Source organism: Comamonas sediminis (assembly GCF_041107495.1).
Classification (GTDB): Bacteria; Pseudomonadota; Gammaproteobacteria; order Burkholderiales; family Burkholderiaceae_C; genus Comamonas; species Comamonas sediminis.
In genome coordinates this window covers 1-164,819 of the sequence record NZ_JBGBDC010000011.1, presented here as the reverse complement: position 1 = coordinate 164,819, position 164,819 = coordinate 1, and the positions used below count along the sequence as shown (strand labels likewise).

At 63.5% G+C, this 164,819-nt stretch carries 152 protein-coding genes, 1 tRNA gene and 1 rRNA gene; 82 read left to right on the top strand and 72 right to left on the bottom strand.

What is annotated here, in order from left to right; all coding sequences use genetic code 11:
• Window positions 1-213 precede the first annotated feature (213 nt).
• From AB7A72_RS22275 to xseA, 11 genes are all read right to left on the bottom strand, one after another.
• On the bottom strand, window positions 214-1,698 hold the full coding sequence (locus AB7A72_RS22275; RefSeq protein ID WP_369461206.1) for a sensor histidine kinase: 1,485 nt from the start codon (window positions 1,696-1,698) through the stop codon (window positions 214-216).
• The gene (locus AB7A72_RS22270; protein ID WP_133858915.1) at window positions 1,695-2,405 is read right to left on the bottom strand and encodes a response regulator transcription factor; all 711 of its coding nucleotides are present in this window, start codon (window positions 2,403-2,405) and stop codon (window positions 1,695-1,697) included. The genes AB7A72_RS22275 and AB7A72_RS22270 overlap by 4 nt, the downstream gene beginning before the upstream one ends.
• A 114-nt stretch (window positions 2,406-2,519) precedes the next feature.
• Window positions 2,520-3,158, bottom strand: a complete 639-nt coding sequence (locus AB7A72_RS22265; RefSeq protein WP_369461205.1) for a protein-methionine-sulfoxide reductase heme-binding subunit MsrQ — start codon at window positions 3,156-3,158, stop codon at window positions 2,520-2,522.
• Window positions 3,159-3,167: 9 nt separating this feature from the next.
• Window positions 3,168-4,148: a protein-methionine-sulfoxide reductase catalytic subunit MsrP gene (gene msrP / locus AB7A72_RS22260; RefSeq protein WP_312834977.1), complete on the bottom strand. Its 981-nt coding sequence runs from the start codon at window positions 4,146-4,148 to the stop codon at window positions 3,168-3,170.
• Between the two features lie 1,502 nt (window positions 4,149-5,650).
• Complete coding sequence (locus AB7A72_RS22255; RefSeq protein ID WP_312834978.1) at window positions 5,651-8,116, bottom strand: TonB-dependent siderophore receptor; 2,466 nt, start codon at window positions 8,114-8,116, stop codon at window positions 5,651-5,653.
• 266 nt (window positions 8,117-8,382) lie between these two features.
• Entirely contained in the window at window positions 8,383-9,459 is a 1,077-nt protein-coding gene (locus AB7A72_RS22250) for a FecR family protein (protein ID WP_369461204.1), read from the bottom strand.
• A complete protein-coding gene (locus AB7A72_RS22245) occupies window positions 9,456-10,091 on the bottom strand; it encodes an RNA polymerase sigma factor (protein WP_369461203.1) in 636 nt (211 codons plus the stop codon). The genes AB7A72_RS22250 and AB7A72_RS22245 overlap by 4 nt, the downstream gene beginning before the upstream one ends.
• A 308-nt stretch (window positions 10,092-10,399) precedes the next feature.
• On the bottom strand, window positions 10,400-10,546 hold the full coding sequence (locus AB7A72_RS22240; protein ID WP_369461202.1) for a hypothetical protein: 147 nt from the start codon (window positions 10,544-10,546) through the stop codon (window positions 10,400-10,402).
• A 30-nt stretch (window positions 10,547-10,576) separates the two neighbouring features.
• Complete coding sequence (locus AB7A72_RS22235; protein ID WP_369461201.1) at window positions 10,577-12,829, bottom strand: TonB-dependent receptor; 2,253 nt, start codon at window positions 12,827-12,829, stop codon at window positions 10,577-10,579.
• Between the two features lie 230 nt (window positions 12,830-13,059).
• Window positions 13,060-13,641, bottom strand: coding sequence for a superoxide dismutase (locus AB7A72_RS22230; RefSeq protein ID WP_369461200.1), 582 nt, complete (start codon window positions 13,639-13,641; stop codon window positions 13,060-13,062).
• A 252-nt stretch (window positions 13,642-13,893) separates the two neighbouring features.
• Window positions 13,894-15,249, bottom strand: a complete 1,356-nt coding sequence (gene xseA, locus AB7A72_RS22225) for an exodeoxyribonuclease VII large subunit (RefSeq protein WP_369461199.1) — start codon at window positions 15,247-15,249, stop codon at window positions 13,894-13,896.
• 619 nt (window positions 15,250-15,868) lie between these two features.
• Between xseA and AB7A72_RS22220 the strand changes: the two genes are divergently transcribed.
• The 7 genes from AB7A72_RS22220 to adk all read left to right on the top strand — a co-directional run bounded on the left by AB7A72_RS22220 (window position 15,869) and on the right by adk (window position 20,841).
• The gene (locus tag AB7A72_RS22220) at window positions 15,869-16,489 is read left to right on the top strand and encodes a MotA/TolQ/ExbB proton channel family protein (RefSeq protein ID WP_239812262.1); all 621 of its coding nucleotides are present in this window, start codon (window positions 15,869-15,871) and stop codon (window positions 16,487-16,489) included.
• Window positions 16,490-16,508: 19 nt separating this feature from the next.
• Complete coding sequence (locus AB7A72_RS22215) at window positions 16,509-16,925, top strand: ExbD/TolR family protein (RefSeq protein WP_133858925.1); 417 nt, start codon at window positions 16,509-16,511, stop codon at window positions 16,923-16,925.
• A 42-nt stretch (window positions 16,926-16,967) separates the two neighbouring features.
• Window positions 16,968-18,086 carry a tetraacyldisaccharide 4'-kinase gene (lpxK, locus tag AB7A72_RS22210; RefSeq protein WP_369461198.1) on the top strand — a complete coding sequence of 373 codons (1,119 nt, stop codon included), beginning with the start codon at window positions 16,968-16,970 and terminating at the stop codon, window positions 18,084-18,086.
• A gap of 8 nt (window positions 18,087-18,094) precedes the next feature.
• Window positions 18,095-18,292 carry a Trm112 family protein gene (locus AB7A72_RS22205; protein WP_312409263.1) on the top strand — a complete coding sequence of 66 codons (198 nt, stop codon included), beginning with the start codon at window positions 18,095-18,097 and terminating at the stop codon, window positions 18,290-18,292.
• A 184-nt stretch (window positions 18,293-18,476) separates the two neighbouring features.
• Window positions 18,477-19,061 carry a hypothetical protein gene (locus tag AB7A72_RS22200; RefSeq protein ID WP_239812266.1) on the top strand — a complete coding sequence of 195 codons (585 nt, stop codon included), beginning with the start codon at window positions 18,477-18,479 and terminating at the stop codon, window positions 19,059-19,061.
• Between the two features lie 110 nt (window positions 19,062-19,171).
• Window positions 19,172-19,966: a 3-deoxy-manno-octulosonate cytidylyltransferase gene (gene kdsB, locus AB7A72_RS22195; RefSeq protein WP_369461197.1), complete on the top strand. Its 795-nt coding sequence runs from the start codon at window positions 19,172-19,174 to the stop codon at window positions 19,964-19,966.
• Between the two features lie 218 nt (window positions 19,967-20,184).
• Window positions 20,185-20,841, top strand: a complete 657-nt coding sequence (gene adk, locus AB7A72_RS22190; protein WP_312409266.1) for an adenylate kinase — start codon at window positions 20,185-20,187, stop codon at window positions 20,839-20,841.
• Window positions 20,842-20,953: 112 nt separating this feature from the next.
• Here the strand turns inward: adk and AB7A72_RS22185 are convergent, their stop codons facing one another.
• A complete protein-coding gene (locus tag AB7A72_RS22185) occupies window positions 20,954-21,973 on the bottom strand; it encodes an asparaginase (RefSeq protein ID WP_369461196.1) in 1,020 nt (339 codons plus the stop codon).
• 114 nt (window positions 21,974-22,087) lie between these two features.
• Between AB7A72_RS22185 and lexA the strand changes: the two genes are divergently transcribed.
• Both lexA and AB7A72_RS22175 read left to right on the top strand, forming a co-directional pair.
• Window positions 22,088-22,804, top strand: coding sequence for a transcriptional repressor LexA (gene lexA / locus AB7A72_RS22180; RefSeq protein WP_312409268.1), 717 nt, complete (start codon window positions 22,088-22,090; stop codon window positions 22,802-22,804).
• 135 nt (window positions 22,805-22,939) lie between these two features.
• Entirely contained in the window at window positions 22,940-23,482 is a 543-nt protein-coding gene (locus AB7A72_RS22175; protein ID WP_369461195.1) for a hypothetical protein, read from the top strand.
• A gap of 258 nt (window positions 23,483-23,740) precedes the next feature.
• Here AB7A72_RS22175 and AB7A72_RS22170 read toward each other — a convergent pair whose 3' ends face one another.
• The 3 genes from AB7A72_RS22170 to AB7A72_RS22160 all read right to left on the bottom strand — a co-directional run bounded on the left by AB7A72_RS22170 (window position 23,741) and on the right by AB7A72_RS22160 (window position 25,635).
• Window positions 23,741-24,376, bottom strand: coding sequence for an FMN-dependent NADH-azoreductase (locus AB7A72_RS22170; protein WP_312451238.1), 636 nt, complete (start codon window positions 24,374-24,376; stop codon window positions 23,741-23,743).
• A gap of 62 nt (window positions 24,377-24,438) precedes the next feature.
• Window positions 24,439-25,164 carry an SDR family oxidoreductase gene (locus tag AB7A72_RS22165; RefSeq protein WP_369461194.1) on the bottom strand — a complete coding sequence of 242 codons (726 nt, stop codon included), beginning with the start codon at window positions 25,162-25,164 and terminating at the stop codon, window positions 24,439-24,441.
• A gap of 33 nt (window positions 25,165-25,197) precedes the next feature.
• Window positions 25,198-25,635, bottom strand: a complete 438-nt coding sequence (locus tag AB7A72_RS22160; protein ID WP_312409272.1) for a carboxymuconolactone decarboxylase family protein — start codon at window positions 25,633-25,635, stop codon at window positions 25,198-25,200.
• A gap of 123 nt (window positions 25,636-25,758) precedes the next feature.
• Here AB7A72_RS22160 and pdxR point away from each other — a divergent pair, with 123 nt between their 5' ends.
• Entirely contained in the window at window positions 25,759-27,195 is a 1,437-nt protein-coding gene (gene pdxR, locus AB7A72_RS22155; protein WP_369461193.1) for a MocR-like pyridoxine biosynthesis transcription factor PdxR, read from the top strand.
• Window positions 27,196-27,210: 15 nt separating this feature from the next.
• Here pdxR and AB7A72_RS22150 read toward each other — a convergent pair whose 3' ends face one another.
• Window positions 27,211-28,005 (bottom strand): crotonase/enoyl-CoA hydratase family protein, encoded by a 795-nt coding sequence (locus AB7A72_RS22150; RefSeq protein ID WP_312451228.1) that lies wholly within the window; start codon window positions 28,003-28,005, stop codon window positions 27,211-27,213.
• Window positions 28,006-28,214: 209 nt separating this feature from the next.
• Between AB7A72_RS22150 and AB7A72_RS22145 the strand changes: the two genes are divergently transcribed.
• Window positions 28,215-29,204, top strand: coding sequence for a Bug family tripartite tricarboxylate transporter substrate binding protein (locus AB7A72_RS22145; RefSeq protein WP_369461192.1), 990 nt, complete (start codon window positions 28,215-28,217; stop codon window positions 29,202-29,204).
• Between the two features lie 54 nt (window positions 29,205-29,258).
• Window positions 29,259-30,047, top strand: coding sequence for an enoyl-CoA hydratase/isomerase family protein (locus AB7A72_RS22140; RefSeq protein WP_312409276.1), 789 nt, complete (start codon window positions 29,259-29,261; stop codon window positions 30,045-30,047).
• Window positions 30,048-30,104: 57 nt separating this feature from the next.
• Here the strand turns inward: AB7A72_RS22140 and AB7A72_RS22135 are convergent, their stop codons facing one another.
• Window positions 30,105-30,530, bottom strand: a complete 426-nt coding sequence (locus AB7A72_RS22135) for a PaaI family thioesterase (RefSeq protein WP_369461191.1) — start codon at window positions 30,528-30,530, stop codon at window positions 30,105-30,107.
• Window positions 30,531-30,649: 119 nt separating this feature from the next.
• Between AB7A72_RS22135 and AB7A72_RS22130 the strand changes: the two genes are divergently transcribed.
• Entirely contained in the window at window positions 30,650-31,147 is a 498-nt protein-coding gene (locus AB7A72_RS22130) for a flavodoxin family protein (protein WP_239812277.1), read from the top strand.
• A 76-nt stretch (window positions 31,148-31,223) separates the two neighbouring features.
• Window positions 31,224-31,694 carry a CopD family protein gene (locus AB7A72_RS22125; RefSeq protein WP_369461190.1) on the top strand — a complete coding sequence of 157 codons (471 nt, stop codon included), beginning with the start codon at window positions 31,224-31,226 and terminating at the stop codon, window positions 31,692-31,694.
• Window positions 31,695-31,751: 57 nt separating this feature from the next.
• Here the strand turns inward: AB7A72_RS22125 and AB7A72_RS22120 are convergent, their stop codons facing one another.
• From AB7A72_RS22120 to AB7A72_RS22110, 3 genes are all read right to left on the bottom strand, one after another.
• Complete coding sequence (locus AB7A72_RS22120; protein WP_407065009.1) at window positions 31,752-33,935, bottom strand: TonB-dependent copper receptor; 2,184 nt, start codon at window positions 33,933-33,935, stop codon at window positions 31,752-31,754.
• Between the two features lie 216 nt (window positions 33,936-34,151).
• Window positions 34,152-34,589 (bottom strand): DUF2946 family protein, encoded by a 438-nt coding sequence (locus AB7A72_RS22115; RefSeq protein ID WP_369461189.1) that lies wholly within the window; start codon window positions 34,587-34,589, stop codon window positions 34,152-34,154.
• Between the two features lie 49 nt (window positions 34,590-34,638).
• Window positions 34,639-36,183, bottom strand: coding sequence for an acetolactate synthase large subunit (locus tag AB7A72_RS22110; protein ID WP_369461188.1), 1,545 nt, complete (start codon window positions 36,181-36,183; stop codon window positions 34,639-34,641).
• A gap of 413 nt (window positions 36,184-36,596) precedes the next feature.
• Between AB7A72_RS22110 and AB7A72_RS22105 the strand changes: the two genes are divergently transcribed.
• The 6 genes from AB7A72_RS22105 to AB7A72_RS22080 all read left to right on the top strand — a co-directional run bounded on the left by AB7A72_RS22105 (window position 36,597) and on the right by AB7A72_RS22080 (window position 41,907).
• Window positions 36,597-37,076, top strand: coding sequence for a hypothetical protein (locus tag AB7A72_RS22105; RefSeq protein WP_369461187.1), 480 nt, complete (start codon window positions 36,597-36,599; stop codon window positions 37,074-37,076).
• 280 nt (window positions 37,077-37,356) lie between these two features.
• Window positions 37,357-38,118 (top strand): transporter substrate-binding domain-containing protein, encoded by a 762-nt coding sequence (locus AB7A72_RS22100; protein WP_312409284.1) that lies wholly within the window; start codon window positions 37,357-37,359, stop codon window positions 38,116-38,118.
• A 207-nt stretch (window positions 38,119-38,325) separates the two neighbouring features.
• A complete protein-coding gene (locus AB7A72_RS22095) occupies window positions 38,326-39,012 on the top strand; it encodes an ABC transporter permease (protein WP_239812283.1) in 687 nt (228 codons plus the stop codon).
• Window positions 39,009-39,722 carry an ABC transporter permease gene (locus AB7A72_RS22090; RefSeq protein ID WP_369461186.1) on the top strand — a complete coding sequence of 238 codons (714 nt, stop codon included), beginning with the start codon at window positions 39,009-39,011 and terminating at the stop codon, window positions 39,720-39,722. The genes AB7A72_RS22095 and AB7A72_RS22090 overlap by 4 nt, the downstream gene beginning before the upstream one ends.
• A gap of 19 nt (window positions 39,723-39,741) precedes the next feature.
• Window positions 39,742-40,518 (top strand): ABC transporter ATP-binding protein, encoded by a 777-nt coding sequence (locus AB7A72_RS22085; RefSeq protein WP_239812285.1) that lies wholly within the window; start codon window positions 39,742-39,744, stop codon window positions 40,516-40,518.
• Between the two features lie 159 nt (window positions 40,519-40,677).
• Entirely contained in the window at window positions 40,678-41,907 is a 1,230-nt protein-coding gene (locus AB7A72_RS22080; protein WP_369461185.1) for an MFS transporter, read from the top strand.
• A gap of 37 nt (window positions 41,908-41,944) precedes the next feature.
• On the opposite strand, the gene murB is transcribed toward AB7A72_RS22080, so the two are convergent.
• On the bottom strand, window positions 41,945-43,045 hold the full coding sequence (gene murB / locus AB7A72_RS22075; RefSeq protein WP_133857172.1) for a UDP-N-acetylmuramate dehydrogenase: 1,101 nt from the start codon (window positions 43,043-43,045) through the stop codon (window positions 41,945-41,947).
• 65 nt (window positions 43,046-43,110) lie between these two features.
• Here murB and AB7A72_RS22070 point away from each other — a divergent pair, with 65 nt between their 5' ends.
• Complete coding sequence (locus AB7A72_RS22070; RefSeq protein WP_021026760.1) at window positions 43,111-43,596, top strand: YajQ family cyclic di-GMP-binding protein; 486 nt, start codon at window positions 43,111-43,113, stop codon at window positions 43,594-43,596.
• A 74-nt stretch (window positions 43,597-43,670) separates the two neighbouring features.
• On the opposite strand, the gene AB7A72_RS22065 is transcribed toward AB7A72_RS22070, so the two are convergent.
• Complete coding sequence (locus AB7A72_RS22065) at window positions 43,671-45,812, bottom strand: TonB-dependent receptor (protein ID WP_369461184.1); 2,142 nt, start codon at window positions 45,810-45,812, stop codon at window positions 43,671-43,673.
• Window positions 45,813-46,086: 274 nt separating this feature from the next.
• On the opposite strand from AB7A72_RS22065, the gene AB7A72_RS22060 reads away from it, so the two are divergent.
• Entirely contained in the window at window positions 46,087-46,797 is a 711-nt protein-coding gene (locus tag AB7A72_RS22060; protein ID WP_369461183.1) for a retropepsin-like aspartic protease family protein, read from the top strand.
• A 96-nt stretch (window positions 46,798-46,893) separates the two neighbouring features.
• On the opposite strand, the gene plsY is transcribed toward AB7A72_RS22060, so the two are convergent.
• From plsY to AB7A72_RS22045, 3 genes are all read right to left on the bottom strand, one after another.
• On the bottom strand, window positions 46,894-47,526 hold the full coding sequence (gene plsY, locus AB7A72_RS22055; protein ID WP_312835006.1) for a glycerol-3-phosphate 1-O-acyltransferase PlsY: 633 nt from the start codon (window positions 47,524-47,526) through the stop codon (window positions 46,894-46,896).
• Between the two features lie 68 nt (window positions 47,527-47,594).
• The gene (ybaK, locus tag AB7A72_RS22050) at window positions 47,595-48,086 is read right to left on the bottom strand and encodes a Cys-tRNA(Pro) deacylase (RefSeq protein WP_369461182.1); all 492 of its coding nucleotides are present in this window, start codon (window positions 48,084-48,086) and stop codon (window positions 47,595-47,597) included.
• Between the two features lie 176 nt (window positions 48,087-48,262).
• Window positions 48,263-49,324, bottom strand: a complete 1,062-nt coding sequence (locus AB7A72_RS22045) for an aldo/keto reductase (protein ID WP_369461181.1) — start codon at window positions 49,322-49,324, stop codon at window positions 48,263-48,265.
• Window positions 49,325-50,216: 892 nt separating this feature from the next.
• Between AB7A72_RS22045 and AB7A72_RS22040 the strand changes: the two genes are divergently transcribed.
• The 7 genes from AB7A72_RS22040 (at window position 50,217) to AB7A72_RS22010 (ending at window position 57,919) form a co-directional block, all read left to right on the top strand.
• A complete protein-coding gene (locus AB7A72_RS22040) occupies window positions 50,217-50,888 on the top strand; it encodes an NUDIX hydrolase (protein WP_369461180.1) in 672 nt (223 codons plus the stop codon).
• 147 nt (window positions 50,889-51,035) lie between these two features.
• Window positions 51,036-52,140 (top strand): peptide chain release factor 2 gene (prfB, locus tag AB7A72_RS22035; RefSeq protein ID WP_239812294.1). Its coding sequence is split into 2 segments (ribosomal slippage): window positions 51,036-51,116 and window positions 51,118-52,140, totalling 1,104 coding nucleotides; the frame shifts between segments, so codons are not numbered across the junction.
• Window positions 52,141-52,256: 116 nt separating this feature from the next.
• Window positions 52,257-52,928, top strand: a complete 672-nt coding sequence (locus AB7A72_RS22030) for an HAD family hydrolase (RefSeq protein ID WP_369461179.1) — start codon at window positions 52,257-52,259, stop codon at window positions 52,926-52,928.
• Window positions 52,918-55,644: an aminopeptidase N gene (gene pepN / locus AB7A72_RS22025; RefSeq protein WP_369461178.1), complete on the top strand. Its 2,727-nt coding sequence runs from the start codon at window positions 52,918-52,920 to the stop codon at window positions 55,642-55,644. The genes AB7A72_RS22030 and pepN overlap by 11 nt, the downstream gene beginning before the upstream one ends.
• Window positions 55,644-56,744, top strand: a complete 1,101-nt coding sequence (locus AB7A72_RS22020; protein WP_369461177.1) for a tetratricopeptide repeat protein — start codon at window positions 55,644-55,646, stop codon at window positions 56,742-56,744. Before pepN ends, AB7A72_RS22020 begins: the two co-directional genes overlap by 1 nt.
• A 38-nt stretch (window positions 56,745-56,782) precedes the next feature.
• Window positions 56,783-57,790, top strand: coding sequence for a class 1 fructose-bisphosphatase (locus AB7A72_RS22015; protein ID WP_312835011.1), 1,008 nt, complete (start codon window positions 56,783-56,785; stop codon window positions 57,788-57,790).
• Window positions 57,791-57,843: 53 nt separating this feature from the next.
• Window positions 57,844-57,919: transfer RNA gene (locus tag AB7A72_RS22010), tRNA-Thr, on the top strand.
• Window positions 57,920-57,935: 16 nt separating this feature from the next.
• Here AB7A72_RS22010 and AB7A72_RS22005 read toward each other — a convergent pair.
• The 12 genes from AB7A72_RS22005 to AB7A72_RS21950 form a co-directional block, all read right to left on the bottom strand.
• Window positions 57,936-58,082, bottom strand: a complete 147-nt coding sequence (locus AB7A72_RS22005; protein ID WP_369461176.1) for a hypothetical protein — start codon at window positions 58,080-58,082, stop codon at window positions 57,936-57,938.
• Between the two features lie 95 nt (window positions 58,083-58,177).
• Window positions 58,178-60,649, bottom strand: a complete 2,472-nt coding sequence (locus AB7A72_RS22000; protein WP_369461175.1) for a restriction endonuclease — start codon at window positions 60,647-60,649, stop codon at window positions 58,178-58,180.
• Window positions 60,591-61,199 (bottom strand): DEAD/DEAH box helicase family protein, encoded by a 609-nt coding sequence (locus AB7A72_RS21995; RefSeq protein ID WP_369461174.1) that lies wholly within the window; start codon window positions 61,197-61,199, stop codon window positions 60,591-60,593. Before AB7A72_RS21995 ends, AB7A72_RS22000 begins: the two co-directional genes overlap by 59 nt.
• Entirely contained in the window at window positions 61,196-62,278 is a 1,083-nt protein-coding gene (locus tag AB7A72_RS21990) for a PDDEXK nuclease domain-containing protein (protein ID WP_369461173.1), read from the bottom strand. Before AB7A72_RS21990 ends, AB7A72_RS21995 begins: the two co-directional genes overlap by 4 nt.
• A 15-nt stretch (window positions 62,279-62,293) precedes the next feature.
• Complete coding sequence (locus AB7A72_RS21985; RefSeq protein ID WP_369461172.1) at window positions 62,294-64,159, bottom strand: site-specific DNA-methyltransferase; 1,866 nt, start codon at window positions 64,157-64,159, stop codon at window positions 62,294-62,296.
• 75 nt (window positions 64,160-64,234) lie between these two features.
• Entirely contained in the window at window positions 64,235-64,927 is a 693-nt protein-coding gene (locus AB7A72_RS21980) for a DUF4391 domain-containing protein (protein WP_369461171.1), read from the bottom strand.
• Window positions 64,924-68,259, bottom strand: coding sequence for a helicase-related protein (locus AB7A72_RS21975; protein ID WP_369461170.1), 3,336 nt, complete (start codon window positions 68,257-68,259; stop codon window positions 64,924-64,926). The genes AB7A72_RS21980 and AB7A72_RS21975 overlap by 4 nt, the downstream gene beginning before the upstream one ends.
• A gap of 545 nt (window positions 68,260-68,804) precedes the next feature.
• Entirely contained in the window at window positions 68,805-69,221 is a 417-nt protein-coding gene (locus tag AB7A72_RS21970; protein WP_369461169.1) for a hypothetical protein, read from the bottom strand.
• Window positions 69,218-69,379: a hypothetical protein gene (locus AB7A72_RS21965; RefSeq protein ID WP_369461168.1), complete on the bottom strand. Its 162-nt coding sequence runs from the start codon at window positions 69,377-69,379 to the stop codon at window positions 69,218-69,220. The genes AB7A72_RS21970 and AB7A72_RS21965 overlap by 4 nt, the downstream gene beginning before the upstream one ends.
• Window positions 69,380-69,904: 525 nt before the next feature.
• Entirely contained in the window at window positions 69,905-70,426 is a 522-nt protein-coding gene (locus AB7A72_RS21960; protein WP_369461167.1) for a demethoxyubiquinone hydroxylase family protein, read from the bottom strand.
• 89 nt (window positions 70,427-70,515) lie between these two features.
• The gene (locus AB7A72_RS21955; protein WP_259164108.1) at window positions 70,516-70,812 is read right to left on the bottom strand and encodes an addiction module antidote protein; all 297 of its coding nucleotides are present in this window, start codon (window positions 70,810-70,812) and stop codon (window positions 70,516-70,518) included.
• Window positions 70,813-70,815: 3 nt separating this feature from the next.
• Window positions 70,816-71,130 carry a type II toxin-antitoxin system RelE/ParE family toxin gene (locus AB7A72_RS21950; protein WP_369461166.1) on the bottom strand — a complete coding sequence of 105 codons (315 nt, stop codon included), beginning with the start codon at window positions 71,128-71,130 and terminating at the stop codon, window positions 70,816-70,818.
• A 246-nt stretch (window positions 71,131-71,376) separates the two neighbouring features.
• On the opposite strand from AB7A72_RS21950, the gene AB7A72_RS21945 reads away from it, so the two are divergent.
• The 7 genes from AB7A72_RS21945 (at window position 71,377) to AB7A72_RS21915 (ending at window position 78,326) form a co-directional block, all read left to right on the top strand.
• Complete coding sequence (locus tag AB7A72_RS21945) at window positions 71,377-71,796, top strand: Ohr family peroxiredoxin (protein ID WP_369461165.1); 420 nt, start codon at window positions 71,377-71,379, stop codon at window positions 71,794-71,796.
• 34 nt (window positions 71,797-71,830) lie between these two features.
• Window positions 71,831-73,144 (top strand): ATP-binding protein, encoded by a 1,314-nt coding sequence (locus AB7A72_RS21940; RefSeq protein WP_369461164.1) that lies wholly within the window; start codon window positions 71,831-71,833, stop codon window positions 73,142-73,144.
• Window positions 73,145-73,173: 29 nt separating this feature from the next.
• Window positions 73,174-73,923 carry a response regulator gene (locus tag AB7A72_RS21935; RefSeq protein WP_369461163.1) on the top strand — a complete coding sequence of 250 codons (750 nt, stop codon included), beginning with the start codon at window positions 73,174-73,176 and terminating at the stop codon, window positions 73,921-73,923.
• 385 nt (window positions 73,924-74,308) lie between these two features.
• The gene (locus tag AB7A72_RS21930; RefSeq protein WP_369461162.1) at window positions 74,309-75,334 is read left to right on the top strand and encodes an alpha/beta fold hydrolase; all 1,026 of its coding nucleotides are present in this window, start codon (window positions 74,309-74,311) and stop codon (window positions 75,332-75,334) included.
• A 33-nt stretch (window positions 75,335-75,367) separates the two neighbouring features.
• Entirely contained in the window at window positions 75,368-77,137 is a 1,770-nt protein-coding gene (locus AB7A72_RS21925) for a cytochrome c biogenesis protein DipZ (protein ID WP_369461161.1), read from the top strand.
• 55 nt (window positions 77,138-77,192) lie between these two features.
• Window positions 77,193-77,570: a nuclear transport factor 2 family protein gene (locus tag AB7A72_RS21920; RefSeq protein ID WP_369461160.1), complete on the top strand. Its 378-nt coding sequence runs from the start codon at window positions 77,193-77,195 to the stop codon at window positions 77,568-77,570.
• A 129-nt stretch (window positions 77,571-77,699) separates the two neighbouring features.
• Entirely contained in the window at window positions 77,700-78,326 is a 627-nt protein-coding gene (locus AB7A72_RS21915; RefSeq protein WP_369461159.1) for a LysE family translocator, read from the top strand.
• Between the two features lie 49 nt (window positions 78,327-78,375).
• Here the strand turns inward: AB7A72_RS21915 and AB7A72_RS21910 are convergent, their stop codons facing one another.
• Window positions 78,376-79,284: a LysR family transcriptional regulator gene (locus tag AB7A72_RS21910; RefSeq protein ID WP_369461209.1), complete on the bottom strand. Its 909-nt coding sequence runs from the start codon at window positions 79,282-79,284 to the stop codon at window positions 78,376-78,378.
• Window positions 79,285-79,412: 128 nt separating this feature from the next.
• On the opposite strand from AB7A72_RS21910, the gene AB7A72_RS21905 reads away from it, so the two are divergent.
• Window positions 79,413-80,594 carry a M20 aminoacylase family protein gene (locus AB7A72_RS21905; RefSeq protein WP_312409307.1) on the top strand — a complete coding sequence of 394 codons (1,182 nt, stop codon included), beginning with the start codon at window positions 79,413-79,415 and terminating at the stop codon, window positions 80,592-80,594.
• Window positions 80,595-80,614: 20 nt separating this feature from the next.
• The gene (locus tag AB7A72_RS21900; protein WP_369461158.1) at window positions 80,615-81,622 is read left to right on the top strand and encodes a Bug family tripartite tricarboxylate transporter substrate binding protein; all 1,008 of its coding nucleotides are present in this window, start codon (window positions 80,615-80,617) and stop codon (window positions 81,620-81,622) included.
• A gap of 1,048 nt (window positions 81,623-82,670) precedes the next feature.
• Here AB7A72_RS21900 and AB7A72_RS21895 read toward each other — a convergent pair.
• Both AB7A72_RS21895 and AB7A72_RS21890 read right to left on the bottom strand, forming a co-directional pair.
• A complete protein-coding gene (locus AB7A72_RS21895; RefSeq protein ID WP_369461157.1) occupies window positions 82,671-84,317 on the bottom strand; it encodes an IPTL-CTERM sorting domain-containing protein in 1,647 nt (548 codons plus the stop codon).
• A 394-nt stretch (window positions 84,318-84,711) separates the two neighbouring features.
• Complete coding sequence (locus AB7A72_RS21890) at window positions 84,712-85,575, bottom strand: transglutaminase-like domain-containing protein (protein ID WP_312530206.1); 864 nt, start codon at window positions 85,573-85,575, stop codon at window positions 84,712-84,714.
• 328 nt (window positions 85,576-85,903) lie between these two features.
• On the opposite strand from AB7A72_RS21890, the gene AB7A72_RS21885 reads away from it, so the two are divergent.
• On the top strand, window positions 85,904-86,398 hold the full coding sequence (locus AB7A72_RS21885) for a hypothetical protein (RefSeq protein WP_239812314.1): 495 nt from the start codon (window positions 85,904-85,906) through the stop codon (window positions 86,396-86,398).
• 203 nt (window positions 86,399-86,601) lie between these two features.
• On the opposite strand, the gene AB7A72_RS21880 is transcribed toward AB7A72_RS21885, so the two are convergent.
• The 3 genes from AB7A72_RS21880 to AB7A72_RS21870 form a co-directional block, all read right to left on the bottom strand.
• Window positions 86,602-87,831: an MFS transporter gene (locus AB7A72_RS21880; protein WP_369461156.1), complete on the bottom strand. Its 1,230-nt coding sequence runs from the start codon at window positions 87,829-87,831 to the stop codon at window positions 86,602-86,604.
• A complete protein-coding gene (locus AB7A72_RS21875; RefSeq protein WP_239812316.1) occupies window positions 87,815-88,357 on the bottom strand; it encodes a Chromate resistance protein ChrB in 543 nt (180 codons plus the stop codon). The genes AB7A72_RS21880 and AB7A72_RS21875 overlap by 17 nt, the downstream gene beginning before the upstream one ends.
• A 161-nt stretch (window positions 88,358-88,518) precedes the next feature.
• The gene (locus tag AB7A72_RS21870) at window positions 88,519-88,773 is read right to left on the bottom strand and encodes a hypothetical protein (protein WP_369461155.1); all 255 of its coding nucleotides are present in this window, start codon (window positions 88,771-88,773) and stop codon (window positions 88,519-88,521) included.
• Window positions 88,774-88,987: 214 nt separating this feature from the next.
• On the opposite strand from AB7A72_RS21870, the gene AB7A72_RS21865 reads away from it, so the two are divergent.
• Together AB7A72_RS21865 and AB7A72_RS21860 are read left to right on the top strand one after the other, a co-directional pair.
• Entirely contained in the window at window positions 88,988-89,152 is a 165-nt protein-coding gene (locus AB7A72_RS21865; RefSeq protein WP_369461154.1) for a hypothetical protein, read from the top strand.
• 512 nt (window positions 89,153-89,664) lie between these two features.
• On the top strand, window positions 89,665-90,189 hold the full coding sequence (locus tag AB7A72_RS21860) for a GNAT family N-acetyltransferase (protein WP_312835030.1): 525 nt from the start codon (window positions 89,665-89,667) through the stop codon (window positions 90,187-90,189).
• 53 nt (window positions 90,190-90,242) lie between these two features.
• On the opposite strand, the gene AB7A72_RS21855 is transcribed toward AB7A72_RS21860, so the two are convergent.
• The 7 genes from AB7A72_RS21855 to AB7A72_RS21825 all read right to left on the bottom strand — a co-directional run bounded on the left by AB7A72_RS21855 (window position 90,243) and on the right by AB7A72_RS21825 (window position 97,835).
• Complete coding sequence (locus AB7A72_RS21855; protein WP_369461153.1) at window positions 90,243-91,700, bottom strand: cryptochrome/photolyase family protein; 1,458 nt, start codon at window positions 91,698-91,700, stop codon at window positions 90,243-90,245.
• A gap of 159 nt (window positions 91,701-91,859) precedes the next feature.
• Window positions 91,860-92,645, bottom strand: coding sequence for an SDR family oxidoreductase (locus AB7A72_RS21850; RefSeq protein WP_369461152.1), 786 nt, complete (start codon window positions 92,643-92,645; stop codon window positions 91,860-91,862).
• Between the two features lies 1 nt (window position 92,646).
• A complete protein-coding gene (locus tag AB7A72_RS21845; RefSeq protein WP_369461151.1) occupies window positions 92,647-93,684 on the bottom strand; it encodes an ABC transporter substrate-binding protein in 1,038 nt (345 codons plus the stop codon).
• A gap of 39 nt (window positions 93,685-93,723) precedes the next feature.
• On the bottom strand, window positions 93,724-94,497 hold the full coding sequence (locus AB7A72_RS21840; RefSeq protein ID WP_369461150.1) for an ABC transporter permease: 774 nt from the start codon (window positions 94,495-94,497) through the stop codon (window positions 93,724-93,726).
• On the bottom strand, window positions 94,494-95,240 hold the full coding sequence (locus AB7A72_RS21835; RefSeq protein WP_369461149.1) for an ABC transporter ATP-binding protein: 747 nt from the start codon (window positions 95,238-95,240) through the stop codon (window positions 94,494-94,496). The genes AB7A72_RS21840 and AB7A72_RS21835 overlap by 4 nt, the downstream gene beginning before the upstream one ends.
• A gap of 10 nt (window positions 95,241-95,250) precedes the next feature.
• The gene (locus AB7A72_RS21830) at window positions 95,251-96,756 is read right to left on the bottom strand and encodes an acyl-CoA reductase (RefSeq protein ID WP_369461148.1); all 1,506 of its coding nucleotides are present in this window, start codon (window positions 96,754-96,756) and stop codon (window positions 95,251-95,253) included.
• Window positions 96,753-97,835, bottom strand: coding sequence for a LuxE/PaaK family acyltransferase (locus tag AB7A72_RS21825; protein ID WP_369461147.1), 1,083 nt, complete (start codon window positions 97,833-97,835; stop codon window positions 96,753-96,755). The genes AB7A72_RS21830 and AB7A72_RS21825 overlap by 4 nt, the downstream gene beginning before the upstream one ends.
• 532 nt (window positions 97,836-98,367) lie before the next feature.
• Here AB7A72_RS21825 and AB7A72_RS21820 point away from each other — a divergent pair.
• From AB7A72_RS21820 to chrA, 12 genes are all read left to right on the top strand, one after another.
• Window positions 98,368-99,180, top strand: coding sequence for a class II aldolase/adducin family protein (locus tag AB7A72_RS21820; protein WP_230777563.1), 813 nt, complete (start codon window positions 98,368-98,370; stop codon window positions 99,178-99,180).
• A gap of 120 nt (window positions 99,181-99,300) precedes the next feature.
• Entirely contained in the window at window positions 99,301-100,863 is a 1,563-nt protein-coding gene (locus AB7A72_RS21815; RefSeq protein ID WP_407065012.1) for an ABC transporter substrate-binding protein, read from the top strand.
• 118 nt (window positions 100,864-100,981) lie between these two features.
• Window positions 100,982-101,956 carry an ABC transporter permease gene (locus AB7A72_RS21810; RefSeq protein ID WP_239812339.1) on the top strand — a complete coding sequence of 325 codons (975 nt, stop codon included), beginning with the start codon at window positions 100,982-100,984 and terminating at the stop codon, window positions 101,954-101,956.
• A gap of 14 nt (window positions 101,957-101,970) precedes the next feature.
• A complete protein-coding gene (locus AB7A72_RS21805; protein WP_369461145.1) occupies window positions 101,971-102,870 on the top strand; it encodes an ABC transporter permease in 900 nt (299 codons plus the stop codon).
• Window positions 102,871-102,908: 38 nt separating this feature from the next.
• The gene (locus AB7A72_RS21800) at window positions 102,909-104,573 is read left to right on the top strand and encodes a dipeptide ABC transporter ATP-binding protein (RefSeq protein WP_407065011.1); all 1,665 of its coding nucleotides are present in this window, start codon (window positions 102,909-102,911) and stop codon (window positions 104,571-104,573) included.
• Window positions 104,570-105,580 (top strand): 2-hydroxyacid dehydrogenase, encoded by a 1,011-nt coding sequence (locus AB7A72_RS21795; RefSeq protein ID WP_369461144.1) that lies wholly within the window; start codon window positions 104,570-104,572, stop codon window positions 105,578-105,580. The genes AB7A72_RS21800 and AB7A72_RS21795 overlap by 4 nt, the downstream gene beginning before the upstream one ends.
• Window positions 105,581-105,635: 55 nt before the next feature.
• A complete protein-coding gene (locus tag AB7A72_RS21790) occupies window positions 105,636-107,018 on the top strand; it encodes an aspartate aminotransferase family protein (protein WP_369461143.1) in 1,383 nt (460 codons plus the stop codon).
• An 8-nt stretch (window positions 107,019-107,026) separates the two neighbouring features.
• Window positions 107,027-108,079, top strand: coding sequence for a histone deacetylase family protein (locus tag AB7A72_RS21785; protein ID WP_369461207.1), 1,053 nt, complete (start codon window positions 107,027-107,029; stop codon window positions 108,077-108,079).
• Window positions 108,072-109,037: a DMT family transporter gene (locus AB7A72_RS21780; RefSeq protein ID WP_369461142.1), complete on the top strand. Its 966-nt coding sequence runs from the start codon at window positions 108,072-108,074 to the stop codon at window positions 109,035-109,037. Before AB7A72_RS21785 ends, AB7A72_RS21780 begins: the two co-directional genes overlap by 8 nt.
• A gap of 1 nt (window position 109,038) precedes the next feature.
• Window positions 109,039-109,884, top strand: a complete 846-nt coding sequence (locus AB7A72_RS21775) for a GntR family transcriptional regulator (RefSeq protein ID WP_369461141.1) — start codon at window positions 109,039-109,041, stop codon at window positions 109,882-109,884.
• The gene (locus AB7A72_RS21770) at window positions 109,881-110,918 is read left to right on the top strand and encodes a histone deacetylase family protein (protein WP_369461140.1); all 1,038 of its coding nucleotides are present in this window, start codon (window positions 109,881-109,883) and stop codon (window positions 110,916-110,918) included. The genes AB7A72_RS21775 and AB7A72_RS21770 overlap by 4 nt, the downstream gene beginning before the upstream one ends.
• A gap of 92 nt (window positions 110,919-111,010) precedes the next feature.
• On the top strand, window positions 111,011-112,369 hold the full coding sequence (chrA, locus tag AB7A72_RS21765) for a chromate efflux transporter (RefSeq protein WP_369461139.1): 1,359 nt from the start codon (window positions 111,011-111,013) through the stop codon (window positions 112,367-112,369).
• 75 nt (window positions 112,370-112,444) lie between these two features.
• On the opposite strand, the gene AB7A72_RS21760 is transcribed toward chrA, so the two are convergent.
• Entirely contained in the window at window positions 112,445-113,788 is a 1,344-nt protein-coding gene (locus AB7A72_RS21760) for an SGNH/GDSL hydrolase family protein (protein WP_369461138.1), read from the bottom strand.
• A 111-nt stretch (window positions 113,789-113,899) separates the two neighbouring features.
• Between AB7A72_RS21760 and AB7A72_RS21755 the strand changes: the two genes are divergently transcribed.
• From AB7A72_RS21755 to AB7A72_RS21745, 3 genes are all read left to right on the top strand, one after another.
• Window positions 113,900-114,811, top strand: coding sequence for a LysR family transcriptional regulator (locus tag AB7A72_RS21755; RefSeq protein ID WP_369461137.1), 912 nt, complete (start codon window positions 113,900-113,902; stop codon window positions 114,809-114,811).
• A 451-nt stretch (window positions 114,812-115,262) separates the two neighbouring features.
• Window positions 115,263-116,234 (top strand): ferritin-like domain-containing protein, encoded by a 972-nt coding sequence (locus tag AB7A72_RS21750; RefSeq protein WP_312409341.1) that lies wholly within the window; start codon window positions 115,263-115,265, stop codon window positions 116,232-116,234.
• A gap of 369 nt (window positions 116,235-116,603) precedes the next feature.
• On the top strand, window positions 116,604-117,956 hold the full coding sequence (locus tag AB7A72_RS21745; RefSeq protein ID WP_407065010.1) for an Nramp family divalent metal transporter: 1,353 nt from the start codon (window positions 116,604-116,606) through the stop codon (window positions 117,954-117,956).
• A gap of 102 nt (window positions 117,957-118,058) precedes the next feature.
• On the opposite strand, the gene AB7A72_RS21740 is transcribed toward AB7A72_RS21745, so the two are convergent.
• Window positions 118,059-119,111: a fibronectin type III domain-containing protein gene (locus AB7A72_RS21740; protein ID WP_369461135.1), complete on the bottom strand. Its 1,053-nt coding sequence runs from the start codon at window positions 119,109-119,111 to the stop codon at window positions 118,059-118,061.
• A 16-nt stretch (window positions 119,112-119,127) separates the two neighbouring features.
• Complete coding sequence (locus AB7A72_RS21735) at window positions 119,128-119,856, bottom strand: right-handed parallel beta-helix repeat-containing protein (protein ID WP_369461134.1); 729 nt, start codon at window positions 119,854-119,856, stop codon at window positions 119,128-119,130.
• Window positions 119,857-120,146: 290 nt separating this feature from the next.
• Between AB7A72_RS21735 and AB7A72_RS21730 the strand changes: the two genes are divergently transcribed.
• Both AB7A72_RS21730 and AB7A72_RS21725 read left to right on the top strand, forming a co-directional pair.
• Window positions 120,147-120,443: a cupin domain-containing protein gene (locus AB7A72_RS21730; protein WP_312835061.1), complete on the top strand. Its 297-nt coding sequence runs from the start codon at window positions 120,147-120,149 to the stop codon at window positions 120,441-120,443.
• Window positions 120,444-120,548: 105 nt separating this feature from the next.
• Window positions 120,549-120,956: a GFA family protein gene (locus tag AB7A72_RS21725; RefSeq protein WP_369461133.1), complete on the top strand. Its 408-nt coding sequence runs from the start codon at window positions 120,549-120,551 to the stop codon at window positions 120,954-120,956.
• Between the two features lie 46 nt (window positions 120,957-121,002).
• Here the strand turns inward: AB7A72_RS21725 and AB7A72_RS21720 are convergent, their stop codons facing one another.
• Window positions 121,003-122,187: a serine hydrolase domain-containing protein gene (locus AB7A72_RS21720; protein WP_369461132.1), complete on the bottom strand. Its 1,185-nt coding sequence runs from the start codon at window positions 122,185-122,187 to the stop codon at window positions 121,003-121,005.
• 166 nt (window positions 122,188-122,353) lie between these two features.
• Here AB7A72_RS21720 and AB7A72_RS21715 point away from each other — a divergent pair, with 166 nt between their 5' ends.
• Window positions 122,354-123,244 carry a LysR family transcriptional regulator gene (locus AB7A72_RS21715; RefSeq protein WP_312530141.1) on the top strand — a complete coding sequence of 297 codons (891 nt, stop codon included), beginning with the start codon at window positions 122,354-122,356 and terminating at the stop codon, window positions 123,242-123,244.
• On the opposite strand, the gene AB7A72_RS21710 is transcribed toward AB7A72_RS21715, so the two are convergent.
• Window positions 123,195-124,229 (bottom strand): DMT family transporter, encoded by a 1,035-nt coding sequence (locus AB7A72_RS21710; protein ID WP_312835064.1) that lies wholly within the window; start codon window positions 124,227-124,229, stop codon window positions 123,195-123,197. The two genes, AB7A72_RS21715 and AB7A72_RS21710, sit on opposite strands and share 50 nt — an antisense overlap.
• A gap of 104 nt (window positions 124,230-124,333) precedes the next feature.
• Here AB7A72_RS21710 and AB7A72_RS21705 point away from each other — a divergent pair, with 104 nt between their 5' ends.
• Both AB7A72_RS21705 and AB7A72_RS21700 read left to right on the top strand, forming a co-directional pair.
• Window positions 124,334-125,191: a LysR family transcriptional regulator gene (locus tag AB7A72_RS21705; RefSeq protein ID WP_312530146.1), complete on the top strand. Its 858-nt coding sequence runs from the start codon at window positions 124,334-124,336 to the stop codon at window positions 125,189-125,191.
• A 98-nt stretch (window positions 125,192-125,289) separates the two neighbouring features.
• On the top strand, window positions 125,290-126,633 hold the full coding sequence (locus AB7A72_RS21700) for a HipA domain-containing protein (RefSeq protein ID WP_369461131.1): 1,344 nt from the start codon (window positions 125,290-125,292) through the stop codon (window positions 126,631-126,633).
• Between the two features lie 36 nt (window positions 126,634-126,669).
• On the opposite strand, the gene AB7A72_RS21695 is transcribed toward AB7A72_RS21700, so the two are convergent.
• Window positions 126,670-127,341, bottom strand: a complete 672-nt coding sequence (locus AB7A72_RS21695; RefSeq protein WP_369461130.1) for a GntR family transcriptional regulator — start codon at window positions 127,339-127,341, stop codon at window positions 126,670-126,672.
• A 272-nt stretch (window positions 127,342-127,613) separates the two neighbouring features.
• Here AB7A72_RS21695 and AB7A72_RS21690 point away from each other — a divergent pair, with 272 nt between their 5' ends.
• The 10 genes from AB7A72_RS21690 to AB7A72_RS21645 all read left to right on the top strand — a co-directional run bounded on the left by AB7A72_RS21690 (window position 127,614) and on the right by AB7A72_RS21645 (window position 136,687).
• Window positions 127,614-128,750, top strand: coding sequence for a phosphotransferase (locus AB7A72_RS21690; RefSeq protein WP_369461129.1), 1,137 nt, complete (start codon window positions 127,614-127,616; stop codon window positions 128,748-128,750).
• Window positions 128,751-128,773: 23 nt separating this feature from the next.
• Complete coding sequence (locus AB7A72_RS21685) at window positions 128,774-130,024, top strand: aspartate aminotransferase family protein (RefSeq protein WP_369461128.1); 1,251 nt, start codon at window positions 128,774-128,776, stop codon at window positions 130,022-130,024.
• Window positions 130,025-130,050: 26 nt separating this feature from the next.
• Window positions 130,051-130,644, top strand: coding sequence for a hypothetical protein (locus AB7A72_RS21680; RefSeq protein ID WP_369461127.1), 594 nt, complete (start codon window positions 130,051-130,053; stop codon window positions 130,642-130,644).
• A 77-nt stretch (window positions 130,645-130,721) separates the two neighbouring features.
• Window positions 130,722-131,084: a hypothetical protein gene (locus AB7A72_RS21675; RefSeq protein ID WP_369461126.1), complete on the top strand. Its 363-nt coding sequence runs from the start codon at window positions 130,722-130,724 to the stop codon at window positions 131,082-131,084.
• Window positions 131,081-132,535: a TolC family protein gene (locus AB7A72_RS21670; protein ID WP_369461125.1), complete on the top strand. Its 1,455-nt coding sequence runs from the start codon at window positions 131,081-131,083 to the stop codon at window positions 132,533-132,535. Before AB7A72_RS21675 ends, AB7A72_RS21670 begins: the two co-directional genes overlap by 4 nt.
• Before the next feature lies 1 nt (window position 132,536).
• Window positions 132,537-133,922, top strand: a complete 1,386-nt coding sequence (locus AB7A72_RS21665; protein WP_369461124.1) for a multicopper oxidase family protein — start codon at window positions 132,537-132,539, stop codon at window positions 133,920-133,922.
• 16 nt (window positions 133,923-133,938) lie between these two features.
• Window positions 133,939-134,442 (top strand): cupredoxin domain-containing protein, encoded by a 504-nt coding sequence (locus AB7A72_RS21660; RefSeq protein ID WP_369461123.1) that lies wholly within the window; start codon window positions 133,939-133,941, stop codon window positions 134,440-134,442.
• A gap of 26 nt (window positions 134,443-134,468) precedes the next feature.
• Entirely contained in the window at window positions 134,469-134,975 is a 507-nt protein-coding gene (locus AB7A72_RS21655; RefSeq protein WP_369461122.1) for a DUF411 domain-containing protein, read from the top strand.
• Window positions 134,976-135,013: 38 nt separating this feature from the next.
• Window positions 135,014-135,400, top strand: a complete 387-nt coding sequence (locus AB7A72_RS21650) for a copper-binding protein (protein ID WP_369461121.1) — start codon at window positions 135,014-135,016, stop codon at window positions 135,398-135,400.
• A gap of 69 nt (window positions 135,401-135,469) precedes the next feature.
• Window positions 135,470-136,687 (top strand): leucine-rich repeat-containing protein kinase family protein, encoded by a 1,218-nt coding sequence (locus AB7A72_RS21645; RefSeq protein ID WP_369461120.1) that lies wholly within the window; start codon window positions 135,470-135,472, stop codon window positions 136,685-136,687.
• 37 nt (window positions 136,688-136,724) lie between these two features.
• Here AB7A72_RS21645 and AB7A72_RS21640 read toward each other — a convergent pair whose 3' ends face one another.
• Both AB7A72_RS21640 and AB7A72_RS21635 read right to left on the bottom strand, forming a co-directional pair.
• A complete protein-coding gene (locus tag AB7A72_RS21640) occupies window positions 136,725-137,561 on the bottom strand; it encodes a MetQ/NlpA family ABC transporter substrate-binding protein (protein WP_369461119.1) in 837 nt (278 codons plus the stop codon).
• Window positions 137,562-137,817: 256 nt separating this feature from the next.
• Window positions 137,818-137,985 carry a hypothetical protein gene (locus tag AB7A72_RS21635; protein ID WP_239812372.1) on the bottom strand — a complete coding sequence of 56 codons (168 nt, stop codon included), beginning with the start codon at window positions 137,983-137,985 and terminating at the stop codon, window positions 137,818-137,820.
• A 680-nt stretch (window positions 137,986-138,665) separates the two neighbouring features.
• Between AB7A72_RS21635 and AB7A72_RS21630 the strand changes: the two genes are divergently transcribed.
• The 6 genes from AB7A72_RS21630 to AB7A72_RS21605 are packed head-to-tail and all read left to right on the top strand — an operon-like array spanning window position 138,666 to window position 144,583.
• Window positions 138,666-139,448: an energy-coupling factor ABC transporter ATP-binding protein gene (locus tag AB7A72_RS21630; RefSeq protein WP_369461118.1), complete on the top strand. Its 783-nt coding sequence runs from the start codon at window positions 138,666-138,668 to the stop codon at window positions 139,446-139,448.
• Window positions 139,448-140,041: an energy-coupling factor transporter transmembrane component T gene (locus tag AB7A72_RS21625; protein ID WP_239812374.1), complete on the top strand. Its 594-nt coding sequence runs from the start codon at window positions 139,448-139,450 to the stop codon at window positions 140,039-140,041. Before AB7A72_RS21630 ends, AB7A72_RS21625 begins: the two co-directional genes overlap by 1 nt.
• A gap of 46 nt (window positions 140,042-140,087) precedes the next feature.
• Complete coding sequence (locus AB7A72_RS21620; RefSeq protein WP_312530213.1) at window positions 140,088-140,684, top strand: biotin transporter BioY; 597 nt, start codon at window positions 140,088-140,090, stop codon at window positions 140,682-140,684.
• Window positions 140,681-142,177 carry an AMP-binding protein gene (locus AB7A72_RS21615; protein WP_369461117.1) on the top strand — a complete coding sequence of 499 codons (1,497 nt, stop codon included), beginning with the start codon at window positions 140,681-140,683 and terminating at the stop codon, window positions 142,175-142,177. The genes AB7A72_RS21620 and AB7A72_RS21615 overlap by 4 nt, the downstream gene beginning before the upstream one ends.
• A 14-nt stretch (window positions 142,178-142,191) precedes the next feature.
• Window positions 142,192-143,385 carry a thiolase family protein gene (locus AB7A72_RS21610; RefSeq protein WP_369461116.1) on the top strand — a complete coding sequence of 398 codons (1,194 nt, stop codon included), beginning with the start codon at window positions 142,192-142,194 and terminating at the stop codon, window positions 143,383-143,385.
• A gap of 4 nt (window positions 143,386-143,389) precedes the next feature.
• Window positions 143,390-144,583, top strand: coding sequence for an AAA family ATPase (locus AB7A72_RS21605; RefSeq protein ID WP_369461115.1), 1,194 nt, complete (start codon window positions 143,390-143,392; stop codon window positions 144,581-144,583).
• 14 nt (window positions 144,584-144,597) lie between these two features.
• Here the strand turns inward: AB7A72_RS21605 and AB7A72_RS21600 are convergent, their stop codons facing one another.
• Window positions 144,598-145,302, bottom strand: a complete 705-nt coding sequence (locus AB7A72_RS21600) for a nitroreductase (protein ID WP_369461114.1) — start codon at window positions 145,300-145,302, stop codon at window positions 144,598-144,600.
• Window positions 145,303-145,438: 136 nt separating this feature from the next.
• Between AB7A72_RS21600 and AB7A72_RS21595 the strand changes: the two genes are divergently transcribed.
• Window positions 145,439-146,563 carry an SLC13 family permease gene (locus tag AB7A72_RS21595; RefSeq protein WP_369461113.1) on the top strand — a complete coding sequence of 375 codons (1,125 nt, stop codon included), beginning with the start codon at window positions 145,439-145,441 and terminating at the stop codon, window positions 146,561-146,563.
• Between the two features lie 135 nt (window positions 146,564-146,698).
• Here AB7A72_RS21595 and AB7A72_RS21590 read toward each other — a convergent pair whose 3' ends face one another.
• Entirely contained in the window at window positions 146,699-146,989 is a 291-nt protein-coding gene (locus AB7A72_RS21590) for a hypothetical protein (protein ID WP_369461112.1), read from the bottom strand.
• Between the two features lie 161 nt (window positions 146,990-147,150).
• Between AB7A72_RS21590 and AB7A72_RS21585 the strand changes: the two genes are divergently transcribed.
• The 4 genes from AB7A72_RS21585 (at window position 147,151) to xth (ending at window position 151,403) form a co-directional block, all read left to right on the top strand.
• Complete coding sequence (locus AB7A72_RS21585; protein ID WP_312462460.1) at window positions 147,151-147,714, top strand: UDP-N-acetylglucosamine acyltransferase; 564 nt, start codon at window positions 147,151-147,153, stop codon at window positions 147,712-147,714.
• Window positions 147,711-148,166 (top strand): glycine zipper 2TM domain-containing protein, encoded by a 456-nt coding sequence (locus AB7A72_RS21580; RefSeq protein WP_312530194.1) that lies wholly within the window; start codon window positions 147,711-147,713, stop codon window positions 148,164-148,166. Before AB7A72_RS21585 ends, AB7A72_RS21580 begins: the two co-directional genes overlap by 4 nt.
• Before the next feature lie 625 nt (window positions 148,167-148,791).
• Window positions 148,792-150,402, top strand: a complete 1,611-nt coding sequence (locus tag AB7A72_RS21575; RefSeq protein WP_369461111.1) for an Ig domain-containing protein — start codon at window positions 148,792-148,794, stop codon at window positions 150,400-150,402.
• A gap of 224 nt (window positions 150,403-150,626) precedes the next feature.
• Complete coding sequence (xth, locus tag AB7A72_RS21570) at window positions 150,627-151,403, top strand: exodeoxyribonuclease III (protein WP_133857044.1); 777 nt, start codon at window positions 150,627-150,629, stop codon at window positions 151,401-151,403.
• 81 nt (window positions 151,404-151,484) lie between these two features.
• Here xth and AB7A72_RS21565 read toward each other — a convergent pair whose 3' ends face one another.
• The 12 genes from AB7A72_RS21565 to rrf form a co-directional block, all read right to left on the bottom strand.
• Complete coding sequence (locus AB7A72_RS21565) at window positions 151,485-152,816, bottom strand: dicarboxylate/amino acid:cation symporter (protein ID WP_369461110.1); 1,332 nt, start codon at window positions 152,814-152,816, stop codon at window positions 151,485-151,487.
• Between the two features lie 403 nt (window positions 152,817-153,219).
• Window positions 153,220-154,146 carry a hypothetical protein gene (locus AB7A72_RS21560; protein WP_239812385.1) on the bottom strand — a complete coding sequence of 309 codons (927 nt, stop codon included), beginning with the start codon at window positions 154,144-154,146 and terminating at the stop codon, window positions 153,220-153,222.
• Window positions 154,147-154,279: 133 nt separating this feature from the next.
• A complete protein-coding gene (gene ntrC / locus AB7A72_RS21555; protein ID WP_369461109.1) occupies window positions 154,280-155,848 on the bottom strand; it encodes a nitrogen regulation protein NR(I) in 1,569 nt (522 codons plus the stop codon).
• A 68-nt stretch (window positions 155,849-155,916) separates the two neighbouring features.
• A complete protein-coding gene (gene glnL, locus AB7A72_RS21550; protein ID WP_312409377.1) occupies window positions 155,917-156,990 on the bottom strand; it encodes a nitrogen regulation protein NR(II) in 1,074 nt (357 codons plus the stop codon).
• 30 nt (window positions 156,991-157,020) lie between these two features.
• The gene (locus AB7A72_RS21545) at window positions 157,021-157,548 is read right to left on the bottom strand and encodes a hypothetical protein (protein WP_312409378.1); all 528 of its coding nucleotides are present in this window, start codon (window positions 157,546-157,548) and stop codon (window positions 157,021-157,023) included.
• A gap of 261 nt (window positions 157,549-157,809) precedes the next feature.
• Window positions 157,810-159,225: a type I glutamate--ammonia ligase gene (glnA, locus tag AB7A72_RS21540; RefSeq protein ID WP_116927832.1), complete on the bottom strand. Its 1,416-nt coding sequence runs from the start codon at window positions 159,223-159,225 to the stop codon at window positions 157,810-157,812.
• A 385-nt stretch (window positions 159,226-159,610) separates the two neighbouring features.
• On the bottom strand, window positions 159,611-160,519 hold the full coding sequence (locus AB7A72_RS21535) for an EI24 domain-containing protein (protein WP_369461108.1): 909 nt from the start codon (window positions 160,517-160,519) through the stop codon (window positions 159,611-159,613).
• 84 nt (window positions 160,520-160,603) lie between these two features.
• On the bottom strand, window positions 160,604-161,623 hold the full coding sequence (locus AB7A72_RS21530; RefSeq protein WP_312409380.1) for a sterol desaturase family protein: 1,020 nt from the start codon (window positions 161,621-161,623) through the stop codon (window positions 160,604-160,606).
• 64 nt (window positions 161,624-161,687) lie between these two features.
• On the bottom strand, window positions 161,688-162,524 hold the full coding sequence (locus AB7A72_RS21525; protein WP_369461107.1) for a polysaccharide deacetylase family protein: 837 nt from the start codon (window positions 162,522-162,524) through the stop codon (window positions 161,688-161,690).
• 38 nt (window positions 162,525-162,562) lie between these two features.
• A complete protein-coding gene (locus tag AB7A72_RS21520) occupies window positions 162,563-163,498 on the bottom strand; it encodes a YncE family protein (protein WP_239812717.1) in 936 nt (311 codons plus the stop codon).
• Between the two features lie 164 nt (window positions 163,499-163,662).
• The gene (locus tag AB7A72_RS21515) at window positions 163,663-164,403 is read right to left on the bottom strand and encodes a 16S rRNA pseudouridine(516) synthase (RefSeq protein ID WP_369461106.1); all 741 of its coding nucleotides are present in this window, start codon (window positions 164,401-164,403) and stop codon (window positions 163,663-163,665) included.
• A 96-nt stretch (window positions 164,404-164,499) separates the two neighbouring features.
• Window positions 164,500-164,612 (bottom strand): 5S ribosomal RNA (gene rrf / locus AB7A72_RS21510).
• Between the last annotated feature and the right edge of the window lie 207 nt (window positions 164,613-164,819).

The following is a 164,819-nucleotide window of genomic DNA, read 5'->3' as shown; positions in this document are numbered from 1 at the left end:
AGGTGGATGAGTGGTTTAAGTCGCACGCCTGGAAAGCGTGTGTGGGTTAATAGCCCACCGCGGGTTCGAATCCCGCCTTCTCCGCCACAGATGAGCGGTTCAATAGCTTGCAAAGGCTTTTGAATCAGGCGCTACCACATAGCGCACAAAGCAAAGGCTGCAAATTTCGGTTTGCAGCCTTTCTTGTTTCGAGCGTGATGCGTTTTGGCGGGTCTAACGCAAATAAAACCTAAACCGCGCCCCCACCTCCCCCGCCCCGCTCAGCAGCTCAATCGAGCTGTCATGCAGCTGCAGAATGCGGTGCACGATCATCAAGCCCAAGCCACCAGACCGCCCATCGCTGCGGCTGTGCATGCGGCTCAACGTGGGGCGTTCGAAGAGGCTGTCGCGCAGCGCGGGGGGGATGCCTGGGCCGTTGTCCTGCACCGTTACGCTGATAAGGCCATGCTCTGCGGCACGCAGCTCCACCTGGATATCACCGCCTTGCGGCGTGGCGCGGATGGCGTTGTCGATCAAGTTGACAAGGACGCGCTCTAGCATGCCCAGATCAGCGGTGACGGGGGGCAGATCCGGGTCGATCACCGCGTGCAGGCGCTGCGCCTTGGCCTCGGCAGCAAGCTCAAACTTCTGGAACACGTCCTGCAGCAGGTCGGGCAGAAAGAAGCGCTCGGGCTCGGGCTTGACCACCCCGTATTCCAGCCGCGCCAGCTCAAACAGTTTTTGCGCCAAGTCACCGACCTTGCGGCTTTGGTCCAGTGCAATGCCCAGGTAGCGGCGGCGCTCGTCGGGCGACAGCACATCCGCCTTCAGTTGCAAGGTTTCCAGATAGCCATGCAAGGAGGTTAACGGTGTGCGCAGGTCGTGCGAAATATTGGCGAAGAGCTCGCGCCGCTGCTGGTCTTGCGTGCGCAGCTTTTGCCACTGCTCCCAGGTGCGTTGCGCCAGCTGTGCAAAGGCCTGGCTGAGCACGGCGATATCGGCTCCGCCATGCGCGGCCTGTTGCAGTTTGGCCTGGGCTTGGGGCAGATCGGCCAGGCCATCGGTTTGCAGCTCTTGCACCGCTGCCGTCAGGCGCCGCAGCGGCCGGGTAATCATGCCAAAGGCCACGGCTGCTGCGACTGCGCCCAGCACCACGACGACCAGCAGCGACCAGAGCAGTGTGCGCAGCGCGCCGTCACTGCTGACGCGGGCGGCCAGGCTGTCACGGCCCTGGCCTTGCAGGATCACATAGACATAGCCTGACCGCTGGCCGCCCTGCATCAACGGCGCTGCGCTGAACACCTTGCGCTCCGTCATGCTGCGCGGGTCATCACCGAATACCGGCAACGCCGCGCCGCTGAACAGTCGCTGCAATGGCTCCAGATCGACCTTTTGGCGCAGTATCCGTTCTTGCGGCGCATCGTAGGCCTGGATGGCGCCACTGTCATCGAGCAGATAGACCTCCACGCTCGGATTGACCTGCATCAGCTTGCCAAACAGCTCGCGGCTGGCTCCGGCGTTCAGGCCATCGGCACGCATCAACTCCGGGTAGCGCGCGATGCGCGCGGCCAGATCCTGCGACAGGCGCTGCACCACCTCTTGCTCGCGCTGGTCGGATACCCGCATCTGCAGCCAGACTGTGGCCGCACTGCAGGCCAACAGCAGCAGCACAAAGACCAGGCTCAGGCGCTGGGCCAGGGTGGTGGATGCGAGCTTCATGGCGTCTCCTCCGCCCATTTGTAGCCATGGCCCCAGACCGTCAAGATGCGCTTGGGGCTGCCAGGATCGGCTTCGATCTTGGTCCGGAGTCGGTTGATATGGGTGTTGACCGTGTGCTCATAGCCATCATGGCGGTAGCCCCAGACCTGGTTGAGCAGGTCAAACCGGGAGAACACCTTGCCGGGGTTGCGCACAAAAAAATGCAGCAGGTCAAACTCCCGAGGTGTCAGCTCGACCTGGGCGCCGTCGACTTTCACCTCGCGCGATATCGGGTCGATCTCCAGATTGCCCAGCACCAGCACACCCGCATCCAGCCGGGCGTTTTGCGCCAAGGCCTGGCTGCGGCGCAGCAGCGCGCGCACCCGTGCCACCAGCTCCAGCACCGAGAACGGCTTGGCGAGGTAATCGTCCGCGCCCAGTTCCAGCCCCAGGATGCGGTGCATCTCGCTGGAGCGGGCACTGGTGATGATGATCGGCACGTAATAGGCCATCGCGCGGGCGCGCCGGCAGATCTCCAGGCCATCCACTCCGGGCAGCATCAAATCCAGCACCAGCGCATCCCAACCGCCCCGCTCCAAGGCCTGCATGCCCGCATCGCCGTCGGCCATGTGCACCACTTCATAGCCTTCGTCGCGCAGATGCAATTGCAGCAGCTCGGCGATGGGGGCATCGTCTTCCACGATCAAGATACGTTTGCTGGGATTCATGCTGTCATTGTGCGGTACAGGCGATGGTCTGCTGGCATCGGCAGCCAGCTGCAAACAGCCCATCGAGCCTGCAGGCAGCGGCTGCGAAAAAAGTGTGAAGCGGACTGTCGCTGGTCAGGCCCGGGCCGCCTTAGCGGCCGCCTGCATCTGCTTGCGCTTCTGGAACACCCAGCGCGCCGTCAGCAAGCCGGCCAGGATGAGGCCATACAGCCACACCTCGGCAAAGTTGTTCTTGCCGGCGCGCATCCACCAGAAGTGCAGCACCGCCAACGCAGCCGCCCCATACACGGCGCGGTGCAGCATTTGCCAGCGCTTGCCGCCCATGCGCCGGATGATCCTGGGCACCGAAGTGACGGCCAGCGCCAGCAGGATCAGCCAGGCCAGGGTACCTATCAGTATGAACGGACGCTTGACCAGATCGTCGACGATCGCGGACCAGTCCACGCCCATGTCAAACACCACATACGCCAGCCAGTGCAGGCTGGCATAGAAGAAAGCATAGAGGCCCAGCATGCGGCGGTAGGCTGCCAGCCCGTTCCAGCGCAGCCATTGGCGCAACGGAGTGACCGCCAGCGCAAAGCAGATAAAGCGGATGGCCCAGTCACCCAGCGAGCGCAGCAGCGCCTCGGCCGGGTTGGCACCTAGGCCATCGCTGGCAGCCAGGTAAAACAGCCAAGCGGCGGGCACCAGGCACAACAGGTGCAGCAGCACACGCTGCACCGACTTGGCAGAAAGACGCGCGGATATGGGCATGGGCAATGATCAGTAGTTCTTGCGCAGATCCATGCCAGCGTAGAGCTGGCCCACCTGGGCTTCGTAGCCGTTGAACAGCAAGGTCTTGTGGCGCTTCGCAAACAGCCCACCTTCACCAATGCGGCGCTCAGTCGCCTGGCTCCAGCGCGGGTGCGGCACATCGGGGTTCACGTTGGAGTAAAAGCCGTACTCATTGCGCGCCGCCTTGTTCCAGGCGGTGCCGGGCTGCTTCTCCACCACGCGAATGGTCACAATGCTCTTGGCACTTTTGAAGCCGTATTTCCAAGGTAGCACCAGGCGCACCGGCGCGCCGTTTTGCGGGGTCAAGGTCTTGCCGTACATACCAAAGGCCAGCAGGCTCAGCGGGTGCATGGCTTCGTCCATGCGCAGGCCCTCGGTGTAGGGCCAGTCAAGCACGCCGCTGTTCAGGCCAGGCATCATCTTGCGGTCGGCCAGGGTCACAAACTCCACATACTTGGCGCTGCCTTGCGGCTCCACCTGTGCCAGCAACTTGGACAGCGAATAGCCCACCCAGGGGATCACCATCGACCAGCCTTCGACACAGCGCAGCCGGTAAATACGCTCTTCCTGGGCGCTGAGCTTGAGCAGTTCTTCAATATCAAAGGTCTTGGGCTTGTTGACCAGGCCTTCGACCCGCACCGTCCAGGGCCGTGTCTGCAAGGTGTGGGCATAGCGCGCCGGGTCGCTTTTGTCGAGGCCGAACTCGTAGTAGTTGTTGTAGGTGCTGGCATCCTGGAAAGAGGTGGGCGTCTCCATCGATATCGCCCCTGGCACGGTAGAGCGAACGGTGCTGATCGGCTGCGTGCCATCGGACTTGGCCGCTTGCGCCCAGGCTCCTCCTGCGGCCAGCGCGGTACCGCCTGCCGCGCCGAATTTGAGCAGGTCGCGGCGGCTCACATACAGATGCTGAGGCGTGATGTCGCTGCTGCTGCCGTGGTCAAAGCCCGCGTTGTTGGTACGTATCAGCATGGGTATCGCTCCTGAAGTGGGTGGATGCAGATGAGGCAGGCCAGCGGGTCTGCCTCGGTTACCTCTAATAGACACCATCTGCAGCGCAAAGATTTCAAGCGCTGCTCAGTATTTGTTAAACAAAAAGTTATAAATGGCCAGCGAGGGGGCCGTCTGTGGGCAGCGCTTCCAAGCGCAGCCCACAGACAAGGCCAGCGCAAGTGGAGCTCACCGCACGGCAAAAGACCATCCCATTCTGAGATGGCTGCAGCGGCCTGCGCTATCGGACAAGCGCTACAAGATACACAACCCGGTTAGGCACGTCTAGGACCTGATGCAAAAGCTGCTTGGTGCAAGCTGGGGGGGCATTCCCGTCCGTTGATAGCGATGCAAGACCAATCATGGCGATCTTCTGGAAGCGGTGTAGCCCATGACAAGCCTGCCGCATAGCCGGGACTGAATGGATCCGCCCTGGCCGTCAATTCCTCATACGTGATGGCTACGAACGGTCGATCCCTGTGAAGGTCTGGATCGGCACAGGACCGCATCTGCGGATCAAAGATGGGAGGCGCCACATGGGGCGGGATGTCCGGGGCTGCGTTGTAATGGCGTGTCACTGCTGGGTGGTCCCAGTCCGTCAGCGGGCTGGCATGGAACCCCTCCTTGAGCGGATCAGCCTCGGGGTTCACGAACAACAGTGGCTGCGAAGCCCTGAACTGCGGCAATACCTCGGGGTTATGAGAAAACTCAAGACCATTGTGAGTGCTTTCTTCCAACGCAGTGAATGGGAAGGATGCGGGTGACTGCTGCGCATTCGGGCTTGGTTCGGCTGAGCGAAACCGCATGCCTGTGTCGACCGTGTCGTTGCGCAACGAGGAGTCCGTCATAGGGGCCACTGCGTGTGCATGGGCGGCAGCGCTTGCCAACAGAATGGCAGTCGTAGTGATGGATCGGATAAACACAGATATGCTCCTGTATAACCAAGACATTTAAAAAATACCCTGATGCTTATCATCAACGGCATTTTAATAATAGGCGATCCATCCTCATCGAACACACAGCATTTGTTGAAAATTGAAATGCGCTCAAACCATTATCCATTCAATCTATAAGCTGCCATTGATCACAACCGAAGACTATCTAATAATGCTACAAAAGCTCTCTATAAATATAATAATTTCCAACATCCCACCAAGCGCCTATCGCTCGAATTGTCTTTCAATTCAACGTGACGACCTTTGCGCAGCCCTCATCACCGCAGCTATTTTTCACAATGGTAAATTCGACGACCAGTAAAATATAAATAGCTTGGTTACTTATAATTTTTTGCATTAGACACCTCCAACAAAGTGGCTAACCAACCACTACAAGGGCTATCCAGCCCCCACGCCAATACACCTAACAATGGGCAGCCATCGATGCCAATGCGCCTTTTAAAGGGCGAAACCATATTCCCAGGCGCAAGCCGGGGCTTGGCGCTGGACCAAGCCCGAGTCGATGCTAAACGCCTATAAAAACGCCGCTCAGAAGTCGTAACGCATACTCGCCGTCACACTTCGCGGTGCGCCCCAGGTGTACTGCACCCGGCCAAAATCGCGCATGCCGGCAAAGTAGCTTTTGTCCAGCGCGTTGCGAACGTTCAAGTTGACGCTGAGCTTCTGGTTGACCTGGTAGCGCGCCATCAGATCCAGCACCCAGAAGGCAGGCTGCAGCAAGGGGCCGGCAGAGGTCTTGCTTTGCCAGCGGGTGGCCGCACCGATGGTGAGGCCGCCCAGCGCTCCGCCCATGCGGTAGGTGCTGCCCAGCTTGAGCTGGTTGCGGGGCAGATAGTTGCTGTTGCTCAGGCTGGTGCTGTTGAGCACATAGCTGCCCTGGGCCTGCCAGCCGGGGGCCAGTTCGCCCGACAGTTCCAGCTCATAGCCGCGCTTGCTGACACCAGAGACCGAGCGGTAGATGGCCGTGCCATCGGGCATGGTTTCGCCCGTGGCGTCGGCCACGTTGTCGGTCTTCATCCAGAAGTAGGCCAGGCTGGCGTTCAGGCGCTTGTCCAGAAACTCGCCCTTGGCGCCAATTTCATAGGTCTGGCCCTCTTCCGGGTCCAAGGTCTTGCCACTGGCATCCAGGGCGCTTTGCGGCTTGAAGATGCTGGCATAGCTGCCGTAGAGCGAGACCTGCTCATGCACATCCACCACCAGCCCCAGGTAAGGGGTGACGACATTGTTCTTCTTGAAGTCGTAGTTCGAGTAGGCGTACGGCGTCAGATCGTACTGCTCGTAGTTGGTGATGCGGGCGCCACCAATCACTTTGACCGGGTCGGCCACATTCAGGCGCACCGCGCCGTAGACCGAGCTGCGCTTGGAGCTGAAATAGCTGTGGTTGTCGACGGGGTAGTTCACGATGTCATCGGGCCGCACAATCGCGCTGCCGCCGTCGCTGTAGTCGAGGCCCAGATTGGTGAAGCGCTTGTTGGCCGAGTAGGTGTCCGAGCTGGTGCGGGCGGTATCGGCGCCCAGCATCAGCTCATGGCTGCGGCCCAGCAGCTCGAATGGGCCACGCAGATCGGCGGCCATGCTGCGGTTGCGGTTGGCATGGTCCTCGGCGCGGCTCAGGTCCACCACCTGGGGCGATGCCGTAAACCAGGAGCCGGTTTCGCCGTACGGCATCTTGGTTTTTTCGGTACTGGCACGCAGCTTGGCCGTCCAGCCGTTGTCAAAACGGTGCTCCAGGCTGGCAAACAAGGTGTCGGTGTCCTGCTCGTAGCCCGACCAGGGCGCGCCGATGTTGAAGGAGCGCGGCTGCAGGCCCAGGAAGTCGCCATTGGCGGCATAGGCCTGGATCATGCTCGTGCTGCCCGCGCCATAGTACTCGCGGTGGCGGTGCACAAAGCCGATGTTGAGCAAGGTATCGCGGCTCAGGTCCAGGTCCAGGGTGCCGTACAAGGTCTGGTTGCTGCGCTTGACGTTGTCACGGAAATCATGGCCATCCGATGCAGCGGCCACCAAGCGGCCGCGCAGGCTGCCACGGTCATTGAGCGGGCCACCCACATCCACATCGGCGCGGTAGTTGTCCCAGCTGCCTACGCCTGCGCCCACACTGGCGCGGAACTCCTGCGTCGGGCGCTTGCGGATCATGTTTACCGTCGCGCCATACTTGCCATCGCCATTGGTCAGGCCCGACGAGCCCTTGAGCACCTCGATGCGGTCGATCTCGGCCATGTCGTCCATGGTGTAGAGCATCTGGGTATTGGCATACCAGCCGCTGGCCATCTGGCGCAGGCCATCGATCTGCAGGTTGACGTTGTCGCCCCGCACCATGATGTTGTTGCCATCGCCCTGGCGGTCCACCGTCACGCCGGGGGTCTGCTCCATCACATCGGTCAAGGTCTGCAGCTTGAAGTCATCCATGCGCTGGCGTGTCATCACGCTGACGGACTGCGGCGTCTGGCGCAGAGTCAGTGCCAGGCCGGTGGCTGTGGCGCTCGGCCCGCGCTGCGTGTAGCTGCCGGTGTCTTCGGTGCGGCCATCCTGCAGCGCATCGGCGGTCACGGTCACGGTCTCCAGGGTCATCGACTGGGGCGTTGTGGGCATGCGCTGCAACGTAAAGCTGCCCGGCTGCGTGCTCACTGCCGTCAAGCCCGTCCCTGTCAGCATGCGCGCCAGCGCCTCTTGCGCCGTCAGATTGCCGCTGACGGCCGCTGCCCGCAAGCTCTGCACCAGCGCATCGTCAAACAGCACCTGCTGCTGGGTTTGCCGGCCAAAGGCCTTGAGCCCCTCAATCAGCGGCTGGGCCGGCAGATTGAAACTCTGGCGCGCCGCCTGTGCAGCGGCTTGCGCCTGGGCTGCGGCGGGCAGCACACTGACACCCGCCATCGCAGCCGCTACCAATACGGCAAGCCATCGTGGCCGCAGCACCGGGGCCTGCGCTTTCCCGCGCACCGCCTTCTTCAACGGGCATCCGCCCTCTTCCCCCGTCAACATCTCGCATCCCATGGCTCTCGCACTCCTGTGTATTCCTGCATCAATGACAACGGCCCTGCCCGGGCAGCTTTCCCGCTCCAGGCCCAAGTGGACAGGCTGGGAGCGGGCGCTTGCACCAGGCGCCGCTGTGGTTTGCGGCCATTGGCTGGGAATAACAAAGCGGAAGGCTTGGATCCGTGGCTGGCAGCCCGTGTGGCGCTCAGATCTCTGGCGTGCACCTTATGAAGAAGCACAAAAGGCCCAAAACATGGAACCCAGGCAAATGAAACAAAATGTTTTTATTGTCGGCGAATGCGCCAGCCACCTTCGGGCAAGCGCTGCACCCGCACATCGGCCACACTCGGCAAGGCGAGCAAGAAACGCTCCGGGTCGGCCAAGGCCAATAGGCCCGAGATGGGGATTGCACGGATCGCCGGTTCCTCCACCTCGACGGGGGCATCGAGGTAACGGGCCAGCTCCTGGGCCACCTGCGCCAGCGGCCGGCGCTGAAAATACACCTGGCCTGTGCGCCATTCGGCCACCTCGTCAGCTTTCACCGCCAACTGCCGGTAGTGGCCGCTGGCCGGCTCCAGCGCCATGGCCATCCCCGCCGTCAGCGTCACCGGCTGCGGACTGCCCGGCACCGTGGAGCGCAGCGCCACCCGCCCCTCTTGCACCTTCACCACCACCTCCGGCGGCGCAGCCCGCACATTGAAGGCCGTGCCTACCACGCGGACCTCGCTGTGCCCGCTGGTCACTGTAAAGGGCTTGTTCGCATCGGGCGCCACTTTGAAGAAGGCCTCGCCCTTGTCCAGCACCGTCTCGCGCCGGTAGGGGTAGTAATGCACCTGCAGGCGGCTGTTGGCGTTCAGCGCCACCTGGCTGCCATCGGGCAAGGCCAGATCGCGCAGCTCGCCGGTGCCAGTCGCAGCCGCCAGGCTGTAGTAAGCCGTGTTGCACCAGTGCTGCCAGCCCATGCCGGCCATCACCAGCAGCAGCAGGGACGCCAGCAAGGCCTGGGCCGGCCAGCCCCAGCGCCAGCCCAGGCTGACACCCTGCGCAGTGGCTTGCCGTGGGCGCTGCACGGCTGCAGCGGCATTGCCCTTCGTATCCGACGCGGTAGGCTGGCCTGCGGCATAAGAAGCTGGAAACATCTGCTGCAGCGCCTGCGCATCCTGCCAGGTCTGTGCGATGCGCGCCAAGGCCTGCGCATGCAGCGCATCCTCGGCCAGCCAGGCATTCAAGGCCCTTTCATCGGCGCCGGTCCAGTCAGGCAGCAGGCGGCGCACATGCCAGTCGCCGGCGGCATGGTTCAGCGCCAGCAGCTGTGCAGGCGTCAGGCTCTGCAACGATCGGGGCGTCTGCGTTGCGCTCATACGGGTGGCTCCTCATCGACAGCGCTCAGCGCCAGTTGCTGGGCTTGCAGCTGCTGCATCTGCTGGGCACTGGCAAATTGCACGCGGGTTTCGCAATAGGCGACGGCACGCGCCAGGTGTTTGACCACCATGCGCATCGAGATGCCCATCTGCTCGGCCGTCTGCTGCACGGTATGGCCTTCGACCCGGTGCAGCACAAAGGCCTGGCGCTGGCGCTCAGGCAGCTCCTGGATGGCTTGGTGCAAACGGTGCAGCCGCTGCTGCTGGGCCGCCTGCTGGTTCACCTCATCGGCACTGCTGTGCAGTTGGGCCTCCATCGCCTGCGGGTGTTCGTCTCCCGATACCCGCTCCAGCCCCCGGGCCTGCGCGCTCTGCTGCCAATCGCGCGCGGCCACGCTTTGCAAGGTCTTGCGCAAATAGGGCTGCTCTTCGTCGGGCTGCAGCACCTTGCCGGTGGCGGCAACCCGTGCAAACACTTCCTGGGTGGCATCCTCCACATCGGCTGCATTGCCAAAATGGCGCCGCAGCATGCGCATCACCGGTGTGCGCCAGCGCTGGTACAGGCTCGCCAGGTGCCCGCCAGCGGGCTCCGGCGCACCCGCCTCGCCATGGGGCAACAGATCAGGCCGCATGGGGCACAAGGCCAGTCCACGCACAGCCGCCCGCACAGCTGCCGCATTCAGCAAACAAATCGCAGATCAAAGAACGGGGCATGGCAGGCAAGAACACAGTCAGCGAACAGGCCAGCAGCGCCAGACCATGGCCCAGCGCGCAGCAAGTTGGAAAAGCAAGGGCAGGCGCACCCTTTCAAGTCCGCCTGCTGAAACGCGCAATGCCGTGGCAAAGCGCGGATGCATTGTACTGAGAAGAATTCTCATTCCCATCAAAATGCGCGCTTTTCAACGGCGCTCAGGCCGCGCCTGCCAAGCCCTCACCTCCTTTATGCCCACCAGTGTTTAGAACTCGTAGCGTGCAGAGAGCGGCGGCGCAGCCAGGCTTGCAGCCAGCCATGGTGCTCCACATACAGCGTGGCCACATCCGGCATGGCCGCTGCTGGGCTGAGGGGCACGGGACTGGTCACAGTCATGGTTGCACACCACAGTCAGGCATTCAGCGCTTAGAAATCCACACTGGCGCTGACCGTGAAGGTGCGCGGGTTGGACAGCACCAGGTAGCCGGTGGAACCGACCGAAGCCCAGAAGTTGCGGTTGGCCGCGTTTTCCACACGGGCACGCAGGGTCACCAGGCGGCCATCGATTTCGGTCAGGTAGCGGGCGCCCAGGTCAAAGCGGGTCCAGCCTGCCACCTGCAAGGTATTGGTCGCATTGGCATAGCTGCTGCCGGTGGCCACGGCACGGCCATCCAGCGTCAGGCCACGCACGCCCGGCACATCCCACTCCAGGCCCAGGTTGCCTTGCTGGCGGGGCACGCCAATCACGCGCTTGCCGGCATTGGGGTTATGGCCATCGGCCAGTTGCTTGGCATCCAGCCAGGTAACACCGCCCAGCACACGCAGGCCGCGTGTGACCTGGCCAAACACATTCAGCTCCAGACCACGGTGGCGGTCCATGCCCTCAGGGCCGTAGACGCCCGAGATGGAATTGCGGAACACGCGCGGCTTGTCGGTGGTGAACCAGGCCAGGCCGGCGCCGATATCGCCACCGTCCCACTTCAGGCCCACTTCCTTTTGCTTGGAGACATAGGGCGCCAGCGCGGCGCCGGCATTGGCCACCGGCAGGCCCGACGACAGCGCCGGTGCGATCTCGCCCGGGGTCAGGCCTTCGATGTAGTTGGCATAGACCGATACCCGCTCTGCCGGCTTGAAGACGACCGCTGCCATCGGGCTGGTGCGGCTCTTGTCCACCCTGGGCGCCGCAATGCCGGTGTTGTAGGCAAAGGTCTGCGTCTCGATGGTCTGGTGGCGCACGCCCACGGTGAGCAGCAGGCGCTCGTCGAACATCGACAGCGTGTCCGACAGCGCCAGGCTCGACAGCTTGATGCGGGCCTGCACGGCCGGGTCGTCCAGATCATTCGAGCTGGCGCCCAAAGGCGGGGCCGCACCGTAGACGGGATCGTACAGGTTGGTGGCCAGTGCGCCAGCTGCGGGCTGCGAGTAGAAAGCGTTCTTGCGCTTGTCCGAGAAGGCTGAGGCGGCCAGCACCAGGCTGTGGCCGATGCTGCCCGTCGTCAGCTTGCCGCGCAGGCCCACTTCGCCGGTGAAGATGTCATCGGCGCGGGTATTGTCAAAGCGCCCTTGGGTGCCGCTGCCGGTGCTGCCGTTGTTCAAGGTCAGGCTGGCGAGCGAATTGCGTTCGCGACCAAAGCGTGCACCGCCGGCCACCCAGGCTGTGAGACGGCTGTTGATGTCGTACTCGGCGCGCACCGAGCCAAAGCTGTCGCGCTCGTTCGAATAGGTCCAGGGCTGGGCAAAGTTGCGGCTGTTGTCAGGAGCGCTGGGCACCTGGGTCACCGCGGCGCCCAGGGTCACATTGGGGCGTGGCGTGGTCAGCTTGTGGCTTTGGTAGCCCACGTCGGCCGACAGGCGCAGATTGCTGGAGCGCCAGTCCATACCCAGGGACACCACGCTCAGATCGACGCCTTCGTCGTCGATCGGTGTGTCGCCCTTGCGCTTGGCCACGTTAAGGCGCAGGCCGGTGGCCTGGTCGGGGCCAAAGCGGCGGCTGATGTCGGCCGCGGCATAGCCTTGCGCGCCGCTGGATCCGCCCACGCTGACCCGCGTCAGCGGCTCGTTCGACGCACGCTTGGGCAGCAGGTTCAAGGCGCCGCCAATGCTGTCACCGGCGGGCGAGGCGCCATTCAAGAAGCCGCTGGCACCGCGCAGCAGCTCCACGCGCTCGAACAGCTCGGCCGACACGTACTGGCGTGGCAGCAGGCCGTAGAGACCGTTGTAGGCAATGCTGTCCGAGCCCAGCACAAAGCCGCGCACAAAATACGATTCCTGGAAGTTGCCAAAACCGCGCGAGACACGCACGGAGGCATCGTTTTGCAGCACATCGCCCACGCTGCGGGCTTGCTGGTCGCGGATCAGATCCTGGGTGTAAGCCGTCGTCGAGAACGGCGTGTTCATGATGTCTTCGGTGCCCAGAATGCCGACACGCCCGCCGCGCGCCACCTGGCCGCCGGCATAGGCCTTGGACAGGCCCTGCGCCGAGGCATCGGCACTGGCGTTGACCGTCACCGTCGGCAAGACAGTATCTCCGCTGGCAGTTGGGGCCGCTGCGGCGGTGGCGGGGTCTGTGTCAGCAGCGCCCTCCTGGGTTTGGGCCAAAGCGGGGGCGCCAGCAAAAGACACCAGCAGAGCAACTGCGCCAGCCACCGGGTGGAGCGCAAAACGGGAAGCAAAAAACATACAGACAACCAGCCAAGAAGCAAATGAGACTGATTATCAATCATCCATCTAAGCGCCCCGGCAAACTGGCGCAAATCAGGGGCTTTGCCAGAGGCAAGTGTTGCCTGCAGGTGACAGCTTGGCGAGGTTGCGCTGCCCTCCCCCAAATGCAAAAGGCCGGATGCGGTGCAGCGCACCCTCCGGCCTTTGTCTGATCGTCTATGCCCGGCAACCAGGCCGGGCAACCGCTATCAGGCGAAATTGCTTTCAGCAAACTTCCAGTTCACCAGCTTGTCGAAGAAGGTTTCGACAAACTTGGGGCGGGCATTGCGGTAGTCGATGTAGTACGCGTGCTCCCACACGTCGACGGTCAGCAGTGCCTTGTCGTCGGTGGTCAGCGGGGTGCCAGCGGCGCCGGTGTTGACGATGTCCACCGAGCCATCAGGCTTCTTGACCAGCCAGGTCCAGCCCGAACCGAAGTTGCCCACGGCCGACGCCTGGAAGGCCTTCTTGAACTCGGCGTAGCTGCCCCACTTCTTGTTGATGGCATCGGCCAGCGCGCCGCTGGGCTCAGCGCCGCCGCCGGGGGTCATGCAGTTCCAGAAGAAGGTGTGGTTCCAGATTTGGGCAGCCTGGTTGTAGATACCACCGGTGGCCTTCTTGATCACGGCTTCCAGTTCCAGGTTCTCGAACTCGGTGCCCTTTTGCAGTTCATTGAGCTTGTCCACGTAGGCCTTGTGGTGCTTGCCGTGGTGGTATTCCAGCGTTTCCTGGCTGTAAGCAGGGGCCAGCGCATCAATCGGGTAGGGCAGTGGTGGCAGAGTGCGTTCCATCGTGGTTTCCTCGTGGTTGGTATAGGTTGCAAAGCCGTCCCGGGCAGTGCTGTCAGGCCATACGCCCGGCGGGAGTCGCAGTGGTCGATTGTAAAAAGGAAAATCGACCCGTTCATGAATACGGGTTCAGCCAGATTACTATGACGACGATAGCATGCGAGCCAGGCCCCACGGCGTCAGAATCCACCGCCAATCGGCTCGGGCCGCGTTGCAAGGCAGCCGCCGCCTCCACCGAGAAGCGCCAGACCCGGCTTAGACCAACAAGCGCTGCGTCGCCACCACGTCCACGCTGCCATCGGCCAGCTCGGCATGCATGGCCTTGCCCGGTGTCGCCTGCGTTACCGAGCTCACCACCTGGCCTTGCATGTCGGTCAGCAAGGCATAGCCCCGAGACAGCACCTGGCGCGGGTTGAGCAGCTCCAGCCGCGCATGCAGCTGCGCCAGGCGCTGCTCGCTGCGCTCCAGATGGCGCGAGGCTGCTGCCGGAAACACGCTGGCCAGATGCTGCACCCGCTTGTCCTGCCCATGCAACTGGGCTTGGGCAGCGCCGTGCAGGCGGCGGCCCAGGCGGTCGAGCATCTGCTGCTGGCCGTGCACCAGTGACGAAGGCCTGCCAATCTGGCGCGCTGCCATGTCCAGGCGCTGCTGCTGGCGGTCCAGGTGGCGCTCGACGCCATCGGCCAGGCGCTGCTCCGCCAGTTGCAGCGCACCCAGCCACACATCGCGCGGCTGGCAGACCAGCTCGGCAGCGGCCGTTGGTGTGGGCGCGCGCAGGTCAGCGCAGAAATCGGCGATCGTGAAGTCGGTCTCATGCCCCACGCCGCTCACCAGTGGCACGGGGCTCTGCACCACCGTGCGGGCCAGCTGCTCATCGTTAAAGGCCCAGAGGTCCTCCAGCGAGCCACCACCGCGCACCAGCAAGATGGTGTCGATGGCGACGGCCGGCGCGTCAATGCTCAGGCGGGCGTCGTAGGCGATCTGGGCTTCCGCCAGGCGGTAGAGCTTGTGCAGCGCCGCCACCATCGACGGCGCAGCCTGCGCGCCCTGCACCAAAGCAGGAACCAGCACCACCGGCAGCTGCGGCACGCGGCGGCGCAACGCGGTCACCACATCATGCAGCGCCGCCGCGCCCAGCGAGGTAACGATACCGATGCCGCGCGGCATCAGCGGCAGCTGCCGCTTGCGCTCGCTGTCAAACAGGCCTTCGGACTCGAGTTGCGCCTTGAGGCGCAGGAACTGCTCGAACAAGGCCCCCTGCCCGGCCCGGCGCATGCCTTCGACAATCAGCTGCAGATCGCCGCGCTGCTCATAGACCCCCAGCTTGCCCACCACCTCGACCAGCTCGCCATCGCGGGGATTGAAGTCCAGTGCCTGCGCGGCGCGGCGAAACATCGCACAGCGCACTTGGCCATTGGCGTCCTTGAGGTTGAAGTAGCAGTGGCCGCTGGCCGCCCGCGAAAATCCACTGAGCTCCCCACGCACCTCCACCGGGTTGAAGCGCGCAGCCAAGGTGTCAGCCACCGCTCGGCACAGCGCGCCCACATCCCAGATACGGGGGCTGGGGGCGGCGTTGGCAGCGGAGCTGGGCGGGTAATGTGTGGTGTCCATGAAAGTGGCCGGCTGGGCGGCAGGCCCGGCTCGGCGGAAATAACGATGGGTAGGTCTGGGTTGCACCGCGGCGCAGCGGGTATGCAGCACACATGGTAGCGGCTGGGCGGTCCGCCACGGGTGCAGCGGGCCGGCCCTTCTCGATCGGATGCCGCCTTTCAGCTATCGAGCGGGCTGCCAATTAGCTGCCAAGACAACCATTGACCGAGGCATTTTTTCCCGTCACAGCAACGACATAGACGCCTTGGCAGCGCCCCAAAATCGCCTTTTCCCACACCTCTGACGGGCAGTAGTCCACAAGAAGGCAGCTCTGTGACAGCGTCATGCATACGTCATACTCTGTAGCACAAAATATTGAACCTACGTACAAGCTTTTGATTTTTCAATATTTTTATCAGCTTATTTTTTAAGCAATCTAAGAAAAACCCCGTAAATTGGGCCATTTTTCCGGCTGATGACACATTACCCACAAAGTTATCCACATTTTTTGTGGATGACTCGGCCATTCCGGCATCCGGGCACTGTGGGTTGGACGCAGCGCCTGGCCCGATTTTAGGCGGACCGGCAGTGGCCTTGGGCCATAATGGCCGCTGAAAAAAGAAAGAGCGGAGAGAGAATCTTGTTTTCCATCATCCAAGCAGCAGGCTGGCCGATCTGGCCCTTGATTGCCTGCTCCATCCTGGCCCTGGCATTGATCGTTGAGCGCTTCGTGGCCCTGAAAGCGGCCAAAGTTGCACCGGCCAACCTGCTCCAGGAGGCCATTTCCGTATCCGCCCATGGTGTGCCCAGCGCCGAAGTCGTGAACCAGCTCGGCCAGAACTCCTCGCTGGGTGAGGTGCTGGCCAGCGGCCTGCGTACCATCACCCTGGAGCCCCGCATCTCTGAAGCCGATCTGCGCGCCACGTTGGAGAGCACCGGCCGCCGGGAAGCCCAAAAGCTCGAGAAATACCTCACCGCGCTGGCCACCATTGCATCGGCTGCGCCCCTGTTGGGCCTGCTGGGCACCGTGATCGGCATGATCGAGATCTTCGGCTCGCAAAGCGGTGGCGGCAACAACCCCAGCATGCTCGCCCACGGCATCTCGATCGCGCTGTACAACACCGCCTTCGGTCTGATGGTGGCCATCCCTGCGCTGATCTTCTGGCGCTACTTCCGCAGCCGTGTCGATGGCTATCTGCTGACACTGGAGCTGTCCGCCGAGCAGTTCCTGCGCCACCTGAACAAGCTGCGCCGCAGCTGACCGCCGGGCAGGAGCCAGCATGAACTTTCGCCCCCGCACCACGACAGAGCCCGAGATCAACCTGATCCCGTTCATTGATGTGCTGCTGGTCGTCCTCATCTTCCTGATGCTCTCGACCACCTACAGCAAATTCACCGAGCTGCAGCTGACCTTGCCCACCGCCAATGCCGAGCAGCTGCGCGACCGGCCCAAGGAAATCATTGTCTCCGTGGCGGCCGACGGGCGCTACGCCGTCGGCAAGGTGGCGCTGGAAGGCAAGACGGTCGCCGACATGGCCGAGGCGCTGCGCAATGCCGCCACCGCCGGCAAGGACAGCGTGATCATCATCAGCGCCGATGCGCTGGCACCGCACCAGTCGGTGGTCTCGGTGATGGAAGCAGCACGCCGCGTCGGCCTGCAACAGATCACCTTCGCCACCCAGACGGCCGCACAGTAAAGCCCAGGCCCCGCGCCTGGGCAGTGCTAGCATGCAGCCTGCATGACCGTCCAGCCCCCTCCCCATCCCGCGCCCTCAGCTGCCACGCGCCCTGGCTCGGCACGCATCACCGACGCATGGCAGCGCAAAGGCCCGCTGGCCATTGCGCTGCTGCCGCTGTCGTGGTGCTATGCCGCGTTGGGCGCGCTGCGCCGCACCCTCTACCGCAGCGGCCTTTGCAAGGCCTACCGCGCGCCGGTGCCGGTGGTGGTGGTGGGCAATGTGATTGCCGGTGGCGCCGGCAAGACGCCCGTCACCCTGCACCTGGTGCAGGCCTTGCAAGCCCAGGGCTGGCGGCCCGCCGTCATCTCGCGCGGCTATGGGCGCGACACCCGCGACGATCCCAACGCCATTGCCGTCCTCCCGGGCAGCAACCCGCGCCAGGTCGGCGACGAGCCTCTGCTGATCGCCCAGCGCAGCGGCGTACCGGTGTATGTGGCTGCACTGCGCGCTACGGCCGCCCAGGCCGCCTTGCAGGCCCACCCTGAGGTGGATGTACTGGTCTGCGACGATGGCCTGCAGCACCTGGCACTGGCCCGCGATGTGGAGATTGCCGTCTTCAACGCCCAAGGCGTGGGCAATGGCTGGCAGCTGCCGGCCGGGCCGCTGCGCGAACCCTGGCCCAGGAGGCTGGACGTTGCGCTCTACGCCGGCCCGCCGCCCCCGCATCTGGCGGCCTCCGGCGCTGCGGCCTGGCCGCTGCAGCGCAGCCTGGCCTGCCATGCCGTGGGGCAGGATGGCCGTCGCCATCGTCTGGCCGATTTGCGTGGCCGCCCGGTGCATGCACTGGCAGCCATTGCCTATCCGCAGGAATTTTTTGCGATGCTGCAAGCCCAGGGCCTGCAGCTGGTACGCAGCGATGCGCTGCCCGACCATGCGCCGCTGGACGACCCGGCATGGCTGGCCAGCCTGGGGTTGGTGGCGGACAGCGCCCCTACAATAGACGCACCGGATGCCCCCGTGCTGCTGTGCACCGAAAAGGATGCGCACAAGCTCTGGTGCATTGCCCCGCATGCGCTGGCCGTTCCTCTGGAGGTCACCATCGACCCCGCCTTTGGCCAGCATGTCGATGCCCTGCTGCGCCCATGCCAGACCGCATCGCCCCCTGTAAAGAAAGACTGATTGCCGCTATGGACCCGAAACTGCTTGAACTGCTGGTGTGCCCTGTCACCAAAGGCCCTTTGCGCTATGACCGTGAACGCCAGGAATTGGTCTCGCGCAGCGCACGCCTGGCCTACCCTGTGCGCGATGGCATACCGATCATGCTGGAGAACGAAGCGCGAACCCTCAGTGATGAGGAAATTGACGCCTTGTCTGCCGCAGATTAAACATCAATGACATTGCGGCCCCATTCCGCGCCGAATCCTGGGCCGCACAGGCAAACCCCAATAGCCGCTTTGTAAAAAACAGACACAATTTGCTGAATTTTTAGGCATCCGCCTTGGAGACCCCGCAGCACAGGCCTGCAGAGTCTGCCTGTCGGACTGCATCCGCCCCATTCAGCAAATTGCCATGCATACCCTCATCCTCAAGAAAACCGACAAAGGCATGGAGGCGCTGCGCGCCCGGGATCCTGTCTTGCCCCACCGCATGCGTCCGGCCTTCATCATGTTCGATGGACACAAGAGCATTGAGCAGGTGATAGCGCTGTCGCCTTCTGCAGGCGGACAGATGCAGGTGCTGGAGGACATCAAACAGCTGCTGCAGCATGGCCTGCTGGAACTGCTGCGCCCCGGTGATGCGGGCCAGCCGCCGTCCAACCCCAGCGACATCATCGACAGCCTGGCTGGACCCGCACCCACGCCACCGCCGGCTGCCGCTGCCGCACCGGTTGCCGCCAGCCATGCAGCCGCTGGCATCAACAACCACAGCGAACGCTATATCAAGGCCTATGCAGCGGCCAGCCAGTTGGTCAGCGGCCTGGGCCTCAAGGGCTTCCGTCTGCAACTGCAGCTGGAAAAAGCCCAGGGCTATGACGGTCTGGTCGCCATCCTGCCCAAGCTGCGCGAGGTGATCGACGCGAAGAAACTGCGCCCCATCGAGGCGATTCTGTTCGGCAGCAACGAAGCCCCTACACCGGTCAAACCGGCGCCCTGAGCCCTGGCACCCTGCCGCCGCAGCCGCAACCCACCCAGATCGCCTGCGCCCGGCCCGCCATGCGGGCTCGCTACAATTCCAGCCGGCTCCACTCTTCTTTCTTTCGCACCATGGCATCCGCACCCGCGCCGTTCACCGTCCTGATTCCTTCGCGCATGGCGTCCTCGCGCCTGCCCAACAAGCCGCTGGTGGACATCGCCGGTCTGCCGATGGTGGTGCGCGTGGCCAAGCGCGCGCTGGAGAGCGCCGCCCAGCGCGTGGTGGTGGCTGCCGATGACAAGCGCATCATCGATGCCTGCAAAAAGCATGGTGTCCAAGCGGTGATGACCTCGCCCAGCCACCCCAGCGGCAGCGACCGCCTGGCCGAGGCCTGCAGCTTGCTGAAGCTCGCCGGCGACGACATCGTGGTCAACGTGCAAGGGGACGAGCCCTTGATCGCGCCAGCGCTGATCGATGCGGTCGCCGCCCTGCTCAGCGAGCGGCCCGAGGCCAGCATGGGCACCGTCGCCCATCCGATGGCCGATCTGGAGTCGCTGCTCAGCCCGAATGTGGTCAAGGTGGTCCTCGATGCCCAAGGCATGGCCAGCTATTTCAGCCGCGCGCCCATCCCGTGGGGCCGTGATTTTGTCAATATGGCTTGGTGGAAGAACCCCGGCACCACCGGCACGCCCGGCTTTGCGCCGCTGCACCATATGGGTATCTACAGCTACCGCGCCCAGTTTTTGCATACCTTCCCCACGCTCAGCCAGGCGCCTACCGAGCAGATCGAGATGCTGGAGCAGCTGCGCGCAATCTGGCATGGCTACCGCATCGCCGTGCATGTGACGCGGCAGATCCCCGGCTCCGGCGTGGACACCCCCGAGGACCTGGTGCGTGTACGACAGCTGCTCGGCGCGGTGATGTAACCCGCGTGCCAGCCATGCACTACCACCGCCCCGACTGCAAGCACACCGTAAGCAAAAAGGCGCAGCATGCCTGTCTTGCGCAGCCGAGACACGGTATTGGTGCCCAGTTCGCTGACAATCCCCTGATGCGTGATATGCTCAAGCCCAGTTTTTTTGCGTAAAAGCGGGCTTCAGTGCCCGCTTTTGCCGTGCAAGTTTTTTATTCTCCAAGGACCGCCATGAAATTAATTCTTTTGGGAGCACCCGGCGCCGGCAAAGGTACGCAAGCTGCCTTCATCTGCCAAAAATACGGTATTCCCCAGATTTCCACCGGCGACATGCTGCGCGCAGCGGTCAAGGCGGGCACGCCGCTGGGCCTGCAGGCCAAGGCCGTGATGGATGCCGGTCAGCTGGTCAGTGACGATCTGATCATCAACCTGGTCAAGGAACGTATCGCCCAGGCCGATTGCGCCAATGGCTTCCTGTTTGACGGTTTCCCCCGCACGATCCCGCAGGCCGACGCGATGAAGGCCGCTGGCGTCAAGCTCGATTACGTGCTGGAAATCGATGTGCCGTTTGAAGCCATCATCGAGCGCATGAGCGGCCGCCGCAGCCATCCCGCATCGGGCCGTACCTACCATGTCAAGTTCAATCCGCCCAAGACCGAAGGCCTGGACGATGTGACTGGCGAGCCCCTGGTGCAGCGCGAAGACGACAAGGAAGAAACCGTCAAGAAGCGCCTGGACGTTTACAGCAGCCAGACCCGCCCCTTGGTCGACTACTACAGCAGCTGGGCTGCACAAGACCCGGCCGCCGCCCCCAAGTACCGCGCGATCAGCGGCATGGGCTCGGTCGAAGAAATCACGCAGCGCGCGATTGCTGCCCTGCAGGCCTGATAAGCAACTCTGCCTCATCTACCAAGCCACTGTCGTGCGACAGTGGCTTTTTTATGCCCGTCTATTTATCGGTAAATAAACCGGTATCTGCCGTTGGCTCCCATGCCCGTACTTAGATTTTGGATCGGGCCTGCACCAGCGCCAGCTGCAGGCTGACCCGGCATTTGTAGGGCGTCAAGGCCACGGCCAGGTCTTTGTCCAGATCGGCCATCCCGGGCAATACCGCATCGCTGATCACGCCATCGCTGCAGCGGCTGCTGCGCCACACCGGCAAACCGTGCTGGCGTGCGCGCGCCATCGCATCCAGCAGCGCCTCATGCACCGTGCCATTGCCGGTGGTCGCCACCACCAAGCCCTCCACACCCTGGGCCTGCAGCGCCTCCAACAGCCCCAGGCGCAGGCCTGCATGGCTGGTGACGATCTCCACCCACGGCCAGGGCGTACTGGCCGGCGCGGGCAAGGCCGCCAGCCAGGCGCTGCCGGTATAGCCGCCCTCCGTATCTGCTGCCTGCGGTGCATAGCCCTGGCGCAGGCGCACGTTCGTGCCATCCACCCAGCCCAGCGGCCCCTGCTCGCCCGATGAAAAGGCCAGCAAGCGGTGCGGGTGCACCTTTTGCAGCCAGCGCGCGCTGTGCAGCTCGCCCCCGCCGGTCACCGCGACCACCTCGCGCAACAGCGGATGGCCGTCCGCATCCAGCGCCGCAGCGGCGGCCACGGCATCCTTGAGATTCTGCGGGCCATCGGGCATCAAGGCATTGGCCGGGCGCATCGCACAGGTCAGCACCACCGGCTTGGCCAGGCGCCCTAAAACGCAATGCAGAAACCAGGCAGTTTCCTCCAAGGTATCCGTTCCGTGGGTGATAACAACACCGCGTACCGCCTCGTCGCGCATCGCTGCATCGCAAGCCTGGAGCAGCGCATGCCAGACCTCGTCGCTCATGTCCTTGCTATCAATTTGCGCGATCTGCATTGCATCCAGCGGGCCCGCCGCGGCGGTCTCGATACCGCTCACCCCCGCCAGCAGGGCCGCGACCGACAGCTGCGCCGCACGGTACTGGCCGGGATTCTCGGCATCATCGGCCATGCCGGCAATGGTGCCGCCGGTGCCGATGATCAAAATTTTTGGCTGCAAAGCTTGCCTCCTGCAAAAAACTGGTTAAAAATACAGGTACTGGATTGATATACAGGTGTTGGAGTGCACGGCAGCTTGGCTGCCACCCGGCACCACAGATCACACGGAGATCTTATGCGAGACCATCCCAAACTCACCGCGCGCCAACAAGAAATTCTGGACCTGATCCAGACGGCCATCTCGCGCACCGGCGCCCCGCCAACGCGCGCCGAAATCGCCAGCAAGCTGGGCTTCAAATCGGCCAATTCGGCAGAAGACCACCTCAAGGCGCTGGCACGCAAGGGTGTGATCGAGCTGGTCAGCGGTACCTCCCGGGGGATTCGCCTGCAAAGTGATACCGTGCGCTCCATCAATGCCGCACGCGGCACGCGCTTTTCGTCGCCGCTGGCAGGCGTGTCCAACGCCACCGCCGGCCTGGGCCGCGTGGTGCAAGAGCTCGCCCAGCTGGCCCTGCCGCTGATTGGCCGCGTGTCAGCGGGCTCGCCCATCCTGGCGCAAGAGCATGTCGATCAGACCTATACCGTTGAAGGTGGCCTGTTCCAGCAGCAGCCCGATTACCTGCTGAAGGTACGCGGCATGTCGATGCGCGATGTCGGCATCATCGATGGCGATCTGCTGGCCGTCAAAGCCACCCGCGAGGCCCGCAATGGCCAGATCATCGTCGCGCGTCTGGGCGATGACGTCACCGTCAAGCGCCTGCAGCGCACCAAGGATGGCATCGAGCTGCTGGCCGAAAACCCGGATTACCTGCCCATCGTCGTGCAGCCGGGCGAGCCCTTCGAGATCGAAGGCATTGCCGTCGGGTTGATTCGCAACACGATGCTGAACTAAGTCAAGCGGCCCTGTCGGCCCCTCCCTTTCTGCGCAACCCCAGGTAGCGGGCGTTGTGGGCACCCGGCCCACAACCCTGGGGAATGCGCTCGCCTTGCGCAATCCTGCTGTCATCCGTACACCAAGGAGTCTCCCATGCTCGTAGCAGATGCATTGCGTGCGCTTGCGCCCTTTTCCCTCGTCGCTGGCCTGCCCTGGTTCCAGTCCATCCAACGTGCCATCGTGCGCAGCAGCCGCCGCCGTCCAGGCCATGGCGCCGCCAACGATGGCCAGCTTGCGGCCCAGGTGCATTGCTTTGCCGCCGCCTCCAGCGCCGCTGCGCAGCGTGGTGCCGTGCAGCAACTGAGCCTGCTCGATGGCCCCAGCATTCCGCCTGGCGTGGACGGCCCTGCTGAAGAGACACCCGCACAGCGCCCCATCGACCGCATTCGCCTGCCGCGCAAACCCGCAGCGCGCCGCCGCCTCTCGGTCGGTGCACCGTCTCACACCCGCCCGTTCTTGTCGGTACAGCGCTGCAGCGCCCAGGCCGCCAACGATGCCCCCGTCAAGATGTACTGGGCGCAACCGGCCAGCCTGCACCGCCAAAAGGGCATGCGCTGGGCCATGTCGGGCAGCATGGCCGATATCTGTGCCGAGCTTGAACGCCTGGAGCGGCTGGAGCATCTGCACGCGGTCTAAGCCAGTGCCAATCCGGGCCGGTGCGTTGTAGCCAGCCTGCTGGCAGCTGCATGCCTGCTGTCACGAGGGGTGGACAGCAGCGGAATCGCTACGCTGGGTTGACGCAGACGCTGAACGTACCGGGCGTTACCGCCATGCCGGGCACGCGCCAAACCGGCACCTTCAGCGCTCTGCCTTCAGCCCGCTGCCCGCTGCTCATGGCCACTAAGCCGTGGCTGCCGCCGCACTGCCAGTGGCTTCTTCTTTTCTATCTTTCGCTCAGCGTGCGGCCGCAGCAGCCTCCAGCGCCAGCTGTTTGAAAGGCGCCAGCTGCTCGCGCAGGGCATCCCTCGCGCCATCCACTGCAGCAGCCACCGCATCGGGCCCCAACACCAGACCTTGCAGCAACACAAAATGCACATTGCGGATGCCGATGGAGGCCAGCGCATAACGCAAATAAGGCGTCAGAAAGTCCTCCTGACGCGCTTTTGGACCTGCATGGAAGCCGCCTGAACTGACCAACACCAAGGTGGGCCGGTCCTTCATCAGGCCGATCTTGCCTTCCGGCGTCGACGCAAAGCTGCGGTGGATACGGATCACCTGGTCCAGCCAGAGCTTGAGCGTGGCCGGCACCGCAAAGTTGTGCATGGGGGTCAGAATCATCAGCAGATCGCTGTCTTCCAGCTCTTTGATCAGCGTTTCCGACCAGGCCAGCGCGGGTGCGTCTGCGCTCGCGTTCGAGGTGATCGCCAGCGCATAGTCGCGGCTGATCGGCGGTATCGGTGTCGCGACCAAGTCGCGCTCAAACAACGGCTGCTGCGCAAGGCCCAGCTCTGCCAGCATGTCGGTTGCCAGTTGGTAGGCGTGGCTGGCCTGGCCGTGTGGGCCACAGTTCAAGAGCAAGGTACGGGTCATCGTTTGTCCAATCGTTTGAGTAGTCAGGCCAAGGTGGGCAGCATCCGCACAGTTCTACGGCATCACATCGCCCGGGATTTGCACACCCAGGCGGCGAGCGTGGTTCGGCCCAGGCGTGCTGGCCCCACCGGAACCAGGCAGCCATCGTCCAGCAGCGCGCCCCGGTAAGGCACATCGGCATCGCCCAGCACCATGCGAGGATCGCCTTGCAAGCGCAGGTATTGCTGCACCCACTCGGCCATCGCCATCTTCTGCGGGCCGGCCACGTCCATGCAGCCCGCCAAGGGCTGCGCCAGCGCGGCATCGGCCACCAGCATCGCCAAATCCTCTGCCGCCACCGGCTGCACCGGGGCCACCGGTATCGCCAGCACCGTATCGGCTACGCTGTCGTGCGCCAGCTGCGCCAGGCTTTCGTACAAGGGTGCTGCACGCAGCACGGTACAGGGGGTGTTGCCTGCCAGGACCAGCTGTTCCCGCAACGCGATCGCCTGGTAGTAGCCGCTGCCTTGCAATCGCTGCACACCCAAGGCCGACAGCGCAATATGGTGCGCAACCGCTGCAGCAGCGATGGCGGCATTCAGCTGCCGGCATGCGCGCGCCCAGCCCTCCAGCGCATCGGCCGTATGCACCTCAGGCGGCTCGCGCACATCGATCAGCACCTCGGCACCATGCAGCGCAGCCGGCAGTTGGGGGCCCGCATCGGCGAGCACCGGGTAACCCAGCTGCCTCAGATTGCCGACCACGCGCTTGCCCAGCGGGTTGCAGCCGCCCAGCACCAGGACTTTCATAAGCCGCGTTGCACCACACCGGGGGCTTGCCCGTTAAACGGGCATCTTGCGGAAGGCAATCGCAAAGCGGTTCCAGCTGTTGATCGATGTGATCACAGCGGTCAGCTCCATCAGCTCGGCATCGCTGAAGTGGGGGCGCACGGCTTCCCAGGCGGCATCGGGCACATGGTCGTGCGCTACAAGGGTCAGTGCCTCGGTCCACGCCAGCGCAGCGCGCTCACGGTCGCTGAAGAACGGGGTCTCACGCCAGGCGGCGACAGTGGCCAGACGACGGCTGGATTCACCGGCCTTCATCGCATCGGTCACATGCATGTCCAGGCAGAAGGCACAGCCATTGATCTGCGAGGCGCGCAGGCGCACCAGTTCCTTGAGCAGAATGTCCAGGCTGCCTTTGGCAATCTGGTTTTCCACGCCCAGCAGCGCTTTCATGATGGCGGGGTCAGCGGTGTAGAAGTCGAGTCGGGTTTGCATATCTATCTCCATCCAGGGTTGCGTCGGTGAATTCCGTTGCTGGCAGCCAGTATGCGATGGTCTTGGCCAAGCCAAAAGAGCCAAGAAATGCAAAAATGACTAGGCCAAGATAGGAATACCTGGATGCCCGACCCCACCCTCCCCGTAAACGCGCTGCAGCTGCAGGTAGACCGCAGCCTGCAGCTGCCCATGTACCTGCAGATCTGCCAGCGCTTCAAGACCGCCATTGCGCAAGGCCATCTGCGCGCGGGCGACCGGGTGCCGGCGTCGCGGGCGTTGGCGGCCGAGCTGAACCTGTCGCGCGGCACCGTCGATCTGGCCTACCGCATCCTGGCCGATGAAGGCTATTTCCAGGTTCGCGGGGCAGCGGGCACGGTCATATCACCGGGCCTGCCCCGCGCCGCGTCCGCAATGGCGCCGCAAGCCATTGCCCAGCCACCGGCCACCCACATCGTCGACTACGATGGCCTGCAGCCCCGGCCGCTGCAGCTGGGGCTGCCGGCGATCGATGCCTTTCCGCGCAAGGTCTGGAACCGGCTGGTCACCCACCGCCTGCGCAGCAGCGAGCCCTTCCGTCTGGCCTACCCCAACCCGCAAGGCGATGAGGAACTGCGCCAGCGCATTGCGGCCTACCTGGCGGTCTCGCGTGGCGTCACCTGCGTGCCCGAGCAGGTATTTGTCACCACCGGCCTGCGCAATACCTTGGAGCTGAGCCTGCGCAGCCTCGCCAGCCCCGGCGATGCGTTCTGGTTTGAGGACCCGGGCTATATCCTGGCCCGTCCGTTTTTACAGAATGCCTCGGTGCAGATCGTGCCGGTGCCGGTCGATGCCCAGGGCATGCAGGTGGAAGTTGGCCGGCAGCGGAGCCCTTACGCCCGGTTTGCGATGGTGACACCGTCGCACCAAAGCCCGCTGGGCGTGACCCTGTCGCTGGAGCGGCGCATGGCGCTGCTGGACTGGGCGCGGGAGGCCGGCAGCTGGATCATCGAAGACGACTACGACAGCGAGTTCCGCTACCAGGGCCGGCCCCTGCCCGCCCTCAAAAGCCTGGACCGGCAGGACCGCGTGATCTACGCCGGCACCTTCAGCAAGGTGATGTTTCCGGGCCTGCGCCTGGCCTACGCGGTGGTGCCGCTGGAGGTGGTGCCACGCTTTCAGGCTGTCAGCTCCAACCTCAATGCCGGCTGCCCCTATCTGCTGCAGGCCAGCGTGGCCGATTTCATGGCCCAGGGCCACTTTGCGCGCCACCTCAAGAAGATGCGGCTGCTGTACGCCGAGCGCCGCGAGGTGGCACAGCGCAGTTTTCAGCAGGTGCTGGGCGATCGCCTGCGCATTGACTTGCAGCCCGGCGGTCTGCATTTGCTCGGGCAGATTCGGGACGGCGACAACGACAGCCTGGTGGCCCAGCGCGCCCGCGCGCAAGGCCTGGCCACGCATCCGCTGTCGCGCTGGTATATCGATGCCGCGCCCCGCCAAGGCCTGCTGATGGGCTTTGCCAATATCACCAGCGAGGCGCAGGCCTTGCAGCTGGCCCGGCAGATCCAACAAGCCTTCGGCTAGCGGACGAACGGCGTGTTAGCCCTTGAACTCCGGCGTACGCTTGTCGAGGAAGGCGCTCACGGCCTCACGGTGGTCGGCCGTCTGGTGCGCCAGCGCCTGGTAGGCAGCCGACAGTTCCAGCAAAGAAGCCAGGCTCTGGTGCATGCCTTCGCGCATCAGTTTCTTGGTCATGCGGGTGACCTGGGGCGGGTTGGCGGCAATCTCGCTGGCCAGTGCATTGGCGGCGTTCAGCAGTTCCTCGGGCGGCACCACCTGCGACACCAGACCCCACTGCAACGCGGTGGCAGCGTCGATCATGCGGCCGGTCAGCGACAGCTCGGCCGCGCGCGCCATGCCAATCACCCGGGGCAGCAGCCAGGCACCGCCGTCGCCGGGGATGATGCCCATCTTGACAAAGCTCTCGGCAAACCTGGCCTTGTCCGAGGCCACACGCAGATCGCACATGCACGCCAGGTCCAGGCCCGCACCGACGGCCGCGCCATTGATGGCGGCGATGGTGGGTACTTCCAGGTTGAACAGCGCCAGCGGCAGGCGCTGGATGCCACGGCGGTAGTCATCGCGGATGCGCATGCCATCGACATCGCCAAAGGACTGCTGCTGCATGGTCTTGATGTCGCCGCCCGACGAGAACGCGGGGCCCTCGCCCGTCAGGATCACCGCGCGCACACTGCTGTCGGCCGCAATCCGCTCGCAGGCGGCCAGGATCTCGGCCACCGCCGTGTTGCCGGTCAGCGGGTTGCGGCGCTCGGGCTGGCACATCGTCAGGGTGACGACATGGCCTTGCTGTTCGTAGTTCAAAAATGCAGTCATGGAAAGGGCTCCTGGTTCCGGTAGGTCTCGATGCAGTCAGCGCTGTGCGCCTCACGGGCCAGCATACGGGTAAAGGCCACATGCGACTGCATATCAGCTGAGTGCAATTTGGTATTGGACGCTGCCCAAAAACGGCCCTAGCCTGCATGGATGCTGGGGCAGGCAGCCCCCCACATGCCCATAACTAGATGCTGCCTAGGAGACAGTTGATGCCCGTATCCCGACGCCAGTTCCACCACCGTCTTGTGCGATGGGGCGCAGCCGCCAGCCTGGCCAGCCCCTGGCTGGCGCGCGGGGCCGATGCCCCCTTGCGCTGGGTCGTGCCCTACCCCGCAGGCGGTGCAGCCGACCAGATCACGCGCATCGTCGCCCAGGATGTGGGCCAGAGCAGCGGGCAACCCATCGTCATCGAGAACAAGGCCGGCGCCGCCGGCATGATTGCCGCCGAGACCGCACTGCGCGCACCCGCCGACGGGCTCACCTTCTTTGTCGGATCCAATGCGCCGCTGGTCATCAACAGCGCCATCTACGCCAAGATGGGCTACGACCCGGTCAAGGATTTTGTGCCCGTCGCGGGCCTGGGCAAGGCGCCTTTGCTGCTGGTCACCCGCAAGGACCTGGGCGCCAGCGATCTGCGCGCACTGATCGCGCTGGCCCAGCAGGCACAGCGCCAGGGCAAGACGCTCAGCATGGGATCAGCGGGCAGCGGCAACATCACCCATCTCGCAGGCGAATACGCCAGCGAGCGCATGGGTTTCCAGGTCACCCATGTGCCGTTCTCCGGCAGCGCGCCGGCCATCACCAGCATGATGGGCGGCAATGTGGACATCATGTTCGACGCGCTGCCCTCGTGCATGCAGCAGGCGATGGGCGGGCGCATTGTGCCGCTGGCGCTGCTGGACAAGCAGCGTTTTGCAGCGCTGCCCCAGGTGCCCACGCTGGCCGAGCTGGGTTTTGGCGACACCGAGGCCAGCGCCTGGTTTGGCGTGGTGGCCCGCAGCGGCACACCGGCCGACGCGGTGGCGCGCATAGCCCGCGCCATCCACCAGTCCCTCGCCAAGCCTGAGGTGCAGGAGCGCCTGCGTCGCATAGGTGCGCAGCCGATGGCGGGCAGCACCGCAGAATGGGGGCAGTTCGTGGCCTCGGAGCGCGAACGCTGGATACCGGTGGCCCAGAAACTGGGCATCCGTGCCGAATAGCCCCCGCTCCCGCCGCTGGCCCGCCTTACCGCTTTATTTTGAAAACCGACTGATATGACCGCCCTGACCCTGAGCATGCATGGCACCACCGCCGTGCTGACGATGAACCGCCCCCAGGCCCGCAACGCGCTCGACGAGCAGATGCGCGAAGATTTCACCCGCCTCATCCCGCAGGTGCGCGATGACCGCGCCATCAAGGCGGTGGTGCTGACAGGTGCCGGCGGCCATTTCTGCGCCGGTGGCGACATCAAGAGCATGCAGGCCACTGTCGCCGGCAAGCAGGATGTGTTTGACAGCCGCAACCGCATGCTGGGCCTGCACCGCTGGTTTGATGAGTTGCTGGACATGGAAAAGCCCGTCATCACCGCCGTGCAAGGCAGCGCCTTTGGCGCCGGCCTGTCGCTGGCGCTGGCTGGTGATTTTGTGCTGGCGGCGCCCTCTGCCAAGTTCTGCTGCGTGTTTGCCAAGATCGGCTTTGTGCCTGACCTGGCCGGCATGTACTTGCTGCCGCGCCTGGTGGGCCTGCAGGCAGCCAAGGAGCTGGCCTTTACCGCCCGCGTCGTAGCCGCCCCCGAGGCCCAGCAGATGGGCATGGTCTACAAGATCGGCAGCGAAGACGTGCTGGCCGACGCGCTGGCCTTTGCCGAGCGCTTTGCCAGCGCACCGACCGAGGCCATGGGCTACACCAAACGCGTGATGAACCGCGCGTTTGAGACCCAGCGCGACGAGATCTACCAGCAAGAAGCACTGGCCCAGACGCTGTGCCGCGAAAGCGCCTTCCACCAGGAGGCCATTGCCCGCTTTGTCGGCAAGCAGCCGCCGCTGTTCCAGTGGCAGGATTGAGCGCAGCCTGAGGCCGCACCAGCAAGCCGCCCCAACGTGGCTGGCTGGTAAGCCGCCTCAGTACTTCACATTGACAATCGTCGCCTGCAGCAGCGCCACTACCTTGGGCGCCGCTGCAGCATCTGCGCCATAGGCCAGCACCTCGCCGCTGCACACCGTCAGCAGCTTGCCGGCATTCACCACCTTGCCGATGGCGACAAAGCGCTCGCCAATCGCCGGGCGCATCAGGTTGATCTTGAACTCGGCCGTGACCACCTCATAGCCCTCGGCAGCCACCGTCAGTGCTGCATAGCCCGCTGCGCTGTCCACTACACTGCTGACGGCGCCAGCATGCAAAAAACCATGCTGCTGCGACAGCGCCTTTTGGTAGGGCAGCACAATCTGCACCTCCCCCGGCTGCACGGACACCAGGCTCGCGCCCAGGGTCTGCATCAGCCCTTGGGCATGGAAGCTGGTGGAAATGCGTTCAAACAGGTCGTTCATGGTCGTATGCCTTGTGGCGAAGCCTCGATAGCGATCAGCCAATCTAGCATGCAGCGCAGCGCGTGGCATGGCCCCGCGTCCTGCACATGACAGCTGCCTTTGCCACTATGCTTGCGGCCATGGACAGCGCCCAACTCCTGATCGTCTACCACAGCCACACCGACGGCAGCCGCCAGATGGCCGAAGCCGCCCGCGCCGCCGCTGCCAGCCAGGCAGGGGTAGAAGTGCGCCTGCTCTGCGCACCCGATGCCGGGCCTGATGATGTGTTGGCCGCCAGCGGCTACCTGTTTGCCTGCCCCGAGAACCTGGCCGCGATGAGCGGGCTGATGAAGGACTTTTTTGACCGCTGCTACTACCCGGCGCTCGACCGCATCCAGGGCCGCCCCTATGCATGCTTGATTTGCGCTGGTAGCGATGGCAGCAACGCGGCACGCCAAATCGCCCGCATCGCCACAGGCTGGCGGCTCAAGCCCATCGCGGAGCCGCTGGTGGTGTGCACCCATGCCCAAACGCCCGAGGCCATTGCAGCGGCCAAGCAGATTGGCGCAGACGATCTGCAGCGCTGCCGCGAGCTGGGCGAAGCCATGGCCGCAGGCATCAGCATGGGTATTTTTTAAAGCTGGCCCGCATCCCCAGCCCGGGCGGCTTGGCGCGTACCATAGCGCATCCCCACACCACAATATGCCGCCCCCGATGCTCTACATCATTCTCAAAACCGTGCACCTGCTGTCCATCATCGTCTGGCTGGGCGGCATGGCCTTTGCGCATTTCTTTCTGCGCCCCGCCCTGCAACAGCTGGAGCCGCCCCAGCGCCTGGTGCTGATGCGCGATGTGCTCCAACGCTTTTTTGCGGTGGTGCTGGTCATCATCGCGGCCGTGCTGCTGTCAGGCATCGGCATGATGGGCCTGGTTCATAAGATGGCTGCGCAGGCCGGTGCCAAGTTCAACATGCCCGTCTCCTGGATGGTGATGGCCGTGCTGGGCTTGGCAATGATGGCCGTCTTTGGCCACATCCGTTTTGCGCTGTTCAAGCGGCTGGACCAGGCCGTCAATGCCAAGGACTGGCCGGCAGGCGGCAAGGCGCTGGGCCAGATCCGCCAGCTCGTCGCGCTGAACCTGGCGCTGGGCACGGTGATTGTGCTTTTTCTGCGCGTCCCGCTGTAAGGACTCCAAGCCGCAGCGCCGCCACCGGATTCTGCCCGGCAGCTGCGCTGGCCTGCATCAGAACTTCATATCCCCTCGCAGCCACAGAGTGCGCCCCGGCTCGTTGATGCGCACCCCGCCAGGGAAGCCAAAGCCCGCATTGCCAGCCAGGTTCAGGTGCTCGGCATAGGTCTTGCCAAAGACATTGTCGATACCGGCAGTCAGGCGCAGCTGCTCGCTGACCTTGTAGCCGGCATGGAGCGACAGCACCCCGAAACCGGCACTGGGCCCCAGATCCTGGCCGACGACATTGCCCTGGCCGCTGGCATAGCGGTGCTGTGCGGCAACCAGGCGCCACAGTGCGCCAGCGCTCCAGGGGCCTTGTCGGTAGTCCAGGCCCAGCTTGGCCTCCAGCGGCGGCACCTGCGGCAGCGGTTTGCCATCGCTGCGGTTGCGGGCCCAGCTGTAGGCCATCGTGGCCTGGGCGGTCAAGCCGGGAGTCAGCTGGTAGCTGCCACCCAGCTCGGCACCGGCGGTGCGCGCCTGCACATTGCGCACGTTGGAGGCCATGCCCACATAGTCAAACAGCAGATAGTCCTGCACCTGGCCGACATAGGCGGAGGTCCAGAGCTGCCAGCCCGCGCCCTTCCAGCTTGCGCCCACATCGATCTGCGTGGTTTTCTCCGGCCGCAGGCGGTTGAAGGCATCGCCCTGGTCTGCGGCGCTGTTACTGGGCGATATCAGCTCCCAGTAATCCGGAAAGCGCTGCACATGGCCAATGCCGGCATAGAGCGTGCTGCCATCGGCGCGGGCGCGCTCCCAGCGCAAAAAGCCGCTGGGCATGGCGCTGCGTTCGCGGTGGTTGCTGGCCGTGGCGGCCATGCTGCCCTCCATGCCAGCCATGGCCTGCATGCCCCCCATACCGCCCATATCGCCCATGCCATCCATGCTGCCCATGCCACTGCCGCTGGGGTAGCGCCAGGCCTGTGCCCGGTCCAGCCGCAGGCCGGCCACCAGTTTGTCCTCGCTGCCCAGGTGCTGCGTGGCCTGCGCAAACAGACCCTGGTTGCTGAACTTGGCATCCCGCGCCCACGGCTTGTTGCGGTAGGACTGCATCTCCGTGCCCGACCGGCTGTCGTGCGGGCTGCCCATCGCATCGACGCCCAGCACCGCTTCGGTGTGCGGCCCCAGTTGCCATGTCGTTGCCACCCGCATGCCGGTGGTGGTGCGCCGCACATTGGCCGCCATCGGCATCGACATGCCCCCCTCCGGCACAAAGGGCCGCAGGCTGAAGTTGTCCATCACATGGTCGGCGCGGTGGTAGTACAGCTGCGCTTCCAGCTTGGTCAATCGCTCGCTCAGGTTCTTTTTCTCCAGGCGCAGGCCATAGCTTTCGCGCTTGAACTGGGTGCCATCCATGCCCCGGCCGCCATAGCGCGCCTCGCCATCGCCCTGTCCCGCACTCAGCTCCAGCAAGGTGTTGGCATCGGGCGTCCAGCCTATCGCCACATCGGTGTTCCATTTGTCCCAGTGCGAAGGCACGCGCTGGCCATCGCCGTCGCGGTAGTCCTTGCTTTGCGAATGGTTGGCGGTGAGGCGAACGTAGTACTCGGCATTGCCGGCCAGCAGGTCGATGTTCTGGTCGCTGCGCGCGGCCGTGCCGCCTTGCAGGCTGGCAGACAGGCGCACCTGTCCGCTTTCCAACGCCGGCCTTTCGCGGTCAAAGCGCACCACCCCGGCCGATGCACCCGGCCCCGAGATCACCGTCTGCGGGCCCTTGACCACCGTCAGCACATCGTAGGTCTCGGGCGATATATAGGAGCTGGGCGAATCCATGCGCGCCGGGCATGCGCCCAGCAAGGTCTGCCCATTGGTCAGGATCGGCAGACGCGAGCCAAACTGGCCCCGGAACACCGGGTCGCTGTTGGAGCCCCCACTGCGGATCGCCGAAAAGCCGGGAATGCTTTTGAGGTAGTCGGCCGCATCACTGGCCGGCACCGGTTGGCGCGGCTGCTTGGGATCGGCCACCACCTGCAGCGGCGAATGCTCGTGCACCGCTGTCACCACGGTCTCCTGCAGGCTGATTTCAGGCGCGCTGGCCGCAGCAAGCACCGGGGCATCGGCCGTATCCGGCGTCTGCGCCCAGGCAGCACTGCTGGCCAGCATCAGTACGGATAGCGCCATCTGCGGTCGCTGCAAACGGGCGCGCGGCGGGGCAGGCAGGCGCAGATTGGGCGCTGCCTCTAAAAAGTAGGAAGTCATCAATGTCTCTCGCAGCAAGCGCTGCAGGCGCAGCGGCTTGCATCAATGGGGGGTGCGGGCGCTCGCAGCCATGCCCAGGCCCAGCCGGCCGCAGCCAAGGCGGCCAAAGCAGGCATCACAAGCAGGACGACGAGGCCCATGGGCCGCAGAGGCTGCAGGACGGCCCTCCGCACGCAAAGCGCAGAGCTGGCAGCAGCATCACTGCGGCATCAACACTTAGACGAGGACGGCTGGTGGTCCGCGCGCAGGCAGCGGCGCGCCCGGCGCGTGGAGGCTGTGCGCTGTCTGGGCCTGCCACTGGTGGTGGAAGGCAGGGGCCGCTGGCCGGTGCACATCGGCGGCAAAGGCCTGCGGCAGCGCCATGGCTATGCAAAGCACGCAATCGGCGCCATGGGCACTGTGCGCGCTGTGGTCGGCATGGTTTACGCTGCTATCGGCCAGGAGATCTTCGGAGGTCTGGTGATCGGCATGGGCCAGCGCCAGATCCAGCGCCGGTGCATTGACGCTGCAAACATCGGCCGCCAGCGCCGCGGCCATTGGCTGTGCCAGCACACGCACCTGCACACCTGCCACCGATGCCACGAGCAGCAGCAACGCAAAAACCGCCGTGATCACGGCGGAAAAGCGAGGGCGGCTGCGCAGGCGTTGGAGCATGGTCAGGCAGCAGTGTAGGTGAGATCCAAAGTAGAACTTTCAGAATTTATTAAATTATCAGTTCAATCAAAAAGGGGCCAGGTTGGGCAAAGCTGGCCTGCATCAGCCTGGCGCACTCTTCCATGCTGGTGGCCCGCGCCGCTTCCACGCCCATGCCTTCGGCCAGTTTCACCCAGCCGATCGATGGGTTGCCCAGGTCCAGCATCTGCATGGCGGTGGCGCCCGGCGTGGCGCCCACGCCCTTGTATTCGCCAATCAGGATGTTGTAGCGGCTGTTGTTCAGCACGATGGTGGTGACAGGCAGCTGCTCGCGCGCCTGCGTCCACAGCGACTGCAGCGAATACATCGCCGAGCCATCGGCCTGCAGGTTGATCACCCGGCGCTGTTTGCCCGCGCCAATGGCGGCGCCCGTCGCGACCGGCATGCCATCCCCAATCGCCCCGCCCGCCAGGTGCAGCCAGTCATGCGCTGGCGCGGCATGGGTGTGCGGGTAAAAGCCCCGGCCGTACGAGATGCTCTCGTCCGAGACGATGGCGCCCTCGGGCATCAGTGCCGCCACGGTGCGGGCCAGCCCCTCGGGCGTGGGCGCGCCGGTGGCCGCTTCGGGCCGGGGGCCCGCATCGGGTATGGCAGCCTGCGGCGCCTGCAGTGCATCGGCCAGGGCCTGCAGTGCCGTCAGCGGCTCCTGCTCAGGGCGCGTCAACACATGCAGCTGCGCGCTGTCCGGGTACTGGGTGGACGGCAGGCCGGGGTAGGCAAAAAAGCCCACGGGCGGCTTGGCGCCCACCAGGATGATGTGCTCAAACCGGGCCAGGGTCTTGATCGCGGCCTCCATGCCATAGGGCACGCGCTCCAGCGCCATGCGGCCCCGGCCACGCTGCAGGTGCGATGCGCCGTACTCGGCCAGCACGGCCGCGCCGCTGGCCTGCGCCAGCCGCCACACCAGCGCCTGGGCCGGCGCAAACACCGCCGCGCCCGATAGCAAAATCAAGGCCTTGCCGCCGGCCTGGCGCAGCACCTTGGCCACGTTATCAACCGCATGGCCATCCACCGCTGGCGGCGTGGGCACCGCAAGCGGCTGCGCCACCACACCGCCCTCATCCCACGAGACATTGGCCGGCAGAATCAGGCTGGCGATCTGGCCGGGGAAAGTCGAGGCGGCACGCACCGCCATCGCCGCGTCCTGACCCAGGTCCGCACTGTGGGTGCTGGTATGCACCCAGCCCGATACCGCGCGGGCCAGGCCATCGGTGTCGGCCGTCAGCGGCGCATCAAAAGGCCGGTGGTAGGTGGCCTGGTCGCCGACGATATTGACGATGCCACTGCGCGCGCGCCGGGCGTTGTGCAGGTTGGCCAAGCCATTGGCCAGGCCCGGGCCGCAGTGCAGCAACGTGCAAGCGGGCTTGCGCGCGATGCGGTAATAGCCATCGGCCATGCCGGTGACCACGTTTTCCTGCAGTCCCAGCACGCAGCGCATGCCGGGTATCTGGTCCAAAGCTGCTACAAAGTGCATCTCGCTGGTGCCAGGATTTGCAAAGCAGGTGTCCACACCTGCAGCTAGCAAGGTCTTGACCAGACTGTGTGCGCCATTCATCTCGGTGTCCTTCGGGGTTGCCTATCACTGCGCGACACCTTAGCCGCAATGGTGCGAAAACCGGGTCACCAAGATGAAAGCGCGCAGCGCGGGCAACGCGGCAGCGCGCGGCAATAGCGCGCTGGCACAGGCACCGCACAGGGTTTTGCATTCAGGTTTTATGTAGGCCAATTCTCAAACGCTGTTACGGCATTGGATGGCGGCGTAGGCCCTGGCTGCGCTGCACAGTGGTGCCTTCACAGGAATGGGCCGCGCAGTCCGGACTGCGCTGGCCGATTCCGGGCTGCATGATGGGGTTCCGAAACTCCATCAGCCCCTCATCCGCTATGCCGCATCTGAATACCAAGTGTTACCACTAGCGCGCCCGCAGCGCCTAGGATGGCCCGATGCACAACCACACCAAGGAAACCCGCATGCACCGTATGTCCCGCCACGCCCTGCTGTCCACCGCCCTGGCCTGCGCCGCTTTTGCGGCCCAGGCCCAAAGCACGCCCGAGGCGTCCAGCGCACCTGCGCCTTCGGCCGCAGCCAGCAGCGAGGCTGCACCGCAGGCCCCTGCGCCCAACCCGGCAGCAGAGAAAGCCCTGGCCCAGCGTTTCCAAGCGCTGTTGGCGGCCTTTGAAGGCAAGGCCGCGCTGCCCGATGCCAAAACCTTTACCGATGACTTCAACAAGCAGGTCAATGGCGATCAGATGAAGCAGGTGTTCAATGACGTGCACCAGAGTGTGGGCAGCTGCAAGGTGGCCGCGCAGATGACCAGCCCCACCCCCTACATCACCAGTTACCTGCTGCAATGCGACAAGGCGTATGTGCCGATGGACATCGGCATCGAGGAAAAGGCCCCCTACCGCGTTCACAGCCTGCTGATCCGCCCCGGTTACTGGAAGAAGTAAGCGCAGACGTTTCGACAAAATAGACGATCAGAACGACCATCACAACAGTTACTTATCAGTGTTTCCCTGGATAGGGCGTAAAAATTGACGCTTCAACGTCGATTTTTACGCTTAATGGGCAATTAGGCTGGTGATAATGCGCACAAGCTCGCCGCTTCGGCCAAAAGCACGGCGCAGGGCTGTCGCCGGGTCGCCACACGCTGATGGAGACTCCGACGAAGGGCTGCAAAAGCACTAGCATGCTAGCCACCTCATCAACATTAGGATCCGAGGATTCACTATGCGTAAAACCTTGATCGCACTGGCAGTGGCCGCTATCGCAGCCCCCGCATTTGCTGCAGACCTGAAAGTAGCTGTCGACCCGACCTACGAACCGTTCACCTTCAAGACGCCCCAAGGCGACGTCACCGGCTTCGACGTCGACATCGCCAAGGCGGTGTGCGAGCAGATCAAGCGCAAATGCGTGTTTGTCGAACAGGTCTGGGACAGCATGATTCCCGGCCTGCAAGCCAAGAAATATGACGTGATCGTCAGCTCCATGTCGATGACCGATGAGCGCCGCCGCGTCGTGGATTTCAGCGACCGCTACTACAAGACCCCCAGCGCGGTGGTTCTGAAGAAAAGCGCCGAATACAAGGGCCCGGCATCGGCCAAGGGTCTGAAGATCGGCGTGCTCAAGGGCTCCACCCAGGAAAAGTGGGCCAACGGTGAGCTCAAGCCTGCAGGTGCGACCATCGTGCCTTATGAAGCACAGGACCAGGTTTACCTGGACATCAAGTCCGGCCGCTTGGATGGCACCGTGGCCGACAAGGTCGAGGTCAATGGCGGCTTCCTGCGCAAGCCCGAAGGCGCCGACTACGGCTACAAGGGCCCGGACCAGTACGAGACCAAGTACTACGGCGACGGCATCGGCATCGCGATGCGCAAGAACCAGGGCGATCTGAAAAAGCAGATCAACGAGGCGATCAAGACCATCCGCAGCAATGGCACCTATGCCACGATTGCGAAGAAGTACTTCGATTTCGACCCCTACGGCAACTGATCCGTGCAGAGCCTTGCTGCACTCCCGGTGCAGTAGGCTCTAGATCAGGGCTAACACCAAGCGGCGCGGTGCTCCAGAGTCTTCATACTGGAACGCGCCGCAATTCCATGGTGCCCTGCCCCTTTTGCAAGCGCCTTCAGAGGCAACCACCAGGCCATTCACCAGCGCTATTGCACACCGCAATACCGCCGCCTAAGGCCAGAAACTATGAGTGATTACTTTCAATCGATCCTGATGGGCTCGCTGCTCACCGTGGCGGTCTCGCTGGCGTCGGCTGCCATCGCCACCGTGCTGGGGCTGCTGGGCGCCAGTGCCAAGCTCTCAGGCCGCCGCCCGCTGGTGGTGCTGGCCACGTTCTACACCTCCATCGTGCGCGGCATCCCCGAGCTGGTGATGATGCTGCTGATCTTCTACGGCGGCGCCATCGGCCTCAATACCTTGCTCGAGAAGATGGGCAGCGAAAGCTCCGTCGACCTCAACCCCTTTGTCGCCGGCGCGTTCACGATCGGCTTCATCTACGGCGCCTACATGACTGAAACCTTCCGGGGCGCGATCCTGGCCATCCCCAAGGGCCAGATGGAGGCGGCCTGGGCCTTCGGCATGAGCCCGGTCAAGACCTTCTTCCGCATCACCTTGCCGCAGATGGTGCGCTACGCACTGCCCGGCTTTACCAACAACTGGCTGGTGCTGATCAAGGCCACCGCGCTGGTCAGCCTGATCGGTCTGCAAGACATGACCTACCTGGCCAAGCAGGCCAGCGCCGCTGCGCGCGAGCCCTTCATCTTCTTCCTGTTCACTGCTGCGCTGTACCTGATCTACACCTCGGTATCGCTGTGGGCGCTGGGCCGCCTCAATGCGCGCTACAGCCTGGGAACCGAAAAGGTGCAGCTATGAACTGGGAAGTCATTTTTCAGCCGGACACCCATGCGCTGTATGGCGAGGGCCTGGTCACCACCCTCAAGCTGCTGCTCTCCAGCCTGGCGATTGGCGCGGTGCTGGCCTTGTTGGGCGCGCTCGCCCTGGTCAGCCGTTCCTGGCTGCTGCGCAAGACCGTGGGCGCCTTTACCTACTTCATGCGCGGCACGCCGCTGCTGATCCAGGTCTACCTGATCTACTACGGCTTCTCGCAGCTCGAATGGGTGCAGGCACGCTGGGATGCGGTCTGGCCCTGGACCTATTTCAAGGAGCCGTTCTTCTGCGCCTTCCTGGCCTTCACGTTGAACACGGCCGCCTACACGGCCGAGATGCTGGCCGGCTCGATCCGCGAAACCTACAAGGGCGAAGTGGAAGCGGCCCGGGCGATGGGCATGGGCCGCTGGCAGCTGATGCGCCGCATCGTGCTGCCCAGCGCCATCCGCCGCACCCTGCCCGCCTACAGCAACGAGGTGGTGATGATGCTGCACTCGACCAGCCTGGCCTCGACCGTGCCGTCGCTGGTGGACCTGACCGGCGCCGCCAGCCGGGTGTATTCGGATTACTACCTGCCGTTTGAAGCCTATATCGCCGCAGCGGTGATCTACCTGTGCATCACCTTCATCCTGATTGGCATCTTCCGCGTGGCGGAGCGCCGCTTCCTGGGCTACCTGGCTCCGCGCAAGGCCTAAGACATTCGAGCATCGAGATATGAACGCATCCAACTACAAACTGCAGGCGCTGGACATCCACAAGAGCTATGGCAGCAACCAGGTGCTCAAGGGCGTCTCGCTCAATGCCTGTGCTGGCGACGTGATCAGCATCATCGGCAGCTCCGGCTCGGGCAAGAGCACCTTTTTGCGCTGCATCAACCTGCTGGAGCAACCGCAGCAGGGCCAGATCATCGTCGCCGGCGAAGCACTGCAGCTGCGCACCGGCCGCAATGGCGCGCTGGACGCCGTCGACCCCAAGCAGCTCCAGCGCCTGCGCAGCAAGCTGGCCATGGTGTTCCAGCACTTCAACCTCTGGGCACACATGACCGTGCTGCAGAACATCATTGAAGTGCCGGTGCATGTGCTGGGCATCAGCAAGGACGAGGCCGTGGCCCGTGCCCGCAAGTACCTCCAGCTCGTGGGCCTGGAGAACAAGGAAGACAGCTACCCCAACCACATGAGCGGCGGCCAGCAGCAGCGCGTGGCCATTGCCCGCGCGCTGGCGGTGGAGCCCGAAGTGATGCTGTTTGACGAGCCCACCTCTGCCCTCGACCCCGAGCTGGTCGGCGAAGTGCTGCGGGTCATGCAGGTGCTGGCCCAGGAAGGCCGCACCATGCTGGTCGTCACCCATGAAATGGGCTTTGCCCGCGAGGTCTCCAACCATGTGATCTTCCTGCACCAGGGCCTGATCGAAGAGCAAGGCCCGCCGCGCGAGGTGCTGGCCAACCCCAAGAGCGAGCGCCTGGCACGCTTCCTCTCGGGCAGCCTGAAGTAAACCGCGCAGGCCAAGTTCTGCCCGCGACAGGACCTGCGCGATCCGAGCGCCGGGCAGGCGCAAAATAGCGCCCGGTGCTGCCGAGAACCTTGAGGAGGTTTTCAGCAGCACCCCTCAATCCCGGCCCTTCAGCGCAGATCCGATACCCCATCACCCAACATGGGCACGCCCAGCTCCCCGCCTCCCGCATCCGATCCGGTCGCAGACAGCGGCGCAGAGTTTTCGCTGCGCCGCATCGCGGTGGCCGCCTTTGGCCCCTCGCTGCTGTTTGGCATTGGCGAGGGTGCGGTGCTGCCGGTCATTGTGCTGATGGCGCGCGATCTGGGCGCCTCGGTTCCCCTCGCAGCGCTGGTGGTGGGGCTGGTCAGCATTGGCTCGTTGCTCAGCAATATCCCGGCCTCGCTGATCACAGCCCGCTGGGGCGAGCGCTGGGCGATTGTGGCCGCAGGCCTGTGGAGCGCGCTGGGCATGGCCCTGTGCCTGGCCACCCAGCAGCTCTGGCTGTTTGCGCTGGGCTGCCTGATGGTGGGCATGTCGCAGGCGGTCTACAACCTGGCGCGGCAAAGCTATCTGACTGAGGCGGTGCCGGTGTCGTTCCGCGCCCGTGCGCTGTCCACCCTGGGTGGGGTAATGCGCATCGGCATGTTCATCGGCCCCTTCATTGGTGCCTGGGCCATGCATGCCTGGGGGCTGCATGCCGCCTTTGCGGTCGGAATTGTGGGCGTGCTCTGCGCCGCAGCCATTGGCCTGCGTGTACCCGATCTGGCGGCCCCCGCTGCGCTTCCGGGCCAGCCGCTGCCGACCGAGGCGCCGTCCATCGCAGGCATTCTGCGCGATCACCACCGGCTGTTTCTCACCTTGGGCATGGGCGTGCTGCTGGTCAGCGCCGTGCGCGCCTCGCGCCAGGTGGTCATTCCGCTGTGGGCCGACCATCTGGCGCTGGCGCCTGCAGCCGCATCGCTGGTGTACGGGCTGGCTGGCGCCATCGACATGCTGGTCTTCTACCCCGCCGGCAAGCTGATGGACCTGAAAGGCCGGCGCTGGGTGGCCGTGCCATCGATGCTGGTGATGGGCACCGCCATGCTGCTGATGCCGCTGACCGGCACCGTGATGACCTTGCTGCTGGCCGCGATGGCGCTGGGCTTTGGCAACGGCATTGGCTCAGGCCTGATCATGACCTTGGGCGCCGACCACGCACCACGCCATGCCCGGGCGCATTTTCTGGGGATATGGCGCCTGGCGGCCGATCTGGGCTCATCGCTCGGGCCAGCGCTGCTGTCGTTTCTGGCCGGCAGCCTGTCGCTGGCCAGCGGCATTGCCTGCATTGGCCTGCTGGCCTGGGGTGCGGCCGCTGCCCTGGCGCGCTGGATACCGCCTGCCAAGCGCTGATCTGCGCCCACCAATGGGTGCAAAGCGGCGTTAGCGCCTACCAGACGACCGGTTCCGGCTCCAGCTGGATACCAAAGCGCTCATAGACGCTGGTCTGGATCGCGCGCGCCAAGGTGACCACCTCACCGCCGGTAACGCTGCCCTCCCCTGCGCCCAGGTTGACCAGCACCAGCGCCTGGCGGTCATACACACCGGCCTTGCCAATGCTTTTGCCGCGCCAGCCGCAGGCATCGATCATCCAGCCCGCAGCCAGCTTGATGCTTCCATCGAGCATCGGGTAGTGCACGATTTTGGGCTCGCGCGCGATGATGTCCTCGCACTGGTCGGCCGTGACCTGCGGGTTCTTGAAAAAGCTGCCGGCATTGCCGATCTGCGCCGGATCGGGCAGCTTGGCGCGGCGTATCTCCACCACCCAGTCAAAAATATCCTGGGCGGTGGGCTGCGCAATGCCCTTTTCGGCCTGCTTGCGGGCTAGGTCCAGGTAGCCCAGCTCGGGCTTCCAATCCTTGGCCAGGCGCAGGCGCACATGGGTGATCACCGCGCGGCCCGCCAGCCCCATCCCCCGGGGCTCGGCGACGCCGGTGGCGCGGGCGATCATCGTCAGCGGCATGGTTTCGGCCGGCGCATGCTTGAACACCGAATCCCGGTAGCCAAACGCGCACTGCGCCGCCTGCAGGCTGAAGTGTTCGCCATTGCTCAGGTCGATCGCATCGAGCGAGTCAAAGCGGTCTTGCAGCTCCACGCCATAGGCGCCAATGTTCTGCACCGGCGCCGCACCTGCGGTGCCGGGGATCAGCGCCAGGTTCTCCAGCCCGGGGTAGCCCTGGGCCAGGCTCCAGGCGACCACCTCGTGCCAGACTTCACCGGCACCGACCTCGATGATGTAGTGCTTGTCGGTCTCTTCGACCAGGCGCTTGCCCATGATTTCCATCTTGAAGACGGTGGGCTCGACATCGCCAGTGATAACGATATTGCTGCCGCCCCCCAGCACCACCACCTGGCGGCTGGCGCCCAACGGGGGCTGGGCCAGAAAATCACGGATATCCTGCGGGGCCTGCACGCGCACCAGGTTCATGGCCCGCGCCATGATGCCAAAGGTGTTGTATTGCTGCAGCGGGGCATTTTTCTCGACTAACATCGGTAGATTGTCGCACTTGTCGCGACCCACTCAGGCGCTCAGCCTGGCCTGCAAGGAGAGTATTTATGCCATCGTTTGACACGGTTTGCGAAGCCGACTTCGTCGAGGTGAAGAACGCTGTTGAGAATTCCGCCAAGGAAATTGGCACCCGTTTCGACTTCAAGGGAACGTCGGCCGGTATCGAGCTCAAGGACAAAGAGATCATCATGTACGGCGATGCCGACTTCCAGCTCGTGCAGGTCGAAGACATCCTGCGCAACAAGCTGACCAAGCGCAATGTGGATGTGCGCTTTCTGGACAAGGGCGATGTGCAAAAGGTCGGCGGCGACAAGGTCAAGCAAGTGATCAAGGTGCGCAACGGCATCGAGCAGGAGCTGGCCAAGAAGATCCAGAAGCTCATCAAGGACAGCAAGATGAAGGTGCAGGCTGCCATCCAGGGCGATGCCGTGCGCATCACCGGCGCCAAGCGCGACGATCTGCAAGCGGCGATGGCGCTGCTGAAGAAAGACGTGACCGACGTACCGCTGTCGTTCAACAACTTCCGCGACTGATCCGCCATCGGTCAAATACCAACAGGCCGCGCTGCATGGTTTGCAGCGCGGCCTGTTTTTATGGCGCCTACCTTTTAGAACTGGTAATTCGCGCTTAGCAGAGCACCACGCGGCGTGCCGGGCATGCTGCTGCTGCGCCAGTATTCCTTGTTGGTCAGGTTGGACACCGCCAGGGTGACGGTCCATGGCGCGGCGCGCCAGCCTACCAGGCCATCCCATCGGGTGTAGCCCGGCACGCGGCTGGTGTTGGCGTCATTGGTGTAGCGGGCGCTGGTGTGGGTCACACCCAGCTCGGCGTACCAGTTGCCTGCGGGCGCATAGCGCAGAAAGACATTGCCATTGCGGCGCGCGGTGTTGGCCAGGTAGTTGCCTTCCAGCGCGGGGTTGGCCTTGTTCTCGGTGACCTTGGCCGCCATGATGCCGACGCCGCCACGCACATACCAGAATGGTGCGACACGTCCGGCCGCGCTGAACTCGATACCGCGCGAGCGCTCCTTGCCACGCACCGCCCAGGTGAAGGGGTCGTTGTCCGGATCGGGGCGGTAGCGGATGTTGTAGTGCTCCAGCTGGTAGACGGCCAGCTGTGTGGACAGCGCGCCATCGAGCCAATCGCTCTTCACCCCCACCTCGAACTGCTGCGAATGCTGGGGCTCGTCGTCCAGCACTGCGCCAGGAGCAGTATCGACCAACAGCATGCCCCGGCCGCCATAGGGCGAGAAGCTGCGGCTCCAGGACGCATACAGGCTGTGCTCACGCACCGGCTGCCAGACCAGGCCGGCGCGGGGGCTGACCGAGTGGCCATCGGTACTGCGGCTGGCCTTGTTGAGCTGGTTGGTGCTGTTGAAGTCAAAGTTGTCATAGCGCGCACCCAGCAGCAGCTTCCACTGGTCGCTCAGGCTGATCAGATCCTGCACATACAGCGCGCGGGCCGTGCCTTTGTGCAGGTTGTGCTGCGATGGCGTGCCTTGGGGCGGGCGCACGGCATCGAACACCGGGTTGTTCGGGTCGATATAGCCATTGCTGTTGGCGGTGCTGAAGAGGCGCGGCGCGCGCTCTTCCTCGCTGTGCTCCACGCCCAGCAGCAACTCATGGCGCATGCCGGCCAGGTCCAGCTTGCCGGTCACATCGACGGTGTGGGTGGTGGTGCGGTTCTCGGTTTGCTGCCAGGCATAGCTTTGGCGCAGCAGACCGGGGTTGGCGCACTTGGCGCCCGCCGGGGTCAGGCCCTGGAGGTTGCAGTAGGTGCCGGCAAAGTAGTGGTCAAAGTCCTGGCTGGCTTCACGCTTGCTGGCCACCCAGCGCACGCTCCAGGCCTTGTTGAACTCATAGGACAGGTCCGAGCGCAGCACGCGCAGGCGGTCTTCGACAAAGTCGCCTGGCTGGGCAAAGCCCTGGCGCAGCGACATGCCCGGCGGCATCTGGTCGTAGGCAGGGCCCCGGTCCGGCACGCGCCAGACGTTGTCATAGGTGTACTGGCCGGTCCAGCGCAGGCCCGTGCGCGTATCGACCAGGATGCTGGGCGAGACCATCTCGTTGCGGTTGCGGATGCCGCTGCGAAAGCTGTGCGCCTGCTCGCGGTCGGCCGTCAGGCGCATGACCACATTGGGGCTGATCACCCGGTTGATGTCGATGGTGCCGCCCACGTTCTCCCAGGAGCCACCGCGCAGCGTGACGCTGCTGACGCCATCAAAGCGTGCCTGCTTGCTGACCATGTTGACCACACCGCCGCCAGCGCCACGGCCGTAAAGCACCGAGGCGGGGCCTTTCAGAATCTCGATGCGCTCCACATTGGCGGTGCTGCGGCGCACCTGGCCGGATTCGCGCACGCCGTCGCGGTAGATGTCGCCGCTGTCGGCATTGAAGCCGCGGATCATCACCCCCTCGCCACGCATGTCGTAGCTGGTATTGACGCCCGGCACGCCATCGAGCATGACCGACAGATCATTGATGCCGTAGCTCTTAAACTTGTTGACTTCCAAGGTGTCGATGGTCTGCGGGATGTCCTTGGGCGCCATATAGGTCTTGGTCGCCGTGGTCACGCCTTCGGGGCGCACATCGTCGGGATCGAACTGGTCGGCCGACACCTGGACCGTTGGCAACGTGTGCTCTTGCGCCATGGCCGGCATCGCCGCCAGCATCAACAGCGCGGCAACCGACAGGCCGGCGCGCTCGCCTCTTGTACGCGCGAGCGTCTCGCTGCGAAGGGCTTGGATCATTGAAAACTCCTGAAACAATAATTCCGCTTGGTTAACGGCTTGTAAATTTGAGTCAGGAATGCTAATGATAACAATTATCAATAGCAATGTATTAACCTTCAACTGGCAGTTACTTTTCCAAAAAACAACGGGCTAGCCCTTGGGTCAAAAAAATAAATCCCGGGTCCTGGCGCATGCCGCTTCGTTTACGATGTAAAGCCATCGCCCCGCCGATAGCCGCCATGGGCCTCGGCACTGCCCGAGCGCCTGCACCCATACCCCTGCCTCGCCACCTATGAAGCCTTTGTTCTCCCCAGCCCGCCCCGCGCCCGCCCGCCTGCACTGCTGGCTGCTGGCATGGGCCCTGTGTGGCAGCGCGAGCTGGGCAGCCCATGCCCAAGATGCGGCCGAAGGCCCCCGCTCAGTGGCGCTCGCCGGCATTCTGGGCGACAAGGCCTTGCTGGTCATCGATGGCCGGGCGCCCAAGGCAGTGGCTGCTGGCAGCAGCTACCAGCAGGTGCAGGTCCTCAAGGTCAACGATGGGCAGGCGCGGGTCAGCATTGCCGGCGTGGCCCATAACCTGCGCATGGGCGAGTCGCCGGTCAGCGTGGCCGATGCCGCGCTGCCCGTCAGCAACACCGGCCGCATTGTGTTGGCGGCCGATGCCAGCGGCCATTTCATGACGGCCGGCATGATCAACGGCAAGGCCACGCGTTTTCTGGTCGATACGGGGGCCACGACGGTCAGCCTGGGGATGAGCGAAGCGCTCAAGCTGGGCATTGACTACCGCAAGGGCCGTGCGGTGCGCATGGGCACTGCCAATGGCGTCAGCGACGGCTGGTATCTGCAGCTGAGCAGCGTGCGCATCTCCGATGTGGAACTGCGCAATGTGGATGCCGTGGTCACCTCCGCCAACATGCCCTATGTGCTGCTGGGCAACAGTTTTCTGAATGCCTTTGAGATGAAACGCGCCGGCCCGCAGATGACCTTGGACCGGATCAAATAGCGCCCGGCCGCGGCGCTGAACCTCGGCAAAACAAAAGGGCTGAACCCGCGATGGTGTTCAGCCCTCCTGCCGTCTGCCCGTGGGCAGCGCGTTGCATCACTTGGTTTTCTTCTGGCCCAGCTTGGATTCCTTGCCTTCCACCAGGCGCTGGATGTTGAGCTTGTGGCGGTAGACCAGCAAGGCCGACATGGCCAGAATCGCGACAAAGATCTCGGCATGAAAATCCCAGAGCTCACCACCGATGAGGATGTAGAACACGGGCGCCAGCACCGCCGCCACCAGCGACGACAGCGACGAATAACGCCAGATGGCGGCTACCGCCACCCAGGCCAGCAGGGTAAGCAAACCCAGCCAGCCGCTAAAACCCAGCAGCACGCCCAGTGCCGTTGCCACGCCCTTGCCGCCTTCAAACTTGAAGAACACCGGCCAGAGATGGCCCAGGAATGCCGCAATACCCACCAGCGCCATCGTGCCCTCTTCCAGGCCATAGGGTTTGCCAAACCAGGCCACCAGCGCGACGGGCAGCCAACCCTTGGCGGCATCCAGCAGCAAGGTCACGATGGCGGCCGCCTTGCTGCCCGAACGCAGCACATTGGTGGCGCCCGGGTTTTTGCTGCCATAGGTGCGCGGGTCACTCAGACCCATGCTGCGGCTGACGATCACCGCGAACGACAACGAACCGATGAGGTAGGCCAGGATGGTGGCCAGGATGGAATAAACGGTACTCAAATTGCTCCCCTTGCTCGCGCGCGCCGGTGGCGGGCGCCAAGCTGGTTGATGTCACTGAAATGCAGGCGTCATTCTGCCAGCGCGCATTGCACCGGCTGGGCGCCGAGCACTTCAACGCATGCTTTGGGGTCGATCTGCACCAAAAAACCACGCCGCCCGCCGTTGATGGCGATGCGCGGCAAGTCCAGAATCGTCTCTTGAATGTATACCGGCATCGCCTTGCGCAGCCCAAACGGCGAGGTACCGCCCACCAGGTAGCCGCTGTGGCGGCTGGCCACTTCGGGTGTGCAGGGCTCAATGCTCTTGGCGCCAATCTGGCGCGCCAGGCTCTTGGTCGACACCTTGCAGTCGCCATGCATCAGCACGATCAGCGGCTTGGCATCCTGGTTCTGCATCACCAGGGTCTTGACGACGACATGCTCATCGAGCCCCAACTGGCGGGCCGACTCGGACGTGCCGCCATGCTCCACATAGTCGTAGGGATGCTCGGTAAACGCCACCTTGTGCGCCTTCAAAAACTGGGTGGCCGGCGTTTCGCTGATATGGTTTTTTTTGCTCATAGCTCACTGGATGGCGGCAGGCGCCATTCAAAATCTGCCTCAATTGTCTCGAAAAAATGGGCGGGGCGCCGCCAAGCATAGCGGCCTTTGCAATGCCAAAGGCCCTGGTTTGCACCAGGGCCTGCGGGTCACTGCCGTTACCAGTCCGTCAATCGCCCGGTAACGGACGGCGAAGCTTATTGCGCCGGATCGCCCAGCGCCCAGCGCAGCGCGTCGATTTCTTGCAGCAAGGCCTCGGACAGTTGCGTGCCCCAGACATTGAGGTCTTCGTCCAGCTGCTCCATGGTGCGCACACCGATGATGGTGCTGCCTACCTGCCATTTGCTATAGCAAAACGCCAGCGCCAAGGCGGTGGGGGTCAGGCCATGGTCGCGCGCCAGCTGGTTGTAGCGCCTGGCCGCTTCCAGCGCCTCAGGGCGGCCCCAGCGCTGCTTGCGCACCGATTCATAGCTGGCAATGCGTGCTCCCTGCGGCGCCTGCGGGCCGGTGATGCCGCTGTCGTCGTATTTGCCCGTCAGCAGGCCAAAGGCCAGCGGCGAATACGCCAGCAGCGACACGCCCAGGCGGTCGCAGGTCTCATCCAGGCCGTTCTCCCAGCTGCGGTTGATCAGGCAGTACGGGTTTTGAACGCTGGCCACGCGCGGCAGGCCATGCTGCTCGGCCAGGCGTACAAACTCGTGCACGCCGTAGGGCGTTTCGTTGGACAGGCCAATGTGGCGGATCTTGCCCGCCTTGACCAGCCCGGCCAGCGCCTGCAGCTGTTCACCAATCGTCGTCTCGCTGGTTTCCTTCTTCGGGTCGTAGTACAGATTGCCGAAGGCGGGCACATGGCGCTCGGGCCAGTGGATCTGGTAGAGGTCGATCACATCGGTCTGCAGGCGGCGCAGGCTGGCGTCACAGGAGGCCACGATGTCCGCCGCCGTCATGCCCTTGCCCTCACGCACCCAAGGCATGCCGCGCGACGGGCCGGCCACCTTGCTGGCCAGCACCACCTTGTCACGCAGGCCCGGGTTGGCCTTGAACCAGTTGCCGATGATGGTCTCGGTGGCGCCATAGGTTTCGGCGCGGGCGGGCACCGCGTACATCTCTGCCGTGTCCCAGAAATACACGCCGCGCTCCAGCGAGTGGCTGAGCATCGCATGGGCATCGCTCTCGCTGACTTGCTCGCCAAACGTCATCGTGCCCAGGCAAATGGGCGAAACCTTCAAATCACTGCGGCCAAGGAGGATGTCTTGCATAAGAAAAATTCGGCGAAGTCGGTCAAAAAACCAAGTGTAAAAGCATTTTTTGACACCTTGCTGGCCATGGCCACCATCTGAGACGGCTCTGGGGCCCGCGACCGCTGACGACACCCACACCATGCAGCGCCTTGCAACCGCCCCTACCGCTGTCAAGTGCCATTCAGCCGTCTTTTGATCTACATCAGTCGCCAAACGCCCGTAAGTTCTATAGAAGCTTCACCTTTTACCATTTATAAAAAACTATCGAAACCATTGCTTCGTTCAATACAGATACCGAGACAGCCCCATGATGTTCCAGCCGCCCAATCACCACAGCCACCCTCCGCCATTCCCCCGCCCGGACAAGCCGCGTGAGCCTAGGCCCCAAATCGGCAAGACCCTGCCCACGCGGTGCACCGAAGTCCACTGCTCGCAGTGCGCTGACCATGGCAGACAAGCACGGGCCTTCAGCGGCATGGGGCCGGGGCATCACGACAAAGATCCACTCACTGCGCAACCTTCCCTTCAGGGTATCGTCCATTGCATGCTTTGCGATACCAGCGGACACGGCCATGGCACCGTCCGGCTCATATTTGAACCGCAAGGCCCCCTCCACTTCCGGCCCGGCCAGACTCTGCGGGTGCTGCTGCCAGGGGGGTGTGGCCCCGAGATTCTGATTACCTCTCTCCCCAGCAATGCCAGCGTCCTGCACGGCAAGCTGCTGCTGGCAACGGGCGAACCGCTGCCGGCACAATTTGGCCCTGATGCGGCTTTTGGGTGGATGTTCCAGGTCTGCCTGCGCCACAAGACCCACCCTAATTGATCCGGCCCCATCAGCCGCCACGGCAACGGCGACTGTCTCGCCGGCGCCCCCAGGCTCGCCGGGCCGCTTCTACAATGCAGCAGCCCTATGAACAACGCCCTAGCCCTGAGCGACGCCCTGCGTTCGCGCATCCACCACAGCCTGCAGCATTTTGAGGTGCAGCGCATGGGCGGTGGCGGCCAGGCGCAGGCAGCGGTCGCGCTGGTGCTGCTGGACGAAGGCCCAGGCGCCGGGCTCGAAGGCATGCAGCGCCCCGCCCAGTGGAGCAATGAGGCCGCGCTGCTGCTGACCCGCCGCGCCTTGCACTTGCGCAACCACCCAGGCCAATGGGCGCTGCCCGGAGGCCGCATCGAGACCGGCGAGACTGCCGCGCAAGCCGCGTTGCGCGAGTTGCATGAAGAAGCAGGCCTGCTGCTGCCGCCCAGCCAGGTGCTCGGGTGCCTCGATGATTACGCCACGCGTTCGGGCTTTGTCATCACCCCGGTGGTGGTGTGGGCCGGCGCCACCGCCCAGCTCCAGCCCAACCCCGATGAAGTGGCCAGCGTGCACCGCATCCCGCTGACCGAGCTGCTGCGCAGCGATGCGCCCATGCTGGAGCAGACCGATGCCTCGCCGCACCCGGTATTGCGCATGCCGATGGGCAAGAGCTGGGTGGCTGCGCCCACGGCCGCATTCTTGTACCAGTTTCGTGAGGTGTGCCTGCGCGCCCAGCCCACCCGGGTGGCGCATTTTGACCAGCCCCGGTTTGCCTGGAAGTGAGCCCCGCCACGACCGCCGCCGCAAACGCCGCGCAGCGGGAGCAAAAACATTATTTATCAAGCATATGCCCTAAAGCACCACTGGCCGGCCAAGCCCTGCCAGCATGCGACAATAGCAGGCTAGACCGCAATAATAGGACACAGTGACATGGAAGCAGAACGCATCAACCAAATCGGCAACACCCTCGAAGACCTGTCCAGCCGGACAGAAGAGCTTCGGAGGTATCTTTGACTACGATGCAAAGTACGAACGACTGCGCACGGTAAACGCCTCGCTGGAAGACCCCAGCGTCTGGAACGACCCCAAGAAGGCCCAGGAGCTGGGCAAGGAAAAGAAGGCACTCGACTCCGTCGTGCTGACCTTGCAGAAGCTGACCAGTGAGCTGGCGGACAACACCGAGCTCTTTGAGATGAGCAAGGAAGAAGGCGATGACGCCGGGCTGGAAACCATCGAAGCCGAGGCTGCCAAGCTGCGCCCGCTGATCGAGGAGCTCGAATTCCGCCGCATGTTCCGCAACGAGGCCGACCCACTCAACTGCTTTATCGACATCCAGGCCGGCGCCGGTGGCACTGAGGCTTGCGACTGGGCCAGCATGCTGCTGCGCCAGTACCTCAAGTACGCCGAGCGCAAGGGCTTCAAGGCCACCGTCGAAGAAGAAACCCCGGGCGACGTCGCCGGCATCAAGAGCGCCACGATCAAGGTCGAGGGCGAGTACGCCTTTGGCCTGCTGCGCACCGAAACCGGTGTGCACCGCCTGGTGCGCAAGAGCCCGTTTGATTCGTCGGGCGGCCGCCACACCAGCTTCTCGTCGCTGTTTGTCTACCCCGAGATTGATGACTCCATCGAGATCAACATCAACCCCTCGGATGTGCGTACCGACACCTACCGTGCCTCCGGCGCGGGTGGCCAGCACATCAACAAGACCGACTCGGCCGTGCGCCTGACCCACATCCCGACCGGCATCGTCGTGCAGTGCCAGGATGGCCGTAGCCAGCACAGCAACCGCGATGTGGCCTGGCAGCGCCTGCGCTCCAAGCTCTATGACTTTGAAATGCGCAAGCGTATGGAAGAGCAGCAAAAGCTGGAAGACACCAAGACCGATGTGGGCTGGGGCCACCAGATCCGCAGCTACGTGCTGGACAACAGCCGTATCAAGGACCTGCGCACCAACGTCGAAGTCTCCGCCACCCAAAAGGTGCTGGACGGCGACCTGGACGTGTTCATCGAAGCCTCGCTCAAGCAAGGCGTTTAAAAAAACCTGTGGCCCACCTTATGCAGCGCGCCCTCCCCGCCGCGCATGCGGTGCGCCACAGCCCCTCTATCGATCGGCTGGGCCTCCCAGCCGATACGGACCTGAAGACAAGCCCAATGCCCGCGATCGAAGCGCTGATTTTTGACATGGACGGCACCATGGTCCACTCGATGCCCTGGCACACGCAGGCCTGGGTGGAATACGCACGCCGCCACGCCATGGATCTGGATGTGCCCGCCTTCATGGCGCAGACCACTGGCAAGAACGCCTTTGAATGCGCCTGCGCGCTGATGGGCCGCAGGGTGAGCGCCGAAGAGAGCGAGCGCATCACCGCAGAGAAGGAAGGCATTTACCGCGAGCTGTTTGCCGCCCACTTCTGCGCGGTCGATGGCTTTGCGCGCTTTCATGCCCAGGCGCGAGACATGGGCCTCAAAGTGGCCATTGGCACCGCAGGCGACCAGGACAATGTACGCTTTGTGCTGGACAACCTGCAGATGCAGCCCCCGGCCCAGGCGATTGCGCGTGGCGACGAGGGCCTGCCCGGCAAGCCCCACCCCGATATTTTTCTGAAGGCGGCCGAACGCCTGGCGATAGACCCGGCCGCCTGCATCGTGTTTGAAGATGCGCCGCACGGCATTGAAGCGGCACGGCGCGCCGGCATGCGTGCGGTGGGCATTGGCACCACGCACGATGCACAGCAACTCAGCGGCCCCCATGTATTGGCATGGGCGCCCGATTTCTCGACCCTGCTCAACAACCAATTTTTGGAGAAGCTCCATGATGCGTGAAGGACAAGCACACACCGTGTACCGCGCCGACTACCAGGCCCCGGCATGGTGGATTGATACGGTCGATCTGACTTTTGACCTGGACCCGGCCAAGACGCGCGTGCTCAACAAGATGCGCATTCGCCGCAACCCCGATGTGCCAGCGCAGCCGCTGCACCTCAATGGCGACGAGCTGAACCTGGCCCGCGTGATGGTCAATGGCGCGGCCTCCTCGTTCAAGATGGACGGCTCGGACCTGGTGCTGGAGAACCTGCCCGAGGGCAGCGACCCAGTGGATCTGGAGATCTTCACCACCTGCATGCCCGAGAAGAACACCAAGCTGATGGGCTTGTACACCAGCAATGGCTCGTTTTTCACGCAGTGCGAGGCCGAAGGCTTTCGCCGCATCACCTATTTTCTGGACCGTCCCGATGTGATGGCCATGTACACCGTGACCTTGCGCGCCAACAAGGCCCAGTTCCCGGTGCTGCTGTCCAACGGCAACCTGGTCGAGCAAGGCGATCTGCCCGACGGCCGCCACTTTGCCAAGTGGGTCGATCCGCACAAAAAGCCCTGCTACCTGTTTGCGCTCGTGGCCGGCAACCTCGTCGCCCGCGAGCAGAAGATCAAGAGCCGCGCTGGCAACGAACACCTGCTGCAGGTCTTTGTGCGCCCCGGCGACCTGGAGAAGACCGAGCACGCGATGAACTCGCTGATGGCCTCGATCGCCTGGGACGAAGCCCGCTTTGGCCTGAGCCTGGATCTGGACCGCTTCATGATCGTCGCCACCAGCGACTTCAACATGGGCGCAATGGAGAACAAGGGCTTGAACATCTTCAACACCAAGTACGTGCTGGCCAGCCAGGCCACCGCGACCGATGCCGACTACGCCAATATCGAGTCGGTGGTGGGCCACGAGTACTTCCACAACTGGACGGGTGACCGCGTCACCTGCCGCGACTGGTTCCAGCTCTCGCTCAAGGAAGGCCTGACCGTCTTCCGCGACCAGGAATTCAGCATGGACATGGCTGGCAGCGCCTCGGCGCGCGCCGTCAAGCGCATCGACGATGTACGCGTGCTGCGCACTGTGCAGTTCCCCGAGGACGCAGGCCCCATGGCCCACCCCGTGCGCCCGGACAGCTACCTCGAAATCAACAACTTCTACACCGTCACCATTTACGAGAAGGGCTCGGAAGTGGTGCGCATGCAGTCCACCCTGGTGGGCCGCGAAGGCTTTGCCAAGGGCATGAAGCTCTACTTCGAGCGCCATGACGGCCAGGCCGTGACCTGCGACGACTTTGCCCAGGCCATTGCCGATGCCAACCCCGGCTCGCCACTGGCCCAGCACCTGCCGCAGTTCAAGCGCTGGTACAGCCAGTCCGGCACGCCCCGCGTGGCCGCGCAAGGTGTGTACGACGCAGAAGCGCAGACCTACACCCTGACGCTGACCCAGTCCTGCCCGCCCACCCCGGGCCAGCCTGGCAAGGAGCCGTTTGTGATCCCCATCACGCTGGGCCTGCTGGCAGCCGATGGCCGCAGCCTGCCGCTGAACATCCGCCCCAGCCAGGCGCTCAGCAGCATCGCCCACAGCGCCACCAACCACACCGTGGTGCTGACCGAGGAATCGCACACCATCGTCTTTGACGGTGTCGAGCAAGCCCCTGCCCCATCGCTGCTGCGCAACTTCAGCGCCCCGGTGGTGCTGCAGATCGAAGAGAGCGACGATGCCCTCCTCCACCTGCTGGCCCACGATGAAGACGCCTTCAACCGCTGGGAGGCCGGCCAACGCCTGGGCCTGCGCTTTGCGCTGCAAGCCATTGCTGCGCGCAGCGCCGCTGGCGCCGATGCCGCTGCGCCGCAAGCCAATCTGCTGCCCGCATCGTTTGTGCAGGCCATGCGCGACGTGCTGCGCGATCCGCAGCTCGACGCCGCCTTCAAGGACCTGGCGCTGACCCTGCCCTCCGAAGGCTATATCACCGAGCAACTCGACCAGGTCGACCCGCAGACCGTGCACGCGGTGCGCGAAGCCATGCGCCAGCAACTGGCCACCGAGCTGGCTGCCGACTGGGCCTGGGCCTACGACGAATGCAGCCACACCGGCGCCTATGTGCCCGATGCGGTGAGCGCCGGCAAGCGCGCACTGGCCGGCCACGCGCTGCTGATGCTCTGCGTGGCCGCGCGTGAATCGGGTGACAAGGTCTGGCCTGGCAAGACCCTGCAGCGCTACAAGGACGCAGGCAACATGACCGACCGCTACAACGCCTTGAGCGCGCTGGTGGTGAGCGGCAGCCCGCTGGCTGAGTCTGCCATCCAGAGCTTCCACCAGATGTTCAAGAACGACGAGCTGGTGCTGGACAAGTGGTTTGCGCTGCAAGCGAGCGCACCGGACCTGAACGGCAGCGCCCTGCCCGCCGTGCGCACGCTGATGAAGCAGCCCGACTTCAACATCAAGAACCCCAACCGCGCCCGCAGCGTGATCTTCAGCTACTGCAACGGCAACCCCGGTGGCTTCCACCGCGCCGATGGTGCTGGCTACGCGTTCTGGGCCGAGCAGGTGGTGGCGTTGGACGCCTTCAACCCGCAAGTGGCTGCCCGCCTGGCCCGGGCGCTGGACCGCTGGAAGAAGCTGCCCGAGCCCTACCGCAGCGCAGCAGGCGACGCGATTGCCAAGGTCGCCGCCAAGCCCAAGCTCAGCAACGATGTGCGCGAAGTAATCACGCGCGCAATGGCGGACTGATGCGCCAAGGCATGCGCCAACAGCTGCTGGCCCAGGGCATCGCTGCCCTGGCCAGCCTGGCTGCAGCCATGCCTTTGCTGGCCACCGCACAAACCGGCGGCAACGCCAATGCGGTAGCCACATCCCCGGCCGAAGCGGCGCTGCCCACCACGGGCAACAACAATTTTGAAAAGCGCTTTGCGCCGCTCTACGCAGCGGTGTTTACCGAAGGCGGGCGCTTCAGCGGCAGTGCGATGAGCGCTGATTTGCAGGCGCTCGAACCGATACTCAAGCGCACCAGGGCGCCGGCGCTGGATTTTTTCCGGCTGTACTACACCCAGGCCACCCTGTTCAGCCGCCGTGGCATGCCGTCTGAGGCGGGCCTGGCAGCGCAGAAGGCCATCACGGCGATGCCCAAGCCCAGCGATCCGCAATGGGCCTACCCGCATCTGGAGCTGAGCATTGCCAGCGTCCGCTGGTTGGCAGAAGGCGGGCGCTATGAGGCGGCGCTGAAACAGGTGCAGACCCTGGCCGTGCGCTACCCGCTGCAACAGGTGGCCCAGCTGCCCACGCAGATGCGCTGGGACAACAGCACCCCCACCCCGCAGCCGCCCGACTTCCCCACGCAGCTGCAGGTGCTGGGCATCTACGAAGACCTGGGCTATGTGCTGCACGAGCAAGGCCAGTACCGCCAGGCGCTGCAAGCCAACCAGCGGCTGCTGCCCGTGGCGCGCGAGCGCCTGCAAGCGATGGGCGAGACCCCGCGCCTGCGCGGCCTGCTGGCCAACCTGGCGCAGAACAGCTACATGCTCGGCCAGGTGGATGCCGCCCGCAACTACCTGCAAGAGCGCCTGCAGATCGCCCTAGGCGCTGGCGACCACGCCACCGTGTACGACAGCTACTTTCAGCTGATGGTGCTGGCCCATGAACAAAATGACCCGCAGCAAGCGCGGCAGTGGCTCAGCACCTATGCGCAATATGCCCGCGCCCAGGGGCACAGCGACCAACTGGCCCGCGCCCAACAGCTGCGCGACGAGCTGAACGGCCGCGAAGCAGCGCCCCCGCCGCAACAGCCGGCCCAACCGCCCGCCCCACAGCCAGCGCGCCAGCCCAAGCGCTGAGCCGACCCCGATTGACCAAGTTTGAAGGAGTTCCACCCATGAAGAAAAACATCACCCTCAGCCGCTACCTTGTCGAGCAGCAACGCGTAGACGGCCTCATCCCCGCCCAGCTGCGCCTGCTGATCGAAGTGGTGGCCCGCGCCTGCAAGCGCATCAGCCACAGCGTCAACAAAGGCGCGCTGGGCGATGTGCTGGGCACCGCCGGTAGCGAGAACGTGCAAGGCGAAGTGCAGAAGAAGCTGGACATCATCGCCAACGAAGTGCTGATCGAAGCCAATGAATGGGGTGGCCACCTGGCCGCCATGGCCTCCGAAGAGATGGACAGCATCTACCTGGTGCCCAACCGCTACCCGCAGGGTGAATACCTGCTGATGTTTGACCCGCTCGACGGCTCGTCCAACATCGATGTGAACGTGTCCATCGGCACCATTTTCAGCGTGCTCAAAAAGCCCGAAGGCCACCCTGGCGTGACCGAAGACGACTTCCTGCAGGCAGGCGCCCAGCAAGTGGCCGCCGGCTACTGCGTCTACGGCCCACAAACCACCTTGGTGCTGACCTTTGGCGACGGCGTCGCCATGTTCACACTGGACCGCGAGCAAGGCAGCTTTGTGCTGACCCAAGAGAACGTGCGCATTCCTGAAGACACCAAAGAATTCGCGATCAACATGAGCAACATGCGCCACTGGGATGCCCCCGTCAAGCGCTATGTGGACGAATGCCTGGCCGGTGTGGAAGGCCCACGCAACAAGGACTTCAACATGCGCTGGATCGCCTCGATGGTCGCCGACGTACACCGCATCCTCACCCGTGGCGGCGTCTTCATGTACCCCTGGGACAAGCGCGAACCCAACAAGCCCGGCAAGCTGCGCCTGATGTACGAAGCCAACCCCATGAGCTGGCTGGTAGAACAAGCCGGCGGCGCCGCCACCAACGGCCGCGAACGCATCCTCGACATCCAACCCACCAAGCTGCACGAGCGCGTCAGCGTGGTCCTGGGCTCGAAGAACGAGGTCGAGCGCATCACCCGCTACCACCTGGAAGCATAAATTCCGCAATTTGGTCCGAGAGCCAAAATTTCACGCTATAATTTCTCTCTAACGCCGGTGTAGCTCAGTCGGTAGAGCAGCTCATTCGTAATGAGAAGGTCGGGTGTTCGATTCATCTCTCCGGCACCAAGAAAGAAAGACCCCGCTATTTAATAAATAGCGGGGTTTTTGCTTTTTCTACTATGTCGCCATCGATCATGGTCGCGCGCCGTTCTGGCAAGAAAATCCGGACATTGGGCTTGAATGTCTTCAAAATCACCGGAGAATTTAAATCATCTGCTGATGATGTCATTCGATGGCTCCGCATAGTTGAACTTTATTGGAAGCCTTCAGTGAACACCTTGATTAAGAGGTGAGAGATTGCCACAGGGGCAAACCTCTCACCGCTTACGCGACTAACTCCATCAATTTCTCATACCCGTCGACTACATCGTATTTGACTTGGTCTGACGTGATTGCTTCGAAGAACTTGCGAGCACACTCGATCTTACTTTCCTCGATTTTTCGCAAGTCCATGCTGGACATCGACCCCTTGGTTTCAGCGACGAAGTAGACATGCTTGACCTTCCCCTCCTGGAATGCAATGGCCCAGTCCGGGTTGTAGTTGCCCACCGGCGTTGGAATGAAGAATCCGCGCGGCAGCTTGGCATACACCACCACTTCTGTGCTGGCATCCAACTCGCGCACAAAGTCGCGTTCGTTTTTTGAGTCCGTGAAGACGTAGTCGTAGATGTGGTGGTTGACCTTCACCGCCTTGCTGAAATCTTCCTTCTGCTTGTCTTGAGTGAAGATGTTCATGGTGTGCGTTTCACCCGTGGGGTCGTAGGCGATGTGCTCCACGATCACCGTTGCCTTCTGCTCGTTGATAAGGCGCGCGGCCTTGCGCATGAAGTCTTCGGGGTTGGTGCGGTACTGGCTAAACACGGCCTTGTTAATGCCTTGCAAGATGCTTGCAACCGTGGCACGCGTCAATTGCGTCTCTTCAGCCAAGTGGCCAATCAGGTCGTACTTGACGGCGGAGTGCGCTGATGCACGGTGGTAGTCAGTCGAGGACTCAGTTACCTTGAAAGACTCGCCTTGGCGAATGGCGTCAAAGGTCGCTGTGTCGGCCTGCTCACCTGCAACCACCGTGTACTGCATTGGGCTGACTTTCAGCTCGGCCTCCAAGGCCTTAACGCACTTAGCCACCAGCTCAGGCGTCTCGAATTCCACCGTGTACGCGGCCTTGCGGTTGATGCGATTCCATAGCGCCTTGAACTCGGCTTTCTTAAAATTGCTGTTCAGCGGATTGGTCTTGGCTTTGCGGTCGTCCTCCGGCAATGGCAACTTCGCATCGCTGAACACGGTGTCGATCAGCGTAAATACGGACTCGGCATGGTCTGCCAACTCAGGCGGCAATGCGGCAAGCGTCCCTTGCTTCTTCGCCTCATGGTATGCATCCGCAATGCCATCCTTGTCGTCGATGTAGTCGTTTTTAAGCAGGTACTTGTATATCTGCTTGGCCAGTTGCGGGGTGACCTCCACATCGCCAGCCGCCGTTTTGAGTACCTTGCCAGTGAAGTAGGACGCATCGGCCACCCGTGGGCGCTCCGACAAACCTCCGCTCATATCTCGCTGCAAGGCGGTTACGAAGTCCTTGTAGCTTTCGCTGGCCACCACTGTCAGCACGTTGACCTGGTGCACGGTGGCGGGGGCGTCCATGCGGTCACCATGCTGATTGACTGATAAGCGCAACCCGCGCCCCACCTCCTGCCGTCGACTGATAGTGTTATCGCTGTGCTTCAACGTACAAATCACAAAGACATTGGGATTGTCCCAACCTTCGCGCAAAGCAGAGTGAGAGAAGATGAAGCGCACCGGCTCTTCAAATTTGAGCAGCTGTTCCTTCTTGCGCAAAATCAGGTCATACGCATCCACGTCGTCGGTTTCCGTGGACTTTTTACCCGTCACTGGGTCCACCATACGCTTGCTCTTCTTGTCAATAGAGAAGTAGCCTTCATGCGTGCGCCCGGTGGAAATACCTTTGAGATAGCGGTTATAGGGAGTGTCTTCCAAAGTCATCACTTCGGCCAACTGATGGTTGTACTCTTCCTCAAACATCTGAGCGTACTCGCCATTGCGCTCGCCTGCTTCGTCGTAGCTACGGTATTTGCTGACGGCATCAATGAAGAACAGCGACAGCACCTTGACGCCCTGCGCAAATAGGGCTTGCTCTTTCTCGAAGTGGGCCTTGACGGCCTCACGAATCTGGATGCGGCGCAATGCGGATTCGCTGACATCACCCGTAGCTTCGCCTGCTACCAGCTCGTGGCCATTGGTAAAGCTCACGGTGTTGGTCAACGCGTTGATGTCGGCCACCACGAAACCCCGGTACTGCTCCAAGCCATTGGACAGATCGAACAGATTGTCGTTGCGCGATAGCTTACGCAGCACGCGTTTAATCCCGCTGCTCTGCTTGATCTCCAGCTCCACCCGCGCCACCGGGGCGCTGGTGGACACCTCAATCGACTCCAAGTACAGATAAGCATTGGTGCCCGTGAGGCCCTTGACCGATATACCTCGCACCGCGATTTTCTTGACCAACTTCTGGTTGTACGCGTCCAGCGCATCCAGCCGGTGAATCTTGTTATGGGCCGTCTTATGCGTGGCCGAATAGCGCAGCACTGCCAAAGGCTTGAAGTTTGCCAGCGAGTCCAGCGTCTTGCCACCTTCCATTTTCTGCGGCTCATCCAAAAACAGGATGGGCCGGTTAGCACTGATCACGTCAATGGGCCTGCGGGACTGGAAGTCATCCAGTTCCTCATAAATTCGACGCGCATCCTTTCCCGTGGCATTGAATGCTTGCACATTGATGACCATGGATATTGATGCCCGCATCGCTCGCAAAACTTTCCAGGTTGTGCAGCTGTTTGGAGTTGTAGATGAAAAAGCGGGCGCGCTTCTTGTAGTCGTCCTGGAAATGTTCTGCTGTGATCTCCAGCGACTTGAACACGCCCTCACGAATGGCAATGCTGGGCACCACCACAATGAACTTACTCCACCCATAACGGGCGTTCAACTCGAACATGGTTTTGACATAGCAATACGTCTTACCCGTGCCAGTCTCCATCTCCACATCCAAATTGATGTCACACACCTTGGTTTTGACCAGGGCGGCAGACTGCGGGAGGTTTTGCCTGCGTTGCACCGCGTGGATGTTTTCCAGCAGCTGCCCGGGAGTCAACGCCAGATCTGCATTTTTAAATCCGGATGACTCCAATACCGCTGTCACTTGGCCGCTGGCATCCACCGCACGGCCTGGGTCAATGCGGTAGTTCAGCCCTTCGCGCTTGGGCTGTCCGGCAAAGCAATCCGCCACGGCCTCAACGGCATTGGTCTGGTAGGCCTGTTTCTTAAATTTGAGCTTCATTGCGCTGCCTCCCAAGCCTTCTCAGCTTCTTGAATTTTCTGCCGCAACTCTTCCTTCGAAGGCAAGTACAACTGGTACTGCGCGGCGTAGATGTTGCTGCTCTGGGGCAGGGTGAGCTCCACCAACGCATCGTTCTTGTCATAGCACAGCAAGATGCCCACGGTGGGCGCTTCTTCAGCAGTTTTGACGTGCCGGTCGAAGTAGTTCACGTACATTTGCATCTGACCCAGGTCCTGGTGTGTCAGCTGGCCGATTTTCAGGTCGATCACCACATAGCACCGCAGCAGGCGGTTGTAGAACACCAAGTCCACATAGAAGTGGTTGTCGTCGAAGGTGAAGCGCTTCTGCCGGGCCTCAAAAAGGAAGCCTTTGCCCAGCTCCAACAAGAAATGCTCCAGCTTGTCGATGATGGCCAGTTCTAGCTGGTGCTCTGAGTAGGAAGGGTGATCTGGCAAGTCCAAAAACTCCAACACATAGGGGTTTTTGATCACATCCGCAGGTTTGGCCAGCATCTGTCCTACTTGGGCCAGGGCTCTCACTTCATCCTTGCTGCGGCTCAACGCCAGGCGCTCAAACAAGCCGCTGGCAATCTGCCGCTTCAGCTCACGCACGCCCCAACTCCCTTGCTGCGCTTCCACCTCGTAGAAGCTACGGGCCTGTAAATTGCTCACCGAGAGCAAAACCACATAGTGCGACCAACCCAAACTCAGTTGGGCTTTCAGCGCGTTCAGGTCCGGAGGCCAGGTAGCAGCGGCCAAAGATTCAACAGACGCCGTCTGTTGAATCTTCTGGAACGCCTCATAGAAGCTGCGGCACAAGCGCAGATTGGTTGGAGACACGCCTTTGATGCCATGGCTGGTCAACGCTGCGGACAACTTGTCCACCAGGTTCTTGCCATACACCTCTTGCCGTTTAGCTGAGGCGTTCTCAAATTCCACCAAGTGCCAGCCAAAAAGCCAATTGCGCAGCACCAAGGCGGTGTCCACCGAACGCGCAGCCTGCGATTGCATCTGCTGGTGTGTGGCGCTGAGTGCCTGCACCAAGGCAGAGAAGTCTGTGCCCAAAGGTTTTAAATCCATTGTGTGCAGGCCCCGTCAGATGCACTTGACTTCGGTGCCGGGCGACATGAGCTTGAAGATTTGCTCCACGTTGATTTTCACGCTGTCGCTGGCAAAGCCAGCATCGCGGAACACCACGCGAAGTGGCTCACGCTTAGCCAGTAGTTTGACGACCTCTTCGCTGAGCCCTTCTTCAAAGCACGCAACCAGCGCGTTTCCATCCACCAAGTACACCGCCTTACCCGCAATGGTTTCCTGTGTGATGGGCAGCGCAAGGTCGACCCCCCAGTCCAGCAGCACCTGGAACAGCAGGTCTTCAGAAGTGCGGTCTTCGCGGATGTTGTTGACTTGATCGGACAGCAAGTCCTGGGTTACGGCATCGGGAGTGTAGAACACCTCCTTCATGTTGGAGCTGTCTATCTTTAGGACACGGAAGCCAGCATCTTTACTCCAGTTCTCGTGATAAACCCCAGATAAGACACTTTGCCCTGCGCGGCGAATGCGCTCTTGACTCAGGTCAGAGATGGTTTTGTCCTCGGCCGCCTTCTCTGGAAGCTGAACTGAAATCCATCGCCTGTTTCCTCCGTCTGCAGCATTTTTTGTCAATACCGCGTGCGCGGTCGAACCGGACCCCGCAAAGAAGTCAAGCACAACCGCATCCTCGCTCGGCTCGGTTGCGATACTAAGCATCCGCTCAATTAGTTTGACAGGCTTCGGAGTGACGAACAGCTCGTCTCCGGATGATGCCTCCATCAGTTTGCTTAGCTCTTGCTTTGCATTTCGTGTGCTTCCAACATCTTTCCACGACCAGTAAGTCTGAGGCACGACACCCTCCTTAACTTCCGACAAGAACTTTTTGACTCCTGGTCTGTTGTCGCCGGACTGACCCCACCAGATACGGTTGTCTGCTGCAAGCTCGTCGAACTTTTCCTTTGATACGCGCCAATAGCTTCCAGCAGGCGGTCCCCCGATAGTTTTTCCGCTAGGGGTCGTAATTCCGTAAGTGCCCTTGCTGTAATAGTTTCGAGCAGCCAAGTCGCCAAGTAACCAAGGTCCACGGGGATCGTTATCCAGGTTCTGATATCGATCGATCATCTTCTCGCTCCGAGGGAGCAGTCGCGGCCGCCAAACCTCAGCGTTCTTTGCATAGAGCAAGATGTAGTCATGATCTTCACTCAGATGTCTTGCTGAATTTTTTGGACTATCCATCTTGTGCCAGATGATGCTTGCAATGAAATTGGCAGATCCAAAAACTTCATCACAGATGCATCGCAAATTCTGAAACTCGTGGTCGTCAATACTTATGAAGATTGCGCCATCGTCTGCCAAAAGGTTCAAAGCCAATCGGAGCCGCGCATACATCATCGTTAACCAGTCCGAGTGAAACCTCCCGTTGGCCTCTGTATTCGCCACAAGTCGTTTTCCACTCTCATCTGTCTGGTTTGACCGCCGCAAAAAATCTTCGGCTCTTTCCGAGAAATCATCGTCATAGATGAAGTCCTTGCCAGTGTTGTACGGTGGGTCGATGTAAATGAGCTTGATCTTGTTCAGATAGGTCTCTTGCAGCAGTTTCAGCGCATCAAGGTTGTCGCCCTCGATGAACAGGTTTCGAGTAGTGTCGAAGTCGACGCTTTCATCGCGATAAGGGCGTAAAGTCTTGGCGATCGGTGCATTTGCAGTCAGCAGCGCCTCGCGTTTGCCAGGCCAGTTTAGTTGGTAGCGTTCTTGCGGGCCTTCCACGATGGACGTAGACAGCTCCTGGCGCAGCTGATCAAAATCGATGCTCCGCCTGATCTCACCATTGGCCCCACGGGTTTCGGTCAGACAATTCGGAAAAAGCTCCATCAGCTTGTCGACATTGGATTGCGTAAGGTCGGGGCTGTGCATCTTAAGTTTATTCATGGTACAACTGGCTTTATGCGCTTATCCAGCAAGCGCTAACGGCTATCAAATATATAGCAAAAGTGATGACCCTGCTCAAGAGGCAAGCACTTGAAGCTCACTGCGAATGGTACGCAACTGCGCGTTGATTTCAACTTTGCGGTTGAATTGTTTTTCCTGCATCAGGCGAGATTCCAGCTTAGCGGCTGCAGCCTGCTTGGCTTTAAGCTGCGCCAGACGATCTAGCTGGTTGCGCAACGACTCTCCCGCCCGGGCCGGCACGACTAGATGTTGGCGCAGCAGCTGCTCGTACAGCCCTTGCAGGTTTAGCGCAATGGGCAAGCTGTGGGGTGGAAGGTCGTCTGGCTGCCAAGGCGCTGCATGGTAGTCGCCCAGCACCCATTGGCCACTTTCCGCTTCGCTGGGACGTTTGTAGGCTGCGATGGGTTGGCTTTTTCCATCATGCCGCAGCACAAACAGAATGGGAAACGGGATAGCTTTGTCAATGCATCTAAGCACAGAACGGCTGACGCCCGGCTGCTTCAATGCGATTTCAAACACCTCTATTTCAGGTACTTCGGTCGTAGCCGGCAGATTAATGCTTTCTGGGGCCAGCTTGTAGGCCCAGGTGATGCTCTCGATCTGCGCGACAAACAGCGCCCGCAACGCCACAGTGGGCTTAGCATGCGCGTAGATTTTGGCCTTGGCTACAGACTGGGACACTGCAGCTTTTGCGGGCCAGGCAAACAGAGCACGGGCAGTCGTTGGCTGAGTCGCTAGGTGGGTCATTCAGGCTGCACCACAAGGAAGCTGACCAGCTCGAAGTCTTCCAGCCCAGCCACCTCATGCACCAAGGCGCTGGTCTTGCCCGGCGAGAACAGGCTGTCGACGTCCTGTTCATGTTGGCGTTCAATCATGGAGTGGATGGCCTGATCCAGCAGCGCCGAATACAACGTCATTTCGCGGCCATCGTTAGTGATTGTGTTGAAGGGCTCAAATACGGCGGGCACTGGCTCGTCACGGCCTTTGCAGGCGTTTCGGGCCAGGTCTAGCAGCGTCTTGACTTCGGTATGGTCGGCAATGATGCTGCCGTCCATGCCGATGTAAACCAAGTAATAGGGATGCAGCCGGTTCTTCTGCTTTACCACTGCACCGGCCGTGCCACTGAGCAGCCGGTTGCGCAGCGTGAAAATCACGCCGGGGTGCAAGCCTTTTTCTGTATCGGCAGGCACCACAGCATGAAGGCCATTGGGCATGCGTGACAGATCGCCATTGGCTTTGGCGTAGTTCAGCAGGTCCATGCGGAAATCGTTTAGCCCCAAGTCGGTGATGGACACCCCAGTTTTGAGATCTTCCATCTCGATGACTTCTTCTTGCAGACGTCGCAATTGCTCTTTCCGATAAGCCACATCGTTGGACTGCGCGGACAAAACGTTGTCATCGCCAGTTGCCGTAACGTCGGCAATCATCATGCGGCTCTCCACCCGCTCTTTAAGGCGGATGTATTCGTCAAGGCTGATGTCGGGCCAGTAGTTGACCAGTTGAATGCACGCGTTGGGCGACCCAATGCGGTCTACACGACCAAAGCGCTGGATGATGCGAACGGGGTTCCAGTGGATGTCGTAGTTAATGACGGTGTCGCAGTCCTGCAAGTTCTGACCTTCGGAGATGCAGTCCGTGGCAATCAGCACATCAATTTCGCCGGGTTCGTGGGGCAGGGTCAGCGCCTTCTCTTTGGCGCGTGGCGCAAAAAGGGTAAGCATCGTCTGGAAGTCGATGCCTTGGCGCGGGTTTGCGGCCAGCCGCAGGGTGGTTTTTGGCTCTGTGGTGCCAGTCACCTTGCCAACGTGAATGCCATGGGCTTGAAACAGGCCTGCAGCCAGATTTTCGAACAGGTAGTTGGCGGTGTCTGCAAACGCAGTGAAGATTAGCAGCTTGCGGTTACCCGGATTAATGGGGTTGGCCAACTTTTTCTCAATCTCGCCTTTGAGGTGTTGGAGCTTGGTGTCGTCAGCCGGGGTGATTTTACCCATTTCTGCTAGGAGGCCGTCAATCACCGCCAAGTCGGCACTTAGGTCGTATTCCCACGACGGCAGGTCCATGTCAGCCAGCTCGATCTTGACCTTGCCGCCTGTGCTGCTCTCGCCAGAGTCGTCATACTCTGGCAATTCTTCTTCGTCGAAATCGGCATTCTCAAACTCGGATGTCTGGTCGGTGAACGGCCTCGCACGGCCGGTTTGCTTGAATGCGGTTATCTGGGCAAGTGCTTTCTGGTGATTGCTTTGCAGACTCCGCAACGTGAGTCGGAATGACGCAACTGAACTTTCTAGGCGTTTCAGCAGGTTGACGGTCATTAACGCCTGCAAGCTCTTTTCGCGGTCAGCCTGTTTGAATTTACCGGCTCCGCTCGGTACTTCGGTGTCGTACATGTCCTCATACTTTTTGATGCGGCTGGGTAGGATGTAACTCACAGGTGCATACACGGCCAGTTTCAGAAGCGAAAGCTTATTAAAGATTTCGTTGAAGCCAATGACATCAGGACGCAGGGTCAATGGACAATGGAACGACTGCGGTTCAAGGCGTTTAGGGAAGGTTCCAATGTCTTTGGTATCGTAGAAAGTCTCAATGTGTTTGCGAGAGCGTGCAATCGTTACGCTGTCCAACAACTCAAAGAAGTCGAAGTCCAATGCACCCAATATGGCGTCTGCGGTGCGCTCTTCCGGCGGCAATTTCGTCCAGGTATTGAATGCAGCTTGTGCCCGGCGAAAAATTTCCTCAACGTCTTTCTCGGTGTGCAGCTTGTCACCCAACTGCAACGAATTGCCCTCATAGGCTAGGGCCAACTGGTTACGCAAATCGTTGAAGCGGTTGTTGACGGGCGTGGCCGAAAGCATCAACACCTTAGTCTTCACGCCTTGCTTGATCACGGAGTCCATCAGCTTTTGATAGCGTGTCTCCTTGTCCTTGAACGCGTCATTGTTGCGAAAGTTATGAGACTCATCGATGACCACTAAGTCGTAATTACCCCAATTCACCCGATTCAGTGGTGTTCCGAACGATTCACCGCTGGTGCGCTGCAGGTCAGTATGACAAAGCACGTCATAGTTAAACCGGTCGTTTGCGAAGATATTGGTCTTGAGATTGCGGTTATAAGTCAACCAGTTGTCGGCTAACTTCTTGGGGCACAGCACTAGTACGGAACGATTGCGCAGCTCGTAATATTTAATCACAGCTAATGCAGTAAATGTCTTTCCCAGACCCACACTGTCGGCCAAGATACAGCCGTTGTAGGTTTCGAGCTTGTTGATGATGCCGGTGGCAGCGTCGCGCTGGAAGTTAAATAGTTTTTGCCAGACCAATGTATCGAGATAGCCCGTGCGGTCGTTGGGCAGCACGTCTTCGTTGAGGTCCTCCAGGAACTCGTTGAAGATGTTGTACAGCATGAGAAAGTAGATGCGCTCGGGCGAGTTCTCTTGGTACACCGATGCAATATGTTCGCACACCAAGCTGGTTACGTCGTTTAGTTTGACGGGATCGGCCCAAATCTGGTCGAACAAGCTGAGGAAAACGCCCGTGTTAGCGGGCTCGTCGAACTTGTTGACGATGTTTGATACGGCGTTGCCAGGCTGGTAGCCCAAATCAACAGCAGTAAAGCCATGCAAGGGCATGTAAACGGCGTTGGGCATGTCGCACACCGCACTGGTGGCTTGCACCGCCGCAAACTGCTGCATGGGTGCATTGCCACTGTTGGTGCGGAACGTGGCCTTTCGGCGCATCCAGTTGGCGCATTCACGGGCTATGGCGCGCTGGGTCAGCTTGTTTTTGAGCTGCACCTCGAACTCGGTACCATAGAAACTCCGCTCGGTTTTGGTGTCCGATGGCGGCTTGGGGATGTGGAACTCCCGCCGCTCTTTCTTGGCCGCGTCCGTTGCCTCGTCGGGCATGAACGAAGGCGAAGTGAAAATAAACTCGAAGGATTCGACCGATTCCAATTCACGCTTCAAGGCCTCGTAGGCGTAAATCGAGAAGCATGAGGCTGCGATTTTGAGCCGAGCGCCGGGGTGAATAGACTTCTTGAGGTCGTCACCTAGCAGGTCGTTGATGTTATCAATGAGTTTCATGCTGTTGTCGCGTAGCTCCTTCGTCACATCTTACCAAGAAGCGCTATTACCTGGTAAGAGTTGTGTGGAAATGCAAACAGCAGCTCAACGCACGCTAAACAAGTACACACACGCATAGCAAGACCCAGAACGATAGTTGGCTGTTGAAATGCGATTTACTGCAAGAGTCTGGTTATTTCTGCAAATGACTGTTTAATGCGATGCAGTTCATCTAGGAAATCAACTTCCTCGCGTAATAGAGTCAACCTCCGCAACCCAACATGCATCTCTTCGTTAGGTTACCTACAGTCTTGGCGGACCTAAGAAAAGACATCGAGAATGGCTCACTCAGGTGCAGACTCTATCCTCAGGCACCGACCGCCGACGAGCCAATAGCTTCGCGCCGCCTTCGCCTGCCAAGAAGCTCTGAACCATTTCCAGTTTGAACTCCGTCTCATACTTCTTCATGAAACCCCCTTGAAGTTCGTCCAACTTATGAGGGTCAGCTCAAACCCGGGGCAATTCATAGCGTTCTGCTCGCTCCTAGGCATGGCAAGTACTGCGATTCACGCTGCGCCTCCTTTCTCCCCCTCAGCAGCCCTCTCATTAGCCCGATGCAACACCGCCTGCGCATCCTCGGTCAGCGCATACAAAGCGCTGTGCAGCCCACCTTGCAGCCACTTGCTCAGCTTGAACGCCCCGCCTTCATCTGCACCGATCAGCAGAGCCGATATAGCACTCAAGCCATACAAACGCGTGTTGATCGCTTGGGCTTCGCACTCTGTCAGCGCCAGGTCGTCCGTAAAGCCGCAGGCCCTGCGGTGGCTGCAAATGTCGTGAATGTCCAAAGGCTGGTCGCCATGGTCAGCGATGGCCTGGATGGCATCGGCATAAGCGGTAACCAGGCTGGAGGTATCTGAGCTGGTATCCACAGATGCAGCGGGTTTTGCTGCCGCGCGGGCAGCTTGGGGCTTGCTGTTCATGATGACGCCTCCTGAATCCAGGACAGGTTGCGGAATAGAGGCAGCGCCTGTACGACCATGTTCAGCGCGTTGTGCGCATCGGGATGGAGTTGGATAAGGGCGCTTTCGCCCAGGCAGGAAGTGGGCGCAGAGATGCGCGCGAGGGAGGACTGAGCCATGGTGGACTCCAAGCAGTGTGGTTTGCAAAAACCACCGCCCGGACGCCAATCAGGGCGGCAGCTCGAGCAGGTTGGCGTACCGGACACCGCTTGCGCAAACCGGCGAGCCTCGCGGCTCCCTGCCCGAGCCGCCATAAAAGGGGCACGAACAAACAAGCCGCAGGTACTCTGCGGAGGAGACTGCGGCTTGCGTCGCAGCAATGTGACAGGACGCCAATCCCGGCTGCGCTTGACTGGCGCAGCGGCATAACTGTAGCACGGCAGGAATGGGAGTGTTTAGGTGTGGCGTTTTATCGGCCCCCTCCTCTGCCCGAGCCTCCCGGTCCTCCTCAATGAAGCGGTACCGGCCCGGCCGGATCGGCAAGCCGTCACCGTCTATGGCATTGATGCGCTCCAACCCATTGGCGATGTATAGGGTCAGTGCTTGGGCGTTAAAGGAGATAACCTCAGCGCACCCAGGCTGGCGTCAGAGGACTCTTTCGTGGTTGGTATTGCTTCGTCGCGCGTATGCGTTCCAACAAGCCCTCATAACCGCATTCCCAACCAGATGACGGTTTGTGTCGATGCAGCCACCACCGGAGTCAACACTTTGGGCCAGAACTGGCCAGGCGCCAGATGCATCACCGACTGCTCCAGATGCTGCTCTTCATCGGCCACGATTTTTGCAATGGCCGCGACCGCAGCATCATCCTGACCTTCCAGCAAGTGGATCTGATGCTTCAAGTGGCCCAGCACGACGCGCTCTACAGCAGCGGTCGTTGCAGCAATCGCCTGCAATCCAAAAAGTGCCGTTATCGAGCCCAGTGCAAATCCACCCAGTCCGCACAACCAGTAACTGCGGCAACGGCTGATACCTCTGCGCTGAAGCTCGTCCCAGAAGATGGCGCGATGCGCTTCTGCATGCGCCTTGAATGTCTGGAGCGTTGGAACGATGGATGGCGCAGTCCATCGCGCGACCAGGATCTGAGCAGCATAGATGTTGACAGCGCCATGCTCCGCTGCATGGTTCACCTTAAGCACTCGCCCGGCAAAGTTTTTCGCCTTCATAGATCGATCAGTTGCGTCATGCGCTGTAAGACACTTAAGATTCGTGAGGTAGCGGGCCTTCCGGCCGCTCCCAAATGGTTAAGCAAATCCTAGGGATTGATCGGCTGCGCAACCAGGCGAACGCCGAGCGCTGCACACACGCGCCAAATGGTGTCAAAGCGCGGATGGCTGCCCGGGCGCAGCGCCTTGTACAGCGCCTCTCGGGTCAGGCCGCTGGCACTTGCTATGTCGCCCATGCCACGCGCGCGCGCAATCACACCCAGGGCATGCGCAAGTTCGGAGGGATCTTCTTCCTCCATCACCAGGGTCAAATAGGCGGCCACCTCTTCATCCGTTTTCAAATGCTCTGCCATGTCAAAGTTGGGCAGGTCTGCAATCTTGACCATCATCTACTCCTTCTCACCCTCTTCCGGCTCCAAAGTGGCAGCCAGCGCCTGGGCAGCAGCGATATCCGCTTGTTGGCTGGACTTGTCACCGCCGCCCAGCATGACTACCACCACATCGCCACGCTGCACGTAGTACATACGCCAGCCTGGGCCAAAGTCTTCGCGCATTTCATAAACGCCTGCGCCAACGGATTTACAGTCGCCCATCAAACCACGTGTGACCTTGTCCAAACGCTTGGCCAGGCGAATACGCGTCATCGTGTCACGCAGGCCAAGGAGCCAGGCATCGAATTCAACAGTGCGCTTGACGGTGAACATTTCAGGATTGTAATCGTTCGTTCACACCAACGCCAGTTTTTTCATTAGCGGCAGCACACACTCCAGACACCATGCCATCGCTCACAAGGCATGACGCGATGCGCTTGAACAAAGACTTTTGTATAGTTTTGTACACTGCCTCTCCCAGCGCTACATTCGGTCAGAAAACCCCTTTGCCAAAGCGCCGTGGGCTTGAACAATCGCTCCGTCAGTTTGACAAAACAACACCTCCAAAAGGATTTGACCATGAGCGCAGCACAAGACAAGGTTCTCTACACCGGCCGCACAACCACCACTGGCGGCCGCTCCGGCGCATCGCGCAGCGATGACGGGCATTTGGATATTCGCCTGACCCAATTTGGCGCGGCAGGCACGGGCACCAACCCCGAGCAGCTGTTTGCGGCCGGCTGGTCGGCCTGCTTTATGGGGGCGATGGCACGCGCGGCGCAGCCGCTGGGCGTGAAGCTGCCGGCTGACCTGGCGGTCGATGCCGAGGTGGACCTGGTGCAAAACGCCGAGGGCTTTGCGCTGGCGGCGCGGCTGAACGTCAGGGTGCCGGGCGTGGCGCATGACCAGGCGCTGGCCGTGGTGCAGGCGGCGCACCAGATCTGCCCGTACTCCAAGGCGACACGCGGCAATATCCAGGTCGATCTTTCCGTGGCCTGATCGGCCCCTTGGCTCCCCACCCGGCTTGACCTCCATGCGCAGCATTCTTCAACGGCTTGTCCCTTCCACCCTGCTGGCGCGCGTCGCCTTACTGGTGGTGCTGGGCATGGGGGTGGCGCAGCTGCTGACCTATATGGCCATTCGCCATGAACGTGAGCAGGCGCTGATGCGGCTGATGATCAGCGGGGTCGAGCGCGATATCGCCAGCTCGGTCGCGCTGATCGACCGGCTGCCGGCCCGCGAGCGCCAGGACTGGTTCCCCAAGCTCGAGCGGCCCAATTACAGTTTTTCTCTGGAGGGCGCGGTCAGCAATGCTGCGCCCACCGACCCGGCCCTGGCCCGCTTTGCGCAGGTGGTGGCCGATGCCTTGCAGCCCTTTCCGGTGCTGGCGATGGGCCAGCTGGGCGACCGCGCCGATGCCGTGCGCATGCAGCTGCGGCTAAGCGACGGCGCACCGCTGTACATCGTGGCGCGCCGCGTGCCGATGCCCGTCTCGGGCTGGGTCACCTGGTTGCTGCTGGGCCAGCTGCTGGTACTGGCAGGCCTGGCCTGGCTGGCGGTGCGCCTGGTCACCCGGCCTTTGGAGAGGCTGGCAACGGCGGCCGACCAGTTGGGACCGGACCTGCAGCCCACTGTGGTGGCCGAGGCCGGCCCCGCCGAGGTGGTGCGCGCCGCGCGCGCCTTCAACGCGATGCAGCGGCGCATTGCCGGCTACCTGAACGAGCGCATGCAAATCCTCGCGGCCATCTCGCACGATCTGCAGACCCCCATCACGCGCATGCGGCTGCGGGTGGACCTGGTGGACGATATGCCCGATGCCGACAAGTTTCGCCAGGACCTCGAAGCCATGCGCAGCCTGGTGCAGGAAGGGCTGAACTATGCCAAGACCCTGCAAGGCTCCGACGAAAAAGTGCGGCGCCTGGACATGGATGCGCTGCTGCGCAGCATCGTCAACGACTATGCCGACACCGGCAGCCCGGTGACGATGGAGGGCGCTGCAGGCCAGCCCATCCGCACCCGCCCCCATGCGCTGCGCCGCGTTCTGGGCAATCTGATCGACAACGCCTTGAAATACGGCCAGCGCGCCGAAGTGCATCTGCGCCTGCAAGCGGGCCATTTGTGCATCGATGTCTGCGATGCCGGCCCGGGCATCCCCGAGGAGCAGCTCGCAGCCGTGCTGCAGCCCTTTTACCGGGTCGAGGCCTCCCGCAACCGCGACACCGGCGGCTCCGGCCTGGGCCTGGCCATAGCCCACCAGCTGAGCCTGTCGCTGGGCGGCACCTTGAGCCTGCACAACCGCCCCGAAGGCGGCCTGCGCGCCAGCCTGCAGTTGCCGGCCACCCGCTGACACCCACTGACCCACCGACACCTTCTGCCATGACAAGCACCTCCCCTGCCAGCGACCACATCCTTTTGGTGGATGACGACCGGGATATCCGCGACCTGGTCAGCGCCTACCTGCAAAAAAATGGCCTGCGTGTGACCACCGCACCGACGGGCCGGCATATGCGGCAGCTGCTGGAGATCGCCGGCCCGTTTGACCTGGTCATCCTGGACCTGATGCTGCCCGGCGAAGACGGGCTCACCCTGTGCCGTGACCTGCGCGCCGGCAAGTTCAAGACCACGCCCATCATTATGCTGACGGCACGCGGCGATGAGACCGACCGGGTGCTGGGCCTGGAGATGGGCGCCGATGACTATATGCCCAAGCCCTTTGCCGCGCGCGAGCTGCTGGCGCGCATCAAATCGGTACTGCGGCGCACGCGCATGCTGCCGCCCAATATGCGCAGCAGCGAGGAGGCGCGGTTTCTGGCCTTTGGCGAATGGCGGCTCGATACCGTAGAGCGCGTGCTGCTGGACCACGATGGCGTGATGGTGTCGCTGAGCGGCGCCGAATACCGGCTGCTGCGCGTGCTGGTGGACCACCCGCAAAAAGTGCTCAGCCGCGACCAGATCCTGTCCATCACCCAGGGGCGCGAGGCCGAGCTGTTTGAGCGCTCGATCGACCTGATGATCAGCCGCCTGCGCAAATGCCTGAACGACGATGCCCGCGAGCCGCGCTATATCAAGACGGTGCGCAGCGAGGGCTATGTGTTTGCCAGCCAGGTGGAGGCCCAGGATGTTTAGTGTTCGCAAATGGCTATATGCCTGCATGTTCTTGCTGGGCTGTGCGGCTGCTGAGATCGCCTCGCCCGCAGGCCGGCCCTGCCCCTTGGCCAGCAGCAGTACGCCGCTACGCAAACGCGTGCCCCGCGCTTAACGCTGCCAAGCAGCAGCAACACCCATCACACCCGACACCGCCACCTTTCAGGTGGCGGTGCCGTTTCCGGGCTCCGCAATCACGGCTTTGTATAGCTGTGTATCTGCCCGCGCCGCGTGCTACACGGCCATGCATTTGGGGGGTGCGCATGACACATGCCACATACATGGCGGCGGTCTACTAGCTAACAGCCAAGACAAACGAGTTTCGGCACCGAGCACCCCACCCCCCTTCACCCAGCAAAGGCCCTCCATGAACCCGATCACCACCTCCTCCCGCCGCAGCTTTTTGGGCAATGCCGCCCTGGGCCTGGCCTTGGCGCCCATGGGCAGCTTGCTGGCCAGCAGCGCACGCGCCGCCAGCCCGGCAGGTGCCACCACCAGCTTTGGCCCGCTCAAGCAGATCGATGCCGGCGACCTGCGGGTGGAATACGCCGAAGCGGGCCCCGCCAACGGCCCCGTCGCCATCCTGCTGCACGGCTGGCCTTATGACATCCATGCCTTTGTCGATGTGGCGCCGCGCCTGGCGGCAGCGGGCTACCGCGTCATCGTGCCCTACTTGCGCGGCTACGGCGGCACGCGTTTTCTGTCGGCCAGCACAGCACGCAATGGCCAGCAAGGCGCAGTTGCGCAGGACATCATTGCGCTGATGGATGCGCTGGGCGTGCGCCAGGCGGTGCTGGGCGCCTTTGACTGGGGCGCGCGCACCGCCTGCATCATGGCGGCAATCTGGCCCGAGCGGGTCAGCGGCCTGGTGTCCGTGAGCGGCTACCTGATCGGCAACCCCCAAGCCAATGCCAAGCCCCAGGCGCCTGCTGCCGAATACGCCTGGTGGTACCAGTCCTACCTGGCCACCGACCGGGGCCGCGACGGCTATGCCGCCAACCCCGCAGCGTTCAACCACTTTATCTGGCAGCAGGCCTCACCCCAATGGCAGTTTGACGATGCCACCTACCAGCGCAGCGCCCAGGCCTTTGACAACCCCGACCATGCTGCCATCGTGGTGCACAACTACCGCTGGCGCATTGCGCTGGCACAGGGCGAATCGCGCTTTGATGCGCTGGAGGCCCGGCTGGCCAGCGCGCCGCGCATTGCCGTGCCCAGCATCACGATGGAGGGGGATGCCAACGGCGCGCCGCACCCCGCGCCTGCTGCCTATGCCGCCAAGTTCAGCGGCCCCTACCAGCACCGCAACCTGGAGGGCGGCATTGGCCACAACCTGCCCCAAGAGGCGCCTGCCGCCTTTGCCCAGGCCGTCATCGACGTCACCCGCTTGTAAGCCCGTCCTTAACCAGCCATCCAAGGAGCTGCCATGGCCCTGTACCTAGTTGCCTTTGCCGCCGGGGTGCTCAGCGTGCTGAGCCCCTGCATCCTGCCCGTTCTGCCCTTTGTCTTTGCACGCCAGGGCCAGCCCAGCCGCCACGGCAGCCTGCCGCTGCTGATCGGCATGGCGCTGGCCTTTGCGGCCGCCGCATCGCTGGCCGCTGCCGCCAGTGCCTGGGCGGTGCAGTTGAGCCAGTGGGGCCGGGGCCTGGCGCTGCTGGGCCTGGGCGTTTTTGCAGCATCGCTGCTGTTGCCGGGCCTGGCCGCCTGGTGGAGCCGGCCACTGGTGCAGATCGGAGAAAAGCTGGCCGCCCAGCACCCTCAGCAGCGCTGGCTGCATTCCGTGCTGCTGGGCGTGGCCACCGGTCTGATCTGGTCGCCCTGCGCCGGCCCGGTGCTGGGCCTGCTGCTGTCGGGTGCCGCATTGGCGGGGCCCGGCACCGCCACCAGTTTGCTGCTGCTGAGCTATGCGGCCGGTGCCGGCCTGGCCTTGTGGGCGGCACTGCGCATCAGCGCCGGCACCATGGCACGCCTGCGGTCCCATTGGCTGCCGGGCGAGCGCGGCCGGCGTGCCGCAGGCGCCGCGATGCTGGCCGCCGTGCTGGCCGTGGCCACCGGACTGGACAGCCGCCTGCTCGCACAATCGGGCGCATTGAGCGGTTTGGGCAGCAATGGGCTGGAAAGCAGCCTGCTGCAAGCGGCCCTGCCCTCGGCCCAAGCGGCCGAGTTGGCGGGCAATACCGCAGCACAGTTGGGCAACGGCGCCCCTTACACCAGCCCCCTTCCGGTCGAATCGACCCGCCCCAGCCTGGACGGCGGCACCCAATGGCTGAATGCTGCGCCTCAGTCCATCCCCGCGCTGCGCGGCAAGGTGGTGCTGGTCAATTTCTGGACCTACTCCTGCGTCAACTGCCTGCGCACCCTGCCCTATGTCAATGCCTGGGCGCAAAAGTATGCCGATCGCGGCCTGGTGGTGGTGGGGGTGCATGCGCCTGAGTTCGCCTTCGAGAAGGACCGCAGCAATGTCGAGAAGGCCTTGCAGCAGCTCAAGATCAGCTACCCCGTCGTGCAGGACAACGGGTTCCGCATCTGGCGCGCCTTCAACAACCAGTACTGGCCGGCCCTCTACCTGGTCGACGCGCAAGGGCGGGTGCGCCACCACCAGTTTGGCGAAGGCGGCTATGCAGCGACCGAGCGCGCGCTGAACGAGCTGCTGCGCGAAGCCCAGGCGCCATCGGCAGCAACGGCACCTGCGTCTACTGCGAACACGGTCCCCGACACCGGAGGCCTGGGCATGGCCGCCGACACCGCCAGCCTGCGCAGCCCTGAGCTGTACCTGGGCTACGACAAGGGCGGCAGCCTGCGCTTGGCAGGCCGCCCCGCCCCCGACAAGGCAGCCGACTACCAGCCAGCGTCACTGCGCCTCAACACCTGGACCTTGCAGGGCAACTGGACCTTGAAGCCCGAGTGGGTACAAGCCAATAGCGCCGGCGGCCGCCTGGCCCTGCGCTTCGAAGCCCGCGATGCCAACCTGGTGCTGGGCGCCGCCGGTGCCGGCCCGCTGCGCTTTCGCCTGACCATCGACGGCCAGCCCCCAGGCATCCACCACGGCAGCGATGTCGATGCCCAGGGCTACGGCCAGGTCGATGCCACGCGGCTGTACCAGCTGGTACGCCAGCAGGGCCCGGTGAAGCAGCGCACGCTGGAGATCGAGTTTCTGGATGCGGGGGCGCAGGGATATGCGTTTACGTTTGGCTAGAGGCTTTGCATTGCGCGCCTGCTAGGATCTAAGCCTTCACCCAGCACACCCCAGCATGGACCCCACCCTGACGCAGCAGCTTTCCCAACTGGAAGCCCAGCTCCACCTTGCTGATATCCGCCACCAGCCCGAGCGCGTGTTGCAACTGCTGCACCCGGCCTTTGAGGAGACGGGCCGATCCGGCCAGCGCTACACGCGAGAAACGGTGGTGGAAGCGCTGCGCGCCGAATCGGCCGCTGACGCGATCGTGGCGGACGGCTATGCCGCCACCGCGCTGGCGCCCGGCGTGGCGCTGCTGACCTACCGCAGCGCCCTGCGCGATGTGCAAGGCGCTCGCAGCAAGCACACCTTGCGCTCGTCGATCTGGTTGCTGACGGATGGCCGTTGGCAGCTGCGCTACCACCAGGGCACGCCGGCACTCGATAGCTGGTAGCGGATGGCGGGTCCGGTCCGCTGAGACGCGTGACCGACAGCGGCCAGCTGCGATCCGCCTTACCATGCACCGTGGCCGTGCCAGCTAGTCAGCGCCATCGCCTCGGATCCCCCGCCCACAGGAGCCCCCATGCCCATCGAACTCTGGTTAACCTTTGTCGCCGCATCCGCCGTGCTGCTCATCATCCCGGGGCCAACGATTCTCACGGTGATCAGCTATTCCTTGGCGCAAGGGCGCCGCGCCAATGTGCCGCTGGTTGCGGCGGTGGCGCTGGGTGATTCGACGGCGCTGGTGGTGTCGCTGCTGGGGCTGGGTGCGCTGCTGGCGGCTTCGGCCTTCTGGTTCACCGTCGTCAAATGGGCAGGCGGCCTATACCTCATCTACCTCGGCATCAAGATGCTGCGCGCAGGCATCTCGCCGTCCAAGCTGGCTGCCGCACCCGTCTCCAGCGCGCGCTGGAAGCTGTTTGCCAATACCTACCTGGTCACCGCACTCAACCCCAAGGGCATCGTCTTTTTTGTGGCCTTCCTGCCGCAGTTCATCAGCGCAGGCGCGCCCGCCCACCAGCAGCTCTGGATTCTGGCCCTCACCTTTGTCGCGATGGCCACCCTGAATGCCACGCTGTATGCCGTCTTTGCGTCGTCTGCGCGCAAGCTCCTGTCCTCGCCAACAGCTTTGCGCCGGTTCCATATTGCCGGTGGCAGTTTGCTGTCGGCAGCAGGGGTGTGGGCACTGCTGGCCCGGCGGCCGGGGTAAGCGAAGGCGCCAGGTTGGGGACAGGACGCAGCACCAAGACCCAGGCCCCTTAAGCCGCTGAAAACACCCCCACCATATGCCGCAGCAGTTGCGACGCCACCGGCGACAGCGGCCGGCCGCTGCGGGTGACCACATGCAGCTGGCTGTGGTTGAGCACCGGGCTGGCCAGCGGCAGCGACACCAAGGTGTCCAGCGCCACACCCTGCAGCGGGATGGAGCGCGGCGTCATGATGTAGCCCAGGCCCATCACCGCAAAATCCCACAGCACCTTGAAGGAGTTGGTGGTCAGCATGGGTTGCAGCCGGACGTTCTCCTCCAGCTCGGCGGCCTGGATGTGCTTGCGCACGCCAAAGGATTCCTCGAGCGCCGCCCCCGGGTAAGGCGCCAGATCGGCCAGGCTCAACGGCCCGCTGTGGCTGGCCAGCGGATGGCCCTTGCGCACATGCACCCGCACGGGCGCCAGCCGGGCATGGTGGGAGCGCAGGCGCGCATCGGCCGGCGGCTGGAACACGATGCCGATATGTGCCCGGTCCTCCAGAATGCACTGCACGGCCTCTTCGGTGCCGGCGACCTTGACGTGGTAGCGCACATCGCCATGGGCTTTGACAAAATCCTGCAGCACCGGCGCCATCACCATGTCCAGGGTGCCCTCGCCCAGCACCAGGTCCAGATGGCCTGATTGCGCGTTCTTGAGGCTGTTGACCTCGGCAACAAAGGTGTCGTGCAGGTCCTGCTGGCGGCGGGCAAACAGGGCCAGCATGCGGCCGGCATCGGTCACCACCACGCCCCGGCCACGGCGCTCGAGCAGCACCAGGCCGGTGTCCTGCTCCAGCCGGGCCACCGTGCGGCTGACCATCGACGGGTCCACCGCCAGCACATCAGCGGCGCCGCGCACCGAGCCGGTTTCCATGATCTGCAGCAGGCACAGCGCCCGCTTGCGGTCCAGCACATCGTCCATACCCAGGTTCAACATTGCTCGCCTCCACCCATTGTTGCGATTCTTGCAACGTTTGATTGCTTGCGTTGTCATGGACGCGACGGATAGCGCTTTCGATAATGGTTTGACTTTTTTTTGACGGCCCCACCATGAACGCACCTCTCAACCCTGCCTTGCTATCTGCCGTACAGGCCCTTGCGCCTGAGTTTGTCGGCATCCGCCACCAGATCCATGCTTTCCCGGAGCTGGCTTTTGAAGAGCTGCGCACCAGCGATCTGGTGGCCGAGCGCCTGCAGTCCTGGGGCTATGAAGTGCACCGGGGCCTGGGCAGCACCGGCGTCGTGGGCCGCCTCAAAAAAGGCCAGGGCAGCCGCAGCATCGGCATTCGCGCCGACATGGATGCGCTGCCGATCCAGGAGAAAACCGGCCTGCCCTATGCCAGCACCCTGAGCGGCAAGATGCACGCCTGCGGCCACGATGGCCACACCGCCATCCTGCTGTGCGCGGCGCGCTACCTGGCCGAATCGGTGGACTACAACGGCACCTTGAACCTGATTTTTCAGCCAGCCGAAGAGAACGAAGGCGGCGCCTTGCGCATGGTCGATGACGGCCTGTTCGAGCAGTTTCCCTGCGATGAAATCTATGCGCTGCACAACACACCGGGCCTGCCGGTGGGCCAGATCGGCATGATCACCGGGCCCGCGATGGCCTCGTTCGACCGTGCCACCGTCACCTTGACCGGCCGCTCCGCCCATGGCGCCATGCCCCACCATGGCATCGATGTGATGCAGGCCGCCGCCAGCATCGTGCTGGGCCTGCAGTCGCTGGTCAGCCGCGAGGTCGATGCGCTCAAGTCGGCCGTCATCACCGTCGGCTCCATCCAGGCCGGTGCCACCTACAACATCGTGCCCGAGAGCGCGACGATCAAGATCGGTATCCGCGCGCTCAACCCCGAGGTGCGCAACCAGATCGAAACCCGGCTGCGCGACTTTGTCGGCGCCCAGGCCCAGAGCTACCAGCTCCAGGCCGATCTGCTGTACGAGCGCAAGTACCCGGTGCTGGTCAACCATGCCGCGCAAACCGAGCGTGCCCGCGAAGTGGCCGCCAAACTGCTGGGCGCCGACAACGTGGTGACCCGGGGCCCGGTGATGGGCAGCGAAGACTTTGCCTACATGCTGGAGCACCGCCCCGGGGCCTATGTGCGGCTGGGCAATGGCCTGGGGCAGGACGGCGGCTGCATGGTGCACAACCCGCTGTATGACTTCAACGACAAGGCCCTGCCCATCGGCGCGGCATTCTGGGCCAGCCTGGCACAGAGCTATCTGCAATAAACCCACCGAGCGAGAGCACCATGACCGCCACCCATCGCCGCCAGTTTCTCCAATACGCCAGCCTGCTGACGGGCGCCCCCTGGCTTGCCACGCCACAGGCCTGGGCCGCCGATGCCTACCCGACGAAGCCGCTGTCGCTGGTCGTGCCCTACCCCGCTGGCGGCGCCAGCGATACCGCCGCCCGCATCTTTGGTGAATCGATTGGCAAAAGCCTCAAGCAGCAGGTCGTCGTCGAGAACTACGGCGGCGGCACGGGCCTGATCGGTGCCAACAAGGTGCTGAGCGCGCAGGCCGATGGCTATACCTTCTTCCATGGCTCGATCAACGAGGTGTTTCTGGCGCCGATGCTCAACCCCTCGGCCCGCTATACGCCCAAGGATTTCAGCCTGGTCGCGCCGATCAGCGAAGCGCATATCGTGCTGCTGGCCCGCAACGGCCTGCAGGCCGATTCGCTGGACAAGGTGATTGCACTGGCCAAGCAAAGCAGCGCCAAGCCACTCACCTATGCCACCGTCGGCATAGATTCCATCTACCACCTGATGGGCGAGGCGCTGGCCGCACGCGTGGGTGCAAGCTTGCTGCATGTGCCCTATAAGGGCGGTGCCCCGGCGCTGCAGGGCGTAGCCGGTGGCGAGGTGGACCTGGCCATCCTGCCCTACCAGACCAGCTTTGATGCGATGCAGGCGCAGGGCCGGCTCAAGATCGTGACCAGCTTTTCCAAAGAGCTGCCCGCCCCGCTGGCCCCTGTTCCACTGATCAGCCAAAGCCAGCTGGTGCCAGACTTTGCATACACGATCAGCGGTGGCTACTTTGTCAAGCAAGGCTGCCCCGCCGAGCGGGTCAGCATCCTGCGCAACGCCATTGGTGCCGCGCTGCTCAGCCCGGACATCCGCGCCCGGCTGGAGGCCGAAGGCCGCACGGTCGCGCAGCCCATCGACAGCCAAGCCGCTGCGAACCAGGTCTTCGACCAGTATCTGCAGCGCGTGGCCGAGCTCATGCGCACGGTAGGCCGCAAACCGGTCGCCTGAACATCCTCTGCAGCATCCAGGCCCGTTGGGTTCGGCGCGGATTGGGATGAGACGCCGTATTGCCGGGATGGATCACCCGGCGGATCGCCCAAGACCACCTTCAGGCCAGCGCAGGGAGTTGTGCGGAGGCCTAAAAGCACAAAACCGGCCCAGCGCCCCGTCTTGACCGCCAGCCCTGGTACACAGGTCTGGCCTTATCCCAAGCCTCGCGCTTGTCATGGCCGAATCCCCAAGCACTATCGCTTACCCTGAATCACTTACACGCCCGGCCGTGTGCCCGTGAGCACCGTCAAAATTAGTACATAATATTGCACTGCCAACAATCAGTTGCGCAGTGTGCGTGCTAGCAATCTCCACACCCAGTAACTATTGACACAAATAGCAGGGCTGCCTTCTTGATGTGCACAGCGGCAATGGGTGCATTAAACAAGGTACCTCACGGGATATTGAAATACTCGCGTTATGTATATGTTGATAGCATTTTGCATAATGCCATGGGATTTCTTCTAGAAATCCATAAGCTTTCGAAAAGCTGACATTTGTTGAATTTATGACAAAAAAGCTGTCATAGTTTCGGCATATGATCTCGATTCCTCTGGAGGGAGGTAGAAGTACAAGAAAAGGAAAACAACCTTGGAGCCCGCACCATGCGGGCTCTTTTTTTGTCAATTGCTGACTATTGCGCATCGCGTTTAACAGGCAAATACCGGTGGCCGCCCTAGAATTTGAGCATCGGTTTCGCCGAGTTCATGCGTACCCTCCCTCCCTCTCTTGACTTGCATGAACACCCTGATTTTCAGGATCGGCTTTCTTCTTGAATGCAAAGCCGCCCCCACAGGGGCGGCATTTTTTTGGTTGAGCGCAGACGCTGCGTAAATCACAAAGCTCTGCGCCCTATCAAGCAAGCAGTCGTCCCTGGAGACGCGACTCGTAACTGCTGGCAGCACTCAGCGCAGGGACTGAACACCGAGGCTTGGGGCATGGGAACCAGCCCACAACGCCCTGCCACCGTGCAACCCAGGCCCGCACCGCAGCTATCACTCACCCATCAGCGCTGACCATGCTTGCGGCGCACCACCACCAAGCCCAGCGCTACCAGCAGACCGCTCAGCAGCCATTGGCCCCACTGCGACAGCGATGGCACAGGGATGGCGGCGCCAGGTTCTGGGACGGGTTCAGGCTCAGGAACCGGTTGCGGCGTTGGCTCAGGTACAGGTGTCGGAACAGGGTCTGGCGTTGGCGCGGCGATGGTCACATCGGTAGCCGCCGTGCTGCTGCCACCAGTGCCCTGGACCGGGAAAACGCTCTCCTGCATAGCGGTACCGCTGACCTGGCAGACAACAGTCTGACCTTCAGGAATCGTAGCGGGAGACGTCCAGGCGGCGCCGTTGCTCGAACATGCGGCGATCTGCACACCCGCAGGCAGGCCGGTAACGGTGCAGACGGCATTGGCCATCGCTGCTGTGCCGCTGTTTGTGCATTGGAAGCTGCCGCTGTAGGCATCACCCTGCTTGCCGGAAGCAGGCAGGCCAGCCAGGTCGATGCGCACATCGGCAGCGGTGGTGAACAGCAACGTGGACGTGTTGTTCGCCGTCACCGTCTCGCCGTTCACGACAGGGTTGACAAACGCCGTGCCCGTGGCCGGCGCAGCACCGGTGGCACGTACCACATCGATGCTGTAGCTGATCTGCCCTGTCAATGCGGCCAGTGGCGGGACCGTGCATGCAAACCCATTTTGCGGCGCCGCCAGGCTGGTGCAGCCGTTTGGCAATGGCTGGGCGGTGTAGCCCACGGGTAGCGTCACGGTGGCCATCGCCTGCGCGGTGCTGGCGGTGTTGCCCAAGTTCTTTACTTGCAAGGTATAGGTTTGGGGCGTGGCGGCCAGCGCAGCAGGGCCGGTGAAGCTGACAGCCAGATCCACATCGGGCACCGCCTGATTGCAAGCACCATCTTCATCCAATGCCGCCTTGGCGAACGCACTGATGATCTCGTTGGAGCGGGCCTGGGTGGTGTCGCTATCGGTACCAAAAGGCGAGGCATCTGCAGTCAGGAAGGTGCAGCTCCCCCCGTTCATCGCCGATTTCGGCACAAAGAAACCATAGGCGGAGGTACGCGCTGCAACCACCGGAACGGCAGTGCCTTGCGGCAGGTACAGCGCGTTAGGGGTCGGCACATTGCTGATGGTCAGATACGCCGCGCCCTGCAAGGGGTTCAGGCTGCTGAAGCTGCCCTGGTACGGAGAGGCAGTATTGAGGGGTGCCGCGACCTTGCCGCCCACCTGTGTCGCAGGGAGGCTGATACCCCATTGGGTGGCATCGTTGAGAATTTTCACGATCGGCGTCAGATTGCCACTGACCGCGCAGCAGCCATCGGAGAAGATGACAAACGCGGTTTCGGGGCGTGTTGTCATCGCCGTTTTCAGCACTTCAATCTGGTTGACGTTCAGCGGCTCAAATACCGTCGTTACCACTACCAGCTTCTTGCCGTCAAAGATAGTGGGATTCAACGGGGCCTCCTGTGACAGCCAACCCCGGCCATCTACCCAACCTTCGCCAGCCTTGCCGAAGCGGTTGGTCAAACCTCCAGCGGTAAAGGTCAGGATGTTGAAGTTATCCGGAGTGGCTTTATCCGGTGTGAGGTAGAGCACCTCTTGAGCCAATGCGATGCCCGGTAACGCCGCAATCAGTGCGAACATGGCTACTGCAACAGCGCGTTTGGCAGCAGCCCATCGCTTAAACAACTCTTCAAACAAGTTCATGGATTTCCAAAGGGTAAGATTTGCGCAAGAATTGTCACAGAATTAACAATTCGTTTACCCTTGGATACCTAAAATGTGTCTCCCATGTAGATGGGAGTTGTTTAATTCATACAAATGGGTGACCAGACTCGCGCCATCCGAAGCAAAAAAGCTTGTGAGCGCGTAGAACCTGGACGCCCAGTGTTGAAATTCGCCCCCTTTTTGATGCTGACTGGCGCTAAGGCCCTACTGCGTGAAGTAGCCGCTGTCAATGAGCGTCGGCTTACATGCCAACAAGCGTGGGCCCTCAGTGGGCTTGAGCACCCACTGAGTGGCGCGTGTCTGCAAGGCATCACACCTGCGCAGTCGACAGCCCCTGGCTGGTATGCACCGGCATCTGCCATTGCGCGCCGTCCTGCTCGGCTACCACCTCGATGCGCGGCGGCTCGCTGGTGACGCCGCCGAAGATCGTTGCAAACGCAGCGTCGGCTGCGTCGCGCCCGGTGGCCAGCCGCATCATGCCCATCGGGATGGCCGTGCCCGAGGGGTCAAACAGGTACCAACGGCCACCCAGGTAGACCTCGACATAGGCATGAAAGTCCGGAGGCCCCAGCTTCGGATCGGCGCCATAGTCGGTACCGGTCACAAAACGGGCTGGCAGGTTGATGGCACGGCACAGCGCGATCATCAGGTGCGCAAAATCGCGGCAGACGCCCACACAATCGACCAGGGTGTCCATCGCCGAGGTCGTGCCACATGAGCTGTTGGAGCGGAACTTCACATGCCGCTGCACCCAGTCACACACGGCTTGGGCGCGCGCATAGCCGGGAGCCAGATTTCCGAACAGGTCGTAGGCAAAGCCTGCAAGGCGGTCAGACTGGCAGTAGCGGCTGGGGTAGATGTAGTGCAACACCTCCAGCGGCAACTGGTAGACAGGAACCTCGGCAATCTGCGCAGGGTCATCGCTGTAGTGGCGCATCTCCACCGTTGCTTCGTAGTTGACTTGAAGCGGACCGGTCTGGGCCTGCAGCCGCATGCTGCGCTGGCCGGCTGCGTCCTGCTGCAGCGCCCAGGTGGCACCGCTTTGGTTGACGGTCAGCCGTTCATGCGCCACGGTCTGGTGCGCGGTGAAGGCGGGATGAAAGTTGAAGAAGAAGTCGGCGCTCGGAGTCAGTACCGTGTAGGCAAGCTCCAAAGAGAACTGCAATCGGATCATGGCATCGGTTTCTGGGTCATCGTTGAGGAAGATTTGTGGCAGTGCGTGCATGCCGGTGCGCATGCAAAGTGCACGCCGCTGCGCCAGCTCCAGTGTGCGCAGCGCCGCCATTTCCGTCTGTCAGGCAAACGCCCTGCGCTGCTGTGGTCCCAGGCGACAGCCTGCAAGGCAGCGTTGACAGGGCTGCGCAGGTCCGTCGTACTGGTGCTGCTGCGCTTGTCCTACGGTGTGCGCCCGGGCTGCGCTGCACTATGGAGTGGCGAGGACGGATACCAGCCCCGATGCGGGATCCGCCCAATCAATCGGTATACCCACTCAGGAGCACGACATGACCCATCCCCAGGACCCCAACAACAACCTGAACCCCGATCCGATCACCGATGAGCCAGGTGCGCATCCGATTGGCACGGGCATCGGTGCCGCTGGTGGCGCCGTTACCGGCGCAGCAGCCGGCTCGGTCGCCGGGCCAATTGGCACCGCCGTCGGCGGTGTGGTCGGCGCCGTGATTGGCGGCTTGGCGGGCAAGGGTGCTGCAGAAGCGGTGAACCCTACGGCAGAAGACGCCTACTGGGCCGATGCCTACCAGCGCGAGCCCTATTTTGCGCAGGGCTATACCTACGATGACTATGCCCCCGCCTACCGGGCGGGCTACCAATCGGTGCGCGACGGCATTGTCGATTGGAACGATGCACGCAGCGATTGGGAACGCCGTTGGGAAGCCGAGCGCGCTGAGAGCCGCCTGGGTTGGACCCAGGCAGAGCCTGCCGTGAAGGCAGCGTGGGAGCGTGCCAACCGGTCTTACAAGCAGACCAACCAGGGCTGAAGCGCTACGCGCTGATGCATACGCCGCGTCAGGCATGCCTGGCGCGGCGTTGCTGCGTGGAAAATCAGACCATCACAGGAGCCAGCAGACCAAAGCTGTCTGCGGTGGTCATGAGGGCCACGCATGTTTAGGTACAGAAGCCGACGTGCAACCTGGTTCTACCAGCTAGGCCTGCGCCCTGTGCGCACTGGCTTCATACCTCATCACGCCCCAGCGCGCCGGCGTTGCAGCAGCAAGCCCAGCGCTGCCAGCAGTGCAAAACCTGCACCACAGACAAAGGTGCCCCGGTAGCCGAGGGTATCCCAGAGCACGCCGGCAATCACGCTGGCCAGCAGCAGCGCCACACCGGTGAGCAAATGGAAAATGCCAAAGGCGGTGCCCCGCAGTTCAGCGGGCGCGCTGTCGGCCACCATCGCGTTGAGCAAGCCCTGGCTGAACCCCATATGCAGGCCCCATAGCGCCACGCCCAGCCCCAGACCTAACAGTCCCGGTACAAAAGCCAGCACCAGATCGGCAGCCATCAACAGCCCCAGGCCCGCGAGCAGCACATCCTGCCGGGGGCGGCGGTCCGACAACACCCCCGCTGGATACGCGGACAGCGCATAGGCGATGCCCATCACGACGAGCACCGCAGGCGCCCACATCGGCGGCAGACCGGCCGACTGTGCACGCAAGATCAGAAACGCCTCGCTGAAGCGTGCCAGCGTGAACACCAGACCCAGTCCCACCACCACCCAATAGGCGCTGGGCAGGCGCAGCAGTTCGCGCTTGCACAGTGGCCACTGGCGGGGTCTGGGGGCGACCGGCGCGGCAGGCTCCTTCACAAAAAATACCAGCACGGCCACCGCCGCAAATGCGGGTAACACCGCCAGCCAGAACACCTGCTGGTAGTTGTCAGCCGTCCACCACATCAGGCCAATGGCCAGCAAGGGACCGGTGAAGGCGCCGATGGTGTCCAGGGTCTGGCGCAGACCGTATGCGGTGCCACGCAGATGCGGCGGCGTCACATCGGCCACCAGCGCATCGCGTGGCGCGCCGCGTATGCCTTTGCCCACGCGATCCACAAAACGCGCGCCCACCAGCCATTCCAGGCCGCCGGCCAGCGGAAACACCGGCTTGGTCAGCGCGCCCAGGCCATAGCCCAGCACGGCCAGCAGCTTGCGCTTGCCAAAGCGGTCACTGATGGCGCCGGAGAACACCTTGACGATCGAGGCCGTCGCCTCGGCGATGCCTTCAATCAGCCCCACCGCCAGCACCGAGGTGCCCAGCACGGCCACCATGTAGATGGGCAGCAGCGCGTGGACCATTTCCGACGAGATATCCATCAGCATCGAGACAAAGCCCAGCGCCCAGACGCTGCGCGGCACCGCTCGCGCCCCGCGCGGCAATGCGCTGCCGTCTGCGGGCTTGGGGGTTTCAACGGTTTTCGTCATGCGCGTCATACACCCGTTGGGCGTAGGCCTCCAGCAAGGCTTCACAGTGCTGCAGCCGCTCGGCCGCTGTCACGGCCAACGGTGCATCGTAGAAATCCAGCTTGCGGATCTTCTCGTACCAGGCCTGCAGTTTTTTCAGATCGGTCTCTTCTTCGTCCAGCTCGGCATAGGTGAACTTCTCGATCGCGATTTCCTTGGCGATCTCGGCCTCGAAATCCTGGCAACGGCCCAGCAGCTCGCGGTACTGGTCATCCCGGTCGGCCTTGAAGCGGGTGATGACCTTGTCCTCCTGCAAGCGGTCCAGCGCCACCGTTTCCAGCAGCACACAGTCCCCATCCATGGCCGCGATGTCATTCTCCAGCACCTTGAGCCGGCGCACATGGTCGTCGGTCTTGGGCAACAGACATACGCCGTTTTGCAGGTATACCGCGCCGAGCGCCTTGAGGCGCCGCCATAGCGCCATCCGCTTGGCGGTGGGTTCGGCCGGGACTTTATAAGTCAGCAGCAACCATTTGATGGAATCCATTGCGCATTGAAATTTGTGACGACCGTTTCATTGTATGTTTATCAACAGGTACTCTCCACGATGCCTGATGAAGATGTAGGGCCGTTGCGGTACAGGGTAGCTGCGAAGGCAATAAAAAAGCCCCGCATGTGGTGCGGGGCTGGCAGGGCACGGGAGGTCAGTCAGGTATCGGATTCCTGCGCCAGATGGCCGGGCCCGACCGAGAGGCAGTCTTCTTCGAATGCGGCGACCGCGTCATCGAGCGCCTGCGTGATCCGGGCTGCCGCCTCGTCGCTGGCTGCCAGCGCACTGTCTACGTTGAAGATGGCCGCAGCATCGGTGATGCCCGCCAGATACGCCATCCTGAACAGCTTGCTCTGGTCAGGTGTGACGACGGTGATCTGCAGTTCCGACAAAGACTTTGCACGGGATCTCATAGAGCCTCCTCTTCGGGCGCATCGCCATGACAATCAGGTCTGTGCCTCCGGCCATCCATCCGGCCGTTTGCAGTCATCCTGAAACTAGTGGAAACATAACATAGCTAGGGCCGCTTGTTTCACCTGGCGCGGCTGGGGACAGTCACTCGCGGCAACCGCCGACATTTTTTGCGCTGCGGGCCACGCAACATCAAGGCCATCGACGGAGACAACCATGCCATCCCCCACTACCCCACCGATGCTGACGATGCCCACGCGCCCCCTGATCGCACTGGGAGGCGCCAAACCCAAACGCTATGTGCCTGCAGCATCCACCGACGTCAGCAAGACCTTCGATAAATACCGCAGGCTGATCGCGTTGCAGAACGCCAGGAAGTAGCGCGGATCGCCCGAGGCCGCGTTCAGACCACGGCAGGGAGTTTTGCAGAGGGTCCCTAGGGAGCAACCAGCACGACAGTGACTAACGGATGGTTGCTGAAGACCAGCGCCACGCCGCTGATCACATCAGCCTAAGTACGCCCCCTGGCCATGGCCAGCGTCGAGCGCCCGCCAAAACCAGCCCCGGGGTCCTCGCCCAACTGAATCGGGCTCTGCAAGAAGCGCTCAACGATGCCGATGCCCGGCGGGCGCCTGTCCACGCTAGGCGTGCGCAGCAAGGACGAGCTGGACCGCTATGGCGCGATGTTCAGCGCGATTGGTTTGAAGATTGATTGATTTTTGAGGGGTCTTGCACGGAGCCAGTCGTGATGACCCCATGCAAATGCTGAGCGGCGCGCAGGATGCGGCTCGGCAGCTCCGCATTCTGGGTCCACAGCGCTTCAGGACAGAACTACAATGCCAGGCCGTCCGACCTCTCCCCCAGAGAGCACGGTGTGCATCTGGAGCCCCTGTATGTTGATCCGCCCTGCCCGCCTCAGAGACGCTGCAGATTTGCCAGCCATTGAAAAGTCTGCCGCACAGCTGTATGGCAGTGCGGCTGACCTGGCCTGGCTGGCAGATGGCCCCCTGATCGCGCAGGCTGAGCATGAAAGCCGCATCCTCCAGCAATCGGTATGGGTGGCCGAGGCCGATAACGGCATTCTGACCGGCTTCATCAGCACCGAGATCTTCGGCACCGAGCTTCACCTCTGGGAGCTATCCGTCCACGCGGACTGGCAGCGCAGAGGCATTGCCACCCTGCTCATCGACAGTGCTTACCGGCATGCGATCACGCAGGGTTTGAGCGCGCTGACGTTGACGACCTTCTCAGACCTCGCGTGGTGTGCGCCTGCCTATGCCAAACGGGGCTTTGAGCAGCTGCCGCAGCCGGGGCCACGCCTGCAAGACACCCTGGACGCGGAGGCCTTGCATGGGCTGCCGCCGGAGCGGCGCATCGCGATGCGGCTTCCGGTAGCCAGGGTCACTGCGCCGCGCTGATCAAGAGACGGCGCGGCCCTGCGCGTTAGCGCAGTTGCAGCCAGGCTGCTCCGTCAATCCGGATTCTTCATGAAGTGAAACCGCATCAAGGTCCGCTCGCGTGCCCGGCCGTGGTCCACCACCGGTTGCGGGTAGTCGCGCCCCAGTTGCAGACCGCAGGCCTGCTGCTCCAGCGGCTTCATCGCCGCAGGGAAGTGGATGTACCGGTCCGGCACCTTGGCCAGCTCGGGCAGGTAGCGGCGGATGAACTTGCCGTCCGGGTCGAAGCGCTCCGACTGGGTGATGGGGTTGAAGATGCGGAACCAGGGCTGGGCATCGCAGCCGGTCGAGGCCGCCCACTGCCAGCCGCCGTTGTTCGATGACAGGTCATAGTCATTGAGGTGCTGGGCAAAAAAGCGCTCGCCCGCGCGCCAGTCAATGCCCAGGTCCTTGGTCAGAAAGCTGGCCACCACCATGCGCAGGCGGTTGTGCATGTAGCCGGTCTGCAGCAGCTGGCGCATCGCGGCGTCCACCAGCGGGTAGCCGGTGCGCGCCTCGCACCAGGCCTGCCACAGCTCGGGCGCATCGTCCCACTGCACCTTGTCGTAGATGGGGCGGAACGACTGGGTCACCACCTGCGGATGGTGCCAGAGAATCATCGCGTAGAAGTCGCGCCAGGCCAGCTCCGACAGCCAGGTCTGTGCGCCCTCGCAGCCGGTGCGCGCCTGCGCCACGGCCAGCGCGGCCAATTGGCGGATCGACACGGTGCCAAAGCGCAGATGCACCGACAGGTACGACACGCCCTTGACCGCCGGAAAATCCCGCGCCTCCTGGTAGGCCGCCATGCGCGGCAAAAAATCCTGCAGCAGCTGCTGCGCGCCCCGGCTGCCGGTAGGTATCTTGAGCGATGCCAGATTGCTGGGCGCAAAACCCAGATCGGCGAGCGACGGTATCGCTTCGCCCTGGGGCAATGCCGCCAGATGCCCGGCATAGCGCGCCACCGGGTAGGCCTGGCACTGGAAGGCATCGAGCTTTTGCAGCCAGGCGCGCTTGTAGGGGGTGAACACGCTGTAGGGATGGCCCTGCTGGGTCAGCACCTCATCGCGGTCCAGCAGCACCTGGTCCTTGTAATCGCTGAACGCAATGCCGGCGGCCTGCAGATCACCGGCCACGCGCGCATCGCGGGCGATGGCCTCGGGTTCGTAGTCGCGGTTGGTCAGCACCTCTTGCACGGCCAGTGCCTGTGCCAGCTGCACCACCTCTTGCGCAGCCGAGCCATGCCGCACCAGCAAGCCCGCGCCGGGCGTACCGCTGCCCGCTGCCAGCTGGCGCAGGTCCTCATCCAGCGCCTGCACGCTGGCATGGATGAAGTCCACCCGCCTGTCCTCACGCGTCGGCATCAGGTCCAGGATGTCGGTGTCAAAGACGAAGACGCAATACACCTGCTCGAAGCGGCGCAAGGCATGGTAGAGAGCGGCATGGTCGTCGCAGCGCAAATCGCGGCGCATCCATACCAGGGCGCGGCTGGCCATGGTGATCGGTTTCCTTGTCTAGCGGTTTTTTGGGGTGTCGGAGCCTGGGAGCAGATTGCAGGCCATCATCCAGCAACACGGGTGCGACATTGTGCCTCGCCGCCATGGCGTGGCATGCCAGAGAAAGTCGCGTTCCACCAGGGTGACCCGGTTGCGCCATCAGCGCATCACCAAGCCCCCATCCACCAGCAACACCTGCCCCGTCATGAACCGGCTCAGGTCCGATGCCAGGAACAGCACCGGCCCGGCCACATCCTCGGGGCTGGCCAGGCGGCGCAGCGGCGTGGCGGCCATCAGCGATTCGCGGAAGGATTCGCGGGTTTGCGCGCTGCCCTGGGTGGGGTAGACGAGGCCCGGGGCGACACAATTGACGCGTATCCCAAAGGGCCCCAGCTCGCTGGCGAGGTTGCGGCTGAAGCCCACCAGCGAGGCCTTGGCCGTGCTGTAGTCATGGTAAGCGACAACAGGGTGCTCCACCAGATTGCTGGTGATATTGACGATGCTGCCCCGGGCGCGCTGGCGCATTTGCGGCAGCACCGCGCGGCAGACATGGAAGGCGCCGCCCACGGCGGCATCGAACTGCGCCTGGTAGTCGCTCCAGGCCAGGGCATCGAGCGGCCGGCGGCGCTCCGGGTCAAAGGCATAGGGGCGCAAGGCATTGTTCACGACGACATCGATGGGCCCGGCCTCCTGCGCAATGGCCTGGGCCATCGCGTCCACCGCGGCCGGGTTGCCCACATCGGCCTGCACGGCCCAGGCGTCGCCGCCGGCGGCCTGGCAGGCGGCCACGGTCTGGGCCGCTGCAGCCTCATTGGCCAGGTAGTTCACCGCCACGGTGGCGCCTTCGCGCGCAAAGGCCTGGGCAATGGCCGCGCCAATGCCCCGGCTGGCACCTGTTACCAGCACGACCTTGCCGCGCAGGTTCAACGCACTGCTGTCCAGCATCTCAGGCCCCCGGCAGCCAACGGCTGTCCACCACATCGGCCACCTGGATGGGCTGTTGCACCATACCCAGCGCGTGGTAGGCATCGGCACCCTTTTGCAGCGCGTTCAGGTCAAAGCTGCCCAGCGGCGCGGCCTTGCCTTGCACCCGCAGAGTGGGCTGGGCCGATGCATTGCGCAGCCCGATCACATCGAGGTTGATGTCGCGCTGGGTGCCATCGATCGCGCGTTTGGTGGCCAGGGTGGCGGCCTCTTCGGGGTTGGCGATCATCCAGGCCGCGCTGTCGCGGTAGCCGCGCAAGAAAGCCTGCAGCAACGCCGGCTGCTGCTCCAGCGTCTGCCGGCGCACCACAAACATGTCGCTCGACATGTTGAGGTAGTCGCGCACGGGCATCACATGCACCTCGCCCATGCCCTTGCGCAGGCCCACGGCCAGGCCGGTGTCGGTGGCGGCCGTCGCATCGACCTGGCCTTGCATCAGCGGCGCAAAGTTCAAAAGGCCGGTGACCACAATGCGCACGTCCGATTCCTTGAGCCCCGCCTGGTGCAGCATCACCAGCAGGTTCTGGCGCGTGCCGCTGGCCAGGCTGTAAACGCCAATGGTCTTGCCCTTCAAATCCGCCGGTGTACGGATGCCGCTGGAGCGCAGCGACACGACATTGAACACGTTTTGCGGGTAGATGTCGTAGATGGCGACCAGCTTCTCGCCCTTGTCCAGCGCCATGAAGAACGAGCCCGGATCGGTAAAGGCCACATCGCCCTGTCCGCTCAGGATATTGCGGATCGCGTCACCACCACCCGCACCCGGCAGGTAGGTCAGGTCCACCCCCTGGGCCTTGAAGAAGCCCTTGTCCGGTTCGGCCAGGATGTTGGTGATTTCGCTGATCGGCTTGCTCCAGCCGGCCAGGCGGATCTTGCCGCTGACCCGGGTTGCAGCGCCCGCTGTGATGCCTGTGCCCGCCAGGCCCAGGCCCAAGAGGCCAGCAGAGGCGCCCAGCCAGCGGCGGCGCGAGAGGGAGGAGGTCAGAAAAGGTGCAGACATAAGCGGTCCATCCAGAAGCAATCGGGCAAAAATCAAAAATCAACGGCCTGGGCCAGCGACCGCATGGCCACGCAGCAATCTGCGCTCCAGCAGCAGGCAGGCCTGGTACAGCAGCAGGCCCAGTGCTGCGATCAGCAGCAGTGCGGCAAACATCAACGTGGTGTCCATCATTCCCTGGGCGGCAATCACCACCGCGCCCAGCCCTTGGCTGGCGCCCATGAACTCTGCGACTACCGCACCCACGAGCGCCAGCACCACAGCCACACGCAGGCCCGCCAGAATGGCCGGCAAGCCCGTCGGCAGCTTGAGCCGCAATAACGTCTGCAGCCGGCTGGCCCCCAGCATGCGAAACAGCTGCAGGCGCTGCACATCGACCTGGCGCAGGCCCGTCAAGGTGTTCTCCATCAGCGGGAAAAAGCAGACCAGCGCCGTGATCAGCACCGTCGGCAGCATGCCAAAACCAAACCACAGCACAAACAGCGGCGCCAGCGCCAGCTTGGGCACCACCTGGCTGACCACCACATAGGGCCGGAGCACGCGCTCCAGCAACACCGACTCGGCCAAGGCCATGCCGGCCAGCAAGCCAAAAGACGCGCCCGCCGCCAGGCCCAGCAGCACCGCCTGCACGGTGGCGGCCATGTGCGGCCAGAAGTAGCCCGACGCGAGCCCCGTCCACAAGGCCTGCAGCACCGCCGACGGCACCGGCAGCACCAGCGCCGAGATACCTCCCAGGCGCCCTGCGCCCTCCCATACTGCCAGCAGCAGCACCAGCAGCGCAGCGGCCCACAGCCGGGCTTTCAACAGGGGGTTCATGCGCTGGCCCCGTCCATCGCCGCGCGCACCTGGGCCGCATAGGCGTTGAAGGCCGGGCCATGGCGCATGGCCTGGGTGCGCGGCGCCGGCAGATCAATGGCGATATCGGCGACGAGGCGCCCGCCGTGCATCAACGCCACCCGGTCCCCCAGGTACACGGCCTCGTTGATGTCATGCGTGACAAAGAGCACCGTGGTGCCCCGCGCGCGGCAGCTGCGCAGCAGCTCATCCTGCAGCTCGGCGCGGGTGATGGCGTCGAGGGCGGCAAAGGGCTCGTCGAGCAGCAGCAAGGCGGGCTCACGCATCAAGGCCCGCGCCAGCGCCACCCGGCTTTGCTGCCCGCCGGACAGCTGGCCGGGTTGCTGCCGGGCCAGCGCTGCCAGGCCCAGTTGGGCCAGCAGCTGCTCGGCCGCGTGACGGTCCTGCGCCGTGGGCTTGCGCTGCAGCGACAGCGGCAGCAGCACATTGTCCAGCACCGTCAACCAGTCCAGCAACGTGGGCGACTGGAACATTACGCCCAACTGCGGGCCGGGTGCTGCCAGGCTGCCGCCGGCGCGCACAATGCGGCCCGCCTGGGGCTGCAGCAGGCCAGCAACCAGCTGCAGCAAGCTGGTCTTGCCGCAGCCGCTGCGGCCCAGCAGGCAGTGGAAGGCGCCTTGCGCCATCTGCCAGCTCACGCCATCCACAACCGGGGCCTGGCCCGGGTAGGCAAAGCTGAGGCGTTCGATATCAATCCATGCCATTGCGCCGCCCTCAGTCTGCGTAGCGCGCCAGCGGCTGGGCAGCACCCTCGGCAGCGGCGTCAATCTCGGTCATGCGCACCAGGTCGAGCAGGCTGAAGCGCCCATCGTGGTGCCAACCGGCCTCGGGCACGCCCATGGCGCCCAAGGCGCTGATGCGGGTGACGCCGGCAGCGCCCAGAAGGCTGGCGAGGCGGTACAAATCTTCGGGGCCCACAGCCAGGCCTGCGGTCTGCAGGTAGTCGCGCTGGGCTGCTACCAAGGGCACAACGTCGTCCAGGTTGTCCACCCCCACCACGACAATGCTGCGGTACAGCGCGGTGGGCGCCAGTGGCTCCAGGCTGTCGCTATAGGCCACGCTCCAGGGCGCATCGGCGGGGCCAATCAGCTGCGGGGTGGCGCCGTCATCAGCGGGCGCGCGCCATTCCAGCGACTGCTGCCAGCGGGCCAGGCCAGCGCCCTCTTCCAAATCCAGCGGCCGGCGTGCAAAGCGCTGCTGCAGATTGGCGAGCTCGGCCGCCAGGTAATCGGCAAAGGCGCGGGGTGCTACCGTAGCGCCCCGCTCTACATAGAACACATGGGGTGAGTAGCAGCCCTGCTGGTCGTAGCGCATCACATCCCAAGCTGCCAGCCGCGCATGGGCCGGCGCTTTGACGGCATCCAGTGCCGCCTTACCCACCATGCCAAAACCCAGCTTGTGGCCATGGGGCAAAAATCGCGTCGTCACCGGCAACTGCTGGCGCAGCGCGGCCAGGGTCTGGTTGCTGCCATAGGCCATCACGGTATCGGCCTGGGCGTATAGCACTTGCGCACCGTCGGCGCTGTCGCCCGTCTGCGTGCCGCCGGGCCACCAGACCACCGCCAGGCAGCCGGCCAGTGGGGGATGCACCTCCGCCAGCAAGCGCGCAAACCAGCCGGCAAACAGCGGCTCGGCGCTGGCCAGCTTGCCGATGCTGGGCGCTTTGACGAGCAGGCCGCAGACCAGGCTCCACAGCGACAGCGCCGGCACATTGCCGGCCCAGCTGTGCAGCAGCAGGCCCGGGCCATAGGCGCGCACCGCCCCGCCTTTGACGGCGGGCACAAAGCCATCGAGCACAGCAGGGTTGGCAAAATCCTCGCCAGCAAAGCGCCACAGCTGGGGCGCCCGAAAGGTCTTGAACAGGCCGTTGAGCCCCAGACGCACCATTGCCGCGTCATATCCGCAGACCAGCGGCAGGCAGGCATCGATCTGGCGGCGATAGGGGTCGGCCGGGTCCAGCAGGCGGGCCATCGCGCGGTCAATGGCGGCGACGATCTCGGCCAGCGGCATCGGCTGCAGCTGGCGCTGCGCGGCCGCACGCACCCGCGCGGTCAGCGCCTGCATCTGTGCGCCGCTGAGCACCGGCACCTCGACCTCCAGGTGGGCGCCCGCGCGCTCGAACACCAGCACCTGCCAGCGCAGCTGGTTGTCATCCAGGCCGGGCAGGTAGCCGGCCCGTAGGCGCTCGGCCCCGCGTTCAGGCGCTTGCGGCGCCCTCATGCGCGCGCCGCTTGCACAAACTCATCAACGGCCAGCGAGCAGCCCTTGGCGGCAGCCCCTTCGGCCCGGCCCAGCAGCAAAAAGCCGCCCTCGGCCCACTGGCCCACATCCTCGGTCAGGATGGTGCTGACCGCGTTGTAGTTGGCCAGGTCGCAGTGCACCAGAATGCCGCGCTCACCCGGCGCCACACTGCGGCCGCTGACGGGCTCGACCAGGCGTGAGCGAATCCAGTGCGGCCCGGATTTGACCGAGGGCAAGCGGGCATTGCCGTTGTCGTAGAACTGGGTGCTCAGCTCGGTCATGCCATACATGTTGATGCACAGCGCGGGCGGCACGCCCAGCAGCTCGGTCAGGCCGGCATAAAAATCGGCCAACGGCAGATCGCGCGACTGGCCCTTGTAGCCGCCGGTGTCCAAAATGCGGCTGCCCGCCGGCAGCTGAAAGCGGCGGCCCTGGGCGCGCAGCGCATCCATCACATGCACGAGGCTGAAGCTCGCGCCCAGCAGCGCATAGGGCTGGCCGGCGCGCTCGGCCGCTTCCAGCACCGCGCAGAGCCCGTCCATATCCAGGCCCTCCGGCCCCAGAAAATAGCGGCTCTCCGAGGTGCCAAAGCTCGACTTGGCCAGCGCCAGGTAATGCGCCAGCGAGGAGTTGGGCATGGCCACTTCATCGGGGAACAGGATGCCCATCGGCATGCGCGCCGTGCCCTGCATGAAGCGGGTGGCAAAGTGCCGCTGCATCGACAGGTCATACACCTGCAAGCCCGGATGAAAATGCCGGCCCCGTGCGGCGCGGCCGGTGGTGCCGCTGGTCATGAAGACACGCTCGGCCTGCGACGGCGGCTCGCTGCGCAGCTCCAGCGCCTTGAAAGCATCGATGGGCACGGCCGGGATATCGCTCCAGGTCTTGACCGTGCGCGGGCTGGCGCCACGGCGCTGGCAAAAGCTGCGGAACGGCGTATTCGATGCGTATTGGTAGGCAAAAATACGCAGCGCGAGCTGGTCAAACTGGTCATCGGTGCAGCCATCCATTGCGATGAATGCAAGCAGGTCTGCGACCAGCGTATCGGCCTTGTCCATGGAATTCCTTCAAGAGCGGTGACGTCATGCTCCGAAGGCTCCCCCCATGCGCGCAACGCGGCCCATGGCAGGGAACTGGCTCTTCTTCCGCCGGAATGACCCGGTTCAAGTTCTCGGGTGTAGATCTCAGCACTGGCGTGCACCCCGGAGCAGGCGCCATCTTAACCGAGCACCACCGGCACGAGGCCGAGCAGGCTTCAAGCCAGGGTCTGCGCCACGGTCAATCCCACGACCTCCGCCAACCCCAAATCAGGGAAAACACCAGGGCCACCGCGATGGTGCATGCGCGTCCTTCCACCAGTCGCACATGCACCAGGCCAAGGCATTTCCTGCCGATTCCTGCACCATATCCAGGCGGCGCGGTATCCACGTAACCCATTGTGGTGCCTTGCAAATTTTCTGCGGCAGATCAAAGCGCCCATGCTGGAAATCACCTAGTCCGGCACCCTTTTCTTCTGCGATTCAGTCTGTTAACTTATGTCCTGTCGACAGACGACTGTCGCTAGACGACATAAATTCAACGAGGACAACAATGCTTGCAATGGCTGATGCCGACGTCCAATCCGGCTACGACAAATCGCATACCGAGAGCGAACAGCGGGTTCGCGAAGACCTGGCCGCCGCCTACCGCCTGATGGCCCATTTCGGGATGGACGACAGCATCTACACGCACATCTCGGCGCGGGTGCCGGGCCGTACTGACCAGTTCCTCATCAACCCCTTTGGCACCCTGTTCAAGGACATCACGGCCAGCTCGCTGGTCAAGATCGACGCCGAGGGCCGCATCGTGGAAGACACGCCCTACCAGGTGAACCCGGCCGGCTTTGTGATCCACAGCGCCGTGCATGCCGCGCGGCACGATGCCGCCTGCGTCGTGCACTCGCACACCGAAGCGGGCGTGGCCGTCTCCTCGCTGCAATGCGGCCTGCAGCCCAGCAACCAATGGGCACTGCAGTTCTACAACCGCGTCGTCTACCACACCTTCGAAGGCATCGCGCTGGATCTGCATGAGCGCGAGCGCCTGGTCGCCGACCTGGGCAGCACGGCCAAGGCGATGGTGCTGCGCAACCACGGCCTGCTCACCTTGGGCAACAGCGTCGCCGAGGCCTTCATCCTGATGCTGAACCTGGACCGCGCCTGCCGTGTGCAGCTGGCCATCCAGTCCAGCGGCCAGGCCATCAACCCCGTGCCGCCCGAGGTCTGCGAGCTGACCGCGCGCCAGTACGAAAGCGGCGATACCGATGTGATGCCCGGCCAGCCCAAGCGCGCCGACCCGCATGAGCGCGAATGGCAGGGCCTGCTGGGCTTTTTGCAGCCGCCCGGCCGCAGCCACTACCGCGACTGACCAGCGCGACGGACCTGCGACTGACGCCCCCGACCCTTGCATGCCGCCGCCTTTGCGGCCCCTCCGCCGCAACCCCACCGGGCCAGGCACCCCTCGATACCAAGACAGGAAGCAACCATGATCAATCGGCGTGAACTCATCTCCTACAGCCTGGCAGGAGCCGGCCTCAGCATCGCGGGCGTGCCCATGGCGGCCCTGGCACAGCAGACCAAGGGAACGATCAACGTGATGGTGCAGCCCGAGCCCTCGGGCCTGATGCTGGGCATCGTGCAAAACGGCCCGACCCAGCTGGTATCCGGCTATATCTACGAGGGCCTGCTGCGCTACGACGACAAGCTGGAGCCCCATGGCTTGCTGGCGACGGCCTGGAGCCGCTCCGACGACGGCCTGACCTACACCTTCAAGCTCAAGTCCGGCGTCAAGTGGCACGACGGCAAGCCCTTCTCGGCCGATGACGTGGTGTTTTCCGTCGACAAGTTTCTGCGCAAGACCCATGCCCGCCTGCGCGCATCGCTGGAGCCGCTCGAGAGTGTGCGCGCCATCGATGCGCAGACGGTGGAGTTCAAGCTCAAGTACCCGTTTGGCCCCTTCATCAGCCTGTTCGACACCGGCTCGATGCCGATGATCCCCAAGCACATCTACGACAACACCGACTACGCCACCAACCCGGCCAATGCCAAGCCCATCGGCACGGGCCCCTTCAAGTACAAGGAATGGGTGCGCGGCTCCTACATCCAGCTGGTGGCCAATGAGCTCTACCACACCAAGGGCGAGCCGATGGTGGAGAACCTCTACTTCCACATCATTCCCGATGCAGCCTCGCGCGCTGCGGCGTTTGAATCGGGCAAGGTCGATGTGGTGCCAGGGGGCGCGGTCGAGTTCTTTGATGTGGCGCGCCTGGCCAAGCTGCCTGGAGCTGCCGTCACCACCAAGGGCTGGGAGTTCTACTCGCCCCATTCCTGGCTGGTGCTCAACAACCGCAAGGCGCCCTTTGACAACCCCAAGTTCCGCCAGGCCGTCATGTATGCGATGGACCGCGAGGCCATGGTCAAGGTCGCCTGGCAGGGCTTTGCCAAGACGGCGGCCGGCCCCTTCAACCAGCATGTGAAGTTCGCCTCCGACGATGTCACCAAGTACCCGCGTGACCTGAACAAGGCCAAGGCCTTGCTCAAGGAGGCCGGCTACAAGGGCGAGACGGTGCGCCTGCTGCCGCTGCCCTATGGCGAATCCTGGCAGCGCCTGGCTGAGATGATCCGCCAGAACCTGATCCAGGCCGGCATCAAGGTAGAGACCACCGGCACCGATGTGGCCGGCTGGAACCAGCGCACCGCCGAATGGGATTTCGACATGGCCATCATCTATGTCTACCAGTACCCCGATCCGGCGCTGGGCGTGGCCCGTACCTACACCAGCCACACGATCGCCAAGGGCTCGCCGTTCAACAACATCGAAGGCTATGTCAACCCCAAGGTGGATGCGCTTTTTGACGCCGGCGCCAAGGCGCTGACCGATGCCGACCGCGCCAAGGCATATGCCGAGGTGCAGAAGATCCTGACCGACGAAGTGCCGGTGGCTTGGTTGCATGAGATCAACTTCCCCACGCTCTACCGCACCAAGATCAAGAACCCGATCAGCTCCGGCGTGGGGCTGAATGACAGCCTGAGCCGAGCCTCGATAGGCTAAGCACCGGTTGTGGCCTCCGGCCACAGTGCATCTCTTCTTGCTGAACTCTGCACGCTGCCAGCGCCACTGGCGCGTGCGGGATGGCTACGCTTTTGTCTCGCTCCAAGGTCTCCCCGCTATGAACCGCCTCCGCTACATGTCCGTCCGGGTGCTCCAGGGTCTGCTGGTACTCATGTGCATAGCCACCGTCAACTTCATGCTGATACGAGCCGCGCCCGGCGACCCGGTCGCGGTGATCGCCGGTGAAGCCGGCGCCTCGGACCCGCAGTTCGTCGCCCAGCTGCGCGAGCAGTTTGGCCTGGACAAGCCCGTCACCACCCAGCTGGCCAACTACCTGGGCCACATCACGCAGCTGGACCTGGGCTTTTCCTACCGGCAGCAGCGCCCGGTGCTGGAGCTGATTGCCGAGCGCCTGCCCGCCACCTTGCTGCTCACCGGCAGTGCCTTTGTGATGTCGCTGATCTTTGGCGTGGCCTTGGGCGCCACAGCCAGCCGCCATGCCGGCAAATGGGTGGACAGCGCCATCACCTTTGTGGCGCTGGTGTTCTATGCCACACCGCTGTACTGGCTGGCGATGATGGCGGTGCTGGTGTTTTCGGTGCAGCTGAGCTGGCTGCCCGGTTTTGGCTACTTCACCGTCGGCAGCGATGCCACCGGCCTGGCCCGTGCCTGGGACATTGCCCAGCATCTGGTGCTGCCCTCGCTCACCCTGGCGCTTTTCTATATGGCGGTCTATGCCCGCATGACCCGGGCCTCGATGCTCGAAGTCGCGCAGATGGACTTTGTCAAAACCGCCCGTGCCAAGGGCGTGCGCATGGGCCGCATCCAGCGCCAGCACATTCTGCGCAATGCCTTGCTGCCCATCGTCACCCTGGCGGGCATCCAGGCCGGCGGCCTCATTGGCGGCGCGGTGCTGACCGAGACCGTGTTTGCCTGGCCCGGCATTGGCCGCCTGATGTTCGATGCCCTGCTGCAGCGCGACTACAACCTGCTGCTGGGCTGCTTCCTGGTCGCAGCCGCCGTGGCGGTGCTGTTCAACCTGATCACTGATTTTGTCTACACCCTGGTCGATCCCCGGATCGAACTGGGCTGAAACGGAGCCTTGCGATGACTGCCCTCTCTGAACCGGCCCTGGCGGCCGACACGCCCCCCGCCAAGAACAAGCACCGTTCCACCTTCTGGCGCCGCTTTTGCCGCAACCGGGGCGCGCTGCTGGGCCTGGCCATCTTGCTGCTGGTGGCGCTGCTGGTCTGCTTTGGCCCGCTGCTGGCCGCGCACAACCCCTGGGACATGGTCGAGCAACCGTTTTTGCCGCCGATGGAGCGCGAAGGCTTTGCGATGGGCACCGACACCATGGGCCGCGATATTCTCTCGGGCCTGGTGCTGGGCGCCCGCATCTCGCTGCTGATTGCGGTGATCTCCACCTTGGTGTCGCTGCTGATCGGTGTGGGCATCGGTGCCATCTCGGGCTACTTTGGCGGCTGGGTCGATGCCAGCCTGATGCGCTTTACCGAAATGTTCCAGTCGGTGCCCAGCTTTGCACTGGCCCTGGTGCTGGTGGCCATTTTTGAGCCCTCGGTCAACTCCATCATCGTGGCCATTGCACTGGTCTCCTGGCCGCCGGTGGCGCGTCTGGTGCGCGGCGAATTTTTGACCCTGCGCCAGCGAGATTTTGTGGCCGCCGCCCAGCTGGCCGGCCAAAGCACGCCGCGCATCATCCTGGCGCAGATCCTGCCCAATGCGGCCTCGTCCATCGTGGTGATGGCCTCGCTGATGGTGGCCACCGCGATCCTGCTGGAATCGAGCCTGAGCTTCATGGGCCTGGGTGACCCCAACCTGATGAGCTGGGGCTACATGATTGGTTCGGCCCGCACCGTGCTGCGCCAGGCCTGGTGGATGGCCGTGTTCCCCGGCGTCGCCATCCTGCTCACCGTGCTGGCCTTCAACCTGGTTGGCGAAGGGGTGAACGACGGACTCAATGCGCGCCAGGACGGGAAGACGAAATGAACGCCTACTCACACGAAGCCCTGCATATGCTTGCACACATGCCTGCCGAGCCCACTACCCCGGAGCCGGTGCTGACCGTACGCGGTCTGGACATCCGCCTGCCGCTGGGCGCCGACCGCGCGTTGGCTGTCACCCAGGCCAACCTGCAGATCCTGCCCGGCCAGACCCTCTGTGTGGTCGGCGAATCGGGCTCGGGCAAGTCGATGATCGCCAACGCCATCATGGGCCTGCTGCCCCGCCCCAAGGTGGAGCCGGTGGCCGGCGAGATCCTGTTTGACGGCAAAGACCTGCTGCGCCTGAGCGAAGACCAGCTGCGCGAGCTGCGGGGCAGCCGCATGGCCATGGTGTTCCAGGAGCCGATGACGGCGCTGAACCCGGTAATGCGCATTGGCGACCAAATGGCCGAGGCGCTGGATGCCCACCTGCAGCTGCCCGCTGCCGACAAGCGCCGCCGGATCATCGCCGCGCTGACCGACGTGGGCCTGCCCGAGCCCGAGCGCCTCATCGATGCCTACCCGTTTCGTCTCTCAGGCGGCCAGCGCCAGCGCGTGATGATCGCCATCGCGATGCTGCTGGAGCCCAGCCTGCTGATTGCCGACGAGCCCACCACCGCGCTGGATGTGACGACGCAGGCGCAGATCCTGCAGCTGATGCGTGCGTTGCAGAAAAAGCGCGGCATGGCCATGCTGTTTATCACTCATGACTTTGGCGTGGTGGCCGAGATTGCCGACCATGTGGTGGTGATGCAGACCGGCGTCGTGGTCGAAGCCGGCCCGGCCCGCCAGGTGCTGCGCAATCCCCAGCATGCCTATACGAAGAAGCTGCTGGCCGCCATTCCGCATGGCAATGTGCGCGAGACCCAGGCCAGCACGGCGCAGCCGGTGCTGCAGGTCAAGGACCTGTGCAAGGTCTACCGCACTGGCGGCGGCTTTTTGCGGCCCGCCCGTGAGGTGGTGGCCGCCGAGCGCATCAGCTTTGACCTGGGGCGCGCCCAGACCCTGGGCGTGGTGGGCGAATCGGGCTCGGGCAAGTCATCGCTCGGCCGCTGCATTGTGGGCCTGGCACCGTTTGACAGCGGCGACATCCTCTTCAACGGCCAGCGCCTGAGCTCGGGCGCCGCGCTGCGCCGCCAGGCCAAGGGCAAGATCCAGATGGTCTTCCAGGACCCCTACGCATCGCTCAACCCGCGCCACAAGATTGGCGCGGCCATTGCCAGCGGCCCCATTGCCCAGGGTGTCCCCAAGGCCGAGGCCCTGCGCCGCACGATGGAGCTGCTGGAGCTGGTCGGCCTGGGCCCAGAGGCGGCCGAGCGCTACCCGCATGAGTTCTCTGGCGGCCAGCGCCAACGCATTGGCATTGCCCGCGCGCTGGCGATGGAGCCTTCGTTGCTGGTGGCTGACGAACCCGTCTCCGCCCTCGATGTATCCGTGCAGGCCCAGGTGCTCAAGCTGTTTGCCGAGGTGCGCGAGCGCTTTCAGCTCAGCATGGTCTTCATCACCCATGACCTGCGCGTGGCCGGCCAGATGTGCGACCACCTGGCTGTCATGCAGCGGGGCCGCATTGTGGAATACGGCCCCACCGCCCAGGTGTTGGGCAACCCGCAGCACCCCTATACGCAAACCTTGATCGACGCCATCCCCTCGCTGGAGCACCGCAGCGACGAGGCTGAAGCGGACAACGCGCAAGCGCGGAGCCGCGCATGACCGCGATGCCCCCCACCGATGCCCTGTCCGCCGTGCCCCGCAGCATTGCTTTTTTGAGCAAAAGCATTGCGATGGACTTTTTGCTGCCTGCCTACCAGGCGCAGTTCCCCGGCAGCCGGCTGTTGCTGGGCGCCGAGCTGCAGGCGCTGCTCGATGCCGGCCAGCACAGCGATATCGAGGTGGCAGTATGCTGGCACCCGCCCGCTGCGCAACTCGCGCAGCTGACCCGGGACGCTGGCCTGCAGTTGGTGCAATCGATTGCCGCCGGCATTGACCATATCGACACCCAGGCGCTGCCTGCGAGTACGCCCGTGTGCCGCATTGTGGACAGCACCATGGGCTATGGCATGACGGCCTTTGTCAGCTGGGCCGTCATCCACCGCCAGCGCCATATGGACCGCTATGTGGCCCATGCAGCGCAGCGCCAGTGGCGCGAGGAGCCCATCGTTGCGCCCAGCCAGCACCGGGTGGGCATTGCCGGCCTGGGCACCCTGGGCCAGGGCTGCGCGAAAGCGCTGCTGGCCATGGGCTACCAGGTGCGCGGTTGGAGCCGGTCGGCCAAGCAGGGTCTGCCCGCTGGACTGGAGGGTTTGCAGAGCTTCCACGGCCAGGCGCAGAAGGCAGAGTTTTTGAGCGGATGCGACACCCTCGTGTGCCTGCTGCCGCTGACCGACGAGACCCAGGGCTTTCTCGATCTGGCCTTGATGCGCCAGCTGCCGCGCGGCGCGCACCTGGTCAATGTGGGCCGGGGCGCCCACCTGGTCGAGGCCGATCTGCTGACCGCGCTGGCCGAAGGCCAGATTGGCGCCGCTACCCTGGACACCTTCAGCACCGAGCCGCTGCCAGCCGACCACCCGTTCTGGCAGGACCCGCGCATTCTGGTGACCCCGCATATCGCCACCCGCACCGATCCGCGCGTCATCGCCCGGCAGACCGCCCACAACTTCCGCCGCATCCGTGCAGGCCAGGCCGCCGAGGTGGCCGTGGACCTGGGACGCGGCTACTGACGCCCCGCAAGCCCGTTAGAGAGTAAGCACCACCCAGCCCCCAGGAGATTTGGACATGAACGCAGCAGACAACACCCCAAAACGCAGCGCGCTGGACGCACAGGACATTGGCGCCCACCTGCACCCCTACACCAACCTGGCAGCGCATGAGGACGTGGGCCCGCTGATGATCACGCGGGGCGATGGCATCCATGTGATCGACGAACAAGGCCGCAAGTACATCGAGGGCATGTCGGCGCTGTGGTGCAGCTCGCTGGGCTTTAGCCACCCGCGCCTGGTGCAGGCCGGCATCGATGCGCTCAAGACGCTGCCCTACTACCACACCTTCAACCACCGCTCCAACCCGGCGATTGCCCAGCTGGCGGACCGGCTGATCCAGCTGGCCCCGGCACCGATGGCCAAGGTCTTCTTTGCCAACTCGGGCTCGGAAGCCAATGACACAGCCATCAAGATCATCTGGTACTACCACAACGCCATTGGCAAACCTGCCAAGAAAAAGATCCTGGCGCGCCAGCGGGGCTACCACGGCGTGACGGTGGCGGCCGCCAGCCTGACCGGCCTGCCCGCCAACCACCAGGATTTTGACCTGCCGATTGCGCGCATCGGCCATGTGGAATGCCCGCACCACTACCGCTTTGCCCAGCCCGGCGAAAGCGAGGCCGACTTTGCGGCCCGCCTGGCCGATGCACTGGAGCAGCGCATTCTGCAGGAGGGGCCCGATACCGTCGCCGCCTTCATTGCCGAGCCGGTGATGGGCGCTGGCGGCGTCATCGTGCCGCCCGAGACCTATTTTGAAAAAATCCAGGCCGTGCTGCGCAAGTACGAGGTGCTGATGGTGGCCGACGAGGTCATCTGCGGCTTTGGCCGCACCGGCCAGATGTTTGGCTCGCAGACCTTCGGCATCCAGCCCGACATCCTGACCTGCGCCAAGGCGCTGTCCTCGGGCTATGTGCCGATATCGGCCGTCATGGTCTCGCCCAGGATCTACGAGGCCATGGCCGCCAACAGCGGCAAGATCGGCACCTTTGGCCATGGCTATACGTATTCTGGCCACCCGGTGGCGGCGGCGGTGGCGCTGGAGACGCTCAAGGTCTACGAGGACGAGCAGATCCTCGCCCATGTCAACCGGCTCAGCCCCATCTTCCAAGGCCGCCTGCGCGGCTACCTGGAGCGCGCCCATGTCGGCGAGGCGCGGGGCGTGGGCATGATCGGTGCCATCGAGCTGGTAGCCGACAAGGCCACGCGCCAGCCTTTTGACCCGGCGCTGAAGCTGGGCTACCGCCTGGCCCAGTACGCACAGGAAGAAGGCCTGATCGTGCGCGCCATGGGCGACGCGGTGGCACTGTGCCCGCCGCTGATCATCACCGAAGCCGAGATGGCCGAGATGTTTGCGCGCCTGGACCGCGCGCTGGACAAGCTGCAGGCCACCCTGCCATGAGCGCCGCCATGCAAGCCTTCTACAGCCCTGACCAAGCGCTGCACCACCCCAGCCAGTTCATGCGCCTGGGCAAGCTGGTGCCCGCGCCCGATCTGCCCAGCCGCGCCGAAACCCTGGCCGATGTCTTGCAGCAAGCGGGCCTGGCCGTCAGCACCCCGCCCGACCTGGGCCGCGCGCCGCTGGAGGCCGTGCACGCCCCGCACTACCTGGACTATCTGAAAACCGCCTGGCCGCGCTGGCAAGCGATGCTGGCCAGCGGCGCCAATGCCGGCCCCGAGGTGATGGCCAACCTCGCGCCCTACGCCGGCGTGCCGGCCGGCCAGCGCCGCCCGCGCTGCCCATCGCCAGCGCTGGTACCGCAAACCGGTTACTACCTGGGCGATCTGTCCTGCCCGCTGGGGCCGGACAGCTGGAAGTCCATCCTGCGCTCGGCCCACAGTGCCGTGGCCGCTGCCGATGCGGTGATTGCCGGCGACCGCATGGCCTATGCGCTGTGCCGTCCCTCGGGCCACCATGCGCACTGGGACCGGGCCAGCGGCTTTTGCTATGTCAACAACAACGCCTGCGCCGCCGCGCGCCTGGCCGGGCATTTTGGGCGGGTGGCCGTGCTCGATGTCGACGCCCACCATGGCGATGGCACGCAGAGCATCTTCTACGCCCGGGACGATGTGCTGACGGTCTCCACCCATGCGGAGACGAGCAGCTACTTTCCGTTCTATACCGGCTACGCCGATGAGCGCGGCGCCGGCGCGGGCGAAGGCTACAACCTGAACCTGCCCCTCGCCCATGGCAGCGGCAATGCGGAGTTTTTGGCTGCGGTGGACACCGGCCTGGAAGCAGTGCGTGCCTTTGCCCCGCAGGCCGTCGTGCTGGCCCTGGGCTTTGACACCTTCAAGGACGACCCGATCAGCGTGCTGAAGGTGGACTTTGAGGCCTACCGCGCCGTCGGCCAAAAGCTGCGCGCACTTGGCCTGCCCCTGGTGGTGCTGCAGGAAGGCGGCTACCTGGTGGAAGCCATCGGCCCGGGCCTGCAGGCCTTTTTGGAGGGCCTCCATGGCTGAGCGGGCTGCGCAGCACCACAGCCAGATAGGCAGCCCAGCGCCCTTGCCAGCGCAGCACGAGGCCGATGCCGCGCGCCGGCTGCGCCAGGGGCTGGGCCTGTTTCTGGCAGCGCTGCTGTGCTTTGCCTGTTATGACGCCTTTGCCAAGCACATGCTGGCCCGCTACCCGGCCACGGTGATGAACCTCTCGCGCTACACAGCCGTCGGCATGCTGGCCTTGTGGGTCATGCACCGGCATGGCGACTGGTCGGCGCTGCGCTGGGGGCGTCTGCGCAGCGGCAAGTTACTGCTGCTGCGCAGCCTGATGCTGGCGATTGTGGCCACCTGCTTCATGACGGCACTGGCGACCATGCCGCTGGCCGAGGCCACCGCCATCTATTTCACCGCGCCGCTCATCATGGTGGCGCTCTCGCCCTGGCTGCTGGGCGAGCGGGTAGGCCGCGTGCAATGGGTGGCGGTGCTGCTGGGCTTTGCCGGCATGCTGCTCATCGTGCGCCCGGGCAATGCCCTGCCGCTGGCCGGCACCGTGCTGATGGCCATCTCGGCGGTCTGCTATGCGCTGTTCCAGGTGCTCACGCGCAAGCTCTCGGGGGTGGTGCCGACGGCGGTGCAGTTTGCCTATATGGCGCTGTTTTGCCTGGTCATCACCAACCTGCCGGCCCTCTTCCACCCGATCACCGAATGGCCCGATGCGCCGCAGCTGGCCTTGCTGCTGGCCGGTGGTTTTGTCAGCGGTGGCGCGCAGTTGCTGCTGCTGCAGGCCTTCCAGCGCGCCTCGGCCTCGACGCTGGCGCCGATGAACTATGTACAACTGTTGCTGGCGGTGCTGATCAGCACCTTCTGGTTCCAACGACCGCCAGACAGCCTGGCCCTTTATGGCATGCTGATGATCAGCGCTGCCGGCGTCTACCTTGCATGGCCCCGGCGGCAAAAGCACACCGCTCACCAGGCATCCTGACATGACATCTGAGACCCTTAGCAAAAACATCGCCTTGCACGGCGAGGAGACAGACAACCCCGGCTTTTCATCGATCCGCGTGCCCGATCTGGTGGAGCTGGTGGAGCGCCAGCTGCTGCAGGCCATTTTTGAAGGCCGGCTGCCACCGGGCTCGCGCATTGTCGAGGCCGAGCTGTCGCGCCAGATGGGCGTGAGCCGCGCCCCGCTGCGCGAAGCGGCCCGGCGGCTCGAGAGCCAGGGCGTCATCGTCTCGACGCCGCGCAAAGGCTTTACCGTGCGCACCTTCAGCCCCAAGGAGATCCAGGACCTGTTCCAGGTGCGCCTGGGCCTGGAAGTGATGGCCGCACGCCTGGCCTGCGAGGTGGCCACCGATGCGCAGCTGGCATCCCTCAAGGCCTATGCCGATGACATGCTGGAGCGCGCACCGACCCTGAGCAATATCGAGCGCGTCACGATGGACCTGGGCATGCACACCGCCATCTCGCGCCTGTCGGGCAACGAGTATCTGCAGCGCATCTTTGCCAATATGCAGGCCGAGATCCGCATCTGCCAGGGCTTTATCGAGCGCCAGTACCGCGACCCGGTGTTCATCGCGCAATCGCACTTCCCGGTGGTCGATGCCATCCTGCGCCGCGATGCCGATGCCGCAGAAAAAGCGCTGCGCGTGCACTTGGTGGACGCGCAGGACAAGGCCCATGCCCAGGTACTGCACGGCGACCAGACCCCAGACGCCCGCCCCAGCGCCATGCCCACATCCGCACCGGTACCCGCCACCCAGGCCAAGCCCAAGGCCGGCGCCACCGCCTCTTCCGTTTCTTCCTCCCGACGAAAACCGCCCAGACCATGAAATTCATCTACAGCCACGCGCACCGCAGCCACGACCCGCAGCAATTCATGGTGCGCGGCCAACTCAAGCGCAGCAATGAGCAACCCGAACGCGCCGAGATCCTGCTGCGCTCCGCGCAAAAGGCGGGCCACCAGCCGATGCTGGCCGAAGATTTTGGCCCCGGCCCGCGCGCAGCCGTCCACACCCCCGAGTACCTGCACTTTCTGCAAACCGCCTGGCAACGCTGGCAGGCGCTGCCCGATGCCTCGCTCGAAGTGCTGCCCAATGTCTTCCCCTTCCCCGGCCAGCCCTTTACCTACCCGGATCACCTGGTCGGCCAGGCCGGCTACCACATGGGTGACTGCGCCTGCAGCATTGGCGAGCACACCTGGCACGCGGCGATCCACTCCGCCCACTGCGCCACCCATGCCGCCGAACTGGTGCTGCAAGGCGAACAAGCCGCCTACGCGCTGTGCCGACCACCGGGCCACCATGCCTATGTGGACCGCGCCAATGGCTTTTGCTACCTGAACAACGCCGCCATTGCCGCCCAGCACCTGCGCAGCAAGCATGCCCGCGTGGCCGTGCTCGACATTGACGTGCACCACGGCAACGGCACCCAGGGCATCTTCTGGCGCCGCAACGATGTGCTGACCGTATCGATCCATGCCGATCCGCATTTCTGCACCCCCTTCTTCACCGGCCATGCGCATGAGCGCGGCGAAGGCGAAGGCCTGGGCTACAACCTGAACCTGCCCCAGCCCAAGGGCACCACCACCGACCAGTACCTGCGCGCGCTGGAAACCGCCCTCACCACCATCCGCCAGTACGCGCCCGGCGCCCTGGTGCTGGCGCTGGGCCTGGACGCCCACGAGCACGATCCCTACCAGGCGCTCGCCATCGACACCCCCGGCTTCGCCCGCATCACCGAAAAAATCGCGCAGCTGGGGCTGCCCACGGTGATCGTGCAAGAAGGCGGGTATCTGAGTGAGGATTTGGGCTTGAACCTGGAGAGTGCGTTGCGGGGGTTCGAAACGGGAGCAGGCTACAGGTAGGCTAGAATTCTGCGACCGGGATAGCAGCCTCCCGGCCCGCAAGGGTAGACGGTGTCCCGTCCAAGTGCTGGGTATTCTCTATGGAGTTTTTTATGGACACCGGTTTGCCCAGATCAACGGACCCCGTTGCACCTACGTCTCTGTCGCTGTCTGACGCTTTACGCTTCTGGCTGAAGCTGGGGTTCATCAGCTTTGGCGGCCCTGCCGGTCAAATCGCCCTCATGCATGAGGAGCTGGTTGACCGCCGCCGGTGGATCTCCGAAAAGCGCTTTCTGCACGCCCTCAACTATTGCATGCTGCTGCCCGGGCCGGAAGCGCAGCAGCTGGCCACCTATCTGGGCTGGCTGCTGCACCGGACCTGGGGCGGTGTGCTGGCCGGCGTTCTTTTTGTTCTGCCGTCCCTCTTTCTCATCATTGCGCTGGCGTGGCTGTATATGGCCCATGGTGACATGCCCGTCATTGCAGGTTTCTTCTATGGCATAAAGCCGGCTGTCACCGCGCTGGTAGCACAGGCCGCCTACCGCGTGGGGTCCCGGTCGCTCAAGAACCGCTGGCATTGGGGCATTGCGGCCGCTGCGTTCATGGCCATCTTTGCGCTGAATGTTCCGTTTCCGCTCATTGTGGTGGTGGCTGCTGCGGTCGGTTACCTCGGCGGCAAGCTGCAGCCAGACGCCTTTGGTGGCGCCAGCCATGGCCCAGGCACCGCAGTGCGGCAGGGGGAACATGCACTGATAGACGACGACACCCCCACGCCGCCACATGCCCGGTTTTCCTGGCGGAGATTCTGGTCCGTGGCGCTGGTGTGCCTGGCACTGTGGGCCGGCGCCATGGCCCTGCTTGCGGCGCTGTTTGGGCTGGATTCCGTGTTGGTGCAAATGGGCTGGTTCTTCACCAAGGCAGCGCTGATGACCTTTGGAGGCGCCTATGCGGTACTGCCTTACGTCTACCAAGGGGCCGTGGAGAACTTCCAGTGGTTGACCGCCCCCCAAATGATGGACGGGTTGGCCTTGGGTGAGACCACCCCTGGCCCGCTCATCATGGTGGTGTCCTTCGTGGCTTTTGTCGGGGGTTGGACCAAGGCCGTCTTCGGCGCGGATTCGCTGCTGCTGGCGGGCATCGTGTCGGCCGTGGTGGTCACGTTCTTCACCTTTCTGCCTTCGTTCCTTTTCATATTGCTGGGCGGCCCGTTCATCGAGTCCACCCACGGCAACCTGAAGTTCACCGCGCCATTGGTGGGCATCACCGCAGCCGTTGTCGGTGTCATCGTGAATCTGGCTGTCTTCTTTGCCTACCATGTGCTGTGGCCCCAGGGCTTCGCGGGAAGCCTGGATGGGGCATCGATGGCCATCGGGCTGGCGGCGGCCATTGCCTTGCTCCGCTACCGGGTCAATGTGGTGTATGTGATTGTGGCTGCGGGCTTTGCCGGCCTGTTGGTGCGGCTGTTGCTCTGACTGCCCGCAGTGCATGCAGGGCCAGGCGCAGCAGCAGGAGTGAGAGCCGCAACGGACAACACCGCATAGCGATGGCTAGCGCGCCTGCGGCAACGCACCAGCGGCCTTTGACTCCAGGCCCGGTAGCAGGGCATCGAGCGCAACGGCCTCGGCCATGGCTCTATGGCCTGCATCGCCGGGGTGCAAATGGTCTCCCGAGTCGAATCGCGCGGCGATGCGTGCCGGATTGGCTGGATCGCGCAACGCCGCGTCAAAATCGATGACGGCATCGAAGGCTCCGCTGTGGCGGATCCAGTCGTTCACCTGTGCGCGCAGCGCGTCCTTGCCGGGTTGGTAGTAGTCGGCCAGTGGCGTGCCGGGCAATGCGCCCTCGAATGGCGTCAGGGTGGCACCGAGAACGCGAATGCCCCGGCTGTGCGCTTGCGCAATCAATTGGCGGTAGCCCGCGGTCAGGGATGCCAGGGTGGGCGGCTCTGCGTGCTTTGCAAATGCGGTCCCGGGCCAGGCTATGTGGTTGATACCCAGCAGCACGATGACGCTTCGCACCCCGGGTTGCGCCAGCACATCACGCTCCAGCCGCGCCAGCGCATTGGCGCCCATGCCATCGGACAACAACCTTGCCCCTGAGATCCCCGCATTGACCACCGCCACGCCATGCGGCGCCAGCCGGGCAGCCAGAAAGTCCGGCCAGCGGCTGTCCTTGTCCAGGGTGGCTGTGGCGCCATCGGTGATGGAGTCACCCATCACCGCCACGGCGCGCGCGGCCGGCCCGGTCTCCACCGCAATCCCGGTCAGCAATGGGCGGGCCGTGGTGCTTTGCCTGTCGGGATCGGTGATCTGCAGGCTCGGCGCCTGGGTTTGATCGCCGGGCACGATCCAGCTCGTCTGGCGGCCATCCCAGTGGAACGTGCTGATCGGTGTGGCCTGGGGCAGGTACAGGCTCACCGCCACCTGAGACAGCGCCGGCACCGGGAGCGCCACCGGATCGCTGACCCAGGAGGCCCCCGGCGGGATCGTCACGCCTTCCCGACCGCCAAAACTGACGGCCCGCAGGCTACCATCGGTGACCGCGCCAGCGGCGCTGGCCTCCCGAAAACGGGCCACCGTCGTCTTGCCCACGAAGAGCGGTTGCTTGCCGTAGGCGTTGGACAGCACGATGCGCAAGCGCTCGCCCCCCAGGCTGATGCGCGCCACCTGGCGCACGGTTTGCGCATGCAACGCGGCCGGGAGGTGGGTCGGAAACAGAAAATCCGTGCCCCACACGGGCTGCGGGCTGGCCTGCCAGGTGGCTACCCAGCGAGTGCCGGGAGCAGCATCCGCTGCCCGTGCGGGCACGACGGGCACGGCGCCCAGCGTGAGGGTCAACGCCAGCATCGCGGCGGCTTCGGCGCTTGCGAGCGGCACAGTCAGTCTTGTCATATCAGTGAATTCAAAGTCTTTGGAAGAACGGATGATGAATTCAAAGACCAGATTGGCATAGACTGGCCGCAAGAACATCATTTGTGAATTGATCTCAACAAGGAGGCCCGCATGGCGCGTCTGGAAGTCAATCGGTCCGGCGAACTGGAGGTATTTGTGCGCGTGATCGAATCGGGGGGCTTCTCCGCCGCTGCGCGCGCGTTTGGCATGACGCCTTCTGCGGTCAGCAAGTTGGTAGCCCGCCTGGAACAGCGGCTGGGCACCAGGCTGGTGAACCGGTCGACCCGGCAGCTCCAGCTCACGCCCGAAGGCTGCGTTTTCTACGAGCGCGGGGTGCGTATCCTGGCCGATCTTGAAGAGGCAGAGCATTGCGCCAGTACACACACTGCGCCGCGCGGCCGGCTGCGCGTCAATGCCAACGTCCCCTTCGGCCACCATTTTTTGCTGCCGCTCGCGCCTGCCTTTCTGGCGTCCCATCCCGACGTGACCTTGGATATCGTATTGACCGATGCGGTGATCGACATCCTGGAGCAGCGTACCGATGTGGCCGTGCGTGCCGGGCCGATGAAGGATTCCAACCTGGTGGCGCGAAAGTTGGGCGGTACACGCATGCAGATTGTGGGGGCGCCCAGCTATCTGGCCCGCCATGGCATGCCCACCACGCCGCAGGAACTGCAGCACCACAACCGCCTGGGCGCAAACTATGCCCGGGCGCAACCGGGCTGGCCGCTGCGGCACGCTGGTGAAGATACCGTCCTTCCCATCATTGGCAATGCGCAGGCCAGTGACGGCGAAGCCTTGCGCCAGTTGGCGCTGGCGGGGCTGGGCCTGGCGCGTCTGGCCGCTTTCCAGGTACGCGAGGACGTGGCCGCAGGCCGCCTGCTACCGGTTCTTGAAGACTGCAATCCGGGCGATATCGAAGAGGTACACGCCGTTTATGTCGGCCAAGGCGGCTATCTGCCGCTGCGCGTGCGCGCTTTTCTTGATTTTCTGGTCCAGACGGTCGATCTCGGCAAGCATTGAGGCAGACAAAGGTACAAAGATGGTTTAGGAAACTCCTAACAGCGGTCCACCATCGGCTCGTTGGGTACCCCGTCAAGAACTGCAACAGTGTGCACTTGTCGTTCAGCCCGGCATTGGTCAGTTCCAGCACAGGCAAGCGCAGCCGATGGCTCCTGGATGCCGTCCAGGCCATTGTTGGTGTCACAGCCTTCTAGACCCAGCAATCCAAAAATTGGTAATCCCCCATTCCTCCCGACGAGTTGGAAAGAAGCGGCGAATTGTAAAGACGCCAACATTGGTGAATCCACCTTGCCACCTGCTGCGTACACCGCAAGTAGCAAGAGTCGACATCCTCCGTCTCCATTGACAAGGATTTGGTGCTGAGCTGCTTCTTGCTGCACCGTGTGCCCTCCGCGTGAAGGCGCATTCCTGTGTAGGTAGGCGCGTATAGCGCAACTCGAAAGGAAATCACATGTCTGACGAATCAGTGTTGATAGGTGTATTGCAACAGCGGGCCAGGAAATTGGAAGACCGGCGTCAATTCTTCCGTAAGACCGGTGGCGTGGCAGCGGGTATGGCAGGCGGTGCCATCCTGACGGCCTGCGGGGGTGGTGGCAGTGATGCCAATGCGCAGAACAACGGCCCGACCGATGTGGAGATCCTGAACTTTGCGCTGAACCTGGAATACCTGGAGTCGCAGTTCTACCATTACGCGGTGTTTGGAACCGGGCTGCCCGCCAATATGCAATCGGGCACAGGCACGCAGGGCGGTATCACCGGCGGGCGGGCGGTGGCTTTCAAGGACCCGCTGGTCGCGCAGTACGCCAAGGAGATTGCCCAGGATGAGGTGGCCCATGTGGCCTTTTTGCGCAAGGCGCTGGGCTCTGCAGCGGTCGCGCAGCCACAGATCGATATCGGCGGCACCGACCCGAACGGGGCCTTCTCGGTGGCCGCACGCGCAGCCGGTCTGGTAGGTGCGGGCGTGGCCTTCGATCCCTATGCCAGTGACGAGAACTTCCTGCTCGGCGCGTTTATCTTCGAGGACGTGGGGGTGACCGCCTACAAGGGCGCCTCGCCGCTGATCACCAACAAGACCTACCTGGAAGCTGCTGCAGGCATTCTGTCTGCCGAGGCCTACCACGCAGGTCTGGTGCGCACGGTACTCTACGCCAAGGGCCTCGCCACGCCTGCGCTGCGCTCGGCAGCCGGCGCCATCTCGGATGCGCGTGACAGCCTCGATGGCTCCTCCGATGTGGACCAGGGCATCACCGGGGACGACAGCACCTCCAACATCGTGCCGCTGGATGCCGACGGCATTGCCTACAGCCGCTCACCCGGCGACGTGCTCAACATCGTCTACCTGACCAAGGACTCTGCCACCAAGGGCGGCTTCTTCCCGGCAGGCGTCAATGGTGCGCTGGTGATGAGCACCGCCTACGCTTGACGCGTTAGTTCAACCTGCCCCTTTCCGGGGCAGGAATGCCGCAAGACGGACCCGATACCGGTGTTTCTCTGCCTAGGAGTTGCGATGAAGTCCATATTGTCTCCATCCTCGCAAGCAACAGCCCCCAGCAAGACGCGGCGGCTGAAACCCGCCACGTTGCTGCGCCGTTGTGTAGGGAGCTTGATCGTCCTGGCAGGGCTTGCCATCGTCACCTCGGACGTGCTGGCACTTTTAAACGGTGCCATCACTGCGGGGCCAGTTGCAACACCCCCCTCCGCTGCGCTGCACCTGGCACCGGCCTCCAGATAAGGAGCGACCATGCCGCCACCTGCCTTCACCACCTGCAGCCCCCTCCACAACGAAGGGGGCATGCCACAGCCAGAGGCCTCAGGCAAAGCGGATCCAGACAGCGTGAAGTCAGGCATCCCCAGCCTGCCCCAGGTTCACCGCAGCATTGCGGTGCCGGGCGGCACCAGCCGCTCGGCCAACGCAAGGCGCATGCTGGCCTTTGCCGGGCCCGGTTATCTGGTGGCGGTCGGGTACATGGACCCCGGCAACTGGGCCACCTCGATTGCGGGCGGATCTCAGTTTGGCTATTCGTTGCTGGCGGTGATTTTTGCGTCCAACCTGATGGCGATGCTGTTCCAGGCAGCTGCAGTGCGGCTGGGGCTGGCCAGCGGGCGCGACCTGGCCCAGGCCTGCCGCGAACAGTTTCCGCCGCGCATCAACCTGGTGCTCTGGTTCTTTTGCGAGATTGCCATCGTGGCCTGCAACCTGGCCGAGGTGCTGGGCATGGCCATCGGCCTGAACCTGCTGTTTGGCCTGCCACTGATCGTGGGCGTATGCATCACGGTGGTCGATGTGATGCTGATTCTTGCGCTGCAAAGTAGAGGGTTTCGTGCGCTGGAATCGGTTGTCATCGGGCTGGTGGCCTTGATCGGCATTTGCTTTGGCGCCCAGCTGCTGTGGCTGCACCCGCCGCTCGCCACGGTGCTGTCCGGCTTCATTCCGCGCTCGGAGATCGTGACCAACCCGGAGATGCTCTACCTGGCCGTCGGCATCGTTGGCGCGACGGTCATGCCACACAACCTGTATCTGCATTCGGCCATCGTGCAGACACGTGAACACAGCCGGACCCTGGAGGGCACACGCCAGGCGATCCGCTTCGCTACGATCGACTCCACCGTGGCGCTGGGTTTGGCGCTGTTCGTCAATGCCGCGATCCTGGTCGTGGCAGCGGGTGCTTTTAACCGCCCGGGAACACCCCCCGTCACCGAGCTGTCAGACGCCTACCATTTGCTGTCGCCTATCCTGGGAGTCGGCATCGCCAGCGCAGTGTTTGGCACCGCCCTGCTCGCCTCGGGCCTCAGCGCTTCGGTAACGGGCACCTTGGCGGGCCAGATCGTGATGGAAGGCTTTCTGCAAATTCGGCTATCGCCGGCGATGCGGGCGCTGCTGACCCGGCTTATCGCCATCGTGCCCGCCGTCATCGCCACCGCCTGGTACGGCAACGAGGGCGCCAGCGCGCTGCTGGTGTTCAGCCAGGTGGTCCTCAGCATGCAGCTGCCGTTTGCGATCGTGCCGCTGCTGATGTTCACGACCCGCCGCAATGCACTGGGCGCGCTGACCTTTGGCCGGCCCATGTCGATACTGTTGTGGAGCGGTGCAGCCCTCGTCGTGTCGCTGAATCTGTGGATGCTGCAAAGGCTTTTAACGCTGTGAGGCAGCGTCGTTGGCGCCCTTTGCAGAATGGCGCCCTGATGCGGAACGCGCCCATGGACAGTTCATCGTCACCCGGTTGGGCAAGCGGTATGCAAAGACCTGTCAGCGCCGCAGAACACGCACGGCCCTGCGCCGGGCACCCAAGCCCACGCCGCCAAGCACCAGCAACGACGCCAGCAGCGTGCTGAGCAGGCTCCAGGCGGGTATGGGAGCCGCTGCTGCGGCAGGCGAACCGGGCACCGTGACCGGTGGGCTGCTTGGCCCGCTGCCGACGCTGGTCTGCGCTGCCACCGTACAGGTGTACGCCACGCCTGGCACCAAGCCCGACACCGCGATGGGTGACTGCGTGCCGGTGGCCGTGATAGTGTCACCTCCGCCCGCGGGCACGCACTGCGCCTGGTAGCCCGTGACGGTCTCGGTGGGGGTGGATGCGACGGGAGGGAAAGTCAGGGTGACGGTATTGCCTTGCCTGTCTGCGCCAACACTCGCCGGAGGCGTGACATCGGAGGAGATGACACTGACCGCGTCCACCCCGAAGAACAGGCTCTGGCGATTGTCCACCTCGGCGAGCCGCAGACGAATTGTGCGCCCTGCATAGGCGGTCACATCGCGCTGAATGCTCTGGTAACCGCCAGCGGTTGCGCCGCCAGACCATTGAAAGACATTGGCCAGGACACCTGCTCCCACATCGTTCCAGGCCGCTGCCGGATCCATGATGTCGATACGTGCCTGCTGGTTGGGCACCGTCAGAAAGTCGAGGGTCGCGGGTGCTACCGAAGGAGCAGCGGCATTTTGCAGATAGACCTGCACGCTCAGCGTTGCGCTCTTGCCTGACGGAATGGCGATGTCCTGGTACAGCGCATGCGCGCCAGGGCCGGGCTGATCGGACATCGCCGCAAACACCCCTTGGGGCGGCGCGGCGACGGCGACAGGCGTCAGCGCACTTTGGCTGCCCTGCTGGGCATAGAAGCCGCCCTGCGATCCTGGCTGTGACATCGCCTGCCAGCCGCTAAAGCCCATGGAACCTGCGCCGGCGTTTTGCTCAAAGCCGCCATTGACCACCAGCTCTGCAGCGTGCGCAGCAGGGGTGAGGATGCCGGCCAGCAAGACCAGCGCCGTGCCGCTGCCAAGCCGGTAGTGTCGAGGACATGCCATAACGTTCCCCTGCTGCTCAGCGCTCGTACAGCGTTGCGGTGGGCGTGCTGGGGCTGGTATTGCCCTCCAGACGATTGTTGTTATAGGTCGTCACATTGCCTGCGCTGATGCTGAACGCGGTGGCGTTGCCAAACAACGAGGAGTCGGAGAGATAGAGTTTGCTGTTGGCATCGCTCAATGAAATGCCTGCGGTGCTGTTGTTCACGATGTCAGCGCGTTGCACCAGCAACTGCGCATTGGCACCGCTCTGCACTTCAACGCCCGTTTGAAAGCCTTGAATCTGGGTGTGCTCAATGACCACCTTGGACGCGCGGCGGACCTGAATCCCGGACTGGCCCGTGCCCGCGCCTTCGACATTCAAATTTCTCAGAACCACATTGCCATTGGCGTGGACTGCCGGGTCGATATTGATGATGATGGCGTTCGTTCCAGCGGCCAGCACGCCTGCGGTGCCAGACGCTGCTCCATCCAGGGAGATAGGTTTGGTAATGGTGACTGCACCAAACCCACCGGGATCGAGGCTGTTGATCAGACCCCCGGTGGCAGTTTTGGAGATGGCTCCGGCAAAAGTCTTGCAGGGTGCCGTTCTGCTACAGGGATTGGCATCGTCCCCGACCCCGGACACCCAGGTTCGCGTGGCCTGGGCAAAGGCGGACGGCGCCGCCATGGCGCCTGCAAGGGCCACCAGCGATGCCGCCAGCAGCGGAACCCCGCGAGAATGGATCCGGCTCAGATGGATGCGCATGGCTGCCTCGTTCGCAAATGTGGATTAGTTATCGAAATGTAGCTCTACCCCTTTGTTTCCACCCTCGTGTTTACCCTGGATCGTGCCAGTGAGGCGCTTTATCACGCCGGCACCGGGCAACTGCTGACCCGCCTAAAAGTGACACAGGTGATAGGCACATCATCAAAATAAATGCACGCACGAAACCGATGCGCCCTTCGGGTAAAGTTGGTTCTTTCAGCGCATCTGCGGTGCTTGCGACGCGCACGGATGGTGGCTGCTGATTGATCGAGACTGGAAAGTAGACAAGCATGTCCTTATTTGACCTCCATGCCATCGCCGATGGTCTGCCCGCTGCGTGGCGTTCCACCGTGTTGGGCAAAGTGGGCGCGTCCAACATCAAGTTGCTGCGCATGGACCAGATGCCCTATGGCGAAGAGGTGCACGACTACAACGAGGCGTTGCTGGTCGTCAGTGGCCAGATGATGCTGGAAGTGGCCGGCCAGGCCCTGTGTGTGGAAGCGGGTCAGATGTACATGGCCGAGGCTGGCGTTCCTCATGCTGTTCTATCCGGCAGCCAGGGCATTCTGGTGATTGTGGACCTCTGACCTGCCGAACCTGGGGTGATGGGCTCGACTGCAGAGCCTGGGTCATTCCTAGCCCTGACCGACGTATCAACGCCACTGCGACGGCGTTTCTAAAAAAGGATGCGCATGAAAGTAGAAGGCCGATGCCTATGCGGCGCCATTGAATTTGAGGCAGAGGTGCAACCAGGCAGCATGACGGTCTGCCATTGCCTCGATTGCCAAACGCACTCGGGCTCAGCCTTCCGAGCCAATATCTCTGCCCCGGCGGCCGGTTTCAAACTGACCAAGGGCGTGCCGCGCACCTTCGTCAAGACGACTGCCAGCGGTACCAAGCGCAATCTGGCGTTCTGCGAGACCTGTGGCAGCCCGCTGTATGCCTGCGCCGTGGAGAATCCGCAGGCCTACTCGCTGCGCACTGGCGTCCTCCAGCAACGCGATGCGCTGGGAACCCCACAGCGGGAGATCTGGACGAAACGGCGCCGGCCCTGGGTGGCCCTTGCAGGGGTGAGCGAGACACACGACGGTCAACCCTGATGCGATGGATTTTTGGCAGCCTGGCAGTGGGGAGCCTGTGTGCCGGTCACCCCCCGAGACCCTGATACACGGCATCCCGCAGCTCTACCACAAACCGACCCGACATCCCCTCGTACAAGGTATTCGTCAGCGCCACTACCGTGAGGCCTCGGGGCCGGTCCACCCACCACGCGTGGCCGTAAGCGCCGCCCCAGCGCCAGGTGCCTGGTGATTCAGGAGAATCTGCCAGCGCGGGATCGCGCAGCACCGAGAAGCCCAGGCCAAACCCCAGACCCGGGCCGGCAGCCAGCGCCTGCCCGTGGGTCTGGTCACTTGCCATCTCGGCGACCAGATGCCCGGGCATCCAGCCATCATGGCCAGTGCGTAGTGCCTCCAGCAGCCGCAGCACATCATCGGCCGTACCGGCCATGCCTGCGCCGCCAGAGGGAAAGGCGCCCGCATCCAAGGCACGGGATGGGCTGTAGATAATGCCCACCGTGCCGTCGAACGGGGCCACCACCTCGCCCTCCTGCAGGCGATGGGGCACCGGGCCGCCATTGACATAGGGCGTTGCCAGGCGCGCCGCATCCCGGCAGACAAAGCCGGCATCGGCCATGCCCAAGGGGCGCGTCACCAACGCTTCTACCGCCTGCGGCAAGCGGTTATTGCATACCGCCTCGATCAGCGCACCGAGCACATCCACCGCCAACGAGTAACCCCAACTGGTGCCCGGCGCGTAAAGCAGCGGCACCTTGGCGATGCGGCGCAGGTTCTCCTGCAGGTCGATGCCGCTGGCATCCATGCCGTCGGATACCCCCGCTTGGGCATAAGGCCCTTGGTCGTCTGCCTCAAAAAAGCGGTAGCCCAGCCCGGCTGTATGGCTCAGCAACTGGCGCACGGAGATGCGCGCTTCGCGCCCGTCCGGCAAGCGCGGGCGAAAGGTCGGCAGCCAGGAGGTGATGGGCTCGTCCAGGTCCACTCGCCCATCGGCTACCAGCCGCATGACCGCCGCACTGACAACAGGCTTGCTGACGGAGGCCCAGCGAAACACCGTATCCTCGGCCATTGCGATGCGGGCCTCCCGGTCCGCCCAGCCAGCTGCGATGCGGCATAGCGCCAGCCCATGCTGGTAGACAAGCACCACGGCCCCCACCAGGCGCTGCTCGGCCAGGGCCGTATTCAACACCTGGGCGACCGGTGCCCACTGCGCCGCCCCGCTAGAAACACCCGGCTGTACACGGCTGTCGTGCATGTCTGAAACTGAAAAATCCATCGCATCGCTACCTTGGTTGGAACACAGGCATCAGCTTAGGCAGCCAGCGATCCCAGAAAAACTAGGATAGAGTTCCGCACTTTCAGGACTGCAATGTCCGCAATCATGGGCCGTGACACCGGTCCAGAAACGCAGGTGAAAACGCATGGATAGCCTCAACGCATTTACGGTGTTTGTGCAGGTGGCCGAAACCCGCAGCTTTACAGCGGCTGGCCGGCTGCTGGGTATATCTGCATCCGCCGTGGGCAAGAGCGTGGCGCGGCTGGAGGAAAAGCTCGGTGTGCGCCTGTTCCACCGCAGCACCCGCAGCATCACCCCGACGGCCGAAGGCCTGCTGCTGCTGGAGCGCAGCAGGCGCATCCTGGCAGAGATCGAGGCGGCACAGACGGAGCTGTCACAAGCCTCGTCGGCACCCCGGGGGCGGCTGCGGGTGAGCCTGCCCTTGGTCAGTACCCTGGTGCTGCCGGTGTTGGCCGATTTCATGCGCGACTACCCGGACATCCAGCTGGACCTGGATTTTTCCGACCGCCTGGTGGATGTGGTGGAAGAAGGCTTTGACGCTGTGGTGCGCACCGGCGAGCCGGCCGATTCGCGCCTGGTGGCCCGCAAGCTCGGCCATTTCAAGATGCTGCTGGTGGCGTCGCCGGACTACATCGCCGCCCATGGCATGCCCCGTCAGGTGCAAGACCTGCAAGCCCACCAATGCATGCATTTCCGCTGGCCCCACAGCGGCAAGCTGGAGGCCTGGCCGCTACCGCCGCCCGACAGCGGCGAGCCCGTCAACCTGCCCGTCTCGATGGTCTGCAACAACATCGAAACCCGCGCCTGCTTTGCGCTGCGGGGACGCGGCATCGCCTGCCTGCCCGACTTTGCGATCCGCGATGCGCTGGCCGATGGCAGGCTGGTGCAGGTCATGCCGGGGCTGGCGGAGCGCACCGGGGTGTTCCACATTCTGTGGCCTGCAGGCCGGCATGCAGCGCCCAAAGTCAGGGCACTGGTGGACTATCTTTGTGCGCGGATGTTTGCGGTGGATTGAGGATCGGCCAACGCCTTGTCCACGGCGGGGGCTTCATACCAAGGCCACTGCGTTCCGCATACCCAATAGCCACCCCCATCACCACCACCCCGACCATCTGCCACTCCCCCAGCCGGTGCCCAAAGTACTGCCAATCCACAAGAATGGCGACGGCTGGGTAGACAAACTGCAATACCGCAATGCGCCCTGTGGGCAGCCTGGCCATGCCGGTGTAGATCAACGCATAGGCGGTGGCGGTATGCACGAGGCCCAACGCAGCCAGCCAGGCCCAGCTGGCACCCCAGGCCGGCCAGCCCTGCGTGGCGGGTGCCATCCACAGCACGGCGGTGCCGATGGCGCATTGCCACCATGCCAGCACGCCGGCCGGCAGTGCGCGCAGGCGACGTGCCATGACGGTGACAGCCGCGGTCAAGAACGCGCCCAGCAAGCACATGCCCACGCCCCACCAGTACTGCGGCTGTGCGGCATGCGGCGATGCGGCTTGCTGCAAGACACCGGTGGCCAGCACCAGCCCGAGCATGGCCACCGCCACGGCAACTACCCGTTGGCGCCCTGGCCGCTCCCCCAGGCAGAAGGCACCGAGCACCAGCACCCACATGGGCTGCATATGGAACAGCACCACGGCCACCCCGGCAGAGATGCATTCCATGGCGGCAAAGAACAGCACCCAGCCCAGGACCATCAAGACACTGGCCAGCAACACCCAAACCGCTGTGCTGCGATCCAACCGAAGAAAGCGCAGCTGCCGGCGCCATAGCAGCCAGGCCGTCAAGCCCAGCAGCCCGAATGCGCAGCGGAACCAGGTTGCCGTCAGCGCACCGGCCTGCGCCATGTGCACAAAAATGCCAATGCTGCCCAGCAGCGCACTGCCCAGCACAAAGGGCAGCACGCCGCCAAAGGCATCGCCCGGGCTACGGGATGCCGCTTGTGAGGGGTGGTCAATGCTTGCAGCGGCCATTTGCGCTGGGTCTGGGTATCTGGTCATGGATGCCAGTGTGCTGCGTGGGGCACCCACCGAAAAGCGCATAATTCTCGCATCAGCTATTCGATTTTCGAAAACCCATGCCTGCCACCTCGCAAGACCTTCAGATGGATTGGCTCAAGTGCTTTGTCGCAGTGGTCGACACCGGATCGCTGTCGGGCGCGGCGGGCGAGGTGCACCGCTCCCAATCCGCCGTCAGCATGCAGCTCAAAAAGCTTGAGGCGGCAGTCGGCCACCGCCTGCTGGAGCGCGACAGCCGCAGCCAGCAAATCACGCCAGAGGGCCAGCGCCTGCTAGGCTACGCCCGGCGCATTCTGGATCTGCACAGTGAAGCGCAGTGGGCGCTGCACGGGGAAGAACTCAAAGGCAATGTGCGCCTGGGCGTCCCCGATGACTATGCCGCCAAGTACCTCACCCCCGTTCTCAGGCGCTTTGCGCCTCGCCATAGCGGTGTGGAGATCATCCTCAGCTGCGAGCAATCAACCGCACTGATTCCGCGCGTAGCGGCAGGCGAGCTGGATCTGGCCCTTATCTCGCGCGACCACGCCCGGCGCGGCAGCCTGCTGTTCCACGAGCCGATGGTCTGGGTGGGCTCGGAGCATTTTGAACTCTGGCGGCGCGATCCGCTGCCGATTGCCGTGTACGAAGAGGCCAGCCTGGCCCGGCGCGGCGCGCTGCATGCGCTGGCCCAGCAAGGGCGCCAGCACCGCGTGGTCTACAACAGCTCCAGCCTGGCAGGCCAGATTGCCGCCGTTGAGAGCGGTCTGGCGGTGGCGGCATTGACCCAGTGCAGTGCCCCGCCGCATTTGCAGGTGCTGGGCAGCAAGCACGGCCTGGGTCCTTTGGCGCCGATGGAGGTGGCCGTATACCGCAGCAAGGAATCGCGGCGCTCCAAAGCGGTCGATGGTTTGTACAAGCTGCTGGTGAATACCTTGCGCCAGGGACTTGGGACAGCAGCTGGCTAAAGGCCATCGCCACCGCCATAACACACCAGATTTCATATTCATATAAAATTCTTGATCTATTCAGCACTCCCCTCATGTCTGCCCCCCTTCGATCTCCGATGACCGATCTTCACCAGGCCATTCAACGCGCACTGGCCAGTGGACCGCGCTCGGGCCAGCAGTTGCTGGAGTCGCTGGGCATCAGCCAGCCGACACTGTCTCGAACTATTCGCGAACTATCCGCTGCGGTCAGCATGTTTCGGGAACCGGGACAGCGCACACCCCAATACGCGTGGTTGCGCAAGCTGCCGCTGGGGCTCAACCCGCGCCAGCGTGTCTATCGCTTTCTGTCGACCGGCCACATCGTTCCGTACGCAGATCTGGAATTTCTCGCCGGCGGAGGGACCCTGGAGCGCCAGGAGGCAGGCGCCATTCGCCTCTACGAAGGCCTGCCGCCCTATATGATGTTCGCGGCTCCCTCGGGTTTTCTGGGCCGCCAACTGGCCCAGACCGCTGCGCGCAACCAGCCTTTTCCGGCCAGCCTCAACGACTGGAGCGACGACCACCGCATCGCCTTTTTGTTTACCCAGGGGCTGAACCTGCCGGGCAACCTGATCTTTGGCGACCAGCCTCTGCAACGCGAGCTGGATCTGCTGCGCCAGCCACGCCAGCAACCGCAGGACAAGCTCGGCATCTATGTGGGGCTCGCACAGCAACTCAAGCATGAATCCTATGGGTCGAGCGCCGGCGGCGAGCAGCCCAAGTTCCTCTGGATAGCCGAGGATTCGGGCTCGGTCATCGTCAAATTCGCAAAGCTCGGCAGCCGCATGGCCGAGTTGCTGCCGCTGGAGCATTTGGCACTGTCGGCACTGGCCGATGTCGGGGTGCCCGCCGCCAAGACCCAGATTCTCGTGGCAGACGAATATGTCTTTCTGGAAGTGCAGCGCTTTGACCGCGTGGGCCAACAAGGACGCTTGGGCATGCTCTCGGCAGGCGCCGTGGATGACGAGTTCTTTGGTGCGCGCGATACGTGGCCGGAGTTCGCTGCACGCTGCGTGCACGCGGACTACTTCAGCGCACAGCACGCCCAGCGTGTGGCCGTGATGGCTGCCTTCAGCGAGCTGATCGGCAACACCGACCGCCATTTTGAAAACATCTCGCTGCTGATCGGCGACGATGGTGAATACCTGGGCATCGCACCGGCCTATGACATTCTGCCGATGCGCTACGCGCCCATTGGCGGAGGACTGGATCCGGCGCTGGTGCCGATCGAGCCCCAGGTCAGCACCATCGGCGCCGTGCCCCAGGTCTGGAGTCTGGCGGCCCGCGCCGCCGATGCGTTTTGGCAGGCTGCCAGCCATGCCCAGCTGGCGGCGCCTATCTCAGAGGCGATGCGCGAGCTGGCGGCGCGCAACCGCGAGGTGGCGCGGGCATTTGCGGCCCCGCTGCTGCCCGCGCAGTAAGCCAGCTCAACAGCTCGGTGTTATGGCCCGCAGGGCTTACCTGCCCGCCTCCGCGTGTCCAAACCGCTCGTAAATCGACTGCCCACCAGACAGCAAATCCGTCTGAATCGCCACCCGCGCAGCATGCGGATCGTTGCGGCGCAGGGCCTCGACGACAGGGTAATGGTGGTCGATCATGCTGCGGCCGCCTTCGCTGTAACTCTGGGCAATCAGCGGCCCCATCTTGAGCCACAGGCCGTAGAGGATTTCGGACAGCAAGGGCATGCGCGCCAGCTGACACAGCGTAAAGTGAAAATCCTGGTTCAGCGCAATGGCCTGGGCGATGTCGCCGCGCCGCACGGCCTCTTCGTTGTGCTGCACCTGTTCGGCCAGGCGCTGCACTTCGTCGGCGGTGGCGCGCAGGGCCGCCTGGCTGGCGGCCATGCCTTCGAGCTCGACACGGATATTGCGGATCTCCAGGTACTCGTCCAAGGTCAGGCGCCGCACCCGTATGTCGCGGGGGCTGAGCATCACCAATACCCCATGCTGCACCAGCCGCAGGATGGCATCGCGCACGGGCGTCACGCTGGTGCCCATCTGCGCGGCCAGCTCGCGTATCTTCAGGCGCTCGCCCGGCAGCAGCTGCCCTTTGACCAGCGCCTGCGCCAGCTGGGCGTAGATCTGCTCGCCCTTGCTCTCGGTGTTGACACTCTCAAATCGCTCTGCCATCTGCCATTGCTCCCGCTGGTGTTCTTGTAGGCACTGCAGTCGGCAAAAACGATGCACACCTTGCGCCGACCCACACTGCAAGATGCATCATAAGCAAAAATGCGCGCACTCAGGTTTACCCGGATGCCTACCTTCATGGTTGCTGTTCCAATCAACCCATCCCATTTATGATGCATCAAACATCAAATTAATACCTTGCCGCTTTGACCTGGCCGCAAGCCATCCGCACCCTCTTTGCCAAAGCCTCCCGCCTCGCACCACCTGCCGCCGCCATGAAACGCCCCCCGCCAGCTACTAATTCCGCCCCGCCTGATGAACCCGATGCATTAGCACAAGCCAGCCAAGCCTTTCTGACGGCGGTGCCCCAAGTCAGCGCAGAACAGGCGGCGGCCCTCGCTTGTGAGGCCTATGGCATTCAAGGCAAAGCACAAGCCCTGTCCGGTGAGCGGGACCGCAACTTTGTGATCCGCTCGGACAATGGCTGCGCCGTCACCCTCAAATTCATCAGCACGGCCGAATCACTGGCGGAGACGGAGATGCAGATCGCCGTGCTCAAGCACCTGGCAGGCCGCTGCGCCGTGCCTGTGCCATTGCACTACCCGCTGCGACGCACTGCCACTGCCAGCAGCATCGCCAGCACTGATTGGCTGGACTGGTGCAGCCCCACCGGTGAACTGTTGCGGGTACGCTGCTATAGCTATCTCGATGGCAAGGCGGGCAGCGAGCTGCAGCGCCATGCCAGCGCCTGGCAGGCCTGCGGCCGGGCGATTGCCCAGTTGCACGGGGCCATGGCAGACTTTGACCACCCCGCCACCGAGCGGCCTTTTTTATGGGATGCACGCCGCGCGCCGCTGCTGCGCCCCTGGCTGGAGGTGGTAGAAGACGCCCAACTGCGCACGCAGATTGCCGCTTTTTGGACGGCCTTTGAGCAGCGGCTGGCACAGTTGCGCCCGCAGTTGCCCATGCAGACCATCCACAACGACCTCTCCCCCAGCAACCTGCTGAGCAGCGACGATGGCCTGGGCATTGCCGGCGTGCTGGATTTTGGCGACATGCTGCTGGCCCCGCGCGTGGCCGATCTGGCCATTGCCGCCTCGTACCAAATGCCGCTGACGGACAGGCCCGAAGCTGCGCTGGCGGCGATGCGGACCGGTTATGAAAGCCTGCTGCCGCTGACGGCTGCCGAGCAAGCGCTGCTGCCCGATCTGATCCTGGCGCGGCTTACACAGCGCATGGTGATCACCGCCTGGCGCGCCCGCCTTTACCCGGACAACCGCGTCTATATCCTGCGCAGCCAGGCCACCGCCACGGCCTTGTTCAGCCGCATGATTGGCGACTGGCTGCAGCGCCATGCCGCCCCTGCCGCTGAGCGCGCAGCCAGCAGCGCAACGACTCCGGCCACTGCCTGACCCGACTTTTGGAGCACCACGCCATGCCAACCCTTTCCGCAGACGACCAGCGCCTGCTGGCGCGCCGCCAAAGCGCGCTCGGCCCCTCTTACCGCCTGTTCTACGATGAGCCCCTGCACCCGGTGCGCGGCGAAGGCGTCTGGCTGTTCGATGCCGGGGGCCGCCGCTACCTGGATGCCTACAACAATGTGCCGGTGGTCGGCCATGCCAACGCAGCGGTCAACGCGGCGCTCATCGCCCAAAGCCAGCTGCTCAACACGCATACCCGCTACCTGCATGACAACGTGGTGCAGCTGGCCGAGCGCCTGCGGGCGCTGTTTCCGGCCGCGCTGGACACCAGCGTCTTCACCTGCACCGGCAGCGAAGCCAATGACCTGGCCTTGCGCGTGGCGCAGGAATATACCGGCCGCCAGGGCCTGGTGATCACCCGCCATGCCTACCACGGCGTGACCATGGCGCTGGCGCAGTGCTCGCCGTCCCTGTGCCCGCCGGCAGCGCATGTGCAAGTCATCGACCCGCCCGCCTTCCAGGGCATGGATGCGCAGGCCGCCGCCGCTGCCTTTGCCCAGCGCGTGGATGCTGCCGCCGACGCGCTGCAGGCGCGGGGCACGCCGGTCAGCGCCTTGCTGCTCGATACCGTGTTTGCCAGCGATGGCGTGCACATCGATGCCGCGCCCATCCTGCAAGCCGCTGCCCAGGCGGTGCGCAAACGTGGGGGTCTTTTCATTGCCGATGAGGTGCAAGGCGGCTTTGCCCGCACAGGCCGCTGGTGGGCCTTTGGCCGCGAATCGGTGGTGCCCGATATGGTGACCATGGGCAAACCGATGGGCAATGGCCACCCGATCGCCGCACTGGTATTGAAGACACCGCTGATGGAGGTATTTGGCAAGCGCTGCCGCTACTTCAACACCTTTGGCGGCAACACGGTATCGGCCGCAGTAGCGATGGCCGTGCTCGACGAGCTGGAGCGCATGGATGCACCCGCCCATGTGCGCCGCGTGGGCGGCCATCTGCAGCAGGCACTGCAGTCGCTGGCGGCGCAGCACGCCAGCATTACGCAGATACGTGGCGAAGGCCTGTACTGGGGCGTGCAGCTGCAAAGCGGCAGCCTGGCCAGCGCTGTCGTCAACCACCTGCGCCAGGCGGGCGTGCTGATCAGCACCAGCGGCCCGCTGGGCGATACCCTCAAGATCCGCCCGCCACTGCCCTTTGAGACCGAGCATGCCGATCTGCTGACCTCGGCGCTCGACGAGGCCTTGCGTGTACGGGCCTGAGGACTGCCTGCTGGAGCGGCCGAGCAGTGGCACCGCCGTCCGGCCACGCTTTGCCCGCACCGCTGGCACCGCTGGCACCGCTGGCACCGCTGGCACCGCTGGCACCGCTGCCACCGCTGCCACCGCTGGCGTGCAGCTTGCGCTACACTCAGCCGCTGTGGAACTTTCCGAACCCTGCGCTGTCTGACCCCACCATGCGTGCCTGTTTGTCCCTGTTGCTGATGCTGATGCTGGCCTTGCGCGGCCTCATGGGCGACGCCATGGCCATGGGCATCGTCGCACCGGTCATGCCTGTGGCGCTGGCCGAACACCACGCCAGCTGCATGCTGGACCATGCCGAGCATGGCGCAGCAGATGCCCTCCAAACCCCCCGCCACTGCGCTACCGGGATCGATGCCACGGGCCATGGTGACCACAACAGCCATGGCCAACACAGCGAGCATGACCCGGCCCAACACGGCGCCAGCTGCTCGGCCTGTGGCATCTGCCACTCGGCGGTGGACCTGTTCAACGAAGCGGGCTTTGCTGCCCTTCCCGCCTCTTTGCTGGCCCGCGCCAGCGGCAGCGCGCCCTTTGCCAGCGCGCTGCTCGCCCAAGTCTCCAAACCACCCATTTCCTGATCGCTGACACCCGAGGTGCGTCCGCATGGCAGCTGCCGTGCAGGCGTCTGCTTTGACCACGCTTTCAGGAGAACCCTATGCGCACTGCGCATGTCTTGCGCTGGCTTGCCGGCGCGGGCGGGCTGGCTGTCACCAGCTGGCTATCTGCCCAAACGGTGGCTCCGGCCCCCGCCGACCCCAACGCGCCCACATCGGCGCTCGAGCACCGGCCGCTCGCCAGCGGCGGCAGCATCGTCAATGCGCCCAGTGATTGGCGCCAGGCCAATGCGGCCGTAGGCGCGTTTGCACGCGGCCATGCCGATGTTGTCGCCTGGGAAAAATCCCAGGCCACCCCGGGCGCCGCCCAGGCCATACCGGCCGGCTCAACGGCGCTGCCCGGCCATGGCGCGCATGGCGAACACAGCGCCCATGGCCAGCACGGCGAAGGAGGCCCGCGATGAAGCGTCTGAGCCTTCGCCTTTCCACCCTCGCCGCCGCGCTGCTGCTGGCCGGCTGCGCCAGCGTCTCGCCCGATGGGCTGCGCAGCGATGTTGCCCAGCGGCTGCAAGGGCGCCTGCCCGACCATGCCCAACTGCCCGCCCCCGATGCACAGGGCCAGCAATCGGCGCAGATGCAGATCGACGCCTGGCTGCAGCAACCGGTCGATGCGGACACCGCCGTGCGCATCGCGCTGCTGAACAATCCCGGTCTGCAGGCACAGCTGGCGCAACTGGGCATTGCCGATGCCCAGCGCGTGCAGGCCATCACCCTGCCCAACCCCAGTCTGACCTTGGGCTGGTTTCGCAATGGCCATGAGCGGGAGCTTGAACGCAAGCTGGGCTTTGGCCTGGTCGATCTGCTGACCCTGCCCTGGCGCAGCCGCTGGCAAGGCTGGCAGATGGAGCAGGCCACGTTGGAAGCGGCGCAGCAAACCTTGCTGCTTGCGGCCGACACGCGCCGCGCCTGGCTCAACGCCGTGGCCGCCGAGCAGGCTCTGGCTGCCCATACCCGCATGCATGAGGCAGCCGCACTGGGCGGCGAGCTGGCCCGGCGCATGGCGGCGGTGGGCAATTTCAGCAAACTGGACCAGGCACGCGAGCTGGCCCAGCAGCAGCAAGCCGCTGCGCAACTGGCGCGGGCCGCGCTGGCCGCGCAACAGGCGCGTGAGCAACTGGCCCAGCGCATGGGCCTGTGGGGCCCGCAGCTGGATTTTGTGCTGCCCCAGGCGCTGCCACCATTGCCCAAAGCGGCCAGCGAGCTGCGCAGCGGTGACGATGCCGAGGCCACGGCGCTGCGCGAGCGCCTGGACCTGGGCGCGCTGCGCCGCAACCTGGAGGTCAGCGCCGACCGCCAGGGTTGGGCCACCCTCGGCGCGGTGTTTGGCGATATTGGCGCCACCTACAGCCGCACCACCAGCACCGAGCGGGACAGCGGCCATCAGGACCGCACGCGGGGCTGGGAGCTGGATGTGCCGTTGCCGCTGTTCGACTGGGGGTCTGCCGCCAGCAGCATGGCGCGCCACCAGGTGCAGGCCAATGCGGCGCAGCTGCGTGAAAGCGCCATCCGGGCGCGCAGCGAGGCCCGCAGCAGCTGGCGCGCCTACCGTACTGCCTGGGATCTGGCCCACCAGCAGCAGACCGAAGTGCTGCCCCTGGCCCAACTGGTGCAGGAAGAAACCATCTACCGCTACAACGGCATGTTTGTCAGCGTCTGGCAGCTGCTGGCCCAGGCCCGCAGCACCACGCAGGCGGTACTGACGGCGACCGAGGCGCAGCGCGACTTCTGGCTCGCCGAGACCGATCTGCAACTGGCGCTCAGCGGCACATCGCCGCAAGCGGCAGGCGCCAATGCGCGCGCTGCCCGCAACACTGCAGCACCTGCCGCTCCCGCAACCGAACCCCAAGGCCACTGATATGCAACGCCGTCAATTCTTCTCCGGCGCCGCCTCGGCCGTGGCGGCTGCCGCCGTCAGCCCGGTAGCCATGGCTGCCCTGCCCGAGCCCGTCATCCAGACCAGCGCTGATACCGCCGCGCCGCTGGCGCCGCCCAATGGCCGGCCTTATCAGCCGGTGGTCACCCTCAACGGCTGGACGCTGCCCTGGCGCATGAACGCTGGTGTCAAGGAGTTCCACCTGGTGGCCGAGGCCGTGGTGCGCGAGGTGGCACCGGGCTTTTTTGTCAACATGTGGGGCTACAACGGCCAGTCACCCGGCCCCACGATCGAGGTGGTCGAAGGTGACCGGGTGCGCATCTTCGTCACCAACCGCCTGCCCGAAGCCACGACCGTGCACTGGCATGGCCAGCGCCTGCCCAATGGCATGGACGGCGTGGGCGGGCTCAACCAGCCCCACATCCCGCCTGGCAAGACCTTTGTCTATGAGTTCGATGCGCGCCGCCCCGGCACCTTCATGTACCACCCGCATTCGGACGAGATGGTGCAGATGGCCATGGGCATGATGGGCCTGTGGATCACCCACCCCAAGGGCCGCCACCCGCAGATTGCCGATGTGGCGCGCGACTACGCCTTCCTGCTCAGCGCCTATGCGGTGGAACCCGGCGCGATGACACCCCGCGTGGCCGAGATGACGGACTTCAACATCTGGACCTTCAACAGCCGCGCCTTTCCCGCCATCACGCCACTGGTGGCCGGCCTGGGCGAGCGCGTGCGCATCCGCGTGGGCAACCTCACGATGACCAACCACCCGATCCATATCCATGGCCATGAGTTTGAGGTGACCGGCACCGATGGCGGCCCGCTGCCGCGCAGCGCGCGCTGGCCCGAGGTGACCACCGATGTGGCCGTGGGCCAGATGCGCCAGATCGAGCTGATCGCCGACGAGCCCGGCGACTGGGCCTTTCACTGCCACAAGAGCCACCACACCATGGGTGCGATGGGCCACGATGTGCCAACGATGATCGGCGTGGACCACCAAGGCCTGGTCGGCAAGATCCAGAAGATCGTGCCCGACTACATGCTGATGGGCGAGCGCGGCATGGGCGATATGGGGGCCATGCAGATGCCGCTGCCCGACAACACCTTCCCGATGATGACCGGCAAGGGCCCGTTCGGCAATATCGAGATGGGCGGCATGTTCACCACCTTCAAGGTGCGCAAAGGCCTGCCAGCGCAGGACTACCGCGACCCTGGCTGGTACGCGCAGCCTCCAGGCACCGTGGCCTATGAATGGCAAGGCGCGCCGCTGGACGCGCAGGCGCCACGCCAGACCCTGCCCGGCACGGCGCCCGGTGCGCCCAGCGTCCACAAGCCCGCCGCTGGCAGCGGCCATGCCAACCACTGAACCCCGGAGTGACCCTATGAAAACTATTTCCCACCTGCTGGCATGCACCCTGCTGGCCAGCGCCAGCACCGCCTTTGCACACGGCAATGAAAGCCACGCCACTGCACCCACAGAGGCAGCATCTCGCCCCGCACCCCCAGTGCAAATGGACTGGGGCATTGCCGGCGATGCCAGGCAGGCCAGCCGCAGCATCGACCTGAACATGGGTGATGACATGCGCTTCTCGCCCGCGCACTTCAGCGTCAAAAAGGGCGAAACCCTGCGCCTGCGCGTCATCAACAAGGGCCAGGTGATGCACGAAGTGGTGCTGGGCACCAAGGCCTCGCTCGCGCAGCACGCGCAAATGATGCTGAAGTACCCCGGCATGGAGCATGCCGAGCCCTACATGGCCCATGTGGCGCCGCAAAAAAGCGAGGACCTGGTCTGGCACTTCAACCGCGCCGGCAGTTTTGACTTTGCCTGCCTGATCCCCGGCCACTACCAGGCGGGGATGACGGGCACCTTCACGGTAACGGAATGACGATGAACCACAGCCAGGAGCCCACCATGCGCAACCCCCATGCCTATAACCGCCGCCGCACCCTGCAGATGCTGGCAGCCGGTCTGGCCACTGCCGCAGCCACCGGCCAAGCCGCGCTGGCGGCCCAGCCAGCACCCACCCCCATCGAAGTCTGGAAAGACCCGAACTGCGGCTGCTGCAAGGACTGGATCGCGCTGATGGAACAAGGCGGCTTTAGCGCCAAAGTCCACGACAGCGGCAACAACGCCGTGCGCGCCCAGCTGGGCCTGCCTGCACGGCTGGGCTCCTGCCACACCGCGCTGGTAGGCGGTTACCTGGTGGAAGGCCATGTACCACCTGCCGATGTGCGCAAGCTGCTGCAGCAAAAGCCCAAGGCGCTGGGCATTGCGGTGCCCGGCATGCTCATCGGCAGCCCCGGCATGGACGGCCCGGCCTACGGCGGCCGCAAAGACCCGTTCGATGTGCTGCTGGTCACCAGGACTGGCGCGGGCAGCGACGTCACCACCCGCGTTTTCAGCGCCTACCGCGACTGAGCGCGCGGATCTTTTTGCATTGACATTTGGAGCATGACATGAACCACACCACCACCACCCTGGCCGCGTTGACCCTGGCTTGCAGCCTGCTGAGCCCGGCTCTGGCCCAGAACCACGCCGACCACGCCAGCCATGGCGGGGCTGCACCGGCTGCGGCCGCAGCACCGGCATCCTCACCCATGGCAGCCACAGCCGCCGATGCGGTGATGACCGCAGGCGAGATCACCCGCGTGGACAAGCGCGCCAGCAAGCTGACCATTCGCCATGAAGAGATCAAGAACCTGGACATGCCGCCGATGACCATGGTGTTCGGGTTAAAGGACGCCACGCAAATAGCGCAGTTCAACGCGGGCGACAAGGTGCGCTTTCATGTGCAGGATGAAGGCGGCAGCCTGATGATCACCCGCATTGAGCGGGCCGACTGATCATTGCGGTCCCCAGATCACACCAGATCTGGGGCGGGCATGCGCTGCCAGCACCTACACTGTGCAGCCATGCAAAGCCTTCAAGCCCTTCAAGAGCAGCTGCACAGCGGTGCGCTGCGCGGCGCCCGCCAGATCAAGCTGGCTGCGGATCTGCGTGAGTTTCCACGCGAGCTTTTTGCGCTCGCAGACACCCTCGAAATGCTCGACCTCAGCGGCAACCAGCTCTCCAGCCTGCCCGATGACCTGACCCGTTTTAGCCAGTTGCGGGTGCTGTTTGTGTCGAACAACCCGTTCACTGAACTGCCGCGCGTGCTGGGCCGCATGCCCCGGCTGGAGATGGTGGGCTTCAAAGCCTGCCAGATCCGCACGGTGACGGCCGACAGCCTGCCGCCGCAGTTGCGCTGGCTGATCCTGACCGACAACCAGATCACGGAGTTGCCCGATACCCTGGGCGAGCGCCCCCGCCTGCAAAAGCTGATGTTGGCCTGCAACCAGCTGCAGAGCCTGCCAAGCGGCCTGGCCCACAGCCCCCGGCTGGAGCTGCTGCGCCTGGCCGGCAACCGCTTTGCCGCCCTGCCGCCCGAAGTGCTGGCCATGCCAGCGCTGGCCTGGCTGGCGATGGCCGGCAACCCGATGACCTTGCACAGTGAGCAGCAGGTGCTGCAGGCCAACGCGGCAGCGGCTTGGCGCGGTGACGATCTACAGCGGCAGGAGCTGCTGGGCCACGGCGCCAGCGGCCACATCTACCGCGCCAGCGCTGTGGATGGTGGGCCCGATGTAGCGCTTAAAGTGTTCAAGGCGGGGCAGACCAGCGACGGCACGCCGCAATCAGAAATGGCGGCGGGTCTGGCAGCGGGACAGCACCCACATTTGCTGACACCGCTGGCGGTTTTGCAGGCGGATGTGCATGCCAGCTCACAAGAACTGGCGATGGTATTGCCATTGCTGCCGCCCGGCCTGCAGCCGCTGGCCGGCCCGCCCAGCCTGGCCAGGTGCACACGTGATGTCTATGCCGATGGTGCCCGGTTTTCTGCGGCTGGCGCGCAGCGCCTGCTGGCACAGGTGCGCAGTGCCGTAGCGCATCTGCATGGCCACGGCATGTTGCATGGGGATGTATATGCCCACAATATCTTGTGGAACCCAGCCACCGGCGATGCGGTGCTGAGCGACTTGGGGGCGGCATCGATGCTGGGCGAGCTGCCGGCGGCACAGCGCCTGCAGCTGCAGCAGATGGAGCTGCGCGCGCTGCAGCATCTGGAAGCCGAGGTGCAGGCGCGGATGCACTGACTGCGCCCGGCGCGCCGGGCGCAACGGGCGCAACGCTTCACTTCAGGAAAGCAGGCTTGGCGTAGCCGGGGAACTGGCTGTCCACCACGGCTTTGAACTCGGGCGAGCGGTAGGCGGCAGCCAGGTCCTGGGCCCAAGCGCTCTTTTCGTTGCCGGTCTTGACGGCGACCACGTTCAGGTACTGGTCGGGCGTGTTTTCCAGCACCACGGCTTCGCTCAGCTTCAGGCCCGAAGAGACGGCAAAGTTGCCGTTGACGACCACGTAATCGGCGTCTTCCAGCACGCGCGGCAATTGGGCCGCATCCAGCGCCAAAAACTTGAGCTTGTGCGGGTTCGCGGCCAGGTCCAGCTCGGAGATGCGGGCCGGGTTCACACCCTCCTTCACCTTGACCAGGCCTGCCTGCTGCAGCACTAGCAGTGCACGCGCCAGGTTGCTCGGGTCATTGGGCAAGGCCACCTTGGCGCCATTCTCGATATCAGCCAGGGTCTTGTGCTTTTTGCTGTACACGCCCATCGGTGCCACCGGGCCTTGCACGATGGCCGTCAGCGCCAGTTTGCGGTCGGTGGTGAACTGGTCAAAGTAGGCGCGGTGCTGGAAGAAGTTTGCGTCCAGCGAGCCATCGGACAGCGCCAGGTTGGGCTGCACATAGTCGTTGAACTCGATCAGCTTGATCTGGTAGCCCTTCTTCTCCAGCTGCGGCAGGATGCCTTTTTGCAGCAGGTCGTAGTTGGAGCCGGCGGTGGCGCCAATCTTCAGGCTCTTTTTGGCCGCATCCTGGGCCATGGCAGGCAGAGACACAGCAGCGATCAGAGCAAGGGCAGCGCCAGCCATCACGGCACGGCGCCCAGCGGCGTAGGAAAAACGAGCGGACATCAGAAACTCCGAGCAATCAGAAAACAGCTGCTGACCCGACAAAACATTTCAACGTTTTCTCGGTACCGCAGCAAAGCAGCGAGTATGAACCTGCATACTACCTTTCACTCAGAAATTATCGAAATCAGCTCATTCCAAACGCATATATAGAGCTAATGTCTCAGAAGCATCCAGCAAAAAGCCGCCTGTCGCGAAAACAGGCGGCTCGTCATGAAACGGCCGGTGCCATCAGGCATCGACCGGAGCGCTTAAGAATTCAGGGGCGGTCCCAGACCTGGATCATGCCTTGCAGCATATGCGCCAGAGAGTCTGCGGCCGCCGCCGTGGTGACGGGCCAGATCGTCAACATGAATGCCAGCAATACGGCCAGCACCAAGGCAATAAAAGAGGCTGCATCTAACCAATGGCTGTGGTGGTGAAACATGGTGAACCTCCTTTCCACCGAGACGGGTACTGCTGAACAGAGGCCTCTGCCACCCCGACATGGGATGGGAACTGTGGAATGTCTCTATTGCACCATGGGGATTCCCCGGTGTCTGTCAGAAAAGTTCTGTGCTTGTACAGCGATTTCTTGAACACGGCGCCTCGGAAACGGGCTGATAACCCCACAAGCAGCTTGGCACTTTTTGGGAGTCGATCTGCGCTCCAGAAGGCAGATCTACACAAGCCCTTTGTCCATCTCATCCGGTGCTATCTTTTTTGATATCGGGCGTCTGCCTGTCGGCATGCGTGGTGGTCGCCAGAGCCAGCATGTTGCCGCATGGTTAGGCGAACTTGCCGACATCTGTGCCTCAACATCTGGCAACCACGTGCAAAACACGGGCCCAAACCACGGCAGCGGTCACCGGCTGCGCCCCTCTGCCCCCCTGCACCGGGCCTGCGCTTGGTGCGACAATACGGCACCGCTCTGCAGGACGCCCGCAAGCCGCGTCCGTATGGGCTTTGCTACCCGTGACAGGCAGACCCGCCCACCCGCCGCGCGGCCACCACCGGCACAGGCGATGGGGTACCAAACCTGCCACCCCTACCGCCCATCGCGAAGGCGAGCACGTGTATTTTTTGAAACCAGCGGCAGCGGCTTGCGCCCTGCCTTGCAATGCTGACATGACACCCTCCTTGGCCCACACCGTTTCCGTGGCAGACATCCGCCTGAGCGATGTGCACCTCAAGCGCGGTGCACAGACGGTGTTTCAGGGCCTCAACCTGCAGGTGACCGAGCGGCGCATCGGGCTGATCGGTGACAACGGTGCTGGCAAGACCAGCCTGTTCCGGCTGCTGTGCGGGCTGGAGCATGCCTACCAGGGCAGCGTGCAGGTCGCAGGATGCGATGTGCAACGCCAGCGCGAGCAACTGCCCGGCGTTGTCGGCCTGATGTTCCAGAACCCCGATGACCAGATCATCTTCCCGACCGTGGAGGAGGAGCTGGGCCTGAGCCTGCAATACCGGGGCGTATCCCGCAAGGCAGCCATCGTGCAGGCACGGGATTTTTTGGCTGCGCGGGGCCTGGCAGACTGGGCGCCGCGCGCCGTCAGTGGCCTGAGCCAGGGCCAGCGCCAGCAGGTTTGTTTTTTGGCCATGCTGATGGCGGCTCCGCAGGTGATGCTGCTCGACGAGCCTTTTGCCAGCCTGGATCTGCCTGGCCAGGCACGCCTGTCGCGTGAGCTGGATGCTGCACCCGCCCAGGTCATCATCTCCACCCATGTGCTGGACCATGTGCGCCACTTTGAGCGCGTGCTGTGGCTGGACCATGGCCAAGTGCGCGGCGATGGGCCGGGGGCCGATGTTTGCGCGGCTTATGAGGCCGACGTGCAGGCACGCATGGGCCAGCCCCTGGATGCAGCAGCGGCAACAGCAGACGCTGCCCACACCCGACCAGGGGCGCAGTGATGGGCACGCTCTACAGCGACATCCCCAGCTGGATGCACCGGCTGCCTGCCGGGCTCAAGCTCCTGCTGCTGGCCTTGAGCAGCATCGCCCTGTTGGCGCTCAGTGATCTGCGCCTGCAAGCGCTGGCCTTTGCGGCGATTGTCTTGTTGTACGCCAGCCTGGGCGCAGCCTCCCGCCCCACGCGCCGGCTGGTAGTGGTGGCCGTTATGGCGTCCGCGCTGGTGGGCGGCCTGCATGCGGCGACCGGACAGCCCTGGCTGGGCCTGGCCAGCGGCCTGCGCCTGGTCAGCACGACGATGCTGGGCGCGATGCTGACGGCGACCACCCGTTTTGGCGATCTGCTGGGTGTGGCCGAATGGCTGCTGTCGCCGCTCGCCCGCCTGGGCGTACCGGTGGAGCGCCTGGCCTTGCAACTGGGGCTGATGCTGCGCTTTGCCGAGCAGTTTTTTGTGCAGTGGCAGCGCCTGGCCGATGCCTACCGCGTGCGCACCGGCCGCGCGGGCGGCTGGCGTTTGCTGGCACCTCTCACCATTCATATGCTCATCACCGCCCGCAAGGTGGCCGATGCGCTGGCCATTCGTCTCAAGCTCTAGCAGCGCTGCGCCCTCATCCCCTTTTTTGAAAGACACGGACATGCCTATGACCTCCGAGCACCGCCCCGAAACCCGCGCTCAGCGCATAGCCCTGGTGGCGCTGTTTGCCGCGCTGATGGCCGCTTTTGGCCTGATTCCCAAAATCGATCTGCCGTTGGGCGTGCCGATTACCGCGCAGACGATGGGCGTGATGCTGGCCGGCTGCATGCTGGGAGCCGCGATGGGCTTCCAGGCCCTTTTGCTGTTTCTCGCGGCGGTCGCGCTGGGCCTGCCGCTGCTGTCGGGCGGCCGGGGCGGCATGGGCGTGTTTTTCCTGCCTTCTGCAGGCTATCTCCTCTCCTACCCGCTGGCCGCTGCAGTTGCCGGGCTGGTGATGCGCAGCTTGGCCGGCACCGGCCCGTCATCGCCCATGCGGCTGGCCACTTGTGCCTTTGTGGCCTCGGTGCTGGGCGGAATTGTGGTCGTCCATGTGTTCGGGGTGCTGGGCCTGATGCTGCTGGCCAAGCTGAGCTTTGTGCAGGCGGCAGTAGGCACCCTGGTGTTTGTGCCGGGGGATCTGGTCAAGTGCGTGCTGGTGGCACTGATGGTGCACACGGTGGCGCGCGGCCTGCCCGACTGGCGCTTTGGCGGGCGCCGCCTGTGAGCGGCTCGCAAGCGCCATCGGCCCCGCTGGCCGGCTGGCAACGCCTGGTGCATGGCCCGCTGGCCCACTGGGCGCAGCAGCGGCCCGGAGCCATCGCCATCGATGACGGCCAGCAACGCATTGGCTTTGCCGATCTGCATGCCGCCGTGCAGCAACACGCCCAGGCCCTGGAGGCCCAGAATGCCCCCCACACCCGCCTGCTGGATGCCAGCCAGCCGCCGGCAGCGCTGATCACCGACTTTTTGGCCACCAATGCCAGCGGCCGCTGCGCGGCGCTGGGCGACAGGGCCTGGTCACCCGCACAGCAAGCGCAGGCGCAGCAATGGATCGATGCGCTGGCCGCCGCGCCCCGCAGTGACGACCATCGCGATGCCGCGCTGCAGCCGTTCTACATTGGCTTTACCTCGGGCAGCACGGGCCTGCCCAAGGGCTTCAGGCGCCACCACCAGTCCTGGAGCGAGAGCTTTCGCGTCTGCGTGGACAGCTTTGGCCAGGCCGCGAACGGCTGCGTGATGGCGCCAGGCAGCCTGTCGCATTCGCTGTTTTTGTTTGGTGCGCTGCAAGGCATCTGGACGGGTGGCGGCACGCAGCTGCAACCGCGCTTTTCTGCCAGCCAGTGCCTGGCCACGTTGCGCCAGCAGGCGACGCCCTGCCTCGTCGCCGTGCCCAGCCAGTTGCTTGTGATGCTGCAACTGGCCGAGCGCCGCGCGCTGGCGCCGATCACCTCGCTGGCGCTGCTGATGATCAGCGGTGCGCGCTGGATGCGCCAGCACACGCCGGCGCTGCGGGCGCTGTTCCCGAGCGCCCGGATTGTGGAGTTTTATGGCGCCTCCGAGGCGAGCTTTATCGCCTGGATGGACGCCCACGCGGACACCGCACCGCAAGTGGTGGGCCGGCCCTTCAGCAATGTGCAGTTGCAGATCCGCGATGCCAAGCTGCAGCCGCTGCCCCACGGTGAGGTGGGCACCATCTGGCTGCACAGCCCCATGCTGTTTACCGACTATGTGGGCGCGCAGGCGGATGCGACGGCTGCACTGCGCGATGGCGAATGGCTCAGCGTACGCGACATGGGCAGCCTCGATGCGCAAGGCATGCTGACCCTGGTGGGGCGCGAGAAGCGCATGATCGTCACCCAGGGAAAGAACCTGTTCCCCGAAGAGGTGGAGGCGGTGCTCTGCGAGCACCCGCGCGTGGCTGCGGCATCGGTGCATGGCGTCGATGATGCGCTGCGCGGCAAGCAGGTCTGGGTGGCGCTGCAATTGCGTGACGATACTCCCACATTGCCTGCGCAGGCGCCATTGCAGCCGCTGGCCGATGCCGCGCTGGCCCGCGAGCTGGCCGAGTGGTGCCGCAGCCGGCTGGAAGCGCACAAGTGCCCACGCCGCTGGTTCAGCGCCGCGCCCTGGCCCCAGACGGCCAGCGGCAAGACGGACCACCCCATGCTTGCACAATGGCTGGCAGCAGCACTGCCCAGTGCGGACAAAACGGCTTGATCGCGCGCGCCACCATGCCCATCCCACCCGTCTTTATCGCCAGCCATGCGCGCAGCGCCGTGGTGCCAGTGGGCGGCGCGTTCAAGCATCTGCACACGCATGAGATTGCCGCGCCTGTGCTGCAAGGCCTGCTGCAACGCGCCGGGCTGACGGCAGATGCTGTGGATGCCGTCGTGCTGGGCAATGCCTTGGGTGCTGGCGGCAACCCGGCACGCATGCTGGCGCTGGCGGGCCAGCTGCCGCTGCACTGCGCCGCCTACTCGGTCGATACACAGTGCTGCGCCGGGCTCGACGCCATCGCGCTGGGCGCCAGCCTGGTCGCCAGCGGCCAGGCCGAGGTGGTGGTGGCCGGCGGTGCTGAGGCCTGGAGCCGTGCCCCCATTCGCGCGACCCGCCCCTTGCATACCGGTGACAGCGCCGTGCCTTATGAGCGCCCGCCGTTTGCCCCGCCGCCGCATGACGACCCGGATTTGCTGCTGGCCGCCGCCCGCTATGCCGCCAGCGCCGGGTACGGCCGCGCCGTTCAAGACAGTTATGCGGCTGCCAGCCATGCACGCGCGCTGGCCAGCGCTGCGGTGATGGCGCAAGAGATCATTCCCGTGGCGGGTGTCGTGCAAGACCCCTTTCCGCGCGCCTTGAGCCAGCGCCAGCTGGACCGCATGCCGGTGGTAGCGCAGACCGATGCCGGCATGGCCGATGAGGCGCGCCGCGCGCATGCCGTCAGCACCGTCGCCATCTCCCCCAAGGCCGACGCAGCGGCGCTGGTGCTGCTGGTCAGCGAAGCGGCCTGCCGCCGCTGGCGCGTGCAGCCCAGCGCGCAATGGCTGGGCCACCGGTCGCAGGGCGGCTCCCCTGCGATGCCCTTGGTGCTGGCTTTTGACGCTGCGCAGGCCTTGCTGCAGCACCAGGGAGTGCCCTGGCCGCAGCTGGCTGCCATCGAGTTGCATGACGCCTTTGCGGTGCAAGGACTGCAATGGCAAGCGCTGCTGCAAGGCCAGGATGCGGATGCCAGCCTCCTGAACCGCCATGGCGGCGGCATTGCACGCGGCCACCCGATTGGGGCATCGGCCGCTGTCGCGTTGGTCCGCGTATTGGCTGATTTGCAGGCAACGGCGGGCACATCTGCCGCCCTCGGGCTTTCTGCCACCGCCGGTGCCGGTGGCCTGGGCAGCGCGGCCCTGGTGCGCCAGGCGCCGCTGCTATATTGACCGGATGCTCAGCACCTTAGCCATTGCCAACTACCGCTCCTTGCGCCAACTGCTGGTGCCCCTGGGACAGATTACCGTCATCACCGGGCCCAATGGCAGCGGCAAAAGCAGCGTCTACAAGGCCCTGCGCCTGCTGGCCGATATCGCCCATGGCGGCGTGGTGCGCTCGCTGGTGCGCGAGGGCGGGCTGGCGTCGACACTGTGGGCCGGGCCGGAAGAAATCACCGCACGCATGCGCCGTGGCGACGTACCGGTGCAAGGCACGGTGCGGCGCAAACCGGTGCAGCTGCAGTTGGGTTTCGCGTCGGATGAAGACGGCTTCGGTTACGCGATCGATATTGGCATGCCCACGCCATCGACGATTCTCAAAGCCTTTGCACATGACCCGGAGATCAAGCACGAAGCGCTCTGGGCTGGGCCGCTGTGGCGCCCGAGCGCCACCTTGGTGGAACGCCAGGCCGCACAACTGCGGTTGCGCGGAGGTGGCCGCAGTGCAGCGAGCTGGTTGCCGGTGGAGCGCCCTATCCCGCGCTGGGCCAGCATGCTGACCGAGTTTGTCGACCCTGTTGCCGCGCCGGAGATGCTGACGGTGCGCGAGCAACTGCGCTCCTGGCGTTTTTACGACCATTTCCGCAGCGATGTGGATGCCCCTGCCCGCCAGCCGCAGCTGGGCACCTACACGCCAGTGCTCAGCAACGATGGCGCGGACCTGGCCGCCGCATGGGAGACCATCACCGCCATTGGCGACCACGAGGCGCTGATGGCGGCAGTGGACGATGCCTTTGCCGGCGCCAAGATCTCCGTGCACCAGGACGGCAGCCGCCTGGCGCTGCTGATGCACCAGCCCGGTCTGCTGCGGCCCCTGCACACCAATGAACTGTCGGACGGCACCTTGCGCTATCTGCTATGGATTGCCGCGCTGCTCACGCCGCGCCCGCCGCAGATGCTGGTGCTCAACGAGCCGGAAACCAGCCTGCACCCCGATCTGCTACCAGCGCTGGGCCGCCTGATAGCGGTGGCTGCGCGCCAGACCCAGGTGATCGTCGTCACCCACGCCAACCGCCTGCTGGCCGCGCTGGAAGACGCCGCCGCCGAGCTGGACTACCAGGCCATCCATTTGGAAAAGAACCTGGGCGAGACCCATATCGCCAATATCCCGGCGAGCGAGCTGCCGCGCTGGCAATGGCATGAGCGCTAGCCAGACGCTCGGCCTCAGTCCAGCCGTTGGAAGTACGCGTCGAGCTCGGCACGGGCCGTCAAGGTCCGGTTCACTGCGGCAGCGGTATCCTCGTAGCCCAGCGCCATGCCGCAGACCACGGTTTGCGTGGCGGGCAGCGCCAGCGCATCGCGGATCAGGCCAGGGTACGAGGCCATGGCCCCAATGGCACAAGTCGCCAAGCCGCGTGACTGGGCCGCCAGCATCAGGCCGTAGATGGCCATGCCCAGGTCCATATAGCCGCCTGGCCCAAAGCCGCTGTCGATAGTGATGATGAGGGCCACCGGTGCATCAAAAAAGCGAAAGTTGCGCCCGAACTGCGCGCCGCGCCCCGCTGCATCGCCCCGCTCCACCCCCAGCGCACCATACAAGGCCTGGGCGGCTGCGACCTGGCGTTTGCGCAGCGACAGCGGCAGTGGGTTGGGGAAATAACCGTAATCCTCCGCCTCTTGGGCGCCCGCCTCATAGGCCTGCTGCAGACGGCTGGTGAGCTGTTCGCGCCGCGCGCCGCACACCTGCCAGAAGTAGCCAGGCTGCAAATTGGCGCCACTGGGCGCGCGCCGCGCCTCCTGCAGGCAATCGAGCAGCAGCGCATCTGCCACTGGCTGCGAGGTAAAACCGCGCACCGAACGGCGCAGCTGTGCGCTGTTGGGTGATGCTGATGCGGTTCGGATGAGAGATGGAGACAGGGGCTTGTTCATGGCAGTGGCCGCCATTGTAGTGAATGGGCTCCTGAATTTGCCATCCAGCCGCGTTGAGGCGCGCAGGCAGCACCGACTTGCAGCACAATCCATCCACTTCTCCGCCGTGCCGGAGTGTTTTTCCTCGGCGACCGCTATGACGACCTCCTCTCCCTCTTCTGACTCGCCGCAAGACGCCCCCAGCGGCAATATGCTGCTCTGGATTTTGTTGGCCCTGGCGATAGGTTTCGCCGCCTGGCAGCCGCGCAGCCCGCAGGCGACCATGGCGCTGGTCGATTGGCAGACCATTGGCGCGTTGGCGGGCCTGTTGGCGATCACCCAGGCCGTCGAGCGCAGCGGCATGCTGCAAGCCACCGCGCAGCGGCTGCTGACACGGGTATCGACCTTGCGCGGCCTGGCGCTGCTGCTCACCGCAACGGCTGCCCTGCTCTCGGCCTTGGTGACCAACGATGTCAGCCTCTTCCTGCTGGTGCCGCTGACGGCGGTGCTGGCCGCCCAGGCCCATTTGCCATTGGCGCGGCTGGTGGTGCTGCAGGCCTTGGCGGTGAATGCCGGCTCCGCCCTCACCCCCATCGGCAACCCGCAAAACCTCTACCTCTGGCACCGCTCTGGCGAGAGCTTTCTGGGATTTATGGCGATGATGGGCCCGACCGTGGCCATCATGCTGGCCTGGGTCTTTGTGGCAGTGTGGTGGCTGGTGCCACGCACGGCGATCACGCTCAAGCCAGCGGCAGCACCCACCGCTGTGCAGCCCCGTTTGCTGACCATGGCGGTGCTGCTGTTTGTGGCCTTTGTCATCGCGCTGGAGCGCCACTGGACCCTGGCCGGCCTGGGCCTGGTGTTTGGCGTATTTGCACTGGCAGCGCCCCGGGTGCTGCGCGGCGTGGACTGGGCCTTGCTGGCCACCATTGCGCTGATGTTTGTGGTGCTGCGCCAGGTAGCAGAGTTGCCCGCCATGCAAACGCTGCTGCTGCAGTGGCCGATTGCCGAGGGCTGGCGCGCCTACCTGGCCGCCATTGTGGCCTCACAAGTCATCAGCAATGTGCCCGCCACTATCTTGCTGGACGGCACCGTACGCGACCTGCCCGCCCTGGCCGCTGGCGTCAGCGTCGGCGGCTTTGGCTGCGTGCTGGGCTCGCTGGCCAACCTGATCGCGCTGCGCCTGGCCCGGCTGCCCAATGGTTTGTGGGAGTTTCATCGCATCAGCATTCCGTTTTTGCTAGTGTGCGCGGCTTCGGCGGCTTTGTTGCGCTTGGGGTGAGTTCTCGCAGATGGCTGCAGTGCGAAGCCGTTCAGTCGATGGGCCGTCTCTCGCAACTATGCGCACCAGGGAATCATTCAAGCGGAACAGCACCTACAGTGAGTTGTCCGCACCGGTGTCCAAATCGTCGGCATGCTAACCTTCGGTCCGGCGGCCGCGAATGTTGTCACCGGCGCCCATAACGCCACCGGCAATGGCGCCTTCCACGCCGGCGCGCGCCACGCCGTCCGAGATGTCTTTGCCCTCGGCATGGTTCTGCCACATCTGCTCTGGGGTGGACTGGGGCGGCTCCTGCAGCACAGACTCGGATACCATGCCGCCGGCAACCCGCCCGGCCAAAGATCTGCCGGCGCCCTCCGCCAGCCGGCCCTTGCCTGCGTTGACGATAGCAGTTTCTGCCGTTTCCAGGCCCAGCTTGTTGGCCACCGGGCCGCCGATGGCGCCCAGCGCACCGGTGCCAACACCAGCGCCCAGGGACGCCAGCGCGTTCTTTGTTGGTCGTCACCCTCTTACTGGGCCATCTGCTGCCCCGTAAGGCTCTGTAAGACAACCCCCTATAGAATGTTGTCTTTTGTTACGAGTACAACATGAAGAAGTTATTCTTGGCCTCCATCATCTTCACATCCGCGCTGATTTCGGGATGTACTGCTCCGCCGCCAGTGAATTTCTCGGTGCCTGATGTTGGCGTGTCCACCAAGAAAATTGATGCTGAAGTCAAAGCCATCACAGTGACGCTTGCCCGCCCGGACGAGAAAAAAGGCGACCTACCAGCTGGCATTGAGGGGATTACAACCCTGTGGAAAGAGGCTCTGCAAGAGGCGCTGGACCGGATGGCCATCTTTAAGGATGACTCCAAAAACAAGGTCAGCATTCAGGTGAAAATCCTTGCGTTCGAAGTTCCAGCCTTTGGTTTCGAGATGACTTCAAAGTCAATTGCTCGGTACGAAGTTATTGACCGCGCGACTGGTAGCATCATCTACACACAAGATATCGCCGCTGAAGGGGTTGTGCCTGCGACACATGCCTATTTGGGGGTGACACGCGTGCGCGAATCTATCAATCGGGCAGCTCAAAACAACATCAAAACATTCCTGCAGGCAGTTGAGAGCGTTGATATTGAAAAACCAATGTTCCCAGCTGAGAAGAAATGAGCAAGCGACTTCTATCTCTGGCCTTAGTAGGATTGTTGGTTGGTTGTGCCAACACAACTGATCCCAGTACCTACTCTGTTGGCTCCGTAGGTCAGGTCAACCGTAGTGTGTCTGGCATCATTGTGAGCGCTAGACCTGTGACGATCAACGCCAACACCGGGGCCGGAGCTGGCGTCGGTGGCGTCGCAGGAGCAGTAGCTGGCTCCTCCATTGGCGGCGGCACCAGAGCGCATGCTTTGGGTGCCATTGGAGGCGCAGTGGCGGGCGCTCTTGTCGGCGCGGCCATCGAGCAAAACAGTTCTCAACTGTCTGGCATGGAGTATGTGGTTTCGACGTCTAACGGATCTTTGCTGACAATCACTCAAGGCTCCGAGCCCGCGTACAGAGAGAATGATCGCGTGATCATTCTGTATGGCAGCCCAGCCCGGCTTATCAAAGATCCTCGGCCGTGACTAGCTGATTCCTACCCCGCTGCGATGCCGGCGGGGACGCCAACCACCGCACCCAGAATTTGCAACGCCATAAGTCTATTGGGCAATGTCAAGACTGGTAAACGAGGCGGGGTGCCAATGCGATACGAAGATAAGATGAGACTCGTAACAACTGGAGACATTTCAAGAAATTAGTACTCATCGCAATGGCCTTTGCAGCTGCTTCAGCCGCACACGCGGGCACTACTCCAACCTCTAATGGATCGTCAGCACTGTCAGTTTCTGGGATAGGTTCAGCTGCGTTCATGACCTTTGAAGCGGCGGGACGCAAGGGAAGCAAGCGCGTAGGGGGCACCCGCCGCAGCGGCAAGGGTGGTAAGTACGTTGGCGGACGAAAATAAGCCCAGCCCGCAACCTCTCAGGCAACATCCCTCACCCGAGGGATTTTTCACCCCCGCCTAGCTGGCGACCTCGTGAAATGCGATGTCGTCCACCCCACCCCAGCAGCCCGCAGAAGCGGGCTTTTTTGCGCCTGCACTCAAGGCACATACGTGTTTCCCCTATCACTCATTTCAAGGATTGACGACCTGATACAAATTGTTAACAATTTCCAGTTGTCAAAATTTGATCCACTAGGGAGAAGACGATGTCTAAAAAGCCGTACACCGTGACAATGCAAAAGCTGAATAATTGGTATCGCACCAACACGCAATTCATTGTCGCTGGCCTTATGGCAGCATCGCTATCCGTTCCAGTATCAGCCGCGCCTTTTGCTACAACATATACCGGACAAATCACCAGGAGCGACTTTCCTGAAATTATCGCCGACCAGAGCTACACCATAACTTTTGTTTTCGATAACGGCGCAAGCAGTTCAGCATCGCAAACTTGGAGCATCAATAATCTAACCTGCACAATCTGGCGGTTCAATGATGCGCGTAACGTAGTATTTACGCAAAACCTGCTAGATTCGCCTCCTTCAACCGCTGATGGCAGTGTGAACACCGATGCGACAGGAGCGCTCACGAGCATGTTCGGACGGGTACTTGGAAGCGAGGTTGATGGGGGAAAATTCACCACCATAGGGCTAAGCCTTTCAGGCGTGAAATGGTTTGCTAATTCTCTGAATCGTGTTCTATATAACTTCGACCAAAGCCAAGGTGTCGGCGATCTGACCGGTGGCGTTCAAATGGCTCCAAATTACTGGAGCTCACCCGAACCTTTCGGAGGTGCTTGCGACGGCTCTGTGATGATCACCAGCACTGCTCTGCCCACAGCAGTAGTGAACCAGCCTTACACCACAACTCTAGAGGCCAGCGGTGGTGAGATGCCCTTAGAGTGGTCGGCCTCTGGCCTGCCGGACGGACTAATTATCGATTCTGCTAGCGGAGTGATTAGCGGTACGCCAACTTCACCGGGAACCGCAACCGTCACGGTGGTTGTAACCGATCACGCATCTCGTCAGCACGCTACTACCCTGAATCTCGTTGTGGATCCGCTCGACCTCACTTTTGTTGGAGCTGGTCCAAACATAACGCTCGCTGGCGGCGTCGTTGCAGCAGCGTATTCTCAGCCGCTGAAGGTAACAGGCGGTTTGCCTCCATATACCTTCTCCGTGACGGGCGAGCTGCCACCTGGGCTAGCTCTCGACACAGCAACCGGCATCATTTCCGGGACGCCCACGACCACTGGCACTTACAGCTTCTCGGTCATGGCCATGGATAGCGCGGTGCAACCAACACTGGCTCTCAAGGCGGTCCACGTAGCTGAGCAAACCTTCACCATCGTGATCACTGCCGCGCCTGTGCCTCAAGCTAGTGTTGCGTGCGCACCATCGGAGTTGACCGATTCGGCCAACCAAGTCAGCACCTGTACAGTGACACTGAGCCCAGCGCCCACTCAAGCCATGAGCATCAATCTTGTTCTGCCAGCCGGGAGCCCACGCTACAGCACTAGCTGTGTATCACCCATCACCATAGCGGCCAACGAAACTACCGCCGCCTGCACCATCACTGCTACCGAAAATACGGTGGCTGGTGATGGAAACGTCACAGCTGAGCTATCCATTGCTCCGCCAACAGTTGTTGATGCGTACAGCGTGTCAGGCTCGCCTGCCCAGGTGGTTATCAAAGACGACGACAAGCCTGTGGTTGCAGCAGCCACTCCAGTCCCTACGCTGGGCGGCATTGGTCTGCTGCTGCTCTCGGGGCTGGTTGCTGGGTCCATGGGCCTCATGCGCCGGCGCAAATCGAACTGATCGCGAGCCCTCTTCGGAGGGCTTTTTTACGCCCTCAAAGTCGATAAAAGAGCTAGCAAAACCACCGCAGCCCCCATCGAGAAGCATCCGACCGCCCGCATGCAGCAAAATGGAGCCTAGCAAGAATTCCGATGGTGCGAAGGACCAGTCGCGGGGATGGTAGCCAGAAATTCTCTGGCGACCAAACGCTTCCACACATCATTGATTAATAGAAAGATATTGTTATGCGCATAGCCACGTGGAACGTCAATTCCCTCTCCGTCCGTCTGCCGCAGGTGCTGGAATGGCTGGCCGCCAACCCGGTCGATGTGCTGGGCCTGCAAGAGCTCAAGCTCACCGACGACAAGTTTCCGCATGAGGCTTTGGCGGAGGCCGGCTACCAGGCGGTGGCGTTTGGCCAGAAGACCTACAACGGCGTGGCCCTGCTCAGCCGGGGCGAGCTCAAGGATGTGGTGCGCGCCAACCCGCAGTTTGCCGATGAACAGTCGCGCATCATTGCCGGCACGGTGGCCAGCCCGGCTGGCGATATCCGCGTGATCAACTGCTATTTCGTCAACGGCCAGGAACCGGGTTCGGACAAGTTTGCCTACAAGCTGCGCTGGCTCTCGGGACTGGAAGCCTATGTGAAGGCCGAGATGGCCTTGCACCCGCGCCTGGTGCTGGTGGGCGACTTCAATGTGGCACCGGAAGACCGCGACAGCTATGATCCCGATGGCTTGCGCGACACCATCCACCACACCAAGGAAGAGCGTGACGCCTTCCAGGGCCTGCTCGCCTTGGGCTTGACCGATGCCTACCGCCTGTTTGAGCAGCCCGAGAAAAGCTATAGCTGGTGGGACTACCGCATGCTGGGCTTCCAGAAGAACCGGGGCCTGCGCATTGACCATATCCTGGTGAGCGAAGCGCTCAAGGGCTCGGTGAGCGCCTGCACGATTGACCGCGCGCCGCGCAAGAACAAGCAGCCCAGCGACCATGCACCGGTGGTGGTGACCTTGGGCTGATCTGGCCTCCAACCCACACAAAAAAACGGGCCGCAGCCCGTTTTTTGTTGTCTCTACTACGCGCTGAGCGCAGCATCCAGATCAAGCCTTGCCGTTGGTCTCCGGCAGCGCATGCATCGCCAGCGCAGCCTCGGCATCGAGCTTGCGGCTCAGCGCTTCGGCCTCTTCTTCGGACAGCAGTTCGCCCTCCCACTTCGCAACCACGGCAGAGGCCAGCGAGTTGCCGACGGCATTGGTCGCAGAGCGGCCCATGTCCAGGAAGGTGTCGATGCCCAGGATCAGCAGCAGGCCGGCCTCAGGGATGTTGAAGTGGCTCAAGGTGGCAGCAATCACCACCAGCGAGGCGCGCGGCACGCCGGCAATCCCCTTGGAGGTGAGCATCAGCACCAGCAGCATGGTGATCTGCGTGCCCAAGGACAGCTCGATGCCATAGGCCTGTGCGATGAACAAGGTCGCAAAGGTGCAGTACATCATCGAGCCATCGAGGTTGAAGGAGTAGCCCATGGGCATGACAAAGCTCGAGATCTTGCGCTTGACGCCAAAGCGGTCGAGCGCGTCGAGGATCTTGGGATAGGCGGCCTCGGAGCTGGCGGTGGCAAAGGAGACCATGAAGGCTTCCTTGATCAAGGTCAGCAGCTTGAACACGCGCTTGCCCAGGAAGGCCATACCTGCCAGCACCAGCAGCGACCACAGGATGAACAGGCCCAGGTAGAACTCACCCATGAACACGGCGAACTTCAGCAGAATGCCCAGGCCATTGATGGCCACGGTCGAAGCCATGGCCGACAGCACTGCCAGTGGCGCGAGCTTCATCACATAGCCGGTGATCTTGAGCATCACATGCGAGAGCTCATCGATGGCGGCCAGCAAGGTCTTGGCCTTGTCGCCCAGCGCAGCCATGGCCACGCCGAAGAACATCGAGAACACGACAATCTGCAGAATCTCGTTGTTTGCCATGGCTTCGGCAAACGATTTGGGCACCGTGTGGTTGATGAACTCGCGCAACGTGAACTTGCCGGTGGCGAGGTTGGTGGCCGCGCTCACGTCCGGCAGCGGCAGGCCGAGGTTGGCGCCGGGCTGCAGCACATTGGCCAGCACCATGCCCAACAGCAGCGACACCAAGGATGCGGTGAGGAACCACATCATCGCCTTGAAAAACACCCGGCCCACCGATGCGGCATCGCCCATGTGCGCAATGCCCACGACCAGGGTCGAGAACACCAGCGGCCCGATCAGCATCTTGATCAGCCGCAGGAACACATCGGAGACGATGGAGATGTAGCCGGCAATATCCTTGGCGGCGGCTGCATCACCGGCGCTTGCGTTGACTGCGTAGCCCAGCGCAATGCCAGCCAGCATCGCCGCCAAAATCCACAGCGCGGACGAAGAGCCCTTTTTGCCCGTGAGAGCCATAACCAATACCTTTGATGTGTGTGATTTATGGTGCTGTCCAGGGCGCTGCGGGCCTCTTGTGCGGCACACCAGCACGGGGGCCATGCTGGAGGGAGTGCGCCATGACCAGCCCGGGCAGGCTGGCTGCCGGGTGAAGGTGGTAAATCCGCTGCACAAGGAAAGAGCGATGAGGCTGCCTTGGACGGCAGGATTGCAGGTTCTGCGGGCCCGATTGTAGCCGCAAGTTTTTGCGGCTGAGCGCGCCCAACCCGAGAAAGTGGGCGCCTACATGGAGTTTTTTTCCCAATTCACGGGAATTTTGCGCGGCTACCCAGCAAGTTTCAGCGGGCCGCAGGCGGGTGCGTTGCCGGCCTTCCCCACTGTGGATCGACGCTTTGTACGAGCCTATTGAGAGACAACCGTGCTAGCGGGCGCGGGCGTCCTGCATGTGCTGCAGCTCATCGGTATAGCGGCGCAGCTGCTGCGCCTGCGCTTGCAGCAGGGGACGCACCTCCAGTGGCAAGGCCGATTCCAGCACGCGCTGGTAGCGCTCGGCCACCAGCACCAGGCACAGATTGCATTCGGCGATCAGGTCACGGTCGCTGTGGAGGTTGGCCCGCTGCTTGAATTCGGTCCAGCGGCGGTGCATGCGGCCTGCCGCGCTGAGCCCGGGCCGCTCCACCAGCGGGCTGGGCTCGGCCAGCTGCAACTGCACGTCCTGCAGCTGCCAGTCCATCGCACGGAAGTGCTCGGCCAGCGCATACAAGTGGCTGCGCAACGCAATGGCTCGCGCTTGCTCGCTGCCTGCTACCAGACACTCCTCACAATCAGCCAGGCCTTGCTGCAGCACGCGTACCGCATGCTGCACCTCCGCGCCAGACAACTGCTCGCCCTCCAGACCGCTGATCGCATGCTCATACGCGGCGCGGGCGATGGCGCTCGCCTCGGGCCAATCCATGGGGTTGCTGCCGCGTACGTGCTGCCACTGCACTTCAAGCTGGTTGACCAACGCGTCAAAGCCTGAAGGGTTGCGCTGTGCTGCATACCAGCCCAGTGCCAGCGCCGGGCGGTAGGCCTCGAAGGGCTGACCCGCCACATAAAAATCCATGCTCTGGTAGTGGCTGCGCCAGTAGCTGTCTTCCCGCGCCGGATTGCCCCACAAGGCCTTGGCCTTGGGTGGCAGGCCACCAGCCATTGCGCCGTGCAGTGCATCGCCCGCCAGATGGGCCATGCCACTGGCGGTGGACGCTGCCAGCCGCAAGGTATTGAACAGCGCCGAGCGCTGGCGGCCAATGCGTTCAGGCGAATTGCGGTACGCCTGGGCCGAAAACACCGAAGTCATCTTTTGCATGGAGAGCATCACCGGGCAGACAGGGAATCACCCATTGTGGCACGGTTCAAACCGCAGCCGTGGCAGGTGTCTGTAAGCCAAACCGCCGCCTGGGGAGGCGGCGGTTTATCGGGGGATCCCAGGTTGCGCTGCCTCAATCGTCACTAGCCGACAGCCCCAGCTCCTGGATCTTGCGGGTGATGGTGTTGCGGCCAATGCCCAGACGCTGGGCTGCCTCCATGCGCCGGCCATGGGTTGCGGCCAGCGCGCTTTTGATCAGCTGCGATTCGAAGCGGCGGCTGAGCACATCCCAGACCTCGGTGCTGCCGGACTGCAGCAGCGCATCGGCCTCGCGCGCCAGATCGCCCTCCCAATCACCGGCCGCAGCTGCGCCGTGGATGGCACCGCTCGCGCTGCCATGGACGGGCATGGACAGGGCTGCGGGCTGGGCAGGCGGCTCAGCGGCGGCGGGCCGGTAGCTGTATTCCTGTGCGGGGGCCTGCACCGCAGGTGCCAGGCTAGGCATGCCCGCAGGGGCCAGCGCCGCCGCCGGTGTGGCCTGCAGCACTTCCGGCGGCAGATCCTGTGCGGAGACCCACTGCGCGGGCGCCATCACGGTGATCCAGTGGCAGATGTTCTCCAGCTGCCGCACATTGCCCGGAAAGGCGAACTGGGCCAGCTGGGTCAGTGCAGCTTCGGACAGCTGCTTGGGCTCTACCCCCAGTTGCTTGGCGCTGGCCGCCAGAAAGTGGCGCGCCAGCATTGGAATGTCCTCCTTGCGCTCACGCAGAGGCGGCAGGCGCAAGCGGATGACATTGAGGCGGTGGAACAAGTCTTCGCGGAACACGCCCTTGTGCACCCGGTCCTCCAGATTCTGGTGGGTCGCGGCAATCACGCGCACGTGGGACTTGACGGGCACATGGCCCCCCACGCGGTAGAAATGACCATCAGACAGCACGCGCAGCAGGCGGGTCTGCAGGTCAAACGGCATGTCACCGATTTCATCAAGGAACAGGGTGCCGCCCTCGGCCTGCTCAAAGCGGCCTCGGCGCTGGGTCTGGGCGCCAGTGAAGGCCCCACGCTCATGGCCAAACAGCTCGCTCTCGAGCAAATCCTTGGGTATGGCGGCCGTGTTGATGGCCACAAACGGGCCGCCCGCCACCGGCGAATGCTTGTGCAGCGCGCGTGCGACCAGCTCCTTGCCCGAGCCCGATTCGCCGGTCACCATGACCGTGACATTGCTTTGCGACAGCCGGCCGATGGCACGAAACACATCCTGCATCGCCGGGGCCTGGCCCAGCATCTCACCATTGCCGGCGGACTGCGACAGCTCTGGCGCCTGGCTCTCGCTTTGCTGCACGGCACGCTTGATCAGCTCCACCGCCTTGGGCAGGTCAAAGGGCTTGGGCAGGTATTCAAATGCGCCGCGCTGGAAGGCCGAGACGGCGCTGTCCAGATCCGAGTAGGCGGTCATGATGATGACCGGCAGCTGCGGGTGGTCCTCATGCACTTGTTCCAGCAGTTGCAGGCCATTGCCGCCTGGCATGCGGATGTCGCTGACCAACACCGACGGGGCCAGTGCCTGGTCGCTCACGCTTTCAAAGGCTTCCAGTACTTCCTTGGGATGCACAAAGCTGCGCGTGGGCAGCTGCTCGCGGGCGAGTGCCTTTTCCAGTACGAATCGGATCGACGGGTCATCATCCACTATCCAGATTGGTTTCATTGTCGCTATCACCCTACCCTTACAGTTCTACATACCGTGGTCCTGCAGCAAGGGATGCGATCTGCACCCTAGTCTGTCAACGGCAGCATGATGCGGAAATCCGTGCGTCCAGGCTCGCTCTCGCATTCGATAAGGCCTTCGTGCCGCTGCACAAAGGTCTGCGCCAAAGGCAAACCCAGGCCCGTGCCGCCATCACGTCCGGTCACCAAGGGGTAGAAGATCCGCTCCTTGATGTCCGGCTCGATGCCAGGACCGTTGTCAATGACATGCAATTCCAGTGCCAACTTGTGCCGCTTGCGGCCCAGGGTCAACTGCCGGGCAATGCGTGTACGCAAGGTGATGCGTGCATTGTCCTGCGCCATCTGCGGCACCAGCACCTGTGCTGCATTCTGCACAATGTTCAGCAATGCCTGAATCAACTGCTCGCGATCGCCCCGGATTTCGGGCAGCGAGGTGTCGTAATCACGCTCAATGCGCAGGCCTTGCGGGTATTCCAGCAACACCAGCTGGCAGACACGCTCGCAGACCTCGTGGATATTGACATCGCCGACCGTGTGCGGATGGCGGTGTGGCGCAAGCAAACGGTCGACCAGCGCCTGCAGGCGGTCGGCCTCATGGATGATGACGTCGGTGTATTCCTTGAGCTGGGCATCGGGCAGCTCCAGCTCCAGCAGCTGGGCAGCACCGCGTATGCCACCCAGCGGGTTCTTGATCTCATGGGCAAGGTTGCGTATCAACTCCTTGTTGGCCAACGCCTGCTCGCGCACGCGCTCCTCGCGATCCTGGCGCACCTGCTGCTCCAGCGGCCACAGCTCCACCAGAATGCTCTCCTCCTCTTCCCACCATGAGAGGTTGGCATGCACCGGAAAGGAGTCCTGCAGGCTGCGCCGCAACTGCGCCTCGAAGCGCAGCGACGAGAAGCGCTGCGCCCGCGCATCGACCAGGGCCTTGTGGACCAGTTCGTCATCCTGAAAAAAACCGCCGAAGTAATGCCCCAGGATGCTTTTGCGCGAGACGCCCAGCGCGTTCTCCAGGGCTGCATTGACCCGTTCAGCGGCGCCGTCGAGACGAATCACGGCGACCAGGGTGGCGATATGTTCCAGCGCCTGCCATTCACGATCGATGGCACGGAGGTCAGACATGGGGTGTGCCCAGAAAGGTAGAAGCCCTGATTATGGGGCCGGCAAGCGCTGGAGCTCGCGCTGAATGCCAGCGATATCGCTGTCGTTGCGCGCGATTTCCTGCTTCAAATCTTCCACGCGCTTGGTGTAGAAGGCGGGGTTGCGCATCTCCAAGGCGTTTTTCTCAGGCTCGCCATTGTTGTACTCGCGCGCCAACGCGGTCTTCTTGTCCTGGGCTTTTTTCAGCTCTGTCTCCAGGATGAGGCGCGCGTCGGAATCGCGGGCGCGGCCATCGGCCGTGGTAGAGCGTGGCGCGGGTGTGGCGGCAGCGGGTGCACGCGCGGGGCGTGGCGCAGCGGCCGGGGCATTTGGTGCGGGTGCCGGGCTGGCAGCGGGCGTGTGCGGGCGTGTGCCTTGCACGACGGTGACGTTGGCGCCTTCCACCACGGCACAGCCTTTTTGCCGCGCCTTGGCCACATCGTTGGTGTATTCATTGCCACAGCGGTAAATGCGATCTTGCGCCACCGCGCCTTGCGCACATGCCACTGCCACCATCAAAAACAACAACTTTGTATGCATAACCCCGTTTCGCCCGTTCGCTCCACTTTGCCTTTAAACCCGTGACAGCCTTTAGCGACTTTGCACGATGACCCCTCTGCAACCCGCAGTGTAGCTACAAAGGAGGTCGATCACGCCGAACAGTTCCTGCTGTTACAGATTCGCCGCAAGCCGCCAACGCCAGCGCGGCGGACCCCTGATAAAAAACGACCTGCCACCTTGGAAGGTTGACAGGTCGCTTTGTCCAGCCTGACCAGGCCGAAAAGCCTGGCGGGAACGGGTTTACAGCGAGTAGTACATATCGTATTCGACAGGGTGCACCGCTTGGCGGAAGCGGGTCACTTCGCCCATCTTCAGCTCGATGTAGGCATCCAGCATGCTGTCGCTGAACACACCGCCCTTGGTCAGGAAGGCGCGGTCGGCATCCAATGCTTCCAGGGCCTGGTCCAGGCTGTGGCACACGGTGGGGACCAGCTTGTCTTCTTCCGGAGGCAGATGGTACAGGTCCTTGGTGGCAGCTTCGCCTGGATGGATCTTGTTTTCCACGCCATCCAGACCGGCCATCAGCAACGCTGCGAAACCCAGGTAGGGGTTCATCAGTGGATCGGGGAAACGTGCTTCCACGCGGCGGCCCTTGGGGTTGCTCACGTAAGGAATACGGATCGATGCCGAGCGGTTCTTGGCCGAGTAAGCCAGCTTCACAGGCGCCTCGAAACCAGGAACCAGGCGCTTGTAGCTGTTGGTGCCAGGGTTGGTGATGGCGTTCAGTGCACGGGCGTGCTTGATGATGCCGCCGATGTAGTACAGCGCGAAATCGGACAGACCGGCATAGCCGTCACCGGCAAACAGGTTCTTGCCGTCTTTCCACACGGACTGGTGCACGTGCATGCCCGAGCCGTTGTCGCCCGAATAGGGCTTGGGCATGAAGGTTGCGGTCTTGCCGTAGGTGTCCGCCACGTTCCAGATCACGTACTTCTGCACCTGGGTCCAGTCTGCACGCTCCACCAGCGTGGAGAAGCGGGTGCCCAGTTCGTTCTGGCCAGCGCCGGCCACTTCGTGGTGGAACACTTCGACGGGAATGCCCAGCGACTCGAGCAGCAGGGACATTTCAGCGCGCATGTCCTGGGTGCTGTCCACGGGAGGCACGGGAAAGTAGCCACCCTTGACGCGTGGACGGTGACCACGGTTGCCATTGTCGAACTTGGCGCCGCTGTTCCAGGGAGCTTCGTATTCTTCGATGTCGAAGAACGGGTTGTTGGGTTCGGTGCTCCAACGCACGCCGTCGAAGATGAAGAATTCTGGCTCTGGACCGAAATAGGCGGTATCGCCCAGGCCCGATGCCTTCAGGTAGGCTTCAGCGCGCTTGGCCACCGAACGTGGATCGCGGTCATAGGCCTTGCCGTCACCGGGCTCGATCACGTCGCACTGCAGGAACATCGTGGTTTCGTCAAAGAACGGATCGATGTTGGCCGTGTTGGGATCGGGCATCAGCAGCATGTCGGAGGCTTCAATCCCCTTCCAGCCAGCGATGGAGGAGCCATCAAACGCGTGGCCCGAGGTGAACTTGTCTTCGTCAAAGTGCGAGATAGGCACCGTGACGTGCTGTTCCTTGCCACGGGTGTCGGTGAAACGCAGATCAACGAACTTGACCTCGTTCTCGTCCAACATGCTCATCACATCTGCAACGCTCTTGGCCATCTAATGCTCCAAAGAAAATCGTGAATAAAAAGGGCTGTGCCAAGACTAAAGCAGTTTACGTGCCAGTTTTGTGACATGCCCATGCCGACCGGGAAAAGCGGGCTTGGCGAATGCCCCTGCATCCGTACTGTGCCCAAAGGCAGACTGTACCGCGCTTTTGCCCTACCCCCAGAGGGACGCTGATGATTTTGCAGCCGGCGGCCCAGATCCGTGCAGCGCAAGGAGTAGATGCGGCATCGGCACCAAAATGGTGCAAAGCAGGGGTGACCTAACGTGAGAAGCGTTAGTGCACCAAAATGGGTATTTGCGCACTACATTGGTGCGTCTCAAGCAGAGATAGAGGCTGTGCGCCTGCCGGCCTCCGCGCCCTGCCCCGCCCAGACCCCTACATCGCATCTCCGGAGTCTGGCACTCGCACACCATCGGTTTTGCCGCGCAGCGCGGGCTCCGTCACCGGCAGCTGTGCGCCCGGATCTCCATTGGCAATCCGCAGCTGCTGCAGCGCAGCCAGGCAGAAATGGATGAACCACAGCGAGGAAAACGCAAAGGTGATCGCATAGATCCATACGGCGATCGGAATCAGCACCACAAAGCCAATCGTGAAGACCATGCCCGAGGCCCAGACGACGCTGGGCGCGATGCCGATATAGCCGGAGATGATGCCCATCAGCAGCAGCGGCCAGCGGTGGCGCTGCAGGAGGGTGTCGCGTTCGGCCTTGCTGGCATGGTCGGCCAGCGCATCCACACTCATCACGCGGTAGGTGAGCCAGCCCCAGATGACGGGAGGCACAATCAGCACCAAAGGGGGGATCAGCCACAGCGGCATCGTCACGACAAAGGCCACGACGGCCACTGCCGAGGTGCTCAGGGCCCAGAGCACACTGGTCACCAGGCCCATGCCTTTTTTCTTCTCCAAAAGGGGGAAGCGCTGCTCGGTCACCATATTGACCAGCGCGGGCGTCATCAGCAGTGCAATCACCAGCAGCGCAACCACCGCTGCCACGGGCGTGATCAGGATCAGCACCACAAAGGGCGCGATGCCCGCTGCAAAACCCTCGGTGCCGCTGCTGCCAAACCAGCTGAACACCGTGCGCAGCCAGCCAATGGTCTCCACCCAGTGCTGCATGGTCGCGACTGCGCCCGACCAGAAGAAATAGCTCCAGCCCCCCAGAGCCACCAACATCACCACCAGCGGCAAGATGGATAGCAGCATCACACGCGGACGGAAGCAATAGGCGGCAGCGCGCCAGAAAGCATCAAACATCAGGCTGGAGCCGGCAGACGCTGAGGGCATGGGTGAACTCCTTGTAGGTTTCAGCGGCACCGCAGGACAGGGAATCGCCCTCTGCGGCAGCGGATGGCAGGCATGGACTTCGCTTCAGGCACGGCCCAGCAACCGCAACAGACCACGCCACTGCTGGCTCCAAAAACCGCGCCCGTAATCGCGCAACTGCCCGTGGCGGTTGGGCTGCACCTGGTCACGGATACCGGTGGGGTCATAGCGTAGCTCAAAGTTGGCAGTGCCAAAAAGCATATCCCACCATGGCAGCAGTACACCAAAATTACAGCCCCCCAATCGGGTACGGGGCACGGCCTCTCCGGCCTGGACGGCGGGGCTGGGCGCCGCAGAAGACGTAGGTGACTCGTGGCCAATGCCGATGGCATGGTGGCGGCGGTGAAAGCGCGGGCTGATCCACAGGCGCTCACCCAGGCGGCCGAACCACAGGCGCAGGTTGGCGTGCTGCAGGCTTTCGCTCAGCTGGGTGATGGCGACAATCGCGACGAACTGGCTGGGCGCCACACCGATCAAGACGGCGACAAACACCAAAATACTGTCATGCACCAGGTCATCGAGCAGGTGGTTGCGGTTGTCGCTCCACATCGTCATCTGCCGCTGGGAATGGTGCAAGGCATGCAGCCGCCACCACCAGACAAACTGGTGCTGGCCCCGGTGAATCCAGTACGCGACGAAGTCGAACACCACCAGGTAGATCAGCAGGCTTACCCAGCCCAGGTCCGTGACACCAGGCCAGAGTGCATCCAGATGCCAGGTCTCAAAACCGCGCACGCGCAGTGCGCCCACCACCATGTCCCACAGCGGATCGATGGTGAAGAACAAGGCCAGACGGAACAGACCCAGGCGATGGATAAAGGTGTAGAGCATGTCCACACGGATCGCATGCCGATCGGTCACCGCCTCGACGGGCCGCCAGCGCTGCAGCGGCGCGATGACCAGGACCATGATGACGATCTGCAGGCAACCGACCAAGAACCAGCCCGCTGCCGTATAGCCATCTTCCAGGTAGCTGGCAAGGCCCAGGTTGAACAGCAGCGGCTGCAGCAGCTGCTCGAACAGCCACTGCTGCGCGTTATCAAAAAGCGTGCTGAGAAATTCCATGGCAAACCATTAGTGCGAATCGGGCTTCCAGCGCTGCAGCCAGTGTGCGCTACCGCGCGCGCTTTCAGCCACCATGCTGACGAATCCAATCCTTGTATTGCGGATGCTCACGCAAGGTGGCAAAACAAAATCCCTTGGCCTGCAGACCTTCGATCAGCGGCTGCAGTACGGCCGGCGCCCAAGGGTCCTTGCGGTCCCAGATGCCCAGGTGGGCCAGCAAGATATCGCCAGGGCGGATGTCGCGGAGCGCCTGGTTCAGCAGCTGCTGGTTGGGGTATTGGTCGCTGGGCAGTTCATCACCCAGAAAGCCCGCCGGCGACCAACCCACATGCGCATAGCCGCAGCCCTTCGCGGCGGCTATCAGGCTGGGTGAGGTCTTGCCACCCGGCGCGCGAAACAGCGGCAAGGGCTTGACGCCAGTGATCCTGGCCAGACGGTCTTCCGATTGCTGGATCTGCGCGCAGTACTGCGCGGCCGTCCATTCAAAGCGTTGCCCGGCCTGCGGGCCTTGTGAAGGCTGCACTTTGAACCGGGGCGCAGCGCCTGTCGGCACTTTGACATCGCCACGCCAGTAGGTGTGGTCCCAGGTGTGGGAGGCAAAGGCATGGCCTTCTGCCGCGCGCGCACGCCACCAGGGCGCCCAGTGGTCACCCAGGCTGCCATCGCCCTCCTTGGTGCGTTCATTGGCCGCAAAGAAGGTGACCTTGACCTGCGTCTTGTGCAGAACCTCGGCGATCTGGTTGGCCACCCCCATGTGGCCAGTGTCCAAGGTCAGATAGACGGGCTTGCTGCAGCTCGCTCCTGCAGCGGCCGCTGCGGCAGGCGCTGAAGCAGCAGGCTGGGCAAAGGCAACGGCGCTGCCCAAATGGGCGGCCAGAAGCCAGAAAAATGTGCTGCGCATGGCGTGGCTATCCCCTCTGCGGCTGACTCAACGATGCACTAGCGCGGTGCGTGGTCCAGCACCCAGATGCCGTGCGGCGATTTGCCTACCTTGACCTGGTTGACCACCTTGCGCTCAACCGTGTCGATCACACTCATCTTGCCTGCCCAGCGCGAACTGAGGTAGATGTAGCGGCCGTCCGGGCTCACATCCATGCAGTCGGGGCCGCTGGGTCCAGGGTAGCGGTCGACCACCTTCTGGCTCACCATGTCGAGCTTGCTGATGGTATTGGCCACCCGGTTGCTGACGAAAAGATGGCGGCCATCGCCGGTCGCGCGGAAGGCGTGCGCACCCTTGTCGGTCTTGATCGTGTTGACCAGCCGGGGCTCGGCGCCACTGACGTCGAACACCTGAACGCCGTCACTGCCGGTGAGCGCAATGAACACGAATTTATCGTCCGGGCTTCCATACAGATCGGCCGGCATCTGCCCCGTCTTGGTGCGCCACTTGAGGGTCTGTGTGGCTATGTCGATCGCCACCAGCTCGTCGCTGTCCTGCATCGTCGAGTAGATCGTTGTGCTCTTGCTGTCAATCCACAGGTGGCTCGGGGTTTTGCCTGTCGCTATGCGCTTGGCCAGCTTGGGTTCCTGCCCATCCCAACGGTAGATGTCGATATGGTTGAGACGATTGGCGGCGGTAACGAACCACTTCATGTCCGGCGAAAAACGCAGGTGGTAGGGATCGGAAATACCCTGGATCACGCGCTGCACCTCCGCTGTCTTGGGATCGACAAAGGTCAGCGAATCACCGGTGGCATTGGCCACGATCACCGACTTGCTGTCCGGCGTCAGGTACAGGTGATGCGGCTCCTTGCCGGTGGGAATGCGCTTGACCTCTTTCCAGGTCGCCGGATCGATGACGCTGATGCTGGCATCGAGGGAATTGAGCACAAGGATCGGGTTGGCAGCATGCACCGCAGTGGCTGCAAGGGCCATCACCGCGACCAGAGAACGGACAAAAACGAGGGGCTTCACAAGCGATTCCTACTAGTAACGCAGCGAGTGTAGCTGCCTGCGATAAATGGCAGCACCGCTTGGGGGCGATTGGCGATGTAAATAATCGTTGAACTTGCGCCAAAGCCACACAAGGTCAAAAACCGTCAGGGCTTGAGCAGTGCCAGCTCTTCGGCAGTGAGCCAGCGCCACTCACCCGGCTTGAGCTCGTCCGTCAGAACCAGACCGCCAATCTGGGCCCGGTGCAGCCCTTCCACACGGTTGCCCACCGCCGCCAACATGCGTTTGACCTGGTGGTACTTGCCTTCGGTCAGGGTCAGATCCAAGGTATTGTCGCCCGTCTTCACGCAGGCAGCAGCCTTCACGGGCTTGGGGTCGTCATCCAGCACCACGCCTGCCAACAGACGCTCGACCTGCTGCTCGGTGACCGCATGCTTGGCCGTCACCTGGTAGCGCTTGGGAACATGCTTTTTGGGGGAGCTCATGCGATGGATAAACTGGCCATCATCGCTGAGCAGCAGCATGCCGGTGGTGTCCTGGTCCAACCGACCCACCGCCTGCAGACCCTGAATGGCATTCTTGTTGGGCCTGGTCCGCAATGGCACCGGCAGCAGGCTGTAGATACTTGGGTAGGCCGACGGCTTTTGCGAGCATTCGGTACCCGCAGGCTTGTTCAACAGCACATAGCCCAGTGCATGGTATTCCCACTCCACGCCCTGGACCTTGAAGCGCAGGCCATCCGGCTCCACCTCGGCGGTCGAGTCGGTGACGGACAGCCATTCGTTCGCCTGTGCATCCCACAACTGCACCCAGCCTTGCTGCACCAAGCCGGAGCACACGCGGCGTACACCAAAACCCTGCGAATACAACATATCCTGCAACTGCATCACAACCTCTACAAGCGAGCTGCAGACCGCTGCTGCAGCGAGATAAAAAGAAAAACCCCTCTACTCGGTAGAGCAGAGGGGTTGATCAGTATAAAAGCCTGACGATGACCTACTTTCACACGGGAATCCGCACTATCATCGGCGCGAAGTCGTTTCACTGTCCTGTTCGGGATGGGAAGGAGTGGTACCAACTTGCTATGGTCATCAGGCATAACTTTTTGCTTTGCTGCCAGGTTTGTTAGGCAGCGCAGCGAATTCATAGAGTCTTATCAGCTAAATTTGATTGCGCTTTGGGCATAACTGCAGTTGCAGTGTTTCTTTGCTTGGGCCCCCATCTAAGGGAGGGGCCGATCAAAGTTATAGGGTCAAGCCGCACGAGCAATTAGTATTGGTTAGCTTAACGCATTGCTGCGCTT

Excerpts from the sequence above, each read along its gene's own strand:
- chrA (WP_369461139.1), top strand. The coding sequence starts at position 111,011 with ATGGACACCGGTTTGCCCAGATCAACGGACCCCGTTGCACCTACGTCT.
- AB7A72_RS21595 (WP_369461113.1), top strand. The coding sequence starts at position 145,439 with ATGACGACCTCCTCTCCCTCTTCTGACTCGCCGCAAGACGCCCCCAGC.
- AB7A72_RS21710 (WP_312835064.1), bottom strand. The coding sequence starts at position 124,229 with ATGACCAGATACCCAGACCCAGCGCAAATGGCCGCTGCAAGCATTGAC.
- AB7A72_RS21600 (WP_369461114.1), bottom strand. The coding sequence starts at position 145,302 with ATGAACAAGCCCCTGTCTCCATCTCTCATCCGAACCGCATCAGCATCA.
- AB7A72_RS21805 (WP_369461145.1), top strand. The coding sequence starts at position 101,971 with ATGACTGCCCTCTCTGAACCGGCCCTGGCGGCCGACACGCCCCCCGCC.
- xseA (WP_369461199.1), bottom strand. The coding sequence starts at position 15,249 with ATGGACACCACACATTACCCGCCCAGCTCCGCTGCCAACGCCGCCCCC.
- AB7A72_RS21705 (WP_312530146.1), top strand. The coding sequence starts at position 124,334 with ATGGATTGGCTCAAGTGCTTTGTCGCAGTGGTCGACACCGGATCGCTG.
- AB7A72_RS22105 (WP_369461187.1), top strand. The coding sequence starts at position 36,597 with ATGCACCGTATGTCCCGCCACGCCCTGCTGTCCACCGCCCTGGCCTGC.
- AB7A72_RS21795 (WP_369461144.1), top strand. The coding sequence starts at position 104,570 with ATGACCGCGATGCCCCCCACCGATGCCCTGTCCGCCGTGCCCCGCAGC.
- lexA (WP_312409268.1), top strand. The coding sequence starts at position 22,088 with ATGCGAGACCATCCCAAACTCACCGCGCGCCAACAAGAAATTCTGGAC.
- AB7A72_RS21825 (WP_369461147.1), bottom strand. The coding sequence starts at position 97,835 with ATGGACAAGGCCGATACGCTGGTCGCAGACCTGCTTGCATTCATCGCA.
- AB7A72_RS22115 (WP_369461189.1), bottom strand. The coding sequence starts at position 34,589 with ATGCTCCAACGCCTGCGCAGCCGCCCTCGCTTTTCCGCCGTGATCACG.
- AB7A72_RS21955 (WP_259164108.1), bottom strand. The coding sequence starts at position 70,812 with ATGGTCAAGATTGCAGACCTGCCCAACTTTGACATGGCAGAGCATTTG.
- AB7A72_RS21665 (WP_369461124.1), top strand. The coding sequence starts at position 132,537 with ATGCAACGCCGTCAATTCTTCTCCGGCGCCGCCTCGGCCGTGGCGGCT.
- AB7A72_RS21820 (WP_230777563.1), top strand. The coding sequence starts at position 98,368 with ATGCTTGCAATGGCTGATGCCGACGTCCAATCCGGCTACGACAAATCG.
- AB7A72_RS21685 (WP_369461128.1), top strand. The coding sequence starts at position 128,774 with ATGCCAACCCTTTCCGCAGACGACCAGCGCCTGCTGGCGCGCCGCCAA.
- AB7A72_RS22100 (WP_312409284.1), top strand. The coding sequence starts at position 37,357 with ATGCGTAAAACCTTGATCGCACTGGCAGTGGCCGCTATCGCAGCCCCC.
- glnA (WP_116927832.1), bottom strand. The coding sequence starts at position 159,225 with ATGGCCAAGAGCGTTGCAGATGTGATGAGCATGTTGGACGAGAACGAG.
- AB7A72_RS21880 (WP_369461156.1), bottom strand. The coding sequence starts at position 87,831 with ATGACGAAAACCGTTGAAACCCCCAAGCCCGCAGACGGCAGCGCATTG.
- adk (WP_312409266.1), top strand. The coding sequence starts at position 20,185 with ATGAAATTAATTCTTTTGGGAGCACCCGGCGCCGGCAAAGGTACGCAA.
- AB7A72_RS21870 (WP_369461155.1), bottom strand. The coding sequence starts at position 88,773 with ATGAGATCCCGTGCAAAGTCTTTGTCGGAACTGCAGATCACCGTCGTC.
- AB7A72_RS21655 (WP_369461122.1), top strand. The coding sequence starts at position 134,469 with ATGCGCAACCCCCATGCCTATAACCGCCGCCGCACCCTGCAGATGCTG.
- AB7A72_RS22090 (WP_369461186.1), top strand. The coding sequence starts at position 39,009 with ATGAACTGGGAAGTCATTTTTCAGCCGGACACCCATGCGCTGTATGGC.
- AB7A72_RS22165 (WP_369461194.1), bottom strand. The coding sequence starts at position 25,164 with ATGAAAGTCCTGGTGCTGGGCGGCTGCAACCCGCTGGGCAAGCGCGTG.
- AB7A72_RS22160 (WP_312409272.1), bottom strand. The coding sequence starts at position 25,635 with ATGCAAACCCGACTCGACTTCTACACCGCTGACCCCGCCATCATGAAA.
- AB7A72_RS22110 (WP_369461188.1), bottom strand. The coding sequence starts at position 36,183 with ATGAATGGCGCACACAGTCTGGTCAAGACCTTGCTAGCTGCAGGTGTG.
- AB7A72_RS21750 (WP_312409341.1), top strand. The coding sequence starts at position 115,263 with ATGTCTGACGAATCAGTGTTGATAGGTGTATTGCAACAGCGGGCCAGG.
- AB7A72_RS21530 (WP_312409380.1), bottom strand. The coding sequence starts at position 161,623 with ATGGAATTTCTCAGCACGCTTTTTGATAACGCGCAGCAGTGGCTGTTC.
- AB7A72_RS21865 (WP_369461154.1), top strand. The coding sequence starts at position 88,988 with ATGCCATCCCCCACTACCCCACCGATGCTGACGATGCCCACGCGCCCC.
- AB7A72_RS21690 (WP_369461129.1), top strand. The coding sequence starts at position 127,614 with ATGAAACGCCCCCCGCCAGCTACTAATTCCGCCCCGCCTGATGAACCC.
- AB7A72_RS21830 (WP_369461148.1), bottom strand. The coding sequence starts at position 96,756 with ATGAGGGCGCCGCAAGCGCCTGAACGCGGGGCCGAGCGCCTACGGGCC.
- AB7A72_RS21525 (WP_369461107.1), bottom strand. The coding sequence starts at position 162,524 with ATGCGCAGCACATTTTTCTGGCTTCTGGCCGCCCATTTGGGCAGCGCC.
- AB7A72_RS21625 (WP_239812374.1), top strand. The coding sequence starts at position 139,448 with ATGGGCACGCTCTACAGCGACATCCCCAGCTGGATGCACCGGCTGCCT.
- AB7A72_RS21840 (WP_369461150.1), bottom strand. The coding sequence starts at position 94,497 with ATGAACCCCCTGTTGAAAGCCCGGCTGTGGGCCGCTGCGCTGCTGGTG.
- AB7A72_RS21770 (WP_369461140.1), top strand. The coding sequence starts at position 109,881 with ATGAAATTCATCTACAGCCACGCGCACCGCAGCCACGACCCGCAGCAA.
- AB7A72_RS21930 (WP_369461162.1), top strand. The coding sequence starts at position 74,309 with ATGAACCCGATCACCACCTCCTCCCGCCGCAGCTTTTTGGGCAATGCC.
- AB7A72_RS21630 (WP_369461118.1), top strand. The coding sequence starts at position 138,666 with ATGACACCCTCCTTGGCCCACACCGTTTCCGTGGCAGACATCCGCCTG.
- AB7A72_RS22045 (WP_369461181.1), bottom strand. The coding sequence starts at position 49,324 with ATGCAAGACATCCTCCTTGGCCGCAGTGATTTGAAGGTTTCGCCCATT.
- AB7A72_RS21560 (WP_239812385.1), bottom strand. The coding sequence starts at position 154,146 with ATGCAAAAGATGACTTCGGTGTTTTCGGCCCAGGCGTACCGCAATTCG.
- AB7A72_RS22060 (WP_369461183.1), top strand. The coding sequence starts at position 46,087 with ATGAAGCCTTTGTTCTCCCCAGCCCGCCCCGCGCCCGCCCGCCTGCAC.
- AB7A72_RS22200 (WP_239812266.1), top strand. The coding sequence starts at position 18,477 with ATGCATACCCTCATCCTCAAGAAAACCGACAAAGGCATGGAGGCGCTG.
- AB7A72_RS21580 (WP_312530194.1), top strand. The coding sequence starts at position 147,711 with ATGAGCAAGCGACTTCTATCTCTGGCCTTAGTAGGATTGTTGGTTGGT.
- AB7A72_RS21855 (WP_369461153.1), bottom strand. The coding sequence starts at position 91,700 with ATGGCCAGCCGCGCCCTGGTATGGATGCGCCGCGATTTGCGCTGCGAC.
- AB7A72_RS22095 (WP_239812283.1), top strand. The coding sequence starts at position 38,326 with ATGAGTGATTACTTTCAATCGATCCTGATGGGCTCGCTGCTCACCGTG.
- AB7A72_RS22170 (WP_312451238.1), bottom strand. The coding sequence starts at position 24,376 with ATGACCCGTACCTTGCTCTTGAACTGTGGCCCACACGGCCAGGCCAGC.
- AB7A72_RS21575 (WP_369461111.1), top strand. The coding sequence starts at position 148,792 with ATGTCTAAAAAGCCGTACACCGTGACAATGCAAAAGCTGAATAATTGG.
- AB7A72_RS21915 (WP_369461159.1), top strand. The coding sequence starts at position 77,700 with ATGCCCATCGAACTCTGGTTAACCTTTGTCGCCGCATCCGCCGTGCTG.
- AB7A72_RS21920 (WP_369461160.1), top strand. The coding sequence starts at position 77,193 with ATGGACCCCACCCTGACGCAGCAGCTTTCCCAACTGGAAGCCCAGCTC.
- AB7A72_RS21660 (WP_369461123.1), top strand. The coding sequence starts at position 133,939 with ATGAAAACTATTTCCCACCTGCTGGCATGCACCCTGCTGGCCAGCGCC.
- lpxK (WP_369461198.1), top strand. The coding sequence starts at position 16,968 with ATGACCGTCCAGCCCCCTCCCCATCCCGCGCCCTCAGCTGCCACGCGC.
- AB7A72_RS21845 (WP_369461151.1), bottom strand. The coding sequence starts at position 93,684 with ATGTCTGCACCTTTTCTGACCTCCTCCCTCTCGCGCCGCCGCTGGCTG.
- murB (WP_133857172.1), bottom strand. The coding sequence starts at position 43,045 with ATGTTAGTCGAGAAAAATGCCCCGCTGCAGCAATACAACACCTTTGGC.
- ybaK (WP_369461182.1), bottom strand. The coding sequence starts at position 48,086 with ATGAGCAAAAAAAACCATATCAGCGAAACGCCGGCCACCCAGTTTTTG.
- AB7A72_RS22085 (WP_239812285.1), top strand. The coding sequence starts at position 39,742 with ATGAACGCATCCAACTACAAACTGCAGGCGCTGGACATCCACAAGAGC.
- AB7A72_RS21940 (WP_369461164.1), top strand. The coding sequence starts at position 71,831 with ATGCGCAGCATTCTTCAACGGCTTGTCCCTTCCACCCTGCTGGCGCGC.
- pepN (WP_369461178.1), top strand. The coding sequence starts at position 52,918 with ATGATGCGTGAAGGACAAGCACACACCGTGTACCGCGCCGACTACCAG.
- AB7A72_RS21745 (WP_407065010.1), top strand. The coding sequence starts at position 116,604 with ATGCCACAGCCAGAGGCCTCAGGCAAAGCGGATCCAGACAGCGTGAAG.
- AB7A72_RS22065 (WP_369461184.1), bottom strand. The coding sequence starts at position 45,812 with ATGATCCAAGCCCTTCGCAGCGAGACGCTCGCGCGTACAAGAGGCGAG.
- AB7A72_RS21695 (WP_369461130.1), bottom strand. The coding sequence starts at position 127,341 with ATGGCAGAGCGATTTGAGAGTGTCAACACCGAGAGCAAGGGCGAGCAG.
- AB7A72_RS21850 (WP_369461152.1), bottom strand. The coding sequence starts at position 92,645 with ATGCTGGACAGCAGTGCGTTGAACCTGCGCGGCAAGGTCGTGCTGGTA.
- AB7A72_RS21785 (WP_369461207.1), top strand. The coding sequence starts at position 107,027 with ATGCAAGCCTTCTACAGCCCTGACCAAGCGCTGCACCACCCCAGCCAG.
- AB7A72_RS21675 (WP_369461126.1), top strand. The coding sequence starts at position 130,722 with ATGCGCACTGCGCATGTCTTGCGCTGGCTTGCCGGCGCGGGCGGGCTG.
- AB7A72_RS21585 (WP_312462460.1), top strand. The coding sequence starts at position 147,151 with ATGAAGAAGTTATTCTTGGCCTCCATCATCTTCACATCCGCGCTGATT.
- AB7A72_RS22175 (WP_369461195.1), top strand. The coding sequence starts at position 22,940 with ATGCTCGTAGCAGATGCATTGCGTGCGCTTGCGCCCTTTTCCCTCGTC.
- AB7A72_RS21715 (WP_312530141.1), top strand. The coding sequence starts at position 122,354 with ATGGATAGCCTCAACGCATTTACGGTGTTTGTGCAGGTGGCCGAAACC.
- ntrC (WP_369461109.1), bottom strand. The coding sequence starts at position 155,848 with ATGAAACCAATCTGGATAGTGGATGATGACCCGTCGATCCGATTCGTA.
- AB7A72_RS21985 (WP_369461172.1), bottom strand. The coding sequence starts at position 64,159 with ATGAATAAACTTAAGATGCACAGCCCCGACCTTACGCAATCCAATGTC.
- AB7A72_RS21725 (WP_369461133.1), top strand. The coding sequence starts at position 120,549 with ATGAAAGTAGAAGGCCGATGCCTATGCGGCGCCATTGAATTTGAGGCA.
- AB7A72_RS22230 (WP_369461200.1), bottom strand. The coding sequence starts at position 13,641 with ATGGAACGCACTCTGCCACCACTGCCCTACCCGATTGATGCGCTGGCC.
- AB7A72_RS22005 (WP_369461176.1), bottom strand. The coding sequence starts at position 58,082 with ATGACATCATCAGCAGATGATTTAAATTCTCCGGTGATTTTGAAGACA.
- AB7A72_RS21640 (WP_369461119.1), bottom strand. The coding sequence starts at position 137,561 with ATGTCCGCTCGTTTTTCCTACGCCGCTGGGCGCCGTGCCGTGATGGCT.
- AB7A72_RS22080 (WP_369461185.1), top strand. The coding sequence starts at position 40,678 with ATGGGCACGCCCAGCTCCCCGCCTCCCGCATCCGATCCGGTCGCAGAC.
- AB7A72_RS21945 (WP_369461165.1), top strand. The coding sequence starts at position 71,377 with ATGAGCGCAGCACAAGACAAGGTTCTCTACACCGGCCGCACAACCACC.
- AB7A72_RS21950 (WP_369461166.1), bottom strand. The coding sequence starts at position 71,130 with ATGTTCACCGTCAAGCGCACTGTTGAATTCGATGCCTGGCTCCTTGGC.
- AB7A72_RS21800 (WP_407065011.1), top strand. The coding sequence starts at position 102,909 with ATGCCTGCCGAGCCCACTACCCCGGAGCCGGTGCTGACCGTACGCGGT.
- AB7A72_RS22240 (WP_369461202.1), bottom strand. The coding sequence starts at position 10,546 with ATGACTGTGACCAGTCCCGTGCCCCTCAGCCCAGCAGCGGCCATGCCG.
- AB7A72_RS22070 (WP_021026760.1), top strand. The coding sequence starts at position 43,111 with ATGCCATCGTTTGACACGGTTTGCGAAGCCGACTTCGTCGAGGTGAAG.
- AB7A72_RS21925 (WP_369461161.1), top strand. The coding sequence starts at position 75,368 with ATGGCCCTGTACCTAGTTGCCTTTGCCGCCGGGGTGCTCAGCGTGCTG.
- AB7A72_RS21515 (WP_369461106.1), bottom strand. The coding sequence starts at position 164,403 with ATGCAGTTGCAGGATATGTTGTATTCGCAGGGTTTTGGTGTACGCCGC.
- pdxR (WP_369461193.1), top strand. The coding sequence starts at position 25,759 with ATGCCCGACCCCACCCTCCCCGTAAACGCGCTGCAGCTGCAGGTAGAC.
- AB7A72_RS22020 (WP_369461177.1), top strand. The coding sequence starts at position 55,644 with ATGCGCCAAGGCATGCGCCAACAGCTGCTGGCCCAGGGCATCGCTGCC.
- AB7A72_RS21990 (WP_369461173.1), bottom strand. The coding sequence starts at position 62,278 with ATGGATTTAAAACCTTTGGGCACAGACTTCTCTGCCTTGGTGCAGGCA.
- AB7A72_RS21740 (WP_369461135.1), bottom strand. The coding sequence starts at position 119,111 with ATGGCATGTCCTCGACACTACCGGCTTGGCAGCGGCACGGCGCTGGTC.
- AB7A72_RS21970 (WP_369461169.1), bottom strand. The coding sequence starts at position 69,221 with ATGAACAGCAAGCCCCAAGCTGCCCGCGCGGCAGCAAAACCCGCTGCA.
- AB7A72_RS22235 (WP_369461201.1), bottom strand. The coding sequence starts at position 12,829 with ATGTTTTTTGCTTCCCGTTTTGCGCTCCACCCGGTGGCTGGCGCAGTT.
- AB7A72_RS21905 (WP_312409307.1), top strand. The coding sequence starts at position 79,413 with ATGAACGCACCTCTCAACCCTGCCTTGCTATCTGCCGTACAGGCCCTT.
- kdsB (WP_369461197.1), top strand. The coding sequence starts at position 19,172 with ATGGCATCCGCACCCGCGCCGTTCACCGTCCTGATTCCTTCGCGCATG.
- msrP (WP_312834977.1), bottom strand. The coding sequence starts at position 4,148 with ATGCTGATACGTACCAACAACGCGGGCTTTGACCACGGCAGCAGCAGC.
- AB7A72_RS21645 (WP_369461120.1), top strand. The coding sequence starts at position 135,470 with ATGCAAAGCCTTCAAGCCCTTCAAGAGCAGCTGCACAGCGGTGCGCTG.
- AB7A72_RS21900 (WP_369461158.1), top strand. The coding sequence starts at position 80,615 with ATGACCGCCACCCATCGCCGCCAGTTTCTCCAATACGCCAGCCTGCTG.
- glnL (WP_312409377.1), bottom strand. The coding sequence starts at position 156,990 with ATGTCTGACCTCCGTGCCATCGATCGTGAATGGCAGGCGCTGGAACAT.
- AB7A72_RS21885 (WP_239812314.1), top strand. The coding sequence starts at position 85,904 with ATGACCCATCCCCAGGACCCCAACAACAACCTGAACCCCGATCCGATC.
- AB7A72_RS21910 (WP_369461209.1), bottom strand. The coding sequence starts at position 79,284 with ATGGACGATGTGCTGGACCGCAAGCGGGCGCTGTGCCTGCTGCAGATC.
- AB7A72_RS21960 (WP_369461167.1), bottom strand. The coding sequence starts at position 70,426 with ATGAAGGCGAAAAACTTTGCCGGGCGAGTGCTTAAGGTGAACCATGCA.
- AB7A72_RS21980 (WP_369461171.1), bottom strand. The coding sequence starts at position 64,927 with ATGACCCACCTAGCGACTCAGCCAACGACTGCCCGTGCTCTGTTTGCC.
- AB7A72_RS22245 (WP_369461203.1), bottom strand. The coding sequence starts at position 10,091 with ATGCGGCCTGATCTGTTGCCCCATGGCGAGGCGGGTGCGCCGGAGCCC.
- AB7A72_RS21755 (WP_369461137.1), top strand. The coding sequence starts at position 113,900 with ATGGCGCGTCTGGAAGTCAATCGGTCCGGCGAACTGGAGGTATTTGTG.
- AB7A72_RS21520 (WP_239812717.1), bottom strand. The coding sequence starts at position 163,498 with ATGGCCCTTGCAGCCACTGCGGTGCATGCTGCCAACCCGATCCTTGTG.
- AB7A72_RS22000 (WP_369461175.1), bottom strand. The coding sequence starts at position 60,649 with ATGGTCATCAATGTGCAAGCATTCAATGCCACGGGAAAGGATGCGCGT.
- AB7A72_RS21780 (WP_369461142.1), top strand. The coding sequence starts at position 108,072 with ATGGCTGAGCGGGCTGCGCAGCACCACAGCCAGATAGGCAGCCCAGCG.
- AB7A72_RS21545 (WP_312409378.1), bottom strand. The coding sequence starts at position 157,548 with ATGCATACAAAGTTGTTGTTTTTGATGGTGGCAGTGGCATGTGCGCAA.
- AB7A72_RS22135 (WP_369461191.1), bottom strand. The coding sequence starts at position 30,530 with ATGAACGACCTGTTTGAACGCATTTCCACCAGCTTCCATGCCCAAGGG.
- AB7A72_RS22125 (WP_369461190.1), top strand. The coding sequence starts at position 31,224 with ATGCTCTACATCATTCTCAAAACCGTGCACCTGCTGTCCATCATCGTC.
- AB7A72_RS21835 (WP_369461149.1), bottom strand. The coding sequence starts at position 95,240 with ATGGCATGGATTGATATCGAACGCCTCAGCTTTGCCTACCCGGGCCAG.
- AB7A72_RS22015 (WP_312835011.1), top strand. The coding sequence starts at position 56,783 with ATGAAGAAAAACATCACCCTCAGCCGCTACCTTGTCGAGCAGCAACGC.
- AB7A72_RS21895 (WP_369461157.1), bottom strand. The coding sequence starts at position 84,317 with ATGTTCGCACTGATTGCGGCGTTACCGGGCATCGCATTGGCTCAAGAG.
- AB7A72_RS21975 (WP_369461170.1), bottom strand. The coding sequence starts at position 68,259 with ATGAAACTCATTGATAACATCAACGACCTGCTAGGTGACGACCTCAAG.
- AB7A72_RS21775 (WP_369461141.1), top strand. The coding sequence starts at position 109,039 with ATGACATCTGAGACCCTTAGCAAAAACATCGCCTTGCACGGCGAGGAG.
- AB7A72_RS22275 (WP_369461206.1), bottom strand. The coding sequence starts at position 1,698 with ATGAAGCTCGCATCCACCACCCTGGCCCAGCGCCTGAGCCTGGTCTTT.
- AB7A72_RS21565 (WP_369461110.1), bottom strand. The coding sequence starts at position 152,816 with ATGGCTCTCACGGGCAAAAAGGGCTCTTCGTCCGCGCTGTGGATTTTG.
- AB7A72_RS21670 (WP_369461125.1), top strand. The coding sequence starts at position 131,081 with ATGAAGCGTCTGAGCCTTCGCCTTTCCACCCTCGCCGCCGCGCTGCTG.
- AB7A72_RS21700 (WP_369461131.1), top strand. The coding sequence starts at position 125,290 with ATGACCGATCTTCACCAGGCCATTCAACGCGCACTGGCCAGTGGACCG.
- AB7A72_RS22150 (WP_312451228.1), bottom strand. The coding sequence starts at position 28,005 with ATGACTGCATTTTTGAACTACGAACAGCAAGGCCATGTCGTCACCCTG.
- AB7A72_RS22145 (WP_369461192.1), top strand. The coding sequence starts at position 28,215 with ATGCCCGTATCCCGACGCCAGTTCCACCACCGTCTTGTGCGATGGGGC.
- AB7A72_RS22265 (WP_369461205.1), bottom strand. The coding sequence starts at position 3,158 with ATGCCCATATCCGCGCGTCTTTCTGCCAAGTCGGTGCAGCGTGTGCTG.
- AB7A72_RS22140 (WP_312409276.1), top strand. The coding sequence starts at position 29,259 with ATGACCGCCCTGACCCTGAGCATGCATGGCACCACCGCCGTGCTGACG.
- AB7A72_RS21760 (WP_369461138.1), bottom strand. The coding sequence starts at position 113,788 with ATGACAAGACTGACTGTGCCGCTCGCAAGCGCCGAAGCCGCCGCGATG.
- AB7A72_RS21605 (WP_369461115.1), top strand. The coding sequence starts at position 143,390 with ATGCTCAGCACCTTAGCCATTGCCAACTACCGCTCCTTGCGCCAACTG.
- AB7A72_RS21635 (WP_239812372.1), bottom strand. The coding sequence starts at position 137,985 with ATGTTTCACCACCACAGCCATTGGTTAGATGCAGCCTCTTTTATTGCC.
- AB7A72_RS21875 (WP_239812316.1), bottom strand. The coding sequence starts at position 88,357 with ATGGATTCCATCAAATGGTTGCTGCTGACTTATAAAGTCCCGGCCGAA.
- AB7A72_RS22130 (WP_239812277.1), top strand. The coding sequence starts at position 30,650 with ATGGACAGCGCCCAACTCCTGATCGTCTACCACAGCCACACCGACGGC.
- xth (WP_133857044.1), top strand. The coding sequence starts at position 150,627 with ATGCGCATAGCCACGTGGAACGTCAATTCCCTCTCCGTCCGTCTGCCG.
- AB7A72_RS22040 (WP_369461180.1), top strand. The coding sequence starts at position 50,217 with ATGAACAACGCCCTAGCCCTGAGCGACGCCCTGCGTTCGCGCATCCAC.
- AB7A72_RS22270 (WP_133858915.1), bottom strand. The coding sequence starts at position 2,405 with ATGAATCCCAGCAAACGTATCTTGATCGTGGAAGACGATGCCCCCATC.
- AB7A72_RS21720 (WP_369461132.1), bottom strand. The coding sequence starts at position 122,187 with ATGCACGACAGCCGTGTACAGCCGGGTGTTTCTAGCGGGGCGGCGCAG.
- AB7A72_RS22255 (WP_312834978.1), bottom strand. The coding sequence starts at position 8,116 with ATGGGATGCGAGATGTTGACGGGGGAAGAGGGCGGATGCCCGTTGAAG.
- AB7A72_RS21620 (WP_312530213.1), top strand. The coding sequence starts at position 140,088 with ATGACCTCCGAGCACCGCCCCGAAACCCGCGCTCAGCGCATAGCCCTG.
- AB7A72_RS21650 (WP_369461121.1), top strand. The coding sequence starts at position 135,014 with ATGAACCACACCACCACCACCCTGGCCGCGTTGACCCTGGCTTGCAGC.
- AB7A72_RS21965 (WP_369461168.1), bottom strand. The coding sequence starts at position 69,379 with ATGGCTCAGTCCTCCCTCGCGCGCATCTCTGCGCCCACTTCCTGCCTG.
- AB7A72_RS21995 (WP_369461174.1), bottom strand. The coding sequence starts at position 61,199 with ATGAAGCTCAAATTTAAGAAACAGGCCTACCAGACCAATGCCGTTGAG.
- AB7A72_RS21735 (WP_369461134.1), bottom strand. The coding sequence starts at position 119,856 with ATGCGCATCCATCTGAGCCGGATCCATTCTCGCGGGGTTCCGCTGCTG.
- AB7A72_RS21890 (WP_312530206.1), bottom strand. The coding sequence starts at position 85,575 with ATGATCCGATTGCAGTTCTCTTTGGAGCTTGCCTACACGGTACTGACT.
- AB7A72_RS22120 (WP_407065009.1), bottom strand. The coding sequence starts at position 33,935 with ATGACTTCCTACTTTTTAGAGGCAGCGCCCAATCTGCGCCTGCCTGCC.
- AB7A72_RS22205 (WP_312409263.1), top strand. The coding sequence starts at position 18,095 with ATGGACCCGAAACTGCTTGAACTGCTGGTGTGCCCTGTCACCAAAGGC.
- AB7A72_RS21790 (WP_369461143.1), top strand. The coding sequence starts at position 105,636 with ATGAACGCAGCAGACAACACCCCAAAACGCAGCGCGCTGGACGCACAG.
- AB7A72_RS21535 (WP_369461108.1), bottom strand. The coding sequence starts at position 160,519 with ATGCCCTCAGCGTCTGCCGGCTCCAGCCTGATGTTTGATGCTTTCTGG.
- AB7A72_RS21935 (WP_369461163.1), top strand. The coding sequence starts at position 73,174 with ATGACAAGCACCTCCCCTGCCAGCGACCACATCCTTTTGGTGGATGAC.
- AB7A72_RS21730 (WP_312835061.1), top strand. The coding sequence starts at position 120,147 with ATGTCCTTATTTGACCTCCATGCCATCGCCGATGGTCTGCCCGCTGCG.
- AB7A72_RS22215 (WP_133858925.1), top strand. The coding sequence starts at position 16,509 with ATGAACTTTCGCCCCCGCACCACGACAGAGCCCGAGATCAACCTGATC.
- AB7A72_RS21860 (WP_312835030.1), top strand. The coding sequence starts at position 89,665 with ATGTTGATCCGCCCTGCCCGCCTCAGAGACGCTGCAGATTTGCCAGCC.
- AB7A72_RS21610 (WP_369461116.1), top strand. The coding sequence starts at position 142,192 with ATGCCCATCCCACCCGTCTTTATCGCCAGCCATGCGCGCAGCGCCGTG.
- AB7A72_RS22250 (WP_369461204.1), bottom strand. The coding sequence starts at position 9,459 with ATGAGCGCAACGCAGACGCCCCGATCGTTGCAGAGCCTGACGCCTGCA.
- AB7A72_RS22030 (WP_369461179.1), top strand. The coding sequence starts at position 52,257 with ATGCCCGCGATCGAAGCGCTGATTTTTGACATGGACGGCACCATGGTC.
- AB7A72_RS21810 (WP_239812339.1), top strand. The coding sequence starts at position 100,982 with ATGAACCGCCTCCGCTACATGTCCGTCCGGGTGCTCCAGGGTCTGCTG.